221 protein-coding genes, 3 tRNA genes, 2 pseudogenes and 2 riboswitches (1 of these 228 cut by a window edge) are annotated in these 224,239 nt (G+C 67.9%); of the genes and pseudogenes, 127 read left to right on the forward strand and 99 right to left on the reverse strand.

Annotation, left to right across the window (positions count from 1 at the left end):
* The 3 genes from ACCD06_RS33180 to ACCD06_RS33190 form a co-directional block, all read right to left on the reverse strand.
* A protein-coding gene (locus ACCD06_RS33180; RefSeq protein ID WP_413346639.1) for a HepT-like ribonuclease domain-containing protein crosses the window boundary here: on the reverse strand, positions 1-385 show its 5' portion. The gene continues 284 nt to the left of window position 1, outside the view; only the first 385 of its 669 coding nucleotides appear in the window; its start codon is at positions 383-385; its stop codon lies off the left edge, out of view.
* A complete protein-coding gene (locus tag ACCD06_RS33185) occupies positions 382-816 on the reverse strand; it encodes a RusA family crossover junction endodeoxyribonuclease (protein ID WP_413346641.1) in 435 nt (144 codons plus the stop codon). The genes ACCD06_RS33180 and ACCD06_RS33185 overlap by 4 nt, the downstream gene beginning before the upstream one ends.
* Before the next feature lie 138 nt (positions 817-954).
* The gene (locus ACCD06_RS33190; RefSeq protein WP_413346643.1) at positions 955-1,638 is read right to left on the reverse strand and encodes a Crp/Fnr family transcriptional regulator; all 684 of its coding nucleotides are present in this window, start codon (positions 1,636-1,638) and stop codon (positions 955-957) included.
* Between the two features lie 275 nt (positions 1,639-1,913).
* On the opposite strand from ACCD06_RS33190, the gene ACCD06_RS33195 reads away from it, so the two are divergent.
* The 8 genes from ACCD06_RS33195 (at position 1,914) to ACCD06_RS33230 (ending at position 13,353) form a co-directional block, all read left to right on the forward strand.
* A complete protein-coding gene (locus ACCD06_RS33195) occupies positions 1,914-4,187 on the forward strand; it encodes a GumC family protein (RefSeq protein WP_413346645.1) in 2,274 nt (757 codons plus the stop codon).
* A gap of 89 nt (positions 4,188-4,276) precedes the next feature.
* On the forward strand, positions 4,277-5,722 hold the full coding sequence (locus ACCD06_RS33200) for a flippase (RefSeq protein ID WP_413346647.1): 1,446 nt from the start codon (positions 4,277-4,279) through the stop codon (positions 5,720-5,722).
* 408 nt (positions 5,723-6,130) lie between these two features.
* Positions 6,131-7,486, forward strand: a complete 1,356-nt coding sequence (locus tag ACCD06_RS33205) for a nucleotide sugar dehydrogenase (RefSeq protein ID WP_109157168.1) — start codon at positions 6,131-6,133, stop codon at positions 7,484-7,486.
* Between the two features lie 47 nt (positions 7,487-7,533).
* Complete coding sequence (locus ACCD06_RS33210) at positions 7,534-8,529, forward strand: NAD-dependent epimerase/dehydratase family protein (RefSeq protein ID WP_413346650.1); 996 nt, start codon at positions 7,534-7,536, stop codon at positions 8,527-8,529.
* A gap of 167 nt (positions 8,530-8,696) precedes the next feature.
* Positions 8,697-9,662, forward strand: a complete 966-nt coding sequence (locus ACCD06_RS33215; RefSeq protein ID WP_109153925.1) for a GDP-L-fucose synthase family protein — start codon at positions 8,697-8,699, stop codon at positions 9,660-9,662.
* Between the two features lie 6 nt (positions 9,663-9,668).
* Positions 9,669-10,964, forward strand: a complete 1,296-nt coding sequence (locus ACCD06_RS33220) for a glycosyltransferase family 4 protein (RefSeq protein WP_109157169.1) — start codon at positions 9,669-9,671, stop codon at positions 10,962-10,964.
* On the forward strand, positions 10,961-12,202 hold the full coding sequence (locus ACCD06_RS33225) for a glycosyltransferase family 4 protein (RefSeq protein ID WP_109157170.1): 1,242 nt from the start codon (positions 10,961-10,963) through the stop codon (positions 12,200-12,202). Before ACCD06_RS33220 ends, ACCD06_RS33225 begins: the two co-directional genes overlap by 4 nt.
* Before the next feature lie 2 nt (positions 12,203-12,204).
* Positions 12,205-13,353, forward strand: a complete 1,149-nt coding sequence (locus ACCD06_RS33230; RefSeq protein WP_413346654.1) for a glycosyltransferase family 4 protein — start codon at positions 12,205-12,207, stop codon at positions 13,351-13,353.
* A 132-nt stretch (positions 13,354-13,485) separates the two neighbouring features.
* On the opposite strand, the gene ACCD06_RS33235 is transcribed toward ACCD06_RS33230, so the two are convergent.
* The gene (locus ACCD06_RS33235) at positions 13,486-13,962 is read right to left on the reverse strand and encodes an Lrp/AsnC family transcriptional regulator (RefSeq protein ID WP_413346656.1); all 477 of its coding nucleotides are present in this window, start codon (positions 13,960-13,962) and stop codon (positions 13,486-13,488) included.
* Positions 13,963-14,098: 136 nt separating this feature from the next.
* Between ACCD06_RS33235 and hppD the strand changes: the two genes are divergently transcribed.
* On the forward strand, positions 14,099-15,172 hold the full coding sequence (gene hppD, locus ACCD06_RS33240; protein ID WP_413346658.1) for a 4-hydroxyphenylpyruvate dioxygenase: 1,074 nt from the start codon (positions 14,099-14,101) through the stop codon (positions 15,170-15,172).
* Positions 15,173-15,277: 105 nt separating this feature from the next.
* Here hppD and ACCD06_RS33245 read toward each other — a convergent pair whose 3' ends face one another.
* On the reverse strand, positions 15,278-16,462 hold the full coding sequence (locus ACCD06_RS33245) for a hypothetical protein (protein WP_413346660.1): 1,185 nt from the start codon (positions 16,460-16,462) through the stop codon (positions 15,278-15,280).
* 286 nt (positions 16,463-16,748) lie between these two features.
* Positions 16,749-17,945 carry an AI-2E family transporter gene (locus ACCD06_RS33250; RefSeq protein WP_413346662.1) on the reverse strand — a complete coding sequence of 399 codons (1,197 nt, stop codon included), beginning with the start codon at positions 17,943-17,945 and terminating at the stop codon, positions 16,749-16,751.
* Between the two features lie 391 nt (positions 17,946-18,336).
* Between ACCD06_RS33250 and ACCD06_RS33255 the strand changes: the two genes are divergently transcribed.
* Entirely contained in the window at positions 18,337-21,489 is a 3,153-nt protein-coding gene (locus ACCD06_RS33255; protein WP_413346664.1) for a carbohydrate-binding domain-containing protein, read from the forward strand.
* A gap of 266 nt (positions 21,490-21,755) precedes the next feature.
* The gene (locus tag ACCD06_RS33260) at positions 21,756-22,544 is read left to right on the forward strand and encodes a phytochelatin synthase family protein (RefSeq protein ID WP_109157601.1); all 789 of its coding nucleotides are present in this window, start codon (positions 21,756-21,758) and stop codon (positions 22,542-22,544) included.
* Positions 22,545-22,551: 7 nt separating this feature from the next.
* Here the strand turns inward: ACCD06_RS33260 and ACCD06_RS33265 are convergent, their stop codons facing one another.
* Positions 22,552-22,971 carry a hypothetical protein gene (locus ACCD06_RS33265; RefSeq protein WP_136701118.1) on the reverse strand — a complete coding sequence of 140 codons (420 nt, stop codon included), beginning with the start codon at positions 22,969-22,971 and terminating at the stop codon, positions 22,552-22,554.
* 141 nt (positions 22,972-23,112) lie between these two features.
* Between ACCD06_RS33265 and ACCD06_RS33270 the strand changes: the two genes are divergently transcribed.
* Entirely contained in the window at positions 23,113-23,685 is a 573-nt protein-coding gene (locus tag ACCD06_RS33270; protein WP_109157602.1) for a DUF3305 domain-containing protein, read from the forward strand.
* Positions 23,678-24,241, forward strand: coding sequence for a DUF3306 domain-containing protein (locus ACCD06_RS33275; protein WP_413346667.1), 564 nt, complete (start codon positions 23,678-23,680; stop codon positions 24,239-24,241). The genes ACCD06_RS33270 and ACCD06_RS33275 overlap by 8 nt, the downstream gene beginning before the upstream one ends.
* Before the next feature lie 29 nt (positions 24,242-24,270).
* Here ACCD06_RS33275 and ACCD06_RS33280 read toward each other — a convergent pair whose 3' ends face one another.
* The 3 genes from ACCD06_RS33280 to ACCD06_RS33290 form a co-directional block, all read right to left on the reverse strand.
* Positions 24,271-25,017 carry a glucose 1-dehydrogenase gene (locus tag ACCD06_RS33280; protein ID WP_109153936.1) on the reverse strand — a complete coding sequence of 249 codons (747 nt, stop codon included), beginning with the start codon at positions 25,015-25,017 and terminating at the stop codon, positions 24,271-24,273.
* Positions 25,018-25,207: 190 nt separating this feature from the next.
* A tRNA-Asp gene (locus tag ACCD06_RS33285) sits at positions 25,208-25,284 on the reverse strand.
* Positions 25,285-25,288: 4 nt separating this feature from the next.
* Positions 25,289-25,364 (reverse strand) — tRNA-Asn (locus ACCD06_RS33290).
* 217 nt (positions 25,365-25,581) lie between these two features.
* Here ACCD06_RS33290 and ACCD06_RS33295 point away from each other — a divergent pair.
* Positions 25,582-26,160, forward strand: a complete 579-nt coding sequence (locus tag ACCD06_RS33295; protein WP_109157604.1) for a hypothetical protein — start codon at positions 25,582-25,584, stop codon at positions 26,158-26,160.
* Between the two features lie 39 nt (positions 26,161-26,199).
* On the opposite strand, the gene lhpI is transcribed toward ACCD06_RS33295, so the two are convergent.
* The 4 genes from lhpI to ACCD06_RS33315 form a co-directional block, all read right to left on the reverse strand.
* Positions 26,200-27,105, reverse strand: coding sequence for a bifunctional Delta(1)-pyrroline-2-carboxylate/Delta(1)-piperideine-2-carboxylate reductase (lhpI, locus tag ACCD06_RS33300; RefSeq protein WP_413346670.1), 906 nt, complete (start codon positions 27,103-27,105; stop codon positions 26,200-26,202).
* Between the two features lie 35 nt (positions 27,106-27,140).
* Positions 27,141-27,524 carry a dihydroneopterin aldolase gene (locus ACCD06_RS33305; RefSeq protein WP_413346672.1) on the reverse strand — a complete coding sequence of 128 codons (384 nt, stop codon included), beginning with the start codon at positions 27,522-27,524 and terminating at the stop codon, positions 27,141-27,143.
* An 88-nt stretch (positions 27,525-27,612) separates the two neighbouring features.
* Positions 27,613-28,695, reverse strand: a complete 1,083-nt coding sequence (locus tag ACCD06_RS33310; protein ID WP_109153940.1) for a site-specific DNA-methyltransferase — start codon at positions 28,693-28,695, stop codon at positions 27,613-27,615.
* 89 nt (positions 28,696-28,784) lie between these two features.
* Positions 28,785-29,450: a ribonuclease HII gene (locus ACCD06_RS33315; RefSeq protein ID WP_413346674.1), complete on the reverse strand. Its 666-nt coding sequence runs from the start codon at positions 29,448-29,450 to the stop codon at positions 28,785-28,787.
* Between the two features lie 203 nt (positions 29,451-29,653).
* On the opposite strand from ACCD06_RS33315, the gene ACCD06_RS33320 reads away from it, so the two are divergent.
* Both ACCD06_RS33320 and ACCD06_RS33325 read left to right on the forward strand, forming a co-directional pair.
* Positions 29,654-30,151, forward strand: a complete 498-nt coding sequence (locus tag ACCD06_RS33320) for a YchJ family protein (protein WP_109153942.1) — start codon at positions 29,654-29,656, stop codon at positions 30,149-30,151.
* Positions 30,152-30,406: 255 nt separating this feature from the next.
* On the forward strand, positions 30,407-31,018 hold the full coding sequence (locus ACCD06_RS33325) for a cold-shock protein (protein ID WP_109153943.1): 612 nt from the start codon (positions 30,407-30,409) through the stop codon (positions 31,016-31,018).
* A 104-nt stretch (positions 31,019-31,122) separates the two neighbouring features.
* Here the strand turns inward: ACCD06_RS33325 and ACCD06_RS33330 are convergent, their stop codons facing one another.
* From ACCD06_RS33330 to ACCD06_RS33345, 4 genes are all read right to left on the reverse strand, one after another.
* Positions 31,123-32,967 carry an ATP-binding protein gene (locus tag ACCD06_RS33330; RefSeq protein WP_413346677.1) on the reverse strand — a complete coding sequence of 615 codons (1,845 nt, stop codon included), beginning with the start codon at positions 32,965-32,967 and terminating at the stop codon, positions 31,123-31,125.
* A gap of 96 nt (positions 32,968-33,063) precedes the next feature.
* Positions 33,064-34,746 (reverse strand): ABC transporter ATP-binding protein, encoded by a 1,683-nt coding sequence (locus tag ACCD06_RS33335; RefSeq protein WP_413346679.1) that lies wholly within the window; start codon positions 34,744-34,746, stop codon positions 33,064-33,066.
* Complete coding sequence (locus ACCD06_RS33340) at positions 34,743-35,546, reverse strand: ABC transporter permease subunit (RefSeq protein ID WP_136701127.1); 804 nt, start codon at positions 35,544-35,546, stop codon at positions 34,743-34,745. The genes ACCD06_RS33335 and ACCD06_RS33340 overlap by 4 nt, the downstream gene beginning before the upstream one ends.
* A gap of 18 nt (positions 35,547-35,564) precedes the next feature.
* On the reverse strand, positions 35,565-36,329 hold the full coding sequence (locus tag ACCD06_RS33345; RefSeq protein WP_413346682.1) for an ABC transporter permease subunit: 765 nt from the start codon (positions 36,327-36,329) through the stop codon (positions 35,565-35,567).
* Positions 36,330-37,249: 920 nt separating this feature from the next.
* Between ACCD06_RS33345 and rpoH the strand changes: the two genes are divergently transcribed.
* The 3 genes from rpoH (at position 37,250) to ACCD06_RS33360 (ending at position 39,483) form a co-directional block, all read left to right on the forward strand.
* The gene (gene rpoH, locus ACCD06_RS33350) at positions 37,250-38,131 is read left to right on the forward strand and encodes an RNA polymerase sigma factor RpoH (protein WP_109157610.1); all 882 of its coding nucleotides are present in this window, start codon (positions 37,250-37,252) and stop codon (positions 38,129-38,131) included.
* Between the two features lie 115 nt (positions 38,132-38,246).
* Positions 38,247-38,450, forward strand: coding sequence for a hypothetical protein (locus ACCD06_RS33355; protein ID WP_109157611.1), 204 nt, complete (start codon positions 38,247-38,249; stop codon positions 38,448-38,450).
* Between the two features lie 175 nt (positions 38,451-38,625).
* Positions 38,626-39,483, forward strand: a complete 858-nt coding sequence (locus ACCD06_RS33360; RefSeq protein WP_413346685.1) for an urea carboxylase-associated family protein — start codon at positions 38,626-38,628, stop codon at positions 39,481-39,483.
* A gap of 12 nt (positions 39,484-39,495) precedes the next feature.
* Here ACCD06_RS33360 and ACCD06_RS33365 read toward each other — a convergent pair whose 3' ends face one another.
* Positions 39,496-40,392 carry a LysR substrate-binding domain-containing protein gene (locus ACCD06_RS33365; protein WP_136701131.1) on the reverse strand — a complete coding sequence of 299 codons (897 nt, stop codon included), beginning with the start codon at positions 40,390-40,392 and terminating at the stop codon, positions 39,496-39,498.
* Positions 40,393-40,509: 117 nt separating this feature from the next.
* Between ACCD06_RS33365 and ACCD06_RS33370 the strand changes: the two genes are divergently transcribed.
* Positions 40,510-40,938: a VOC family protein gene (locus ACCD06_RS33370; RefSeq protein ID WP_109153950.1), complete on the forward strand. Its 429-nt coding sequence runs from the start codon at positions 40,510-40,512 to the stop codon at positions 40,936-40,938.
* Between the two features lie 217 nt (positions 40,939-41,155).
* Here ACCD06_RS33370 and ACCD06_RS33375 read toward each other — a convergent pair whose 3' ends face one another.
* Both ACCD06_RS33375 and ACCD06_RS33380 read right to left on the reverse strand, forming a co-directional pair.
* Entirely contained in the window at positions 41,156-42,700 is a 1,545-nt protein-coding gene (locus ACCD06_RS33375) for an ABC transporter ATP-binding protein (protein WP_413346688.1), read from the reverse strand.
* Between the two features lie 14 nt (positions 42,701-42,714).
* Positions 42,715-43,701: a BMP family lipoprotein gene (locus ACCD06_RS33380; protein WP_413346690.1), complete on the reverse strand. Its 987-nt coding sequence runs from the start codon at positions 43,699-43,701 to the stop codon at positions 42,715-42,717.
* A gap of 217 nt (positions 43,702-43,918) precedes the next feature.
* On the opposite strand from ACCD06_RS33380, the gene ACCD06_RS33385 reads away from it, so the two are divergent.
* On the forward strand, positions 43,919-44,572 hold the full coding sequence (locus ACCD06_RS33385) for a LysE family translocator (protein ID WP_136701134.1): 654 nt from the start codon (positions 43,919-43,921) through the stop codon (positions 44,570-44,572).
* 3 nt (positions 44,573-44,575) lie between these two features.
* Here ACCD06_RS33385 and ACCD06_RS33390 read toward each other — a convergent pair whose 3' ends face one another.
* The 8 genes from ACCD06_RS33390 to ACCD06_RS33425 form a co-directional block, all read right to left on the reverse strand.
* Positions 44,576-45,238, reverse strand: coding sequence for a DedA family protein (locus ACCD06_RS33390; RefSeq protein ID WP_136701135.1), 663 nt, complete (start codon positions 45,236-45,238; stop codon positions 44,576-44,578).
* A 284-nt stretch (positions 45,239-45,522) separates the two neighbouring features.
* Positions 45,523-46,335: an IclR family transcriptional regulator gene (locus ACCD06_RS33395; RefSeq protein ID WP_085092194.1), complete on the reverse strand. Its 813-nt coding sequence runs from the start codon at positions 46,333-46,335 to the stop codon at positions 45,523-45,525.
* Positions 46,336-46,447: 112 nt separating this feature from the next.
* Entirely contained in the window at positions 46,448-47,863 is a 1,416-nt protein-coding gene (locus ACCD06_RS33400) for a sigma-54 interaction domain-containing protein (RefSeq protein WP_413346693.1), read from the reverse strand.
* A gap of 377 nt (positions 47,864-48,240) precedes the next feature.
* Positions 48,241-49,152: a branched-chain amino acid ABC transporter permease gene (locus ACCD06_RS33405; protein WP_247882358.1), complete on the reverse strand. Its 912-nt coding sequence runs from the start codon at positions 49,150-49,152 to the stop codon at positions 48,241-48,243.
* Positions 49,153-49,213: 61 nt separating this feature from the next.
* Entirely contained in the window at positions 49,214-50,101 is an 888-nt protein-coding gene (locus ACCD06_RS33410; protein WP_136701138.1) for a branched-chain amino acid ABC transporter permease, read from the reverse strand.
* Positions 50,102-50,281: 180 nt separating this feature from the next.
* On the reverse strand, positions 50,282-51,490 hold the full coding sequence (locus ACCD06_RS33415; protein ID WP_413346695.1) for an ABC transporter substrate-binding protein: 1,209 nt from the start codon (positions 51,488-51,490) through the stop codon (positions 50,282-50,284).
* Between the two features lie 176 nt (positions 51,491-51,666).
* Positions 51,667-52,389, reverse strand: coding sequence for an ABC transporter ATP-binding protein (locus ACCD06_RS33420; RefSeq protein ID WP_413346697.1), 723 nt, complete (start codon positions 52,387-52,389; stop codon positions 51,667-51,669).
* Entirely contained in the window at positions 52,382-53,149 is a 768-nt protein-coding gene (locus tag ACCD06_RS33425; protein ID WP_085092200.1) for an ABC transporter ATP-binding protein, read from the reverse strand. The genes ACCD06_RS33420 and ACCD06_RS33425 overlap by 8 nt, the downstream gene beginning before the upstream one ends.
* Positions 53,150-53,493: 344 nt before the next feature.
* Positions 53,494-53,718: riboswitch (cobalamin riboswitch) on the forward strand.
* A 43-nt stretch (positions 53,719-53,761) separates the two neighbouring features.
* On the opposite strand from ACCD06_RS33425, the gene ACCD06_RS33430 reads away from it, so the two are divergent.
* From ACCD06_RS33430 to cobJ, 9 genes and pseudogenes are all read left to right on the forward strand, one after another.
* Positions 53,762-53,950, forward strand: coding sequence for a CbtB domain-containing protein (locus tag ACCD06_RS33430; RefSeq protein ID WP_109155161.1), 189 nt, complete (start codon positions 53,762-53,764; stop codon positions 53,948-53,950).
* Positions 53,951-53,960: 10 nt separating this feature from the next.
* Positions 53,961-54,728, forward strand: a complete 768-nt coding sequence (locus ACCD06_RS33435; RefSeq protein ID WP_136701140.1) for a CbtA family protein — start codon at positions 53,961-53,963, stop codon at positions 54,726-54,728.
* A gap of 12 nt (positions 54,729-54,740) precedes the next feature.
* Entirely contained in the window at positions 54,741-55,802 is a 1,062-nt protein-coding gene (gene cobW / locus ACCD06_RS33440) for a cobalamin biosynthesis protein CobW (protein WP_109155156.1), read from the forward strand.
* A gap of 187 nt (positions 55,803-55,989) precedes the next feature.
* Positions 55,990-59,394 carry a cobaltochelatase subunit CobN gene (gene cobN / locus ACCD06_RS33445; RefSeq protein ID WP_413346700.1) on the forward strand — a complete coding sequence of 1,135 codons (3,405 nt, stop codon included), beginning with the start codon at positions 55,990-55,992 and terminating at the stop codon, positions 59,392-59,394.
* Positions 59,395-59,453: 59 nt separating this feature from the next.
* A pseudogene (locus tag ACCD06_RS33450) lies at positions 59,454-59,588 on the forward strand (precorrin-3B synthase); the annotation flags it as partial.
* A gap of 617 nt (positions 59,589-60,205) precedes the next feature.
* The gene (locus tag ACCD06_RS33455) at positions 60,206-60,796 is read left to right on the forward strand and encodes a hypothetical protein (RefSeq protein ID WP_413347017.1); all 591 of its coding nucleotides are present in this window, start codon (positions 60,206-60,208) and stop codon (positions 60,794-60,796) included.
* Entirely contained in the window at positions 60,789-61,427 is a 639-nt protein-coding gene (locus ACCD06_RS33460; RefSeq protein ID WP_413346702.1) for a precorrin-8X methylmutase, read from the forward strand. Before ACCD06_RS33455 ends, ACCD06_RS33460 begins: the two co-directional genes overlap by 8 nt.
* Positions 61,424-62,182, forward strand: coding sequence for a precorrin-2 C(20)-methyltransferase (locus ACCD06_RS33465; protein ID WP_413346704.1), 759 nt, complete (start codon positions 61,424-61,426; stop codon positions 62,180-62,182). Before ACCD06_RS33460 ends, ACCD06_RS33465 begins: the two co-directional genes overlap by 4 nt.
* Positions 62,179-62,952 (forward strand): precorrin-3B C(17)-methyltransferase, encoded by a 774-nt coding sequence (gene cobJ / locus ACCD06_RS33470; RefSeq protein ID WP_413346706.1) that lies wholly within the window; start codon positions 62,179-62,181, stop codon positions 62,950-62,952. Before ACCD06_RS33465 ends, cobJ begins: the two co-directional genes overlap by 4 nt.
* Positions 62,953-63,116: 164 nt before the next feature.
* Here cobJ and ACCD06_RS33475 read toward each other — a convergent pair whose 3' ends face one another.
* The gene (locus ACCD06_RS33475; RefSeq protein ID WP_413347001.1) at positions 63,117-63,854 is read right to left on the reverse strand and encodes a cobalt-precorrin-6A reductase; all 738 of its coding nucleotides are present in this window, start codon (positions 63,852-63,854) and stop codon (positions 63,117-63,119) included.
* Positions 63,855-63,909: 55 nt separating this feature from the next.
* Between ACCD06_RS33475 and cbiE the strand changes: the two genes are divergently transcribed.
* The 3 genes from cbiE to cobM are packed head-to-tail and all read left to right on the forward strand — an operon-like array spanning position 63,910 to position 66,352.
* Positions 63,910-65,163 carry a precorrin-6y C5,15-methyltransferase (decarboxylating) subunit CbiE gene (gene cbiE, locus ACCD06_RS33480; protein ID WP_413347003.1) on the forward strand — a complete coding sequence of 418 codons (1,254 nt, stop codon included), beginning with the start codon at positions 63,910-63,912 and terminating at the stop codon, positions 65,161-65,163.
* On the forward strand, positions 65,151-65,594 hold the full coding sequence (locus tag ACCD06_RS33485; protein ID WP_109155625.1) for a cobalamin biosynthesis protein: 444 nt from the start codon (positions 65,151-65,153) through the stop codon (positions 65,592-65,594). Before cbiE ends, ACCD06_RS33485 begins: the two co-directional genes overlap by 13 nt.
* Positions 65,591-66,352 carry a precorrin-4 C(11)-methyltransferase gene (gene cobM / locus ACCD06_RS33490; protein WP_413346708.1) on the forward strand — a complete coding sequence of 254 codons (762 nt, stop codon included), beginning with the start codon at positions 65,591-65,593 and terminating at the stop codon, positions 66,350-66,352. Before ACCD06_RS33485 ends, cobM begins: the two co-directional genes overlap by 4 nt.
* Here the strand turns inward: cobM and ACCD06_RS33495 are convergent.
* The gene (locus tag ACCD06_RS33495) at positions 66,331-67,440 is read right to left on the reverse strand and encodes a cobalt-precorrin-5B (C(1))-methyltransferase (RefSeq protein ID WP_413347005.1); all 1,110 of its coding nucleotides are present in this window, start codon (positions 67,438-67,440) and stop codon (positions 66,331-66,333) included. The genes cobM and ACCD06_RS33495 overlap by 22 nt on opposite strands.
* Before the next feature lie 61 nt (positions 67,441-67,501).
* Here ACCD06_RS33495 and cobA point away from each other — a divergent pair, with 61 nt between their 5' ends.
* From cobA to bluB, 3 genes are read left to right on the forward strand one after another with little or no spacing between them, the layout of a single operon-like run.
* Complete coding sequence (cobA, locus tag ACCD06_RS33500) at positions 67,502-68,317, forward strand: uroporphyrinogen-III C-methyltransferase (RefSeq protein WP_413346710.1); 816 nt, start codon at positions 67,502-67,504, stop codon at positions 68,315-68,317.
* The gene (locus tag ACCD06_RS33505) at positions 68,310-69,623 is read left to right on the forward strand and encodes a cobyrinate a,c-diamide synthase (protein ID WP_413346712.1); all 1,314 of its coding nucleotides are present in this window, start codon (positions 68,310-68,312) and stop codon (positions 69,621-69,623) included. Before cobA ends, ACCD06_RS33505 begins: the two co-directional genes overlap by 8 nt.
* 2 nt (positions 69,624-69,625) lie before the next feature.
* Positions 69,626-70,306 (forward strand): 5,6-dimethylbenzimidazole synthase, encoded by a 681-nt coding sequence (gene bluB / locus ACCD06_RS33510; RefSeq protein ID WP_413347007.1) that lies wholly within the window; start codon positions 69,626-69,628, stop codon positions 70,304-70,306.
* A 52-nt stretch (positions 70,307-70,358) separates the two neighbouring features.
* Here bluB and ACCD06_RS33515 read toward each other — a convergent pair whose 3' ends face one another.
* Genes ACCD06_RS33515 through ACCD06_RS33560 form a run of 10 tightly spaced genes read right to left on the reverse strand, consistent with a single transcriptional unit; the run spans position 70,359 to position 80,484 of the window.
* Positions 70,359-70,607, reverse strand: a complete 249-nt coding sequence (locus tag ACCD06_RS33515; protein ID WP_413346714.1) for a hypothetical protein — start codon at positions 70,605-70,607, stop codon at positions 70,359-70,361.
* Positions 70,607-72,799, reverse strand: coding sequence for a chemotaxis protein CheA (locus ACCD06_RS33520; RefSeq protein ID WP_413346716.1), 2,193 nt, complete (start codon positions 72,797-72,799; stop codon positions 70,607-70,609). Before ACCD06_RS33520 ends, ACCD06_RS33515 begins: the two co-directional genes overlap by 1 nt.
* On the reverse strand, positions 72,796-73,191 hold the full coding sequence (locus ACCD06_RS33525) for a response regulator (RefSeq protein WP_109073236.1): 396 nt from the start codon (positions 73,189-73,191) through the stop codon (positions 72,796-72,798). The genes ACCD06_RS33520 and ACCD06_RS33525 overlap by 4 nt, the downstream gene beginning before the upstream one ends.
* Positions 73,188-74,066 carry a CheR family methyltransferase gene (locus tag ACCD06_RS33530; protein ID WP_413346718.1) on the reverse strand — a complete coding sequence of 293 codons (879 nt, stop codon included), beginning with the start codon at positions 74,064-74,066 and terminating at the stop codon, positions 73,188-73,190. Before ACCD06_RS33530 ends, ACCD06_RS33525 begins: the two co-directional genes overlap by 4 nt.
* Positions 74,067-74,071: 5 nt before the next feature.
* Positions 74,072-74,695: a HEAT repeat domain-containing protein gene (locus ACCD06_RS33535; protein WP_413346720.1), complete on the reverse strand. Its 624-nt coding sequence runs from the start codon at positions 74,693-74,695 to the stop codon at positions 74,072-74,074.
* Between the two features lie 11 nt (positions 74,696-74,706).
* Positions 74,707-75,822, reverse strand: coding sequence for a chemotaxis-specific protein-glutamate methyltransferase CheB (gene cheB, locus ACCD06_RS33540; RefSeq protein WP_413347009.1), 1,116 nt, complete (start codon positions 75,820-75,822; stop codon positions 74,707-74,709).
* A gap of 19 nt (positions 75,823-75,841) precedes the next feature.
* Positions 75,842-77,407 (reverse strand): chemotaxis protein CheW, encoded by a 1,566-nt coding sequence (locus tag ACCD06_RS33545; protein WP_413346722.1) that lies wholly within the window; start codon positions 77,405-77,407, stop codon positions 75,842-75,844.
* Positions 77,408-77,412: 5 nt separating this feature from the next.
* A complete protein-coding gene (locus ACCD06_RS33550) occupies positions 77,413-79,404 on the reverse strand; it encodes a methyl-accepting chemotaxis protein (protein ID WP_413346724.1) in 1,992 nt (663 codons plus the stop codon).
* 40 nt (positions 79,405-79,444) lie between these two features.
* A complete protein-coding gene (locus ACCD06_RS33555; protein WP_109073231.1) occupies positions 79,445-80,092 on the reverse strand; it encodes a chemotaxis protein CheC in 648 nt (215 codons plus the stop codon).
* The gene (locus tag ACCD06_RS33560) at positions 80,089-80,484 is read right to left on the reverse strand and encodes a response regulator transcription factor (protein ID WP_109073230.1); all 396 of its coding nucleotides are present in this window, start codon (positions 80,482-80,484) and stop codon (positions 80,089-80,091) included. Before ACCD06_RS33560 ends, ACCD06_RS33555 begins: the two co-directional genes overlap by 4 nt.
* Positions 80,485-80,656: 172 nt before the next feature.
* Here ACCD06_RS33560 and ACCD06_RS33565 point away from each other — a divergent pair, with 172 nt between their 5' ends.
* Positions 80,657-84,211 (forward strand): tetratricopeptide repeat protein, encoded by a 3,555-nt coding sequence (locus ACCD06_RS33565; RefSeq protein ID WP_413346727.1) that lies wholly within the window; start codon positions 80,657-80,659, stop codon positions 84,209-84,211.
* Between the two features lie 47 nt (positions 84,212-84,258).
* Positions 84,259-84,486 (forward strand): hypothetical protein, encoded by a 228-nt coding sequence (locus ACCD06_RS33570; protein ID WP_413346729.1) that lies wholly within the window; start codon positions 84,259-84,261, stop codon positions 84,484-84,486.
* Here ACCD06_RS33570 and ACCD06_RS33575 read toward each other — a convergent pair.
* Genes ACCD06_RS33575 through ACCD06_RS33595 form a run of 5 tightly spaced genes read right to left on the reverse strand, consistent with a single transcriptional unit; the run spans position 84,458 to position 88,049 of the window.
* Positions 84,458-85,249 carry a MetQ/NlpA family ABC transporter substrate-binding protein gene (locus ACCD06_RS33575; protein WP_136701158.1) on the reverse strand — a complete coding sequence of 264 codons (792 nt, stop codon included), beginning with the start codon at positions 85,247-85,249 and terminating at the stop codon, positions 84,458-84,460. The two genes, ACCD06_RS33570 and ACCD06_RS33575, sit on opposite strands and share 29 nt — an antisense overlap.
* A gap of 40 nt (positions 85,250-85,289) precedes the next feature.
* Positions 85,290-85,958 carry a methionine ABC transporter permease gene (locus ACCD06_RS33580; RefSeq protein ID WP_109073227.1) on the reverse strand — a complete coding sequence of 223 codons (669 nt, stop codon included), beginning with the start codon at positions 85,956-85,958 and terminating at the stop codon, positions 85,290-85,292.
* Complete coding sequence (locus tag ACCD06_RS33585; protein ID WP_413347011.1) at positions 85,936-86,988, reverse strand: methionine ABC transporter ATP-binding protein; 1,053 nt, start codon at positions 86,986-86,988, stop codon at positions 85,936-85,938. Before ACCD06_RS33585 ends, ACCD06_RS33580 begins: the two co-directional genes overlap by 23 nt.
* A gap of 44 nt (positions 86,989-87,032) precedes the next feature.
* Positions 87,033-87,812: a MetQ/NlpA family ABC transporter substrate-binding protein gene (locus tag ACCD06_RS33590; RefSeq protein WP_413346731.1), complete on the reverse strand. Its 780-nt coding sequence runs from the start codon at positions 87,810-87,812 to the stop codon at positions 87,033-87,035.
* Positions 87,813-87,848: 36 nt separating this feature from the next.
* Positions 87,849-88,049 (reverse strand): hypothetical protein, encoded by a 201-nt coding sequence (locus ACCD06_RS33595; protein WP_045583820.1) that lies wholly within the window; start codon positions 88,047-88,049, stop codon positions 87,849-87,851.
* Between the two features lie 465 nt (positions 88,050-88,514).
* Here ACCD06_RS33595 and hisG point away from each other — a divergent pair, with 465 nt between their 5' ends.
* From hisG to ACCD06_RS33650, 11 genes and pseudogenes are all read left to right on the forward strand, one after another.
* A complete protein-coding gene (gene hisG, locus ACCD06_RS33600) occupies positions 88,515-89,285 on the forward strand; it encodes an ATP phosphoribosyltransferase (RefSeq protein WP_413346734.1) in 771 nt (256 codons plus the stop codon).
* Positions 89,269-90,573: a histidinol dehydrogenase gene (gene hisD, locus ACCD06_RS33605; protein ID WP_413346736.1), complete on the forward strand. Its 1,305-nt coding sequence runs from the start codon at positions 89,269-89,271 to the stop codon at positions 90,571-90,573. Before hisG ends, hisD begins: the two co-directional genes overlap by 17 nt.
* 21 nt (positions 90,574-90,594) lie before the next feature.
* Entirely contained in the window at positions 90,595-91,080 is a 486-nt protein-coding gene (locus ACCD06_RS33610; RefSeq protein ID WP_109073224.1) for a UPF0262 family protein, read from the forward strand.
* 16 nt (positions 91,081-91,096) lie between these two features.
* Positions 91,097-91,546, forward strand: a pseudogene (locus ACCD06_RS33615) (low molecular weight phosphatase family protein); the annotation flags it as partial.
* Positions 91,547-91,914: 368 nt separating this feature from the next.
* Entirely contained in the window at positions 91,915-94,308 is a 2,394-nt protein-coding gene (locus ACCD06_RS33620) for an ATP-binding protein (RefSeq protein ID WP_413346739.1), read from the forward strand.
* A 67-nt stretch (positions 94,309-94,375) separates the two neighbouring features.
* Complete coding sequence (locus tag ACCD06_RS33625) at positions 94,376-95,587, forward strand: lytic transglycosylase domain-containing protein (RefSeq protein ID WP_413346741.1); 1,212 nt, start codon at positions 94,376-94,378, stop codon at positions 95,585-95,587.
* A gap of 157 nt (positions 95,588-95,744) precedes the next feature.
* Positions 95,745-95,963 carry a translation initiation factor IF-1 gene (gene infA / locus ACCD06_RS33630; protein ID WP_012977999.1) on the forward strand — a complete coding sequence of 73 codons (219 nt, stop codon included), beginning with the start codon at positions 95,745-95,747 and terminating at the stop codon, positions 95,961-95,963.
* A 25-nt stretch (positions 95,964-95,988) separates the two neighbouring features.
* Positions 95,989-96,612, forward strand: a complete 624-nt coding sequence (locus ACCD06_RS33635) for a Maf family protein (RefSeq protein ID WP_109073221.1) — start codon at positions 95,989-95,991, stop codon at positions 96,610-96,612.
* Positions 96,609-97,844, forward strand: coding sequence for a ribonuclease E/G (locus ACCD06_RS33640; RefSeq protein WP_413346744.1), 1,236 nt, complete (start codon positions 96,609-96,611; stop codon positions 97,842-97,844). Before ACCD06_RS33635 ends, ACCD06_RS33640 begins: the two co-directional genes overlap by 4 nt.
* A gap of 30 nt (positions 97,845-97,874) precedes the next feature.
* Positions 97,875-98,078 carry a DNA gyrase inhibitor YacG gene (locus ACCD06_RS33645; protein ID WP_109073219.1) on the forward strand — a complete coding sequence of 68 codons (204 nt, stop codon included), beginning with the start codon at positions 97,875-97,877 and terminating at the stop codon, positions 98,076-98,078.
* A 118-nt stretch (positions 98,079-98,196) separates the two neighbouring features.
* A tRNA-Phe gene (locus ACCD06_RS33650) sits at positions 98,197-98,272 on the forward strand.
* A 108-nt stretch (positions 98,273-98,380) separates the two neighbouring features.
* Here the strand turns inward: ACCD06_RS33650 and ACCD06_RS33655 are convergent.
* The 6 genes from ACCD06_RS33655 to ACCD06_RS33680 form a co-directional block, all read right to left on the reverse strand.
* Positions 98,381-99,445: a tyrosine-type recombinase/integrase gene (locus tag ACCD06_RS33655; protein ID WP_413346746.1), complete on the reverse strand. Its 1,065-nt coding sequence runs from the start codon at positions 99,443-99,445 to the stop codon at positions 98,381-98,383.
* Positions 99,442-99,693, reverse strand: coding sequence for a hypothetical protein (locus tag ACCD06_RS33660; protein ID WP_252141340.1), 252 nt, complete (start codon positions 99,691-99,693; stop codon positions 99,442-99,444). Before ACCD06_RS33660 ends, ACCD06_RS33655 begins: the two co-directional genes overlap by 4 nt.
* Positions 99,694-99,782: 89 nt before the next feature.
* Complete coding sequence (locus ACCD06_RS33665) at positions 99,783-99,965, reverse strand: hypothetical protein (RefSeq protein WP_413346749.1); 183 nt, start codon at positions 99,963-99,965, stop codon at positions 99,783-99,785.
* Positions 99,962-100,168 carry a hypothetical protein gene (locus ACCD06_RS33670; RefSeq protein WP_413346751.1) on the reverse strand — a complete coding sequence of 69 codons (207 nt, stop codon included), beginning with the start codon at positions 100,166-100,168 and terminating at the stop codon, positions 99,962-99,964. Before ACCD06_RS33670 ends, ACCD06_RS33665 begins: the two co-directional genes overlap by 4 nt.
* 6 nt (positions 100,169-100,174) lie before the next feature.
* The gene (locus ACCD06_RS33675; protein ID WP_310115224.1) at positions 100,175-100,357 is read right to left on the reverse strand and encodes a hypothetical protein; all 183 of its coding nucleotides are present in this window, start codon (positions 100,355-100,357) and stop codon (positions 100,175-100,177) included.
* Between the two features lie 188 nt (positions 100,358-100,545).
* Complete coding sequence (locus ACCD06_RS33680) at positions 100,546-100,971, reverse strand: hypothetical protein (protein ID WP_413346753.1); 426 nt, start codon at positions 100,969-100,971, stop codon at positions 100,546-100,548.
* A 251-nt stretch (positions 100,972-101,222) separates the two neighbouring features.
* Between ACCD06_RS33680 and ACCD06_RS33685 the strand changes: the two genes are divergently transcribed.
* Positions 101,223-101,534 (forward strand): hypothetical protein, encoded by a 312-nt coding sequence (locus ACCD06_RS33685; protein WP_413346755.1) that lies wholly within the window; start codon positions 101,223-101,225, stop codon positions 101,532-101,534.
* Here ACCD06_RS33685 and ACCD06_RS33690 read toward each other — a convergent pair.
* The 4 genes from ACCD06_RS33690 to ACCD06_RS33705 form a co-directional block, all read right to left on the reverse strand.
* Positions 101,503-101,727 (reverse strand): hypothetical protein, encoded by a 225-nt coding sequence (locus tag ACCD06_RS33690; protein ID WP_413346757.1) that lies wholly within the window; start codon positions 101,725-101,727, stop codon positions 101,503-101,505. The two genes, ACCD06_RS33685 and ACCD06_RS33690, sit on opposite strands and share 32 nt — an antisense overlap.
* Before the next feature lie 14 nt (positions 101,728-101,741).
* Complete coding sequence (locus ACCD06_RS33695; protein WP_413346759.1) at positions 101,742-101,951, reverse strand: hypothetical protein; 210 nt, start codon at positions 101,949-101,951, stop codon at positions 101,742-101,744.
* A gap of 156 nt (positions 101,952-102,107) precedes the next feature.
* The gene (locus tag ACCD06_RS33700) at positions 102,108-102,770 is read right to left on the reverse strand and encodes a S24 family peptidase (protein ID WP_413346762.1); all 663 of its coding nucleotides are present in this window, start codon (positions 102,768-102,770) and stop codon (positions 102,108-102,110) included.
* Positions 102,771-102,822: 52 nt separating this feature from the next.
* Complete coding sequence (locus ACCD06_RS33705) at positions 102,823-103,140, reverse strand: hypothetical protein (protein ID WP_413346764.1); 318 nt, start codon at positions 103,138-103,140, stop codon at positions 102,823-102,825.
* 156 nt (positions 103,141-103,296) lie between these two features.
* On the opposite strand from ACCD06_RS33705, the gene ACCD06_RS33710 reads away from it, so the two are divergent.
* The 40 genes from ACCD06_RS33710 (at position 103,297) to ACCD06_RS33905 (ending at position 137,753) form a co-directional block, all read left to right on the forward strand.
* Complete coding sequence (locus ACCD06_RS33710; protein WP_413346766.1) at positions 103,297-103,791, forward strand: hypothetical protein; 495 nt, start codon at positions 103,297-103,299, stop codon at positions 103,789-103,791.
* Positions 103,791-104,063 carry a hypothetical protein gene (locus tag ACCD06_RS33715; RefSeq protein WP_413346768.1) on the forward strand — a complete coding sequence of 91 codons (273 nt, stop codon included), beginning with the start codon at positions 103,791-103,793 and terminating at the stop codon, positions 104,061-104,063. The genes ACCD06_RS33710 and ACCD06_RS33715 overlap by 1 nt, the downstream gene beginning before the upstream one ends.
* Complete coding sequence (locus tag ACCD06_RS33720) at positions 104,060-104,407, forward strand: hypothetical protein (protein ID WP_413346770.1); 348 nt, start codon at positions 104,060-104,062, stop codon at positions 104,405-104,407. Before ACCD06_RS33715 ends, ACCD06_RS33720 begins: the two co-directional genes overlap by 4 nt.
* 3 nt (positions 104,408-104,410) lie before the next feature.
* Complete coding sequence (locus tag ACCD06_RS33725; RefSeq protein WP_413346772.1) at positions 104,411-105,004, forward strand: hypothetical protein; 594 nt, start codon at positions 104,411-104,413, stop codon at positions 105,002-105,004.
* A gap of 4 nt (positions 105,005-105,008) precedes the next feature.
* Positions 105,009-105,629, forward strand: a complete 621-nt coding sequence (locus ACCD06_RS33730) for a hypothetical protein (RefSeq protein WP_413346774.1) — start codon at positions 105,009-105,011, stop codon at positions 105,627-105,629.
* Positions 105,630-105,633: 4 nt separating this feature from the next.
* Positions 105,634-106,770: a phage Gp37/Gp68 family protein gene (locus ACCD06_RS33735; protein ID WP_413346776.1), complete on the forward strand. Its 1,137-nt coding sequence runs from the start codon at positions 105,634-105,636 to the stop codon at positions 106,768-106,770.
* Entirely contained in the window at positions 106,770-107,192 is a 423-nt protein-coding gene (locus tag ACCD06_RS33740; protein ID WP_413346778.1) for a hypothetical protein, read from the forward strand. Before ACCD06_RS33735 ends, ACCD06_RS33740 begins: the two co-directional genes overlap by 1 nt.
* Positions 107,189-107,590, forward strand: a complete 402-nt coding sequence (locus ACCD06_RS33745; RefSeq protein ID WP_413346780.1) for a hypothetical protein — start codon at positions 107,189-107,191, stop codon at positions 107,588-107,590. Before ACCD06_RS33740 ends, ACCD06_RS33745 begins: the two co-directional genes overlap by 4 nt.
* The gene (locus tag ACCD06_RS33750) at positions 107,587-109,299 is read left to right on the forward strand and encodes a bifunctional DNA primase/polymerase (protein WP_413346782.1); all 1,713 of its coding nucleotides are present in this window, start codon (positions 107,587-107,589) and stop codon (positions 109,297-109,299) included. The genes ACCD06_RS33745 and ACCD06_RS33750 overlap by 4 nt, the downstream gene beginning before the upstream one ends.
* The gene (locus ACCD06_RS33755; protein ID WP_413346784.1) at positions 109,292-109,561 is read left to right on the forward strand and encodes a hypothetical protein; all 270 of its coding nucleotides are present in this window, start codon (positions 109,292-109,294) and stop codon (positions 109,559-109,561) included. The genes ACCD06_RS33750 and ACCD06_RS33755 overlap by 8 nt, the downstream gene beginning before the upstream one ends.
* 62 nt (positions 109,562-109,623) lie before the next feature.
* The gene (locus tag ACCD06_RS33760; RefSeq protein WP_413346786.1) at positions 109,624-110,265 is read left to right on the forward strand and encodes an MT-A70 family methyltransferase; all 642 of its coding nucleotides are present in this window, start codon (positions 109,624-109,626) and stop codon (positions 110,263-110,265) included.
* Between the two features lie 84 nt (positions 110,266-110,349).
* Positions 110,350-111,996, forward strand: a complete 1,647-nt coding sequence (locus ACCD06_RS33765) for a phage/plasmid primase, P4 family (protein ID WP_413346788.1) — start codon at positions 110,350-110,352, stop codon at positions 111,994-111,996.
* A gap of 281 nt (positions 111,997-112,277) precedes the next feature.
* Positions 112,278-112,859: a hypothetical protein gene (locus ACCD06_RS33770; protein ID WP_413346790.1), complete on the forward strand. Its 582-nt coding sequence runs from the start codon at positions 112,278-112,280 to the stop codon at positions 112,857-112,859.
* 151 nt (positions 112,860-113,010) lie between these two features.
* A complete protein-coding gene (locus tag ACCD06_RS33775; RefSeq protein WP_413346792.1) occupies positions 113,011-113,379 on the forward strand; it encodes an HNH endonuclease in 369 nt (122 codons plus the stop codon).
* Positions 113,380-113,473: 94 nt separating this feature from the next.
* Entirely contained in the window at positions 113,474-114,034 is a 561-nt protein-coding gene (locus ACCD06_RS33780) for a phage terminase small subunit P27 family (RefSeq protein ID WP_413346794.1), read from the forward strand.
* A 1-nt stretch (position 114,035) separates the two neighbouring features.
* Complete coding sequence (locus ACCD06_RS33785) at positions 114,036-115,706, forward strand: terminase large subunit (RefSeq protein WP_413346796.1); 1,671 nt, start codon at positions 114,036-114,038, stop codon at positions 115,704-115,706.
* Positions 115,707-115,711: 5 nt separating this feature from the next.
* The gene (locus tag ACCD06_RS33790) at positions 115,712-116,950 is read left to right on the forward strand and encodes a phage portal protein (RefSeq protein WP_413346798.1); all 1,239 of its coding nucleotides are present in this window, start codon (positions 115,712-115,714) and stop codon (positions 116,948-116,950) included.
* The gene (locus ACCD06_RS33795; protein ID WP_413346800.1) at positions 116,937-117,596 is read left to right on the forward strand and encodes an HK97 family phage prohead protease; all 660 of its coding nucleotides are present in this window, start codon (positions 116,937-116,939) and stop codon (positions 117,594-117,596) included. Before ACCD06_RS33790 ends, ACCD06_RS33795 begins: the two co-directional genes overlap by 14 nt.
* A 29-nt stretch (positions 117,597-117,625) precedes the next feature.
* The gene (locus tag ACCD06_RS33800) at positions 117,626-118,930 is read left to right on the forward strand and encodes a phage major capsid protein (RefSeq protein WP_413346802.1); all 1,305 of its coding nucleotides are present in this window, start codon (positions 117,626-117,628) and stop codon (positions 118,928-118,930) included.
* 54 nt (positions 118,931-118,984) lie between these two features.
* Positions 118,985-119,179 carry a hypothetical protein gene (locus ACCD06_RS33805; RefSeq protein ID WP_413346804.1) on the forward strand — a complete coding sequence of 65 codons (195 nt, stop codon included), beginning with the start codon at positions 118,985-118,987 and terminating at the stop codon, positions 119,177-119,179.
* 3 nt (positions 119,180-119,182) lie between these two features.
* Positions 119,183-119,713, forward strand: a complete 531-nt coding sequence (locus ACCD06_RS33810; RefSeq protein ID WP_413346806.1) for a hypothetical protein — start codon at positions 119,183-119,185, stop codon at positions 119,711-119,713.
* A 4-nt stretch (positions 119,714-119,717) separates the two neighbouring features.
* Complete coding sequence (locus tag ACCD06_RS33815; protein ID WP_413346808.1) at positions 119,718-120,023, forward strand: head-tail connector protein; 306 nt, start codon at positions 119,718-119,720, stop codon at positions 120,021-120,023.
* On the forward strand, positions 120,023-120,361 hold the full coding sequence (locus ACCD06_RS33820) for a phage head closure protein (RefSeq protein WP_413346810.1): 339 nt from the start codon (positions 120,023-120,025) through the stop codon (positions 120,359-120,361). Before ACCD06_RS33815 ends, ACCD06_RS33820 begins: the two co-directional genes overlap by 1 nt.
* A complete protein-coding gene (locus ACCD06_RS33825) occupies positions 120,361-120,819 on the forward strand; it encodes a hypothetical protein (protein ID WP_413346812.1) in 459 nt (152 codons plus the stop codon). Before ACCD06_RS33820 ends, ACCD06_RS33825 begins: the two co-directional genes overlap by 1 nt.
* The gene (locus tag ACCD06_RS33830; protein WP_413346814.1) at positions 120,816-121,211 is read left to right on the forward strand and encodes a DUF3168 domain-containing protein; all 396 of its coding nucleotides are present in this window, start codon (positions 120,816-120,818) and stop codon (positions 121,209-121,211) included. Before ACCD06_RS33825 ends, ACCD06_RS33830 begins: the two co-directional genes overlap by 4 nt.
* 69 nt (positions 121,212-121,280) lie before the next feature.
* Positions 121,281-121,754, forward strand: a complete 474-nt coding sequence (locus ACCD06_RS33835) for a hypothetical protein (protein ID WP_413346816.1) — start codon at positions 121,281-121,283, stop codon at positions 121,752-121,754.
* Between the two features lie 123 nt (positions 121,755-121,877).
* Complete coding sequence (locus ACCD06_RS33840) at positions 121,878-122,234, forward strand: hypothetical protein (RefSeq protein WP_413346818.1); 357 nt, start codon at positions 121,878-121,880, stop codon at positions 122,232-122,234.
* Positions 122,235-122,290: 56 nt separating this feature from the next.
* Positions 122,291-122,488: a hypothetical protein gene (locus tag ACCD06_RS33845; RefSeq protein WP_413346820.1), complete on the forward strand. Its 198-nt coding sequence runs from the start codon at positions 122,291-122,293 to the stop codon at positions 122,486-122,488.
* A gap of 60 nt (positions 122,489-122,548) precedes the next feature.
* Entirely contained in the window at positions 122,549-129,010 is a 6,462-nt protein-coding gene (locus ACCD06_RS33850) for a tape measure protein (RefSeq protein ID WP_413346822.1), read from the forward strand.
* Between the two features lie 3 nt (positions 129,011-129,013).
* Positions 129,014-129,409, forward strand: coding sequence for a hypothetical protein (locus ACCD06_RS33855; RefSeq protein ID WP_413346824.1), 396 nt, complete (start codon positions 129,014-129,016; stop codon positions 129,407-129,409).
* A gap of 712 nt (positions 129,410-130,121) precedes the next feature.
* On the forward strand, positions 130,122-130,271 hold the full coding sequence (locus ACCD06_RS33860) for a hypothetical protein (protein WP_413346826.1): 150 nt from the start codon (positions 130,122-130,124) through the stop codon (positions 130,269-130,271).
* A gap of 4 nt (positions 130,272-130,275) precedes the next feature.
* The gene (locus ACCD06_RS33865) at positions 130,276-131,820 is read left to right on the forward strand and encodes a hypothetical protein (RefSeq protein WP_413346828.1); all 1,545 of its coding nucleotides are present in this window, start codon (positions 130,276-130,278) and stop codon (positions 131,818-131,820) included.
* Position 131,821: 1 nt separating this feature from the next.
* On the forward strand, positions 131,822-132,589 hold the full coding sequence (locus ACCD06_RS33870; RefSeq protein WP_413346830.1) for a hypothetical protein: 768 nt from the start codon (positions 131,822-131,824) through the stop codon (positions 132,587-132,589).
* Positions 132,589-133,758, forward strand: a complete 1,170-nt coding sequence (locus tag ACCD06_RS33875; protein WP_413346832.1) for a hypothetical protein — start codon at positions 132,589-132,591, stop codon at positions 133,756-133,758. The genes ACCD06_RS33870 and ACCD06_RS33875 overlap by 1 nt, the downstream gene beginning before the upstream one ends.
* Before the next feature lie 8 nt (positions 133,759-133,766).
* Positions 133,767-134,261, forward strand: a complete 495-nt coding sequence (locus ACCD06_RS33880) for a DUF4376 domain-containing protein (protein WP_413346834.1) — start codon at positions 133,767-133,769, stop codon at positions 134,259-134,261.
* Positions 134,262-134,386: 125 nt separating this feature from the next.
* Positions 134,387-135,268, forward strand: a complete 882-nt coding sequence (locus ACCD06_RS33885; protein WP_413346836.1) for a glycosyltransferase — start codon at positions 134,387-134,389, stop codon at positions 135,266-135,268.
* A gap of 134 nt (positions 135,269-135,402) precedes the next feature.
* The gene (locus ACCD06_RS33890; protein WP_413346838.1) at positions 135,403-135,861 is read left to right on the forward strand and encodes a hypothetical protein; all 459 of its coding nucleotides are present in this window, start codon (positions 135,403-135,405) and stop codon (positions 135,859-135,861) included.
* 160 nt (positions 135,862-136,021) lie between these two features.
* Positions 136,022-136,447 carry a cell wall hydrolase gene (locus ACCD06_RS33895; protein ID WP_413346840.1) on the forward strand — a complete coding sequence of 142 codons (426 nt, stop codon included), beginning with the start codon at positions 136,022-136,024 and terminating at the stop codon, positions 136,445-136,447.
* Between the two features lie 89 nt (positions 136,448-136,536).
* On the forward strand, positions 136,537-136,770 hold the full coding sequence (locus ACCD06_RS33900) for a hypothetical protein (protein ID WP_413346842.1): 234 nt from the start codon (positions 136,537-136,539) through the stop codon (positions 136,768-136,770).
* A 242-nt stretch (positions 136,771-137,012) separates the two neighbouring features.
* Positions 137,013-137,753, forward strand: a complete 741-nt coding sequence (locus tag ACCD06_RS33905) for a hypothetical protein (protein WP_413346844.1) — start codon at positions 137,013-137,015, stop codon at positions 137,751-137,753.
* 71 nt (positions 137,754-137,824) lie between these two features.
* Here the strand turns inward: ACCD06_RS33905 and ACCD06_RS33910 are convergent, their stop codons facing one another.
* Positions 137,825-138,058 (reverse strand): hypothetical protein, encoded by a 234-nt coding sequence (locus tag ACCD06_RS33910; RefSeq protein WP_413346846.1) that lies wholly within the window; start codon positions 138,056-138,058, stop codon positions 137,825-137,827.
* A 601-nt stretch (positions 138,059-138,659) separates the two neighbouring features.
* Between ACCD06_RS33910 and ACCD06_RS33915 the strand changes: the two genes are divergently transcribed.
* Both ACCD06_RS33915 and ACCD06_RS33920 read left to right on the forward strand, forming a co-directional pair.
* The gene (locus tag ACCD06_RS33915) at positions 138,660-140,015 is read left to right on the forward strand and encodes an AAA family ATPase (protein ID WP_413346848.1); all 1,356 of its coding nucleotides are present in this window, start codon (positions 138,660-138,662) and stop codon (positions 140,013-140,015) included.
* Complete coding sequence (locus tag ACCD06_RS33920) at positions 140,012-140,884, forward strand: DUF4435 domain-containing protein (protein WP_413346850.1); 873 nt, start codon at positions 140,012-140,014, stop codon at positions 140,882-140,884. The genes ACCD06_RS33915 and ACCD06_RS33920 overlap by 4 nt, the downstream gene beginning before the upstream one ends.
* 405 nt (positions 140,885-141,289) lie before the next feature.
* Here the strand turns inward: ACCD06_RS33920 and ACCD06_RS33925 are convergent, their stop codons facing one another.
* The 3 genes from ACCD06_RS33925 to ACCD06_RS33935 form a co-directional block, all read right to left on the reverse strand.
* Positions 141,290-142,039: a DUF3750 domain-containing protein gene (locus ACCD06_RS33925; protein WP_247871571.1), complete on the reverse strand. Its 750-nt coding sequence runs from the start codon at positions 142,037-142,039 to the stop codon at positions 141,290-141,292.
* A gap of 98 nt (positions 142,040-142,137) precedes the next feature.
* Positions 142,138-142,974: a serine O-acetyltransferase gene (gene cysE / locus ACCD06_RS33930; protein ID WP_413347013.1), complete on the reverse strand. Its 837-nt coding sequence runs from the start codon at positions 142,972-142,974 to the stop codon at positions 142,138-142,140.
* A 30-nt stretch (positions 142,975-143,004) separates the two neighbouring features.
* Entirely contained in the window at positions 143,005-143,985 is a 981-nt protein-coding gene (locus ACCD06_RS33935; RefSeq protein ID WP_413346852.1) for a helix-turn-helix domain-containing protein, read from the reverse strand.
* Between the two features lie 161 nt (positions 143,986-144,146).
* Between ACCD06_RS33935 and pobA the strand changes: the two genes are divergently transcribed.
* Entirely contained in the window at positions 144,147-145,346 is a 1,200-nt protein-coding gene (gene pobA / locus ACCD06_RS33940; RefSeq protein WP_413346854.1) for a 4-hydroxybenzoate 3-monooxygenase, read from the forward strand.
* A 23-nt stretch (positions 145,347-145,369) separates the two neighbouring features.
* Here pobA and ACCD06_RS33945 read toward each other — a convergent pair whose 3' ends face one another.
* Positions 145,370-146,278: a prephenate/arogenate dehydrogenase family protein gene (locus ACCD06_RS33945; RefSeq protein ID WP_109156199.1), complete on the reverse strand. Its 909-nt coding sequence runs from the start codon at positions 146,276-146,278 to the stop codon at positions 145,370-145,372.
* Positions 146,279-146,378: 100 nt separating this feature from the next.
* Positions 146,379-147,290: a hydrogen peroxide-inducible genes activator gene (locus ACCD06_RS33950; protein ID WP_413346856.1), complete on the reverse strand. Its 912-nt coding sequence runs from the start codon at positions 147,288-147,290 to the stop codon at positions 146,379-146,381.
* 237 nt (positions 147,291-147,527) lie between these two features.
* Here ACCD06_RS33950 and ahpC point away from each other — a divergent pair, with 237 nt between their 5' ends.
* Positions 147,528-148,091, forward strand: a complete 564-nt coding sequence (gene ahpC / locus ACCD06_RS33955) for an alkyl hydroperoxide reductase subunit C (protein ID WP_085092243.1) — start codon at positions 147,528-147,530, stop codon at positions 148,089-148,091.
* Positions 148,092-148,489: 398 nt separating this feature from the next.
* Positions 148,490-150,085, forward strand: coding sequence for an alkyl hydroperoxide reductase subunit F (gene ahpF, locus ACCD06_RS33960; RefSeq protein ID WP_413346859.1), 1,596 nt, complete (start codon positions 148,490-148,492; stop codon positions 150,083-150,085).
* 72 nt (positions 150,086-150,157) lie between these two features.
* Here ahpF and ACCD06_RS33965 read toward each other — a convergent pair whose 3' ends face one another.
* The 4 genes from ACCD06_RS33965 to ACCD06_RS33980 form a co-directional block, all read right to left on the reverse strand.
* Positions 150,158-150,736 (reverse strand): manganese efflux pump MntP family protein, encoded by a 579-nt coding sequence (locus ACCD06_RS33965; RefSeq protein ID WP_109156202.1) that lies wholly within the window; start codon positions 150,734-150,736, stop codon positions 150,158-150,160.
* A gap of 83 nt (positions 150,737-150,819) precedes the next feature.
* A riboswitch (yybP-ykoY riboswitch) is annotated at positions 150,820-150,945 on the reverse strand.
* Positions 150,946-150,971: 26 nt separating this feature from the next.
* Complete coding sequence (gene guaD, locus ACCD06_RS33970) at positions 150,972-152,306, reverse strand: guanine deaminase (protein ID WP_413346861.1); 1,335 nt, start codon at positions 152,304-152,306, stop codon at positions 150,972-150,974.
* A 258-nt stretch (positions 152,307-152,564) separates the two neighbouring features.
* Positions 152,565-153,752: a urate hydroxylase PuuD gene (locus ACCD06_RS33975; protein WP_413346863.1), complete on the reverse strand. Its 1,188-nt coding sequence runs from the start codon at positions 153,750-153,752 to the stop codon at positions 152,565-152,567.
* A 195-nt stretch (positions 153,753-153,947) separates the two neighbouring features.
* A complete protein-coding gene (locus tag ACCD06_RS33980; protein WP_413346865.1) occupies positions 153,948-154,949 on the reverse strand; it encodes a hypothetical protein in 1,002 nt (333 codons plus the stop codon).
* A 696-nt stretch (positions 154,950-155,645) separates the two neighbouring features.
* Here ACCD06_RS33980 and ACCD06_RS33985 point away from each other — a divergent pair.
* Genes ACCD06_RS33985 through ACCD06_RS33995 form a run of 3 tightly spaced genes read left to right on the forward strand, consistent with a single transcriptional unit; the run spans position 155,646 to position 160,680 of the window.
* Entirely contained in the window at positions 155,646-156,335 is a 690-nt protein-coding gene (locus tag ACCD06_RS33985) for a TetR/AcrR family transcriptional regulator (protein ID WP_413346867.1), read from the forward strand.
* Positions 156,336-156,341: 6 nt separating this feature from the next.
* Complete coding sequence (locus tag ACCD06_RS33990; RefSeq protein ID WP_247871264.1) at positions 156,342-157,592, forward strand: efflux RND transporter periplasmic adaptor subunit; 1,251 nt, start codon at positions 156,342-156,344, stop codon at positions 157,590-157,592.
* 10 nt (positions 157,593-157,602) lie between these two features.
* On the forward strand, positions 157,603-160,680 hold the full coding sequence (locus ACCD06_RS33995; RefSeq protein ID WP_413346870.1) for a multidrug efflux RND transporter permease subunit: 3,078 nt from the start codon (positions 157,603-157,605) through the stop codon (positions 160,678-160,680).
* Positions 160,681-160,752: 72 nt separating this feature from the next.
* Here ACCD06_RS33995 and ACCD06_RS34000 read toward each other — a convergent pair whose 3' ends face one another.
* Complete coding sequence (locus ACCD06_RS34000) at positions 160,753-160,941, reverse strand: hypothetical protein (RefSeq protein WP_413346872.1); 189 nt, start codon at positions 160,939-160,941, stop codon at positions 160,753-160,755.
* Between the two features lie 358 nt (positions 160,942-161,299).
* Between ACCD06_RS34000 and ACCD06_RS34005 the strand changes: the two genes are divergently transcribed.
* The 4 genes from ACCD06_RS34005 (at position 161,300) to ACCD06_RS34020 (ending at position 165,953) form a co-directional block, all read left to right on the forward strand.
* On the forward strand, positions 161,300-162,145 hold the full coding sequence (locus tag ACCD06_RS34005) for a phosphate/phosphite/phosphonate ABC transporter substrate-binding protein (RefSeq protein ID WP_413346874.1): 846 nt from the start codon (positions 161,300-161,302) through the stop codon (positions 162,143-162,145).
* Entirely contained in the window at positions 162,142-164,889 is a 2,748-nt protein-coding gene (locus ACCD06_RS34010; protein ID WP_413346876.1) for a response regulator, read from the forward strand. The genes ACCD06_RS34005 and ACCD06_RS34010 overlap by 4 nt, the downstream gene beginning before the upstream one ends.
* Before the next feature lie 124 nt (positions 164,890-165,013).
* Positions 165,014-165,418 carry a hypothetical protein gene (locus tag ACCD06_RS34015; protein ID WP_413346878.1) on the forward strand — a complete coding sequence of 135 codons (405 nt, stop codon included), beginning with the start codon at positions 165,014-165,016 and terminating at the stop codon, positions 165,416-165,418.
* Between the two features lie 160 nt (positions 165,419-165,578).
* Entirely contained in the window at positions 165,579-165,953 is a 375-nt protein-coding gene (locus tag ACCD06_RS34020; protein WP_109156211.1) for a response regulator, read from the forward strand.
* A gap of 35 nt (positions 165,954-165,988) precedes the next feature.
* On the opposite strand, the gene ACCD06_RS34025 is transcribed toward ACCD06_RS34020, so the two are convergent.
* Complete coding sequence (locus ACCD06_RS34025; protein ID WP_413346880.1) at positions 165,989-167,191, reverse strand: NnrS family protein; 1,203 nt, start codon at positions 167,189-167,191, stop codon at positions 165,989-165,991.
* Positions 167,192-167,325: 134 nt separating this feature from the next.
* Here ACCD06_RS34025 and ACCD06_RS34030 point away from each other — a divergent pair, with 134 nt between their 5' ends.
* Positions 167,326-168,552 carry a winged helix-turn-helix domain-containing protein gene (locus ACCD06_RS34030; protein ID WP_413346882.1) on the forward strand — a complete coding sequence of 409 codons (1,227 nt, stop codon included), beginning with the start codon at positions 167,326-167,328 and terminating at the stop codon, positions 168,550-168,552.
* Between the two features lie 67 nt (positions 168,553-168,619).
* On the opposite strand, the gene ACCD06_RS34035 is transcribed toward ACCD06_RS34030, so the two are convergent.
* On the reverse strand, positions 168,620-169,099 hold the full coding sequence (locus ACCD06_RS34035; protein ID WP_109156215.1) for an Lrp/AsnC family transcriptional regulator: 480 nt from the start codon (positions 169,097-169,099) through the stop codon (positions 168,620-168,622).
* Positions 169,100-169,250: 151 nt separating this feature from the next.
* Between ACCD06_RS34035 and ACCD06_RS34040 the strand changes: the two genes are divergently transcribed.
* Together ACCD06_RS34040 and ACCD06_RS34045 are read left to right on the forward strand one after the other, a co-directional pair.
* Complete coding sequence (locus ACCD06_RS34040) at positions 169,251-169,868, forward strand: DedA family protein (RefSeq protein ID WP_199231933.1); 618 nt, start codon at positions 169,251-169,253, stop codon at positions 169,866-169,868.
* Positions 169,869-169,976: 108 nt separating this feature from the next.
* The gene (locus tag ACCD06_RS34045) at positions 169,977-170,675 is read left to right on the forward strand and encodes an alpha/beta fold hydrolase (RefSeq protein WP_413346885.1); all 699 of its coding nucleotides are present in this window, start codon (positions 169,977-169,979) and stop codon (positions 170,673-170,675) included.
* On the opposite strand, the gene ACCD06_RS34050 is transcribed toward ACCD06_RS34045, so the two are convergent.
* On the reverse strand, positions 170,672-171,412 hold the full coding sequence (locus ACCD06_RS34050) for a helix-turn-helix domain-containing protein (protein ID WP_413346887.1): 741 nt from the start codon (positions 171,410-171,412) through the stop codon (positions 170,672-170,674). The genes ACCD06_RS34045 and ACCD06_RS34050 overlap by 4 nt on opposite strands.
* Positions 171,413-171,761: 349 nt before the next feature.
* Between ACCD06_RS34050 and ACCD06_RS34055 the strand changes: the two genes are divergently transcribed.
* The gene (locus tag ACCD06_RS34055) at positions 171,762-173,270 is read left to right on the forward strand and encodes an acetyl-CoA hydrolase/transferase family protein (protein ID WP_109156219.1); all 1,509 of its coding nucleotides are present in this window, start codon (positions 171,762-171,764) and stop codon (positions 173,268-173,270) included.
* Positions 173,271-173,331: 61 nt separating this feature from the next.
* Here the strand turns inward: ACCD06_RS34055 and ACCD06_RS34060 are convergent, their stop codons facing one another.
* The 12 genes from ACCD06_RS34060 to ACCD06_RS34115 form a co-directional block, all read right to left on the reverse strand.
* Positions 173,332-173,517, reverse strand: a complete 186-nt coding sequence (locus ACCD06_RS34060) for a hypothetical protein (protein WP_109156220.1) — start codon at positions 173,515-173,517, stop codon at positions 173,332-173,334.
* Between the two features lie 130 nt (positions 173,518-173,647).
* Complete coding sequence (locus ACCD06_RS34065; RefSeq protein WP_413346890.1) at positions 173,648-174,367, reverse strand: endonuclease III domain-containing protein; 720 nt, start codon at positions 174,365-174,367, stop codon at positions 173,648-173,650.
* 45 nt (positions 174,368-174,412) lie between these two features.
* Positions 174,413-176,242 carry a hybrid sensor histidine kinase/response regulator gene (locus ACCD06_RS34070; RefSeq protein WP_109156222.1) on the reverse strand — a complete coding sequence of 610 codons (1,830 nt, stop codon included), beginning with the start codon at positions 176,240-176,242 and terminating at the stop codon, positions 174,413-174,415.
* A gap of 3 nt (positions 176,243-176,245) precedes the next feature.
* The gene (gene nosP / locus ACCD06_RS34075; protein WP_413346892.1) at positions 176,246-177,454 is read right to left on the reverse strand and encodes a nitric oxide-sensing protein NosP; all 1,209 of its coding nucleotides are present in this window, start codon (positions 177,452-177,454) and stop codon (positions 176,246-176,248) included.
* Between the two features lie 135 nt (positions 177,455-177,589).
* Positions 177,590-177,970 carry a DUF779 domain-containing protein gene (locus ACCD06_RS34080; protein ID WP_413346894.1) on the reverse strand — a complete coding sequence of 127 codons (381 nt, stop codon included), beginning with the start codon at positions 177,968-177,970 and terminating at the stop codon, positions 177,590-177,592.
* Between the two features lie 94 nt (positions 177,971-178,064).
* Positions 178,065-179,585, reverse strand: coding sequence for an aldehyde dehydrogenase (adh, locus tag ACCD06_RS34085; protein WP_109156224.1), 1,521 nt, complete (start codon positions 179,583-179,585; stop codon positions 178,065-178,067).
* A 180-nt stretch (positions 179,586-179,765) separates the two neighbouring features.
* Entirely contained in the window at positions 179,766-180,764 is a 999-nt protein-coding gene (locus tag ACCD06_RS34090) for a formate dehydrogenase subunit gamma (protein WP_109156225.1), read from the reverse strand.
* Between the two features lie 166 nt (positions 180,765-180,930).
* Positions 180,931-181,566 carry a formate dehydrogenase FDH3 subunit beta gene (gene fdh3B, locus ACCD06_RS34095; RefSeq protein WP_109156226.1) on the reverse strand — a complete coding sequence of 212 codons (636 nt, stop codon included), beginning with the start codon at positions 181,564-181,566 and terminating at the stop codon, positions 180,931-180,933.
* Between the two features lie 20 nt (positions 181,567-181,586).
* Positions 181,587-184,499, reverse strand: coding sequence for a formate dehydrogenase subunit alpha (locus tag ACCD06_RS34100; RefSeq protein WP_109156227.1), 2,913 nt, complete (start codon positions 184,497-184,499; stop codon positions 181,587-181,589).
* Positions 184,500-184,518: 19 nt separating this feature from the next.
* On the reverse strand, positions 184,519-184,743 hold the full coding sequence (locus ACCD06_RS34105; RefSeq protein ID WP_109156228.1) for a twin-arginine translocation signal domain-containing protein: 225 nt from the start codon (positions 184,741-184,743) through the stop codon (positions 184,519-184,521).
* Positions 184,740-185,348, reverse strand: coding sequence for a molecular chaperone (locus ACCD06_RS34110; RefSeq protein WP_413346898.1), 609 nt, complete (start codon positions 185,346-185,348; stop codon positions 184,740-184,742). Before ACCD06_RS34110 ends, ACCD06_RS34105 begins: the two co-directional genes overlap by 4 nt.
* 157 nt (positions 185,349-185,505) lie before the next feature.
* On the reverse strand, positions 185,506-185,694 hold the full coding sequence (locus ACCD06_RS34115; protein WP_413346900.1) for a hypothetical protein: 189 nt from the start codon (positions 185,692-185,694) through the stop codon (positions 185,506-185,508).
* A 170-nt stretch (positions 185,695-185,864) separates the two neighbouring features.
* On the opposite strand from ACCD06_RS34115, the gene nadA reads away from it, so the two are divergent.
* From nadA to nadC, 3 genes are all read left to right on the forward strand, one after another.
* Positions 185,865-186,875: a quinolinate synthase NadA gene (gene nadA, locus ACCD06_RS34120; RefSeq protein ID WP_413347015.1), complete on the forward strand. Its 1,011-nt coding sequence runs from the start codon at positions 185,865-185,867 to the stop codon at positions 186,873-186,875.
* A 180-nt stretch (positions 186,876-187,055) separates the two neighbouring features.
* On the forward strand, positions 187,056-188,705 hold the full coding sequence (locus ACCD06_RS34125; RefSeq protein WP_413346902.1) for an L-aspartate oxidase: 1,650 nt from the start codon (positions 187,056-187,058) through the stop codon (positions 188,703-188,705).
* Positions 188,690-189,523, forward strand: coding sequence for a carboxylating nicotinate-nucleotide diphosphorylase (nadC, locus tag ACCD06_RS34130; RefSeq protein ID WP_413346904.1), 834 nt, complete (start codon positions 188,690-188,692; stop codon positions 189,521-189,523). Before ACCD06_RS34125 ends, nadC begins: the two co-directional genes overlap by 16 nt.
* Positions 189,524-189,688: 165 nt before the next feature.
* Here the strand turns inward: nadC and ACCD06_RS34135 are convergent, their stop codons facing one another.
* The 3 genes from ACCD06_RS34135 to ACCD06_RS34145 form a co-directional block, all read right to left on the reverse strand.
* Positions 189,689-190,243 carry a carbonic anhydrase gene (locus tag ACCD06_RS34135; RefSeq protein ID WP_413346906.1) on the reverse strand — a complete coding sequence of 185 codons (555 nt, stop codon included), beginning with the start codon at positions 190,241-190,243 and terminating at the stop codon, positions 189,689-189,691.
* A 253-nt stretch (positions 190,244-190,496) separates the two neighbouring features.
* Positions 190,497-190,676, reverse strand: a complete 180-nt coding sequence (locus ACCD06_RS34140) for a hypothetical protein (RefSeq protein WP_413346909.1) — start codon at positions 190,674-190,676, stop codon at positions 190,497-190,499.
* A 132-nt stretch (positions 190,677-190,808) separates the two neighbouring features.
* Positions 190,809-191,981, reverse strand: coding sequence for a mandelate racemase/muconate lactonizing enzyme family protein (locus tag ACCD06_RS34145; protein WP_413346911.1), 1,173 nt, complete (start codon positions 191,979-191,981; stop codon positions 190,809-190,811).
* Between the two features lie 179 nt (positions 191,982-192,160).
* Between ACCD06_RS34145 and ACCD06_RS34150 the strand changes: the two genes are divergently transcribed.
* The 3 genes from ACCD06_RS34150 to ACCD06_RS34160 all read left to right on the forward strand — a co-directional run bounded on the left by ACCD06_RS34150 (position 192,161) and on the right by ACCD06_RS34160 (position 194,224).
* A complete protein-coding gene (locus ACCD06_RS34150; protein WP_136701215.1) occupies positions 192,161-193,153 on the forward strand; it encodes a LysR substrate-binding domain-containing protein in 993 nt (330 codons plus the stop codon).
* Positions 193,154-193,299: 146 nt separating this feature from the next.
* A complete protein-coding gene (locus tag ACCD06_RS34155) occupies positions 193,300-193,530 on the forward strand; it encodes a hypothetical protein (protein WP_109156237.1) in 231 nt (76 codons plus the stop codon).
* Positions 193,531-193,645: 115 nt separating this feature from the next.
* The gene (locus ACCD06_RS34160; RefSeq protein WP_158282078.1) at positions 193,646-194,224 is read left to right on the forward strand and encodes a hypothetical protein; all 579 of its coding nucleotides are present in this window, start codon (positions 193,646-193,648) and stop codon (positions 194,222-194,224) included.
* A 232-nt stretch (positions 194,225-194,456) separates the two neighbouring features.
* Here the strand turns inward: ACCD06_RS34160 and ACCD06_RS34165 are convergent, their stop codons facing one another.
* Together ACCD06_RS34165 and fliI are read right to left on the reverse strand one after the other, a co-directional pair.
* The gene (locus tag ACCD06_RS34165) at positions 194,457-194,891 is read right to left on the reverse strand and encodes a flagellar export protein FliJ (RefSeq protein WP_109150424.1); all 435 of its coding nucleotides are present in this window, start codon (positions 194,889-194,891) and stop codon (positions 194,457-194,459) included.
* Positions 194,888-196,225 (reverse strand): flagellar protein export ATPase FliI, encoded by a 1,338-nt coding sequence (gene fliI, locus ACCD06_RS34170; protein ID WP_109156334.1) that lies wholly within the window; start codon positions 196,223-196,225, stop codon positions 194,888-194,890. Before fliI ends, ACCD06_RS34165 begins: the two co-directional genes overlap by 4 nt.
* Positions 196,226-196,479: 254 nt before the next feature.
* Between fliI and ctrA the strand changes: the two genes are divergently transcribed.
* From ctrA to ACCD06_RS34190, 4 genes are all read left to right on the forward strand, one after another.
* Positions 196,480-197,220, forward strand: a complete 741-nt coding sequence (gene ctrA, locus ACCD06_RS34175) for a response regulator transcription factor CtrA (RefSeq protein WP_109156335.1) — start codon at positions 196,480-196,482, stop codon at positions 197,218-197,220.
* Between the two features lie 255 nt (positions 197,221-197,475).
* Complete coding sequence (locus ACCD06_RS34180) at positions 197,476-197,685, forward strand: cold-shock protein (protein ID WP_012977930.1); 210 nt, start codon at positions 197,476-197,478, stop codon at positions 197,683-197,685.
* 113 nt (positions 197,686-197,798) lie between these two features.
* Positions 197,799-198,017, forward strand: coding sequence for a hypothetical protein (locus ACCD06_RS34185; protein WP_158282096.1), 219 nt, complete (start codon positions 197,799-197,801; stop codon positions 198,015-198,017).
* Positions 198,018-198,065: 48 nt separating this feature from the next.
* Entirely contained in the window at positions 198,066-198,290 is a 225-nt protein-coding gene (locus ACCD06_RS34190) for a hypothetical protein (protein ID WP_109150428.1), read from the forward strand.
* A 130-nt stretch (positions 198,291-198,420) separates the two neighbouring features.
* Here ACCD06_RS34190 and ACCD06_RS34195 read toward each other — a convergent pair whose 3' ends face one another.
* From ACCD06_RS34195 to ACCD06_RS34215, 5 genes are all read right to left on the reverse strand, one after another.
* Positions 198,421-199,260 carry a CheR family methyltransferase gene (locus tag ACCD06_RS34195; RefSeq protein WP_109150429.1) on the reverse strand — a complete coding sequence of 280 codons (840 nt, stop codon included), beginning with the start codon at positions 199,258-199,260 and terminating at the stop codon, positions 198,421-198,423.
* On the reverse strand, positions 199,257-200,420 hold the full coding sequence (locus tag ACCD06_RS34200; protein WP_109156336.1) for a protein-glutamate methylesterase/protein-glutamine glutaminase: 1,164 nt from the start codon (positions 200,418-200,420) through the stop codon (positions 199,257-199,259). The genes ACCD06_RS34195 and ACCD06_RS34200 overlap by 4 nt, the downstream gene beginning before the upstream one ends.
* Before the next feature lie 90 nt (positions 200,421-200,510).
* Positions 200,511-200,876: a response regulator gene (locus ACCD06_RS34205; protein WP_109150431.1), complete on the reverse strand. Its 366-nt coding sequence runs from the start codon at positions 200,874-200,876 to the stop codon at positions 200,511-200,513.
* An 87-nt stretch (positions 200,877-200,963) separates the two neighbouring features.
* Positions 200,964-201,464: a chemotaxis protein CheW gene (locus tag ACCD06_RS34210; RefSeq protein WP_109047908.1), complete on the reverse strand. Its 501-nt coding sequence runs from the start codon at positions 201,462-201,464 to the stop codon at positions 200,964-200,966.
* Positions 201,461-204,256: a chemotaxis protein CheW gene (locus ACCD06_RS34215; protein ID WP_413346918.1), complete on the reverse strand. Its 2,796-nt coding sequence runs from the start codon at positions 204,254-204,256 to the stop codon at positions 201,461-201,463. The genes ACCD06_RS34210 and ACCD06_RS34215 overlap by 4 nt, the downstream gene beginning before the upstream one ends.
* A gap of 204 nt (positions 204,257-204,460) precedes the next feature.
* On the opposite strand from ACCD06_RS34215, the gene ACCD06_RS34220 reads away from it, so the two are divergent.
* Positions 204,461-204,634 carry a hypothetical protein gene (locus ACCD06_RS34220; RefSeq protein WP_169054747.1) on the forward strand — a complete coding sequence of 58 codons (174 nt, stop codon included), beginning with the start codon at positions 204,461-204,463 and terminating at the stop codon, positions 204,632-204,634.
* Between the two features lie 27 nt (positions 204,635-204,661).
* Here the strand turns inward: ACCD06_RS34220 and ACCD06_RS34225 are convergent, their stop codons facing one another.
* A complete protein-coding gene (locus tag ACCD06_RS34225) occupies positions 204,662-205,354 on the reverse strand; it encodes a histidine phosphotransferase family protein (protein WP_109156338.1) in 693 nt (230 codons plus the stop codon).
* Between the two features lie 123 nt (positions 205,355-205,477).
* Between ACCD06_RS34225 and ACCD06_RS34230 the strand changes: the two genes are divergently transcribed.
* The 3 genes from ACCD06_RS34230 to ACCD06_RS34240 all read left to right on the forward strand — a co-directional run bounded on the left by ACCD06_RS34230 (position 205,478) and on the right by ACCD06_RS34240 (position 207,817).
* Entirely contained in the window at positions 205,478-205,657 is a 180-nt protein-coding gene (locus ACCD06_RS34230; protein ID WP_169054748.1) for a DUF3553 domain-containing protein, read from the forward strand.
* A gap of 112 nt (positions 205,658-205,769) precedes the next feature.
* Positions 205,770-205,892: a hypothetical protein gene (locus ACCD06_RS34235; protein WP_256379198.1), complete on the forward strand. Its 123-nt coding sequence runs from the start codon at positions 205,770-205,772 to the stop codon at positions 205,890-205,892.
* A gap of 125 nt (positions 205,893-206,017) precedes the next feature.
* Entirely contained in the window at positions 206,018-207,817 is a 1,800-nt protein-coding gene (locus ACCD06_RS34240) for an ATP-binding protein (protein ID WP_413346921.1), read from the forward strand.
* A 10-nt stretch (positions 207,818-207,827) separates the two neighbouring features.
* On the opposite strand, the gene ACCD06_RS34245 is transcribed toward ACCD06_RS34240, so the two are convergent.
* Both ACCD06_RS34245 and ACCD06_RS34250 read right to left on the reverse strand, forming a co-directional pair.
* Entirely contained in the window at positions 207,828-208,736 is a 909-nt protein-coding gene (locus tag ACCD06_RS34245; protein ID WP_109156340.1) for a DMT family transporter, read from the reverse strand.
* 105 nt (positions 208,737-208,841) lie between these two features.
* Positions 208,842-209,873 carry an esterase-like activity of phytase family protein gene (locus ACCD06_RS34250; RefSeq protein WP_413346923.1) on the reverse strand — a complete coding sequence of 344 codons (1,032 nt, stop codon included), beginning with the start codon at positions 209,871-209,873 and terminating at the stop codon, positions 208,842-208,844.
* 221 nt (positions 209,874-210,094) lie between these two features.
* Between ACCD06_RS34250 and ACCD06_RS34255 the strand changes: the two genes are divergently transcribed.
* The 4 genes from ACCD06_RS34255 to ACCD06_RS34270 all read left to right on the forward strand — a co-directional run bounded on the left by ACCD06_RS34255 (position 210,095) and on the right by ACCD06_RS34270 (position 215,784).
* Positions 210,095-210,835: a sensor histidine kinase gene (locus tag ACCD06_RS34255; protein ID WP_109156342.1), complete on the forward strand. Its 741-nt coding sequence runs from the start codon at positions 210,095-210,097 to the stop codon at positions 210,833-210,835.
* A 401-nt stretch (positions 210,836-211,236) separates the two neighbouring features.
* Positions 211,237-213,498, forward strand: coding sequence for a VTT domain-containing protein (locus ACCD06_RS34260; RefSeq protein ID WP_109156343.1), 2,262 nt, complete (start codon positions 211,237-211,239; stop codon positions 213,496-213,498).
* Positions 213,495-214,304 carry an endonuclease/exonuclease/phosphatase family protein gene (locus tag ACCD06_RS34265; RefSeq protein WP_109150440.1) on the forward strand — a complete coding sequence of 270 codons (810 nt, stop codon included), beginning with the start codon at positions 213,495-213,497 and terminating at the stop codon, positions 214,302-214,304. The genes ACCD06_RS34260 and ACCD06_RS34265 overlap by 4 nt, the downstream gene beginning before the upstream one ends.
* 253 nt (positions 214,305-214,557) lie before the next feature.
* Positions 214,558-215,784 carry a polyhydroxyalkanoate depolymerase gene (locus ACCD06_RS34270; protein ID WP_109156344.1) on the forward strand — a complete coding sequence of 409 codons (1,227 nt, stop codon included), beginning with the start codon at positions 214,558-214,560 and terminating at the stop codon, positions 215,782-215,784.
* 213 nt (positions 215,785-215,997) lie between these two features.
* Here ACCD06_RS34270 and eat read toward each other — a convergent pair whose 3' ends face one another.
* The 3 genes from eat to ACCD06_RS34285 all read right to left on the reverse strand — a co-directional run bounded on the left by eat (position 215,998) and on the right by ACCD06_RS34285 (position 219,631).
* Complete coding sequence (eat, locus tag ACCD06_RS34275) at positions 215,998-217,410, reverse strand: ethanolamine permease (protein WP_136701224.1); 1,413 nt, start codon at positions 217,408-217,410, stop codon at positions 215,998-216,000.
* 65 nt (positions 217,411-217,475) lie between these two features.
* Entirely contained in the window at positions 217,476-218,240 is a 765-nt protein-coding gene (gene eutC, locus ACCD06_RS34280; protein WP_413346927.1) for an ethanolamine ammonia-lyase subunit EutC, read from the reverse strand.
* Positions 218,240-219,631, reverse strand: a complete 1,392-nt coding sequence (locus tag ACCD06_RS34285) for an ethanolamine ammonia-lyase subunit EutB (protein WP_413346929.1) — start codon at positions 219,629-219,631, stop codon at positions 218,240-218,242. The genes eutC and ACCD06_RS34285 overlap by 1 nt, the downstream gene beginning before the upstream one ends.
* 417 nt (positions 219,632-220,048) lie before the next feature.
* On the opposite strand from ACCD06_RS34285, the gene ACCD06_RS34290 reads away from it, so the two are divergent.
* Positions 220,049-220,237 carry a hypothetical protein gene (locus ACCD06_RS34290; RefSeq protein ID WP_109076510.1) on the forward strand — a complete coding sequence of 63 codons (189 nt, stop codon included), beginning with the start codon at positions 220,049-220,051 and terminating at the stop codon, positions 220,235-220,237.
* 13 nt (positions 220,238-220,250) lie between these two features.
* Here ACCD06_RS34290 and ACCD06_RS34295 read toward each other — a convergent pair whose 3' ends face one another.
* Positions 220,251-220,907 carry a DUF1194 domain-containing protein gene (locus tag ACCD06_RS34295; RefSeq protein ID WP_348770447.1) on the reverse strand — a complete coding sequence of 219 codons (657 nt, stop codon included), beginning with the start codon at positions 220,905-220,907 and terminating at the stop codon, positions 220,251-220,253.
* Positions 220,908-221,349: 442 nt separating this feature from the next.
* On the opposite strand from ACCD06_RS34295, the gene ACCD06_RS34300 reads away from it, so the two are divergent.
* Positions 221,350-223,263: a hypothetical protein gene (locus tag ACCD06_RS34300; protein ID WP_413346932.1), complete on the forward strand. Its 1,914-nt coding sequence runs from the start codon at positions 221,350-221,352 to the stop codon at positions 223,261-223,263.
* Between the two features lie 140 nt (positions 223,264-223,403).
* On the forward strand, positions 223,404-224,039 hold the full coding sequence (locus ACCD06_RS34305; RefSeq protein ID WP_136701228.1) for a LysE family translocator: 636 nt from the start codon (positions 223,404-223,406) through the stop codon (positions 224,037-224,039).
* Positions 224,040-224,239 lie beyond the last annotated feature (200 nt).

A 224,239-nucleotide genomic window follows, 5' to 3' on the forward strand; every position in this document is an offset into this window, starting at 1 on the left:
GCCCCAAGGCGCTCAGCGTCCGTGTCTCCTCCAAGCGACGGCGGATGGCGGCGGGTGGTGCCGTCGGAACCGCCACGGCTTGCGCCGATGCGGCGGCCCGGTGGACAACGCTCAACTGCCAATCCGGATGTCCCTCGAACAGCCGCCGGATGTCCTGCAACTGCCAATCGGCGGCGTGGGCCGGATGGCGTTTCACCTCGATGGCGATGTTCTGTCCAGGCTTCCGGGCCAACGCGTCGGGGACGTACGACCCCAGGAAGTACGGCAACAAGGAGGGCTCAGGGGAAATGGTGAAGCTATACCCCTCGGCCTCATAGCGTGCGCGCAGGCCTTCGAGGAATTCCGCCTCGGTCTCTTCCGACCAAGCGTGAGCCGGCATGCTCATTGGACTCTCCTCCAGACCAGATCGTCATCGACGCGAATGTACAGCACCGGCGGCTCGACATCCAATGCAAGGGCCAGACGGTCGCTCGGTGTCCGGAACTCCCAACCGACATCCGGCTCGAATTTCTGGACGGTTACGCGCTCGACCACCCGGTCATCCAAATAGGCGATGCCGATCATCGCATCCATGATCGGCTTGACGATATTGTCGATGTCGCCGGCCATTGGATCGCTGGGAAAATAGTAGATGGAAACGGCAAGGGGGCGATCGTCGAGAAAACCCAGCTCGTAGCTTTCCCTCTGGCGCTCACGGGCGGCGGCAGCAACCCGCTCCTTCCAGGCCTCCCTGTTTCTGGCGCTTTTGCTTCGAAGCGAGGCGGGAACGCCCTGCAGCACGACTTCGAATGGATAAAGCGTGTCACGGTCCTGCATTCGCCTGCGCCGATTGCATGAATGTCATCGTGTGCGTAGACTTACGTCATGCATAAGAGTGAATCAACGCCGAAAAGACGATTATCTCTAAGGAAACGGCAACTTAAGGTATGGGCGCTGAAGCTTCGAGGCGGCCCCTCACCGTTCCTCCGCCAGCGCCAGCAGGGCCGCCGGGTCGAGCACTTGGATGCGGCCGCGCGACAGGGCCACGAAACCGCGGCGCTCGAACTCCTTCAACTGGCGGCTCACCACTTCGCGCGCGGTGCCCAGCTCGACCGCCAGCGCCTGATGGGTGGTGTCCAGCCCGCCGGTCGTGTCGCGGCGGTCGGCCAGGAAGCGGGCGAGGCGCAGGTCGACGCGGCCGAAGGCGACCTCCTCGATCAGCATCATCATGCCGGTCAGCCGGTTGCCGAAGGACGCGAAGACGAAGTCGCGGAAGGCGGCGGAGCGCGCCACCAGTTCGTGGAAGGGGCCGGCCGCCAGCGCCACCGCGTCGATGTCGGTCTCCGCCACCGCCTCGGCGCTGTAGGGCTTATCGGTCAGCAGGCAGGCGGTGGTGACGATGCAGGTCTCGCCGCGGCCGACGCGGTACAGCACGATCTCGCGCCCGGTCTCCGATGCCATCTGCACCCGCACCGCGCCGTCGAGAACCATCAGGAAGGTGTGACATCGGTCGCCGGCGCGGAACAGGACGGTCCCGCGCGGAACGTTCACCCGCCGCCCTGCGTTGCCGAGAAGGGTCGCCGAGTCCTCGTCCAGCTTCGCCAATGTCGGGAAAAGTGCCGGGATTTCCGCCAACCGGCCGGTACGATCGAACGTCATGGAACCTGTCCTTCCGAGTAACCCCCATTATCCCCGGTCCTGCATCGACGGTCCATACCGCACTGCAACAGGGTCAGGAAGGCTACCCACTGCGCGCCCATTGCTCACCTCATGCACTGGATGGCCGATGCAACGGCTGGACTAACACTGCGTTTCAGCCAATCGGACGAACCGCCGAGCCTGCCCGCCGGACAGCATCAGCTGCCCGGAATGGAGGATCGGGCTAACGGATGGTCCTATGGCCGCGCTTCTGGTCGTTACGCGAGGAGGACCCTTTGGCCACCCAGGAACTTCAGGAACAACCCCGACGCAATACCCCTGAGTCTCGGCGGGGCTCCGGTTCCGCCTCCCCCGGCATCTCCTATGATCTGTCGGCCAGCGCCGCCAGTGCGGTGCGCCGGACAACCGGCCTGCTGCGCCGGCACAAGCTGCTGATCGGCACGGTGATCGTGCTCGGCACCGGGCTGGCGGCCCTGGTCGCCTTCCGGATGACGCCGCTCTACACCGCCGAAACCCTCATCATGGTCGAGCACCGCAAGAACACCGTCCTGAATTTCGAGGGCGTGGTGTCCGACATGACCCCCGACATCAGCGCGCTGCAGAGCGAGGTCGCGATCCTGAAGTCGCCGGCCTTCGCCGAAAAAGTGGTGGCGAAGCTGAAGCTGATGAACGATCCGGAGTTCAATTCGGCGCTGCGTCCGCCGCCGCCGGGGTGGCTCGCCGCGCTGAATCCGCGCAACTGGATCCCCGACAGCTGGAAGAGCGGCGGCACCGTGCCGCTGTCGCCGGAGGAGATCGAGCGCAACCAGATGACCTCGGTCGTCAATGCGGTGCTCGACAACACCTCGGTCCGGCCGCAGGGGCGTTCCTATGTCATCGCCGTCAGCTTCGACAGCGAGGACCCGCGCAAGGCGTCGCTGATCACCAACACCATGGCCGACCTTTATCTGGTCGACCAGCTGGACGAGAAGTTCAAGGCGTCCAAGCGCGCCACGCAGTGGCTGGAGGAACGGCTGGCCGACCTGCGCAAGGAGGCGCAGACGACCGGCGACGCGGTGGAGAAGTACCGCACCGAGCATGGCCTGACCACCTCGTCCAACAACGAGAGCACGGTTGTCGGCCAGCAGCTGAGCCAGCTCAACACCGACTATATCCTGGCCCGCACCAAGCGGCAGGAGGCGGAAACCAAGCTGCGTGACGTCACCGCGATGGCGAACTCGCCGCGCGGCGCCTCGGCGGTCGGCGACGTGCTGGGCTCCCCGCTGATCCAGGCATTGCGTGAGCGCGAGGTCGACCTGCAGCGCCAGATCGCCGACGCCACCAACCGCTACGGCGCCAAGCACCCGATGCTCCAGGCCCTGCAGAGCCAGCTGCGCGACCTGCAGAGCCAGATCAAGGCCGATGTCGGCAAGATCGTCGCCAACCTCAGCAACGAGGTCGAACTGGCGAAGGGTCGCGAGCAGGCGCTGAAGGCCAGCCTGGATCAGGCCGAGGCCAAGCAGAACCAGCAGCAGCAGGCGACCGTCGGCCTGCGCACGCTGGAACGCGACGCCAGCACCGCCCAGGCGATGTACGAATCCCTGCTGACCCGCTCGCAGCAGATCGCGGCGCAGACCGATATGCGCCAGCCCGACGCCCGCGTGGTGTCGGAGGCGGCGATCCCGCTCGATCCGTCGCAGCCCAACCGCAAGCTGATCCTGCTGCTGGCGCTGGTGGCGTCGGGCACGCTGGGCGTGCTGCTGGCCATGCTGCGCGAACGCTCCGACGGCGGTTTCCGCAGCCCGCACCAGTTCGAACTGGCGACCGGCGTGCGCAGCCTGGGCATCGTGCCGCGCATCCCGCGCTTCGGCGGCTCGCCAGCCGCCTATGTGGTCGACAAGCCGATCTCCGCCTTCGCGGAATCGATGCAGAACCTGCGCACCTCGCTCCTGCTCGCCAATCCGGACGGGCGGCACCGGGTGATCCTGTTCAGCTCCTCGGTCCCGGGCGAGGGCAAAAGCTCCGTCGCCGCGGCCTTCGCCCGCACCTGCGCCAATGCCGGCCAGCGGACGATCCTGGTCGACTGCGACCTGCGGCGGAAGAGCCTGCACGAGATGCTGGGCCTGTCCAACAACCGTGGCCTGTCGGAGGTTCTGGCCGGCGCCACGGCTCTGGAGGACGCGATCCAGGTCGATCCGCGCACCGGATTGCACGTCATCGTCGCCGGCCATGGCCCGTCGCTGCCGCAGGATGCCCTGGGGTCGTCGGCCATGCACCAGCTGCTGTCGCGCCTGTCGGTCAACTATGACCGCATCGTGCTGGATTCGCCGCCGGTGCTGGCGGTGTCGGAAGGCAAGCTGCTGGCGGCGCTCGCCGACCAGACCGTCTTCATCGTCCGCTGGGGCATGACCAAGCGGGGCACCGCGATGGCCGGCCTGAAGGAGGTGATCGAGGCCGGCGGCGAGGTGGTGGGCGTCCTGTTCAGTCAGGTCGATACCCGCCGCCATGCCCAATACGAGTTCCCGGACAGCGGCCGTTATCACGGCTACCGCCGCTACTACGCGAACTGAGGAAGACCCTTCTCTCCCGCCCCGAAAAGGCGGGAGAGGAGTTTTTGCGCCGTGCAACGTGACGTTTTGAACCACTGAAGAGCCCATGAATGTCCGCTGGACACCGCATCTTCCGGAACATCCGCGCCCTTGCCGCCGCCAAGATGGCGACGATGGCGAGCGGTCTGGTCACCGCCGCCTGGACCGCGCGGGTGCTGGGGCCGGACAGTTTCGGCGTGCTGGGCTTCGGCACCTCGCTGATGGCCTATGCGGCGCTGTTCGTGAACATGGGCCTGTCCACCTATGCCATCCGCGAGATCGCCCGCGATCGCGAGCAGGCGGCCGAGCTGTCGGAGCATGTGCTGACCCTGCGCACCGTCCTGGCTGTGGTGGTGGGCGTCCTCTATGCCGCCTTCATCCTTTCCCTGGATAAGCCAATGGAGGTGAAGGCGGTTCTTCTGGTACAGGCGGTCCAGCTGCTCGGGAACGCCCTGGTGCTCGACTTTGTTTATCAGGCGACCGAGAAGATGGGGGTGATCGCAACACGCGAGATCGGCACCTCCATCGGCTCGATGCTTCTCGTCTTTCTGCTGGTGCGTGGGCCTGAGGACGCCATCACAGCAGCCGCCATCACCGGCGGATCGATCACCGTCAACGCGCTGGTGATGATCGGCCGGTTCCGCCGCGATTTCGGCACGCTGCGCCCGCGGGTCGACCTGAAGGTCTGGCGCGAGATCCTGACGGCGGCGACGCCGATGGCGGTCGGCGTCTTCGCCTGGGCGATCTTCACCCATCTGGACGTGGTCATGCTGGGCTTCCTGGCCCCGCACACCGAGGTCGGCTGGTACAGCGCGGCGGTGAAGATCCAGACCCTGGCCAATCTGGTCGGCAACATCGTGATGAACGCCTTCCTGCCGCAGCTGGCCGCTGCCTATGGCGAGTTGGGGCCGATGCGCGACCGGATGCGCGCCTATGCCTCCGTCATGCTGGCGGTCGGCGGGCTGGTCATCGCCGGCGGCCTCGCCCTGGCGCCGTCCATCCTGGGAACGCTGTTTGGCGATGCCTACGCCCCGGCGACCCTGGCGCTGCGGCTGCTGATGCTGGCCTCGGCGGTGGTCTACGCCAACATGATCCTGGGCAATCCGCTGCTCGTCTGGCACCGGCAGACCGGCTACATGATCGCCATGCTGTCGGGCGGGGCGCTGAACGCCCTGCTGAACATCTGGTGGATCCCGCGCTACGGCATCGAGGGGGCCGCGATGGCGACCTTCACCGCGGAACTTGCCGCCACGGTTGCCATCGCCTGGATCCACCGGCAGACGGTCGGCGAGCTGTATGGCGGGATCGCCGCGAAGGCGTTGCTGTGCGCCGGGGCCGCCGTCGCCGCGGCACTGGCACTCGACCGGTTCGCCACCCCGCTGTTCGACCGGATGCCGGCGCTGGTGGATTTCGTCATCGGCAGCGTGGCGATGGTGGCGGTCTATGCGGCCATGGCGGTGCTGACGGGACTGGTACAGCTGAAACGGTTGCGTCGTCTGACCAGCGCCACGGCCTGAGAGGGGCGGGTCGTGGCAGGGCGGGCGGATGCAACCCTCAATTTCGCAATGCCGGGCCGATCCATGCCGGCAGCTGAAGCAGATTGCGCCTATTGCACCACTTTCGAACGTCTCTGTTGGTGCCTCCAAGCATTCATTTGGCGTCGGCGAGGGTTAGTACTCTTAATACGTCGGTGATCGGCAATCATAGTCTTTTCATCCGACGGTGATTTCTGAAACACTTCGCGCTGCACAACGCCGGTAACGGGGTACTTCATCGTCACGGCGAAGTCACAATAAGAAAACAATTTCGAATTTCGAGGTTTCTCCGTCTGCATCCTTGCCAACAGGGCTGGGCAGTCGGGGCGTCTCCAAACTCTCGGCAACCCGCCGCCGGTGGCGGGGCCTTAGCAAACGGCAGGAGCGACGATGCTTCCCAAGACTTTTTCCGATCGTAACGTCTGCGTCCTCGGGCTCGGCTATGTCGGCCTGACGCTGGCGGTGGCGATGGCGGACGCCGGCTTCCAGGTGCATGGGGTCGAGGTGCGGCAGGACGTGCTCGACAAGCTCGGCCAGGGCAACCCGCACTTCCACGAACCGGGCCTGACGGAGAAGCTGCGCCACGTCATCTCGCGCGGCCGCTTCACCTTCAGCCGCAATCAGGACGATTGCAGCCAGGCCAGCGTCTTCATCATCACGGTCGGCACGCCGCTGAGCAAGGACGGCCGGGTCCGCACCGACATGATCGAGGCGGCGACCCGTCAGGTCGCCAGTTGCCTGCATGACGGCGACCTGGTCATCCTGCGCTCCACCGTGAAGCTGGGCACCACCCGCAACATCGTGGCGCCGATCCTGCGCGCCACCGGCAAGCAGTTCGACATCGCCTTCTGCCCGGAACGCACGCTGGAAGGCCAGGCGCTGCTGGAGTTGAACCAGCTGCCGCAGATCGTCGGGGCAGAGAGCATGGACGTCGCCACCCGCGCCGCCCAGATCTTCGGCTTCCTGACGCCGACCACCGTCAAGGTCTCCACCCTGGAGACGGCGGAGCTGATCAAGCTGGTCGACAACACCTACCGCGACGTCACCTTCGCCTTCTCCAACGAGATCGCCAAGCTGTGCAACGCCATGGAGATCTCGGCGGTCGAGGTGGCGCGCGCCGGCAAGCTGGGTTATCCGCGCACCAACCTGCCGCTGCCCGGCCCGGTCGGCGGTCCCTGCCTGGAGAAGGACCCCCACATCCTGATCGAGGCGGCGCGCGAGGTCGGCGTCGACATGGCGATCACCGCCGCCGGCCGTCTGGTCAACGAAAGCCAGCCGATCGAGGTCGCCGACTTCCTCGGCAAGCTCGCCAATTCGATGCAGGGCTTCCCGCAGGCGCCGACCATCAGCCTGATGGGCCTCGCCTTCAAGGGCCGGCCGGCGACCGACGACCTGCGCGGCACCATGGCCAAGCCGGTGCTGGAGGAGCTGCGCCAGCGCTTCCCCACCGCCCGCCTGCGCGGCTTCGACGCGGTGGTGCGGCCGGACGACATCCGCTCCTTCGGGCTGGAGCCGGCGGCCAACATGGCCGAGGCGGTGTCCGGCGCCAATCTGGCGGTGATCCTGAACAACCACCCGGTCTTCACCTCCATGCCGCTGCCGGATCTGGCCCAGCGGATGGACCGGCCGGGCGTGATCTACGACTTCTGGAACAACTTCAACAGCCGCGATGTCGACCTGCCGGAAGGCACCGCCTACGTGGCTCTCGGCAGCCATGGCGCCGCCCGCTACGCGCACGTGGCCTGACGGCGTCGGGCCGGCCAAAGGGGTTTGGGAAGAGGAATTTGACCGACATGAAACACTATCTCGTCACCGGCGGCAGCGGCTTCATCGGCGCCGCCCTGGTCCACCGGCTGGTCCGTGACGGCCACCGCGTCCGCGTTCTGGACGACAACTCGCGCGGGCACACCGGGCGGCTGGCCGGCGTGCTGGACGATGTCGAATTCGTCCAGGGCGATATCCGCGACGCGGCCGCCGTGCGCGAGGCGGTGCGCGGCGTCGACGGCGTGCTGCATCTGGCCGCCGTCAACGGCACCAAGCATTTCTACGAGAAGCCGGAAGTGGTTCTGGACGTCGGCGTGCGCGGCATGCTGAACGTGCTGGACGCCTGCCGCGCCGACGGCGTGGGCGACCTCGTCGTCGCCTCCTCCTCGGAGGCCTACCAGACCCCGCCGATGGTGCCGACGCCGGAGGAGGTGCCGCTGGTGGTGCCGGACGTTCTGAACGCCCGCTACAGCTACGGCGGCTCCAAGCTGATCTCGGAGTTGCTGGCGATCAACTGGGGCCGCAGCGGCTTCGACCGCGTGGCGATCTTCCGCCCGCACAATGTCTACGGCCCCGACATGGGCTGGGAGCATGTGGTGCCGGAATTCTCCCGCCGGGCGGTGGAGGCGATCGCCGGCCACCCGAGCGGGGCGGTGCCCTTCAAGATCCAGGGTGACGGCCGTCAGACCCGCGCCTTCGTCCACATCGACGACGCCATCGACGGCATCGTGACGGTGATCGACAAGGGCGAGCATCTCGGCATCTACCACATCGGCAACCCGGAGGAGGTCACCATCGCCGACCTCGCCCGCCAGACGGTCGCCTGCCTCGGCCGCGAGGCCCAGGTGATGCCGGGTCCTGCCGCTCCCGGCGGTACCGACCGCCGCAGCCCCGACATCGCCAAGCTGACCGCGCTCGGCTTCACCCCGCGCATCCCGCTCTCCGCCGGCCTGCCCGGCGTGGTCGAGTGGTATGCCGAGCGTGCGCGGGCGGAGTTGGGGCGCATGGGGCAGGCGGCGGAGTAGGGCGTCGTTCGGGGGAGTTGGACCCCCACCTAACCTCCCCCGCTGGGCGGGGGAGGGACTGCCGCCACCCTCCCGAACACGCGCCTGCTCCCTCCCCCGCCCAGCGGGGAGGGTCGGGGTGGGGGCAAGTGATTGTACCTAGACCTCTTCATCAGGAGACGGCCCGCATGGACCGCAACAGCCGTATCTTCGTCGCCGGCCACCGGGGACTCGTCGGGTCCGCCGTTCTGCGGCGGCTGACCGAGGCCGGGCACACCGACCTCGTGATCCGCGACCGGTCGCAGCTCGACCTGACCGATCAGGCGGCGGTGCGCGCCTTCTTCGACCGCGAGGGGATCGAGCATGTGATCCTGGCCGCGGCGAAGGTGGGCGGCATCCTCGCCAACGACCGCTTCGGCGGTGACTTCATCCGCGACAACCTGCTGATCCAGAACAACGTCATCGACGCCGCCTGGCGCGCCGGCGTGAAAAAGCTGCTGTTCCTCGGTTCCTCCTGCCTCTACCCGAAGCATGCGGAACAGCCGATCAAGGAGGAGGCGCTGCTGTCCGGCCCGATGGAGCCGAGCAACAAGCCCTACGCCGTCGCCAAGATCGCCGGCATCACCATGTGCCAGGCCTACCGGCGCCAGTACGGCTTCAACGCCATCTGCGCCATGCCGTCCAACCTGTACGGTCCCGGCGACCATTTCGATCCGGAGACCTCGCACGCGCTGCCGGGAATGATCCGCCGCTTCCACGACGCCAAGCTGGCGGGCGATCCGACCGTCACCCTGTGGGGCACCGGCAAGCCGCGGCGCGAGTTCCTCTATGTCGACGACATGGCGGACGCCTGCCTGCATCTGATGGATCATTACGACAGCGAGGAGATCATCAATGTTGGCCCCGGCGACGACATCGCCATCGCCGACCTCGCCGCCATGATCCGCGACACCGTCGGCTACACCGGCACGCTGACCCACGATCTGAGCAAGCCCGACGGCCATCCGCGCAAGCTGATGGACGTGTCGCGCCTGTTCGCCACCGGCTGGCGCCCGAAGGTGTCGCTGGAGGAGGGGCTGCGCCGCACCTACGACTGGTTCCTGGAGAACGCGGCTCCCGAACGCCTCCAGACCTCCAAGCAGGCAGCGGAGTAAAGCCCGATGCCGGACGATTCCATCCATCTGCGGCCGCCGGTCTTCGACCGGCCGGCGTCCAAGGCATCACCGGGCCCGCAGTCCCTGGCGGACGTGCCCGTGCCGGAAGAGCTGCTGCTCGTGGCGCAGAGCTATTGGCCGGAACCGGCCGGCAGTGCGCCGATGATGACCGACCTCGCCACCGCCTTCGCGGCGGCCGGGGCCGAAACGACCGTGCTGACCGCGCGTCCCAACTATCCCGGCAACAAGGTCTATGACGGCTACGCCGACGGGTCGCAGGACAGCAAGACGGTGGACGGGGTGCTGGTCGAGCGGCTGCACACCATTCCGCCGGCCGGCGGCGGCATGAAGGCCCGGCTGATCCACGAAGGCGTGCTTCATGCCGGCTTCGCCGCCGCCCGTGCCCGCGGCCGGGTCGGGCGGCACAGCGCCGTGCTGTCGCTCTGCCCGTCGATCCTGTCGGTGGGCATCGCCGACCGCTTCAAGGCACCGGGCGGGCGCCACGTCGCCATCGTCCACGACATCCAGTCCGGCCTTGCCGGCGCGCTGGGCATGGGCGGCAAGGCGGCTGTCAAGGCGATCCGCGCCATGGAGCGCCGGGCGCTGAACCGCGCCGACGCCATCGTCGTCCTGTCGGAACCGATGCGCGGCGTGCTGGAGGAGCTGGGCGTCACCCGGCCGATCCATGTGATCCCGCCCCATGTCGATGCCGATGCGGTCTATCCGCTGCCGCGCCGCGACCAGCCGCCGACGGCGCTGTACAGCGGCGCCTTCGCCCGCAAGCAGGGGCTGGAGCAGGTGCTGGATATGGCCGGTCATCTGGCGGAGCTGATGCCGAATGCGCGCATCAAGCTGCGCGGACAGGGCGGCCTGGAGGAGGAGCTGAAATCGCGCGCCCGCGCCATGGGCCTCAGCAACGTGATCTTCCAGCCGCTGGCACCCAAGGACCAGTTGAACGAAGCGATGGCGGAGGGCGACGTCCATCTCGTGCCCCAGCGGCCGGAAGGGGCGGCCTTCGCCATGCCCGGCAAGGCGGTGACCATCCTCGCCGCCGGCCGGCCCTTCGTCAGCACCTGCCTGCCCGGATCGGCGCTCGCCACGCTGGAGGCGCAGGTCGGCGCCTTCCTGTGCACCCCGCCGGAGGAACCGCGCGCCATGGCCGAGGCGGTGGCGGCCCTGCTGTCGGACCCCGCCCGCGCCACCGCCATGGGACGCCGCGGCCGTGCCTGGGTGGAGGCGAACGCCACCCGTGCCGTGGCGCTCGACCGCTACGCCCGCCTTCTGTTGGGAGAGGCAGCATGAAGAAGCCCGCGCTGGTCTTCAGCTGGGAGATGTTCGGCCCCTACCACATGGACCGGCTGGAAGCGGTCGGCCGCCGGCTGGGTCATGTCTATGACGTGATCGGGCTGGAGGTCGGGTCGAAATCGCACACCTACGCCTGGGATTCGACCGGATCGGGTCAGAATTTCCGCAAGATCACCCTGTTCCCCGGCCAGTCGAAGGCCGACCTGTCGACGGCCACGGTGTATCGCGCCCTGCTGCGCGAATGCCGGCGCGTCGACGCCCGCTATGTCTTCCTGTGCCATTACGAGGATCCGGATGTCTTCGCGCTCGCCCTGACCATGCGGCTGATGGGGCGCAAGGTCATCAACATGAACGCCTCCAAATACGACGACAAGCCGCGCATCCTGTGGCGGGAGATGGTCAAGAGCGTCTTCTACTCCCCCTATCAGGCGGGGATCGGCGGAAGTCACCGCACGGTGGATTACTTCCGCCTGTTGGGACTCCCGAAGGATCGGCTCTATATCGGGTATGACACGCTGTCGCTGGACCGCATCCGACGACTGTCCGGGATGGAGCCGGCTCCTGGGGGAGTACCCTTCGCCGACCGCCACTTCACCATCATCGCGCGCTTCGTCCCGAAGAAGAACTTGTTCCGGGCGGTCGAAGCCTACGACATTTACCGGAAGTTGGCCGGTCCGGCCGCCCGTCCGCTCCACCTCTGCGGCTCCGGTCCGCTGGAGGCGGAATTGCGGGCCGAGGTGACGCGGCGCGGGCTGGACGGGTCGATCATCTTCCGCGGCTTCCTGCAGGAGAAGGGGATTGCCGAGACGCTGGGATCGACGCTCTGCCTGCTTCTGCCGTCGCTGGAGGAGCAGTTCGGTCTGGTTGTGAACGAGGCTTTGGCCATGGGTGTGCCGACCATCCTGTCCGACCAGTGCGGCGCGCGCGACGTGCTGATCCGCAGCGGGCTGAACGGCCACATCGTGGAGCCGGACAACCCGGAGGGGCTGGCGCGCTACATGCTGTCGGTCGCGGCGGACGAGGACGAGTGGCGTCGCCTGAGCCTGAACGGCCGACCCTTCCAGGCGTTGGCCGACGCCAGCTTCTTCGCCCAGTCGGTGGAGAAGGCCGTCGTGGCGCTGGGCGGCCCGAAGGCGGAGCGCAGCGCGGACACGGACTATGTGTCCGACTATTCCGCCGATCCGGAGGGTGGCCAGCATGGCCGGTCGACCGGAGCGGCATTGACCGGGAGTTGACGATGGAACGGAACGCGCGCACCCATGTGGTCGTCTCCGGGCGCCTGCCGCCTCCGGTGGACGGGATGAGCCGGGTGACGGCCCTGGTGCTGGAGCGTCTGCAGGACCGCATGCGCGGGCGCGGCCGCGTGGAGGTCGCCGACCTGTCGCCCGGTTGGAACGGTGGTGGTGTCGCCTACCATCTGCGCAAGATGACGCGGGTGTTCGGCGCCATGGGCCGGCTCGCCGCCGGGCTGCGCAAGCCGGACCGCCGCTTCTACATGCCGGTGGATTCCGGCTGGGGCACGCTCTACACCGCCGCGCTCGCCGGGACCGCGCGGCTGTTCGGCTACGAGCAGGTGCTGCACCATCACTCCTTCGCCACCATCAGCAAACCGACCTGGCGGATGCGGCTGCTGACTCGGGTGGCCGGCGCCGGCTGCACCCATGTGCTGCTGTGCCCGGCGATGCAGATGCGCTTCCAGTCGGTCTATCCGGCGGCGCGCACCTGCATGACCATGTCGAACGCCATCTTCTCCACGCCCGGCGCGGCCCAGCGTCCGCGGCGCGACGGCCCCCTGCGCATCGGCCACCTGTCGAACCTGTGCGGCGAGAAGGGGTTGGACACGCTGTTCGCCCTGCTGCGCGCCCTGCAGCTGGAGGGGGTGGACGCCAAGCTGGTGCTGGCCGGACCGGGGCTGAAGCCGAGGGACAATGCGATGGTGGCCGCCGGGCTGATGGCCTTCGACGGGGCGGTCGAGTATCACGGCCCGGTCCATGGCGAGGCCAAGGAGGCCTTCTACCGCGACATCGACGTCTTCGTCTTTCCCACCCAGTACCGCAACGAAGCGCAGCCGCTGGTCCTGTTCGAGGCGATGGCCGCCGGCGTTCCGGTGCTGGCCTACGAGCGCGGCTGCATCGGCTCCGACATTCCGGCCGACGGGCTGGTGCCCCAGAACACCGACTTCGTGAAAGCGGCGCTGCCGATTCTGGCGGCCTGGGCCGACGACCGCGAGGCGCTCGCCGCCGCCTCGGCGCAGACGCTGACCCGTGCGAGAGTCGCCTACGAGACCAGCCGCACCGGCCTGGACCTGCTGCTCGACCGCATCGCCGGCCCGCATCCGACAGCCGCCGCCGCGGCCGTGCCGGCCAAGCGCCGCGTGGCGGGGTAGGGGAGGCCCCCTCTTTCGGCCGTCATTCCCGCGAAGGCGGGAATCCAGGCGTTTCAAGTGCTTGAGTAGGAAACCTGGATCCCCGCCTTCGCGGGGATGACAACTTGTAATAGTGACTGCAATGGCGGCGCGCTACGCCCCGCTTCCCAGCGGCAGAGCCGTCTCGAACTTGATTTCCTTCAGGGCGAAGTTGGAGCGGATGCGGACCTGGAAGGGCAGCTGGAAGACGAACTCCTCCAGGAAGCGGTTGTAATCGGCGATGGCCCGCACCGCGACCCGCAGCAGATAGTCCGCATCCCCCGACACCGCATAGCATTCCAGCACTTCCGGCCGCTTGCGCACCGCGTCGATGAAGAGGGCGGCGGTCTCGGCCGAATGATGGTCCAGCGTCACATGGGCGAAGACGCACTCGCCGACCGATGCCGCCTTGGGATCGACCAGCGCCGTGTAGCGGCGGATCACCCCGGTTTCCTCCAGCGACTTCAGGCGGCGCCAGCAGGAGGACGGCGAGGTGCCGACCCGGTCGGCCAGCTCCTGCACGGTCAGGCGCGAATCCTCCTGCAAAGCGACCAGGATTTTGATGTCGGTTTCCGATAGGGCGGCAGGCAACGGCAAATTTCTCCGGGATGATACAAGCAGGCGGAAAATCCTGCCAAAATCATAGGTGTACCCGCCTCACTTTGAAAGCTATTTCCACGGACTGTCCGGCATACTGATCGCAGAATAAACCAAGGGAGAGACGATCATGGCCGACATGTGGGAAAACCCGATGAAGACCGATGGATTCGAGTTCATCGAATTCACCGCGCCGGACACGGTGGCGCTGGGCCGCCTGTTCGAGCAGCTGGGCTTCACCGCCATCGCCCGCCACCGGTCGAAGGACGTCACGCTCTACCGCCAGGGCGACGTGAACTTCATCGTCAATGCCGAGCCGTCGGGATTCCCGCGCAACTTCGCCGCCCAGCATGGCCCGTCGATCTGCGCCATCGCCTTCCGCGTCGCCGACGCCGCCTTCGCCTACCGCCGCGCCGTCGATCTCGGCGCCTGGGGGATCGAGAACCGCGTCGGCGCGATGGAGTTGAACATCCCCGCCATCAAGGGCATCGGCGATTCGCTGATTTACCTCGTCGACCGCTATGGCGAGCGCGGCAGCATCTACGAGGTCGATTTCGTGCCGCTGCCGGGGGTTGACCAGCATCCGAAGGGCGCCGGCCTGACCTACATCGACCATCTGACCCACAACGTCCACACCGGGCGGATGGAGGAGTGGGCCGACTTCTACACCCGCCTGTTCGGCTTCCGCGAGATTCGTTACTTCGACATCGAGGGCAAGCTGACCGGCCTGCGGTCGAAGGCGATGACCAGCCCCTGCGGCAAGATCCGCATCCCGATCAACGAGTCCGCCGACAACAAGTCGCAGATCGTCGAATATCTGCGCGACTACAAGGGCGAAGGCATCCAGCACGTGGCGCTCGGAACCGACGACATCGTCCACACCGTGGAGACGATGCGCGGCATGGGCACCCCGTTCCAGGACACGCCCGACACCTATTACGAGCGCGTCGACAGCCGCGTGCCCGGCCACAACCAGGACCTGAAGCGCCTGCAGGCCAACCGCATCCTGGTCGACGGCGCCCCGACCGAGGGCCAGGGCCTGCTGCTGCAGATCTTCACCCAGAACGTCATCGGCCCGATCTTCTTCGAGATCATCCAGCGCATCGGCAACGAGGGCTTCGGCGAGGGCAACTTCAAGGCGCTGTTCGAATCCATCGAACTCGACCAGATCCGCCGCGGCGTGCTGAGCGAGAACGCCGCCTGACCGCTGGCAGGCGCGTCCGGCACGCCGGCGACGCCGGGGCTCGGCCGACATGATCCTCCATGCTATAGAGCGGACCGCCGACCGTCAGGCCGGCGGTCCTCCCGCTTATGTCGCCAGTTCGCAAGCATAGAGCCTGCCGCGCTGCTGGTGCAGGTTGATCACCGCCTCGTCGGAGCCGCGGAACACGCCATTGCCGTAGCAGACGTCGTCGCGGCACAGCAGCATGCCCACCATGTGGATGGCCCGCCCGGTCTCGTCCTTATAGTCGAACTGGTCGAGATAGGGCTGGAACATCATCTCCCGCCAGTCGCGGCGGACCAGTTTCTTCCAATCGTCGTCACTGCACCGCGACCGCACCAGCGTGCCGATGCCGCGCCCGCCGCTGTTCCGCTTGGCGATCCAGTCGCCTTCCAGTTTCAGGAAATCCTCCGCCTCTTCGGGCGATTCGAGACAGACGGAGGGGATCAGGTGCCGGCGCAATTCCTCGTACAGGTCCGCTGGCATCGCCTCGCGCATGATCCGCTCATCGGAAAGCACGGCGAGGACGCGCTTGTCATGCACCAGGATCAGCGTGCGGACATCGTTGAAATAGTCGCCGGATTCCATCAGCCGGTCGAGGACGGCGGGTGCGAAGAACAGCAGTTCCGTGCGGTCCATCTGGAAAATCATGCGGTCCAGCACCACGCCCCGGGCAGTCAGGCGCCCGTCACGCAGTTCGATCTCCTCTGGCTTCACCGACAGGAAACGGACGCCGGTCCCTTGCAGATGATCCGACAGGCAGTCGACCTCGCCGCCGGGCTCCTTGCGGTGCACCAGGGCCAGCGTGCTGCCGGGCGTGTAGGGCGCGCACAGATCGTCCCAGAAGTCGCTGTGCCCCTTCGACAGGGCACGGCTGACCATCCAGCCGTTCATGGAATAGCGGGCGCCGATCTCGCAGATCCGCGTCGTGCCGTCACGGTCGAAGATCACGTCCGGCCGGTACCAGCCGACCCGATAGGGCCGCGCTGCGGCCCGGCGCAGGATGTCATCCAATTCCGACGCCAGGGCATAGATGGCGCGGATGCGGTCGTCCGCGACATAGCGCCCGACCACCGCCCGCAAGGCCATGTCGAGCAGGATGGTCAGCCGGCACATGCGGTCGCGGTAGGTGCCGGAGATCGACAGCACCTGATCGGCGCAGTCCTTCGGGTCTAGCAGCGCGCGCAGCGCCGCAGGCGGTTCGGCCATCCATCCGGTGGCAGTCTTTTTGGCCTTCGGCTGGGTCAGGACAGGGTAGGGATGGTTGGTCATGGCAGTCATTCGTTGCGGCCGGGGTCTTCAGGCCCGCCCATGGGCCGCCGCTGCCGGCAGTAAGCCGGAAGATGTGCGCTCGAAGGCGTGCAAGGAGAGACAGGCATGATACGGAAAACGGATTTAATTTTGAAATACGTCTATCACAGATGGCTGTGCGTCGCCAACACGCAAGTTTAAAAGCCGTATCTATGTAGCTTACGCGCTATGGTTGTTTTGAAGACGCGATATATTTTCCATAATTACGCTTATGTGTTTTTGGGCGCCGCAACTTGGCGCCGCCCCTTCACTCCGGATGGGTGTGGGCGTCGAAGCGCTCGCGATCGCTCTTGTCGCTCATGAAGATGGCGAAGGGCCGCAGGGCGTCGGCGTGGTTCAGGGTGATGGCGATCAGCACCACCATCGGGGCGGCCAGCAGCGCGCCGGCGGCTCCCCACAGCCAGCTCCACAGCAGAAGCGCGATCATCACCACCAAGGGCGAGATCGCCAGCTGCTTGCCCTGCATGTGCGGGGCCACGAAGTTGCCCATCACCTGCTCGATCACCAGCAGGCCGGCGGCGACGGCCATCGCGGTGCCGGCATCCTGCGTCGCCACGACCAGCAGGACGGGCAGCGCGCCGGCCACCACCGACCCCACCACCGGCACATAGTTCAGCAGGAAGGCCAGGAAGCCCCACAGAAGAACCAGATCGACGCCGAACAGCGACAGCCAGCCGATATAGAGCGCGCCGGTGATCAGACCCAGCATGCTGCTGACCACCAGATAGCGGCGGAACTGCTGGGCGATGGCGGCCACCGCCTCCACCGCCATGCGGCAGCGCTCGCGGCCCAGGGTGATGACGATCTTCTCGCGCCAGACCGGCGCCTCCAGTTGCATCAGCAGCGACAGGAAGACGGTCAGCACCAAGGTCGAGATCGTCTGTCCGGCGGACGCCAGCGCGGTCTTGGCGAATTCGGTGATCGGGTCGACAGGAACCTCGCCCCCTTGCCCGGCCCCCTGCCCGGCCCCTTGGCTGCCTTGCGCCGATGTCAGGTCGGCCTTGGCGCCCTGGAACCAGTGGTTCGCCTTGGCCCACAGCTTGCCCAGCGCTTCGGCATATTGCGGGAAATCCTCCGCCACCCGCTGCGTCACCAGGGCCATGCTGCCGAAGAAGGCGGCGAGGATGACCAGGATCAGCAGCATCGACGCGGTCAGCCCCAGCCAGGACAGGCGGCGTGGCACCCGCCCGCGCACCCAGCGGCCGACCGGCGCCACCGCGATCGCGACGAAGAAGGCGGACACCAGCGGGATCAGGATGGACGCCGCCGCCTGCAGCACCCAGAGCGATGCCGCCGCGGCCAGCACGCCCAGCAGCCAGAGGGCGAGATTGACGCGGTCGATGCGCGCCCCTCCCCGTCCTCCTCCCGGTTCCCGGCCGTCATCCCACCGCCCGCCATCCGTTCCGCCGTCCACGCCCGCCGCCTCCGCCGCTTCGCTCCGCATCGTCGGGATGCTCGTGCTAGACGCGCCACGGGGGCATTCGGTTCCATTCACTCCATGGGCCTTCCCGTCGCGACCAGCTCGAAAGAGCCAAGTCAAAAAATCAAAAAAGATCGGCAATTGAGCTTATTTCGCAACAGCTCCATCGAACAGGAACGGCCAAGCTCAAGTTAAGTGGGAAAAATCTGCCGGTCGGTTAGCTGCGCCTTCGCAGCATCATCAAAGTTCCATTTTTGACTGATTCATGGCCGAGGGGCGATATCCCTTTTTTGTCTCAATCCTGCCACGGAAAACCCCCTCATTCATAATTTCCTAACCATAAGTGTTAGTACCCGATTAAGGCTAACGAACGAGCCTGCGGAACAAGGCGATACCCATAAAGCGGAGTTCCAAAATGGCTACCACCAACACCGACGGCACGATCCAGGTCACCTTCGCGGTCAATGCCTGGGGCACGCCCGCCGATGGAAAATGGCCGCATTTTCAATTGCTTCTGGACGGTACCAGCATCGGTGAGGCCACCGTCTCCTCCGCCACCCAGTCGCGTTACGTCTTCACCGCCAACGTGCCGGCCGACAAGGCGCACGCGCTGCAGCTGGTCTATGACAACGACGACACGGTTAACGGCGTGGACCGCAACCTGTTCGTCAAGTCCTTCGAGGTGAACGACAGCACCATCCTGTCGATCGACCCGTCGGTCAAATACGACACCGGCAAAATCGACGGCCTGAACGTCATCGGCGGACAGACCGAGATGTACTGGCCGGGTGCGCTGAACGTGCCGCTGCCCGCCACGCTGTTCTCTTCCGCCGCCACCTCCCCGGATGCGGAGACCGCCGCCAGCATGACCACGACCATCAAGGTCAAGGCCTATGGCATCAGCGCCGGCGGGCAGGCCCCGCACTTCAAGCTGCTGGTGGACGATCAGGTGGTGGGCGACGCCTGGGTCAGCGCGACCTCGGCCACCGACTACACCTTCACCGCCAAGGTGGACCCGAACGAGGCCCACAAGATCCAGGTCTGGTACGACAACGACGCCACCGTGAACGGCGTCGACCGCAACCTGTTCGTCAAGTCGATCAACATCGACGGCCAGACCATCGCCTCGACCTCCAGCATGGCGTCCTACGACAAGGGCCCGGTGGACGGCAAATATGTCGTCGGCGGCCAGGAGGCCCTCTATTGGGGCGGCGCCCTGACCTTCGGCGTGCCGGAGGAGTATTTCGGCGGCGCCTATGTTCCGCCGCCCCCGCCGCCGCCGAGCAAGGCGGTGGACATCGTCGTCAACGCCTACGGCATTTCGGCTGGCGGACAGGCGGCGCATTTCAAGCTGCTGGTCGACGGTCAGGTGATCGGCGATGCCAAGGCCGCCGCCACCACCGCCGCCTACAAATTCACCGCCAACATCGACCCGACCAAGGCGCACACCGTCCAGGTCTGGTACGACAACGACGCCACCGTGAACGGCGTCGACCGCAACCTGTTCGTCAAGTCGGTCGCCATCAACGGCCACACCGTCGCTGCCACCGACAGCATCGTCACCTATGACAAGGGCGCCGTCGACGGCAAGGACGTGGTCAAGGGCCAGGAAGGGCTCTATTGGGGCGGCGCCCTGAACGTCAAGGCCGGCGCCGACCTGTTCGGCGACGCGCCTATCAACCAGACCCCGGTCCCGACCGCCCCGACCAAGCCGGCCTTCTATGTCGCCGCCAACGGCAAGGATAGCTGGTCCGGCAAGCTGGCGGCGCCGAACGCCGACGGCACCGACGGTCCCTTCGCCAGCCTGGAGAAGGCGCAGGCCGCCATGCGGTCCAGCTCGACTATCGACACGACCTATGTCCGCGAGGGCACCTATCACCTGACCAAGACGCTGGAGCTGACCTCGCTCGACAACGGCCACAGCTTCCAGAACTATCCCGGCGAGAAGCCGGTGCTGAGCGGCGGCGAGGTGGTGAAGAGCTTCACCAGCGAGGGCAACGGCCTCTATTCGGCCAAGCTCGCCAGCGCCAGCAACCTCGACCTGATCGTCGGCGACGTTCGCCAGCATCTGGCCGAGAAGTACGCCTATGACGCCGCCGACGTCACCAGCGGCTGGCATTTCGCCGATGCGGCCTCGGGGGGCCCGAGCGGCTGGTATATCCGCTCCCACGGCACCGAGGTGACCAGCGCCGACATCCAGCCGAACACGCTGATCCAGGTGATGGACGCCGAACGGCTGGGCGACACGCTGACCGGCATCGCCAGCTTCAACGCCTCCACCCGCACCATCATGCTGAAGAACGGCGCCTCCCTGCCCTTCGCGGAAGGCACCACCTACAAGCTGCTGAACAACGCGTCCTACGTCGATCAGGCGGGCGAGTTCGCGTGGCGGTCGACCGACGGCAAGCTGCTCTACAAGGCGGCCAGCTCCGGCTTCGTCTCCAGCGGGGTGGAGGTGCCGCGGCTGGGCACGCTGGTCAAGCTGAACGGCGCCAGCGACGTCACCATCGACGGGCTGACCTTCAAGAACACCACCACCGGCGGCGACGCCCTGCTGCTGACCAATGCCGACGGCAACCACATCAGCGACAACAGCTTCCTCAACGTCGGCTCGGCGATCAAGCTGACCGCCGGATCGTCCAACAACCAGATCGCCCACAACACGCTGAACCACATGGCCGAGAACGGCATCGAGATGGATGGCCGCAGCAACGGCAACAGCATCTATGCCAACACGATCAGCAACATCGGCGAAGTGCGCAAGGCGGTGGCCGGCATCATCGGCACCGGGGTGGACAACAACCTGATCTCCAACAACGACATCGACCACAGCGCGCGCTACGGCATCTCGTTCAAGGATTACGGCGGCACCACCAACACGGTGAACCACAACAACATCATCCAGTACAACCACATCTCCTACACCGGGCTGGAGACCGCCGACGACGGCGCCATCGAGATTCTGGGCCGGTCCAGCGCCAACACCGGCATGGTCATCCAGGGCAACTGGATCGAGCACGCCAACGGTCTGGCCACCAGCGCGCAGGATACCTGGATGTACGGCCAGAAGGGCTTCGGCATCTATCTGGACGACATGGCCGGCGGCATCACCGTCAAGGACAACTTCATCAAGGATGCCGACTGGGCCTCGGTGCAGATCCATGGCGGCGACAACAACGTGGTGACCAACAACTTCTCGGTCATCGCCAGCAACAAGGAAGACTTCATCCGCATCGAATGGCAGCCGGTGCACGGCACCGCCGGCGACCCGCACAACAACACGATCACCAAGAACGTGGTCATGGGCACCCTGCCGCTCGACGACTATACCGAGCTGCTGAGCGCCAACGACTTCGTCATCGACAACAACCTCGTCTACAACGTGCCGAAATACGGCGATCACGACGTGGTCGGCAAGCCGATGTTCACCAACGCCTATTGGGGCGACTATTCCCTGCAGGCGTCCTCGCCGGCCTTCGCCATGGGCATCCACGACCTCGCCTGGGCGAAGATGGGCGCCGAGGGCGTCGCCCATGTCGGGCTGGAGCATTTCTGGGACGCTGTCTGACCAAGGCCCGGATGCGGCGCATCGGGGGTACGCCTTCGACGCGCCGGACCCGTGGCATGGGCGGGGCCTGTTTCGCTCCACGGGCGGAGCCTGTTTCGCTCGATGATCGGGCGGCGCGGGCTCCGCCCAACTGCGTTTGTGGGACTCCGCTTCGAACGTTGCGCTGCTTGGCCCCCGCACTGCAGCGCACCATATGCAGGCCGCGCCCCGGCGACGGATCGGGGCGCCTCTTCCTTTCAGACCAGATGGACCGAGACCGTTTTCCGATGACGCAAGCGACGTGGACCGCGGGAACTTTGGCGAAAATCCTGGGAAGCGGCCTTCTGCTGTGGACCGCCTGCATGGCGCCGCCCACGGCGTCGACCGCCTGGGCGCTGGAGGAGCTGAAGCCGAAATTCGGCCCGGACGCGGTGCCGATCACCCGCGCCAGCGACTATGTCCGCACCGCCGCAGCGCCGGATTATTGGGCGCTCAGCCCCTATTACGTGCCGCAGACGACCGGCGCCTCCTGCTCGCTGGCCAGCGTGACGATGATGCTGAACGCGTTGCGCGGCCTGCCCGCCCTGGCCTCGGAACGGCTGGTGACGGGCAAGCAGCTGCTCGACCGGCTGGACGACGACCATTGGCGCGCCGCCACCGCCGAGGATGGCGAAGGCGTCTCGTTCGGCGAGCTGATCGACTATGTCCGCCGCAGCCTCGCCGCCTACAACATCGATGCGGAGGTGGAGGTCTGGCGCCCGCGCGACGCCTCTCCCGCCACGCTGGCGGAACTGCGCCGCATCCTGGCCGGGAACGAGCGAAGCGCCGATGACATCATCCTGCTGGCCTTCGATCAGGGCACCCTGACCGGCGATGTCGGCGTCGGCCACGTCGCGCCGCTGGGCGCCTATGACGCCGCGACGAAGCGGGCGCTGGTGATGGATCCCGACCGCAACTGGTACGTGCCCTATTGGACCAGCGACGCCCGGCTGCTGGACGCCATGCTGAAGCCGGACCGCGCCGACCCGGAGGGCAGCGGCCTGATCCGCATCCGCAGCCGCCGGGTGTCCGGCTGACCTCCGTTTATTTCACCTCCTGGCTGGTCAGGTCGGAGGGGTTCTGCGATCGCGTCGGCTCGCTCGGCTGATCGGGCTCGCTCGCCCACTGGTTCGGGCGCGGCACCGGGGTGCCGTTCAGGTCGGGCGGCGCGCTGCGCACGGCGGCGAGCGCCTGCTGCAATTCGCTGCTGCCGGTCGCGGCGGAACTGGACGCATTGGGCGGCCTCGTGCCCTGCGGCGTGGGGTGGGGATCCTGGCTTTTCTGAACCCCGGCATCGCGCGCGAGGGCGTCGCCGGCCGACTCCTTCGAGCCTGAGTCCACCGGGGCCGCCCCGTCTTGTCCTGATTGAGGCTGTTGCTGATCCGCCTGCTGCGCGGCGGCACCGAGCAGCGGCAGGCCGGACAAGAGCCCCGACAGGAGCAGGGCGGCGGCGATCTTGCGCATGGCGCATCCTTCCTTTGGGCGACCGTCGGGGGAATCCGTCGGAGCACGGCGTGCGGTGGCACCAATCGGCCGTTGGCGCGTTGTACCGGGGACGGAGTCCGGCTTCGGCCGTCCGGTCCCAGCCCATCAGGAACACCGACAATGCCCAGCGAGTTCCCGTCTTCCCGCTCCTCCATCTCCAACCCCACGGCGCCGGCCTCGCCGTCCGACCGTGCCGAACGGCGCAGCGTCGGCGTGGTGGTGGAGCGGCGGCGCGTCGACAATCCCTGGATCGAGGCGCGCTGGCAGCCGGTGATGCTGGTCCCGGCCGACCCCACCCTGCCGGACTGGAGCGTGCTGGCCGAAGGGCCGGACTGGACGCGCCATTATGCCGGCACTGCCGAGATCGCCCTGTTCCCGACCGAGGCCGAGAACTACAAGCACAACCTCGACGGCGGCAGCCCCAGCGCCTACGTCATCCTGCGGCCGGGAGGGCCGGCGCCGGGGATCCGGCTGCTGGCCGTCACCGCCGACCCCGGCGAGATCGATGCCCATGCCGAAGCCGGCGACGACGTGATCGAGGCGCTGCCGCTGCCGATCCCGCTGGTGCTGTGGATGGATGGCTTCGTCGCCCGCCACTATGTCGAGCGCCCCTTCCACAAGCGCAAGCGCGACCGCGCCGACCCGGAAGCCCTGGCGCTCCGCCGCCGCACCGGGGGTCCGCAGCATGGCTGAGCGGGTGGAGGAGGAGACCGGCTTCCTCGGCCGCTGGTCGCGGCTGAAGCGCGAGGCGCGGACGGAGCATCCCGTCGCCGAACCGGCGGTGCCGGAGGCGCCCGCCATGCCGTCGGCAGAACCGGCCGAGGCCGTCGAGGAAGAGGCGCCGGAGCTGCCCTCGCTGGACAGTCTGGATTCCGGCAGCGACTACACCGGCTTCCTCCGCCCCGGCGTCCCGGCGGAGTTGCGCCGCCAGGCCTTGAGGAAGGCATGGACGAGCGATCCGGTCATCGCCGGGTTCCGCGGCTTTGCGGAGTATGACTGGGATTACAACGCGCCGGGCTATGGCGCCCTGCTGCCGACCGACGACATCGCCCGCCTGCTGGACGCCGTGCTGCCGGATGAGAAGCGGGAGGAGGAAGAGGTGGGTGAGGAGGAGGTGGTGGCGGAAATGCAGGCTGACGGAGCCACTTGCCCCCACCCCGACCCTCCCCCGCTGGGCGGGGGAGGGGGATTGGCCGCTGATTCGGAAGAGCGGCGGAGTTCCCTCCCCCGCCCAGCGGGGGAGGGTTAGGGTGGGGGTCTAACCTCCCCGATAAAGATTCAAATACACCGCCCGCCATCCACCTCCAGGCACACGCCGGTCAGGAAGTTCCCCTCGTCGGAGCACAGGTAGAGCGCCGCGTTGGCGATGTCGGACGGCGTCGACAGGCGTCCCAGCGGGATGCTGCTGCGGAACTGCTCGCGGCGTTCCGGCGTGTCCTGGCCCATGAAGCGGTGGAGCATGCCGGTCTCGCCCGCCACGGGCGCGATGGCGCAGACGCGGACATTGTCGGCCGCGAGTTCCGCCGCCATCGACTTGGTCAGGGTGATGACCGCGCCCTTGGAGCCGTTGTACCAGGTCAGGTTCGGCCGCGGCCGCAGCCCGGCGGTGGAGGCGATGTTCAGGATCACGCCGCCGCCCTGGTTGCGGAACACCGGTACGGCGTGGATGGCGCTGTGATAGATCGACTTCACGTTGACGGCATAGATGCGGTCGAAGGTGGCCTCGTCCACGTCCAGCATCGAGCCGTAGCGGTGGGTGTAGCCAGCATTGTTGACCAGGATGTCGAGCCGGCCGAACTCGCCGAGCGCCGCCGAGACGATGGCCTCGTAATCCTCCCCCACCGCGACGTCGGCGCGGACGGCGAGCGCCGTCTCTCCCAGGCTGTCGGCGACGCGGCCGGCTGCCGCCTCGTCCAGATCGGCGACGATGACGCGAGCCCCTTCGGCGGCGAAGCGGCGGGCGATGCCCTCGCCGAAGCCCGATCCCCCGCCGGTGACGACGGCGACCTTGTCAGACAAACGCATGAGCGGTTCCTCCCCGGCAATTCGCGGTCCGAGATGCGCGCGGCCGTTCGGCGCGCGGACTCCGTACAACAGGGAACCGGCGCCATCGGCCGCATCGTGGACGCGGCGAAGAACGCATGATAGCGCGAAGCCGCCCGGTGGGGCAGTCGCCATCATCCGCTACATCGAATTGGGGAGATATAGGAGAAAATGGCGCGAGTGACGGGACTTGAACCCGCGGCCTCCGGCGTGACAGGCCGGCGCTCTAACCAACTGAGCTACACCCGCGCGATGGCTCCCGGTGCTGGACTCGAACCAGCGACAAGCGGATTAACAGTCCGCTGCTCTACCAACTGAGCTAACCGGGAACGGAGGCCCGCCTTATATGGCCGATGACGAATCCTGGCAAGCGGAAAAACGCAAAGATTCGCATTTTTTCCCGAAGAGGCCGATTTCGCGCCCCTGGTCTGTGACAACGCATACGGATCGCAGCCATGGGTTGCCGACGCGCAGGCTTGCTCTTGACAGTTCGGGGCTTCTCAGGCTTCTTCTCGCCTCCCCACCCCACCATTGCCGCAGGCCCCGATGTCCGAGGTCGTCCCCTTCGCCGCCGCCCGCGAGGCGCTGCTCGCGCGCCTGACCGAACAGCTGCCGCCCTCGTCGGAATGGGCGGGCCGGCTGATGCTGATGCCGGAGGGGCGCCGGGTGGAACCGATGCCGGCGGCCGAGGCGGTTGAGTCGCTGCGCGCCTTCCGCGCCGGGCTGGGCGAGGCGATCGGCGCCGCCGCCTGCTCGGTCGGCGGGGTTTGGGTCGGTCGGGAGGATTGCCTGGACTGGGACGGGCTGCTGGCGCCGCTGGCGGTCGCCGCCGCCTATGTGGTCGGCCGCACCCAGTCGGCCGGCGGCTTCTCTGCCGAGCTGTTCCGCTGCAAGGATGCGCTGGCCGGCTGGGGCGTGCGCGGTCTGCGCGGCGAACCGGCGGTGGCCCGCGCCGCCGGCTATGCCGTGGTGTCGGTCAGCCGTCGCCCGGACGACAACGAGATCGTGCTGGACCGGGTGATGGACACCTTCGCCTTCGTCATGCGCAGCCTGGGCGAGCCGACGGTGGCCGCGGCCGACATGGACCGCCGGCTGGTCAAGCGGGCGGTGCCGCTGCGGCGGTAATTGGGGCGGCGGTGATCGGGGTGGCGGTGAGGGGCGCGGTCAAGCGCCCTGCCCCAGCGCACAACGCGCCGCCGCCAAATCCCACGCGGCGCAGCCGACGCTCTTGAACAGGCGCGGGCGACCCGGCGTGGCGCGGCCGTCCAGCGCATCGACCAGCGATTTGACGCTCTCCCACGCCACACCGGCCTGGATGAAGTCGCCGGCCTCGTGGCGGGCGCCGGCGGGATCGTCGACGAACAGCTCGCTGCCATGGACGGCAGTCGGGCCGAACTCCACCATGTCCGGTTTGAAGGCACCGACGCCGACCAGCAGGCGGTCCGGGCGCGGCGTCTCGTCATAGATGGGGGACAGGCTGGTGGTCAGCGCGATCACCACCTCGGCCGCCGGATCGACCGGACCGCTCATCGGCCGCAACTCCACCCCCTGCCCGTCCTGTTTCGCGCAGAAGGCCGTGGCCGTCTCCAGGCTGCGGCTGTGGATGTCGATGCGGATGCCGGGGTAGAGCGATGCCAGCGCCGCCACATGGCCGGCCGACTGGGTGCCGGCGCCGAGCAGCGCGACATGGCGCGGCGCCGGGGCCAGCGTGCGGATCGCCAGCATCGACACGGCGGCGGTGCGGCGGGCGGTGACGGTGGGGCCGTCCAGGATCACCTGCGGCGCGCCGGTCGGGGCGTCGAAGGCGCTGACCACGCCATGGATGGTCGGCAACCCGCGGGCGCCGTTGCCGGGATTGACGTTGACCAGCTTGTGGATGGCGATGTCCGCCGCAGTGGCCGGCATCGACAGCAGCACGCCGCCGTCTGGCAGCGGCAGCACCTGCCGCTCCGGGCTGGTGATGCGGCCGGCGGCATAGTCGCGGGCGGCTGCGGCCACCGCGTCGCACAATGCTGGGAAAGGAAGACGGGCGGCGGTCTGTTCGGCGGTGAGGACGGCGAGAGACGACACGGGAGGCGGCTTCCTCTTCGATGAGTGGGAAACGGTCAGGCGCGGGCGCGCTCGATCTCCACGCCGACGCTGGCGGCGTCGGGGAAGACGTCCAGCTTCTCCACCCGCACCTTGGCCATCGTCACCCGCGCGTCGGCGAGGCAGCACTCGGCGATGCGTTCGGCCAGCGTCTCCACCAGCGTGACATGGCCCTGGGTGACCACGCCCTTGACGATTGTCGCCATGTCCTCGCCGGTGACGCCGGGGGCGATCACGTCGAGGTCGAGGTTCAGGCGGATGCGCTGGGGCTTCAGCCGTTCATGGGCATAGACGCCGATCAGCGCGTCCATCACCAGATCGCGGACGAAACAACGGGTGGACAGCGCCGCCGGGGCCGAACGCGGCACCGGGGCGGTGACGGTGGCGAAGAGCTTGTTCATGGGCGACAGCCCTAACACGGCGGCGCCACCGCTGCCAAGCCGCCGTCCCCGTCAACCCCTATGCCGGACGGACAGGTCTGGGGCGGACTCAGTGCATCTCCGAGCGGATGCGCTCGCGCAGCACGTCGATCGGGCGCAGATCCTCGCCCTCCTCATAGTGCCAGAAGGTCCAGCCGTTGCAGGCCGGCAGCCCGGCCAATGCCGCACCCACCTGATGGATCGAGCCGCGATGGTCGCCGCGCGGGCCGGAGCCGATCAGCGTGCCGTCGGCGCGCACGCGGGCGGCGACGCGGCGGCGCTGGTCGAACAGGGTCGAACCGGGGCGCAGCAGCCCACGCTCCACCACCCAGCCGAAGGGGATGCGCGGCGCGCTGCGCTTGGGCGGCGTGTCGAGGATGGCAGCCTCCGGCGCTTCCTCCACCGCGTCGATGCGGGCCTGGGCCGCCTTGACATAGGTGTCGTCGCGCTCCAGCCCGATCCATTTGCGGCCGAGCCGCTTGGCGACCGCGCCGGTGGTGCCGGTGCCGAAGAAGGGATCGAGAACCACGTCGCCGGGACGGGAGGAGGACAGGATCACCCGGTACAGCAGCGATTCCGGCTTCTGCGTCGGGTGGGTCTTCTTGCCTTCCTCGTCGCGCAGGCGCTCACCGCCGCTGCAGATCGGCAGCAGCCAGTCGCTGCGCATCTGAAGATCCTCGTTGAGGTTCTTCATCGCCTCGTAATTGAAGCGATAGCGCGCGTCCTTGTCGCGGGCCGCCCAGATCATCGTCTCGTGGGCATTGGCGAAGCGGGTGCCGCGGAAGTTCGGCATCGGGTTGGTCTTGCGCCAGACGATGTCGTTCAGAATCCAGAAGCCCAGATTCTGCAGCGTGGCGCCGACGCGGAAGATGTTATGATAGCTGCCGATCACCCACAGCGAGCCTTCCGGCTTCAGGATGCGGCGGGCGGCCGTCATCCAGTCCTGGGTAAAGCGGTCATAGGCTTCGAAATCGTCGAACTTGTCCCATTCGTCATCCACCCCGGCGACGCGGGTGTGGTTCGGCCGCAGCAATTCGCCACCCAACTGCAAGTTGTAGGGCGGATCGGCGAAGACGAGATCGACCGAAGCGGGCGGCAGATCGTTCATGAGAGCGATGCAATCGCCGACCAGGATACGGTTTTCAGGGAGCATTTTACGACCGGCAAAGAACTGGGACTCGGCCGGACAATGAGTCGCGGCCGAGTCGCCGTCAACAGCTTTCTTTGCCAAGTGACGGCGGGTCAGCCGCTTAGTGCCTTTTGCCGTTTCACTGGTGCAAAACTGACTCGGTGATGCGGCGTGACACCATGGCGGGTCAGCGCATCCAGATGCTCGGGCGTCGGATAGCCGGCGTTTCGGTCCCATCCATAGTGTGGATACAGCACCGACAACCGCAACATCTCGCTGTCGCGCGCCACTTTGGCGAGAATAGAGGCGGCGGCGATGGACTGGCTGCGGCTGTCGCCCTTGACGACCGCCACCCTCTCGCACGCGATGTCGGGGGTGAATTTTCCGTCCACCAGCGCTGCGTCGGGGGCCGCGCCGGGCAGCGCCAGATAGGCCCGTTTCATCGCCAGCAGCGTCGCCTTGTGGATGTTCAGCTCGTCGATCTCGGCGGCCGACGCCTCGGCGATGGCGAAGGCAAGCGCATGCGACCGGATCGCCGGCTCGATCTCCTCGCGCAGGCGGCGGGTGACCGCCTTGCTGTCGTCGATCTGCGCCGCGATCTCCGGCGGCAGGCCTTCGGGGGCCAAGACCACGGCGGCGGCGACCACCGGGCCGCAGAGCGGGCCGCGCCCGACCTCGTCGATGCCGCAGACGCGGCGGCCGGGGCCGAAGCCGGCCTCCAGCGACAGGTCGGGCCGCTGCCGGGGAACGGCTGCTTTGCGGGGCGCTTTGGCAGGCATCGGCGTGCGGCCTTCCGGAGAGGGGACGGGATGGGGCCGCTTGATAGCGGCGGCGGAGTCCGGGCGCAAGGCCGCGCCCATTTGCCTCAACCAAGTTCTTGAGAAGCGAAGCGCGGCTGCGCTATGGATGCGCCCCGATTTGCCGGATCAGTGAAAGCCGGACCACGCCACAACCCGCCACGCCATCACCCGAGAAGCAGGCCATGACCGAAACGACCCAGACCGCCGCCGAATGCCCCTGCCGTTCCGGCAAGCCGCTGGATGCCTGCTGCGGTCCCTATCTGGCCGGCATGCCCGCCCCGACGGCCGAAGCGCTGATGCGCTCGCGCTATTCGGCCTTCGCCACCGGCAACATCGACTACCTGCACGACACGCTGCTGCCCAGCACCCGCGACGACTTCAACCGTGAAGAGATCGAGACCTGGGCCAAGAACAGCGTGTGGACCGGCGTGGAGATCCGTTCGACCGAAGCCGGCCAGCCCGGCGACAGCGACGGGATCGTGGAGTTCGTCGCCCGGTTCAGCATGAACGGCAAGCCGATGACCCACCACGAGACCAGCCGTTTCACCCATCAGGACGGCCGCTGGTACTATGTCGACGGCCAGCTGGGCGCCCGTCCGCGCAGTGGCCCCAAGGTCGGCCGCAACGATCCCTGCCCCTGCGGCAGCGGCAAGAAATATAAGAAGTGCCACGGCGCGTGAGCCTGCATGCCTGACGGTCGGCCCTGAGTCGCGGCTGAATCGTCACGCTGCACCTGCACAAATTCGGCGAAATCGCCCCGCCCCGCCCATCGATTGGGCGGCGGCGGTGTTTTTGTTGTGCGCGCAGGGTCGAATCGCGCAATGACGATTGAATTATGGGTCGGAACCGATCATCCTTCGCTGGCCCTGTTCCGGGTCTCCCTTCTTTGGTTCTTGCCGGGATGGGGTTTAACACGACAGATGAGACGATAACTGATGTTCGACCGTCCGCAGCGCTCTTCCTTCCGCGCTCCTGAGATCACCCAGCGCGACATCCGCGCCACCGTCAAGTGGTTCAACGCCACCAAGGGCTTCGGCTTCGTCACCCCCGACGATGGGTCGCCCGACGCTTTCCTGCACTCCACGGTTCTGCAGTTCTGCGGACACGACAGCCTGCCCGAAGGCGCCACCATCACCTGTGACCTGTCGCGCGGCCCGAAGGGCCCGCAGGTCGCCACCATCCACGCGGTCGACACCTCGACCGCCGCTCCGAGCCGTCCGTCGCGCGCCCCGCGCGAGCGTGACAGCTGGGGCAACGACGGCGGCTACGGCGGCGGCAACAGCTACGGCGGCAGCCGCGGCGGCTACGGCGCCGACAGCTACGGCGATTCGGAAGGCGGCGAAACCGTCGACGGCACGGTGAAGTGGTTCAACGTGTCGAAGGGCTTCGGCTTCATCGCCCCGTCCACCGGCGGCAAGGACATCTTCGTGCACATCCGTGCGCTGGAGCGGTCGGGCATCAGCGGTCTGGACGACGGTGCGCAGGTCCGCGTCACCATCCGCCAGGGCGCCAAGGGTCCCGAGGCTCAGCGCATCGAGATGGCCTGATCTCTCATCGGTCGTTGTGATGTGAAAAAACCCCCGCTCCAACCGGAGCGGGGGTTTTTTCTTGGTCTTTTTTCCTTGGGCACGGCCGATGGGCGCGGACGCGCCTACCGCCTCACCCGCTCCGGCGGGAAGCGCAGCCGCACCGTGGTGCCGCGTCCCGGCGCGCTGTCGACGGTGATGCCGCCGCCATGCAACTCCACCAGCGCGGCGGTCAGCGGCAGGCCGAGGCCGGAGCCGTGCTGCGTTGCCGTCATCCGGTCGCGGGTCGGGTCATGGATCTGGGCGAAGGCGGTCAGCGCCTGCGGGATGCGCTCCGGCGGCATGCCGCGTCCATCGTCGGCAACCGCCAGGATCAGGCTGCCGGCCGCGTCGCGCTCCGCCGACACCGTCACATGGCCACCGGGATCGGTGAATTTCAGGGCGTTCCCGACGAGGTTGGTCAGCATCTGCCGAACCAGCGACGGATCGGCCCACAGCACCGGCAGATCGGCCGGCAGCCGGGCCGACAGCGCCACACCCGACCGCTCGGCCCGCGCCGCCATCATCGACAGGGTGGCGTCGACGATCAGGGCGGGTGGGCAATCCTCCTCGTGCAGCTCCAGCCGCCCGGCCTCGATGCGGGCGAGGTCGAGCAGGTTGTTGATCAACTCCAGCATATAGTCGCCGGCCGCGACGATCTGCGCTGCCGCCTCGCCATAGCGCGGGCTGCCCGGCGGTCCCAGCAGCTGGTCGCGCAGGATCTCGGCAAAGCCCATCACCGCGGTCAGCGGCGTGCGCAGCTCGTGGCTCAGGTGATGGACATAGTCGGACTTGCGGCGGTTGGCGGCGGCCAGCTCCAGCGCCCGTGCCTTCAGGTCGGTGATGTCGGTGCGCAGGCCGACGGTCCCGCCGTCGCGGGTCCGCCGCTCCTCGATCCGCAGCCAGCGGCCATCGGCCAGCTGCACCTCCATCGGCGGGCCGCCATGGCGGTGAAGGTCCAGCCGCCGGGCCATCCAGTCCTCCGCCCGTTCCGGCGGGATCCGATAGAGGCCGCGCCGCATCCCGTCGTGCAGCAGACTCTCGAAGGGTGTGCCCGGCTGTGCCAGATCGGGGTTGGAGATCTTCAGGTCGCGGTAGCGCCTGTTGAACAGCACCAGCCGGTCGTCGGCGTCATACAGGACAAAGCCCTCGCCGATGCTGTCGATGGCGTCCAGCAGCAGCCGGTGGGCCCGCTCCGCCCGCTGTTCCGCCCGTGCCCGGCCGGTGATGTTGCGCAGGATGCAGAGGATGCGGTCGCCGTCGTCGGAAAGGGCGACCAGCCGGGCCTCGAACACCGCGCCCCCCTCTCCGCCGTTTTCCCCGCCGTTTTCCCCATTGACCGGGAGGCGGATGACGACGCTGGCGGTCGGGTTGGCGGTTGCGGCGCCGGCCGCCACCCGTTCCAGCGCCTCCACCAGCGGTGCGGCGGTGGCTTCGGGCAGCACCTTCTGGATGCGGCCGTTCAGGAAGCGCTGTGCCGGGATGCCGAGATCGGCGGGACTGCCGGCGGCGAAGTCCAGGATGCTGCCGTCGCGCCGCAGCTCGAAGCGCAAATCGGGATAGGCGTAGGACAGGGCGACCAGCTGTTCGTTCAGCCGCGCCACCTCCTGCCGGGCGGCAAGATCGGCCGGCGCCTCCACCAGCACGAAATCGCACCCCGGAACAGGGCCGATGCGCACGGTCAGAGACAGCGCTTCACCGTCGGCGCGGCGGATGGTCACGGCGCGTTCGGCGGCCGCCGTCGGCGCCGGTCCGGCAGGCGTCATGCGCAGAGTTCCGCCCATCGCGTCGGGGTCGAGCAGTTTGCGGGCCGTCCGGTTCAGCCAGACCACGCCGCCATCCTCGGCCCGGACCAGCCACAGCGGCGTGGCAAGGCCGGTCAGCAGAGTCAGGTCCGGCAAGGCGGGCATCGTGGCGGACAGGGACGGCATCGACTCCCCGGCGGCGGGTGTTCCGGACAGGGATCTGTCGCGTCGTGGAAGGATAGCACAATGGCATGAAAACAGCCATCCGTTGAGGCCGGCGGCTCACCCGTCCGTCGGCGTGTCCCAGTAATGGCAGGCGACATGGTGGCCGGGCGCCACCTCCTCCAGCGCCGGGACCGCTTGGGCGCAGAACTCCCGCGCCAGCGGGCAGCGGCGGCGCAGCGGGCAGCCGGCCGGCTGCCCGAAGGCGGACGGCGCATCGCCCTCCAGCGCCGGGCGCTCGCCACGGGAGGCCGCCAGCATCGCGCGGCTGTAGGGGTGCAGCGGCGCGGTGCGCAGGGTCTCGGCGTCGGCGCTCTCCACCACCCGGCCGGCCAGCATCACGATGCCGCGATGGGCGTCGCGCAGCCCCTCGTCATAGCGGTCGGTCGCCAGCACCAGCGACAGGCGGCGGCGGTCGCGCACCGCCATCAGCGTGTCGAGGAAGGTCTCGCGCTCCTCCGCCGACAGGCTGGCCGCCGGTTCGTCGGCGATCAGCACGCGCGGCTCCGGCAGGATGGCGCGGGCGAGGCCGGCATGGGCCGCCTCCGCCACCGTCAGGGCAGAGGGCCAACGCAGCGCCGCCTCGGGACGCAGGCCGGCCTCCTCCAGCGCCTCGTCGATGCGGTGGTCGCGGCGGTCGGCGGCGATGTCGGGACGCAGGCTTTCCAGCGCGAGATCGAACTGGGCGCCGACCGTCATGGCCGGGTCGAAGGACGCGGCCGGGTCGGGGAACAGCGGCTGCAGGTCGCGGCGGGCACGGCGCAGCCCACTGTTGTCGGGGTCCTCCCCTACGGCCGGCGGCGCCGAGGCGGCCATCAGGTCGCGGCCCATCCACACCACCGCCCCCGCCGTCGGCGGCGGCAGGCAGAGCAGCGAGCGGGCGAGCGTCGCCTTGGCGCTGCCAATCTCGCCCAGCAGGGCCAGAGTTTCCCCCGTCCGCAGATCCAGGTCGATGTCATGCAGGACGGCCAGCGTCCGCGCCTCCCCCTTCGGACCGGGGGAGAGCGGATAGGACATGCCGACGCCGCGGGCATGCAGGCGGGCGGTGCCCGGCGGCTCCAGCGGCGTCAGCGGGGCGGTGCGCGGCGGCCTGGGCGGCAGCAGACGGCCACGGCGGAGCGAAAGCACATGGTCGGCGGGACCGGCCACCCCGTCCTCCGGCCGTCCGGCGAGGACCAGCGCCACCCCGTCGGCCCGCGCCCAGTCGGCCAGTCGGTGGAGAAGCCGCAGCCGCACCGTCGGATCCAGCCCGGCGGCCGGCGCGTCGGCCAGCAGCACCGCCGGCCCCACCGCCACCGCCATGGCGAACAGGCAGGCCCAGCGCAGGGAGTCCGGCAGCTGTTCGGGCGGCAGGTCGAAGCGGCGGGCGGCGGCGGGCACGCCCATGCGGTCCAGCCCGTCGGCGGTCCGGCGCAGCGCCGAGCGCAGATCCAGCCCCAAATGATGGCCGACGACCTCCGCCACCTGCAGGGCCAGCGGCCGGCGCGGCGCCAGCCGTCCGCCCTGGGCGATCAGCAGATGCCCGTCGACGCGGATGCCGCCGGCCACGTCGACACCGGCCGGGGCCTGGCCGGCGAGCGCCGCCAGCAGGGCGGTCTTGCCGCTGCCGGCCCCGCCGGTGACGGCCAGCACCTCCCCCCGCTCCACCCGAAGGCTCGCGCGGTCGAGCAGGACGCGGTCGCCCAGCATCAGGGTCAGCGCCTCGGTCTCCAACGGCGCGGGCTTTGCGGAGATGTGGTTCATGACTTGCGGTTGTTCATGGCTAGCATGCCGTCGGCGATGGCGCAGGCGGCCCAGAGGGCGAGCGCGAGCAGCAGGGCCGGCGGGGCGAAGGCCACCGGGTCGCCCAGCCGCGCCGCCAGCCCGACCGAAGCGCCCCAACTGCCCAGCGCCGGCGGCAGGCCGAGGCCGAGCAGGCTGGCGAAACTCTCCGCCGCCAGCACGCGGGGCAGGGCCAGCGTTCCGGCGGCCAGCAGCGGGCGCGTCAGGTTGGGGATCAGGTGCCGGCGCAGCACCTCGCCCTCCGGCAGGCCGGCGGCGCGGGCGGCGGTCAGGAACTCCGCCCGCAACAGGGCCGACAGCTCGGCATGGGCGAGGGCGGCAACCGCCGGGGCGGCGGTCAGCGCGGTGACCAGGGCCAGCAGCCAGACCTTACCCATCAGCCCGCCGGCCAACGGAATCAGCAGGGCGAGCGGCCAGCCGGCCATGCGGTGGGCGGCGGCGATGACGCGCCGCTCCACCCGGTTGCCGACCAGATTGCCGAGCAGCCCGGCCAGCAACGCCCAGCCGATGCCCAGCGCCCCGCCCAGCACCGCGGCCAGCAGCGCGAAGGACAGGCTGCCCCGCCCGTCGAGCAACGCCGCGGCGACCGGGTCGGCGTCCAGCCGGTGGACCGCGCTGCCGTCCGCCATCAGCGGCGCTGCGGCGCAGGCGAGCGCCAGGGCGGCGAGCACGGCGGCCCCGGACAGCTGGCGGGCGAAGCCGGCGCGCGGCGGCTCCGGCGGTACCGGGTGGGAAAGCGGCGATTGGTCGAACTCGGCCATCAGGGTCCTTCGCGGCGGTCACGCCCCCTCATAGGGCGTGGAGCTGTGGTTGGCCGGGTCGATCCAGTCGCGCACCCCAAGGCCCAGCGCGTTCAGCAATGCGGTCAGCCCGCCCAGTGCCAGCAGCGCCGGCACCGCCCCAGCGGCCGAGCCGGCACGCGCGGCATCGATCATCAGCACCCCGGCTCCCGGCAGGTCGAGCAGGCTTTCCAGCGCCACCGCCCCGACCATCGCCGCCAGCACCGCGGCGCGCAGCCCCCCCATCACCGGGGTGACCGCCTGCGGCAGGGCGTGGTGGCGCAGCACGGTGCGTTCGTCCAGCCCCAGCCCGCGCGCCATGCGCACCGCCGCGCCCTCCGGCCCGGAGCCCAGGGCGCGGCCCATCGCCGGACGCGCCAGCCGGGCGGCTTGGCAGGCGGCGGGAATCGACAGGGCGGTCCAGGCCAGCGGCGCCGCCGACGCCCCCGCCCGCACCGCGAGCGCCGCGACGGCGGCCAGCAGGAATCCCGGCAACAGCGGCCCGGCCCCGGCCAGCAGCCGCCCGACCAGCCCGCCGGCCGACCGCGGCGCCACCGCCGCCCAGGATCCGGCCAGCGTGCCCAGCGCGGTGCCGACCGCCAGCGACGGAAGGGTGAGCAGAAGCGTGACCACCAGCCCGCGCAGCAGCGCCATGGCGGCATCCGGCTGCGGCGCCACCAGCGCCGACAGCCCCACCCCGGCCGCCATCGGCAGGACGGCGGTCGGCACGGCATCGATCAGGCGGCGGATCACGGGACGCGGCATCTGGGCAGGGGGACCGGTGTGGAAAGATCCAATAGGTACGACATGCGACCGTAAGCGCCCCACCCCCGCCGGGCAACAGAATTAGCGCCGGCCGGCGCCTCCATCCCGGGGGTTTGCCGCGATACCCGATCAGAGCAACGACGCCGGGTTCATGTGTGTACGTCCATGGGGCCCGGAGAATTTTGCCTGGGAAGACTGGTTGGCGGAGTACCGGCTCTTTCGCCGCGACGAGTTTCAATGAGGCCCGAGCATTTCTGCCCGGGAAGACCATGCCGCTGCTGGATGACCGGACGTGGAGCCGTCTGGGCTTCAATGAGGCCCGAGCATTTCTGCCCGGGAAGACACCGGCGCCGCCTTCCGGGCGAAGATCGAGGCTGTCGCGCTTCAATGAGGCCCGAGCATTTCTGCCCGGGAAGACTCTTTGGGCTCGGCGGTGATGAGCCGGGCCGATGGGCTGCTTCAATGAGGCCCGAGCATTTCTGCCCGGGAAGACTCCCTACCCCGTAGCCCACTGAAAGGCAATGTGGATTCGCCACGTTTGCGAGGGGTCCGTGTTCCTGACCGGTCGGTCAGGATTTGCCGGTTCCGTTTCGTTCTTCACCTTGTCAAAGAACCTCGCGAAATCAATATGATCGCCTGATGCGAGCGGTAGACGGGGATTCGTGTGCGTCCCAGCGCTCGCAAGGAGACGTGGGCAGCGGAACAAAGGTAGCACAGGTTGAGGGGGCTCACCAGCATCGTCCTCAGACTGGCCCCCACCACGCCCGCCTCCAACCCATACCCGTGTTCCATAACCCGACCACCACGCTTGACTTTCAGCACCGATTTTGTACTATATCACCGCCTGCTCCGCCGGAGAGGCCAGGGCCTGCCATTTGGGGGCCTTGCACCCGTCATATCGCTTTGCACGAGGATGTGACATGAGCACCGCCATTGCCCTCCGTTCGCCCGATTCCGGCGAATCGCTGTCCCGCTACATCAACGACACGCATCGTTACCCGGTCCTGCCGGCCGAGGACGAATACATGCTGGCCAAGGCCTGGACCGAGCATGGCGATGTCGATGCGGCGCACAAGCTGGTCACCAGCCACCTTCGTCTCGTCGTCAAGATCGCCGGCGGTTACCGCGGCTACGGTCTGCCGCTGTCCGACCTGATCGCCGAGGGCAATCTCGGCCTGATGACCGCCGTCAAGAAATTCGAACCCGAGCGCGGCTTCCGCCTGTCCACCTACGCGATGTGGTGGATCAAGGCCTCGATCCAGGATTACATCCTGCGGTCCTGGAGCCTCGTGAAGATCGGCACCACCGCCGCGCAGAAGAAGCTGTTCTTCAGCCTGGGCCGCCTGAAGCGGAAGCTGGGCGAATACGGCAGCGGCGACCTGCAGCCCGACAGCGTCACCAGCATCGCCACCGACCTGTCGGTGCCGGAGGAGGACGTGGTCGCCATGAACCGCCGCCTGTCGGCGCCGGTGGCCTCGCTGAACGCGCCGATGAGCGCCGACGGCGATTCCGGCGAATGGCAGGACCTGCTGGCCGACGAGCGTCCGTCGGTGGAGGAGTCGCTGGTCGAGCGTGGCGAGGCCCGGCAGCGCAGCGCCCTGCTGCACGAGGCGATGGGCGTGTTGAATGACCGCGAGCGCGACATCCTGACCAGCCGTCGCCTGTCCGACAGCCCGCTGACCCTGGAAGACCTGTCGGTCCGTTACGGCGTCAGCCGCGAGCGCATCCGCCAGATCGAGGAAAAGGCCTTCGAGAAGGTCGCCCGCCAGACCCGCGTCCTGGCCGCCGCCGTCGCGGCCTGACCGGGAACAAGGCGGGACGCCGGGTTCGGAATCCCCGCCAGCTTCGGCGGGAAGCGCCGTGTAACCCCTCCATCAGCGCCGGCGGTGTCCGCCGGCCCTCGTGGAGGCGGCTCCCATGTCGAAAAGCATTTCCCGAACCTCGACGATCGAGGTCATCAAGGACGCGCTGACCCTGTATGAATGCAACAGGATCAGCCGCTGGCAGGTCATCAACCGCCTGATCCATCTCGGTCTCTCGCCCGACGACGCCAACACCATCGCCGACCAAGGCAGCATCCCGCCCCGGATCCTGAGCGGCCTTGGCGTTCTGCGCCGATGAGCACGGCGGACACCGCCTTCGCGACGGCATTCCCGGTGGCCCTGCACCAGCAGCGCCCCGGCGATGGGGCGCCGGCGGCGGCGCGGATGCGCGAAGAGCTGTTGCGCAGGGTGCGCCTCCCTCGCCATGATCGCGGTCCGGCTTGAACAGACTTAATTTCCCCAAGGAGTCCGCGATGCCCAGCTATCCCGCCGCCTATCAGGCCAGCAAAGGCTCGGCGCTTGACGTCGACCGCGCTTTTTACGGGCGCATCGGGTCGGAGACCGGCGGACGGGAGCTGGTGGACAGCTTCGTGGTGCCGATCCGCTCCGGCCGTGCCTGGACCGTGCCGGCCGGCCATGTCTTCCGCATCGTCACCATCGAGGGGCCGCAGGTCGCCGACCTCAACATCTGGAACCGCCACAACCCGCGCGAACGCTTCTGGGCCTCGCGCACCCGGCAGCTCCAGCAGGCGCATGTCAGCACGTTCGACCGGCTGTGGTCGACCCTGCCCTTTCTGCGGCCGCTGGCGACGATCACCCACGACACGCTTGCCGATTACGGCATCGACGAATATGGCGGCCGGGTCCATGACCTGCTGGGCACCCGCTGCGATCCCTATGTCAACCGCATGCTGACGGGCGAGGATTTCCATCACCACTGCCATTCCAATCTGACCCGCGCCGTCGCCCCCTATGGCCTGACCGAGTTCGACGTGCATGACGTGCTGAACGTCTTCCAGGTCACCGGGCTGAACGCCGAGGACAAGTATTTCATGAAGGCCTGCCCGGCCAAGAAGGGCGATTTCCTGGAGTTCTTCGCCGAGATCGACCTGCTCTGCGCCCTGTCGACTTGCCCCGGCGGCGATCTCAGCGTGCCGCTGTGGGGTCCGGACGCCCGCGACCCGCTGGAGGTCTGCCGTCCGTTGGGCGTCGAGGTCTACCGGCTGGACCCGGCGCTGCTGGCGGGCTGGTCGTCGCCGGAGGTCGCGGCCTATCGCGGCAACCACGGCATGACGCTGCAGACGCCACCGTGGGAGAAGGATTTGGCATAGTGGCGTGACGCTCTACTCCACCTCGGTCAGCAGCCACTCCTTGAAGCGGCGCACCCGCCGGGCCCGCTCGGCGCCCGGCGCGTGGGCGATCAGGTAGCAGCCGCGCGGGCGCAGGGTCTCGGGCATCGGCTGGACCAGCCGGCCCGAGGCCACGTCCTCCCGCACCAGAAAGACCGGCAGCAGGGCCACGCCCATGCCGGCCGACGCCGCCTCGATGATCATGAAGAAATGCTCGAAGGCCAGCGACAGCGCCGATTCCGGCAGCGGCAGACCGAAGGCGCCGAGATAGACGCGCCAGGAATCGGGCCGGGTGGTGTGCTGCAGCAGCCGGTGCTGCGCCAGATCGGCGGGATGGCGCAGCGGCGGCCCCTGCTCCAGCAGTGACGGTGCGCAGAAGACGCCCATCGTCTCCGGCATCAGCGTTGCCGTCTCCGCTCCCGGCCACTCCTCCACGCCGTAGCGGATGGCGACGTCGATGCGCTCCTTGGCGAAATCGACGCGATGCTCGCCGATGCTGACCTCGACCTGGATGTCGGGGTTTTCCGCCTGGAAGCGTTTCAGCCGCGGGATCAGCCAGCGTTGCGTCAAAGTGGGAAGCGCGCTGACCCGCAGCACCCCGCCCTCCTGCGCGCGGGCCGCCCGCGCCGCCGCCGCGATGCGGTCGAGCGCCGCCGACGCCTCGCCATAGAAGGCCGCGCCGGTCGGCGTCAGTTCGATCCCCCGGCCGACGCGGCGGATCAGCTCGACGCCCAGATCCGCCTGCAGGGTCTGCATCATGCGGCTGACTGCCCCCTGGGTCACCGCCAGCTCGTCGGCCGCCCGGGTGAAGCTGAGATGGCGGGCCACCGCGACGAAGCTGCGGACGGCGTTGAGCGACGGCAAATGGCGTTCGGAGGCGCGTTCGGGCATGGACAAACCGAATCATGAGTTGAACTCATAAATCTCTACCCGAGAACTCGTTTGTCAAGTCTGCGGCGATACGCTCTGCTTGGTCCACCAACAGCCATCCCTGAAGGCCACCCTCCGATGACGACGCTGACGCCTTTCCATATCGCCTTCCCGGTCGACGATCTCGCCGCCGCCCGCCATTTCTACGGCACCGTGCTGGGCTGCCCGGAGGGGCGCAGCAGCGACGAATGGATCGATTTCGACCTGTTCGGCCATCAGATCGTCGCCCATCTGAAGCCGCGCGATCCGAACGCCGCCCCGGCCCACCACAACCCGGTGGACGGCCACGACGTGCCGGTCCCGCATTTCGGCGTCGTGCTGCAGCCCGCCGACTGGGACGCCCTGGCCGAAAAGCTGAAGGCCGCCGGGGTGAAGTTCGTGATCGAGCCCTATACCCGCTTCAAGGGTCAGGTGGGCGAGCAGTCCACCATGTTCTTCCTCGACCCCGCCGGCAATGCGCTGGAGTTCAAGGCGTTTGCGGACATGTCGCAGCTGTTCGCGAAGTGAGGGTGGGGGCAGTTCCTTGCGAGGTTAGACCCCCGCCTAACCTCCCCCGCTCTCAGCGGACCTTCGGTCCGCCTGTCGCGTCAGCACAAAGCGGACTTTGTGCGAGAGCTGGGCGGGGGAGGGACTGCCGCCGAACGCCGACAAAGCTCCATTCCCCTCCCCCGCCCAGCGAGGGAGGGTTAGGGTGGGGGTCTAACTCCGCAAGACTCAACTTCCCTCACCCACACCCCGCCATCATCAGCCCCAGCGTCTTCTCGTCCGCCCGGTCCGGCATCACCTCGCCGACGATGTGGCCGTCGAACATGACGACGATGCGGTCGGACAGCGCGCGGATCTCGTCCAATTCGACCGACACCAGAAGGATGGCCTTGCCCTGGTCGCGCAGGGCCACCAGCCGGCGGTGGATGAACTCGATGGCGCCGATGTCGACGCCGCGGGTGGGCTGGCCGACCAGCAGCAGGTCGGGGTTGCGCTCGATCTCGCGGGCCAGCACGATCTTCTGCTGGTTGCCGCCGGAGAAATTTGCCGCCGCCAGCGACCCGTCGCGCGGGCGGGTGTCGTAGTCCTCCATCCGGCGGGCGCAGTCGGCGGCGATGGCCTCCCGGTCCATCAGCACCCGTCCATTCCAGGCCGGATCGTCCTGGAAGCCCAGAATCGAGCATTCCTCCGCCGAGAAGCTGGTGACGAGGCCGACCTTCTGGCGGTCCTCCGGCACATGGCCCACACCCAGCCCGCGCAACGCGCGGGCGTTGAAGCGATTCGGATGCCCGGCCAGTTCCTCGCCGCGCAGGCGGACGGAGCCGCCGGCGATGGGCCGCATGCCGGCCAGCGCCTCCAGCAGTTCGGACTGGCCGTTGCCGGACACGCCGGCGATGCCGACGATCTCGCCGGCCCGCACCGACAGGCCAACCCCCTTCACCCGCTCCACGCCGGACGGATCGCACACCCGCAACCCCTCGACCCGCAACACCTCCGCGCCAGGATTGGCCGGCGTCTTGTCGACGCGCAGCAGAACCTTGCGGCCGACCATCAGCTCGGCCAGTTGTTCCCGGCTGGTGTCGCCGGTGGCGACGTTGGCGACCACCTGTCCGCGCCGCATCACCGTGACGTTGTCGGTCAGCTCCATGATCTCGCGGAGCTTGTGGGTGATGATGATGACCGTCTTGCCCTGCTGGCGCAGTGCCCGCAGGATGCGGAACAGATGGTCGGCCTCCTGCGGGGTCAGCACCCCGGTTGGTTCGTCGAGGATCAGGATGTCGGCGCCGCGATAGAGCGCCTTCAGGATCTCAACCCGCTGCTGGGCGCCGACCGGCAGGTCGCCGACCAGGCTGTCGAGATCGACCTCCAAGCCGTAGTCGCGGGCCAGCCGGGTCAGCTCGGTGCGTGCGCGGGCAAGGCCGCCCGCCAGGGTGACCCCGCCTTCCGCCCCCAGCAGCACGTTTTCCAGCACGCTGAAGGGGTCGACCAGCATGAAGTGCTGGTGAACCATGCCGATGCCGGCGGCCAGCGCGTCGCGCGGCGTCCGGATGGCGGCAGGATTGCCGTTCACCCGGATTTCCCCGCTGTCGGCGCGCAGATAGCCGTAGACGATGCTCATGATCGTCGACTTGCCGGCGCCGTTCTCGCCGATCACCCCGTGGATCGTCCCGGCCGGCACCGACAGCGACACGTCGCGGTTGGCGTGGTTGGCGCCGAACCATTTGTTGATCGCCACCGTTTCCAGGGCGATCGGCCCGTTTTCCTGGGCGCTACCTTCAGTCATCAAGGCATCCGGGCTCAGGGCTGGTACGGCTTGACCGCCAGCGAGCCCGCGATGATCTGCTTCTTGGCCTCTTCCAGCTTCGCTTCCATCTCCGGCGTGATCAGCTTGCGGTTGTTGTCGTCCAGCGCATAGCCGACGCCGTCCTCCTTCAGCCCGACGACGCGGTGGCCGGGCTTCCAGCTGCCGTCCTTCGCCGCCTTCATGCAGTCATAGACGACGACATCCACCCGCTTGACCATGGAGGTGAGGACGCTGCCGGGATGGACATGGTTCTGGTTGCTGTCGACGCCGATCGACAGCTTGCCGGCATCGGCCGCCGCCTGCAGCACGCCGAGGCCGGTGGCGCCCGCCGCGGCGAAGACCACGTCGGCCCCGCGGGAGAACTGGCTCTTGGCCAGCTCCGCCCCGCGGCCGGGATCGTTCCAGGCAGCCGGGGTGGTGCCGGTCATGTTGACGAACACCTCGTCGTTCGCCGCGACGTGCTTCACGCCCTGCTCGTAGCCGGTCAGGAAATTGCGGATCAGCGGGATGTCCATGCCGCCGACGAAGCCGACCTTGCCGGTCTTCGAGGCCAGCGCCGCCGCCATGCCGACCAGATAGGATCCCTCCTCCTCCTTGAAGGTCACGGACTGGACGTTCGGGGCGTCCAGCTTGTCGTCGATCAGGCAGAACTTGGTCTTGGGCGACTCCTTCGCCACCTTGTCCACCGCCGCGGTCTGCGAGAAGCCGACGGCGACGATCACCGAGGCGCCGCGGCGGACCAGCGTGCGCATCGCCTGCTCGCGCTGGCCCTCGTTGGTGATCTCGAACTCGCGGTAGGCGGTCCCGGTCTCTTTCTTGAACCGCTCGGCGCCGTTAAAGGCCGCCTCGTTGAAGGACTTGTCGAACTTGCCGCCCTGGTCGAACACCACCGCCGGCGAGAAGTCGTCGGCGAGCGCCGGAACGCTGGCCGCCGTGATCGCCGTCATCGCCAGCATGCCGGCAAGAATACGCGTCTTCATGTCCCACCCACTCCCGACTGCGGAAACTTGACCCAAAGGATAACCGCGCCATCATTCCGCACAACAGGGAAAGCGATTGATACCGTGCAGCGAATCGCGGCGCCCCCGGTTGACGACAGGGGCGGGGGCGTTTATCACCCCCGCCGATGGTCTTTGCGACGAACTGGTCGCGGGAAACCGGTACGACCGGCCACAGGAATTCGGGGGACGACGCTCGGTGGACGAAGTCTGGGTGCTTTTGCAGGGAATCGTTCTCGGATTCGCCATCGCCGCACCCGTCGGGCCGATCGGTCTGCTGTGCATCCGCCGCACCCTGCAGTACGGCCCCCTGATGGGCTTCTTCACCGGGTTCGGCGCCGCAGTGGCCGATACCTTCTATGGCGCCATCGCCGCCTTCGGCGTGTCGGCGGCGCTCAGCTTCCTGCGCGGGCACGAGATCGCCTTCCAGCTGGTCGGCGGCATCTTCCTGCTGGTGGTGGCGATCCGCACCTTCCGCCAGCAGCCGGAAGCGGAGGAGCGGGAGGCCGCCGCCGCCCCCGACAGCAAATCCTGGTTCACCGGCTTCATGACCGGCCTGTCGCTGACCCTGACCAACCCGGCGACCATCATGGCCTTCATCGCCATCTTCGCCGGATTTGGGTTGGGCGGCACGCTGGACCGGCTGGAGGCGTCGACCCTGGTGCTGGGCGTCTTCATCGGGTCGTCGCTGTGGTGGATGACGCTGGCGATGGGGGTGGCCGCCGTACGCCACCGCATCTCCGACCGCGGCCTGACCATGCTGAACCACTGCACCGGCGTGGCGCTGGGCGTCTTCGGCCTGTGGGCGCTGGGCATGGCCGCCACCGGCATCGTCGGCATGGCGACGGCCTGACAATCAACAGCCGGCTGACGGCGTGACGCTCGGCGCCTCTCCGGCCGTACCGCCCTTGCGCAGCAGGTGCAGGTGCTTGGTCAGCCGCCACAGATACAGGCCCACCAGCACCACCAGCAGCCCGACGGTGAAATAGCCGACCAGCCGGTGGGCGAAGGGCCAGGTCGACAGCATGTAGCCGGTCCAGGCCAGCAGCAGCGTCCACAGCACCGACCCGATGCCCGACGCCAGCGAATAGTTCAGGATCGACATCCTGCAGGCGCCGGCCGGGATGGAGATCAGCGTCCGCACCCCCGGCACCGGCTGCGAGAACAGCACGGCCAGCCCGCCGCGCTTGGCGAACCAGTCGGTGCTCTGCCGCACCTTCTTCGGGTTGATGGTCAGCCAGGGGCCGTATTTCTTCAGGAACGCCTCCAGCCGCTCGCGCCCCATCAGGCGGCTGGGCAGGAACCAAACCAGCTGCCCGGCCAGCGAACCGAGCCCGCCGGCAACAGCGATCCCCACCAGCGAGAACTCGCCGGTCGCCGCCCCGATCCCGGCCAGCGGGATCACCGACTCGGAGGGAAGCGGCGGAAAGACCCGCGCCAGCGCCACCAGCAGGAAGATCCCGATATAGTGAAGGTGGTGCATCACCTGCACCAGCCAGTCCGTCAACCCACCATCCATGCCGTTCCGTCCTTCCCCACCGGTCGAATTGACCCGTATCGGGAGAACGGCGCGGCACGGCGGGGGGTTCCCAAGTGTCGGCTGACGATGCCCCCACCTAACCTCCCCCGCTCTGAGCGGACCTTCGGTCCGCCTGTCGCGTCAGCACAAAGCGGAGCTTTGTGCGAGAGCTGGGCGGGGGGAGGGACTGCCGCCGCTTTTCCGAACAAGCGCCAATCCCCTCCCCCGCTGGGCGGGGGAGGGTCAGGATGGGGGTCTAACCCCGCAAGATTCCTAAACTCCCATCACCCGTTGAACAGCGCCGCGTCGATCCGCCGGACCATCGCCACCAGACGCGGCGCGAACTCCTCCTCCAGCTTCTTCAGATCGACCATGAAGGCCGGCCCGCCGCAGTTGAAGGCCAGCACCTGCGAGCCGTCGCGCGGCACGAAGGGGACGCCGACGGCATGCACCTCCGACTTCCAGGCGCCGATGGAGCGGCAGTAGCCGCGCGTCCGGTAATCCTCGATGGCCTGGAGGATGCCGTCGCGGATCTCGGGCCAGCGCTCCCCCTCATGCTCTTCCAGTTTCGCCATCAACGGCGCGCGCTCCGCCTCCGGCAAGGCGGCCAGATAGGCGCGGCCCATGCCGGTGGTCGACAGCTTGATGTGGGAGCCGACGTCGAGCGACAGGGTGATCGGCCCGGTCGCCTTGCAGCATTCCAGATAGATCATGCTCAGCCGGTCGCGCCCGCCGAGCGCCACGGCAAGGCCGGTCTGGTCGGCCAGTTCCTGCATCAGCGGCCGGGCGACCTGCCGGATGCCCATGCCCGACAGGCTGGCATAGCCGAGCGCCAGCACTGAGGTGCCGAGCCGGTACTTGCCGGTGTTCTGGTCGTAGGCGAGATAGCCCAGCTTCGCCAGCGTGTAGGTCAGCCGCGACACCGTCGGCTTCGGCAGGCCGGTGCGCTGCGCCAACTCCAGATTGCCGAGCATCGATTCGTTGCGGCGGAAGGCCCGCAATAGCTCCAGCCCGCGAGCGAGCGCCGTGACGAAGCGCGGGTCCTTCTCGTCGTCCGCCAGATCGTCGGCGACCAGAGCCTCTTCCCGCCTGCGCATGACCCGTCCCTCCCGCAAAAGATTGCGGGACGATCCTGCCAGCAGCCGGACAGCGCGTCAATGGAACAAGGTTTCGCGATACGAAATTTGTAGCCGGCGGCCTATGCCCGCATCACTGCGTCACTCCCAGCCCCAGCGTCACCATGCGTTCGTACAGCGACGCGCGCGAAATGCCCAGCAGCTTCGCCGCCCGCGCCTTCACCCCGTTGGCCTCCTCCAGCGCGGCGGCGATGGCGTGGCGTTCGGCGGCATGCAGCACCTCCTGCAACGGCCGCGCGCCCGCCGCCAGCGGCAGAGCGGAGGCGCCGGCCGGATGCTGCATGCCGGGAAGCACGCTGCGGATGTGCGGCGCCGTCAGGATCGGCGCGTCGGTCAGCGCCACCACCCGCTCCAGCGTGTTGTAAAGCTCGCGCACATTGCCGGGCCAGTCATAGTCGCGCAGCACCTGCACCGCCGATTCCAGCATTTCGCGCGGCGGCGTGCCCTGCTGGATCGCCAGCTGTTCCAGGATGCGGTCGGCGATGCTCTCGATGTCCTCCGGCCGGTCGCGCAGCGGCGGCAGGGTGATCGGCACCACGTTCAGCCGGTAATAGAGGTCGGCGCGGAACTGCTTCTCGCGCACCAGGGCATGCAGGTCGCGGCTGGTGGCGGCGATGATGCGCACATCGACGCGAACCACCTTGTTGGAACCGAGCGGCTCGATCTCCCGCTCCTGCAGCACGCGCAGCAGCTTGGCCTGGAGCGGCAACGGCATGTCGCCGATCTCGTCGAGGAACAGGGTGCCGCCGTTGGCGAGCTGGAACTTGCCCTCGCGGTGGCGGCGGTCAGCACCGGTGTAGGCGCCGGGAGCGACGCCGAAGAACTCCGCCTCCAGCAGGGTTTCCGGGATGGCGGCGACATTGACGCCGACGAAGGGCTTGGCCGCGCGCGGGCTGGCGGAATGGATGGCCTGGGCCAGCAGTTCCTTCCCCGTCCCGGTCTCGCCCAGCAGCAGGACGGTGCTGTCCATCTGCGCGGCGCGGCGGCCCAGCCGCTTGATCTCGCGGATCGATTCGCTGGCGCCCAGGAACTGCGAGAAGGAGTATTTGGCCCGGCGCTCGTGCGCCAGCTCCTGCTGGGTGCGGGTCAGCTCCTCCTGCATCTTCTCGTATTTGCGGACCAGAGGGCGGAGATATTCGGCGCGGTCGAACAGCACGAAGCCGATGGCGCCGATGATCGAGCCGTCGATGCCGAACAGCGGCATCCGCGTCACCACGAAGGAGCGGTCGTCGAACTCCATGATGTCCAGTGGCTGGGGCTGGCCGCTGTCGATCACCCGGCGCAGTTGGCTGTTGGGGATGACGTCCTCCACCTGCCGGCCGCGCGGATCGTCCGGAACCCCCAGCAGAGCCTTGTACTTCTCGTCCATCCAGGCGATGCGGCCATTGTGATCGACGGCGACGGCGCCGACGCACATGGATTCCAGATGTTCGAACAGGGAGTGCACCGCCCGCTGGCGCAACGCTTCGAAATCGACGGTGTCGCCCACGTCACCCTCCCAAACGGGACCGATCTTCGTCGTCCCGGTGTCGAGGCCTCTTGCGATGCCGGCTTTGGGGCCTGCTGCATTGCAACGCAATTTGCCAACAATATCAGAGGTCAACATAGTAGCCCATCCGTCGGATTAAAGGGAAGGCATGCAGGTTCGGTCGGGTGCGCGGGGTCGATCCGCACCCGTTCATCAGATCAGAGCTTTGCCGAATCCCGGTTCGGACCGCTTTTTAAAAAGGCAATCCGGACGAGTTCTCTACATCCTCCGCCATAGCCCTATTTCTCTTTGGGTCTTTCAACCAGGACGAGTAGAAAAGGGAAAAAGAGGGGGACCTTTCGGTCCCCCCTGGGGGAGTTTCGGAGAAGACGGCAGACTCAGTGTCCCCGCTTGGGCAGGCGGGCCATCAGCTCGCCGACGATTCCGCGGCGGAAGAGCAGGACGCAGACGACGAAGATGCAGCCGATCACCACCGGCACCGGCAGGCTGGTGGAGGCGAGGTAGCTTTCCAGCGTCACCACCAGCCCGGCACCGACCACCGGCCCGAACAGCGTGCCCATGCCGCCCAACAGCGTCATCAGCACCACCTCGCCCGACATCTGCCACGTCACGTCGGTCAGGCTGGCGAGCTGGAACACCAGAGCCTTGGTCCCGCCGGCCAGCCCGGCCAGCGAGGCCGACAGCACGAAGGCCACCAGCTTGTAGCGGTCGGTGCGGTAGCCGAGCGACACCGCGCGCGGCTCGTTCTCGCGGATCGCTTTCAGCACCTGGCCGAAGGGCGAATGCACCGTGCGCCAGATCAGGGCGAAGCCGGCGACGAAGATCGCCAGCACGGCGTAGTACATGGTCAGCGGCTGGCTGAGGTCGAACAGCCCGAACAGCAGGCCGCGCGGCACGCCCTGGATGCCGTCCTCGCCATGGGTGAAGGGCAGCTGCAGCGCCAGGAAGAACACCATCTGGCTCAGCGCCAGCGTGATCATGGCGAAATAGATGCCCTGCCGGCGGATGGCGATCAGGCCGAAGACCAGCCCCATCAGCCCGGCGACGACGGTGGCGGCGAGCAGGCCTGCCTCTGGCGCCCAGCCCCATTCCTTCACCACATGCGCGGCGACGTAGGCCGCCCCGCCGAAGAAGGCGGCATGGCCGAAGCTGAGCAGTCCGGCGAAGCCGATCAGCAGGTTGAAGGCGCAGGCGAACAGTGCGAAGCACAGCACCTTCATCAGAAAGACGGGATACAGCACGAAGGGTGCTGCAAGCGCGAGCAGCAGCAGGACGGCGGCGATCAGCATCGTGCCGATGGCCGGACCCCGAACCGCGACGCGGGTGGAATTGCTGGCGACGGTCATTGGATCAACGCTCCCGTCCGAAGAGGCCCGCGGGCTTGATGAGAAGGACGATCGCCATCACGACGAACACGACGATGTTGGACGCTTCGGGATAGAAGACCTTGGTCAACCCCTCCAGCAGCCCCAGCCCGAGGCCGGTGACGATGGCGCCGAGGATCGACCCCATGCCGCCGATCACCACCACGGCGAAGACGATGATGATCAGGTTGGTGCCCATCAGCGGCGACACCTGATAGATCGGCGCCGCCAGCACACCGGCGAGACCGGCCAGCGCCACGCCGAAGCCGTAGGTCAGCGACACCATCACCGGCACGTTGATGCCGAAGGCCTGCACCAGCGTCGGGTTTTCCGTCGCCGCCCGCAGATAGGCGCCCAGCTTCGTCCGCTCGATGGCGAACCAGGTGCCGAAGCAGATGACCAGAGAGGCGACGACGACCCAGCCGCGATAGTTGGGCAGGAACATGAAGCCCAGATTCTGCCCGCCCTGAAGGGCGGCGGGAATCGGATAGGGCTGGCCGGAGACGCCGTACTGATGGCGGAACGCCCCTTCCAGGATCAGCGCCAGCCCGAAGGTCAGCAGCAACCCATAGAGATGGTCCAGCTTGTAGAGCCGCGACAGCATCGTCTTTTCCAGCGCGATGCCAAGCAGCCCGACGACGACCGGCGCCACCACCAGCGCCCCCCAATAGCCAATGCCGGCATAGGTCAGCAGCAGCCACGCCACGAAGGCGCCGACCATGTAGAGGGCGCCATGGGCGAAGTTGATGACGTTCAACATGCCGAAGATCACCGCCAGCCCCAGGCTGAGCAGCGCATAGAAGGAACCATTGATCAGTCCGAGCAGAAGCTGCCCGAACAGCACTTGGGGCGGGATTCCCAGCAGGCTGACCATCTCCGCATTTCTCCCGGTTCGTTGGTGTTGGTTGTTGTTCTTCGGATGGGTGGTCGTTGATTGCCCCCACCCCGACCCTCCCCCGCTGGGCGGAGGAGGGGGACAGGACCTTTGTCGGCGTACAGCGGCAGTCCCTCCCCCGCCCAGCGGGGGAGGATAGGTGGGGGTCTAACTCCCCCCTCACTTCACCAGCGGGCAGCCGCTCTGCTTCGGGTCCATGAAGGCGGTGTCGGCCGGGATGGTCTTCACGATCTTGTAATAGTCCCAAGCCCCCTTCGATTCGGCCGGGGTCTTCACCTGGGCCAGATACATGTCGTGGAACATGCGGCCGTTGGCGGCGACCTTGCCCTTCTTGGCGAACATGTCCTCGACCGGCAGTTCGCGCATCTTGGCGGCGACCTTGTCGGCGTCGTCGGTCTTCGCCGCCTCGACCGCCTTCAGGTAATGCTTCACCGCCGAATAGACGCCGGCCTGCACCATGGTCGGCTTCTTGCCGGCCTTGGCCTCGAACTTCTTCGACCATTCGCGGGTCTGGTCGTCCATGTCCCAATAGAAGCCGGTGGTCAGCATCAGGCCCTGTGCCGACTGCAGCCCCAGCGCATTGACGTCGGTGATGAACATAAGCAGGCCGGCCAGGCTCTGGCCCGCCTGGGTGATGCCGAACTCCGCCGCCTGCTTGACGGCGTTGACGGTGTCGCCGCCGGCATTGGCCAGACCGATCACGTCGGCGCCCGACCCCTGCGCCTGCAGCAGGAAGGACGAGAAGTCGGAGGTGCCGAGCGGATGGCGCACCGACCCGACGATGGTGCCGCCCAGCGACTTCACCATCTTGGTGGTCTCCTCCTCCAGCGACTGGCCGAAGGCGTAGTCGGCGGTCACGAAGAACCACTTCTTCTTGCCCTGCTCGTACAGGGCGCGGCCGGTGCCGGCGGCCATGGCGTAGTTGTCGTAGGTCCACTGGAAGCCATAGGGGCTGCACTGCGCGCCGCTCAGCGCGGTGGCGCCGGGACCGGACATCAGGAAGATGCGCTTCTTGTCCTTGGTGATGCCCTGCACCGCCAGAGCGGCGGCGGAGTTCGGCACGTCGGCGATGGCGTCGACGCCGCCGGTGTCCACCCATTCACGCGCCTTCGACGCGGCAATGTCGGCCTTGTTCTGGTGGTCGGCGACGACGATCTCGACCGGGGCGCCGACGACCTTGTTGCCGAACTCCTCCGCCGCCATCCGGGCGGCGATGGCGGAGCCCTCGCCGGCAAGATCGGCGTAGATGCCGGAACGGTCGTTCAGCACGCCGATGCGGATGACGTTGTCCGACACCTGCGCCGAGGCCGGAATCGCGGTCCCGGCGAGCGTCAGCAGGGCGGTGCCGGCGAGAAGAAGCGTACGCATCAGAAGGTCTCTCCCTCTTGGTTTTATTGTCGGCCGGTTCCCATTGCGGGTCCCTGTGGCCGTGTCCGGAGCAGGTAATCGGGCAAAATCCGGCGATCCGCCGTCCCGCCTTCGAAGGGAGCGGGACGGCGTTCGTGCCGGTGATGTCGGCAGGCGATGCCGGATGGCTGGATGGCCTACACGCCGAGATAGGTGTGGAGCTTGTCCATGTTGGCGTCGAGCTGGTCGTTGGGGATCATGTCCACCACATGCCCCTCCTCCATCACGTAATGGCGGTCGGCGATGGTGGCGGCGAAGCGGAAGTTCTGCTCCACCAGCACGATGGTGAAGCCGCGCGCCTTGAGCGCCCGCACCGCGACGCCGATCTGCTCGATGATGACCGGGGCCAGACCCTCGGTCGGCTCGTCCAGCAGGATCAGGGTGGCGCCGGTGCGCAGGATGCGGGCGATCGCCAGCATCTGCTGCTCGCCGCCCGACAGCCGCGTGCCCTGCGTCGAGCCGCGGCCCTTCAGGTTGGGGAACAGGTCGTAGATCTGCGGCACCGTCATCCCGCCGTCCTTCACCACCGGCGGCAGCGTCAGGTTCTCGTCGACGCTGAGGCTTGAGAAGATGCCGCGCTCCTCCGGCACATAACCGATGCCGAGGCGGGGGATCCTGTGCTGGGCCATGCCGATCAGTTCGGTGCCCTGGAAGCGGATGGAGCCGGTGCGCTTGCCCATGATCCCCATGATGGCGCGCATGGTCGAGGTCTTGCCGGCGCCGTTGCGGCCCAGCAGCGTCACCACCTCGCCCTGGCGCACCTCCAGGCTGACGCCGTGCAGCACATGGCTTTCGCCGTAGTAGCCGTGCAGGTCGGCGATCTCCAGCATCGCCGTCTTGGTGTGCATCCCGTCAGGCATGTCCGGTCCCCATATAAGCTTCCATCACCTGCGGGTTCTTGGAGACGACCTCGTAGGGTCCCTCCGCCAGGATCTCGCCGCGGCGCAGCACGGTGATGGTGTCCGACAGGTGGGCGACGACCGACAAATTGTGCTCCACCATCAGCACGGTGCGGTCGGCGGCGACGCGCTTGATCAGTGCGGCGGTGCCCTCGATGTCCTCATGGCCCATGCCGGCCAGCGGCTCGTCGAGCAGCATCACCTCCGGGTCGAGCGCGAGCGTGGTGGCGATCTCCAGGGCGCGCTTGCGGCCATAGGGCAGCTCGGCGGCGGTGTGGCCGGCCCAGGGGGTGAGGTTGACCGCCTCGATCAGCTCCAGCGCCCGGTCATGCAGGTCGTAGAGCGACGACTCGGACTTCCAGAAATGGAAGCTGGTGCCGAGCGGCCGCTGCAAGGCGACGCGGACATTCTCCAGCACGCTCAAGTGCGGGAAGACGGCCGAGATCTGGAAGGAGCGGACCAGCCCCATCAGCGCGATGTCGGCCGGCTTGGTGCGGGTGATGTCGCGGCCCTTGTAGAGGATCTGGCCGCGCGTGGGGGTGAGGAACTTGGTCAGCAGGTTGAACACCGTGCTCTTGCCGGCGCCGTTCGGGCCGATCAGCGCGTGGATGGTGCCGCGGCGAACCTGAAGGTTCACCTCCTTCACCGCCACGAACCCCTTGAACTCCTTCGTCAGGTTGCGCGCTTCCAGGATGATGTCGTCGTTCGGTGCGGCGTTCATCGGTCGCGAATTCTCCTCCCATTCGTCCTTATGTCCGGGCTCCAAGCCCAGGGCTTATTTCCGACAACGCATGTCGGGGCCGCCATGCGGCGGGACGTTTCACCGATTGTTGTACGCACAAAGCGTGCCACGGCCGGGTTCGCTTCGGTCGGGCCGTCGGCCCCGTTGTTTCTCCGCCGGTTTTGCTGCAGCACCCTCCATCCGCTGGCTCATCTTAGCACCGGAAAGTGTCGGATTTCCGGACACTCTGTCCGCCAAACATGACAGCATCCAAAATGTCGGTACGCAAGACCGTCCGTGCGGCAGACGCCTTATTGTGGGCTTGCCAAACGCGCGCGGCACTGCGATGGTGGCCGTCCGACGGTGCCCTGCCCGTCCTGACGGGCGGCGGGGATAATAGGGAATGCGGTGCGGAGCTTCTTTGGAAGCGCCAATGCCGCGGCTGCCCCCGCAACTGTAAGCGGCGAGCATCCCGTCCATCATGCCACTGGCCTTCAAAGGGCCGGGAAGGCGGACGGCGATGCGGCGACCCGCGAGCCAGGAAACCTGCCGGCGGACGTACCAACCTTTCCCAACCCCGCCGGGTGTGGCGGGAGAGCAAGGATGTCTTCGATGACCACCCGTTCGATCGATACCGCCGCCGGTTCCGCGACCCGCAGCGCCGCCCAGACCGCGGTCGCCGCCTTTGCCGCGATCCTGCTCGGCAGCTTCCTGCTGTACGGCGTCGGCTTTGCCCAGCCGCAGCAGATCCACGACGCGGCCCACGACGCCCGTCACTCCTTCGCGTTCCCCTGCCACTAAGCAGCGGGTCATGGATCTGATCCGGCGGCTGTTCACAGCCGCTTTGGTCGCGGGCGTGCTCTCCGGCACGGCCGCGTCCGTCGTTCAGCAGGCGACGACAGTCCCGCTGATCCTCGAAGCCGAGAAGTATGAGGTGGTCACCCCGCCTCCCGCAACCTCGGCGGCGCCTGCCGGTGCGCCTGCGCCGTCGCACCAGCACGGCCCCGTGCGCGAGATCGGCGAGGGGGTGCCGACCACGCTGGACGAGGCGATGCAGCGCATCGGCCTGACCATCGTCGCCAACCTGCTGACCGGCGTCGCCTATGCGCTGCTGCTGGGTGCCGCGATCCTGCTGGCCGGCCGGCCGATCGATGCGCGGCGCGGGCTGGTGTGGGGGATGGGCGGCTTCGTCGCCGTCTCGCTGGCGCCCTCCTTCGGCTTGGCCCCGGAACTGCCGGGTATGGCCGGGGCGGAGCTTGAGCTGCGCCAGCTCTGGTGGCTGTCCGCCGCCGCCGGGGCCGGCGTCGGCATGGCCGCGCTCGCCTTCGCCCGCAACCGTCTGGTCATCGCCGCCGCCATCCTGGCTGCCGCCCTGCCCCATCTGATCGGCGCGCCCCATCCGGAAAGCGCCGAAGGTGCGGTTCCGCCGGAACTGGCCGCCCGCTTCGTCACCGCCTCTCTCGGCGGGGCCGCCCTGTTCTGGGCGATCCTGGGCGCCACCTGCGGCTGGCTGATGAGCGGTCTGGTCCGCGATACCGAGTCCCGCCCGGCCCTGCGGGTCCAGCCCGGCGCGCGTTAAGGAAACAAGCCCATGTCCGCACTTGCGAAAACGGCCGCCGGCAAAGTCCCGGCGACCGTCATCACCGGCTTCCTCGGCGCCGGCAAGACCACGCTGATCCGTGGCCTGCTGGAAAAGGCCGAGGGCCGCCGGTTGGCTCTGATCATCAACGAGTTCGGCGATGTCGGCATCGACGGCGACATCCTGCGCGCCTGCGGCAACCCGACCTGCACCGAAGACGACGTGATCGAGCTGGCGAACGGCTGCCTGTGCTGCACCGTCGCCGATGACTTCGTCCCGGCCATCGAAAAGCTGCTGGCCCGGCCGGAACCGCCCGAGCACATCGTGATCGAGACCAGCGGCCTCGCCCTGCCGAAGCCGCTCGTCCAGGCCTTCCACTGGCCGGCGATCAAGACGCGGGTCACGGTCGACGGTGTCATCGCCGTGGTGGACGCCGCCGCGGCGGCGGAGGGCCGCTTCGCCCCCGATCCCGCGGCGCTGGAGGCTCAGCGCGATGCCGCCGGCACAGTCGATCATGAGACGCCGATCGAAGAGGTCTTCGAGGATCAACTGCTTTGCGCCGACCTGATCGTCGTCAACAAGACCGATCTGGTCGCCGCCGGCGACCTCGCCCGTGTCGAGGAACTGATCCGCGGCGCCCTCAACCACACGGTCGGCCGCGACGCCAAGCTGGTCCGCGCGTCGCAGGGCGCCGTCGATCCGCTGGTCCTTCTCGGCGTCGGTGCGGCGGTGGAGGACGACCTCGCCAACCGTCCCAGCCACCATGACGACGAAGAGGGTCACGACCACGACGACTTCACCAGCTTCGTGGTGGAGCTGCCGTCGCAGCCCGACCCCGCCCGTCTGGCGATGACGCTGGAACAGGTCGCCGGCCTGCATGGTGTTTTGCGCCTGAAGGGCTTCATCGACGTGCCCGGCAAGCCGATGCGCCTGCTGGTCCAGGGCGTCGGCACCCGCATCCAGACCCACTACGACCGCCTGTGGAAGCCCGGCGAGGAGCGCCGCAGCCGTCTGGTGGTGATCGGCGAGACCGGGCTGGACCGCGATGCTGTGATTAGGGCGGTTGTTGGGTAAGGTTTAGGCTCGGTGCGGAGTTAGACCCCCACCTAACCTCCCCCGCTTTTGCGGGGGAGGCACTGCCGCCGTTTTTCTGGACAAGTACTCCGCCGCACAAGCGCTTAGTCCCCTCCCCCGCGAGAGCGGGGGAGGGTTAGGGTGGGGGCAAGTGGCCTCCACTCCTTGAACGTATCCGCGGACACCCATGCACCTGCTCGCCGCCCGCCAGGACGAACTGGACGCCGGCCCCCAGGCGGAAGATCTGGGGCAGACGCCGGCCGACCTCGTCATGCTGTCCTTTTCCGACAGCGACCTGACCGCGCTCGCCACCGCGTGGCGCTCGGCACGCGACCGGCTGCCCAGCCTCCGGCTCGCCAACCTCAACCGGCTCGGTCACCCCCTGTCGGTCGATCTCTACGCCGAGAACATCGTTGCCAAGGCGAAACTGGTGGTCCTGCGTCTGCTCGGCGGCAGCGGCTATTGGCGTTACGGCCTCGACCGCCTCTCCGCGCTCTGCCGCGAGCGCAACATCCCGCTGGCCGTCCTGCCCGGCGAGGCGCAGCCCGACCCCAACCTCACCGCCTACGGCACGGTCCCGCCAGACGCCGCCGACCGCCTCTGGCGCTACTTCACCGAGGGCGGCCCGGCCAACATGGCCCATCTGCTGGCCTGCGCCGCGACGCTGGCCGGCAAGCCCCTGCCCCATGACGACCCCGCCCCGGTCCCGCGTTTCGGCGCCTATGACGGCTGGAGCGGTGCCATCCCCGCCGACGCTCCCGTCGCCGCGGTGGTCTTCTACCGCTCCCACCTGCTGGCCGGAGACCTTGCGCCGGTCCACGCGCTCTGTGACGCCTTGGCCACGCGCGGCCTCGCCCCCCGTCCGCTGTTCGTCGCCAGCCTGAAAGAGCCGGACTGTGCCGCGTGGATGCGCGCCAGCCTGACCGCGCAGAACGCCGCCGTGGTCGTCAACACCACCGCCTTCTCGGCGGCGCGCGATGACGGCTCGCCGCTGGAGGCCAACGGCAGTCCGGTCCTGCAGGCCATCCTCTCCACCACGCCGGAAGCCGGCTGGCAGGCCTCATCGCGCGGGCTGGGTCCGTCCGACCTCGCGATGAACGTCGTGCTGCCGGAGATGGACGGCCGCATCATCGCCCGCGCCATCGCCTTCAAGGCGGTGGGCGACCCCGACCCCGACCTGCAATTCGCCGCGCCCGTACTGCGCCCAATCCCCGACCGGGTGGCCTTCACCGCCGACCTCGCGGCCAGCTGGGTCCGCCTGTCCCGCACCGCTCGGGCGGAGCGGCGGTTGGCGCTGGTGCTGTCCGACTATCCCGGTCCCGGCGGCGGAATCGGCCATGCCGTGGGCCTCGACAGTCCGGCCAGCACGGTGGCGATCCTCCACCACCTGTCCGCCGAGGGCTACAGCCTGTCCGCAATTCCAGACAGCGGCGCGGAGCTGATGGCAACCCTCACCGCCACGCCCACCCCGACCCTGTCGCTGGCCGAATACGAGCGCCTCGCCCCGCCGGAGCTGCGTGCTCGCATCGCCGAGACCTGGGGCGAACCCGCCACCGATCCGGCCTGCCGCGACGGAACCTTCGCCTTCCGCGTTTTGCCCTGCGGCAACGCCGTGGTGGCGGTGCAGCCCAGCCGCGGCCACGGTGCCCTGACCACCGCCCAGCACCACGACCCCGACACCCCGCCCAGCCATGGTTATCTCGCCTTTTACCTGTGGCTGCGCCATGCCGTCGGCATCCATGCCCTGGTGCAGATCGGCGCCCACGGCACGCTGGAATGGCTGCCGGGCAAGGCGGTGGCGCTGTCGGCCGACTGCTGGCCGGAGATCGTCGGCGGCGCCCTGCCGACCCTTTATCCCTTCATCGTCAACAATCCCGGCGAGGGCGTGCAGGCCCGCCGCCGCCTGGGCGCCGTTCTGATCGGTCACCTGACCCCGCCGCCGGTGGAATCCGGCCTCTACGGCGACCTCGCCGCACTGGAAACCGCCATCGACGAATATTCGCAGGCGACCGGGCTGGATCCGCGGCGGCTGGGCATGCTGCGCGAGACAATCCTCGACCTCGCCTGGAAATCCGGTGTCGCCGCCGACTGCAATCTGCGCCCCGACGACGATCCCGACGCCATCCTGTCGCGGCTGGACGCCCATCTCTGCGACATCAAGGAGTTGCAGATCCGCGACGGTCTGCATGTCTTCGGCCAAAGCCCGACCGGCGAGCGCCGCGACCGCCTGACCGCCGCCGTCGCCCGCACGGCAGATCCGCTTGCCGTCGCCAGCGCCGTCGATGCCTGCGGCGAGGCGGAAATGCGGGCGCTGCTCGACGGGCTGGACGGCCGCTTCGTCCGTCCCGGTCCCGGCGGCTCGCCGGCGCGCGGGCGGGCGGACACGCTGCCGACCGGCCGCAACCTCTATGCGCTCGACCCGCGCGGGGTGCCGACGCCGACCGCCTGGACGCTGGGCTGGCAGGCGGCGGATGCGCTGATCACCCGCTATCTTCAGGACCATGGCGACTGGCCGCGCCGGCTGGTGGTGGATTGCTGGGGCACCCCGGCCATGCGCACCGGCGGCGACGAGCTGGCCCAGGCGTTGGCCCTGCTCGGTGTCCGCCCGATCTGGGAGAACGGCTCCGGCCGCGTCACCGGCTACGAGATCATGCCGGCCGGCGTGCTCGGCCGTCCACGGGTGGACGTGACGCTGCGCATTTCCGGCCTGTTCCGCGACGTCTTCCCGCAGCAGATCGCCCTGTTCGACCAGGCGGTGCGCGCCGTCGCCGGGCTGGATGAACCCGACGATACCAACCCGCTGGCCGCCACCGCGCGGGCGGAGGAACAGCGCCTCGCAGCATCCGGCACCGCTGCGGAAGATGCCCGCCGCTGGGCCACCGCCCGCATCTTCGGCGCCGCGCCCGGAATCTACGGCACTGCGCTGTCCGGCATGATCGCGCGCGGCGACTGGACGGCGCGGGCCGATTTCGGCGCCGCCTATCTGGAGGGCGGCTGCCACGCCTATGGCGCCGGGCTGGAGGGCGTCCCCCTGCCCGCCTTGTTCCGCCGGCGGGTTGGCGGTGCCGACGCGCTGGTCCACCACCAGGACCAGCGCGAGCATGACGTGCTGTCCACCGATGGCTTCATGCAGTTCGAGGGTGGATTCGCCGCCGCCGCCGCGCTGGAGGACTCCGAACCGGCGCTCTATCATCTCGACAGCGCCGATCCGGAAAAGCTCGCCGTCCGCACCCTGGCGGAGGAGATCGCCCGCACCCTGCGCGGCCGGGCGGCCAATCCGCGCTGGATCCAGGGGATGATGCGCCACGGCTATCGCGGGGCGGCGGAACTGGCGGCCGGCGTCGACACGCTGTTCGCCTTCGCTGCCACCACCGACGCCGTACGTCCCGCCCATTTCGATCAGCTGTATGACGCGTACGTCGAGGATGCGGAGGTGTGGGACTTCCTGTCGCATGCCAATCCTGCCGCCGCCCGGCACATTCTGGCGCGCATGAGCGAGGCGCTCGACCGCGGCCTATGGCATCCCCGCCGCAATTCCACCGCGGAGGATTTGGCCGAGGATCTGCGGCGCCTCCGGGAGACCGCCGTATGACCAACCCTGTCGCCAACCAGCCGAGACGCCGCGGCACCTGCCCCGGCGTGCTGGCGCCAATGCAGGTCGGCGACGGATTTCTGCTGCGCGTCCGCGTCCCCGCCGGCGTGCTGCCGGCCGAGCATGCCCGCCGCATCGCGGATTTGGGGGATCGTTACGGCAACGGTCTGATCGACCTCAGCCAGCGCGGCAATCTTCAACTGCGCGGCATTACCGCCGACGCGCTGGAGCCGGTGACCGACGCCCTGCGCGCCATGGGCTACGTCTCCAGCGATGCAGCGAGCGAGGCGGTGCGCAATGTGCTGTGCTCCCCCACCGCCGGGCTGGACCTCACGGCGGCGATGGACGTACGGGCGGTGGCGCGTACGCTCGACGCACGGCTGGCGGAGGACACGGCTCTGCGCGGCCTGCCGTCGAAATTCGGTTGGCTGGTCTGCGGTGGCGGGATCGGCCATCTGGCGGACAGCAGCACGGACGTACGCTTCGACGCGGTGGACGCGGAGCGATTTCGGGTGTCGCTGGGCGGCACGCTGGCGAAGGCCGCGCCGCTGGGACTGTGCCGGGCCGACGATGTGGCGAATGTGGGGTCGGCGCTGGGACGTGCTTTCCTGGACCTGCGCGCGTCATTGCCGGAACCGCCGCGCCGCATGGCCGGCTTGGCCTCGGCAATCGGCACGGAGCCTTTCGCAACGCGCCTCTCCCCGCTGATATCCCCTCCCCCGCCCAGCTCTCGCACAAAGCTCCGCTTTGTGCTGACGCGGCAGGCGGACCGTAGGTCCGCTGAGAGCGGGGAGGGTCAGGGTGGGGGCAAGTGTCGCATCTCATGGATCTCTTCGGCTCCGCCGAACCCCCTCATCCTAACCTTCTCCCCGGGGGGGAGAAGGAATCCTGCGTTGGGAAGGCGCCGGCCTTCCTCACCACCGCCTTCCCCTTCGGCCGTCTCACCGCCGGCACCCTCGCCGCGCTCGCCTCCGCCTGCACCGAGATTCGCATCACCCCCTGGCGCGCCCTCCTCCTCGTCGCCCCTGCCGCCGACGCCGAAGGCATTGCCAAAGCCCACGGCGCCATCCTGTCCCACACCGACCGCCGGCTGAAGCTGACCGCCTGCAGCGGCGCCGGCGGCTGCGATGTCGGCACCACCGACACTCATGCGACCGCGCTTGCCATCGCCGACCGCGCAGGCCCCTTGCTGGACCATGTGCGAATGGTGCATGTGTCGGGCTGCGCCAAGGGCTGCGCCCATCCCGCCATCGCCGATGTCACCCTGACCGCCCGCGACGGCGTGTATGACGTCGCCCTGAACGCCAAACCCGGTGATGCCGTCCCGCATACCGGCCTGTCTCCCGCCGACGCCGTGGCCCGCGTCGCGGATCTGTTGACCGAGGAGTCCACCGGTGCCTGAGCCGCTCTACGACTATATCCGCGACGGAGCGGCCATCTACCGCCAGTCCTTCGCCACCATCCGGGCGGAGGCCGACCTGTCCGCCATCCCGGACGACCTGAAGCCGGTGGCGGTGCGCGTCATCCACGCCTGCGGCATGGTCGATGCGGCCCGGGATCTGCTGTTCTCCACCGATGTCGGCACCGCCGCCCGTGCCGCCCTGCGATCCGGTGCGCCGATCCTGTGCGACAGCGAGATGGTCGCCCATGGCGTGACCCGTGCCCGCCTGCCGGCCGACAATGCCGTGATCTGCACCCTGCGCGATCCCGCAGTCCCCGATCTGGCGAAGACCATCGGCAACACCCGCTCCGCTGCGGCGCTCGACCTGTGGGGCGAGCGGCTGGGCGGATCGGTGGTCGCCATCGGCAACGCGCCGACCGCGCTGTTCTACCTGCTGGAACTGCTGGCGGCCGGCGCGCCGAAACCGGCGGCGATCCTAGGGTTCCCGGTCGGCTTCGTCGGCGCGATGGAAAGCAAGGAGGCGTTGGCCGAGAACCCCTTCGCTGTCCCCTATCTGGCGATCCGCGGCCGGCGCGGCGGCAGCGCCATGGCCGCCGCCGCCGTCAACGCCCTGGCGAGCGACGTGGAATGAGCAGCGAGACCTCCCCCACCCCCAATCCCCCCACCTTGGGCACCCTGTTCGGCGTCGGCGTCGGCCCCGGCGATCCGGAGCTGATGACGCTGAAGGCGGTGCGCACCATCGGCGCCTGTCCGGTGGTCGCCTATTTCTGCAAGCGCGGCACCCGCGGCCAGGCCCGCCGCATCGCCGATCAGGCCATCACCGCCGACCAGATCGAGCTGCCGATGGTCTATCCGGTGACGGTGGAGTTGCCGCCGACCCACCCGGACTATGGCCGCCAGATCGAGGCCTTCTTCGACGAGTCCGCCGGGCGCATCGCGGAGCATCTCGCCGCCGGGCGTTCGGTCGCCGCGCTGAACGAGGGGGATCCGTTCTTCTACGGCTCCTTCATGCATCTGTTCCTGCGGCTGTCCGGCCGGTTCGCGACGGAGGTCATCCCCGGCGTCACCAGCATGGTGTGCAGCGCCTCCCTGCTGCCGCGCCCGCTGATGCTGCGCGACGACGTGCTGTCGGTGATCCCCGGCACGCTGGACGAGGAGTCGCTGGTCCGCGCCCTGACCGCCGCCGACGCCTGCGTGGTGATGAAGCTGGGCCAGAACCTGCCCAAGGTCCGCCGCGCCATCGCCGCCGCCGGGCTGGCCGAGCGGGCATGGTACGTGGAGCGCGCCAGCATGGACGAACAGCGCTTCATGCCTTTCCTGGAGGCGCCGGACGTCGCCCCCTACTTCTCCCAGATCGTCATTCCGGGCGAGGGCAAGCGCGGATGAGCGGCCCTGAAAACAATGGCTGGCTGAAGGTTGTGGGCTTGGGGCCGGGCCCCGAGGACTGGCTGACGCCGGAGGCAAGGCGCGATCTGGCCGAGGCGACCGACCTCGTCGGCTATTTCCCGTATGTCGAGCGCGTGCCGCCGGGAAATCAGGTGCGCCACGCCTCCGACAACCGGGTGGAACTGGATCGCGCCCGCTTTGCGCTGGATCTGGCGGCGCAGGGCCGGCGGGTGGCGGTGGTGTCGGGCGGCGATCCCGGCATCTTCGCCATGGCCGCCGCCATCTTCGAGGCGCTGGACGATCCGGCAGCCCCAGAGGCGTGGCATGCGTTGCATCTCTCGGTCGATCCCGGCGTTTCGGCCATGCAGGCGGCAGCCGCGCGGGCCGGGGCGCCGCTGGGGCATGATTTCTGCGCCATTTCTTTGTCCGACAATCTGAAGCCGTGGGAGGTGGTGCTGAAGCGCCTGCGTCTGGCGGCGGAGGCGGATTTCGTCATCGCGCTCTACAACCCGATCTCCCGCGCCCGGCCCTGGCAGCTGGGTGCCGCCTTCGACTCCCTGCGCGACATCCGCGCGCCTGAGACCCCCATCGTGCTGGGCCGTGCCGTCGGCCGCCATGATGAGGAACTGACGGTGACGACGCTTGGCGAGGTGCGGGCGGAGCAGGCGGACATGCGCACGCTGGTCATCATCGGCGCCTCGCACACCCGCTTCGTGGCGCGGGCGGATGGCGGGCGCTGGGTGTATACGCCCCGGCATTATCGGGGGTGAGGATGGGTGTGACGACCAACCCGCCGCGAGTAACCCTCTCCCCCCCGGGGAGAGGGCTGGGTGAGGGGGACACGTGGCGTGGATTCTCGGGAAGTCATGCGGCGCATCCCCCTCACCCCGACCCTCTCCCCGGGGGGGAGAGGGAGAATCCGCGGGGGGGAGCCTCACACCCCCTCCAACCATCCCACCGCCGCCTCCACGTCGTGCAGTTCCGCCACGCCGTTGCCGGCCGGCCGCTCCACCATCACCACCGGCAGGCCCAACTCCCGCGCGGCTTGCAGCTTGGCGTCAGTCGCCCGTCCGCCGCTGTTCTTGCTCACCACCACCTCAATCCGCTCCCCGCGCATCAGCGCCAGTTCGCCCTCCACGGTGAACGGCCCACGGTCGAGGATCAGTCTCATGCGCGGCAGGGCCGGCATCGGCTCCGGCGGATCGACGGCACGGATCAGGTAGCGCTTGTCGGGCATCGCCTCGAAGGCCGCGACCTCCTGCCGGCCAATGGTCAGGAACACGGTATCGCCCAGATCGCGCAAGGCCTGCGCCGCCGCCGCCATGTCCGGCACGCCGATCCAGCGGTCGCCCGGCCCCGCCATCCAGGCCGGCCGGGTCAGCACACGCAGAGGCACACCGACCCGCGTGCAGGCCGCGGCGGCATTGGGGGAGATCTGGTCCGCAAAGGGATGCGTCGCGTCGATCACCGCCCCGATACCCTCGGCACGCAAATAGTCGGCCAAACCCTCCCCCCCGCCGAAGCCGCCGATGCGGGTCGGCAGCGGCGGCAGCACCGGGTTCTTCGTGCGGCCGGCCAGCGACACGCGGGCGTCGATGCGCGGATGGCCGGCCAGCCGCTTGGCCAACGCCGTCGCCTCCGTCGTGCCGCCCAGGATCAGCACCTTGACCATCAGCGCCTTGACCATGTCCCCCTCCCCACCCGTCAGGATAGGCGCCATGGATAGCATGGGAACGGCCCGCTGGCTCAGCATCGTCGGCATCGGTGAGGATGGCTGGGACGGTTTGTCGCCCGCCGCCCGCGCGTCGGTGGAAAGCGCGGCCATCCTTTATGGCGGCAGCCGCCACCTCGATCTCGTGCCGGTCGTTGCGGGACAGGAACGGTTGCCCTGGCCGTCGCCGATGACCGACGCCTTCCCCGGCCTGATGGCGCGGCGTGGGCAGCGGGTCTGTGTGCTGGCGAGCGGCGATCCCTCCTGGTACGGGGTGGGCGCCACGCTGTCGCGGCTCGTTCCGGCTGCGGAAACGACGGTGATTCCGTCCGCCTCCGCCTTCAGCCTCGCCGCCTCCCGCCTCGGCTGGCCCTTGCAGGACTGCCGCTGCCTGACCGTCCATGGCCGTCCGCTGGAACAGGTTGTTCCGCATCTGCAACCGAACGCCAAGCTGCTGCTTCTTTCCTGGGACGGAACGACTCCGGCCAAGCTCGCCGCCCTGCTGCGCGCCCGTGGTTTCGGCGCCTCGCGCCTGACGGTGCTGGAGGCGATGGGCGGCCCGCGCGAGAGCCGGCTGGAGGCCACCGCCGATGCCTGGAGCGCAGAGCGGGTCGCCGACCTCAACACCATCGCGCTGGACTGCGTCCCCGCCCCCGGTGCCCGCATCCTGCCGCTGGCACCCGGCCTGCCCGACGACTGGTTCGAGCATGACGGCCAGATCACCAAGCGCGAGGTGCGCGCCGTCACCCTGTCATTCCTGGCGCCGCGCCGGGGGGAGCTGCTGTGGGATGTCGGCGCCGGGTCGGGCTCCATCGGCATCGAATGGATGCTGAGCGACCCCGCCAACCGCGCCATCGCCGTCGAACACCACCCGGAGCGCATCGCCCGCATCCTCGCCAACGCCGCCAACCTCGGCGTTCCGGGCCTGCAACTGGCGCGGGGCAAGGCTCCGGCGGCGCTGGACGGTCTGGAGCGGCCGGACGCCATCTTCATCGGCGGCGGGCTGACCGCGGATGGCGTGCTGGCGGCCTGCTGGAACGCCCTGCCTCCCGGAGGACGGATCGCCGCCAACGCGGTGACGCTGGAAAGCGAGGCGGTGCTGTTCGACGCGCACAAACGGCTGGGCGGCGAGCTGACCCAGATTTCGGTGGCCCGCGCCTCGGCGGTCGGCGGCTTCCGCGGCTGGCGGGCGGCCATGCCGGTCACGCTGTGGCGGGCCGAAAAGCCTTATACCGAAAAGCCGTATGCGGAGGGCACATGGACCGCCTGACGTCGGATGCCCTGCTGTTCGGCCCGGTCTTCGTCGGGCTGGGCTGCCGCCGCGGCTGCGGCTGGGAGGAGATCGCCGGTCTGGTCGCCGCCGCCTTCGACGAAGCGGCCCTGCCCGATGCCGCGCGCCAGTTGGCTGCATTGGCCGCCCCGGCGATGAAGGCCGACGAGGCCGGATTGGCGGAAGCCGCCCGCGCGCTCGGCCTGCCGCTGCGCTTCATCGATGAGGATGCGATGCTGGCCGCGCAGGACCGCGTCCATACCCGCTCCGCCACCGTGCTGGCCGCCGTCGGGCTGGCCTCGGTCGCGGAGGCTGCGGCGCTGGCCGCCGCCGGGCCGGGTTCGCGCCTGCTGCTGCCGCGCCGCTCCACCCCCCGCGCCACCGTGGCGCTCGCCTTGCCTGCCGTCGCCCTATTGGAGACCCGTTCATGACCGTCCATTTCATCGGTGCCGGACCGGGCGCTCCCGACCTGCTGACCCTGCGCGGCCGCGACCTGATCGCGCGCTGCCCGGTCTGCCTCTATGCCGGATCGCTGGTCCCGAAAGAGATCATCGCCCACGCCCCCGCCGATGCGCGGATCATCGACACCGCTCCACTGACGCTGGAGGAGATCGTCGCCGAGTTCCAGGCCGCCCACGCCGCCGGTCAGGACGTGGCGCGGCTGCATTCCGGCGACCTGTCGGTCTACAGCGCGCTGGGCGAGCAGACCCGCGCGCTGCGGGAGTTGGGCATCCCCTATACCATCACCCCCGGCGTGCCGGCCTTCGCCGCCGCGTCGGCCGCGCTTGGGCGGGAGCTGACCCTGCCGGAGGTCAGCCAGACGCTGATCCTGACCCGCACCGAGGGGCGCGCCTCGGCCATGCCGGCCAACGAGACGCTGGAGGTGCTGGGCGCGTCGGGCGCCACGCTGGCGATTCACCTGTCGATCCACGTCATCGACCGGGTGGTGGAGCGGCTGACCCCGCTCTACGGCGCCGATTGCCCGGCCACGGTGGTCTACCGCGCGACATGGCCGGACGAGCGGGTGCTGCGCGGCACGCTGGCCGACATCGCGGCGCAGGTCGCGGCCTCAACGATGGAACGCACCGCGCTGATCCTGGTCGGCCCGGCGCTGGGCCATGAGGAGTTCCGCTGCAGCGCGCTGTATGACGGCAGCCATGTGCGCCGTTACCGGGGGCTGGGGGAGTGAGCGCTTCCGACGATGCGCCCCTGGCGGTCGGTGACCAGCACCTCGACCGCGACCGGCGCATCCTCCAGCACATCCTGCGCGGCGCGGCGGGCCAGCTCGGCCACATGATCGGCCAGCGGCAGGCCGGCGGCATCCGCCAAGCCCAGCACCTGCGCCGCCGTGTTGGCGCCGCGCGCCTGCGCGATCAGGTCCGGCCCCGCGCCGAGATCCGCCAAGCGATCGGCCAGCCACTCGAAATCGACGCTGTTGCGTTTGCTGTGCAAATCCATCAGCCCGCGCGCCAGCTTGCCGAACTTGGCGAAGCCGCCGCACAGGGTCAGGCGCGGGATGGGGTGCCGGCGCAGATACTTCAGCGTGCCGCCGACGAAGTCGCCCATGTCGATCAGCGCCTGTTCGGACAGGCCATAGCGCGCGACCACCGCCTTTTCCGACAGATCGCCAGTGCAGGCCGCGACATGGGTCAGCCCGGCGGCCCGCGCCACGTCGACGCCGCGCTGGATCGAGGCGATCCAGGCTGCACAGGAATAGGGCACGACGATCCCCGTCGTCCCCAGGATCGACAGCCCGCCGAGAATGCCGAGCCGCCCGTTCATGGTGCGCTTGGCGAGCTGTTCCCCATTTTCCACCCCGACCTCGACCACCACGTCAGCCGGCTGGCCGGCATCGGCCGCCGCCTCTCCCACCGCCTGCGCGATCATGCGGCGCGGCACCGGGTTGATCGCCGGCTCGCCGACGGCCAGCGGCAGGCCGGGCAGGGTCACGGTGCCGACGCCGGCGCCGGCGCGGAATGTCACGCCGCTGCCGGACGCACCGCGCCACACCCGCGCCCGAACCAGCGCGCCATGGGTCACGTCGGGATCGTCGCCGGCATCCTTGACCACGCCGGCCAAGGTCCAGGGTCCGTCCGCCCCCTCCCCCTGCTCCGTCACCGCCAGGGCGAAGGCCGGAGTCTGGCCGCCGGGCAGGGTCACGGTCACCGGATCGGGGAACTCCCCGCCGAACAGAGCCTCTGCCGCCGCCCGCGCCGCGGCGGTGGCGCAGGTTCCCGTCGTCCAGCCGCGGCGCAAGGGTGTAGCATGCTCCGGCATGCCGTCTCCGCCCTCGGCCCCGCCATCCGTCTTTCCGCCTTCCAGCCCCGAGTCCGCGTTCATGTCGTTTGAGTCGTCCATTCCCGAAAGCGTCCTGGTCCCCTTTGCCCCCGGCAGCGTCTGGCTGGCCGGGTCCGGCCCCGGCGACCCCGGCCTGCTCACCCTGCTGGCCCTGCAAGGTCTAAGGCAAGCCGACGTCATCGTCCATGACGCGCTGGTCGGCGAACGGATCATGGCGCTCGCCAGCCCGTCGGCAAGGCTGGAGTTCGCCGGAAAGCGCGGCGGCCGCCCCTCCGCCCACCAGGACGACATCACCAACCGCCTGATCGAGCTGGCGAAGGAGGGTCACCGCGTCCTGCGCCTGAAGGGCGGCGACCCCTTCGTCTTCGGCCGCGGCGGCGAGGAGGCGCAGGCGCTGGCGGCGGAGGGCATCCCCTTCCGCATCGTGCCGGGCATCACCTCCGGCATCGCCGGCCCGGCCTATGCCGGCATCCCGGCGACCCACCGCGACACCAACCAGGCGGTGATCCTGGCGACCGGCCATTCGCTGGGCGGCGGGCCGGACTGGCGGGCGCTGGCCGCCACCAAGGCGCCGCTGATCCTCTATATGGGCTGGAAGGCGCTGCCGACCATCGCGGCGGAGCTGATGGCCGGCGGCCTGTCCGCCGACACTCCCGTCGGCGTGGTGACGGAGGCGACGACCGCCAACCAGAAAAGCCTCGTCACATCCCTCGGCAGCTGCGTCGCCGATCTGGCGGCCAGCGACCTGGAGCCGCCGGCCATCATCGTGATCGGCGAGGTGGTTCGGCTGCGCCCGGCGCTGGAATGGCTTCCCACCCAAACGGCGCTGCAAAATGTCAGGGGGAAGAATGACTGACGGCCTGATCATCGCCGCCCCGGCCTCGGGCACCGGCAAGACGACGCTGACGCTGGGCCTGCTGGCGGCGCTCCGCGCCCGCGGCGTCGCGGTCGGGGCGGTGAAGTCGGGGCCGGACTATATCGACCCGGCCTTCCACCGCGCCGCCACCGGCCGGCCGAGCGTGAACCTCGACACCTGGGCGATGGGGCCGGACCTGCTGGACGGGCTGGCCGCCCGCGCCGCCGAGGGCGCCGACCTGCTGGTCTGCGAGGCGCTGATGGGCCTGTTCGACGGCGTCGCCGGGGTCGGCGCCACCGGCACCGGATCGACGGGGGAGATCGCGGCACGCACCGGCTGGCCGGTCCTGCTGGTGGTGAACGCCAAGGGCCAGTCGCAGTCGGCCGCAGCCCTGGTCAAGGGCTTCGCCACCTACCGCGACGACGTGACCATCGGCGGCGTCGTGCTGAACAATGTCGGCAGCCCCCGCCACACCGCGCTGGCCGGCAACGCCATCGAGGCGCTGGGCATTCCCTTGCTGGGCGCCCTGCCCCGTGCACCCGACCTCAGCCTGCCCGAGCGTCATCTCGGCCTCGTCCAGGCCGACGAGACGGAGGGGCTGGCTGACCGGCTGGCGGCGTTGGGCCGCTTCGTCGCCGAGCATGTCGATCTCGACCGCGTCGTCGCGCTGGCCAAGCCGTCACGGGCCGGACGCGGCAGCGACGACCCCGCCCTGCCGCCGCTGGGGCAGCGGGTCGCCATCGCACGGGACGCCGCCTTCACCTTCGTCTATCCGCACCTGACCGCCGGCTGGCAGGCCGCGGGGGCGGAGTTGCGCTTCTTCTCCCCGCTGGCGGACGAGGCGCCGCCGGAGGATGCGGACGCCGTCTATCTGCCCGGCGGCTATCCGGAGTTGCATGCCGGCCGCCTCGCCGCCAACCACATCTTCCGCGATGGCCTGCGTGCGGCGGCGGAGCGGGTGCCGGTCTTTGGCGAATGCGGTGGCTACATGGTGATGGGGGAGACGCTGGAGGATGCCGACGGCGTCACCCACCCGATGACCGGGCTGCTGGGGGTGCGCACCTCCTTCGCCAAGCGGCGGCTGCATCTGGGCTATCGCCGGGCGGCGCTGCTGGCCGACGGGCCGCTGGGTTCGGCCGGCACGGCGCTGATGGGGCACGAGTTCCACTATGCCTCGACGCTGTCGCGCGGTGACGACGCGCCGCTGCTGCATGCGACGGCGGCGGATGGCGGCGACCTTGGGCCGCTGGGCAGCCGGCGCGGGCTGGCGCTGGGGTCTTTCGTCCACCTGATCGCGCGGGGGTGACGTTGGAAGAGGATTTCACCCCGGCGGAGCGCGACGCGCTGTACAAGGCGATCTTCTCCCGCCGCGACGTGCGTGGGCAGTTCCGCCCCGACCCGGTGCCCGACGAGGTTCTGAACCGCGTCCTGCTGGCCGCCCATCACGCGCCGTCGGTCGGTTTCATGCAGCCGTGGAACTTCATCGTCATCACCGACCCGGCCGTGAAATCGCGCATCCACGCCGACTTCGCCCGCGCCACCGAAGAAGCGGCGGCGATGTTCGAGGGTGAGCGCCGCAGCCTCTACAGCCGCCTGAAACTGGAGGGCATCCGCGAGGCGCCGGTGAATCTCTGCATTACCTGCGATCGCGAGCGCTCCGGCCCGGTGGTGCTGGGCCGCACCCACATGCCGGCGATGGACCTCTACAGCTGCGTCTGCGCCGTGCAGAATTTGTGGCTGGCGGCAAGAGCGGAAGGGCTGGGGGTTGGCTGGGTCAGCATCCTGCACGAGGATGCGCTGAAGGCGGCGCTCGGCATCCCGGAACGGATCGTGCCGATCGCCTATCTCTGCATCGGCCACGTCACCCATTTCGAGGCGACGCCGGAACTGGAAACCAAAGGCTGGCGCAAGCGCCTGCCGCTGGAGGATCTGGTGTTCAGGGACCGGTGGGAGGAAACCATACCCTCTCCCCCCCGGGGAGAGGGTTAGGGTGAGGGGGTCGCGCGGCAGCCCTTCCCAAAAATCCTGAAATGCATCCCCCTCACCCCGGCCCTCTCCCCGGGGGGGAGAGGGAGATGACGCGCGCCAAAAATGCATCCTCCGGCCCCGCAGTCACAACCGGCCTTGCCGCCATCAGCAATTGCAGCAGCGCCGTGTGCAGGTCCGTGCAGGCGGACAGATCCACCCGCGGCGCGGCGGTCGCCTCCAGCCATTCGGCGAGCGGCAGGGCGTCCTCCACCGTGCAGGCGGCCTCGAAACGGGCGAGGTCGGCGTCATAGCGGATCGGCATCACAACAGCTCCCGCAAATCGAGCACCAGGATCAGCCGGCCGTCGCCCAGGACCGCCGTGCCGGCATAGCCGCGCAAGCCGCGCAAAACACCGGTCATCGGGCGCAGCACCACGTCGGCGCGCTCGCCGACATCGTCCACCGCCACCGCGACCGGCCCGTCGCCCAGTTCGGCCAGCACCACGCAAACGGTCTCGCGCACCCGTTCGTCGTCGGGCTGGGCCAGCAGGCGGCGCAGGCGGACCAGCGGCACCACCCGGTCGCGCAGCACGACGCTTTCCGCCCGCTTCACCGAGCGGATCTCGGCCCGCGGCACCCGCTGGACGCCGCCGACCAGCGCCACCGGGATGCCGTAGAGCGATCCCGCCGCCTCCACCACCACGACGCGGGTGATGCTGAGCGTCAGCGGCAGCGACAGCCGCACCTGCGTGCCGCTGCCGGGGGTCGAGGCGACCTCCACCCGGCCGCCGGCGCGTTCCACCGCCGCCCGCACCGCATCCATGCCGACGCCGCGGCCGGACAGGTCGGACACGCTGCCGGCGGTGCTGAAGCCGGGGGCGAAGACCAGCCGCACCGCGTCGGCGTCGTTCAGAGCGGCCGCGGCGTTCGGCTCAAGCAGTCCCTTTGCGACGGCGGCGCGACGCATCGCCGCCGGGTCGATGCCGACACCGTCGTCCGACACCTCCACCACCACACCGCCCTTGTCCTGGAAGGCGCGGACCCGCAGCGTGCCGGCCGGCGGCTTGCCGGATGCAGCCCGCCGCTCCGGCGTCTCGATGCCGTGGTCCAGCGCGTTGCGCACCAGATGCAGCAATGGCTCGCCCAGCACGTCGAGGATGTCCTTGTCGGCCTCCGTCTCCGCGCCTTCCAGCACCAGCTCGACCGTCTTGTCCAGCCGGCGGGCGGTGTCGCGCACCAGCCGGGGCAGTGGATCGAACACGCGCGCCAGCGGCAGCAGCCGAAGCCGCAGCGCCGCATGGCGCAGGTCGCCGACCAGACTGTCCAGCCGGGCGGAAAAGCTCTTCAGGTCGCGGGCCATCTCGCCGTCCCCGGCGCGGCGGACCAGCGATCCCAATTGTCCCTTCACCACCGACAGCTCGCCGACCAGCGCCATCAGCGCGTCCATCCGTTCCGGCTCCACCCGCAGGGCGCGGCGGGGGACAGGTGCGGTGGCAGGCTGCGGCTCGGCCATCGCCGGCTTTTCCACAGGTCCATCGGCCAGGAAGCGGCGCAGCGTGCGGGCGTCGGCACAGGCGGCACCCACGGCGTCGCGCTTCGTCGGCCGCCCCAGCGCCGTCAGGATCGCGGCGACCGCCCGCGCCACCGCGGCGCGGCGGGAGTCTCGTTCGGCGGGGCTGCCGGGCAGGTCGAGGATGCGCGCCTGCTCCTCCAGCATCGCCGCCGCAAGCGAATCCGGCGGCGCGGCAGCAGGCACCGCCACGGCAGGAGATACGGCGGCAGACGCCAGTGTGACGCTGCCGATCCGCACCTGATCGGGCACGCTTCGGAAGACCGGCGTCACCGCCTCCACCCTGGCGCCGCTCAGGGCGCGAAAGCGCAGGATGCAGCGGTAGGGGTCCATCCGGGCCAAAGGCGGCAGCGGCTCCGCCGGTTCGATCCGCAGCAGCCGGAGGTCGGGCACCCGGCGGAACAGCGCCAGCGGGTCGTCGCCGGTGAAGAAGCACTCCGGATCGGGCCTGTAGTCGATGACGGTCAGCGCGCCATCGCCCACGGCGGCCCGCTCCTCCACCGTCAGCGCCGCCACCCAGGGGAAAGCGTCCGCCTTGCCACCGGAAGCCGCCGCACCGGCCGTCGTCTCGCCCCCCGCCAGTCCGCGGGCCAGCGTCTCCGCCGCCTCCGCCGCATCGGCGGGCAGTGCGCCCGCCTCCTCCAGCGCCGCCACCCAGCGGGCGCACTGGTCGAGAGCGCGGAACAGCAAGTCGGCGAGATCGGGCGTCATGGCGCGGTGGCCGTCGCGCAGCAGCGACAGCGTGTCTTCCCCGGCATGGACCAGCAGGGTGAAGGGTGGCATGTCGAACAGCGCGCTCGACCCCTTCAGCGTGTGGAAGGCGCGGAACAGCTCGTCCACCGACGCGCGGTCGGCCGGGTCGCGCTCCAGCGCCAGCAGGGCGGCACCGGCAGTCTCCAGCAGCTCGTGCGCTTCGACGACGAACTGGTCGAACAGATCGTTCATAGCACGCCCTCCGTGTCGGGAGGCCGCCCGGTCAGCAGCCGCGCCGCCTCCACCAGCACCTCCGGTCGCGGCGGCTTGACGATGTACCAGTTGGCGCCGGCCAGCAGGGCCTGCTCGCGGTCGCTGTCCTTCGATTCGGTGCTGATCATGATGGCGGGCACGTCGCGCAGGCTCGGATCGCGGCGGAGGACGCGCAGCATGGTGTAGCCGTCCATCTTGCGCATGTTGACGTCGACGATCACCAGATCCGGCGGTGCGGCCATCGCCCGCTCCAGCCCTTCGATGCCGTTCACCGCCTCGTCCACCACGAAGCCGTCGGCCTCCAGCACGCGGCGGCTGAAGGCGCGCACGGTCACGGCGTCGTCCACCACCAGAACACGCGGCCCGCTCATGACGTACCCCCGTCCGCCGGCTTCTGATAGAGGATGGCGTCGGGGAAGCGGCGCGGAACGAACAGCGAGGACATGCGGCTCATGCTTTCCGAATGGCCGAGGCAGACGAAGCCGCCCGGCGCAAGGGCATCGTAGAACATGCTCGCCGCCTCCCGTCGGCCCAGATCGTCGAAGTAGATCAGCAGGTTGCGGCAAAAGATCACGTCGATCCCGCGAAAGGCCCTCACCTGCTGCGGGTCGGCGATGTTGACCAGAGAGAAATCGACGGACTCCCGCAGATCCTCGACGATCTGCCAGCGCGGCCCGCCGGCATCCGCCGCGCCCCGCACGGGCTGGAAATACTTGGCGCGCAGATGGGCCGGCAGCCCCTGCAGGGCGCGCTCGTCATAGATGCCCTCGCGCGCGCGTTCCAGAACCGCGCTGTCGATGTCCGACGCCAGCAGCTCGATCTCGTAATCGTCCACCCGGCGCCAGTTTTCCAGCAGCATGATCGCGATGGAATAGGGTTCCTCCCCGGTGGCGCAGCCGGCCGACCAGATGCGCAGCCGCGCCCCCTTCGGCCGTCCGCGCACCAGCTCGTCGAGGACGGAGTTCACCAGACAGTCGAGCTGATACTTCTCGCGGAAGAAATAGGTCTCGTTCACCGTCATCAGGTTGACGAGCCGCTGAAGCTCCTCCCCCGATGCCTGGAAGCGCAGCAAATTCATATAGGCGCGCAGGCCCGTCGCGCCGACCGCCTGCATGCGGGCGGCGACGCGGCGGTCGACGAAATAACGCTTGGCCTCGGTAAAGGACAGGCCGGTGCGGTCCCGCAGGAATCCGCAGAGCGTCGCATACTCCTCCTGGGACAGGCCTTCCGGTTCGGCGTCGGTCACTCCCTTCACCGTCCCTGGAAACTGGAGCGGGCGGCGTCGACGGCGAAGGCGACGAAGGCGTCGTCGGGGAAGCGGCGGGCCAGCGTCTCCAGGCTGGACAGCGCTTCGGGACTTCCAGCCTCGGCCAGCGCCTCAACGGCGGCGAGGCAGACATTCACGTCGGCGTCGCGCTCCATCACCCTCGCCAGCCAGTCGGCGCGGCCGGAATGGGAGAGGCTGCCCAGCCCCTGCACCGCGAAGATGCGCAGGTCGGCGTCGGCATGGTCGAGCAGCGGCAGCAGCGCCGGGGCGGCGACCTCCGCCGGCATCTGCTGCAGGCTTTCCAGCGCCGCGTTGCGCAATGCCGCATCCTCGCGGTCGAGGAAGGGGACCAGCGCCGCCGCCGCCTCCGGCGTGGCGATGCGGGCGAGCGCGGTCAGGATGGCCTCGCGCACGCCGGCATCCCCCTCCGCCTGAAGCCGGTGGGCGAGCGCCGCCTCCGCGCCCGGCAGCGCCGCATGGCCCAGCGCATGGGCGGCATCGCGACGGACGGCGGTGTCGGCATCCTCGAGCGAGGCCAACGGGTCAGGCCGCGCGCCTGTCCCGGCCGGCGCAAGCTCCGGAGCGGCCTTCTTCTTCACCAGTCCCATGGCGTCACTCCTCAATCGATCCCGGCGCGCCGGCCAGCGGGCATCAGCCAGCGGGTGAGTTGGCCGGCGATCCGGCCCGACGGCAGCACGACGCCAGCGCCGCCGCGCCGGATCAGGTCCTGCGGCATGCCGAAGACGACGGCGCTGTCCTCCGACTCCGCGATGGTACGGCCGCCGCGGGCGTGAAGCTCGGCCATCGCCGCCGCCCCGTCATTGCCCATGCCGGTCAGCAGCACCCCCACCAGCCGGTCCGGTTGCAGCAGCCGCATGGCGCTGGTCACCAGCCGGTCGGCATTGGGGTGCCAGGGCCGGTCGGGCGAGGGCGGCACGCAGACCGCCTGCAGCCGTCCGCCGCGCCGCGCCAGCTCGACGTCGGCGCTGCCGCGGGCGATGCAGACCATGCCCGGCGCCAGCACCGTCGCCCGCTCCACCTCCACCACCCTCAGCGCGCACAGCTCGTCCAGCCGGCGCGCCAGCGTCGCGGTGAAGGCGGCCGGCATGTGCTGCGCCACCACCACCGGCCAGGGAAAGCCGGCCGGCAGCAGGGGCAGGATGTCCTCCAGCGTGCTGGGTCCGCCGGTGGACACGCCGACCAGCACCACCCCCTCGCCCTCGCCGCCCGCCGCCGCCGTGGCTGCAGGCGACGCCACCGCGGGCGGCAGCCCCTCCGGCGCGACGAAATCCTCCCCGGCGATGCGGGCGCGGGCCAGCCGCAGCCGTTCGCGCAAGCCGCGGACGCGGCGCGGGCGGGAGGACGCGGCGGCGCGCACCGTCTCCACCAGCTCCTCGCCAATGCGGCCGATGGAACCGGCGGCCGGCTTCTGCACCGCCTCCACCGCGCCCAGCCGAAGCGCCTCCAGCGTCTCCTCCGCCCCCGCGCCGGTGAGGGCGGAGACCATGACGACCGGCTTGGGATGCTCCACCATGATGCGGGCAAGGCAGGTCAGCCCGTCCATGCCGGGCATGGTGACGTCGAGCGTCACCACGTCCGGATCGACGACCGGCAGGCGCGCCAGGGCCTCCTCCCCCGTCGCGGCGGTCTCCACCCGGAATCCGGCCTCGCTCAGCAGATCCGCGATGCGCCGGCGCATCAACGCGGAATCGTCCACCACCAGCACCGTCAGCACGCCGCCCCCCATCGCGTCTTCACTGTGGGGTAACGAGCAGGTCGGCCAGCCGGTCCATGTCGAGCAGGCTGTCCGCATCCATCAGCAGGATCAGGCGGGTGCCGCCGGCCACATCCCCGGCCGCATCCAGCGTGACGACCCGGCGGATCAGCCGGCGCTGCGCCGCCGACACCGCCGGTGCCGGACCGATCCGCTCCGCCGGGACCGTCAGCAGGCCGGACAGCCCGTCGACCAGCAGCCCGACCAGCAGCCCATCGCGCCCGACCACCACCACCCGCCCGCGCTCTAGCCCGCCGGAGAGACTGGCCGCGGCGGCCGGCAGGTTCAGCAACCGGCGCTGGTCGATCAGCGGCAGAACCTCGCCGCGCAGGGTCAGCACGCCGGCGACGAAGTCGGGCGCGTTGGGCAGCGGCGTGATGCTGTCGGGCCGGCGCAGCACCTCGCGCACGGCGGAGACCGGCAGGCCGTATTCCGCTCCGGCGAGGCGGAAGACGACGAAGCGTTCCGCGATTCCGCTCCCCTCCGCAGGCTGCGCCGGTTCCATCCCGTCCCCCTCTCCGCCCGCTTCCGCGCCGATTGCCGCGCCATGGCGGAACAGCCGCTCCGCCGACAGCACCGACACCAGTCGCCGCCCGCCATCCGCGCGGGCGATGCCGTCCAGATCCTCGAACTCAGGCTCGCGGGCAAGCAGCGGCGGCACCGGGTCGATCAGCGCGGGATCGAGCCGCAGGATCTCGCGCACCTCGTCCACCAGCACGCCGACCGGCGCCTCCCCGGCCCCGGACCGCACCACGACGACGCGGCGTCCGGCCCCCTGTCCGCCGTCCAGCCCGAACAGGGCACGCAACCCCACCAGCGGCAGCAGCCGGTCGCGCACCGCCATCACGCCCAGCAGATGCGCCTTGGCCCGCGCCATGCGGGCGACCTCGCGCGGGGCCGGCAGAACCTCGCGCACCCGATCCACCGGCAGGGCGAATTCCTGCCCGGCGACCTCGAAGACCAGCAGAGCCTGGCGATCAGGTCCGGCAGCCGCTTTCCCGGTCCCGGCCTCGCCCGCCGCCGCACGTCCGAACCCACCGGCGCCCCGCTCCGGCCGTTCCGCCTCGGTGTGGTCGCCGAACTGGCGGTCGATCAGCGCGTCCAGCTTCAGGATGGTGACCGAGCCGTCGCGCAGCAGGCCGTCCAGCATGGCGGGGTCGAGCCCGCCCTTCTCCTGCGTCACCGGATCGATGCGGTCGGGATCACTGCGCAGGATGCCGGCCATCGCGTCCACCCGCAGCCCCACCGGCTGGCCGCGATGCCCGACCAGCACCACGCGCGTCTCCCGCGTGGCGGCCCCACCGTCCGGCCTGCCCAATGCCCTGGCGAGGTCCAGCACCGGCACCGCCTCGCCATGCCACTGTGCCAGCCCATCCAGACTGGGCGGCCCCAGCGGGATGCGCACCAGTTCCGGCAGCCGGATCACCGCACGGACTGCCGCCAGCGGCAACGCGAGGCGCAGGTCGCCGACCGCCACCGTGACGAAGGCGAGAGCACCATCGGCCTCGGCTGTCGCCGCGCGGTCTCCGGCCACCTCTTGGGCCACGGCGGTCAAACCGCGCCCAGCAGGCTGTCGGCCATCGCCGCGATTTCCTCGATCGCCGACGCCAGCTCCTCGGCCCCCTTCGCCTGTTCGCGCGCGGCCTTGGCCGCTTCGGAACCGGCGAGGTTCGCGGCGGCGGCGGCGGCGGCCACCTGTTCCACGCCGACGCGGGTCTCGCGCAGGGCGGCGGTGGTCTCGTTGGCGGCGTCCAGGATCTCGCGACCGCCGGCGGTGACCACCCGCAGCTCCTGCGTGCCGGCGGTCAGGGTGACGCCGAAGGCGCGGTGGCGCGCGATCTCCGTCACCGCGGTCGCGGAGACCTCATCCACGTCGCGGCGCACCCGCAGCATCTGGTCCTGGATGTCGCGGACGATGTCCTTCACCCGCTCCGCGCTTTCCGCGCTGTCGCCGGCCAGCTTGCGGATGTCGCCGCTGACCACGGTGAAGCCGCGGCCGAACTCGCCCGCCCGCGCCGCTTCGATGGAGCCGCTGACCGCCAGCATGCCGGTCTGGATGGCGACGGTGGCGATGGCGTCCACCACCTTGTCGATGCGCCGGCCGATCCGCTCCAGCTCGTCCAGCCGCTCACCGGCCCGGCGGGAGGAGTCCACCGCCTCCAACATTCCGTCGGCCAGCTTCCCGATGGTCTCGCGCGTTTCACCCAGCAGACCTTCCATCGAGGTGCAGCGATCGACCGATTCGCCCGACCGCCCCGCGGCCAGCGTCGCGGCGGCGTCGATTTCCGCGATAGCCGACGCCAGCTGGTGGGTGGCGGCGCTCTGCGCCTGCGCCCCGCCGGAGATCTGGCCGATGGCGGTCATGATCTGGGCGGCGCCGCGGTTGATCTCCTCGATGGCTGCCGACAGCTCCTCGGCGGCGGAGGCCAGCTCGTCGGCGGTGGCGGCGAGGTCGGCGGTTCCCTCCAGATCCTCGGCCAGCTCGGACAGCTGTCCGGCGGCGCGCTGGCTCTGGGTCAGGGCAAGGGCCTGCTCGCCTGCGGTCCTCAGCGCCTCCTCGGCGGCGGCGGACTGCTCCTCGGCGCTGGCGGCGATGGTCTCGGCCCCGCGCAGGGCCTCGCGCGCGGCCTGATCGGCCTCCACGGCGGCGCGGATCGTCTCCTGCGCGCCCTGGACGATGGTCGACATGTCCGACCGCACGCCTTCCAGCTGCTGGACGATCATGCGCCCGCGCTCCACCTCCGCCTTGGCGGCGTCGGCGGAGGCGACGATGCCGGCGGCGATGGAGGCCACCGCCTCCTGGATTTCAACGACCATCCCCTGGATGTCGTTGGCGCTGCGCTCCGACCGTTCGGCCAGCGCCTGCACCTCGTCGGCGACGACGGCGAAGCCCTTGCCGGCCTCTCCCGCCCGCGCCGCCTCGATGGCGGCGTTCAGCGCCAGCAGGTTGGTCTGGTCGGCGATCGCGGCGACGCTCTGGACGATGGTGCCGATCTCCTGCGCCCGGGCTTCCAGGTCGCGGACCAGCCGCACCGATGCCTCCTGGCGCTCGGCGGCACGGACGATGCCGTCGATGGACGACAGGATCTGGCCGCTGACGTCCTTCAGCGTGGCCTGCAGCGCCTCGACCCGCAGCACCGCCTGCTCCGCCGTGCTGCGCGACCGGGTCAGAAGCTCCGACGCGCGGCCGATCATGCGCTGGGACTGCTGGGTGGCGCTGGCCGATTCCTCCGCCCCGGCGGCGATCTGCTCCATCGCCCGGCGCAGTTCCTCCGCCGCGGAGGCCGCCTGGGTCACGCCGCTCGCCAGTTCGGTGGCGGCGGCGGCGATGCCGCTGGCGGCCTGCCGGCGGCGCGAATCGGCACGCGCCCGGCGGCGCTGCGGCGCGCCCGGCGTGGCGGCCTGCGGCGCGGATTCGGTCGTGGCGGTCACGGATCCGGCGGCCTGATTCCCGGGGGCGGACCGATCCGGATCGCCGGCGGCGCCGGGCTTGCTCCGGGCGGTTTGCGCCGTGTCGATCTTCGTCTTCTTGATGAGTGCCATGGTCCTTACCCGCCTTTCCAGCCGGTTGTTCTTGTTGCCGTCACGCCACCAGCCGCCCGATATAGCGGCCGAGCGTCGCCTGCAGCGTCCCGGCGGAGCCGGCGTCGAGCAGCAGGACAACCCGTCCCGCCACCGCCGCCCCGTCGCCGCCCGGCAGGGTCGTGCGCAGGTCGATGTGGAACAGCACGGCGGCGCCGTCCGCGGTTGGAGCCGTTCCCGAACATCCCCGCAGGACGTCCGCCGCACCGCCGCGGAACACCGCCGGCAGGCCGGTTTCGACCGGTTCGCCCAGCAGGTTGGCGACCAGGGCCAGCGCGCTGTTCAGCACGACGTTGCCCAGCTCCGCCAGAACCTCGTCCTCCAGCTCGGGAACATCCTCCGCCGGCACGTCGGACGGCAGGGCGGCGCGCACCAGGCACAGGCTGCCCGCCTGGGGGAAGACCAGCAGGGCGCATCCCGCGAACAGGCCGCCCAGCGTTTCCGAAATGCCCACCAGCGGCGGCGTCAGCGCCCGGTCCAGCAGCCCGGCCACCTCGTCCGGCGGCACCATCTCCACCGACGGGACCGACAGGGTGACCAGCCCGCCCAGCATGCGGCCGAGCGCCGTCGAGGCCCGGCCGATGCCGATGTTGCCCAACTCAGCCAGCGCGTCGCGCTCCAGCTCGCTCAGCATGGGGGCTGCGGTCACTCCTGAGGAGCCTGGGTGGGCCGGCGCGGCGGCAGGGCGGTGGAGTTCAGGAAGCGGGCGACCTGCTCCTCCTCCAGCGGCTTGGGCATGAAGGCGGCGCCGACCGCGCGGATGCCGGACACCACCGCGTCCTGGGCGTTGGCGGTGATGATGGCGATGTGGACATCGGGATGGCTCTGGCGCAGCTTCGCCGCGGTGTCCACGCCGTTGTCGCCGGGCATGTTGTAGTCGATGATCGCGACGTCGACCGGCGTGCCCTGCAACGTCTTGAAGAGTTCGTCACCGTTCGCTGCCTCGACCACCGACCAGTCGGGCTTGTTGCGCAAGACCATGGCCCGCACATGCATGCGCGAAAGCTTGCTGTCGTCGACGATGATTGCAGTCTTACTCAAGATATAAGCCTTTTGGATGGAGATCGGCCGGCGAAGCCGAATTGCGCGCAAGTATACAGGATGAAGATTGTCACGCCAGTCCCCTTAACTGCATTCGGGATTTTGCCTGCGCGCCGCCCGGCCGATTCATGCTATCGAAATGGCCCGTTCCTTCCCTTGGCGCCCCTCGCTCATGCCGCCACCCGCAGCCCCCGCCAGAGCCGTCTCCACCAGACTGGCCGCCCTCCTGCGCGAGGCGCTGGCCCACCACCGCGCCGGGGACCTGGACGGGGCGGAGCGCGGCTATCGCGCCATGCTGGCGGTCGATGGCGGCAACGCCGACGCGCTGCACCTGCTGGGTGTGCTGCACCACCAGCGCAGGCAGGATGCCGACGCCGTCCGCCTGATCGGGCAGGCCATTGCCCGGCGCCCGAATATGGCGGAGCAGCATGCCAATCTCGGCCTCGCCCTCCACGCGCTGGGCCGGCTGGCGGAGGCGGAGGCGGAATACCGCCGGGCGCTCGCCCTGCGCGAGGCCTATGCGGAGGCGCACAACAGCCTGGGCAGCGCCCTGCAGGATCAGGACCGGCTGGCGGAGGCCGCGCGCCATTACCGCCGCGCGCTCGACCTCGACGCCGGCTATGCCGAGGCCTGGGCCAATCTCGGCACGCTGCTGCGGGCGCAGGATGACCATGGCGAGGCGGAAACGGCGCTGCGCCATGCCCTGCGGCTCGACCCCGGCCATGCCACCGCCCTGACCAACCTCGGCGTCGTGCTGAAGGAGACCGGCCGCACCGGCGAGGCCGAGGCGGCGCATCTGGAAGCGCTGCGCCTCGCCCCCGGCGATGCCGAGACGATGGTGAATCTCGCCCTGCTGCGCGAGGCGCAGGGGCGCGGCGAGGAGGCGGAGGCGCTCTATCGCCACGCTCTCGTCCATGCCCCCGGCTTTGCGTTGGCCCGCTGGAACCTCGCCCTGCGGCTGCTCGGCCGCGGCCGGCTGGCGGAGGGGTGGGACGAGTATGAGGCGCGCTTCGCCTCCCGCCGCGTGTCCGCCGGGCGCAACATCGCCCTGCCGGCCTGGGATGGCGCGACCGGCCGGCGCCTGCTGGTCTGGCGCGAACAGGGGCTGGGCGACGAGCTGATGTTCGGCACCGCCCTGCCCGACCTCGCCGCAACGCTGGGGCCGGCGGCGCTGGTGGTGGAGGTCGATGCCCGCCTGACAGGACTGGTCGGCCGCGCCCTGCCCGGCGTCACGGTGCGGGCGGAGACGGCTGACCCGACGGACGCCGCCACCGGTGCCGCCACCGGTGCCAAGGCCCATCTGCCGATGGGAACGCTGCCCCGTCTGCTGCGCTCCACCCTGGCCGATTTTCCCGCCCGGCCGTCCTGGCTGGCGCCCGACCCGGCGCGCGCCGCAGCATGGGCTGACCGGCTGGCGGCGCTGGGGCCGGGTCTGCGCGTCGGGATCTGCTGGGGCAGCCAGAACATGCTGGGGGAGCGCAAGGCTTCCTACACCGCGCTCGCCGACTGGGCGCCGCTGCTGACCCTGCCCGGCCTGATCCCGGTCACCCTGCAATATGACGGGCGCGAGGCGGAAATCGCCGCAGTCGAGGCCAAACTGGACCTGCGCATCCACCGCTGGCCCGGCACCGACCTGAAGAACGATCTGGAGGGCGTCGCCGCGCTGATCGCTAACCTCGACCTCGTGGTGACGGTGGCGAGTTCGGTCGGCGAGATGGCGGGCGCGCTGGGGGTGCCGGTCTGGCGCTTCGGCCCGGCCGGCGACTGGACGGCGCTGGGCAGCGGCGTGCGGCCCTGGTTCCCGTCGATGCGGCTGTGGAGCACGCGCTCCGGCGAGACCCTGCCCGACGTTCTGGTGCGCATGGCTGCGGAGTTGCGCCGGCTGGTCCCTGCCTTGCCCTTTGATGAATGGCTTGCCGAAGCCCGCTCGCTTCATGAGTCAGGCCGCTGGCCCGAGGCGGAGAAGGCTTACCAACGCATCCTAGACCAGGGCGGCGAGGTGCCGGCGGCGCTTGAGGGCTACGCGCTGCTCGGCCATCAGGCCGGCCGCCCCGACATCGCCGCCACCCTGCTGAGCCGCGCCATCGCGGTGGAGCCGACCGCCGACCGCCATAAGCGCCGCGCGCTGGCCCATCAGGAGATGGGCGCCCTGGCCGACGCCGAGGCCGACTGGCTGGCCGCCGCCCTGCTCGCCCCCGACGACGTCGAGGCGCTCGGCAATCTCGGCGCCCTTCGCCTGTCTCGTGGCGCGGCGGCCGAGGCGGCGGAGGCGACCGACGCGGCGCGGCGCCTCGCCCCCTTCCATGCCGGGCTTTGGTCCAATGCCGGGCTGGCGCGGCAGGCGCTGGGCAGCGACGGCCTGCCCTTTTTCCAGCGGGCACTCGCCCTCGACCCGGCACTGGCGGAGGCCTGGACCGCCCTGTCGGCCGATGCCCTGCGCGACCCCGGCCATGCCGCCGAGGCGGAGCATGCCGCCGGCCGGGCCTTGCACCTGCGACCCGGCGACCCGGCGGCGACCAGCAATCTGGGACTGGCGGCCCTGGCGCTCGACCGCCCCGCCGAGGCGGTGGCGCATCTGCGGCTGGCGCTCCAGGGTCGGCCGGGCGAGCTCGGCACGCTAGGCAACCTCGCATTGGCGTTGGAGCGGGCGGGCGACGGCAATGCCGCCGGGCTGGCCTGGTGGCGGGTGACCCTGTTCGCCCCCGGCACCGGCGCCGGCTGGGCCGGGCTGGCCGACCTGCGGCAACGGCAGGGCCGGCTCGACGCCGCGCTGAAGGGCTGGGGCCGTGCCCTGGCGTTGGAGCCGGCGCGGGCCGACTGGCGCTACAATCTCGGCAATGCCCTGCACGCCGCCGGCCGCCCGGCCGAGGCGGACGCGGCCTATCGCCGGGCGGTGGAGGACGACCCGACCCTGACGCTCGCCGCTTTCAACCGCGGTTACGCGGCGCTGGCGCGCGGGGAGATCACCGACGGCTGGACCGGGCTGGAGGCGCGATTCGCCGCCGGGCAGGCCCTGCCCGACCGCCGCTTCCGCATTCCCGCCTGGGATGGCGGCGATCCGGCCGGAAAGACCGTGCTGGTCTGGCGCGAACAGGGGGTGGGCGACGAGCTGATGTTCAGCGCCTGCTACCCCGACCTGATCGCGCGCGCCGGCCGGGTGATTTTGGAATGCGAGCCGCGGCTGGTGGACCTGTTCGCGCGCTCCTTCCCACAGGCGGTGGTGCGCGCGGCGACGGCGGATCCGGTGGACGCCGACTGCCACGTTCCGGCGGGGTCGCTGCCCTTGCTGCTGGGCTGGGGGCTGAGCGGCTTTCCGGCGCGGGGGGATGGCTGCGGGCGGACGGGGCGGCGGTGGAGCGGTGGCGGGGGTGGTTGGGTGGGCTTTCCGGAGACACTTGCCCCCACCCTACCCCTCCCCCGCTGGGCGGGGGAGGGGATAGGAGCTTTGTCGGCGTTCAGCGGCAGTCCCTCCCCCGCCCAGCGGGGGAGGATAGGTGGGGGGCTAACTCCGCAAGAAGCGACACCCTCACCATCGGCCTCTGCTGGCGCAGCAGCCTTCGCACCGCGCTCCGCGATGCCAACTACGCCCCGCTGGCCGACTGGGCGCCGATCCTCACCCTGCCCGGCCTGCGCTTCATCAACCTTCAATATGACGACTGCGAAGCCGAACTCGCCGACGCCGAAAACCGCTTCGGTATCACGATCCACCGCCCGCCGCTCCACCTGAAGAACGACCTCGACGGCGCGGCGGCCCTGACGGCGGCGCTGGATCTGGTGATCTCCGCCGGAACGTCGGTGGCGGAGATGGCCGGCGCGCTGGGATTGCCGGTCTGGCGGATCGGGCCGGCAGGGGACTGGACGGCGCTCGGCACCGGCTGCCGGCCCTGGTATCCGTCGATGCGGCTGTTCGGCCCGCGACCGGGAGAAACGCTCGGCGACGCGCTGGGCGCCGCCGGGCGTGCCCTCAACGCTCTCAGAACGCGGGAACCACGGCGTTCTTGAACTTGGTGAGGATGAACTCCTTCACCTCCGGGCTGTTGTAGGCCTTCACCAGCTTGGCGACCCAGGGCTTGTCCTTGTCGGCCTTGCGGACGGCGATGACGTTGGCATAGGGGCTGTCCGCCGCCTCGCGGGCGATGGCATCCTTGACCGGGTCGATGCCGGCCTCCAGCGCGAAGTTGGTGTTGATGGCGGCGACGGTCACGTCATCCAGCGAGCGTGGCAGCTGGGCGGCGTCCAGCTCGACGATCTCCAGCTTCTTCGGGTTCTCGACGATGTCGATCGGCGAGGCCTTCAGCGTGCCGCCGTCCTTCAGCTTGATCAGACCCTTGGCCTGCAGCAGCAGCAGGACGCGACCGCCGTTGGTCGGGTCGTTGGGGATGGCGACTTTGGCGCCGGACTGCAGCTCGTCCAGGCTCTTGACCTTCTTGGAATAGATGCCGATCGGGTAGACCACCGTCTTGCCGACGCTGACCAGATCGAAACCGCGGTCCTTCACCTGATTGTCCAGATAGGGCTGGTGCTGGAAGCTGTTGGCGTCCAGATCGCCGCCGGCCAGCGCCTGGTTCGGGATAACGTAGTCGGTGAACTCGATGATCTGGATGTCCAGCCCGTCCTTGGCGGCGATGGGCTTCACCGCCTCCAGGATCTGGGCGTGCGGACCGGCGGTGACGCCGACCTTGATGGTTTCGGCAGATGCACCGAAGGCGACGGCCAGGGTGGCGGCGCCGGCCAACAATGACGCCAGCGAACGGAAGCGCAGCATCTCGAACACTCCTCGGGTTTCTTGTGTCAGGATTTCGGGATCAGGATTTCAGATTGCGTTTGTTGACGCGGCGGGCGATCCAGTCGCCCGTCGACTGAAGGATCTGCACCAGCACGATCAGCACGATCACCACCGCCAGCATCACCTCCGGCAGGAAGCGCTGATAGCCGTAGCGGATGCCGAGGTCGCCCAGACCGCCGCCACCGACCGCGCCGACCATGGCCGAATAGCCGACGAGGCTGACCGCCGACAGGGTCAGGCCGGCGACGATGCCCGGCAGGGCTTCCGGCAGCAGGACCTTGCGGATGATCTGGAACGGCGTGGCGCCCATCGCCTGCGCCGCCTCGACCAGTCCGCGATCCACCTCGCGCACCGCATTCTCGACGACGCGGGCGATGAAGGGGGCGGCGGCGACGGTCAGCGGCACGATGGCGGCATTGGTGCCGATGGAGGTGCCGGCGATCAGCCGGGTGAAGGGAATGATCGCCACCACCAGGATGATGAAGGGGGTGGAGCGGGTCATGTTGACCACCGCTCCCATCACCTTGTTGAAGGCGAAGTTCTGCAGCAGCTCGCCCCGGCCGGTGACGGCCAGCATCACGCCGATCGGCAGCCCGATCAGCGTCCCGATGGCGCCCGACACCGCCACCATGTGCAGCGTGTCGAGCAGCCCCTTGATCAGCAGGTCAATGATTTGCGGGGAGAGCATGGCCCAACACCTCGACACCCAGATTGTTCTCTTTCACCAGCGCCATGGCGGCCTCGACCTTGGCCTGATCGCCCAGCGCCTCCACCACCAGCGTGCCGAAGGGCGCGCCCTGGATTTCGTCGATCTGGCCGTGCCAGATGTTCAGGTCCAACTCCAGTTGGCGGCTGATGGCGCTGATGACCGGGGTGGTCGCCTTCTCGCCGGTGAAGGTGATGCGCAGCACCGGATTGCTCCCCAAGCCGGGCTGCGGCGACAGCCTGTCGCGCAGGCTGTCGGGGATGCCGCGGTTGATGACGGGATCGACGAAGCTGCGGGTGGTCGGGTGCTTCGGGTGGGCGAAGATGTCGAAGACCGGCCCCTGTTCGATCACCCGGCCGCCTTCCATCACCGCCACCTTGTGGCAGATCTCCTTGATGACGGCGATCTCGTGGGTGATGAGGACGATGGTCAGGCCCAGCCGCCGGTTGATGTCGGCCAGCAGATGCAGGATCTGCGTCGTCGTCTCGGGATCGAGCGCCGAGGTCGCCTCGTCCGACAGCAGCACCTTCGGCTTGCTGGCGAGAGCGCGTGCGATGCCGACGCGCTGCTTCTGCCCGCCCGACAGTTCCGCCGGATAGCGGTCGCGCTTGTCGGCCAACCCGACGAGGTCGAGCAGCGGCTCAACCGCCTTGCGGATCTCCGCTCTGGCCATGCCGGCCAGTTCCAGCGGCAGCGCCACATTGTCGAAGACGGTGCGCGAGGACAGCAGGTTGAAGTGCTGGAAGATCATGCCGATGGAATGGCGGGCCTGCCGCAGTTCCGCCGCGGACAGGGTGGTCATCTCCACCCCGTCGACCATGACGCTGCCCGAAGTCGGGCTTTCCAGCAGGTTGACCGTGCGAAGCAGCGTGGATTTCCCCGCGCCGGACCGGCCGATGATGCCGAAGATCTCGCCGCGGCCGACCGTGATGTCGACGTCGGCGAGTGCCTGGACCGAAGCCCCGCCGCCACGTGCGGCGTAAGTCTTGTGAATGTTTGTTAGCGTTATCATCATTTATTCGGCAAAGGGGGACGTCCTGCGTCCCCCCAGCCCCTTCACCAAGTCGGAATGATGGAACCGTTGAAGCGCGTTTCGATAAACTGCCGCACTTCGGGCGAACGATACAGCGCAATGAAGCGCTTGATCGTCGGGTCTTCCATGCGATCCTTGCGGACCGCCCACACCAGGTTCCACTTGGACTGGTCATCCTCCAGCACCAGCGCCTTCTTCGATTCCAGCCCGGCCAGCACGGCATAGTTGAGGGTGATGACCGACGCATCCACGTCGTCGAGCGAGCGCGGAAGCTGCGCCGCATCCAACTCCACCAGCTTGATGCCCTTCGGGTTCACGACGTCGGCGATGGTGGTGTTCAGCCCCGCCCCCTCCTTCAGCCCGATCACGCCGGCCCTGGCCAGCAGGAACAGGGCACGGGCGCCGTTGGTGGGGTCGTTGGGGATCGACACCGACGCGCCCGGCTTCAGGTCGGCCAGCGCCTTCACCTTGCTGCTGTAGACGCCCATCGGCACCACGACGCTCTTGGCGACGGAGACGATGTCGTAGTTGCGCTGCTTCACCTGATTATCCAGGAAGGGCTGGTGCTGGAAGTTGTTGGCGTCGATGTCGCCGGCCTGGAGTGCCGCGTTCGGCATGTTCCAGTCGGTGAACTCGATCACCTGCGCCTCGATGCCCTCCTTGGCGGCCAGCTTGGCGGTGAAGTCCAGGATCTCGCCATAGGGGCCGGCCGAAACGCCGAGCTTCAGCGGAGCGGCGACGGCGGAGGCGGCGGAGGTCAGCAGGCCGGCGGCGACCGCCACCGACATCAGGATGCGTTTCATCGGGACTTTCCTCGGAATCGTTGGATCGGCGGGTCGTCAGCGGCGGCGGGTGTCGGGCAGCCGGCTGTAATGCTGGTGGGCGGCGCGCTGGGCCTGTCCGACATTGCGGAAGACGCGGCGGTCGAGATCGCGGAAAGCCCAATCGGACACGAAGAAGGTGAAGCCGCCGCGTTCGGCGACGACGATGCCGGCGGAGCGGCCTTGGACTTCGATGGCGTAGGCGTTGGCGTGGGACATGGCGAAGGACTCCCCTCGGCGCGGCTGGCCCTCGGCATGGCGGGGCGGCGGCGCAACGGCGTTCGGGACTGGCGGATATGCGGGATGGGCGCTGTGTTGTTGTGCCGCAGGTCAGCGGCAACACAGGCCCGAACGCATCATGCAGGCCGGGGGCGCGGTCCGAAGCACGGATGGGGGAGCGGAAACTCGCGAGGTCATTCCGGTCTCTCCTTCTTGAAGAGGTCCACGACCGGTATCGTGGCGCTTTAGCGTTTGGTGACGCGGCGCAAGCTGCAGAAGTCAAATTGCCGCGGGATGCCCGGTGGGGCGTCCATGGGTTTTTTATCTACTCTTTCGATGGGGTTTGGTCAAACTCATTTTTCGGTTTTGTGTGAAATTCCGTATTGGGCAGAATTCTCGCGTAAAATCTCGCAGACGCGACAGCGACAGGTGACGGGCGCGTGGAATGTGCTATCTATCGCGTCGATGGTTCATCCGGGGCATGCACATCGCCCCGGCGAGCGAAGCGAGGAGAGTGTTTTGTCCGCCGATCCCAGTCTCCAAGGGGTGACGGCCGCCACGGTGGCCGCACCGGTTGACGACCAGCTGGTGCTGGCCCTGCCCAAGGGCCGCATCCTGAAGGAACTGCGCCCGCTGCTGTCCCATGCCGGCATCCATCCGGAGCCGGCCTTCGACGACGACAAGAGCCGGCTTCTGCGCTTCGCCACCAATGTGCCGAACCTCAGCATCATCCGTGTCCGCTCCTTCGACGTGGCGACCTTCGTCGCCTTCGGCGCCGCCCATCTGGGCGTGGCGGGCAACGACGTGCTGATGGAATTCGACTATCCGGAAATCTACGCCCCGCTCGACCTCGGCATCGGCGCCTGCCGGCTGTCGGTCGCCGAACCGGTGGAGATGATGGAGGGCGACGATCCGTCGCGCTGGAGCCACGTCCGCGTCGCCACCAAATACCCGGAAGTGACCAAGCGCCACTTCGCCGCCCGCGGCGTCCAGGCCGAATGCGTCAAGCTGAACGGCGCGATGGAGCTGGCGCCGACGCTGGGCCTGTGCCGCCGCATCGTCGACCTGGTCTCCACCGGCTCGACGCTGAAGGCCAACGGGCTGGTGGAGGTGGAGCATATCGCCGACGTCACCTCGCGCCTGATCGTCAACCGCGCCGCCTTCAAGACGCGGACGGCCGAGATTTCTCAGTGGATCGACAAGTTCCGGGAGGCGGTGAATGCCCGTCAGGCTTGATATTCGCGACGCGGACTTCGCCGCCGGGTTCGAGGCGCTGCTGCACGCCAAGCGTGAGGCCAGCGAGGATGTCCAGACCCTGGTCGCCGGTGTGATCGAGCAGGTGCGCACGCGCGGCGACGACGCCCTGATCGACTACACCGCCCGCTGGGACCGTCAGACCCTGACGCCCGAGACCCTGCGCATCGGCCGGGACGAGATCGATGCCGCCACGGCGAAATGCTCGGCCGAGACGCTGGAGGCGCTGGACCTCGCGGCCGCGCGGATCGAGGAGTTCCACCGCCGCCAGATTCCGGAGGTCACCGACTACCGCGACGCCGCCGGGGTGCGGCTGGGCGCGCGCTGGACGCCGGTCGGCGCCGTCGGTCTCTATGTGCCGGGCGGCACCGCCTCCTACCCGTCGTCGGTGCTGATGAACGCCTTGCCGGCCAAGGTCGCCGGGGTGGAGCGCGTCGTCATGGTGGTGCCGACGCCGGATGGGGCGATCAACCCGCTGGTGCTGGCCGCGGCCAAGCGCTGCGGCATCGACGAGATCTACCGCATCGGCGGCGCCCAGGCGGTCGCGGCGCTGGCCCACGGCACGGCGACGATCCGGCCGGTCGACAAGATCGTCGGCCCCGGCAACGCCTTCGTCGCCGCCGCCAAGCGGCAGGTCTACGGCCTCGTCGGCATCGACAGCATCGCCGGCCCGTCGGAAATCCTGGTGGTCGCCGATGGGAAGAACGATCCGGCTTGGATCGCCATGGACCTGCTATCGCAAGCCGAACACGACACCTCAGCCCAGTCGATCCTGATCACCGACGATGCCGCCTTCGCCGACGCGGTCGCCGCGGCGGTGGAGAAGCATCTGGAGACGCTGCCGCGCACGGCGATCGCCGGTGAAAGCTGGCGGGAGCATGGCGCCATCGTGCTGGTCGGCGACCTGACGGCCGATTCGCTGGCGCTGGTCGACCGGCTGGCGCCGGAGCATCTGGAACTGGCCGTCGAAGATCCGGACGCGCTGGCGGCCAAGATCCGCAATGCCGGCGCCATCTTCCTCGGCCGCTACACGCCGGAGGCCATCGGCGATTACGTCGCAGGTCCCAACCATGTGCTGCCGACGGCGCGCAGCGCCCGCTTCTCCTCCGGCCTCAACGTGCTGGACTTCATGAAGCGGACGACCTTCGTCGCCTGCGACGCCGACAGCCTGCGGGCCATCGGCCCGGCGGCGGTGACGCTGGCGATGGCCGAAGGGCTGGAGGCGCATGCGCGCTCCGTCGCGCAGCGGCTGCCGGGCTACAAAGACTAACGACAGCGGGGGAGGCGGGGCGTGACGACGGCGAAGAGCAAGCGGCGCATCACCCATGTGACGCTCGACGAGCGGAGTGTCGTCCGCCACAAGCCGGAGGTCGAGCATGAGCGCGCCGTCGCCATCTTCGACCTGCTGGAGGACAACGAGTTCTGCCCCTGCGACTTCGCGGAGGACGGGCCGTACCACCTGCACCTGTCGATCGAGGACAACCGGCTGGTCTTCGACATTCGGCGCGAGGACGACAGCGTGCTCGACCGGCTGATGTTGCCGATCACCGGCTTCCGCTCGATCGTGCGGGACTATTTCCTGATCTGCGAGAGCTATTACGCCGCCATCAAGCGGTCGACGCCCTCGCAGATCGAGGCCATCGACATGGGCCGCCGCGGCCTGCACAACGAGGGGTCCGAGATGCTGCGCGAACGTCTGGCCGGCAAGGTGGAGATGGACCTGCAGACCGCGCGCCGGCTGTTCACGCTGATCTGCGTTCTGCACATTCGCGGCTGACGGGCACGGGCGGCGCATGGCCATGGCGGCGACCCCGGTCCTCACATCCCTGCCGGTCACGAGCGTATTGTTCGCCTGTACCTACAACATGATCCGTTCGCCGATGGCGGCGGCGATGATGCGCCATTACCACGGCACCCGCGTCTATGTGGATTCGGTCGGCGTCCGCGAGGGCGACGAGGTCGATCCCTTCGCCGTCGCGGTGATGGAGGAGATCGGCATCGACCTGTCCAAGCACCGCTGCCGCACCTTCGAGGATCTGGAAGACACCAATTTCGACCTGATCGTCTCGCTGTCGCCCGAGGCGCAGCACCGCGCCATCGAGATGACGCGCACCATGGCCTGCGACGTGGAGTTCTGGAACACCTTCGACCCCACCCTGGTCGACGGCACCCGCGACGCCATGCTGGAAGCCTACCGGCAGGTCCGCGACGGCCTGCTGGCGGCGGCAGCCAGTGCGCTCCCTGACCTGCGAGCTCGACGGAGCTGGTCGTTCCATGCCGAGCTGCCGTTCGAAGCGGGGTTCCAGCCGAGCTCCAGCCGTCCGACCATGCCGTGCCTTCGACGTTCCAGCCGGTCCAGCCTGGACCTGCCCTGATCGCACTTCAGCGAGGCCTCACCGGCCGCGTTCGCGTCTTCTGCCGCAGGCCGCCACACGGCATGGTCGGTCAGTAATTTGGGTATTCCTGCAACCTGCCGCGTCTGGGGCAAGTCTGACATGTGACATCCTTGCGCCAGTGTTGTTTGAGCTTGGGGTCATTCGCTAACGCGCCTGCGGCGCTTGCCTTAGGGTCGGGAGCGTCGACGAATTTTCGCGCGGAGAGCCGTCCATCCATGCCCGCCGGTCTGATGCCCCGCCTTCTCCGCGTCTTCAGCCCGCGCAGCCTGCGCGCGCGCCTGATGGCAAGGCGGAAAGCTGGCCTCGCGAGGCGCCAAGCGGGTGGCTGGCGCCTCGGTCCGCCGGATCAGCAGCGCCTGATCGACTACATGCTCGGCGCGCGCGAACTGGCCCTGCATCTGGCCGACGACGGGGTGCAGCGCCAGCATGACCTGATCGGCGAGGCGCGCAACCTGCTGGGCGTGCTGTCGCTGGTGCCGGCGATCCGCAACGCCACGCCGACCGACACCGGCGGCTGCGTCGCCACCCTGGCACCGATGCCGCGCCAGCACCGCTGGACCACCGGCGTCTGGCTGACCGACGCCGACGGCAACATCATCTGCGACACCACCGGTCCGGGCGCCGGCATCTCGCTGCGCGAACGCGAATATTTCCAGCGCGTCCTCGACACCAAAAGCTGGGTGGTCAGCGATTTCATCATCGGCAAGCGCTCGCTGAAGCCGCTGATCATCGTCGCCAGCCCGATCATCGAGAATGGCCGGATCGTCCGCGTGATGGGCGTCGCCGTCGACCTGACCTGGCTGACCGATCTGGTGAAGGTGCTGAAGCAGCCCGACGCCCGCGTGATGGTGCTGGACCGCAACGGCGTGATCGTCGCCCGCCAGCCCGATCCGGAAGGCTGGCTGAACCGCAATGTCGGCCAGATGCGCCATGTCCAGCAGATGCTGAAGGAACGGGACGGCTTCCTGGATTCAGAAAGCGCCGACGGGCGCGACCGGCTGTGGGCCTTCCGCCATTCCGACGAGACCGACACGATCTTCGCCGTCGGCATGCCGACCAGCCCGATCATCGCGGAGGCGCGGCGCGACCTGTGGCAGAGCCTGGGGCTGCTGGGCATCGCCGCGCTGGTCAGCGTCACCGCGCTGTGGGTCCTGCTGCGCGCCTCCGTCCTGCGCTGGGTGTGGGAATTGGGCAGCGCGGCCACCCGCATCGGCGACGGCGGCGGCGGCACCGTGATCGAAGCGGAGCGGGCGCCGCATGAATTCCGCGTCGTCTCCCACGCCTTCAACAACATGTCGCGCCGCCTGAAGCAGCGCGAGCAGGAGCTGCGCTCCGCCATGGAGGAGGCGCGGGCCGGCAGCCGCGCCAAGGAGGAATTCCTCGCCACCATGAGCCACGAGATCCGCACGCCGATGAACGGCGTGATCGGATTCGCGGAGATGCTGCTGGAAACCCCGCTGACGGCCGAACAGCGGCGCTACGCCTCGCAGGTGCGCGATGCCGGACGGTCGCTGCTGACCGTCATCAACGACGTGCTCGACCTGTCGAAGCTGGAGGCGGGGCGGCTCGATCTGGTCAGCGTGCCCTTCCGGCTGGACGATCTGGCCGACCGCTGCGTCGCCATCGTCCGCCTGGCCGCCGAACAGAAGGGGCTGGAGCTGCAGACCAGCATTTCCGCCACCGCCCGCGGCTTCGTCATGGGCGACCCCGACCGGCTGCGCCAGATCCTGCTGAACCTGCTGAGCAACGCGGTGAAGTTCACCGACCGCGGCTCGGTCCGGCTGACGGTCAAGGCGATCGACGATGACGGCAGCCGGGGGGGCGGCATTCCGGGCGGCAAGCCCGGCGGCGGCCGCATCTGCACCTTTACCGTCACCGACACCGGGATCGGCATCGCGCCCGAACGGCAGCGCGACCTGTTCCAGCGCTTCACCCAGTTGGAACGCGGGCGCGGCGGCACCGGGCTGGGGCTGGCCATCTGCCGCCGGCTGGTGGAGCTGATGGGCGGCGAGATCGGCATGGAAAGTCGGCCCGGCAGCGGCAGCACCTTCTGGTTCTCGCTGCCGCTGCTGCCCGCCGGCAGCGCCGCGGTCCAGCGCGATGGCGCCCCCCTTGCCGGAAGCGAGCCCGGCAGCCCCGGCGCCCGCATCCTGCTGGCCGAGGATCTGGCGATGAACCGCGATCTGGCGGTGACCATGCTGACCAAGGCCGGCCACCATGTCGATGCCGTGGAAGACGGCGCCGCCGCGGTTGCCGCGGTGCAGGAACAGACCTACGACCTCGTGCTGATGGACGTGCAGATGCCGGTGATGGACGGGCTGGAGGCCACCCGCCACATCCGTGCCCTGCCCGGACCGGTCGGCCGCATCCCGATCCTGGCCCTGTCGGCCGGCGTCCTGCAGGTGGAGGTCGAACGCTGCCTGCAGGCGGGCATGAACGCCCATCTGGCCAAGCCGCTTGAGAAAACCAAGCTGCTGGCCGCGATCGGCCGCTGGGTTCGCGTCGGGCACGCGGACAATGGACCGGCTGAAGGCGGACCGGCTGACAGCGGACCGCCCGACGATGGACAGGATGAGCCTCCGCGTCCGCAGTTGATCGCGCACAGCTGACGAGTCGGTGTTATAGTGGCTGCACCCCTCCCGGCAGGCTCGGCCGGTCTGCAGCGAAGTGTGTGTCATGAAGGTTGCGCAGCCCCCTCTCGCCCCCGTTCCGGAGCGCAAGCCCGATATTCCCCCGTCGCTGGCCGATGGCGCCGGCGGCGAGTCGTCCTTCCGTGATGCGCTGGTCCAGACCAATCGGCCCGGCACCGAGGCCGCGCCCGTCGGCCGTCCCGCCAACGGCAGGCTCCAGGGCGGCCAGAAGGCACCGCCCCTGCCGGCCGCCAAGCCGCCGGCCCCGATCCTGCTGACCGACGGCACCCAGGTCCCCTTTCCGTCGGCCAAGCCGGTCACTCCGATCCGCTTGACCGACGGTACGGTCGTGCCGCTCCCCGCCGTCAAACCGCCCGCCCTCAAACCGCCCACCGTCAATTCGGAGACGCCGGTCCTGCTGGCGGACGGCGGGGCCGCGGCGCCACGCGCGCCCCTGCCCGGACTGAAGCCGGCGGCGCCGGTGGTGGGGCCGGCGGTGGCGCAAGGCCCGACTCCAAGCTCGAAAAAGGTGGCGGAGACGGTGAAGGCGGTGAACTCCGACGATCCGACCGCCACGCGGGTGCTGGTCGCCTCGCAGCAGGTTGCCGGCCTGTCGGGCCACAGCTTCACCGCGATCCTGGCCCAGGCCACCCAGGAAAGCGGGCTGGACCCCGGCGCCAGGAACAGCCGCAGCTCCGCCGCCGGCCCGTTCCAGTTCCTCGAATCGACATGGCTCGACCTGTTCCGCCGCCATGGCTCCGCCTATGGCCAGGGCGAGCTGGCCTCGCACATCCAGGTCCGCAACGGCGTGTCCAGCGTCAAGGATCCGGCGATCCGCCGCCAGATCCTGGAGCTGCGCCACGATGTCGACCTGTCGGCCGGCATGGCCGCCCGCTATCTGGCCGAGGGACGTGAGGCGCTGGAGAAGCGGCTGGGCCGCCCGGCCAGCGAATCGGAGAGCCGCATGGCCTATGTTCTGGGCTCCGGCGGGGCGGCGAAGCTGATTCGCGCCGCCGAATCGAGCCCCGGCGCCGTCGCAGCCGACCTGTTGCCCAGCGCGGCGAAGGCGAATCACAACCTGTTCCACGACCGCTCCACCGGCCGCGCGCTCACTGCGGCCGAAACGGTGGGCCGCCTGACCCGCCGCATGGAGATCGACCAGCGCGAGATGTTCGCGGCGATCGGCAAGGCGCTGGAACAGCCGCGCCGCTTGGAAGAAGGCGGCGCATCGCCGCTCAACCCCTATCAGGCGGTCTGACGCGGCAGGGGTTACAGGGTATTTTCGCCACACAACGCGGGGCTGCCCCGCGCCGATGGCTGCGGCCGAACGCATCGGCGGTGGGAATCCCCCTTGACCCGGCGGCCTTGGAAGGTCAGTTATTGCCGCGAAACTATTAGGACGGACATAAGGGCCTATGGCAAAGGAAGATCTGATCGAGTTTTCCGGGACCGTCGTCGAATTGCTTCCGAACGCGATGTTCCGGGTGAAGCTCGACAACGATCACGAGGTTCTGGCGCACACCTCCGGCAAGATGCGTAAGAACCGGATTCGCGTCCTGGCGGGCGACCGCGTCAATGTGGAAATGACGCCGTACGACCTGACCAAGGGCCGCATCACCTTCCGGTTCAAGTAGCATCCTTGCTGCATCGCGGTTCCCCGTGACGATCCCGTCCAAGGCGCCCCGGCTGGTGCTGGCTTCGGCCTCGCCCCGCCGGCTCGACCTGTTGCGCCAGATCGGCATCGTGCCCGACGCGGTCGACCCCGCCGATCTCGACGAAACGCCGCTGCGCGACGAACTCCCGCCCCAGCACGCCTTGCGTCTGGCGGCGGAGAAGGCGTCGTGCGTCGCCGCGCGCCATCCCGATTCGTGGATTCTCGCCGCCGACACCGTGGTCGCCTGCGGCCGCCGCATCCTGCCCAAGGCCGAACGGGAGGAGGAGGCGCGACGCTGCCTGTCCCTGCTGTCAGGCCGGCGGCACCGGGTGATCGGTGGCATCGTCCTGCTGATTCCAGGGACGGAAGGCCACCGCCGAATCGACCGGCTGGTCCGCACCGACGTCACCTTCAAGGTGCTCGACCGGGCGGAAACCGACGCCTACATCGCGTCCGGAGAATGGAAGGGCAAGGCCGGCGGCTATGCCATCCAGGGCCGGGCGGGGGCGCTGGTGCGCTGGATCGGCGGCTCCTACAGCAATGTCGTCGGGCTGTCCCTGCACGAGGTCGCCGGCATGCTGCATGGCGCCGGCTTCCCGCTTCCTCCCCCGACACCTCCCGAACAATGAGCAGGCTTGAGCTGCTGGTCGACCGCGACGGCCCGCTGACGCGGGCGGCGGTGCTGGCCGACGGCCGCCTGACCGACCTGCACATCGACCACGCCGACCGGCCGTCACTGCTGGGCGCCATCATCCTGGGCCGGGTGGAGCGAATCGCCACCGGCCTGAACGGCGCCTTCATCGATCTCGGGAATGGCCTGTCCGGCCTGCTGCCGGCCGCCGACGTGCGCCGTCCCGTCCTCGACGACGATTCCCCGCAGTCCCGCACCCATCGCCCCGGCGCAAAGCCGGCGCCCATTGGCGCGCTGCTGCGCACCGGCCAGCCGGTGCTGGTGCAGGTGAAGGCCGACGCCGTCGGGGCCAAGGGTCCGTCGCTGACGATGGACATCACCCTGCCCGGCCGTTTCCTGGTGCACGCGCCGCTCGGCCGCGACATCGCGGTGTCGAAGCGCCTCGGCACCGGCCCGGAGCGCGCAGCGCTGGCCCGCCGCATCGAACAGCTCGCCACCGGCGCCGGCTGGATCGTGCGGGCCGGTGCAGCCCAGGTCTCCGACGATCTTCTGGCCGCCGAATCGGAAGCGCTGCACCTGCAATGGCGCGCCATCCGCGACGATGCCCGCGCCGGCTCCGCCCCGCGCCTGCTGCATCCCGGCCCCGACGCCCCCACCCGCGCCCTGATCGAGCAGGGAGCAGCCGCCCCCGCCGCCATCCTGGTCGACGACCCGCCCCCGGCCGGCGGGATCAGAATGGGCGACGGGCCGCTGCTGTCGGCCTTGCGCGACTGGTGCGACCGCCACGCCCCCGACCTGCTGCCGCGTCTGAGCCCTCATACAGACGGCCAGCGCCTGTTCGACCTGCGCGACCTCGACACTGCGATTGCGGAGCTTCTGGATGTCCGGGTGCCGCTGCCGCTCGGCGGTTCGCTGGTGATCGAGCGGACAGAGGCGCTGACGGTGGTCGACGTCAATGCCGGGGAGCGCGGCAACCCGCTGGACGTCAACCTCGACGCCGCGGCGGAGATCGCCCGCCAGCTTCGCCTGCGCAATGTCGGCGGCATCGTGGTGGTGGATTTCGTCAACATGCGAAGCCGCGGCGATGCCGAGCGTGTGTTGGCTGCCCTGTCGCAGGCGGTGGAAAGCGACCCGGTGCAGACCCAAGTTTACGGCATGTCCAAACTGGGCCTGGTCGAACTGACCCGCGCCCGCCGCGGCGCGCCGCTGGCAGCCCTGCTGCGGCCCTGACCGCGTATCGTCAGTTACGGAGGCCTTCCCTTGTCCGATCCCCAAACCCTTGGCGCCAAGACAGGCACCAATTGCCCGATCTGCGGCCGCCCGACCGAACCGGCCACCCGCCCCTTCTGTTCCAAGCGCTGCGCCGACGTGGATCTGTCGCGCTGGCTGGGCGGCGTCTACCGCATCGAGAGCCCGGAAACCCCTGCCGCGCCCGGCGGATCCGACCCGGATGAGGAGCTGTGAGACGGGTCTGAATTTTTTTGAATTTTCCTCTGGACAGCCCGTCCGAACCCCTCTAAAAAGCGCCCCACACGACGCGCCGCACCGACCGAAACGGTCACCCACCAAGCGGCGCCGAGATGCCCAGGTAGCTCAGTTGGTAGAGCAGGGGACTGAAAATCCCCGTGTCGGCGGTTCGACTCCGTCCCTGGGCACCACCCTCCCTCCTTTAAAATCAGCGGGTTGGATGGTGTCGAACGGTCAGCGCTTCTGACCAAGTTTTCCAGAGTTTTCCAAACGGTTTTCCACCGCTGTTCTGGCTCTGGTCACGCCTTCTTCCCCACCCCTTCCAGCTTCATGATCGCCGCCGTCGCGCGCCGTTTCTGGTCTGCCGACCGTGTGTAGCGGGCGACCATCGCTTCCGTCTTGTGGCCGGTGATCGCCATAATGTCGCGGGTGTCGCAGCCGGCATCCGCGAGCTTGGTCGCTGCTGTGTGTCGCAGGCCGTGGAAGGTCAGGCCCGGCTGCACCTTGCCTTCGGCGACCAGTTGGCGAATCACTTTGAAGAACCGGGCACGAAAGCCGGACTCGGTGAACGGTTCGCCGCGCTGCCCAACGACGATGGTCATGGGCACCGGGCGGTTCTTCGCCGCCAGCTTCGCCGACAGGGCCGGCAGGCGGGCGCGGGCTTCGTCGAGGATCGTCTTCAGCTCCGAATGCACCGGCACCCAGATCGGGTCGTCGGTCTTCGCCTGTCGCGACTCGATCACGCCGCCACGGTACGCTGACCACGTCAGTCGGATGGCGTCGCCCTCGCGCAAGCCGGCATGGGCGCCCAGCGCCACGGCGACGCGCAGCTCCGGCGGCATCGCCTCCATGACCGTGGCGAACTCTTCGTCGGTCCACGGGCGGTTGACCACGCGTTCACCGCGCGGCTTCCGGATCTTCGGAACCTTCTCGCAGGGGTTCGCGTCCATGTAGCCGTAGGGGCGACCCCAGTTGAACAGTGCCGACATGAAGCGCAGCAGGTGGTTCGCGAACCACCGCTTGCGCGTCTTGTACGCCTGATCGCGCAGCCGGGTCATGGTCGGGGTGTCGATCCGATCCAGCGGCATGTCGTGCAGAGGCTTCAGCCAGTCCATGGCTTCGTGATAGTCGGCCTTGGTCGAATCGGCTTTCTCGGCAAAGGTCGGACTGCCCCGATAGGCGATCAGCAGCGCGCCCAGCGTCTTGCAGATCACCGGAGCCGCTGCGTCACTGTTCTCGACGGCGATGCCTTCCAGCCGCCGGTATTCGGCTTCGAACTCAGCACTGCCCGGTTCGCCCGGCAGGCGCATGCCGGTGCCCCGGTGATAGTAGTAGGCCCGCCCCTTGGCGGTGACCCGCTTCACGTTCCGCATTGAGAAATTCGCTCCATCCAGGATTGAGGTTCCCCATCCTGCCGGTGGCCCGCCAAGTCGTCCACCCAGCGGTCCAGATCGGTTCGGTCGTACATCCGCCTGGAGCCGACCTTGTGAAAGGTGATGCCCAGCCGGTCCAGCACGTTCGGCGACTGGCCGATGTAGGCCGCCGCCAATTCACGCGACAGCAGACGGGGCCAGCCGGGCAACTCGGAAGGGCGTGCTTTGGCGGCGGTCATGGCTTCACCGTCCGCACGCACGCATGAACCACACGAACCCGCCAATACTCCCTGCGAGTATCGCGGTCACCGTCAGGGCGGGCAGAAGCTCAAAGGGCATGGTGGCCGCCTCCTTTCGCAAAGAGGTGGCGGCCGATCAGGGCGATGGTGTCTTCGCGCGATGGAAGGGCGGCGAACAACTCCGCCTCCTCCGTGCAGCCGTCGCACAGGCGCGTGGTGCGGTCGATGCGGGTGCGTTCGCCGCAGTCGTGGCAGTGGCCGATGACGATCATTGTCCGCCCTCCACGTCGGCAGGATCGGCCACACGCTCGCGGCGGCGGATGAAGGTCAGATCATTGCGAAGGGCTTCCCGCCCTTCCGGGCTGCGGTTGGCGGCGGCAACTTGGATTTCGGCTTCGTGCCGGTGGCGGTCATCGACCTTGACACCGCCGGCACGGAGTGCCGACAGGACGTCGTCAACAGTGATCTTGGACATGGGTCCTCACTTCCGCCGCTCGCGGCGGCCGGTCTTGGGGTTGAATGTGCGGGGCCGCCACCGCCGGCCGGCGGTTCGGTCTTCGTCGAGGAAGGCAGAGACAAGGGCGGTGACGTCGGCGAAGCCGCCGGGCTGGCGCAGGACGCGCCACGTCATCACCGCTTCGTAGAGCTTCGCGCCACGGGTCATGGCGCGGGACCGCCACGCCCGGCGGCAAACGGCGCAGCAGAATTCCTGCTGAAGGTCGATGGGTCGGAAGGGCCGTCCGCACTCCCGGCATTCGTTCGGGTGCCGATCTGCGGCGGATGGGCCGGGGGCTAATCCTGGCGCATCCTGCGGAACGTGCGTACGCGCGTTGGAAACCGTGGCCTTTGCCATCACTGGACCCGCAGGCGCAGGTTCAGGAAGTAGATGCAGCTCGCCTTCTGGCGCCGCAGGCCGTGCCGAGCGAGCTGGCGCATCAGCCCGGCACGAGTGATCGGCTCCAGGCCGCGCGGCTGGCACCACGCGACATAGGCGGTCCACAGAGCCTCCGCCTTCAGGCGGGCACCGGGGGCCGGCTCCGTGCTGTCGGAGAGGAAGGACTCGACCCAGTCGGGCGTGTCCTTCCCCTTGCTGTGCGCGTCCAGCGGCGGCAGAGGGGAAGACCGCCACAGCCTGCGGGCGGCGTCGCGGCCACCCAGCATGCGCGCCTCGCGGATGATGTCGATCCACAGGCGGTAGATCGCTTCAAGATCGGGGTCGTGCGTCTGCGGCACGGCGGGCAAAGCTCCGCCGTCCGCCGAAGCGGTGGTGTCGGTCATGGTCGAAGTCTCGGGGTGTGGTCCCGGCGACCCCCGGCACTTCCGCCGAAAACCGGGGGTCTCACGCTGGGGCACTCGTATGGCTGGTTTGCGCCAGCCGCGCCCGCTGCCTACTGCGGCGGCGGCCGGAGGGGACGCAGTGCATCCCCTCGGGTCGCTGTCGCACACTTTCTAAGTGCAGCCGGGGCTATGACAACCCCGGCTGCGTGCGCTACCATCGTGGGCACCACACCGACCGAAGGAGCGCGATCATGACGGGCATCCCCGCCCACCTCGTTCATGAATGGGCGGACACCATGAAGAGGCTACGGCCAGAGCCTCCAAACCTCGCTGATGCGGACGCAGCCCGTCAGCCTGTGACCGTCTCGATGTCCGTCCTCGACAAGGGCGTATCCCTTCGTTTCGTCGCTCCAGTCGGGGACGAACTTCGAGCTATGGACCTGACGCTGAACGCGGTGGTTGCCCAAGCGATTGCCGCACAGATCCTGAAATCTGGAATCGAAGCCGGTTGGCTCGATGCCAAGGGGCAGGTCATTCTTGGTGAAAATCCGCCGGGTCACTGATCGAACTTGTGGAAGCGCCGGTCAGGTTCGTTACCTTTAGCGGCGCTGTTTCCTTAAGTATTGCGTCCACCACTTCCGTCGGAATTTCGTTTTCCTCACGGGAAGCGAACCTCTTGCCATCCCAGGTCGACCAACCAGTGCTGTCCACTTGGGAGCATGCGGCGGTGATGAGAACCGCGACCGCATTGGTCATCTGATTGCTCCCACTCAAGCCGCGACTCTGTCGCCCATGAGATGACGGGCGTAGCCACGGGCGGCTTCGATATGGGTCTTGATGTCGCTGGCGCTGAAGTCGGTCAGCAGGTCGGCTTCCGTCACCGCATCGCCGGAGCCGCCCAGGTCGGCAATCTTGCGGCCCATAGCGCGGGCGGTGGCATGCAGGGTGGAGGGGCTGCGCATCGTGTGACGGTGCTTCATGTCGGCTCTCCGCAGGAAAACAGCCTGCTGGGCAGGCTGTGAGTTGAGAGTGCTTCACCGCCGGGGTAATCCCGAGGTGACCGACATGACCCTAATTCGGGTAAAATTACCCTGTCAAGGCAAAAAGGATAAATTTACCCTGAGGGCGGTCCTGTTTCACATCCAGCGCCAACCGCCGATCACACGCCCCTGGATATGAGCTTCCTCTAGCGTGCGTTCATAAGGTTCGTATCGAGGATTGTCAGAGGAAATGCGGACGCAAACGGGATCGCTGTGAGGGATAACCTGCAGCCGCTTCACCACAAGGCCAAGACCGTCCCAAACAACAAACAGCCCTGGTGGCGACGGTGTTCTGTCAGCGATGTCAACCATGATGCGCTGCCCCGGCATCAAGGTTGGCTCCATTGAGTCACCATAGACCGTAATGATCTTGAGTTCTTCAGACGGAGCAGACGTGTACCCGCGAATTACTTCCGTGGGCACACGCCAAGTGTGCGTCGCAGTGTTTTCCTCGGTTAGAGTCCCTGGGCCAGCTCCAGCCCGAACATCAAGTTCCGTAATAGGCATTCCGCCGTTTAAGATACGGTCACTCGATCCGCCAAATGCATCCACAGGGATATCCGGAGTATTGGCAATCGTGTCCTCGCCAATATCATCACGGGATAGGTCATTAGTCGTGCAGCCCAACGCCTTTGCAATCTTCTTCAGCGTATCTGCACGCGGGTTCTTTGACTTTCCGTAAATGATGTTCTTTGCGCCGCCTTCACTCAACTCGGCCCGGCGCTCTAACTCTGCGATACTCCAGCCAAAGATATCCATTCGGCGCCTAATTTCGCGGCCAATGGGTGTCTCGGGAGGTCTAACCTGATTCTTAGCCATTGGGGAAACTTACCCGAGCACCTTCGATACCCGAACGGATAAATTTACCCTTGCCAAAAGGGGTAAATTTATCCGAACATCCGGGGCCATGAATACGCGACAGCACATATTGGCTCGTGTTGAGGCGTTTTTGCGTCTGCACGGCCTCACCGCAGCCCGCTTCGGACTCGATGCCGTAGGCGACCACAAGTTTGTGAAGCGTCTCACCGAAGGTGCAGGCATCACCCTGACCGTGATTGAGCGCGCTGAAGCTTACATGGCCGCCGCTGCTCCAACCGACGCTATCGCCTCGCACCACCACGGCTCCCATTCGCGACGACGCTTCGTCTCAATGCTGCTGCGAACCCGACGACCTGCGTCGCGTTGCGTCGCCCCTGTCCTGGGTGGAGAGCAGCCGTCGACAGAACCGCAATATGAACGCGCGAATTGAAAATATCCTGTTCCATCGACACGCGAGTACCGGACAATGACCAAGCGCCGTGATCCGCTGTCCCTAGAGGACGCGGTGTTTCTCGTCCATGCCTCGTTGGGCGACGCCCAGGTCGAGGCCGTTACCAGCAAGAGCGCGCGTCTCGTTCGCATGTGGTCGGACCCTGACGACGATGCGCACCGCATTCCGCTGTTCCAGGCCCTGCGCCTGGATCGTGCCATGATCGGTCGTGGCGAGGCTCCGCCGATCCTGACCGCCTACAAGGCGGAGCTGCGCCGTGCGGCCGACGGCACCGCAGTGCCGGGTGACCCGATGGCGCGGCTTGCCGAAGCCATGGTCGAGCTTGGCGACGTGGCCGAAGCCGTCCGGCAGGCTCGCTGCCCCAAGAGTGACGGCGGCCGGCAGATCACGGCGGAGGAAGGCCGCGACGTGCTGCGCGAGTTGGCCGTCCTGCGTGGCGTGCTCGACGCCCTGGAACGCGACGTGACCGCCGCCATCCCGGCTGGCCCCCGCGCCGTCGAGGTGGCGTGATGACCGCCCTGCTGACCACCGGAGGTGTTGCCCTGATGCTGTCCGGCCGGATGGAGCATCCGACCGATGTGCGATTCCATACGGCCTGGGGGGAAGGCTCTGCCGCCTGCCTTGCCCGCCGTCCCCTGACCGACAACCCCTATCTGCCCGACACCGTCAGCGGCTGGGGCTGGGCGTCCGGCTGGGCTGACGCCGACAGCATGGTGTCGGCGCTCGCCGGCCATCTGGAAGCTTGCCGTCCGGACCATGCGGCGCAAGAGGTGCCTGCATGACCGCCCCGGCCGGCTCCCGTGACCTCGATCCCGGCATCGCCCTGTCGCTGGCTTGCGGCCGGGTGCTGATCGGCCGTCCCCAGGACGCAGACCGCGACGGGCTGGCACAAGCCATCGCCGCCGTTCCCGACGTGCCCAGCGCCGCGCGCGGGCTGGCGCTGGTCGCCACGGCCTGGTTGTCCGGTGAACTCGACAGCCACGCCCTGACCGTGGCGCTCGCCAACTTCAACGCCCCTTTCTGCGCCAACCGGCGCCCCGATCCGGCGCAACGCGGTGCCGATGACATGCCGCTGTTTGCGCCCGCAACCCACGCCGCGAGAGTGGCCCAAGCCCTGGAGGATTGACCCATGTCCGCCACGTTGAACGCGTTCCTCCGCAGTGCATGCGAGGGACGCGAAGCCTCCGTTCGTGTCCGCGATCTGTTCAACGCCTATTCCTTGTTCTGCGACAGCAAGCGCCTGCGTCCTCTGACGAGGGCCAATTTCGGCCGGAGCCTGTCCCGTCATGGCTACAAGCCGGAGCTGGACCCGCAGGGTCACACCTGGGTTTCGGGGATCGGTGTCCGGTCGCTGCCGGGGCTGCCGAAGGTGCAAAGCCGGCCGGTTCTGATGCTGCCGGAGGGGCTGACGGGGTCGGATATCGAGGCGCTGTCCATCGTGGTGCGCGAGCTGGCCGCGGCCCGGAAGGCGGTGGACGACGGCGCGGCGGCCGATGACGAGCTGTCGCCCGGCACGCTGGACTCGGCCGGCGGTGAATACCTCTCCCATGCCGGCTATCACCGCCGGGACGATTTCCCGCCCGGCCAGCCGTCCGACTCCTGGCCGCTGGAGCCGGAGGATTGGCAGCCGACGAAGCCGATGGACGATGCCGTGCGCGGATGCGTGTTCGGCATCGCCGCCGTGTCCTACCGCCTGCGGGCGGGCGAGCGGGCGGAGGGCTGACCCCATGGCTGTCACCAAGCCTCACCCCCATCCCTGCAAGGACGATCTGGCGGCCACGGGCGCGCAACTGGTGGCCCGATTCTGCGACCTGAATGCCATCGACCCGCCGTCTATCGTTCGCCATGACAGCAGCGTCTGGCGCTTCGACGCCTGTGCCTACTATCGCCCCACCGCGATCAACATTTGCGTGCCCCGCTGTGCCGCTGTCGGTGTCGCTGGGCAGGCTTGGTCCTACCCCGGCTATGTGATCGACCGGACCCCGTACGGCGTGATGGCTCATGAACTGGGCCATCATGTCGACGTCCTGTTCGGCAAGGTGGTCGACCGCTACCGGTCCGATTTCGGCGCGGAGCTGCGGCGCGAGACCGGCGAAGCGAAGATAACGAACTATTGCCCGGACGATGGCGAGTGGTTTGCCGAAATCTTCCGGCTCTTCTGCACCAATCCCGATCTGCTGCAAGCCATCCGCCCGCGCACCTATGGCGCGCTGTTCGCTCGCGGGCTGAAGCCGGTGTGGTCCGACTCCTGGCGGGAGCGGCTGGCCTTCGCCCCGGCCCGGACTATCGCGCAGTGCGAACGTCGCATCGCTGAAATCGCCCGCGCCAGCGACCGGAAGGAGGGCTGACGCCATGGGAGACCATTGCACCATCGAATGGGTGGTCGCGCTCGCGCGGCAACTCAACGCCATCCCGGCCAGCCTCAACCCGATCCGGGGATGCAGCCGTCTCAGCGAAGCCTGCCGGAACTGCTACGCCGCCGGCATCGCCCATCGCTTCGGCCACAAGGGGAACGGCGTCTATGCGGGCCTGACCGATCTGGACCCGAACGGCACGCCTCGCTTCAACGGCACCCTGCGCTGGGTGCCGGCTGCGTTGATCGCGGCCATCAAAGCCAGGAAGAGCCGGGTCTACTTCGTCTGCGACATGTCGGACCTGTTCCATGCCCGTGTTGATCAGGACTGGATAGATCAGGTGTTCGCCATGATGGCGTTGTGCCGGCATCACACCTTCTTGCTGCTGACCAAGCGGCCGGATCGGATGCGGCGTTACCTGACCGATCCGGAGACGCCGCGCCGCGTCGCGTTCCATGCCGACATATTCAGCCTGTTGCCGGGCCGGGCTCGCGAACTGGCCGAGGCCTATGGGCCTGGGGATGATGACGTGCTGCCGAACTGGCCGCTCCCCAACGTGTGGACCGGGGCGACCGTCGAGGATCAGGCGGCAGCTGATGAACGGGTGGCTGAACTGATGCTCTGCCCATCCGCCCGGCGCTTCCTGTCGGTGGAACCGATGCTCGGCCCGGTCGACCTGATGCGCATCAATCTGGGCGAGTGCGAAGCGACGTTCCTCTACGACCCCAGTCTGACCCGCGCCCGCTTCATATTGAACGCGCTCACGGGTGCACAGTCCCTGCGGCTCCCGCCACTGGATTGGGTGATCTGCGGCGGCGAGAGCGGGCCTAACGCACGACCGATCAGCCGTCGGTGGGTACGCGAGTTGCAAGAACAATGCACCTCCGCGGGCCGCCCGTTCTTCTTCAAGCAGTGGGGCGAATGGGAGCCGGGCGGTTCGTACCCCGCCGGGACCGCTGGCCGCTTTGCTTTCGGCGATTACGAGACTGAGCCAACCCGCTTCCTTCAGGTCGATCAATACCCGCGCCAGTTCGCCATGTTCGGCGCACGCGCCGTCCTGACGCGCGTCGGTAAGAAAGCCGCCGGCCGGGTGTTGGATGGCCGGACCTGGGACGAAGTCCCGGAGGTGGCGTGATGGTCGCCTACAGCTTCAACAAGCGGTTCGCCGACCGCATCATCGCCGGCCTGGAACCCGGCCCGCTGCTGCCGGGGATGAAGCGCCAGACCATTCGGGCGCCGCGCAAGCGCCATGCCCGGCCGGGTGAAGAGCTTCAGCTCTATGTCGGCATGCGGACCATGTCCTGTCGCCTGTTGGGCCGCGCGATCTGCACGGCCTGCGTTCCCGTCACTCTCCTTCTGGGTCGCCAGCCTTCGGTGATCGTCGGCGGGGAGGATGGCGGCCTTGCGCAGATCGTCACCGACACGCCCGGCCTGAACCAGTTCGCCCATTATGACGGCTTCAGCGACTGGGCTGACCTCTGCGGCTTCTGGGCCGACGCCCATCCGGACCTGCTGGAGTTCCGCGGCGTCCTGATCCGCTGGGAGCCACGGCCATGACCAGCGCGTCCTATCTGGGCGACCTGCGGCGGCTGGCCCAGGACGCCACCAGCCTGCGCACGGAATGCGAGGCGCTGCACTCCGCTATCCTGTGCCTGCGCGCGGGCGGCCGGATCAGCCTCAGTCCCGATCATCATGCAGGCCTGCGACGGCAGATCGGCGACGCCGCTGCCGGCCTGCTGCCGCCCATCACCCTGGTCGGCGCCGCGCTGGTGATGGTGCCGGAGGGCTTCTGCCTGGAGACCGCGGCGGGCGGCTGGGCGACGATCAGGCCGCATTGGCGGCGCGGCGGGGAGGTTTACACGGCGGATCGCCTGTGGTCGCTGGCCCTGTCCATCGCCGATGCCTGTCTGTGGGCGCATGTCCACGATCTGACGTCCGGGGAGGTTCGGCCATGACCGAAGTTGCCGGACCGGAACTGTTCGAGGCGGCGGCGGCCTATGCCGCCCGCGGCTGGGCGGTGTTCCCTTGCTCCGCCCGATCCAAAGTGCCCTGCAAGGAAGAAGGATTCTTCGAAAACGGCGTGCATCAGGCGGCCACGGGCCAATGGTGGGTCCGGCAATTCTGGAAACGCTGGCCGAAGGCAAACGTCGGGCTGGCGGCCGGTGAACAGTCCGGCTTCTGGGTGCTGGATGCCGACATCAAGGAAGCGGACGGCGACAAGCCGGCGGAGAACGGCTTCGAGACGTTGCAGATCCTCGAAGGACTGTTCGGGGAGCCGCTGCCGGAAACGCTGGGGCAGAACACCCCCAGCGGTGGACGGCACTGGCTGTTCCGCTGGCCGGGCCGCCCGGTCAAGAACAGCGCGCGGTCGCGCCTGGGGCCGGGTCTCGACACCCGGTCGACCGGTGGGTACATCCTCGCCGCCCCGTCGATTCACCCGAACGGCGGGCGGTATGCCTGGATCGGCAGCCCGGACTCCACCCCCGTCGCGCCCGCACCGGAATGGGTGATCCGACTGCTGATGGCGGAGCCGGAAGACCTCGACTGGTTGCGCCTGCGCCTTGATGGGCGCGAGCTGCCGGCATTCCTCGCCAAGCGCATCGGCCAGCCGGTGCCGAAGGCTGCCACCCGCGCACCTTCGACCAAGACCGAACGCATCTCCGCCTATGCCCGCGCCGCGCTGGATGACGAGGTGAAGACCGTCCGCCAGACCGGGCCGGGCAACCAGAACAACGCGCTGAACGAAGCCGCCTTCAAGCTGGGCGGGCTGGTCGCGACCAACGCCCTGCCGGAAGATTTGGTGCGTCAGCACCTGATGGCGGCAGCTCTGCAATGGAGCATCGACCCGCGCAAAGGCGGGTGGGACCCGGCCCATCTGGAAAAGATCATCGACGGCGGCATCGCCGCCGGCCGGAACCACCCGCGCGACGTGCCCGAACCTCCGGCACAGCAGCAGCGCCGCTATCAGCCCCAGCGTCGCCGCCGTGGCAGCGCTCCGTCGCCTGCCGCTGTGGGCGTGCAGATGGCCGCCGGCCGGGCGGTGTGGAATGCCCGCGCCGCGTCGCTGACCGACACCCCCGCCGCCGTCTTCCTCGCGGCCAACGGGGTGGACCCGGCGACCGCCGGGCCGTGGTTCGGCTTCGGGGAGGTTGAATATCTGCATGGCCCGGACGGGGCGGAGCCGGTGTGCATCGGCCGGTGGCCCGCCCTGCTGGCCGGCATGGCGCGATGGCCCGACCGGGATGGCAAGCCGGAGGTGCGCGCCGTGCTGGCGACCTTCCTGTCGCCGGACGGCAGCCGCATGGCGACCATCGCCGATCCCAGCACGGGGGAGGTGCTGTCTCCCCGCCGTCTGATCGGCGCTTGGCAGGGCGCGGCGGTGCGCCTGGGCAAGGTTTCAGGCGAGCGGCTGCACCTCACCACCGGGGCCGTGATCGGGCTTCAGACCCGCAACGCCTATCCGGGCGTGCCGGTGTGGATCGGCGGGCCGGTGTCGGCGCTGCTGCACATGGCGCTGCCGGAGACGGTGCGGGACGTGATCGTGATCGGCGCGGATGCCGCGTCGGACGAGCTGCGCGGCCGGGTGGCGCGGGCGCTGGGTGGCGATGGCCGGGTGACGGTGCGCTTCACCAAGCGGGCGCGGAATGGGGGCGGCCATGGATGACGCCGCCGCGCGCCTGCTGGCCTTCCGCTACATGACCACGACCGCGCGCCGCGCGCCGGACGTCTACCGCTGGTGTCGCCGGCTGCTGGGGCACCGTGAGCGCCAAAGCGACTGCACCGCCCTGTGGTCGGATGCCTTCGACCTGCTGGTCGTGCTGATCGCCGATTCCGAGACCTTCGCAGCGGGCATCGCCCGGCGGGTGGCTGCCGCCGAACAGGTCGCGGCGAAATTCGACCAAGACCGAAAGAGGGCTGCCGCGTGACCAAGGCCACCTCCCCCGCCCCCCTCCTGTTCGATCTTCCGGCGATTGGTGGTGATGCTCCCTTGCGGGCGTCCTCGCTGTCGGGCAAGCCCGCGTCGTGGCGCTGGGGCAACCTCGCGCCAGCGGCCTACAGCTTGATCATGGCGGACCCGCCGTGGCGCTTCTGGAACCGCTCCGCCAAGGGCGAGGGCAAGAACCCGGTGGCGCACTACCCCTGCATGCCGGTGGACGCCATCAAGGCCCTGCCGGTGCAGCAGCTCGCCAACCCGCGTGGCTGCCTGCTGTGGATGTGGGGCACCTGGGCGATGCTCCCCCAGGCCATCGCCGTGGGGGAGGCGTGGGGCTTCCGGTACGTCACCGGCTTCCCCTGGGTTAAGCGAACCCCCTCCGGCAAGCTGGCCTTCGGCCCCGGCTATGTCGTCCGGGTTTCGACCGAGCACGTCACCCTATGGGCCATCGGAGACCCGCCCTATGGGCCGGGCTGCACGTCGGAACGCGGCATCCTGCTGGACGGCGGCGAAGCTCTGGACGCAGTGACGCGCGAGCATAGCCGGAAGCCTGATGAGCAATACGCCATGGCGCGTCGGCTGATCCCCAGCGGCCCCGCGTGCGAGCTGTTCGCCCGCCAATCCTGGCCGGGCTTCGATGTCTGGGGAGACCAGACGGACAAGTTCACGGTGGACGCCGGGGAGGTGGGTTCATGACCCACCAGCACCCCTCCGCGCCTCCCCCCGCCCCCCTCCAGAATTGGGCGCCCGATGGGCGTGCCAGAGGCTTTCAGGTGCGCGATGCCCGATGACGGTTCCAAGATCGTGCCGGCGGACCTGCCCGACACGCTGGCAGACCTGCGACAGCAGATCGACGGCGCTGTCGTGGTCAATGTCGGCACGGGTGGCAGCGGTGTCGCCCAGCCGCCCGACGATGACGACGGGGAACCGCCGCCCGACCGAGAGCTTGCAACTTACGATAAGTCAGACAAGGGCAACGGGGAGCGGCTGATTCAGCGGTTCGGCCGCGACCTTGTCTTCGTCGACCAGAACGGCTGGGCGGTCTGGGACGGAAAGCGCTTCGGCTACGAACTGGGCGAGGCGGCGGCCACGAAGCTGTGCCACCGGATGGTGGAGAAGCTGCGGGACGAGGTGAAGGAGTTGCGGGACCTTGGACCGCCGCCGGCCCCTCCGACCGAGACCGAAGAGACTGATCCGAACGTCCAGGGCAAGCTGCGGCTGGAGCGCATCAAGGACTGGGAACGCGGCCTGAAGGCGTTCGAACAGTTCGCCGTCAAGAGCGGCGACACCCCGAAGGTGAAGGGCGCGCTGGAACAGGCCAAGCCCTACCTGTCGAAGCCGATGCGGGCGATGGACGCGCACCCGTGGCTGCTGACCGTGGACAACGGCACGCTGGACCTGCGCCAGAAGCCGGAAAGCCGCGACCAGATGCACCTGGGCGGCTTCCGCAAGACGAACCTGATCACCCGGCTTGCCGGTGCGGCCTTCAACCCACAGGCGAGTGCGCCGCAGTTCGACCGGTTCATCAAGCGCATCCTGCCGGATGACGAAGTGCGGAAGTTCGTGCAGAAGCTTCTCGGATACTGTCTGACCGGTGACACGTCCGAACAGATATTTGTCATCTTCTACGGCACCGGCAAGAACGGCAAGTCGAAGCTGGTGGACCTGATCCGTAAGATTTTTGGCGACTATGCCGCCACCATCCCGGTGGGCGTCTTCCTCGACGGGAAGGAGAAGAAGGCGGATGGGCCGAAGCCGTCCATCGCCAAGCTTCCAGGCGTGCGGCTGGTGCTGATGAACGAGCCGGACAAGGGCGAGGCCCTGTCGGAGGGTCTGGTCAAGGAGGTGACCGGCGGCGAACCGATGGAGACGCGCAAGCTCAACAAGGACCCATTCGAGTTTCGGCCCGAGTTCACGCCGATCATGGTCACCAACCATCGGCCGATCATCCGCGGGCAGGACGTGGGCATCTGGCGCCGCGTGATCCTGGTGCCGTTCGAAGTCTTCATCACCCCGGACGAGCGCGACCCGCACATCCTCGACAAGCTGGTCGCGGAGAAGGACGGGGTCTTGAACTGGCTGCTGGACGGGCTGTGGCTGTGGCTGGAAGAGGGGCTGGACCCGCCTGAGAAGATCATGGCGGCGGTGGAAGAGTACCGGCGCGATCAGGACCCCCTGGGCGACTTCCTTGAGGCGGAGACGGCGGCCTTGCAGGGGCGGCGCGTCACGGCCACGGCGCTGTACGAAGCCTACACCAAGTGGTGCGAAAGAAATGCGCAAGAACCTCTCAAACAAAACGGGTTCGGACGAAAAATGAAGGATCGCGGCTTCCGCACAGTCAAGAGTTGCGGCGTGAATGAGTATGTGGGGCTGTGCCTGCTGGACGGGCTGCCCCAGAACGTCGAGGCCCCGCCCCCCGAATTCTGACGGGACAGGGAGCAATCGACCCCAGAGGGAGCAATCGCGGGCATGGCTACCTTGGGGAAAGGCGCGGAAATGCTGGGTTTAGGGAGCATAGGGAGCGAAGGGAGCGATTTTCGGGGGTCTCACATATGTGCGTGCGTGTGTGCGCGGGTGCGTGCGGGCGCGTATGGCAGACCTCCGAACATTGCTCCCTATCCTCCCTATCCTCCCTAAAGTGAGAGTTTCCAAGGGGTTCAGAGAGGGAGCATTCCCGCCGGGCGGGGAGCAATAGGGAGCATTCGGGCATGGATGGCGGAGCGGTGATACCGGGCAGGGGCGAGGATGACGGTGACGGACTGGTCACCGGTCGGCTGCGCGACCTGCCGAAGCGGGGCGACCCGGCGGTGCCTGGGCTGGTGTGCGGCCGGGGCTGGGTGGCGCTGATGTACGCCCGCGGGCGGATGGACGTGTCGCAGCTCGCGGCGGCGGTGGACATCGGGCGCGGGCTGGCGACCGAGATCGGGACCGCGTCCGGGCTGCGGGCGATTGATCCGTCGCGGCTGGTGGTCGATGGCGGCAACCGTACCAGTCCGCCGCTGGCTCCGTCCGGCGGCACGGTGTCATGGTCGCTGTCGGCTCCGGCGCGGCGGGTCGCGGAGTGGCGCGCGTTGGTGCGGGCAGCGGGTAAGGCTGGCGTGCTGCGCGGGCGGCATGACGCGCTGTATCTCGACATCGTCACGGTCAAGGTGCTGACCGGTGAAGCGTCACCGGCCGCGCTGGACAAGCGCTTGGGCGTGCGGGAAGACCGGACCCGCGACGCGGTGCTGAAGGTGCTGGCGAGCTACGCCGCAACATTCGGTCTCGCTGTTCTGGAAAATCCCTCTTGACGGACATGGGCGGTTTTCTGTTAGCCTCCCCGCTAGATTGAGGTAGTGCGCCCGGCCGGAGTAACTCTCCTGCCGGGCGCACTGCGTTTCGACCCATCCCATCATGCCCTGGAAGCCAAAGAAACCCTGCGCCCGTCCCGGCTGCGGTCGTTTGACCGATGGCCGGTTCTGCGATGCCCACGCTGCGGAAGACCGCGCCCGCCACGACCGCGCCCGTCAGGAAGCGCAGCCGTGGCGCGGCTGGTACAAGGTCAAGTCGTGGCTGGACATCCGGGCGTGGCGGCTGTCGGTCGAGCCGCTGTGCCGCATGTGTGCGGAGCACGGCTTGACCGTCGCGGCGACAGTGGTCGACCACGTCACGCCGCACCATGGTGACCGCGCGCTGTTCTTCAGCCGCGAGAACACCCAGAGCCTGTGCAAGCCCTGCCACGACGGGCCGAAACAGGCGGCGGAGCGGGCGGCGGCCCGCGTCGGGCAGCCGGCCCCCGGCCGGTCCCTCCGGCGGGTGGGGGGGGTCTGATCCTTGGGGCCTTTCGCCCCACGGACCGGTGCCTTAAGCAAATGGAACAGCGCGCGAAATTGGGAAAACTTTTTTTGTGGCAGGGGGTTGGGCGATGAAGGGCCGTAAACCTAAGCCGGCAGAGGTGCGCGAGGCCCAGGGCAATCCTGGCCGCCGTCCGCTGTCGTCTGCTGCCAACGATCTTCCGGGCCTGAAGTCGACGGCGCCGAAGACGCTGCCGGTTGCGGCCCGCCGCATCTGGGAAGACCTCGCACCCGAGCTGGGCCGCATGAAGCTGTTGCGCTCCACCGATTTCGGGGCCTTCGCGCGCTATTGTGAGCATCTGGCCCGCTGGGTGGAACTGACCAAGGATCTGCGCAGGAACGGTGAAACCTACGTCACCGCAAGCGCCCACGGCACCATGGAGCGCATCCGCCCGGCCTTCATGGTCAGGGACCGGCTGGAAGCCCGGATGGAATCGCTGGAAGACCGCTTCGGTTTGTCGCCGATGGCCCGCCAGCAGCTTCTCCAGCGGCTGGCGATGGCTCCGCCGCCGGCACCCCAGCCGGGGCTGTTCGGTGATGACCAGCAGCCGGGCGCGGCTGCCCCCGATGCGCCTGCCGCCTCTCCGCCACCGTCCCCCGTTGGCCTTCTGAACCGCTCGCGCCTGAACTGACGTGACCGAGTTGCAGACCCTGCCGCCTCCCCCGATGCCTCGCGGGGGGGAACGCTTTGGCGCGTGGTTCGACCATGTAGCGGCCGAAGCGGCGGTGGCCTTCTTCCCCACCTATCTGCGCCACACTGAGGCGGAGTGGTGGGGCAAGCCGTTCCATCTCAGCCCGTGGCAGGCGGAGCTGGTGCGCACCGTCTTCGGCTGGAAACGGGCGGACGGAACCCGGCTGATCCGCGAAGTCTACCTTGAGGTGCCGCGCAAGAACGGGAAGACCGAGTTCGCCGCCGGCCTGTCGCTGCTGATGCTGATCGGCGACGGCGAGTTCGGCGGACAGGTCTATTCGGCGGCGGTCGACAAGGACCAAGCCAAGATCGTGTTCAACAAGGCCGGCACCATAGTCGGCCTGTCGGAGGAACTGCGCGACGCCGTCGAGGTGTACAAGACCTCGCTCTATTGCGCGGAGCTGGCCGCCAGCTTCAAGCCGCTGTCGGCGAAGCCCGGCAGCAAGCACGGCTTCTCACCCTCCGGCGGCATCTATGACGAAATTCACGAATGGCCGTCCGGCGAGCTTCAGGACGTCGTTCACAAGGGCGCTGCCGCCCGCCGCCAGCCGTTGGAGGTGTACACCACCACGGCCGGGCTGGCGGGCATCGGCTATGGCTGGGAAGTCCATGAACGCGCCGTCGCCATCCAGAAGGGCGACATCATCGATCCGACCTTCCTGCCGGTGATCTTCGCCGCCGATCCGGCCGATGATTGGACGGCTCCGGAGACCTGGGCGAAGGCCAACCCCGGCTATGGCGTCTCGCCCAAGCCGGACTTCCTGGCTTCCGAGTGCGAGAAGGCCAAGGGCAAGCCGCGCAAGGAAGCCGAGTTCAAGCGCTTCCATCTGAACCTGTGGGTCGACAACGTCGTCACCACCGGCCTGGACATGGAGCAGTGGGACGCCTGCCGCATCCGGCCGGTGTCGCTGGCCGATCTGGCGGGCCGCCGCTGCTGGGGCGGCCTTGACCTCTCAACCACCACCGACCTGAGCGCCCTGGCGCTCATTTCGCCCCGCCTGGACGGGCCGGGCTATGACGCGTGGTGGCGCTTCTGGCTGCCGGTGCCGTCGAGCAAGGCTCTGGCGGACCGCATCAAGCGCGACCGGGTCGCCTTCGACAAGTGGATCGCCGAAGGCTGGATATGCGGTACCGAAGGCAACGCGGTCGATTACGACGTCATCCGGGCGGAGATCACCGGAAAGGGCGAGGCGGCGGAGCGGCTGAAGAACTGGACGCCGATCACGGAGATGGTGGACCTGAAGGAAGTCGCCATCGACCGCTGGAACTCGTCCCAGATCACGACGCAGCTCGGCAACGACGGCGTCGTCATGGTGCCGTTCGGCCAAGGCTTCGCCAGCATGTCGGCTCCGTCGAAGGAACTGGAACGGCTGATCCTGACCGGTGACCTCAACCACGGCAGCAACCCGGTCGCCCGCTGGATGGCGACCTGCGTCGCATTTGACGACGACGGTCGCGACAACATCGCCCCGGTCAAACCGAACCGCAAGGGCACCCCGAAGCGCATCGACGGCATCGTCGCGCTGATCATGGCAATCGGTCGCGCCATGGCTCCGTCCGAAGAGGACGGCGGCCTGGACGACTATTTCGCGAGCTTGGCGAGGGCGGGATGAACCTGTTGCGCAAAGCGGTTGGCTTCGTCATCCGCTCCCTATCCCTCACTGACCCCACGGGGTGGAAGCGGGACGGCGGCACCAGCCACGCGGGCGAACCGGTCACCGCCGAAAGCGCGCTTGCACTGTCGACGGCCTGGGCGTGTGTCAATCTGCTGGCCGGCACCATCGCATCGCTGCCGCTGATGGTCTATCGCACCACACCCCAGGGCGTGCGGACGGTCGCCAAGGACCATCCGCTGTACCGGGTGCTGCACGACAGCCCGAATGCCGATCAGACGGCGGGCGACTTCTGGGAGTACAGCGTTGCCGGGCTGGAGCTGTGGGGCAACGCCTATGCCCGCATCGAGCGGTCCGGCGACCGGGTGATCGCGCTGACCCCGGCCAAGCCGGACGGCGTGCGGGTCGACCGCCTGTCGTCCGGTGTGCTGCGTTACCGCTGGTCGGAGCAGGGCAAGGCCTTCGAAGTGATGCAGCCGGACATGCTGCACATTCGCGGTTTCGGCGGCGACCCGCTGGGCGGCATGTCGACGCTGGCGTTCGGCCGCCATGCCTTTGGGCTGGCTTCGGCCATCGACCGGGCTGCCGGTAAGATGTTCGCCAACGGCATGCGTCCGTCCGTCGCCATCGCATTCGATAAGTTCCTGACCTCTGAACAGCGCTCCATCGCCGAAACCGTGCTGGTGGATAAGTATGTCGGGGCGATGAACACCGGAAAGCCCTTCATCAGCGAGGGCGGGGCCAAGCTGGAGCCGGTGTCCATCAATCCCGAAGACGCGCAGATGCTGGAGTCGCGCAGCTTCTCCGTCGAAGAGGTGTGCCGCTTCTTCGGCGTTCCGCCGCACATGGTGGGGCGGACGGAGAAGGCGACGAGCTGGGGCACCGGCCTGGAACAGCAGACGCTGGCCTTCCAGAAGTTCACCCTGCGCCGCCGGCTGAAGCGCATCGAACAGGCCATCGCCAAACAGCTTCTCAGCCCGCAGGACCGGGCGGCCGGCATCACTGTCGAGTTCAACCTGGAAGGTCTGCTGCGCGGCGACAGCGCCGCACGCGCGGCCTTCTACAAGACCATGCTCGACGCGGGCGTGATGACGATCAACGAGGTGCGGGCGCTGGAGAACCTGCCGCCCGTGCCGGGCGGGGACGTGCCGCGCATGCAGGCCCAGAACATCCCGATCACCCAATCCGCCGGCATCGGCCACAACGGCGGGCCGCCTCTGGAGAGCGACCATGAAGACGCTTGATTTCGCTTTGGAGACCAAGGCCGTTGGCGACGAAGGCACCTTCGAGGGCTACGCCTCGACCTTCGGCAACGTCGACCAAGGCGGCGACGTGGTCGAGCCGGGCGCCTTCATCGAAGGGCTGGTGAAGGCGAAGGCCGATGGTCGCGCCATCCCGATGCTGTGGCAGCACAAGCAGGACGAGCCGATTGGCGTCTGGGACGACATCAGCGAGGACACCAAAGGCCTGTGGGTGAAGGGCAGTCTGCTGATCGATGCGGACCCGCTGGCGAAGCGTGCCCACGGCCTGCTGAAGGCCAAGGCGCTGGGTGGCCTGTCCATCGGCTACCGCATCCCGGCCGGCGGCATCGCCGAAGACGAGAAGCGCCGTGGGGTGTACCGGCTGAAGAAGCTGGACCTCCGCGAAGTCTCGCTGGTCACCATGCCGATGAACGTCCAGGCGCGGGTGACCAGCGTGAAGTCCATTCTGGAGGCCGGCGCGCTGCCGACCGTCCGAGAGTTCGAAGAGTTCCTGCGGGAGGCAGGCGGCTTTTCGAAGAGCCTTGCCACGGCCATTGCCAGCAAGGCATCGCCGCTTCTTCGGGGGGAGCCTGAAGCTGCGGCGGGTGATGATTCGACCGCGTTCCTTCAGGCCTTGCTGGGCCGCTGACCATCCATTCCACACAAAGGGGATTCCCTATGAACCACCGCACGATGATTGCGGCGGGCGGCATCGCTTGGCTTGTTGCCTCCCGCTTCGGTAACCGCATTTGCTTCGAAGCGCCCGATGGCCGGGGCGGCGGCGGGACCAAGACCGCAGCCGAACTGGCGGCGGAGGTGAAGGCGACGTTCGACAAGGCGCTGGACGAGACCAAGACCATCGCCGAAAAGGCCCTGACCGAAGCCAAGGAAAACGGCAAGGTCGCCTCCGCCACCAAGGAAAAGGCGGATGAAGCCCTGCTGAAGATGAACGCCATCGGCGAGCAGCTCGCCGAGCTGGAGCAGAAGGTTGCCCGCGGCCAGCAGGGTGGCAAGGACGATGCCCAGAAGTCGCTGGGTCAGCAGTTCGTGGAAGACGACAAGGTCAAGTCCTTCATCGGCCAGACGCAGCCCCGCGGCCGGGTCGATTTCCAGATGAAGGCGACGATCACGTCGGACACCTCCGACTCTGCCGGCGCTGCCGGCGATCTGGTCAGCCCGACCCGTCTGCAGGGCATCGTCGCTCCGCCGGACCGCCGCATGACGGTGCGCGATCTGATCACCCCCGGCCGGATGGACGGCAACGCTCTGGAGTATGTCAAGGAAACGGGCTTCACCAACAACGCGGCTCCGGTGGCGGAGACGGCGAAGAAGCCGCAGTCCGACATCAAGTTCGATCTGGTCAGCACCACCGCCAAGGTGATCGCGCATTACGCCAAGGCCTCCCGCCAGATCCTTGACGACGTGTCGCAGCTCGCCTCCTACATCGACGGGCGCCTGCGCTACGGGCTGGCCTACAAGGAAGAGGCTCAGCTTCTGAACGGCGACGGCACCGGTCAGAACCTGCTGGGCATCGTGCCGCAGGCCTCCGCCTTCGCCGCGCCGATCACCCTGGACACTCCGACCAGCATCGACGTGTTGCGCCTCGCCATGCTCCAGGCGGCACTGGCCGAACTGCCGGCGACCGGCCATGTCCTCAACCCCATCGACTGGGCCTGGATCGAGACCCTGAAGGATGGGGAAGGCCGCTACATCATCGGCAACCCGCAGGGCAACATCGCGCCGTCTCTGTGGGGCCTGCCGGTGGTGACCACCCAGGCGATGACGGTCGACAAGTATCTGACCGGTGCCTTCCGCATGGGCGCGCAGGTCTTCGACCGCTGGCTCGCCCGCGTCGAAATCGCCACCGAGAACGAAGACGACTTCGTCAAGAACCTGCTGACCATGCTCTGTGAAGAGCGCTTGGCCCTGGCCGTCTACCGGCCGGAAGCCTTCATCTACGGCGATTTCGGCCGCGTGACCTGATGACCGGACGGGGCGGCTGCTGGAGCCGCCCCGTCTTCCTTCCGGAGACGAGCCATGGCCGAACTGAGAACCTATCGGGTGAACCGTCCCTTGCACGGTGACCGCTTCTATGCCGCAGGCGAGCTGCGCCAGATGCTGCCCGCCGATGCGACCGAACTGCTGCGCCTGGGGGCGCTGGAGCCGGTGCTGGATAAGGCCGAACCGGCTCCAGCCAACAAGGGCGGCCGGACCGTCCGGGCGAAGGGCTGACCGGTGACCTCCATCCTGATCCTGGGATCGGCGGCATCACTGCCGTCCGACCTTGCCGCACTGGGCGACTGGCCCGGCGTGGTGATGGCTGTGAACCGGTCCGGTGCGTTCCACCCCGGCCGCATCGACCATTGGGTGTCGCTCCATCCCGAACAGCTCGCCGGCTTCATGGCGGAGCGCACCGTTCGGGGGCTGCCGTTCGACGGGCTGACGTGGTGCCAGCGGACGCACCCTGGTACGGCGGTGGACCTGACGCCGCACCGCTTGGATCACTCCGGATCATCCGGCCTGTTCGCGGTCCGAATCGCGCTTGGCGTCCTGAAGGCGCGGCGGGTGGTGCTGGCCGGCATGCCGATGGATGACAGCCCGCATTTCTACGACCAAGCCGGACGGCGGAGCGGACCGTCCTTCGTCTGTTACCGGCCGGTCTGGCGGGCCGCTGCATCCAACGAGTTCTCTGGGCGGGTGCGCTCGCTGTCCGGATGGACAGCCAATCTGCTGGGCCGTCCCGATCCTGCCTGGTTGGAGGATTGACCACATGGCCGTTGTGACCCTGGACGAGGCCAAGGCGCATCTGCGCGTCGACGGCACCGAAGAGGACGCAGACATCACGCTGAGGCTGGCGGCGGCTGAAGATGCCGCCGCGCAGTACATCGACCGTCCGTTGCCCTGGACTGATGCCGCAGGGGTTGAAGTGCCTGTGCCGGCATCGGTCAAGGCGGCCATCCTGCTGGTGCTGGGTGACCTCTACAGCAACCGGGAGGGTGGCGTCTTCGGCACCATCCACACGGTGAACCCCACGGTCGAGCGGTTGCTCTGGCCCTATCGCCGGCTGTCATTCTGATGAGCGGGCGCAAGACCGGTGCCGGAGACCTCGACCAGCGCATCCGCATCGAGGCCAAGAGCCGCGTCGCGGACGGCGGCGGCGGCTCCGTCGAAACCTGGGTGCCGGTGGCGACCGTCTGGGCGCAGGTCTGGCCGGTGTCGGGGCAGGAACGCGCCGATGCGCAGCAGCTCCAGGCCGCCACCATGATGCGCTTCAAGCTGCGCCACCGCCGCGACCTGACCGAAGGCATGCGGATCGTCTGGAACGGGCGGGCGCACAACGTCCGCTTCATCGCCGATGCCGGGCCGCGCTCCGGCTTCCTCACCATCGACGCCGAAGCGGGGGTCGCGATCTGATGGCTAGAAAGTCCGCTGTGTCGGGTGGCCGGGCGCTCCGCGCCGCGTTGCGCAAGCTGCCGATCGACATCAAGGAAGGCGTCACCCAGGCCATCGCCCAGGCTGGTGCCGCGATCTTCACCGATGCCCATGCCGCAGCTCCCGGCCCGGAACATCCCTATGCCACGGGCGAGCTGAAGCGGAAGCTGCGGCTCATGATCAGCCGGAACGGCCTTCAGGCCCGTGTCGGGTCCTGGGGCAAGCGCCGCGTCCGCCACATCCATCTGGTCGAGTTCGGCGCAGCCCCGCACGACATCCGAATGTCCGACGGCGGTGTGATCCACCATCCCGGTGCCCCAGCCCAGCCCTTCCTGTTCCCGGCCTACCGCCGGCACCGGGCGCACAGCGTCAAGCTGATCCGCGCCGCGGTGAATGAGGCCCTGTCGCGTGCCGCCGCCCGGCAAGGGGGCAAACCGTGAGCGCCGCATCCTGGCCGCTCCAGAAGGCCCTGTTCGCGGCGCTGAAGGCCGCGCTGGGCGATGCCGTGCCGGTGCTGGATGACGTGCCCCAGGGGCAGGCTTTCCCCTATGTCGTGATCGGCGAAGACACCGTCACCGACTGGCCGATGCTGGGCGATGACGAAGCCGAAGAGATCGACACCGTCATCCACGTCTGGAGCCGTTACGCCGGCAAGCGTGAGACCAAGGAGCTGATGGGCACGATCAAGGCGGCGCTGCACCAGCAGCCGCTTCCGGTCGACGGTCAGCAACTGGTGACCCTGCGCTTCGCCTTCGAAGCCCTCTTCATAGAGCCGGACGGGCTGACCCGTCACGGCGTGATCCGCTTCCGCGCTCTGCTGCAGAGCGCCTGACCGTCTTCGGCATTGCCGGAGCTTCCGGGCCGCCCATGGGGCGGCTCTTTTTCTGAGGAGAGAACCCCCATGGGTGCGATTTCCACCGCCAAGATGAAGGTCTTCATCGAGACCGCCGGAACCGAGTGCGACACGCTCGCCGAATATGACGCGCTGACCATGGTCAAGGTCGGCAACCTGCTGGACGTCGGCGAGTTCGGTGCGCAGTACCAGGAAGTGACCTACACCACCATCGACGATGGCGTCGTTCGCCGCCTGAAGGGCGCGCTGGACAACGGCACCTTCTCGGTCCTTCTGGCCCGCAACCCGGACGATCTGGGTCAGGGCGACGTGCTGGAAGGGCTGGACAGCTACACCAACGTCAACATCAAGGTCGAGCTGAACGACAAGCCGTCTGGTGCCGGAGCGAAGGGGACGCGCTTCTACTTCCCGGCCAAAATCTTCTCCTACAAGAACCAGTTCGGCGACGCGAATCAGGTCGTGAAAGCCAACGTCAACGTCGGCATCGACGGCTTCATCATCGAAGGCGCCCGCGGCACCTGACGGCATACCGCCGGCCGGTGCTGCGCTCCGCTGGCGGTTCAGCGGCCGGTGGCGTGTCAGGGCGCCACCGGCCTTTTTCATCTGCCCTGACACTCTTCCCCCTGACCAAGAGGAAATCAGACCATGTCCAAGCTGAACTCCGGCACCGTCACCATCACGCTCGACGGCGAAAAGGTCGTGCTGAAGCCGACCCCGCGCGCCGCGATGGCGATCAGCAACCACTTCATCGGCCTTCAGGGTGCGGTGCCGCGCGTCGCCGGCCATGACATCGCCGCCGCCTCCTTCATCATCGCGGCCGGTGCCGGCATCAAGGGCGAGGCCGCCAAGGGCCTGAACGACAAGGTGTACAGCGCCGGCATCAGCGATCTGGCCGCCCCCCTGATCGAGTTCATCGTCATCCTGATGAACGGCGGCAAGCGGCCGGACGACATGCCGTCCACCGAGGACGGTGAGGACGACGAGGGAAACGGCGAGGCCTGACCCTCGACGCGTATCTGGAACAACTCTTCAAATACGCGACGGGCTGGCTCGGATGGGTGCCGGATGTCTTCTGGGACACTCCCATACCGCAGATCGAGCTGGCCCTGGATGGTCGCGTCGACTTCCTGAAGAAGACCAACCCTTGGGGCGCGGAGAAGGAGGAAACCCCCTCCGCCGCGTCCGAGGAAGAAGCCGCCGACCGGCTGATCGCCATCCTCCGGAGCAGTCCACGCTACCGGAAGCCGACAGCCTGAGTCCGACCCGCAGGGCGCCCGGCCACGCCGCGGCGCCCTTCCTCCATCCGGAATCCGTCCATGGCTGAACTCGAAGGCCTTTCCGTCTCTCTGACCGCCGATACCGGCGGGCTTGACCGTGGCATGCGGTCGGCGGAGCAGTCGGTTGCCCGCGCCGAACGGGCGCTGACGACGTCAGCGGGCCGGATGGATCAGGCGATGGAGCGGGTCAACCGCTCCACCGCCCTGGTGACGCAGCGGCTCAACCAGTTCGCCGCCGTGATCGGGATCGGCACCATCGGTGCCATGGCGGCCAAGACCATCGACTATGCCGAAGCCTGGACCCAGGTCGGCAACCGCCTGCGGCTGGTGTCGCAGGATGCCGCCCAGGTGAAGGCGACGCAGGAACAGCTCTTCCAGGCTGCCCAGAAGGCGGGCGTGTCCATGGCGTCCGTGGTGGACGTCTACAGCCGCGCCTCCCAGGCGGCGGGCGAACTGGGCGCGTCACAGGAACAACTGACCCGATTCTCCGGCGGCGTCGCACAGGCGCTCGCCGTTTCCGCCACCAGCGCTGACGCCGCCGCCGGGGCGATGCAGCAGCTCGGGCAGTTGCTCGGCTCCGCCCGCGTTCAGGCGGAGGAATTCAACTCCATTCTGGACGGGGCGCCGCGGGTGGCGAAGGCGGTCGCCGATGGGCTGACCGAAGCGGGCGGCTCCGTCTCACGTCTGAAGCAGCTCATCAACGACGGCAAGGTCACCAACAAGCAATTCTTCGACGCCTTCCTTGGTCAGGTTCCCAAGATCCAGGCGGAGTTCGACAAGACGGTGCCGACCATCAGCCGGTCGCTCGCCATCCTCGACAACGCCATGGGCAAGCTGATCGGCGAGGCGAACGAGGCGGCCGGTGCCACCACGACCTTGGCCCGTGGCATCCAGGCGCTGGGCGAGAACCTGAACGCCGTCGCCACCGGGGTGACGGCGGTCGGCACGGCGATGGCGTCGGTCTATGTGGCGCGTGGGCTGGTGCCGGCGGTCGCCGCCGGGCTGGAGTTCGCCAAGGCGCAAATCACCTTGCGCGGCGAGCTGGTGCGGAACACCGGCCACATCCTTCAGAAGGAGGCGGCGCTTCGGGCCGGGGCTGCCGCTGCTGCCCAGGCTGCCGCCGCCGATCTGGCCGCCGCCGAAGCGGCTGCGGTCAAGGCACGGTCCGATCTGGCCGCCCGTGCCGCCCAGTATGAAGCCGCGGTGGCGTTGGATGCCGCCATCGGCAAGACCGCCCGCCTCACCCAGGCGGAAGAAGCTCTTACGGCGGCCCGCCTCGCCCGCGCTACTGCCGACGAACGGGTCGCGCAGGCGTCGATTGCCGTCAACATGGCGTCGCAGGCGCAGGCATCCGCCATCGCCCGCACCACCGCCGCCGCGACCCTGCTGTCGCGGGCCGGGGCCGGGCTGTCGTCCGTCATGGGGCTGGTCGGTGGCCCCTGGGGTGCCGCCTTCCTCGCGGCCGGTGCCGCCGTTTATTACCTCTCCACCCGCACCACGGAAGCCGACAAGGCGCAGGAAGCCTACAACCGCACCCTGTCCGATGGCCGGCAGCGGGTGCAGGAACTGACCTCCGCCACCCGTGAGCAGGCGAACGCCCTGCTGGAGAAACAGCGCAACGAGGTGGCCGCTGCCCAGGATGCGGCAGCGGCGGCACAGGCGGAGCTGGCCGCCCAGGAAGCGCTGTACAAGCGGACCGGCAACGTCCGTGCCGATGGCACCCCCAACCAGACCGGGGTGATGCGCCAACTGATCGAGGTGGCGGAAACCACCCGCAAGCGGGCGCAGGCGGCAGCGGCGGCCCTCGACGCCATGAACGGTGTGGGTCAGAAGACCGGCGACGCGGTCGGTCTGGAGATGGCGAGCAAGCTGTCGCGCGGCACCGCCGCCTTCAACGCGCTGAACACCGCCCTGTCCGACGCGCTGAAACAGGCGGGGATGACGGTCCAGTCCGGCAAGCTCATGACCAACGAGCAGGCCGAAACCGAAAAGGCGGTCACCGCGCTGGGGCAGGCGCTGAAAGCCGGGTCGGGATTCCTGCGCAGCTACGGCACCGATGCCCAGCAGGTCAGCGGCATCATGGCCGCGCTGAAGCTGAAGATCGATCCCGTCGCATCGGCCATCGCCGACATGAACCGCGAGCTGGCGCAGGCCGGCGCGGCGGAGGGAGCCGCCCGCACGGCGCTGACCGTCCTGCAGCAGATCAACCAGCAGCGGGAGAAGGAGGGCAAGACCCCGCTGACCACGGTCAGCCCCGAGTATCTGCAACTGCTGGGCAAGGCACAGGAGGTGGAAACCAAGCGGGTGGAATCCGCCACCGCCGCCCGCGCCAAGGTGCTCGACCTCGACAAGCAGATCGCGCGGGCGCAGGCCGCCGGTAACGCGGCCGGGGTCGCAGAGCTGCAGCGCCAGAAGGCGGTGGAGCAGATGGTCGCTCGCGGTGTCGACCGGAAGGTCGCTGAAGCCAACGCCGCCCAGGATTACGCCGTCGCCATCGCCGAAGCCGGTGCCGCCGCCGGGCAGGCCGGCAAGGAAATCCTGCTGGCCGCCGATGCCCAGATGGTGATGGCGCAGGCCGCCGGTCTGGGCGAGGCGGCGACGCGGCAGGCGACCTATGCCACCAAGCTGGCGCAGGAAGCGGCCAAGGGGAACGGCAACGTCATGGCGGTCGCCGCCGCCAACCGGCGGGAAGAGGCTGCGGCCATCGTTCAGATCCGGAACGAGACCGTCAGGTCGCTGGAGCTGGAGACGGCCAACACCAACGCGCTGACGCTCGCCATGGCGTCGGGCGGGGCCGCCGTGCGGGTGGCGCAGGAAGAGGAATACCAGCTCGCCCTGATCCGCAAACTCGGCACCGATGCCACCGTCGCCGGCACTGAGGCTCAGAAGGCGCTGAACGATGCGATGGACGCCTACCGGAAGAACCGGGCGGCCAACGACAACAACCGGCTTCAGCAGGAACGCCAGAGCGCCAACGACAACCTTGCCCTTGCCCAGCGTGAGCTGGAACTGATGGGGCAGGCGGAGCCGGTGCGGGAACGCGCGCTGACTTCGCTCCGGCTCCAGCAGGAAGCCACCCGCAAGGTGGCGGAGCTGGGCGAGGATGGCGCGCGGCAGTGGCTGGCGTGGCAGGAACAGGTCGCCGACAAGCGGGCAATGATCGACTATCTGAAGTCGGTCCAGGCCACGGCCAAGGAAATCTCCGGGGACATTTCGGAAGCGCTGTACGACCGGCTGATGGACCCCGGCAAGGCCACCAGCGTGGTGGACGTCTTCAAGTCCATCTTCAAGCGCATCGCCATTGCCGCCCTGGAAGCCAACATCGTCCTGCCCATCGTTACCCAGGTCGTGGGGGCGATGCCGTCGCTGTTCGGCATCACCGCGCCCGCCGGGGCGGCCGGCTCCGCCACCAGCAGCCTGACCGGCAGCCTGACCAACACCGCCCTGTCGAAGGCCGGCGGTTGGGCGATGGACAAGCTGGGGCTGACCGGCGGCATCACCAACGCCATCGACAAGTTTGGTTACTCGACCCTGGGCATCGGCACGATGGCCGGCACCCAGGGCACCATGATGACCACCGCCGCCGGCGGGCTGGCTGCCGACATCGGCGTCATGCCAACGCTGGGCGGGGTCAGCAACGCGGCGGCAGCCGGCAGCACGACGGTCGGCGGCATCACGGGCGGCCTGTCCGCCTATTTGGGTGCGGCTGGAGCCGGTGCGATGGGCGGCGGTCTGGTCGGTGGCTGGCTCGGCACCAAGACCAACAGCAAGGTCGTTGGCGGCATCTCCGGCGCGGTCGCTGGCGCCGGATCGGCGGCGCTTGCCTCTTACCTGGGGCTTGGTGCTCTTGGCGGGCCGGTTGGTCTCGCCATCGGTGCCATTGCCGGCCTGATCATGGGCATGATCGGCACCCAGAAGGCCACGGTCGGTCCCACCGCGTCGGCGGACATCACCATCACCGCCGGGGGCAAGAGCGCGACGGCGGGCAACTTCCAGGTCGACAATGACGGGAAGATCGAAGATGCCCAGAAGCTGGGCACCGCCTTCAGCACGATCTTCACCGCCGCGGCGGCCGGCGGCGGCACGCTGGCGAAAGAGTTCGGCATCGGCCAGACCGCCGCCAAGGGCCTCTATGTCGGCGGCTCCGTTCCCTACAAGGAATTCGGCAAAGGCGACGACGCGCTGGGCAACCTGCTGCGTTACACCCTGCTGGAACAGGGCGGTCTGGCCAACGCCGGGGCAGCCGTCACCAAGGCAATCAAGAACACCAAGGCGACCACCTACGAGGACGCCGCCAAGGACATCGCCCTTGGGTCCGGCATCGACGCCGGCACCACCGCTCTGGCCGCACTCGACAAGTCGCTGAACAGCTTCACCAAGGCGGCCAAGGAAGCGACCGCCGAATCGCTGAAGCCGATGCTGGACGAGCTGGAGCGGGCGAAGAAGCTGGACTTGGGCAGCGAGTATGTGAAGCTCGCCACCGATCAGCTAAATGCCTATCTCGACCAGCTCCGCAATCCGCCGGATTACACTCAGGTCGAACAGGACATGGCGTCGCTGACCGGCCAGTTCGCCGCAATCCGCGAGGCCTATCAGCAGCTCAATCCCGCCTTGGCCGCCACCGTCGACCAGATCGAAAAGGAGACGCGGGCGCGCATCAAGGCGAGCGTGCAGGATGACGCCAACCGTCAGCTCAACACGGCGCTGGGCCGGGACTACATCAACTCCATCAACGATCTGGTGAAGGCGCGGGACACCAACGCCCGCAACCTGACGGCGGTCGGTCTCGGAACCGAACGCGCAACCGAGATCTTCGACGCTTCGCTGAAGAGCCTGCTGAACGGTCTCGACGCGTCCCAGCTCGACGTGATCGCGGCCAGCTTCACCGGCTCCATCCACGACTTGGCCATGTCGATGCGCGACACCAGCGCGGCGACCGTCCAGGCGGCGGCGGACCTTCAGGCCTATAACGCCGATCTGCGCAGCCGGCTCTATGCCGCGGTCGGCAATGACCGCGCCTCTGGCCTGATCACGCTGGATCAGCAGCAGGCGCAGGCCCTCGCCCAGGCCAAGGCCGCCGGCTATGACACCGCCTTGCTGATCAAGGTGCAGGCGGCGGAACGCGCCTCCCAGGCTTTCCAGCTCGCCCAGGCCGATGTTCTGGCGGCCTACGATGCGCAGATCACCGCGCAACAGGCCCTGGTCGATAGTCTTCAGGCTGGCGCTGAGGCGGCGCGGCAGTTCCGGCAGTCCTATGATGCGCTCGCCATCAACGACAACTCGCCGCTGAGTGATAAGGATCGGCTGGCCGAAGCCCGGCGGCAATTCGAAACCGCCTACAGAACGGCCAAGGACGTGTCCGCCAGCGAGGCGGAGAAGACGGCGGCCATCGCCACCCTTCAGCAGCTTGGCCCCCAACTCGTGCAGCTTGCCCGCGCCTATTACGCGACGACGGACTCCGCTGACTATGACCGGGTGCGGCAGGTCTTTGCCGAATTCGGCGGTCTTCAGGCGCAGGGCGTGGACACCGCGCAGCAGCAACTCGACACCGCCAACGACATGCTGAAGGAGCTTCAGCGTCAGCGGACAGACGCCGCCAACCTGGGCCAGAAGCAATATGGTGCGCTGACCGGGCTGAAGGACGTGATGGATCAGAGCTATGCGGTGTGGCAGGCCGCGCTTGCCCCGCTCAAGGCATTGACCGGCACCAACGACAACACCCCGCGCTATGCCGCTCCGGCCAACGTCCAGGCCGCCTGGGACGGTCTGTCCGGCGCCCAGCAGATGGGAATTGCCCGCGCCATGGGCTGGGGCGGCAGCCTCGACCAAGCCTTCAACGTCTGGCTGGCGACGTCGTCCGACCGGGCCTCAACCTTCGGCAGCGACGTGCTGACGATTACGGGCGGGGCGCGCTACGGCGCATCGGCCGATGTCCAATCCGCCTGGGATGCGCTGACTCAGGCGCAGCAGCTCGCCGCCGTTCGCTCCGCCGGGTACGACGGCGGCATCGACAGCGGGCTGAATGCCTGGGTGGCGCTGGGCCATCAGGCGGCCTTCGAAGCGGCGGTGAAGGCGCAGGCTCATCTGGCTGGCATCCCCGGCTATGCGGTCGGCACACCCTCCGCCCTGCCGGGCTTGGCCTGGGTCGGCGAGCACGGGCCGGAGCTGGTACGAATGGCCGGCGGCGAGCGGGTCTATCCGCACGAAACTTCCCTGGCGATGGCCCGGCGCTTCCAAGTGGCGAACGACCGGCTGCCGCAAGGTGTCGTCGGGCTGCGCGCCCCGGACATCGCCGCTGACTTGGTCTCCGAGATCCGGAAATTCCGGGAAGAGGCGCGGCAGGACGCCCGCGCGATCATCAGCACCATCATCGCAATGTCCGAAAAGCAGGAAGGCGCGCTCCGCGAAGAAAACGCGGAGCTTCGCCGCCGCATCGACAAACAGTCTCAGGAAATCCGGCTCGGACAGGCCGTGCCGAAGTATGCAACGAAAGGGAACTAACCCATGCCGATGTCGAATTACCTGCGCAATAAGCTGCTGGATCATGCCAATGGCAAGGCTGCCTTCACCATGCCGACAACCGTCTATCTGGCGGCGCTGACCTCTGCATCGTCGGTGTCCGGTCCTGGTACGGAGGTGAGCACGACCAGCACCGGCTATGCCCGGCAGGCGATCACCTCGACCATGTCGGCTGCATCGGCGGGCAGCAGCTCCAACAGCGGCACGGTGACCTTCGGGCCGGCAACCGCCGCCTGGGGCACCATCACCGACTTTGCCGTGTTCGATGCGGCGACTGCCGGCAACATGCTTTGGTTCGGCACCCTCGCCGCATCCAAGACCATCGCGTCGGCGGATAAGTTCGAATTCGCCGCTGGGCAGTTTTCCCAGTCGCTGAGCTGACCCAGCCATGCTGGGCTTTGGCCCCATCGCCGATACGCCGCTGGCGGTAGCCGGCGGCGGCAACACCTATTCGGTGTCGGCGGTCGCCCAGGCGACATCTGCGGTCACCGCTGTGGCTGGCCGGGTCACGCCAGCCTCTGGAACGGTGGCCGGAGCAGGGGCATCGTCTGCGGCGGCTGTTCGGGTCGCTGGCGTTGCGGCGTCCGTCGGCGGTGCTGGAACAGCGATAGCGGCTGGCCGCCTTGCCGCCGGCATCATTGGGGCCGTTACCGCCGTTGCCGCCGGAGCGGCGGCGGCGCGTCTGATCGCCCAGCCTTCGGCAGGGGCAGCGGCGGCTTCCGCTGTCAGTGCGGCTTCTCGCCTTGTGGCGGCTGCCGGGGGTGCTGCCGGCGGCGCATCGTCCAGTACGGCAACTGCTGGCCGTGTTCAGCCGGCCGCTGGTGCGTCTCTGGGCGGTTCCTCCGTCACTGCCGCTGGCCGCCTCACGGCTGCCGGTGCCGGCGGTGCCGCAGGAGCGGCAACGGGTCAGGCCCGCCCTGCGCTGGTTGCCCGTGGCTCGGCTTCCGCCACGGCTGCCGGAGCTGCGGCCGGTGCTGCTGGCCTTCGTGCGTCCGGCACCGCGACAGCAGCCGGTCTGTCGTCACTGTCGGCAGGGGCTGCCGCCATCCGGCGGGCCAGCGGGACGGTGGCGGTGGCGTCGGGCACGATCGCTGTGCCCAGGCAAGTCCATGCCGCCTCCGCCTCTGCCGGGGCGGCGTCGGTCGCCTATGGCTTCGGCGAACTGCCCATCGAGCGGCTGACCGCCGGCCGGTACCGGCTCGTCTACACCATCGAAATGACCATGCGTCAGATCCCGAGGTAGCGCCATGCTTGGTCATTCCCTCAGCGAAGCGCCTCTGGCTACCACGGCTGAGGCGCCCGCTTCATCTGCCGTCCTGTCGCTCTATGCCGCGACGGAGGATTTCGAGACCGGCTTCGGCGAGACCCCTGAGAACGTGATCATGCCGGGCACGCTGCTGTCGCCATTGCGGGTGGAGCGGTCTCTGTTGTCCGACCTGCTGGGCGGCACGGTCGCCGTCTCCTATGGCGAAGCCGAGCTGATCAACGTCGAGCGCACTTATGACGACCTGGTTCACGACTTCGACGTTGCCGGCCGTCCCGTGACCATCCGCGTTGGCGCAGCCGGCGGGCGCTTCGCCGATCTCGTGACTCTGTTCGATGGCACCGCCTCTGGCTGGTATGCGACCGACGAACGCCTGATCGTCCAGCTCCGCGGTTGGGAGTTCCTGCTGGAAGTGTCGCTGGAAGGCCGGACGTTCTCCGGTGCCGGCGGGCTGGACGGCACGTCCGATCTGGAAGGCAAGCGTCTGCCGGTGGCGCTGGGCTGGCTGAACAACGTCACGCCCGCTTTCGTTATCCCGGCCGAGCTGCTGTTCATGGTCCACGGCGGCGGGGTGTCCGACATCCCGGCCGTCTATGTGCGGGGTGCCGCGCTGAACAAGGGGCCGGACTATCCGACCGCTGCCGCCCTGCGCGCCGCCACGGTGCCGGCGAACAGCTTCATCACCTGTGTGGCGGCAGGTCTGTTCCGGGTCGAATATCTCAACGACAGCGAAAAGGGTGCGGTCACCTGCGACGTGAAGGGCGCAGTGGTCGGCGGTGCCTTCCTTCAGACCACGGCCCAGATCGTCGGGCATGTGCTGCTGGACCGCGCGGCGGTGCCGGTGGAGCGCGTCGCCGATCTGTCCGCCGCGCCGTGGCAGTTCCATCGGCCGGTCGGCTTCTATGCCGCCCCTGACGACAACTCGACCTGTGCCGACGTGGTGGCGCTGCTGCTGCGCGGCTGTGTCGGCTGGGGCGGCTTCAGCCGGCGCGGCGTGTTCTCGCTCGGCTCCTTCCGTCTCGCCAGCGGTCCGGTGATGGCAGCCTATGAGGAAGCCGACATCGTCAACGCCACGGCACTGGAACTGCCGAACGAGGTGACGCCGCCGCCCTGGCGGTGGCGCGTCGGCTATGACCGGAACTGGACGGTGCAAGCCTCCGACATCGCGGGCGTGGTGACGGAGGAACGCAAGAAGTGGCTGCGCGAGGCGCAGCGGCTGGCTGAAGTCATCAACAGCACCACCAAGGCCTTCTACCAGAAGCCCAGCGACCCCGCGCCCATCGACGGCTACTTCCGTGACCGGAGCGATGCCGCTGCTCTGGCTGCCGAGCTGGAAGCCATGTGGCAGGCGCCGCGCGGCTTCTACCGCCTGACGCTCGGCACCCAGGCCTTCGCCCGAGACCTGGGTGAGGTGGTGCAGGTCGACTATCCCCGCTGGCGCCTGAAGGGCGGGGCCTTGGCTGTGATCGCCGCCCTGTCCGAAGACGCCGAAGACGCCCGCTCTGAAATCACCGTGCTGGTGGCCTGATATGAACACCGTCTTCAAGATCGGCTATATCAACCATGCCGACACCGCCGTGCTGTCCGCTTCCGGACAGGTCGGCACCAAGCCTGTGACCCTGCTGGTCGACCCGCACCCGGCCCGCCGCTGGTCGGCGGGGCTGACGACATCGGCCTGGATCAACATGGCCTGGGCGGAGCCACGGCCCATCGATTGTGTCGCCCTGATGGGCTGCAGCCATTCCGCTGCCGGCCGATGCCGGGTGACCGCATCGGACAGCTCCGGCGGCACCGATCTGTACGACAGCGGCGACCTGCCGGCACAGGTCGACCCGCGCTTCGGCTATCTGATTCACGTCCTGCCGGCACCGGTCACGACGCGGTCTGTTCGGCTCTACCTTACCGACCCCAGCGTGCCGGAGGTGCGGGGGGGCCGGCTCTTCGCCGGCCCGCTGTGGACGCCTCAGTACGGGCCAACGGTCGGGCTGGAGTTCGGCCGGGCCCCCCTCAGCACCCAGACCGTTGGCCGTGCCGGGCAGACCTTCATCGACCGGCGCGGCAACCCGCGGGCGACCTCCTTCACCCTGGGCGTGGTGACACTGGCGGAAGAGCGCACGCACCTCCGCGAGATGCAGCGCCTATGCGCCAACAGCGACGACATGCTGGTGATCTTCGACACCAGCGACCCAAACCCCGGCGACGTGTCGATCTGGGGCATCGCCAAAGACCTGCAGCGTCCCCGCCGCGATCTGCCCCGCTACCACTCAAACGCCTTCGCCATCACGGAGAGACTGTAATGCCCCTTGTGAAAGACAGGGTCAAACAGACCACGACCAGCACCGGCACCGGCTCTGTGGCCCTGTCGGGAACGGTGTCAGGCTTCCAGACCTTTGCCCAAGCCTTCAGCTCCGGCAACCAAGTCTATTACTGCATCGCCGATGGGACCAATTGGGAAACTGGCATCGGCACCTATACCGCTGGCTCTCCCGGCTCACTGTCGCGCGACAGCATCCTGGCGTCCAGCAACAGCGGCGCGGCTGTCTCTTGGGGTGTCGGCACCAAGGATGTCTTCGTGACGCTGCCGGCGTCCGCAATCGGGGCGGTGTCCATGCCGGCTGCGACGACAAAGACGGCGGCTTACTCCGTCACGGTCGCCGACGTTGGCAAGGTGATCCCGTGCTCGGGCACATGGACGCTGTCCCTGCTATCCTCTGTGGCGGCTGGGAACGGCTTTATCATCGGGGTTTGCAACGTTTCCACCGGCTGGATCGCTGTCGCGCCCAATGGCACCGACACGATCAACGGTCGTGCATCGTTGGCCTTGGGGCCATTCGCAAGCGTCTGGCTTGTTGCCAATGGGAGCGGCGGTTGGTTGGTCATTGGCGCCACATTCACCAGCAGCGCCGCACTCGACCCGGCAAACAAAGACGCCAACATCGCTCTGAGCAACAACAATGCGACCGCGGTCAACTCAGCGGGTGTATGGGCGTCTGTTCGGTTGAACTCATCTATTCCCCAAGGAAAATTCTACCTTGAGGCCCGCCAAGACGTGACTGACCCTTCTCCAGCAAGATCATTCCTTGGGCTGGTGTCGTCCACCGTCCTTATGGCGTCTGTTGGGAACATCGGCGGGGCGGGCGGTTGGTCACTCACTGATCAGGGAACTCTGTCGCAGAACGGCTCAATCACCAGCAACTGGTCGCCCCAGTGGGGAGCGGCTGGGAAGGTGGTGGGGCTGCATGTCGATGCAACAACCCTGTCGTCGGTTAAGGGGTGGTTCTCCATTGATGGCACGATGCTGAATGGTGGTGATCCTGCGACCGGCGCCAATCCGGCATTCACTATTACCGGCAGCCCGACGCTATACCCGGCCATTTCGCTCCTTAATGGCCAGCAAATGACCGTGCGGTGTGCGCAGTCGTCTTGGTCATACACGCCTGCCACCGGCTACAACCAGATTCCGTGAGGTCCGCCATGTCTGAACACATTTTCGAGATGTTCCCGGCTGGCGTGGATTGGTCCACCCACCGCCCAGCTGCCACCTTCACCGACACGCCGGATCCCGAAAATGGTCGGATCGTCCGAGTGCGGGGCGTGGAGCCGATTCCGCTGGACGAGTTGCGGGCGGCCCGCAAGGAGGCGCTCGCCGCCATACGGTGGGAGCGCGAGTGCGGTGGCAAAACGATGCCCGACGGTGCTGTGATCGCCACCGACGACAGATCCAAAACTCTGCTGAATGGGAAGTACCGGACAGCCGAGAAATATCCGAACCGCCTCCATCGCTGGAAGGGAAGCGACGGCACGGAAATCACCCTGACCAGCGCCCAGGTGATCGCGATCGGCGATGCGGTTTCCGACCATGTCCAGGCATGTTTTGATCGCGAGTTGGACCTGATTGCTGCCATCGATGCGGCCGAGACGGTGGCTGAGGTGCTGGCTATCGATATCGCGGCCGGCTGGCCGGATTGAGCATCCGGGGTCGGTGTTGATGGTGCCAGTGGGTACGACCAAGTGACTGCCCCTCCTTTAACGAAAGAGTTGCAGATTGAAGATCCATATGATTTTTCTACGCAGCCATTAGTTGGAGGGTTTCTGTGTATATCGAGCGTTCGTATCCTATTTCCATTCATACCGGTGGCACTGGAGGGCATGCTGGTGTTACATCAAGTGTTGTTCGCGGATTACGGGCGATTGGCCAGAATTTTGTCCTTGATCCTGACCCGGCAATTGAATCTTCACAGTATGTCTGGGTGCTCGCCGGAGTTGACAGGTTAAGAGAACTCGTCAGCCTCCGCTCAAGTATTGGAATAAGAAGGCTAGTGGCTGGCCCTAACATTGCTGTGCTGCCGACAGAGTACGACGGCATTTTATGCCACCACGGCGTAGATACGTGCGTGGTCCCATCTCAATGGGTTGCTGATTATCATCTTGAGATGTCTCCATCCTTGAGAGGGAGGATTTCACTATGGATGTGTGGCGTTGATCACAATCATTGGGCGCCTTCTTCGGATAATGCAAAAGGTTTTGTCACTATATATCAGAAAAGTGTTGCCGATGAATCTGTTTCGCAGATCGTAAGAATTTTGCTCGACGCAAAATACATTCCAGTAATTGTGAACTACGGTTCATACACTGCTGATCAATTCAAAGCCGCCCTCGAGATATCCGATTTTGCTATATTTCTTAGCAGGTCGGAGAGTCAGGGGTTGGCGCTTACTGAAGCATGGTCCATGAACGTTCCTACGTTAGTTTGGGACATTGGCAGCTGGGAGTATCTTGGTCACACCGCTCCATCCACTTCATGCCCGTATTTGACGGACCTAACCGGCATTCGTTGGAGAGGGTTGAATGTGCTGACTGAACTAGTGAATGACTTCAAAGATTATTCTCATAAGTTCCGTCCCAGATCGTGGGTGCTAGAGCATGCCACGGATGAAATTTGCGCAAGGTCAATGCTCAAAATCTTGGGCGGTTAAATCAGCCCGCGACAACACTCCAACCCCTATCCAACTCGGCCGCCTTTGAGCGGCCTTTTTCATGCTCGGAGGACATCTTGAATATTCGGGCAATTACTTATGGCGGCTCCGTGCTGGTGACGTGCAGTGCGGCCATGGCGGCAGTTGACCCGCCGCCGGTCGACCAGTTAGCCGGGCAGCTTGACCGCTTCCTTGATCTGCTGGAGCGCGGCGGCACTGCAGTGGTGGCGCTGGAGCTGGTGCTGGGCGTCGCTTTCCTCGCCGCCCTGGCTGCCGTCGTGCTCGTCCTCGTTACCGTGGTGCAGGCGCTGCCGCGGGCCGCCCGGCCGTTGGCCGATGCCTACGCCACCATGCGTGGTGGCGCGACTCGGCGCGAAGAGCGGCTGCGCGGAGAGAATGCTGCGCTCGCCCGCAAGGTCGACCTTCTGGAAGCGCAGGTCGTTGGGCTGGAGCACCGCGACGAAGAGAAGAGCCGGATCATCGCCGCTCTGGTCGATCAGCTCGGGGCCTTCGGCATCGACGTGGCCGCGCTCCGCGCCATGGCCCCGCGCCCCCTTCCCGAAGTCGAGGTGGACCATGCCTCTGCCGCCTGATGCCGCGCAGCAGCTCGCCGCGCGCGTGCTGGCGGAGTGCGGCGGGGATGAAGCCCTTGCCCGTCTCACGCTGGCCCGCCTCGTTCTCGCCGCCAGCAGAGGCATGTCCGCCGGCTTTCTCCGGCTTGGCCCTCCGTCCCGTCAGTAAAGGAATTCGACCATGACCCAGTCTCCTATGCTCCCCGCCATGACGGCGCGGGATGTGATCGCCCGCACCCTCTGGGGAGAAGCGCGCGGCGAAGGCCGCAACGGCATGGCCGCCGTCGCCTGCGTCGTCCAGAACCGGGCGCGCAATCCGCGCTGGTGGGGCAGCTCGCCCATCACCGTGTGCCTGAAGCCCTATCAGTTTTCCTGCTGGCTGGCGGACGATCCGAACCGGGCCAAGCTGCTGGCGGTGACCGACCGCGACTCGAGTTATCGCGCCGCGCTGGAGATTGCCGACACGCTGCTGTCCGGCCGGCTGGTGGATGTCACCAACGGCGCTGATCACTACCACACCGCCGGGGTGACCCCGTCTTGGTCGGGCGGCAAGAAGCCCGTGGCCGTGATCGGCAACCATCGCTTCTTCCGGCTGGAGCTGAAGTAGTCCCTTTCAGCCCACACCGCTGATCCACCGTTCCGCCGCCGGCATCTCGCCGTGCGGCGTTTTTGATGCCCAAAGGAGGGGCAGAACCAATGAAGTTCGCTTTCAATACCCAGCGCCTGAAGGAACCCGCCACCTATGCCGGTCTTGCCAGCATCCTGGGCGGTGCCAGCGTGATCGCATCGTCCCCTTGGGTGACGGCGGCGGCCAGTGTTGCCGATGCCGCTGCCCAAGGGGCTTCGTCCGGTCAGGGATGGCTGGGCATCGGCTTATCCGTCCTGGGGGCGGTGGCGACGCTGGCGAAAGACCCGGCAAGCCCCCGCTGATAGGTCTGTAAGCACCTCAGGGCGCCTGTCAGAGCCTATGTTCGGCCTACTAAAGCCGTTGTGCCTGCCTCAGACCGTTCTGGGTCTTGATGGGTGTCCTAAGGCGCTTTGTAAAGCGCACTCCCCCGCACTCCTTTCGAGTAATTTCTTCTTAGCTACAACATCCGCGATTGCGGCAATTACGCTCATAACATTGCCTATATATTTTTAATAATCGAATTTCTCAATTCAAGGAGTGCGCAATGACCGGCATGAAAACCACAGAAATAGATGATACCCACTGCATCACCGGAGGATACCATGCTATCGATGATGACGTTAAATCAGTGATAGCAAAGGTAGCTCCGCCGAGCTTCATACAAAAAATCTTCTCAAAATCATCTTTCGGAAATCATAACCTCGTAAAATCAACAGGACCGCGCATTAGGATTGGAATAACCGGAGAGGGGAGCGTCGATAAGAGACGGTACCATCATCATAAATACCCCCTTAAGTCCGGTGGCATATACTTCAAAATGTACCTCATATACAAAACAACGAGCCATAATTGGGCCGGAAAAGTAGAAGAGCGTCTTATCAGGTGGGCGCAGAATGACGCTAGGATGAATGTTGCAAATCCAACGCGCTATAACCGCGGAAACGCCATAAAAGACAAAAATATATATGTTTATGTTTTAGTCGGACGAAGGGTGACGAAAAAAGAACACAGCATATACATTGGCATGCAAGCCAAAAAAGACGAGATGAAAGAAGCCATTCTCAGCAATTCCTCCACGATAGTCTTCAATAAAAAAATAGACGACCTCCAGATCATACATAACTGGGTAACAGCCAACAGGTTTAGTTGCTCTCATTTCTATTCAGGTGATAATTCTATATTCGCATTCACAGACAACAGCAGCTTGCGCGCATTCCACAGCGAGTTCGGCGGAAATCCTAAGCCAGTGCAAGGACCGAAAGACACCGCGACCTTGGCTGATTGAACCACTTGATATGAATATGGGGCTCCCAGTGAGGGGGCCCACCTATGCAATTCGAACAACTGCCCCGCCGCCTACTTCTTCCGGCCCGGCCACGGCCATGAGCCTTCGTAATAGACGCCTTCCACCGGCAGTCCGCACCCAATGTCCACGGCTTCCAATCGCATGCCGGCGACCATGGGGCGGGCTGCCGCCAGTTCGATAGCTCGCTCTGGCGAGCGGGCGCGGACCTGAAGGACCATCGTTGGCGCATCGGTGTCTTCTGGGAATCCCTTCACCCCATAGAACCGCATCGCAGTCGTGTTCATGGCACTGCCTTGTGGCTGTTCATCCGAGCATCGTAACCCACCGCGATCTTGCTCCCCGTCGCGCCGCACCGCGAGCACCGCCACGGCAGGGCGGATGGGTGCCTGTTGAACGTCTTGGGGCGCAGGATAAGCGTCGCGGGGTCGACCTCCGTATATTTCCCGCAGGATCGGCACAGCACGGCGATGGGCACCCCGTGCCGTTGGAAATCCCCGACACAATCGAAGCGCTTCGTCCCCACGGCGTTCCTCATGCGTTCTCTTCCGCATGGAAGCGCAGCGGGCATGGACGGTCAACCCCTGTCGGATGGTTTTCGAAACCCGTTCGAAACGCACGGGCTAACGCATTGATCAAAAACAAGAAAAATTCAGTGATCCATATTGTCGAAACACGCCCAGACACAGCTGTTCGCAGATATCTTCCTCTGCACGCTGCAGCAATCAGACGTAGCATAGTTTGTAGGCGCAGGAGCGGACTGCATATATGGTTTGGTGTGCATAACGGGGTATGGTGACAGGTAGATATAATGATTACACGGATGTTCCATCGGCGGTGCATCATATGATATAGGTTCCGCCCTTTACGACAGACGCGGGCGCCACTATGCGCATTCTTAGCTTTTCAGGTAAGAAAATATACGGCCACCTTGACCTTAGCGTGAAGTTCGGCCCTGAACTGACCTTCATAACTGGAATTAATGGCAAGGGAAAAACAACAACTATTCGCTGTATGCTGGCATTGTTGCAGCCACACATTGGGTTCTTGTTAGATACTGAGCACAAAGATCTAAGAGTTGACTTTGAGCACGACGGCAAGACTTACTATATTAGATCGGAGAGGACAGCTTCTACAATATCCTTACGGCACTCCTATTGCCGCGATCCGCTGGTTATCCCTCTCATCAAGCGCGATGCATTTGAGAGCCCTATGCGCTTCCGTGAGCGCTGGGAGGAATACGTTGCAGAAGTAGAAAACTCTAATGCAAAGAATCCTGTTCGAGAGTTCATTGGTAGCTTGCCGACACCAATGTTCTTGGGATTGGAGCGCCGCGACGAAACATTAGCCATGGACGACCCTAGACGCCCTCGTTTACAGCGTCGTATTCGTGGATTGGTTACAGGAAACCTCTACGAGAGTATGAATGACGCAAAGGAATTGGCGGAGAGAGCATACAGGACGATCTTAGCACAGCAGAAAGGGCTGGCCGATGCATTGCGCCAGAATATCGTTCTATCGGCCTTCATGCACAAGATGAAGTCTGCCGATGAGACGATGCGGAGTCTACCTTCGAAATCTTACATCACGACGCTGGAAAAGAACTATGAGCTTGTGTTTCGGACGCTGAGTTCTATCGGTATTGATGCAAAACAGATTGATGAACATGTTCGGCCATTTTTTGATAATATGATCGAGACTGTTCATCGGCTACCTCGCACGAAAAACCTTGATCGTGCCATTGCTAATCCCGATCAGAACGTACAAAACGCTGTGTACGCTTGGTTTTCTATGCGGCCACAAGAATCGCGCATCAACGCAATCATCAAGCATGTCGAGTCTTACAACAGAAAGCGAATAGAAAGTTTCTCAACCATACAGAGCTTTATAGATACCGTCGATTCGTTCTTGGCGGACAGCGGAAAAAGAATCAAATTTTCCGCTGAGGGGTATATGTATGTACAAATCAACGAGAAATTTAGAGATGATGTTTCAACTCTATCGTCTGGCGAGAGCCATGTATTTGTCATACTAGCGCAACTATTCTTTAATGCAAAAAATGCAGCGGCCAGCGTACTGATAATTGATGAACCAGAACTCTCTCTGCACATAAGATGGCAGGAGATATTTGTTGATGCGCTTAGAACAGCGAAGCCGGACCTGCAAATAATACTATCAACACACAGCCCATCAATCATCCTAGACCGCACTAATTATTGTGTTGAGCCTAAGGTGCACCAATGACCATCGCGTATTCTGATAAAGCGAAGACCGCTTACGCATACCTTTATCAAGCGTATAATGATATCGACATTTACGTCGAGGATACATCAACGCGCGCGTTGTACGAGAATTTGTTCCGGCGTATGCTCGATGGGCGTGCGCGCCTTGCCCGTGTTCATCAGGTTGGAACTCGTGCAAGTGTTCTACTAAAGTGCGCAACCGACCAAGCTCCGTCGAGCCAGCCAAAAATCTACATAATCGACGGCGATATGGATCATTTCACAGGCAGGAAGCTAGCTTCACTGCGCTATCTATATCGCCTTGGCACTTATTGTTCAGAAAACCTATTAATATGTAAAGATGCGCTTGAAGAAATTGCTTTTGACTGCGCCTGTAATCTAGAGAGAGGGACAGTGCGGGCCCAACTAAATCTAGAACAGACTTTCTCAAATATTGAGAAAGATCTGTTACCTCTTTTTATTTTGTACGCGATTGTTCACAAAAAAAACTTGGGAATTGAGACAATCTCATACTCAGTATTTATGTTAATGAAATCTCCACGCGAAAAAGTGCTTTGCAGGCATAAGATCTATGCGCGAATGCGCGATCTGACTCGCCGGATAGTTAAAGAAATCGGGAGCGACTCATTTAGAGAGGAAAAGTCCAAAATATTGAAGCTGATGACCGGCTGGAAAGGTCGCCCATTAAACTACATGAGCGGAAAAGATTACATTCTTCCGCTCCTGTTTGAGCACCTCAAGTCCAAGGTTAGGCTTAACGATACGAAGGATCAGATTAAGCCCCGCTTGGCCCGCCACTGTCGCCTTGATGCTGATATGAATTTGCAAAAGGCATTGTTCCGAGAACTAGAGAGCGGTAAGAAGGATTGATACGAATTACGTTTGAAGCCTTCCACTCTCAAATTTTCAAGCATGGGGGCTCTGCCCCCATATCCCCGGGGTACTTCCACACCTACCGTGACTGATAGGGGCTTGGGATATCTGTCACCCGCTGATCTGGGAGCAGGCAGCGTGAATTTCCAGAGGCGGGAAATCCCTGTGCCAGCGGCTCAATTCTGTCTCTGGGTATAGGTACCAGTGGGATGTTTTCCAGAGCAAACGCTCCCAAGTGCTTGCTAGAGCTTGGGAGCGCTCCAACTGAAAATCCCCGTGTCGGCGGTTCGACTCCGTCCCTGGGCACCATCCTCCCTTCGAAGTTCAAGGTCTGGATGGTGTGCTTCGGTCAAGCCAACTGACCATACTCTTCCCGCGTATCATCAAGTTCTTTCGCTCTTCTTAAAGCGGCTCGGACTCTGACCATCTCACCCGCCCGATCCCCGGCAGTTTCACTGCAAGGTCCAGCGGGTCGATTCCCACCGTCAGCCCCAGCAAATTCACCTCCAGCCCCTCCTCCAGCGCCAGAAGCAGGCCGGCGACGCCGAACAGGCTGATCTGCCAACCGGTGCCGCTCGGCGCCCGCGCGAACACGCCGCGGCCCAGGTAATCCTTGCCCAGCGCGGTCGATGGCAGGTCGAGCCGCAGTTCCGGGACTGCACGGGCGACCCAGGCGGCGAAAGTGTTGCTGTTGGGGCCGGGCCAGACGCGGTATTCGCCGGCATAGGGATAGCTGGCGGCGGCCTCGGCGATCTTGGGGATGGCGGTTTCGGCGGCGGGACCGCGCAGTTCGCCCAACAGGGTGGGCTGCGCGCCGAACCAACGACCGTCGGGGTCGCGGTTGCTGACAGAGACCACCGACAGGCCGCGATAGGCGCGCCAGCCGATCACCTCGTAGACCGTATAGCTGCGGGCGCCGGCCGGCTTCACCGCGAACCAGGGATGCACGCCGAAGGCGCCGCGCCAGGACAGGACGCGGGCGGCATAGACCTGGACCACCGCCTCCGGCGTCATCGCCGCGTCGGGGGCGAGGCCCACCGGGCTGCGGTCGATGCGGCTCCAGTCGACGGCCGTCGGCACCGCGCCGGAGGCAAGCAGGAACACCGGTCCGGCCAGCAGCAGGACCAGCGTCAACAGAAATGCCAGCAGCACCCTCACGGCCCTCGCGCCCTATTACCGCCCGCCTTCCATGTAGTCATTGCGACGGCGGATTTCCGGTGACAGCGGAGGGACAGCGCGGAAGAGGCCGCTCAGATGCTGTAGTCGCCCTGTTGCAGGCTCTGGTCCATGGTCAGTGCCGGCGCCGGCTCGTCGCGGCACCAGCCGACGACCTTGGCGGGCACGCCGGCCACGGTGGCGCAGCCGGGGACGTCCTTCAGCACGACGCTGCCGGCGCCGACCTTGGCGTGGGCGCCGATGGTGATGTTGCCCAGCACCTTGGCCCCGGCCGACAGCAGCACGCCGTCGCGCACCTTGGGATGGCGGTCGCCATGCTCCTTGCCGGTGCCGCCCAGCGTGACGTTCTGCAGGATCGACACGTCGTTGCCGATCACGGCCGTCTCGCCGATCACCACGCCGGTGCCGTGGTCGATGAACACGCCGCGCCCGACCGGCACCGCCGGGTGGATGTCGACGGCGAAGGCCTCCGACACCCGGCTTTGCAGGAAATGGGCAAGGTCGTGCCGGCCGCCCCGCCACAGCCAGTGGGCGACGCGGTGCCATTGCAGCGCGTGGTAGCCCTTGAAATAGAGGAAGGGCGTCAGGCAGCCGTCGGCCGCCGGGTCGCGCGCCAGGATGGCGGCAAGGTCGGCGGCGGCGGCCTCGACGATGGCCGGGTCGGACTCCATGGCGTCGCGCACCACGGCGGCCAGCCGGTCCTCCGGCATGGCGCGGTCGGCCAGCTTGCGCACCAGCAGGGCCGCCAGCGCCGGGCCGAAGCCGTCGCGCGCCAGCACCGCGTCGTAGAGGTAGGGAGCGAGGCCGCTTTCCTCCTCCGCCACGCGGGCGGCGTCGGCGCGCAGGCTGCGCCACAGCGACTGTTCGACCGTTTCGGCCGCCTCGCGCATCGTGACGTCCAGGCTGTCCATCGCCATCACCCTTTCCCGCAAACAAGGCTGTTACTGTGGTGAGCGGCCCCCGGTCCGGTCAAGGCCGTTGCCGTCAAGGCTGCTTCCCGTTCCACCATCGCCATGCGCACGGCGGAAAGCCTGCGGCGACCGCCCTTCGCGCTTGGTGAAGAAGCGCGAGAAATAGGCCGGATCCTCGAAGCCCAGGGCATAGCCGATCTCCGCCATGCCGTGGCTGGTGTAGATCAGCGAACGGCGGGCCTCCAGCATCAGCCGGGCATGGACCAGCTGCAGGGTCGACAGGCCGGTGACCCGGCGGCAGGCGGCGTTCAGCCGGCCGGGTGTGACGCCCAGCGCGACGGCATAGCGCTCCACCGGCCAATGCTGGCTGAACCGCTCGTCGATCATCGGCCGCAGCCGGGCGAGCAGCCGCAAGTCGGCCGATACCCCCTGCCCGCTCCGCCCGGCCACGTCGTGCCGCCGGTCGGCCGCCAGCCGCGCGGTGGCGACCAGCAGAAGCATCACCTGCGCCGAAATCGCGCTGGCCCGGCCGATGTGGTGGGCGCGGAACTCCCGCCTGATCTCGCCGAAGCAACGATCGAGCGCCGCCGCCTCGTCCGATCCGGCTTTCAAGTCCCAGGCCTGCGGCAGGGCCGGGGCGTCGCGCAGTTCCGCCTCCGGTGCGGCGGCCAGCACACCGGCCAGGAACCCCTCCGACATGGTCAGCACATGGCCGTCGGTGCCGGGATCGAAGCGGAAGCCATGCACCACCTGCGCCGGCACGACGATCAGCGCCGGGGCGCGGAAGGCCACCTCGACCCCGTCCGCGGTCAGCCGCCCGCCGCCTTCCGTGACCAGCAGGGCATGGCTCAGACCGTCGTGGCGGTGGGGGCGGACCTCCCAATTGTACAAGCGCATCCGCTCCGGGATCGTCTCGATATGGACGAAGCGCAGCTCCGGCATCGCCGGCGGCTCGCCGTACAGCCAATAGCGGGGAATGGGTTCGGCGCTGTGGCTGGGATGGGCGGACATCGCACGGGCTCCGGCAAGCTTGCGATGAAAAGTACAAGTCTTTCGCCGGTTCGTCTATGTCCGGCCCTCCGCCTCCGGGAATAGCATGAATGCAAATGATTGGTGTAGGCAACAATTAGCAAAAGCACGCCTGCCCATGGTCCCCAAGGAGGGCGAGAGACATGCACCCTACCAAATCGACCCGCACCCAGGTCGCCATCATCGGCGCCGGTCCGGCCGGTCTGTTCCTGTCCCATCTGCTGCACCGCCAGGGCATCGAGTCGGTGATCCTGGAACACCGCAGCCGCGAGGAGATCGAGGGCACCATCCGCGCCGGCGTGCTGGAGCAATGGGTGGTCGACCTGATGAACGACATGGGGCTGGGTGACCGCATGATGCGCGAGGCCCATTTCCATTCCGGGATCACACTGCGCTTCGACCGCCGCAGCCACCACATCGACATGGCGGAACTGACCGGCGGCAAGCGCGTCACCGTCTATGCCCAACACGAGGTGATCCGCGACCTCGTCTCCGCCCGGCTGGAGGATGGCGGCACCATCCTGTTCGGCGTGTCCGACGTGCGGTTCCTCGATCTGGAGGGCAAGACGCCGCGCGTGCAGTTCCGCCGCGGCGCGGACGGCCCGCTGGAGGAGCTGCGCTGCGACTTCGTCGCCGGTTGCGACGGCTTCCACGGACCGAGCCGGCAGGCGATCCCGGCCGCGGCGCGCACCGAATACCAGATGGTCTATCCCTTCGGCTGGCTCGGCATCCTGACCGAGGCGCCGCCGTCGCATCCCGAACTGATCTACGCCAACCACGAACGCGGCTTCGCCCTGCTCAGCACCCGCTCGCCGGAGGTCCAGCGGCTCTACATCCAGGTCGATCCCAAGGACGACATCGCCAACTGGTCCGACGACCGCATCTGGTCCGAACTGCACCGCCGGCTTGAGGACGGGAATGGCTGGACGCTGACGGAGGGGCCGGTCTTCCAGAAGGGCATCATCGCCATGCGCAGCTTCGTCTGCGACCCGATGCAGCATGGCCGGCTGTTCATCGCCGGCGACGCCGCCCACATCGTGCCGCCGACCGGCGCCAAGGGCCTGAACCTGGCGGTCGCCGATGTGCTGGTGCTGTCGCGCGCCCTGACCGCCTACTACAAATCCGGCACGACCGCGGGGCTGGACGGCTACAGCGCCACCTGCCTGCGGCGGATCTGGAAGGCGGAGCGCTTCTCCTGGTCCATGACCACCATGCTGCACCGGAACGAGGCGGAATCGCCCTTCGAGCAGCGCGTGCATCTGGCCGAGCTGGACTATCTGGTCCACTCCCGCGCCGCCATGACGGCGCTGGCGGAGAATTATGTGGGGTTGCCGATGGAATGAAAACCCGCCGGCGCGCCCGCCCGTTACGCCTGCTTGGCGTCGATGATCCCCCGGCGCACGGCGCGGGTCTTGGTGAAGTGGTCCTGCAACTGCTGCCCCTCGCCCCAGCGGATGGCGCGCTGCAGCGCCGTCAGATCCTCGGTGAAGCGCTGCAGGATTTCCAGCACCGCCTCGCGGTTGTTCAGGAACACGTCGCGCCACATCACCGGATCGCTGGCGGCGATGCGGGTGAAGTCGCGGAAGCCGCCGGCGGAAAACTTGATGACCTCGGACTTGGTGTCCTCCTCCAGGTCCGACGCGGTGCCGACGATGGTGTAGGCGATCAGGTGCGGCAGGTGCGAGGTGATGGCCAGCACGCGGTCATGGTGGCTGGCCTCCATGATCTCGACGGTGGAGCCGACGCGGCGCCACAGCTCCGTCACCCGCTCCAGCGCATGGCGGTCTGCCCCGGTCGGCGGGGTCAGGATGCACCAGCGGCCTTGGAACAGGGTGGCGAAGCCGGCCTCCGGACCCGAATGCTCGGTGCCCGCCACCGGGTGGCCGGGGATCAGGTGGACGCCGTCGGGCAGGTGCGGCCCGATGTCGCGCAGGGCCGCCTGCTTGACCGAGCCGACATCGGTGACGATGGTCCCGCGCTGCAAAAGCGGCCCGATGGCCTCGGCGACCGCGGCGTAGCTGCCCACGGGAGTCGACAGAATCACCAGATCGGCACCGGCCAGTGCGGTTGCCGGATCGGTGGAGGCCTCCGCCACGATGCCCAACTCCAGCGCCTTGGCGCAGGCCTCGGCGCTGCGGTCGGCGCAGACGACCTGCCGCGCGATCCCATACTCCGCCAGCGCCCGTGCCAGGGAGGAACCGATCAGACCGATGCCGATGATGGCGACGCGGTCGAACAGGGGGCCAGGAGCGGGAACGGTGTCGGTGATGGACATGACGCGGGGTGTCCCGAAAGCGGAGTGAACGGGCGAAAAACCGTCCCGTTTAAACCACCTCGCGCCCGCCGGACCAAGCGATACTTTATCGCACAGTCCGTCACCCCTCCTTCCGTGTCATCTCCGCCCTGAGCGCTTCGGCCAGCCGCTGGAAGGTCTCCTTCCGGCCGGAGGTGCGGCGCCAGGCCAGCGCGATCCGCCGCCCCGGCCGGCCGCCGGCCAGCGGGCGCACCGCCAGATCCAACCCGCGCAGGATGCCCGAATCGACCGCCATCTGCGGCAGCAGCGTCACCCCAAGCCCGTTCGCCACCATCTGAACCAGCGTGTGCAGGCTGGTGCCCTCGAAGGCGGTGTTGTGCGGCGTGGCGTCCAGCGCGCAGGCGGCCATGGCATGGTCGCGCAGGCAGTGGCCGTCCTCCAGCAGCAGCAGATCCTCCGACGGGACCGTCACCGGCTCGGCCGGATCGCCGGCGCTCAGCCGGTGGCCGGTGGGGCAGACGAAGGAGAAGCGGTCCTCCGCGATGTCTTCCGTCTCCAGATCGCCCATCGGATAGGGCAAGGCCAGCAGCGCCGCATCCAGCTTGCCGGCGTTCAGCTGTTCCAGCAGCCGCGCCGTCTGATCCTCGCGCAGATAGAGCCGCAGGCGCGGGAAGGTCTCGCGCAGGGCTGGCATCACGCGGGGGATCAGGAACGGGCCGATGGTCGGGATCACGCCCAGATGCAGCGCACCCGACATCGGGTCGGCGGCCGAGCGGGTGATGTCCACCAGCTCCTCCGCCCCCTTCAGCAATTGCCGCGCCCGTTCGGCGATCTCGCGGCCGAGCGGGGTCGGCAGCACGGAGCGGCGCGTGCGCTCCACCAGCGTGGCGCCCAGCAGATCCTCAAGCTCCTGCAAGCCGGCGCTCAGCGTCGACTGGCTGACGAGACAGGCCTCCGCCGCCTGCCCGAAATGGCAGCGGTCGACGACGGCGACGAGATAGCGGAGCTGGCGCAGGGTGGGGAGCGGTTTCATGCCGGATTATGTAATCGGTTTTATCGATCAATCCAATTGGTATTTTCTACTTCTCTTGATAACAGATTTCCCGTATTCCTCCACGGGTCAACGGGACACGGGAACATCGCCCCCTCCCCTGGCCACAAGGCAGGCCCTCTTGTTCGACCCGGTGCGCCGCACTAAGTCGGGCATGTCACGGCCCCCGGCCGGAGATCGAGGCGACAACCATTCATCGCACCTCATCGGAGAACACAAATGTCTTTGATCAACAGCGAGATTAAGCCCTTCAAGGCGACCGCGTTCAAGAACGGCAAGTTCATCGACGTGACCGACGCCGACCTGAAGGGCAAGTGGTCGGTCGTGTTCTTCTATCCGGCCGATTTCACCTTCGTCTGCCCGACGGAGCTGGAGGATCTGGCCGACAACTACGCCGAATTCCAGAAGCTGGGCGTCGAGATCTACAGCGTCTCGACCGACACCCACTTCTGCCACAAGGCCTGGCACGACACCTCGCCGGCCATCGGCAAGATCAACTACACCATGATCGGCGATCCGACGCTGGCCATCAGCCGCAATTTCGAGGTCCTGATCGAGGAAGTCGGTCTGGCCGACCGCGGCACCTTCGTCGTCGACCCGGACGGCAAGATCCAGATCGTCGAGATCACCGCCGGCGGCGTCGGCCGCGACGCCAAGGAACTGCTGCGCAAGATCAAGGCCGTCCAGTACGTCGCCGCCCACCCGGGCGAGGTCTGCCCGGCCAAGTGGCAGGAAGGCGAGAAGACCCTCGCCCCGTCGCTCGACCTCGTCGGCAAGATCTAAGGGTCTCCCGCAAGGGAAATCCCAAGGATCGGGGGCCGGCTTCGGCCGGCTCCCACCCCGCTCCGGCGGACATATGTTGCAGTACCCTTGGGGCCGACAGGTCACAGGGCGAGATCTTGCGGGCCGGCTTTCAAAGCCTCCCCGCCATCAGGGTCCGTCATCGGTTTCCCCATCCCCGCGAAGGCGGGCACCCAGGCGCGCTCTTTGTCGCAGTCCTTGCAAAGCCTGGATCCCCGCCTGCGCGGGGAGGACGATGACGTTTCAAACTCTTCACTGTTTCAAAACCAGACCGCCCGCCCGACCGGCTCTTTTGACTCGGGCCACCATTTCTCCGCCCGGACCGCCGCGATTCCGCGCAGGCGATCCGCCCCGGACACGAGACGTTGGGAACGAAAGCCATGCTGGACGCCAATCTGAAGACGCAGTTGAAGGCCTATCTGGAGCGCATCACCAACCCGATCACGCTGGTGGCGTCGCTGGACGACGGCGCGAAGTCGCAGGAGATGCTGGGCCTGCTGGAAGACATCGCGTCGCTGTCCGACAAGATCACGCTGGACCGCAACGGCGCCGACGAGCGCCGGCCCTCCTTCGCCATCAAGCGCAACGGCACCGACATCAGCGTCACCTTCGCCGGCCTGCCGATGGGTCACGAGTTCAACTCGCTGGTTCTGGCCCTGCTGCAGGTCGGCGGCCACCCGTCGAAGGAGTCGGAGGAGCTGCTGGAGCAGATCCGCAACCTCGACGGCGATTTCCGCTTCGAGACCTATTTCTCGCTGTCCTGCCAGAACTGCCCGGACGTGGTCCAGGCCCTGAACCTGATGAGCGCGCTGAACCCGCGGATCAAGCATATCGCCATCGACGGCGCGCTGTTCCAGCAGGAGGTCGAGCAGCGTCAGGTGATGGCCGTCCCCACCGTCTTCCTGAACGGCGAGCCTTTCGCCCAGGGCCGGATGGACGTGGCGCAGATCGTCGCCAAGCTGGACACCGGCGCCGTCGCCCGCGCCGCCGAGAAGATCAAGGCCAAGGCCCCGTTCGAGGTGCTGGTGATCGGTGGCGGGCCCGCCGGTGCCGCGGCCGCCATCTACGCCGCCCGCAAGGGCATCCGCACCGGCGTCGCAGCCGAGCGGTTCGGCGGTCAGGTGCTCGACACCATGGCGATCGAGAACTTCATCTCCGTCTCCCACACCGAGGGGCCGAAGCTGGCCGCGGCGCTGGAACAGCACGTCAAGGACTATGAGGTCGACGTGATGAACCTGCAGACCGCCATCGCCCTGGTCCCGGCCACCCAGGAAGGCGGCCTGATCGAGGTGAAGCTGGCCAGCGGCGCCTCGCTGAAGTCGCGCACGGTGGTGCTGTCGACCGGCGCCCGCTGGCGCTCGATGAATGTCCCGGGCGAGGCGGAATACCGCAACAAAGGTGTCGCCTACTGCCCGCACTGCGACGGCCCGCTGTTCAAGGGCAAGCGCGTGGCGGTGATCGGCGGCGGCAACTCCGGCGTCGAGGCGGCGATTGACCTCGCCGGCATCGTCTCGCACGTCACGCTGATCGAGTTCGACAGCCAGCTGCGTGCCGACGCGGTGCTCCAGCGCAAGCTGCACAGCCTGCCCAACGTCACCGTCATCCTCTCGGCCCAGACCACCGAGGTGCATGGCGACGGCAACAAGGTCGTCGGCCTGTCCTACAAGGACCGCACCGGCGGCGAGCTGAAGCGGGTCGATCTGGAAGGCATCTTCGTGCAGATCGGTCTGGTGCCGAACACCGAATGGCTGAAGGGCACGCTGGCGCTGACCCCGCGCGGCGAGATCGAGGTGGACAACCGCGGCCAGACCTCGCTGCCCGGCGTCTTCGCCGCCGGCGACGCGACGACGGTGCCGTTCAAGCAGATCGTCATCGCCATGGGCGAAGGGGCCAAGGCCGCACTCGCCGCCTTCGACCACCTGATCCGCACGGTGCCTGCCGAGGAACCCGCGCGCGAGACCATCGCGGCGGAGTAAAGACGGTAGAAGTCCCCTCTCCCCGCCGGGGAGAGGGGGATTCTCCCGTAGGGGTCGGGATGGGTGACTGTGTCACCCCAGCGTATGCTCCAGCAGGATTTTTGCGCCCAGGCCGATCAGCACCACGCCGCCGGCCATTTCCGCCCAGCGGCCCAGATGGTTGCCGGCGGCCTTGCCGATCAGCACGCCGCCGAAGGCCACCGCGAAGGTCACCGCGCCGATCAGCGCCGAGGTCGTCACCATGTCCACGTCGACCAGCGCCAGACCCGCGCCGACGGCGGCGGCGTCGATGCTGGTGGCGACGGCGGTGGTCAGCAGGGCCAGCCATTCGGCGCGCACGCTGCGCACCGGGCCGCAATCCTCCTCGCTCTCGTCATCGCCGTCCATGATGGCGTTGCGCAGCATCGCGCCGCCGACCGCCAGCAACAGGCCGAAGGCGATCCAGTGATCGACCGTTTCCACGAGGCTGGCGAAGGCGATGCCGATGCCCCAGCCGACCAGCGGCATGGCGAACTGGCAGACGCCGAAGGCCGCGCCCACGCGCACCGCCTCAGGCAGGCCGGACCGGCGCGAGCAGGCCCCGCGGCCGAGAGCGGCGGCGAAGCTATCCATTGAAAGGCTGAAGGCAAGCGCGAGGGACGTGGCGATCATGGCTATTCCCGGGCCAGACAACACAGTGGAATCGGACGGACTCCGGCTGGCCGCGGAGATGCCCGATCCACTGGTCTCGCCGGGTCGGCCCTCTGGCCGCCGTGCGCGCCATGGCGGTAGCGGCCGGAGGCCGGAACCGTCCAAGTCTGTTGACGCGAACCCCACCGAATCCAAACGCCGGCGGGTGGCTACTCCCCAATGACGGGGGAACTCCTACAAGGACTGGGGGATTGGGTCAAGCGCCCGATTGCCGCAGGTGCGAGATGCGGCCGCGCAGGTAGGTGGCGGCCACCGAACGGTCGTCGCCCAGCGTCACCTGGATGAACAACTCCTCCTCCAGATCGCCATTCACCGCGTTCATGCGATGTCGCATAGCCGGGGTGGCGGCGGGGTCGAGCACGACGAGGTCGGCCCAGCGGCCGGGCTCCAGGCTGCCGACCTCGTCGGCCATGCCCAGAGCCTCGGCATTGCCGCGGGTCATCCAATGCAATGCTGCGAGCGCCGGCAGGTTCTGGCGCCGCAGCTGCAGCACCTTGTAGGCCTCCGCCGCCGTGCGCAGCATCGAATAGCTGGTGCCGCCGCCGACATCGGTGGCGATGGCGGTGCGCACCGGCCGCTCCGGCTTCGACAAGGCGTCGAGGTCGAACAGGCCGCTGCCGATGAACAGGTTGCTGGTCGGGCAGAAGACGGCGACCGACCCGCTTTCCGACAGCCGGCCCATCTCCGCCTCCGACAAATGGATGCAGTGGCCGAACAGCGAGGTCGGCCCCAGCAGCCCGAAGCGGTCATAGACGTCGGTGTAGTCGCGGGCGCCGGGGAACAGGCGGCGCACCTCGGCGATCTCGTCGGTGTTCTCCGACAGATGGGTCTGCATGTGGACGCCGGGATGCTCGCGCAGCAGCGCGCCGGCCGCCTCCAGCTGCGCTTCGGTCGAGGTGATGGCGAAGCGCGGGGTCACCGCATAGCGCTGCCGCCCCCGCCCGTGCCAGCGGCCGATCAGATCCTTGCCGTCGCGATAGCTGCCGTCGGCCGTATCGGTCAGGGCGGCGGGCGCGTGGCGGTCCATCATCACCTTGCCGGCGATCATCCCGGCGCCGCGCGCCTCGGCCTCCGCGAACAGGGCGTCGACCGACTGCGGATGGACCGAGCCGTAGACCACCGCCGTCGTCGTGCCGTTGCGCAGCAGCTCATCCATGAAGAAGGCGGCATTGGCGGCGGCGTGGGCCGGATCGGCGAAGCGCTGTTCCTCGATGAAGGTGTATTTCTCCAGCCAGTCGAGCAGCTGGGCGCCGTAGGAGGCGATCACCTGGGTCTGGGGGAAATGGATGTGGGTGTCGATGAAGCCCGGCAGCACCAGCTTGCCGCTGTGGTCGTCGACCACCACCCCCTCCGGAACCCGGCCGCGCAGGTTCGCCCAGTCCCCGACCTCCAGAATCCGCCCGTCGGTCCCGACCAGCAGCAGCCCATCCTCGTGATAGGTCAGGCAATCGAAGTCCCCCGGCCCGGCGGGCGGGCGATGGAAGCTGAGCAGGCGCCCACGAATGGCGGAAACGATGGTTTGGTCGGGCATGGGGATCCAACTGGCGATAAGTATCAAATTTGCGGTGCGGACAGTGCCCTCTCCCGCCCCGGGAGAGGGAGGGGACCCACGAAGTGGGGAGGGTGAGGGGGATTCCAAGTATAATGAACCGCATGGCTCCTTGGATCACCCCTCACCCTTCCCACCGCTTCGCGGCGGGCCCCTCCCCCCTCCCGGGGCTCTCAGCGGATCTTCGATCCGCCTGACGCCGTCAGCACAAACGAAGTTTGTGCGAGAGGCGGGAGAGGGTTATTTCGGTTCCCCCGACCACGCCGCCAACACCGCGCGTTCCTGCGGGGTGATTCCGGTGACGTTGGCGGGGGGCATGGCGCTGCTGAAGCCGGCCTGGAGCCGAATCTGCTCGGCATGGCGGCGGATGCCGTCACCCTCCAGCACGACGCCGCGCGGCGGGGTGGCGACGCCCTCCCACACCGGCTGGGCGGCGTGACACATGCTGCAGCGGGTGGAGACGATCTCCTCGACCTGATTGAAGCCAACCTTGACCGGCGCGGCGGCAGCGGTGCCGACATTCGCCGGCCCCATGGTGCTGAGCCACGCGCAGGCCAGCATGCCGGCGGCGGCCACCCCCCAGGTCCACCAGGGCGTCGGCTTGCCGGCATGGCGGCTGTTGAAGAAGTGGCGGATCGCCGTGCCGACCACCAGCACCAGCGCCACCATCACCCAGTTGTAGCGGGTGGAGCTGACCAGCGGGTAATGGTTGGACAGCATCAGGAAGACGACCGGCAGCGTCAGGTAGTTGTTGTGCAGAGACCGCTGCTTGGCTTGTTTGCCCAGCGACGGGTCCGGCGTCTCGCCGCGCAGCATGGCGGCCACCGTCTTGCGCTGGTTGGGGATGATCAGCATGAAGACGTTGCAGGCCATCATCGTCGCCATCAGCGCGCCGACCTGCAGCATGGCGCCGCGCCCGCTAAAGACCTTGGTCATCGCCCAGGCCGTCGCCACCAGCATCACGAAGCCGGCAATCGCGAGCGCACCGTCATTGCGGCCCAGCGGCGACTTGCACATCAGGTCATAGGCGACCCAGCCCGCCACCAGCGCGCCGACGCTGATCGCCACCGCCTGCCAATGGCTGAGCGCCATCACGTCCTGGTCGATCAGGAACAGGTCGGCGCCGCGATAATACAGCACGCACATCAGGAAGAAGCCGCTGAGCCACGTCGCGTAGGATTCCCACTTGAACCAGGTGAGATCCTCCGGCAGCTGCGGCGGGGCGACCATGTATTTGGTCATGTGGTAGAAGCCGCCGCCGTGGATTTGCCACGCATCGCCCGCCGTCCCGGCCGGCGCCCCCGCTCGGCGGCGCAGCGAAGCGTCGAGATGGATGAAGTAGAAGGACGATCCGATCCAGGCGATGGCGGTGATGACGTGCAGCCACCGCGCCAGGGCGTTGATCCATTCCCACAGGATGGGCTCCATCGCGCGCACGCTCCTTCCGATCAGGTCGATGACTTGACTGTAAGGCGAGTGTGCGGGTGCGGAAAACCATTCGTCCGTCCCAACAGCTTCAAAAATTGCCGAAAGATCGGGATGCGGGAACGTGACGCCGGGCATGCGGCCGTGTGGACCGAGGAGGCGTCACTCCATTCGGTCCACATGGTCGTCAGTTGCCCATCAGGCCGCGAACAGGGCGGCGTCCAGGTGGGTCATGTTGTTCATGGTGTCGAACGCCGACGACACGAGGCCGACATCGGTCCAGGCGAACTGGTTGAACGTCTGGCTGCCACCATACGACACAGGGGTGCTGAGATAGACGTCGCGCACGGCGCCGATCACCTCGTCTGTCGAAATGTGCAGGTCGTCGTTGACGTCGATCTTATCCAGCGTATTCCACACCGTGTCGAAGTTCGTGCCGACCAGTGTAGCGGCTTCATGGAGTTGATCGGCATTCATGTAATAGTTGAGGTCGTCACTCATGGAATTGGCGAGCGCCGCCGTGGAGGACCGCAGCAGCGCCGCCTCCCCGCCGCCCTGCGCCGAGAGGGCTTCCGACAGGGTCGGGTCGGAGGAATAGTAAGGCACCTTGGTCGACCCCTTCACGTCCACGCCGAACACGGTTTCGTAGCGCGTGTTCGGATCGAGGTGGGTTTCCTGCTGGAAGAGGTCGAGGTGGTTCTTCCAGAAGCCAGGCGACTGCGCCAAGGCGTGCTCGGGCGGCGGCGGCTCATCGGTACATGGCAGCAGGTCGATCGGGTTGTTCGGATCGTCCTGAATCTTGGCACTGCCCCCGCTGTCCGGTCCGGTGGACTGGAGCCGCAGCCACCAGTCGCTGCTGTCGAACAACGCTTCGGCGTCGAGGGCGGTCGTGCCGCTGATCACGAAGCTGGCGCTCTGCACGACACCGTCAGATGCGCCCTGGTTGCCGAACTTGATGCCGATGTCGTACGGCTCCTCCGAGGTGCCGCCGGTGGTGTTGAAGCCGGGATCGGTCATGCCGGGATTGTCGGAGATCCGGTTGGCGTCGATCAGCGCGGCGTAAGGCCCGGCGGTGCCATTGGCGGTGATTTGGCTGACGGAGAGCCCGGACACTGCATCGTTGTTGACGCTGAACGCCACGCCGATAAGGTCCGCGTTCGGATCGTTCAAGACACTAAACGAGACCTTCACGTCGTCCAAACCGTCTCCGGTGAAATCCTGGCAATATTCGAATGTTGCCTGGATAGATTCTGGCGTCGAGTCGGATGTCGCTTTGTAGTCAAAAGTGTAGTTCGTTGTACGGGCAGTCATTTTCAAATCCTCCCATTGCAAAGAGAAGTCTTCCCTTTCGGCAGCGAAAATTAATCGCTGCTTGTGGAAATCTTTGATCGTGATACCGGGATATGCGGCCCTTCAACGGAGATTGCGGCTATGGCCAAGCCCCCATTCCGTGCGCGATGATTGAGCAACTGCTCCGAAAAAAAGATAGCAGCAGCACCAGCCAAGGAGCCTTGATCAGATACTTCGTCCTGTAAAAAGTATCGCAACAATTAAAATTAGTATAATAATCCTACATCATTAAAATTTTGAATTTCTCTTCGCGTCATCAAAATGTTCTTCCTAATTTTATCCTGGATTTCTGAAATTCTTTTATACACTTCCAATGTCTATACAAATAGCGCGACTTGGTTCACAAAAAGCGATTTGTCCAGCAGAGTATTATGATTCAATATATTAGAGATATTTAATTTATCATAATCATCTACCGATTTCACCTGTTTCGCGACTTCACGAGCCAGCATTCCGCTGTGGACAGAATGCCGCACCCAAGCTATACCTCCGCCAGCCAAGGTGAGTAAGCACTCACTTATCACAAGCTACTGATTTAACGCCCCAATGGCCCCTCGCCTCGACAGCGGCGCCCGCAAGCGGGCGATCCTCGACGCCGCCTTGCCGCTGTTCGCGCGCAAGGGTTTCGCCGCGACCACCACACGGGAGATCGCGCAGGCCGCCGGCGTGTCGGAGGCGCTGATCTTCAAGCATTTCCCGTCCAAGGCCTCGCTGTACGAGGCGATCTTCCTCAGCTGCATCGACGGCGACCCGGAGTATGAGCGGCTGGTCGCCTTGCCGCCGGGCACCGGCACGCTGGTGCAGATGATCCAGGGGCTGGTGAACTACTTCGTGATCGAGGTGCCGTCCGATCCCAACGAACGGGCGCGCCACCGTCTGTCGATCATCAGCCTGCTGGAAGACGGCGAGTTCATGCGGCAGGTCTATGAGGGCATCCGCAGCCGCTTCATGCCCTGTTTCGCCGCCTCCATCGCCGCCGCCGTCGCCTGCGGCGACCTTGCGCCGGGGCCGATCGACGCGGAGAACGGGCTCTGGCTCGCCGAACATCTGTGCGGAATGATGGCGACCGTCTGCCTGTCCGGCGGGATGGTGGTGCCCTATCCCTGCGGCCGTCCCGAGCTTGCCCGCCAGACGGTCTGGTTCATCCTGCGCGGCCTCGGCCTGCGCGACGACATCATCGCCGCCCGCGAGTGCGGCTCCGACAATGACAATTCCACACCCGAGAGACCGGAGTAGCCGAACGTGACCCTGGACCATTCGCCAAAGACCGAGACGTCATTCGGGCACCCGGCGTCCGAGCCGGGCCGCGGAACGCCTCCGCCGCCCGCCCCACCCTCCACGCCGCCGCGCAAGCCGGTGACGCGCGGGCGGCTGACGCTGCGCATCGTCATCACGCTGGTGATCCTCGGGTTGCTGGGGGCTGCGCTGTACGGCTTCAACAGCTTCCGCGCCAAGGCGATCGCCGACTTCTTCGCCAACAACAAGCCGCCGCCCACCCCGGTGGCTCTGGCTGACGCGACGGTGCAGACGATCCCGAAATATCTGCCGGCCATCGGCACGCTGCAGGCGGCCCGTCAGGTCACGGTGGCCCCCGAGGTCGCCGGCCGGGTGGAGCGCATCCCCTTCGAATCGGGCTCCCGCGTCAAGGTTGGCGACCCGCTGGTGCAGCTGAACGACGCCACCGAGCAGGCCGATTTGCTGGCCCAGCGCGCCCAGGCGCGTCTGGCCGAACTGAACCTGGAGCGCTACCGCGACCTGCGCCGCAGCCAGGCCACGCCGCAGAGCAATGTCGACCAGTATCAGGCGCAGCTCGACGAGATCAACGCGAACATGAAGCGCACCAGCGCGCTGATCGGCCAGAAGCTGATCAAGGCGCCGTTCGACGGCGACCTCGGCATCCGGCAGGTCAATGTCGGCGACTACGTCAATCCCGGCGCCACCATCGTCACCCTGACCGACCTGTCGCAGCTCTACATCAACTTCACCCTGCCGGAGCAGGCGCTGCCGAAGCTGTCGGTCGGCCAGGGTGTGCTGATCAATGTCGATGCCCTGCCCGGCCGCGATTTCGAGGCGAAGATCACCACCATCGAACCGCAGGTCAGCGCCGACACCCGCGCGGTGAAGGTGCAGGCGACCATGGACAACCGCGAGCGCCAGCTGCGGCCGGGCATGTTCGCCAGCGTCCGCGTCGTCCTGCCGCCGCAGCCCGACACGCTGACGGTGCCGGAAACCGCGGTCGACTACACGGTCTACGGCGATTCCGTCTTCGTCGCCATGAAGAAGCAGGGCCAGGACGGCAAGGAGCAGATGGTGGTGGAGCGCAAGGCGGTGAAGACCGGCGACCGCCTCGCCAACCGGGTCGAGATCCGCAGCGGCCTGAACCCCGGCGACCGCGTCGTGGTGTCCGGGCAGCTGAAGCTGGACAACGGCGCCGCGGTCGTCGAGGCGCAGAGCAATCCGCTCACGCCGCCGCAGACCCTGCCGCAGAACTGAGGCCGATGCCATGGGCAGTTTCACCGACATCTTCATCCGCCGGCCCGTTCTGTCCGTCGTGGTCAGCCTGCTGATCCTGCTGGTCGGCATCCGCTCGATGCTGGAGCTGCCGATCCGGCAGTATCCGCAGCTGCAGAACACGGTCATCACCGTCACCACCAGCTATCCCGGCGCCTCGCCGGAGCTGATGCAGGGCTTCATCGCGACGCCGATCGAACAGGCCGTGGCGACGGCTGAGGGTCTCGACTATCTCACCTCCTCCTCCACCCAGGGGCAGAGCGTCGTCACCGCCTATGTCCGGCTGAACTTCGATCCCAACGTCGCGATGACCGACGTGATGGCGAAGGTGCAGCAGGTCAAATACCAGCTGCCGCGCGAGGCCAACGACCCGGTCATCCTGAAATCGACCGGCGAGACGACCTCAATCCTCTATATGGGCTTCTCCAGCCCCGACCTGTCGGGGGCGGCGATCTCCGACTATCTGACGCGCGTGGTGCAGCCGGTGCTGTCCACCGTCAACGGAGTGGCGCAGGCCAAGATCCTGGGCGGCCAGACCTTCGCCATGCGGCTTTGGCTGGACCCGGCCAAGATGGCGGCGCGCAACATCTCGCCGGCCGACGTCTCGGCGGCGGTCGCCGCCAACAACTACCAGTCGGCTCCCGGCCAGACCAAGGGCGTCTTCGTCATCTCCAACGTCACCGCCAACACCGGCCTGACCGACGTGGAGCAGTTCCGCGACATGGTGGTGAAGGCCAAGGACGGGGCGCTGGTGCGGATGCGCGACATCGCCACCGTCGAACTCAGCTCCAAGAGCTTCGACGCCAGCGTGGCGATGAACGGGCAGCAGGCGATCTTCATCGGCGTCGATTCCACCCCCACCGGCAACCCGCTGAACATCGTCGAAGACATCCGCAAGATGGAGCCGGAGCTGCGGCGCAACCTGCCGCCCGGCATGAAGATGGAAATCGTCTATGACAGCACCCGCTTCATCCAGGCGTCCATCGACGAGGTGGTGAAGACGCTGCTCGAAGCGGTGGCCATCGTCATCGTCGTCATCTTCCTGTTCCTGGGATCCCTCCGCTCGGTGCTGATCCCGGTGGTGACGATTCCGCTGTCGATCATCGGCGCCGCCACCTTCATGCTGGCTCTCGGTTTCTCGCTGAACCTGCTGACGCTGCTGGCGATGGTGCTCGCCATCGGCCTCGTGGTGGACGACGCCATCGTGGTGGTGGAGAACATCCACCGGCACATAGAGCACGGCAAATCGGCGGTCGCGGCATCGCTGATCGGCGCGCGCGAGATCATCGGGCCGGTCATCTCCATGACCATCACGCTGGCGGCGGTCTATGCCCCCATCGGCCTGCTGGGCGGACTGACCGGCGCGCTGTTCCGCGAATTCGCCTTCACGCTCGCCGCGTCGGTGATCGTGTCGGGCATCGTGGCGCTGACGTTGTCTCCGATGATGTGCTCCGTCATCCTCAAGGAGGGCGGGAGCCAGGGCCGCTTCGCCGCCTTCCTCGACCGCCAGTTCGAAAAGCTGGCCGGCTGGTACGAGCGGCGGCTGGACGGCATGCTGGACTATCGCGCCGCGACCCTGCTGTTTGCGCTGGGCATCCTGCTGTCGGTCGGCTACCTGTTCGCCAACACCATGTCGGAACTGGCGCCGGAAGAGGACCAGGGCATCCTGTTCGGCATCTCCAAGGCGCCGCAATATGCCAACCTCGACTATATCGACAGCTTCGGAAAGCAGATCGACGACACCTTCGCCAGCTTCCCGGAGACCGACACCCGCTTTGTCCTGACCGGCATGCCGACCCTGAACCAGGGCTTCGCCGGCATGATCCTGAAGCCGTGGGGCGAGCGCGCGCGGTCGGCCAAGGAACTGCAGCCGCTGGCCCAGGCCGAGCTGAGCAAGGTGACGGGCATCAACGTGTTCCTGGTGTCGCCGCCGGCCCTGCCCGGTTCCACCGGCGGCCTGCCGGTGCAGATGGTGATCTCCAGCCCCGGCGATTACCGCACCATCTTCGACGCCATCGAGCGGATCAACGACGCCGCCATGAAAAGCGGCATGTTCATCGTCACCGACACCGACCTGAAATATGACAGCCCGGTCGTCCGGCTGAAGATCGACCGTGCCAAGGCGGCCGACCTCGGCCTGTCGATGAAGGCGGTCGGCGACACGCTGGCGGTGCTGGTCGGCGGCAACTACGTCAACCGCTTCAACCTGAACGGCCGTTCCTACGAAGTGATTCCCCAGGTGCCGCGGGCCGACCGCCTGACGCCGGAATCGCTGACCAACTATTACGTCACCTCCGGATCGGGCGCCCAGATCCCGCTGTCCACCGTGGTGTCGGTGGATACGGCGGTGGAGCCGAACGCGCTGAACAAGTACAACCAGCTTCCCTCGGCCACCTTCTCCGCCGTGCCGATGCCGGGCGTCTCCATGGGACAGGTCGTCGATTTCCTGGAGGCGCAGGCGCGCACCCAGCTGCCGGCCGGCTTCAACCACGCCTACCTGTCGGAATCGCGCCAGTTCGTGACGGAGGGCAGCCAGCTGATGGTCACCTTCGCCTTCGCGCTGATCGTGATCTATCTGGTGCTGGCCGCGCAGTTCGAATCGTTGCGCGATCCGCTGGTGATCCTGGTGTCGGTGCCGATGTCGATCTGCGGCGCGCTGCTGCCGCTGTTCTTCGGCGCCGCCACCATGAACATCTACACCCAGGTCGGTCTGGTGACGCTGATCGGCCTGATCTCCAAGCACGGCATCCTGCTGGTGGAGTTCGCCCGCGAGATGCAGATCAACGAAGGCGTGGACCGCCGCACCGCGATCGAGCACGCGGCCCGCGTCCGCCTGCGCCCGATCCTGATGACCACCGCGGCGATGGTGGTCGGCCTGCTGCCGCTGCTGACCGCGGCGGGCGCCGGTGCGGCCAGCCGCTTCTCCATCGGTCTGGTGATCGTGTCCGGCATGCTGATCGGCACGCTGTTCACGCTGTTCGTCCTGCCGGCGGTCTACACCCTGCTGGCGACGGACCACTACGCCACCTCCCGCTCCAGCCGGGCGGAGCAGCTGCGCAGCACGACCTGACGCGCCGCCGGATACCGCAAGACGAAACAGGCCCCTCCCGACCGGGAGGGGCCTGTTTTCGTTTGTGCCGCGTCACCCCGCCAGTTCCGCCGGCACCGGCAAATCCTCGCCCTCTTCGCAGCGGAGCATCCAGACCAGCCAGCGTTCGGTGTGGATCAGCAGGCGCCGGGTTTCGATGCTGGCGCAGCCGCGGCTGTGGTCGCGCAGCAGACGGATGGCGCGGCAGATGGAGGACTGCGGGTCGAGGGCTCGTTCCGGCACGGCGGAGGTCCTTTGTGGCGAGGAGGCACGCCCGACACATAGCGGACCGCCTCGCAACCAAAGCGTGATCTTTCTCGGACGCCCACGGAATCCTGCCCTTCGTCCGTTTCAAAGTTGCGCAGGGCCGGCAGAATGATGCGAGCAGGAATGGCCAAAGTTCCACAAGCTCTTCGCATCGCGGGCAACTGGCCGCGACATGCGCGGAACCGGCCACCCTGCGCGCTCTTGTCCCTACCTGCGGCATTTATCGAATGTTATATCTTTTGTCTTAGGCCACTGGTCGGGCCGTCGCCGTCACGAATGCTGTCCGTTCATGCGCCGGCATTTCACGCCTGCACAACGTAGGGATCCGAGATCCATGACAAAGCGTCTGTTGGCCGGCCTTGCCGCGCTCTGTTCCGCCCTGCTGTGCGGGCTGGCAACTTCCGCTCCGACCGTGGCGGCGGAGCAGGCGTTCCGCATCGGCATCGCCCCGCACACCAGCGCCCGCGTCATCATCGAACAGTACCAGCCCGTCCGCCGCGCGGTGGAGGCGGCGCTGGGCCGGCCGGTGGAGATCGTGACGGCGCCCGACTTCACCGCCTTCGCCCGGCGGGCGGTCGACCAGGAATACGACATCGCCGTCACCACCGGCCATCAGGCGGAGATGCTGCGCAAGGACGCCGCCTATCTGCCGCTGCTGACCTACAAGGCCGATTTCCGCGCCGTGGCGGTGACGGCTGCCAAGGGACCGTACCAGACGGCGGCGTCGCTTGCCGGCACCACCGTCCTGGGCCTCAGCCCGTCCTCGCTGGTGACGCTGTGGGGCCAGCATTGGCTGGCCGAACAGAAGCTGCCCAACATCCAGCTTCGCTATGTCAGCGCCGCCGACAGCGTGGCCCAGCTGATCCTGGCCGGCGATGCGTCGGCCGGCTTCATGTCGCTGGCCAACCGAGCCAAGCTGGCGCCGGAGGTTCAGGCACAGCTTTCCACCATCGCCGAGAGCCGCCCGATGGCCGGCCGAGTCTATATGCTGAACGGCAGGCAGGCGGACCTGGCGGACCCATTGCGCAAGGCCCTGTTCGCCTTCGGCGGGACGGCGGAGGGCAAGGCCTATTTCGACGCCAACCAGCTCGACGGCTACCGTCAGGTCACCGATGAGGAGCTGGAATCGATGGAGCCGCTGGCCGACGAGGTCCGGAGCGTTCTGAAGGCCGGGAAATGATCCTGACCCGTCTGGCGCCCTGGAAGACCCTGCGCGGGCGCATGCTGGTCGCCGCCATGGCGGTCGAGGCGATCATGCTGACCCTGCTGGTCGCCAACAGCGTGCGGCTGCTCTACGGCAGCCTCGCCGAACAGGCAAGGCTGCATGCGGGGCAGGTGGCGCCGGTGCTGAACGCCGCGCTGGTGGCGCCGCTGGCCCAGCGCGACTATGCGACGCTGCAGGCGGTGCTGGACGAAAGCCGCTCCACCGGCGGCGTCCTCTACCTCGCCGTCAGCGACAGCAACGGCAGGCTGGTGGCGATCAGCGGCTGGCCGGAAAACCGCGCGCTGCCCAATCCCGACCCGGCCCTGACGCTGGACACCAAGGACGGCATCGCCCGCTACGACGTGGCGGTGCCGGTGTCGCTGGCCGGGCAGAAGCTGGGCGCGGTGCAGTTCGGTCTCGACCTGCTGCACATCGTCGAGGCGCGGCGTGACCTGCTGACCCAGGGCATCGCCATCGCCCTGTCGGAGATCCTGCTGTCTGCCGGGCTGCTGACCCTGCTGGGCCTGTGGCTGACCCGTCATCTGGCGGCGCTGGCGCGGGCCAGCGAACGGGTGGCGGCCGGCGACTACAGCCCGCCCGAACTGGCGGAGGGGAGCGACGACATCGGCCGGCTGGGTGCGGCCTTCAACACCATGTCGCACGCCATCAAGGAGCGCGTCGACCAGTTGACCGTCGCGCTCGACGAGCAGGAGGCGCTGGCCCGCGACGTGGAGCAGGAACGCGCCCGCCTGTCCGCTCTGCTGTCGGCGATGGATTTCGGCGTGCTGTTCGTCGGCGGCGATGGGCGCATCGCCTACGCCAACCCGGCCTTCTCCGGCCTGTTCGCGATCACCGTGGCGCCGGTCGGCCACCGGCTGGACGAGACGCTGGCCAATGCCGGCAACGCCCCGCGCGACACCGACTATACCCTGCTGTCGGCGGTGGACGGCGACGAGCGGCGCGAGATGACGCTGACCGACGGGCGCATCGTCAGCTGGCACAATGTGCCGGTTCGCAGAGGCGCCGGCACCGCCATCGGCAAGCTGTGGCTGTGCATCGACGTGACCGAGCCGCGTCAGGCGGCCGAGCAGCTGCTCCAGGCCAAGGAGAAGGCGGAGGCCGCCAGCCGGTCGAAGACCGAGTTCCTGGCGACCGTCAGCCACGAACTGCGCACCCCGATGAACGGCGTGCTGGGCAACCTGACCCTGCTGGCCGACGCCTCGCTGCCGACGGAGGAGAAGCGGCTGGCCGACGTCGCCCGCCGCTCGGCCGAGACCCTGCTGCGGCTGCTGGACGACATCCTCGACCTGTCGAAGCTGGAGGCCCGCCGCATCGATCTGGAGGAGGCGGACTGCGCCCTGCCCCAGCTGATCGACGGGGTTCTGGAGGTGCTGCGCCCGAACGCCACCGACAAGGGGCTGGAGCTGTCGGCCCGGCTGATGCCGTCGGTGCCGGAGGTGATCGTCACCGATCCGGCCCGCCTGCGCCAGATCCTGTTCAATCTGGTCGGCAACGCGGTGAAATTCACCGAGGAGGGCCATGTCGCCGTGCGGGTCCGTCGGCTGGGCCGCGCCCCTGCCGACGTCATCGCCTTTGGTCATCCCGACTCCTTCCTTCTGGAGTTCGAGGTGGAGGACACCGGCATCGGCATCGCGCCGGGTTCGGTGCCGACCCTGTTCGACCGCTTCACCCAGGCCGACAGCTCGATCACCCGGCGCTATGGCGGCACCGGTCTGGGGCTGGCGATCTGCCGCGACCTCTGCCTGCTGATGGGCGGCAGCATCGCGGTGGACACCGCCCCCGGCCGCGGCAGCGTCTTCCGCTTCACCGTCATCGCCCGTCCCGGCGACCCGTCGGCCCTGCGCCGCGTCGAGCCCGGCCACGGCACCAGCGTCGGCGAGGCGGCGCGCGTCGCGGCATTGCCGCCGTTGCGCGTGCTGGCGGTCGACGACATCGAGGTCAACCGCGACATCGTCCGCGGCATCCTGGAGCGCGCCGGCCACAGCGTGGCGCTGGCCGCCAGCGGCGGGGAGGCGGTGCGCATGGTGCGCGACCAGCCGTTCGACCTCGTGCTGATGGACATCCAGATGCCGGGCATGGACGGTCTGACCGCCACCCGCCGCGTACGCGAACTGCCCGACCCTCAGGGCAGCGTCCCCATCCTGGCGCTGACCGCCCATGCGTCGGGCAGTTCGCGGCCGGAATGCCTGTCGGCGGGGATGAACGGTTTCGTCACCAAGCCCTTGCGCCCGGCCCTGCTCTTTGCCGAAATGGCGTCGGTGCTGGGCAACGGCGCGGCTGTGTCCGCCGCCCCCGCACCCGCCGCTCCGGAGCCCGCCATGATCGACCAGCCTGCGGATTTGCCTGCCGACCAGCCTGCCATTCCCGACGCCGACCTTCTGGACGAGGAACAGGTGTCCCTGCTGCTGGAGGTGCTGACGGCCGACGACTGGACCGCCTCCGTCGCCGGCTTCACCGACAACGGGCAGAAGACCATCGACAGCATGGTCGCCCAGGCCCGCGCCGGGGAGCCGCACAACCGCACCGCCCACACGCTGAAGGGCACCTCGCTGAATCTCGGCGCCGCCGCCCTCGGCCGCTTGGCGAAGGAGCTGGAGCACGCCCCCGCCGCCACGGTCCTGGAGCAGGAACAGCGATTGCGCGACCTGCTGGACCGCTCGCTCGCCGCGCTCCGCACCCGCCAGCCGCTAAACGTCTGAACGGATAGGTGGTGGCCGCAGCGCCACCAACAGGCAGCCGCTCCCTCCACATTCGGACAGGTCGGCGTGGCACAAAAGTCCTCCTGGCGCGTTGTCTCCTCAGGACCAAGACCTGAGAGGCGACATGAGCGACCTAGCGGACGATCTCGATCAATGGACCGGGCCACATACCGGGTTGCTGGCCGGATTGCGGGCCGACCGGGTGCGCCCGGCGGTGCGGAAGGCCATGACCGAGGCAGGCTTCACGCCGATGGACCTCGGCGACGGCTGCCGCGCCTGGTACCGCCGGTCGGACGACGGCACCCATGCGCTGATTTCGCACAACAACGCGCTGGACGGCGACCCGACGGTCAAGGACTGGATCGTCGGCCAGTATGGCGAGCGCGGCGGCTTCGTCGAGGTCGGCGGCCTGCCGCTGTTCCGGGCGCTGGAAGGGGCCGACACCCTGCCGTCGCCGGTGCGGCCGGACGGATCGCTGGTGGAGGCGCTCTATCCGTCCCTCCAACAGGCGCTTGATGATCTGGGGTGATAGTCCAGCTGCAGCTCGCGGATGGCCCAATGGGCGATGACCAAGGTCGGGCTGGACAAGCGGAGGGCTGAACGGAAAAGCTCACGCCGGTTGCCATATGGGATTAAGACCCCCATCTGACGGCCGACAACAGCCCCGACCATCAGCGAGCCGCCTGTCCATGGAAGCCGACCGATCGAAGCCCTTGCGCATCCTGCTCGTCGAGGACGAGCCGCTGGTGGCCATGGCCATCGAGGATTCGCTGGAAGTCCAGAATGTCGGCGTCGTCGGGCCCGCCGGCACGGTGGCGGAGGCGCTGGAGTTGATCGCCAAGGGCGGCATCGACGCCGCCCTGCTGGACGTCACCCTGCGCGGGGAGCGCGTCGACAGCGTCGCCGACGCGCTGAGCGCCCGGGGCATCCCCTTCGTCTTCACCACAGGCCATGGCGCCGCCGGCCTGCCGCGGAGCCATCAGGACCGGCCGGTCCTGACCAAGCCCTTCCGCGAGGTCGAGATGACCGACGCCATCGACCGCTACTTCCGCGGCGCCGCCTGACCGCCCGTAGGCCAACACCAATCAGCCAACGCCACTCAGCCCGGCCGCCCGTCAACCCGCGGCGACAGCAGGACCGGGGCGTAGGCGACGAGGTACAGGGTGAAGGCCGCGACCCAGGCATAGCCGGAGCATTGCAGCGCCGACCACACCCACTCCACCGGCAGCAGCGGCGAGGCGGTGCGGGCGACCGCCGCGACCGTCAGCAGCACATAGGCGGCGACCGTCAGCCGCGACACCGCCAGCGGCCGCCCGGTGTGGCCGAGCGAGGCGCGGCTCATCACCGCCAGGATCAGGGTGGCGAAGGCGCCGACCGTCAACGCATGGGTTCCCGCCGCCGCCGGCAACCCGGCCAGGGCATGCAGCCCGCGCAAGCCCAACGCCACCGGCACCCACAGATAGCCGACATGCAGGATCCACAGGATCGGCGAGCGCCAGGCCTTCCAGCCCTGCCAGCCGGCCAGCCGCACCGCATGGGCCACCGCAGCGGCGAGCGCGATCAGCCCGGTGACAACGGACTCCGGCGCCACCATCGCCGCCGGGATCAGCGCCAGCGTCAGAACCAGCACCGGCCGCTCCACCATCGGCCAGGACCGCACGCCCAGCCCCGCCTTGCCCAGCCCGTTGCGGGTGAAGGCCGGCAGGATGCGCCCGCCGATCACCGTCACCATCATCAGCACGACGCCAAGACCCAGCGCGAAGCCGGCATCCGTCCCGCCGTCCAGCAGTTCCAGCCAGTCGAGGTGGATCAGCAGGTTGGCCGTCGTCAGCAGGCCGATCAGGATCAGGAAGGCGCTGTTCCGCCACTTGCCCGCCGCCACCAGCGGCCGGCCGAGCGCCAGCCCCAGCCCCGGCAGGAAGGCGATGTCGATCACCGCCGCCACCGGCTCCGGCATGCCGGTCCAGGGGAAGACGGCGACGCGGCCGGCGATCCACAGCGCGGCGAGCGCCATCAGCGGCGCGCCAGACACCGCCTTGGTTCCGGTCCAGCTCGGCACCGCGGTCAGCAGGAAGCCGGCGACGGCGGCCACCACCGTACCGAACAGCATCTCATGCGCATGCCAGGCGCTGGCGCCGACCGCATGCTCGGGCCATTCCCCGGTCACCAGCACGCCCAGCCAGGCGCCGAGCAGCCCGACGGCAGCCACGCCGCTGAACAGGAAGAAAAAGCGGAAACCATACTGGAACAGGATCGGGATGGCGGGGCCGTCGTCGCGGCCGGCAAGACTGGGGGAGGACATGAAGGGGGACTCCGCAAAAACGGGTGCTGCAGTGCAGGATTGACCGTCAGCCTGCGCCCCCCGCCCCCACGCCGCCTTGACGAAAATCAAACGCATTCGCAAGCTGCTCCCCCGCTTCCTTTCCTTTCAGGTCCATGCCCCGTCCCGACAGCCTGTCCCTGCGCGAGGCCCGCCGCATCGCCATCGCGGCCCAAGGCTTCCCCAACATGCCCCCCGAAGCCGATCCGGTGGAGGCCCGCCATGCCCGGCGCCTGATCGGGCGGCTGGGGCTGGTGCAGATCGACTCGGTCAACGTGCTGGTGCGCTCGCATTACCTGCCGCTCTTCTCGCGGCTGGGGCCGTACGAGGCGGCGTTGCTCGACCGGCTGGCCTATGGCGGCAAGCGGCGGGCGCTGTTCGAATATTGGGGCCATGAGGCGTCACTGATCCCGGTGGAGCAGCAGCCGCTGTTCCGCTGGCGCATGGCGCGGGCCGAGCGTGGCGAGGGCATATACAGCGGGCTGGCGCGCTTCGCCGCCGAACGCCGCCCCTACATCGACTCCGTCCTGGCCGAGGTGGCGGCGCGCGGGCCGCTGGGCGCCTCGGAACTGTCCGAGGCCGGGCGCGGGGCCGGCGGCTGGTGGGGGTGGAGCGACGGCAAGCGGGCCGTCGAGTTCCTGTTCTGGGCCGGTCTGGTCACCACCGCCGGCCGCCGCGGCTTCGAGCGGCTCTACGACCTGCCGGAGCGGGTGCTGCCATCCGCCATCCTCGACACCCCCACCCCGGAGGAGGACGAGGCCCAGCGCGCCCTTCTGCGCATCGCCGCCCGCGCCCATGGCGTGGCGACCGAGCGCGACCTGCGCGACTATCACCGGCTGGAGGTCGCCGACGCCCGCCTGCGCATCGCGGAACTGGTGGAGGCCGGCGACCTGCTGCCGGTGACGGTGGAGGGCTGGGAGCGCACCGCCTACGTCACCCCCGACCTGCGCATTCCCCGCAAGGCCCCGGCCCGCGCCCTGCTCTCCCCCTTCGATTCGCTGATCTGGGAGCGGCAGCGTACCGAACGCCTGTTCGGCGCCCGCATCCGGCTGGAGATCTACACGCCCGCCCACAAGCGGGAGCATGGCTATTACGTCCTGCCCTTCCTGATGGACGAGCGCATCGCCGCCCGCGTCGACCTGAAGTCCGACCGCAAGGCCTCCGCCCTGCTGGTCCAGGCCGCCCACACCGAACCCCACGCCAGCCACGGCACCGTCGCCGCGCCCCTGGCGGCGGAACTACGCCGTCTGGCCGGCTGGCTTGGGCTGGAGCGGGTGACGATGACCGGCGGCGGCGATCTGGCGCCGGCCTTGGCGACGGAGTTGCGGCAGACGGGGGCATGAGTTCGACCGGAGGACAGGGGATCGCATTCGACTCCCTCTCCCGTGGCGGGAGAGGGCGAATGGCGCCTCACTCCAGATGGTCGAGCGGCAGCCGGGTCTCGAACTTCACCTCCTTCAGGGTGACGCTCGATTTGACGTGCGACACCGCGGGGATGGAGAAGATGCGTTCGCTGAGGAAGCGGCCGTAATCCTCCGTCGTCGGCACGACGATGCGCAGCAGGTAATCGGCGTCGCCGGTGACGGCGAAGCATTCCAGCACCTCCGGCATGTCGGCGATGGCGGTCTCGAACTGTTCGACCGCATTCTCCTTGTGGCGTTCCAACGTGACATGGGCGAAGACGCACTCGCCCAGCCCCAGCTTGCGCGGGTCGAGCTGCACCGTGTAGCGGCGGATGACGCCGATGTCCTCCATCGATCGCACCCGGCGCCAGCAGGGCGAGGCCGACAGGCCGACGGTATCGCCCAACTCCTGCATGGTCAGGCGGGCATTCTCCTGCAGGGCCGCCAGGATGCCCTTTTCATGCCGGTCGAGCTTGATCGCCGCCATCTGCGCCTTCCCCCTCCTCCGCCCGTTCAATCGTTACACCTGCAAACATAAGCAGAGCCGGCTGCCGGTGCGAGCCCTTCCATGCAACCAATCCGCCCTTCCCGGTGTTGGTCCGACGGTGGGAGCGGGCGCCAAGCGTGGGAGAACGGACGTGTTCGATTGGATCGTTGCTATGGTGGAGCACACCGGCTATGTCGGTGTCGCTCTGCTGATGTTCGCGGAAAACCTGTTTCCCCCCATCCCGTCGGAGCTGATCCTGCCGCTGGCCGGCTTCACCGCCGCGCGCGGCGACCTGGGGTTGGTGATGGTCATCGTCTCGGGCACGGGCGGCGCCTTGCTGGGGGCGCTGTTCTGGTATCTGATCGGCCGCTGGGTCGGCTGCCGCCGGCTGAAGCGCTGGGCCGGGCGCCATGGCCGTTGGCTGACCATCGCGCCGGAGGAGGTCGATCAGGCCGCCGCCCGATTCCGCGAACATGGCGGCCGGTCGGTGCTGATTGGCCGGATGATCCCGGCGGTGCGCACGCTGATCTCCATCCCCGCCGGGGTGTCGGAGATGCCGCTGGGTTCCTTCCTGCTCTACACCACCGTCGGCACGGCGATCTGGACGACCTTTCTCGCCAGCGCCGGCTATCTGCTGGAGGACCGCTACCAACAGGTCGCCGGCTGGCTGAACCCGGTGTCCAACATCGTCTTCGCCGGGATCGCTCTCTGGTACGTCTATCGCGTCGCCACCTTCGGCCGGCGGACGAGCGGGCAGCCGGCGGAATAACGGCCAAGCCCTTTTCCACCCTGAGAAAAACGTCCCCGCCCCCGCTGGACGGCCGCGCCGCCGCCATGCTCTGACTGGCCGATCCGACCGCCAGCGGGAGCGCCCTTCATGAGTTCCACCGAGAGTTCCACCCCCACCATCATCCTCGTCCATGGCGCCTTCGCCGACGGCTCCTCCTGGAGCCGGGTGATCCCGCGCCTGCAAGCGGAAGGGTTCGCGGCGGTCGCGGTGCAGAACCCGCTGGTCTCACTCGACGACGACGTCGCCCATGTCCAGCGCGCCATCGACCGGACCAAGGGGCCGGTGGTGCTGGTCGGCCATTCCTGGGGCGGCGCCGTCATCACCCAGGTCGGCGCTCAGGAGCGGGTGAAGTCGCTGGTCTACATCGCTGCCTTCGCCCCCGACGCCGGGCAATCGCCGAACGACACACTGAAGCCCTTCCCGCCCTCGGCCGGCCTGTCCGGCGTCTCCGTGGACAAGGACCGTTTCCTGACCTTGAAGCCGGAGGGCATGGCCCGCAACTTCGCCCAGGATTTGCCGGCCGAGGATGCCGCACTGCTGGCCGCGACCCAGGGGCCGGTGGCGGCGGCCTGCTTCGCGACCAAGGTCTCCGCCGCCGCCTGGAAGACCAAGCCCGCCTGGTACGTCGTCGCCACCCAGGACCGCATGCTGCCACCCGACTTCCTGCGCGCCACCGCGTCGCGCATCGGCGCCCGGACGGTGGAGGTCGACAGCGGCCATGCCCCGCACCTGTCGCGCGCGGAAGCCGTCGCGGCGGTGATCGTCGAAGCGGCGCGCGCCGTCTAGCCCCTCTTCCGCACCGCCCCCGGCGTGATGCCGCGGCGACGGCGCAGGCTGCGGGTCAGGGCGCTCTGGTCGGAGAAGCCCACCGCCAGCGCCACCTCGGCGAGCGGCAACCGGCCGTCCCGCAGCAGCGCCTCCGCCCGGTCCAGCCGCAGTTCCGCCAGCATCGCGGCGGGGGTGCTGCCGGTGCGGGCACGGAAGCGTTCATGGAACCGGCTGGGCGCCAGACCAGCCGCCTCCGCCAACTCCGCCACCGTCAGCGGCTCGGCACAGCGCTCCGCCATCAGGGCCAGGGCGCGGTCGATGGGGTCGTCCGACAGCGGCGCCGGCGGCTGCCGGGCTTCCAGGGCGCGCAGCAGCAGCCCCGCCGAATGGTGGGCCAGCACCGGGTCGAGCGGCTTGTCGGCCGCCTCCGCCGCCAGATAACGCACCAGCCCGTCCAGCGCGCCGTCGATGGCGAAGAAGGCGTCGCAGGCGCGCACCGCCGCCTCCGGCACCAGACCGGCGGCGGGCACGTCCAGCACGACGAAGCGGTTGGTCCCGCCGCTGCGGAAGCTGTGCGGCACGCCGTCGGCCACCAGCACCCCGCGCCCGTCGCCCACCCGGCCGCAGGCACCGCCGACCTCCATGTCGAGGGTCCCGGCGACCGGCAGCACAATCTGGTGATGGTCATGGGCGTGCCGCCGTTCATGCCCGTCGTAACTGCGGGTGCTGACGGTCGGCCGATGCGGGGACGCCACGCCGGCGGGCTCCTTGCTGTTGGATCGATGGGCCGATGCTACGCCCTCCTCCCCGGCGCGTACAGGCACAGCTGTGCAAGGCTATGGGACCGGCCACCCGGGACAAATACCAGAAGGCGAAACTGAGTTTCAGCAAATCGCGCCGGCGAATTTTCAAGTCAACGTCCGCAATGCGCACCGCTCAGCCGATATTCGCCCACCCATTCACTTGAGCGTTGCCTGATATTCCGGACGAACAATTGCGGCACCGGACAGCGCCTCCTTATGAGTATTTTCAAACAAGAAATACGACCGCCAAGGCACGGATCGTTCGCCATTCGCCAAAAAGCACTCATAAAAGGAACGCCCGATGTACCGAGATCGCATCCGCCTGAAATCCCTGTGGGGCAAGGTGGTTCCGGCGGAAGAGGCCGCCTTCCTCATCAAGGACGGCATGACCGTGGGCATGAGCGGCTTCACCCGCGCCGGTGACGCCAAGGCGGTGCCGCTGGCGCTGGCCGAACGCGCCGCGTCGGAAAAGCTGAAGATCACGCTGATGACCGGCGCCTCGCTGGGCAACGACGTGGACCGGATCCTGACCGAGGCGGGGGTGCTGTCGCGCCGCCTGCCCTTCCAGGCCGACCCGGTGCTGCGCAAGGCGATCAACCGCGGCGAGGTGATGTTCGTCGACCAGCATCTGTCGGAAACGGTGGAACTGCTACGGTCCCGCCAGATGGGTCCGGTCGACGTCGCGGTGATCGAGGCCTGCGCCATCACCGAGAATGGCGGGATCGTGCCGACCACCTCCATCGGCAACTCGGCGACCTTCGCCATCCTGGCCGAGAAGATCATCATCGAGCTGAACCTGACCCAGCCGCTGGATCTGGAGGGGATGCACGACGTCTACATCCCGACCCGCCGCCCCTTCCGCGAGCCGATCCCGGTGGTGACGGCGGAAAGCCGCGCCGGCCTGCCCTATATCCCGATCGACCCGTCACGGATCGCGGCCATCGTGGTGACGCGCAAGCAGGACAGCTCCGCCAACATCCTGCCGCCCGATGACGAGACCAACGCCATCGCCGGCCACCTGATCGAGTTCCTGGGCCGCGAAGTGAAGCAGGGCCGGATGGGCCGCTCGCTGGCGCCGCTGCAGGCCGGCATCGGCACCATCGCCAACGCGGTGCTGCACGGGCTGATCGACGGCCCATTCCACGACCTGACCATGTACAGCGAGGTTCTGCAGGACAGCACCTTCGAGCTGTTCGACGCCGGCAAGCTGAACTTCGCCTCGGGCTCCTCGATCACGCTCAGCGCCGGAAAGTACGCCGAAGTGCTGCCGAAGATCGGCTCCTACAAGGGCCGGCTGCTGCTGCGCCCGCAGGAGATCTCCAACCATCCGGAGGTGATCCGCCGCCTTGGCGTCATTGGCATCAACACGGCGCTGGAGTGCGACATCTACGGCAACGTCAACTCCACCCATGTCAACGGCACGCAGATGATGAACGGCATCGGCGGCTCCGGCGACTTCGCCCGCAACAGCCACCTCGCCATCTTCGTCACCAAGTCTCTGGCCAAGGGCGGCGCCATTTCCAGCGTCGTGCCGATGGTGACCCATGTCGACCACAACGAGCATGATGTCGACGTTCTGGTGACGGAGGTCGGGCTAGCCGACCTGCGCGGTCTGGCTCCGCGCGAGCGGGCCGAGACCATCATCCGCAACTGCGTCCACCCCAGCTACCGCGAACTGGCGATGGACTATCAGCGCCGGGCGCTCCAGCGCGGCGGCCACACCCCGCACCTGCTGGAGGAGGCTTTCGCCTGGCACACCCGCTTCCAGCAGACCGGCAGCATGATGCCGAAGCCGCTGGCGGCCGAATAGGGTCCCTCGAAAACGGGCGGGCCGCGGAATTCCGCGGCCCGTTCCCGTTACCCATATGCCGTCATACGTGCTGCCCGCCATTGCGCTCCAAGTAGAGAAGCAATGCTGGATAATAGTGCTTGCGCTCGGACGAAATCTTCTCGCAGAAACGCTTGGCGGCACCGCTCTTGAGCCAATCCTCAAGCTGACCGTTCTGACGTTTTTCCGCGACAATGGCATCGATCGCGTCCAGAATCTTGTGTATCACCTCGGGCCTCGTCTTATGAAGATTGGAGCGGCGTCTTCGTCGCCCTCACAATCTTATATGCGCTCAGCAGGCGGTGAACGGCCCTGCATTCTGGGAATGGCTGCGTGTTGCAATGCACAAAACGAATGAGTCACGCCCTCTCCCGCTCCTCCTCCGGCGGGCGCAGGGCCTGTCCGGTCGGGCATAGGCGCAACAGCACGCAGCGGTCGCAGGCCGGCGCCTGATAATAGCAGCAGCGCTGGCCGTGCAGCATCATGACCTCGTGGTTGTCGTAGACCTGCTGGGCGTCCCACTCCGCCGGCAATTGCGCCGACAGCACCGCATGCGACGGGCCGACGGCGACGTTGGCGGGGATCAGGCCGGTGCGGACGGCGACGCGGTGATGGTGGCTGTCCACCGGCAAGGCCGCCTGCCGCAGGGTGGAGAAGCTGAGCACCGCCGCGCTGGTCTTCGGCCCCACCCCCGGCAGTTCCTCCAGCCACGAACGCGCCTCCGGCACGGTCATGCCCGACAGCAGGTCGAGCGACAGGCCGCCGACCCGCTCGGTGATGCGGTGCAGGATGGCCTGAATGCGCGGAGCCTTCTGCTCCGGCCAGGTGACGCCGGCGATGGTCGCCTCCACCTCCGCGACGGGAGCGTCGCGCACCGCCTCCCAGTCGGGCCAGCGCCGCCGCAGCGCCTTGAAGGCGGCACCGGACGCCGCATTCCGGGTGCGGTGCGACAGCAGCGACGACACCAGCTCGCTCAGCGGGTCGAGGCTGTGGAAATAGGCGACCGGGCAGCCGTAAACGGTGCACAGCAGCCGATGGATCTCGAGCGCCTTGTCGCGCAGCGCAACGGGGTCGGTCATAAAAACCGACAACAGGCGAACCGGTAAGGCGTTACCGGTAAATCATCAGCCCACCAGCCCCGACATCACCGCGCGCAGCTGCGCCGGCTTCACCGGCTTGTTCAGCACCAGACAGCCGGCCGCCTTGGCCTCGTCCGCCAGTTCCGGCGTGCGGTTGGCGGTGACGATCACGGCGGGCAGGATGCGGCCGCAGGCGGCGCGCAGCCGCGCCACCTCGTTGACGCCCAGCGCGCCGTCGTCGAGATGATAGTCGGCGATCAGCAGATCCGGCGGCTGCGGCATGCCGGACAGCAGCGCCAGCGCCTCGTCGCCGTTGGTGGCCGACACCACGTCGCAGGCCCAGCCGCGCAGCAGCGCCTCCATCCCCGCCACCACCGCCGGCTCGTTGTCCAGCACCAGCACGGAGGTGCCGGCCAGCCGGTTGGTCATCGGCCGGGCGGCGACGCTGGCCGGGCGCACGGCGCGACGCTCCGTCCCGCGCGGCACGGTGACGGCGAAGACGGAGCCCCGGCCCGGCTCCGACCGCACGGTGATGGGGTGGCCCAGCATGCGGGCGACGCGGTCGACGATGGCGAGGCCAAGCCCCATGCCGCGGTCACGCCCCTTGGTGACGGGGGTGTCGAGGCGGCGGAACTCCTGGAAGATCTCGGTGATCTTGTCGCGCGGGATGCCGGGGCCGTTGTCCCACACCTCGATGCGGATGCCGTCGCCGGTCCGGCGGCAGCCGACCACCACCCGGCCGCCCTGGACATAGCGCAGCGCGTTGGACAGGAAATTCTGCACGATCCGGCGCAGCAGCCGCATGTCGCTGCGCACCACCGCCCCCGATCCCACCACCTTCAGGTCGATGCCGCGCTCCGCCGCGACGGCGGCATATTCGGTGGCGAGCGGCGCCAGGATGCCGCGCAACGGGAAATCGCTGACCTCCGGCGTCACCGCCCCGGCATCGAGCTTGGAGATGTCGAGCAGCGCCGACAGCAGATCCTCCACCGACGCCAGAGCCAGGTCGATGTTGTCCACCAACTCCGCATTGGCGGCCGGCTGCTCCAGGTCGGCCAGGGCCGAGACGAACAGGCGGGCGGCGTTCAAGGGCTGCAACAGGTCGTGGCTGGCGGCGGCGATGAAGCGGGTCTTCGACAGGTTGGCCTGATCGGCCTGGGACTTCGCCTGCTGAAGCTGGTCGTTCAGCGTCATCAGCGCGGATTTCTCCGCCTGCTCGGATTCGCGCCGCCGCTCCTCCTCATGCTTGATGACGGTGATGTCGGTGTAGACGCCGACGATGCCGCCGTCGCGGGTGCGCCGCTCGTTCACCTGGATCCAGCGGCCGTCGGACAGGCGATTGAGGAACACGCCCTTCAGGTCGTGGCGGTGCTCCATCCGCTCGCGCAGCCAGACGTCGGGCGGCGGCTCGCTGACCGCGCCGGCGGCGGCGACCATCGCCACCAGATCGTTGAAGCGGATGCCGGCCTGGATGCGGCCCGATACCGACGGCCAGTAGGACAGGTATTTGCGATTGCACAGCACCAGCCGGTCGGACGAGTCGAACAGGGCGAACCCCTCGTTCACCGACTCGATCGCCTCGAACAGGCGGGTGCGCATGGTGTCCGCCAGCTCCTTGGCGCGGGCGAGATCGCGGTTGCTGTCCTCCAGCTTGTGCAGGGCGCGTTCCAACTCCAGCGTGCGTTCGCGGATCTTCTGCTCCAGCACGATGGCGGTCTGGAACAGCGAGAAGGCGCCGCCCTGGAAATCCATCGACCGCTCGACGCGGTCCATCAGCACCTTGTTGATGCGCTGGAGCTTGGCGTTCTCGCGCTCCAACTCGGCGATGCGGTCGGCGGGGTCGAGGGTCCAGCTGCGGGTTTGGATGCCGGCCATGGCTTAGCGCCCTCCGATGGCGACGCCCGTGAAGGTCTGGTTGACGTGCATGCCGTTCACCTGTTCGCCGTAGGCGCAGAATCCGACAACCCGGTTGCGCGCCAGCCGTTCCGACATGACGGCATTCAATTGCCGCTGCTCCATCTCCAGCCGGCGCAGGATGCAGTCGCAGCCGAGGATCAGGTCGGGAGCGCCGACCTCCGCCTCGATGCCTGCGATCAGACCATCGAAGTTGGAGACCGGGTCGACCCCCTCCGCCACCGTCAGGACGATGCCCTCGTCGATGGCGCAGAAGAAGGTCAGGCTCTCGTCGTCGTTCACCTTCTGGATGGAGCGGACATGGTACTGGCCCCCGACCCGCACGACGACCGGATGCGCGGCGAAGATCATCGGGGTCAGCGGCTCGCCCTCCAGCCCGACCAGCCGGGCGTACTCGCGGCCTGCCGGCTCGGCATTGATCTCATGGACGATGCGGTGCTGCGGATCGGCGCCGGTGACCACCATCTTGCGGTCGGAGCTGACGAAATGCTGGGTGCGGAAGACGGTGAAGGGCCGGTTGGTGGTGAACAGCGTCACCACCGCGGCGTTGGGATGAAATGCCCCCTCGTGCAGGACGAAGGTGCGTTCGAAATGCAGGTCGTCACCGGCCGAGGCGCCGAACAGCGGGATGTCGATCAGGGCGTTGTGCAGCGCGCTGACCACCGTCTCCTCGCTCATCGACAGGCCGTCGATCAGCAGCATGGCGAAGCTGCGGGCATCCTCGCCCAGCGGCACCGCCCGGCTCGCCATCGCCCGGTCGCGGCGCGACAGCAGCGAGCGCGCGATGGCGGTGCTGTCGGCGATCTCGAAGCGGTCGACATGGTCGACCAGCGCGGTGACGATGCAGAAATCCTCGCTCGGGAAGCCCACCGCCACCAGGGCGTTGGTGGTGTAGCCGCCGGGACCGATTTCCCCCGCCGTGGTGCAGCCGATGACCGGCACCATGCCGAACTCCCGCGCCAGGGCATCGGCCAGGGCGTTTCGGTCATAGCTGGGGGCGCAGAACACCACCACCAGTTCCAGCGGCACCTCGCCCAGCCCGGCACGCAGGTCCCGCGCCGCCTCGTCGGGGCGTTCGGCATGGGTCACGGCGCGCGGCATGCCGTCGCCGGACGCGGGTTTCACCGGGCCGTCTGCGGAGGGGCCGTCTGCGGAGATCTCGCGTGTGGACATCGATGCCGCCTGCGCCTCCCTCTCCGTGCGCGGATGCGATCCGGCAAGGGTACTCCAGGGATGGCGGCGGGCAAGACCAATCCGCGGACCGGTGAAGGAGGACATGATGCGGGGCGGCTCCTGAAGATGCTCGGCCTAGATACTCTCTGCCGGCTGCGGATCGGGCAAGCCGGCCAATTCCTCGTCGGTGAACAGGCGGGCCTTGGCGGTGAAGCGGACGCCGTCCGGCGCCTCGATCGAAAAGCCGCCGCCGCGCGCCTGGATAACGTCAAGGATGACCTGGGTGTTGCGCCACCATTGGAAGGTGTCGTCCGACATGCAGAAAGGCGCGCCGGCGACCAAGCCGAGACAAAGGTCGCGCCCGCCCAGCCGGAACTCCCCTTTCGGCAGGCAGAGCGGCGCCGACCCGTCGCAGCAGCCGCCCGACAGATGCAGCAACAGCGGCCCGTGCTTCGCGGCAAGGCGATCCAGCAGGGCGATGGCTTCGGGGGTGGCGGTGACGCGCTCTGTCGGCATGGGGTGGTCCTTTATCACGAAACCACGCGGCGAAAGAAAAAAGGCCGGGGGACGCGCCCCCGGCCCAGGTTTGCCCGATAGGGAGGAGCAGGGCTCAGAAGAAGCCGAGCGCTTTCGGGCTGTAGCTGACCAGCAGGTTCTTGGTCTGCTGGTAGTGGTCGAGCATCATCTTGTGCGTCTCGCGGCCGATGCCGGACTTCTTGTAACCACCGAAGGCGGCGTGCGCCGGGTACAGGTGGTAGCAGTTGGTCCACACGCGGCCGGCCTGGATGCCGCGGCCCATGCGGAAGGCGCGGTTGCCGTCACGGGTCCAGACGCCGGCGCCCAGGCCGAACTCGCTGTCGTTGGCGATGGCCAGCGCCTCTTCCTCGGTCTCGAAGGTGGTCACGGCGACGACCGGGCCGAAGATCTCCTCCTGGAAGATGCGCATCTTGTTGTGGCCTTCCAGGATGGTCGGCTGGACGTAGTAGCCGCCTTCCAGCTCGCCGCCCAGATGGGCGCGCCCGCCACCCGCCAGAACCTTGGCGCCTTCGGCCTTGCCGATCTCGATGTAGGAGAGGATCTTCTCCATCTGCTCCTGCGAGGCCTGGGCGCCGATCATCGTGCCGCCGTCCAGCGGATGGCCCTGGGCGATCTTGTTGACGCGTTCCACCGCCAGCTTGATGAAGCGGTCGTAGATCGACTTCTGGATCAGGACGCGGCTCGGGCAGGTGCAGACCTCACCCTGGTTCAGCGCGAACATCGCGAAGCCTTCCAGCGCCTTGTCCAGGAACTCGTCGTCCGAGGCCATCACGTCTTCGAAGAAGATGTTCGGCGACTTGCCGCCCAGCTCGACGGTCGACGGGATGATGTTCTCCGACGCGTACTGCAGGATCAGGCGGCCGGTCGAGGTCTCGCCGGTGAAGGCGATCTTCGAGATGCGCTTGTTGGTGGCGAGCGGCTTGCCGGCCTCGATGCCGAAGCCGTTGACGACGTTGATGACGCCGGCCGGCAGCAGGTCGCCGATCATCTCCATCAGGACCATGATCGCCATCGGGGTCTGCTCGGCCGGCTTCAGCACGATGCAGTTGCCAGCGGCCAGCGCCGGGGCCAGCTTCCAGGCGGCCATCAGCAGCGGGAAGTTCCAGGGGATGATCTGGCCGACGACGCCCAGCGGCTCATGGAAGTGATAGGCGTAGGTGGTGTGGTCGATCTCGGCGATCGAGCCTTCCTGGGCGCGGATGCAGCCGGCATAGTAGCGGAAGTGGTCGATGGCGAGCGGAACGTCGGCGGCGCGGGTCTCGCGGATCGGCTTGCCGTTGTCCAGAGTCTCGGCCAGCGCGATGATCTCCAGCCGCTCTTCCATGCGGTCGGCGATCTTCAGCAGGATGTTCGAGCGCTCGGTCGGCGAGGTGCGGCCCCAGGCGTCCTTGGCCTTGTGGGCGGCGTCCAGCGCCAGCTCGACGTCGGCGGCCTGGGAACGGGCGACCTCGCACAGCGGCTTGCCGGTAATCGGGGTCAGGTTGGTGAAGTATTGGCCGTCCACCGGCGCAACCCACTGGCCGCCGATAAAGTTGTCGTAGCGGGGGCGGAGCGCGATCTGCTTCTGGAGCGTTTCGAGAGCCTGGTGGAGCATTTGGGCCGTTCCTCTCAGTGTGGTGAACCGGTCAGGTCTCCGGTCCAACGCGTTTGTCGGGGGCCATTCAGCCACTCTGAGAGGGGAAGGGTAAATTGTACTATGGAAGGAGACGGTGCGGGGGTGGGATTGTTCGTGTCCCACCCAATGGCCGATCCATTCGCCGGGGCGTCGGGCGCCTCACTCCGCCGGCTGGCGCCCTTCGACATAGCCCTTGCGCAGCTGCTCCTGATACCAGCGGCGGTGATGCTCCATCGCCCAGTTCTCGTCGACCTCGCCGGAGCCCATGGCGTCGAAGGCGCCCTCCATGCCGATGGTGCCGATGTAGATGTGACCGATCACTGCGGCGATCAGCGCCGCCGCCAGCAGCCCGTGGATGACGTGGATGGTCTGCATCCCGCCGATCCCGGTGACGGCGAAGGGCACCATCAACAGGTAGCCGGTGGCCGCCATCGCGATGCCGCCCAGCACGATGCTCCAGAACACCAGCTTCTGGCCGGCGTTGAAGCGCCCGGCCTCCGGATGATGGCCGGCCTTGGAGAAGAGCCCGCCCGCCGACTTGATCCAAATCCAGTCGGCCTTCTCCGGAATATTGTCGCGCAGCCACAACGCCATGATCATCAGCAGCCCGACGACGAAGGGCACGCTGACGAAGTTGTGGATCGACTTGGAATACTCCGCCAGCGGCGTGAAGGCCTGATGGCCGATCAGCGGGATCAGCAACGGCCGGCCGAAGGTCAGGATCACGCCGGTCAGCGCCATGGTCAGGAAGCTGACCGCCGTCGTCCAATGGGCGAAGCGGTCCAGCCCGTTGAAGCGCAGAACCAGCCGCCCCGCCTTGCCGCCATGGATGCGGATGGTGCCGCGATAAAGGAAGAAGATCGCCAGCACCACCGTCATGCCGATCGCTAGCCCGCCGATGGCCAGCCGCAGCGTGTGGGTGCGCCACTCCCGCCACTCCCGCCCTTCCGGCTGGACCAGCACCGCCAGCTTCTCGTCCGGAATGCTGACGCGGCCGACGACCTTGTCGTCCTGCGGGACGTAGAGCGGCACCTGCTCCTTGGTGGTCGGCGAGTTGGGGCCGGGCGCCTGATAGAGCTGCGCTTGTGCGAAAGTCGGAGCGGCCAGACCAGCAATGGCCATCAGGGCGATCAGCAGCAGGGCGTGCAGGGGGCGCATGGTGGTCTCCCAATTGACGAATTGGCGCCTTACTTGCCCCCACCCCAACCCTCCCCCGCTCTCGCGGAGGAGGGAGCAAGTGCTTGTGCGGGAGAGTGGCGGCAGTCCCTCCCCCGCCCAGCGGGGGAGGTTAGGTGGGGGGTCTAACTCCCCACCGCGAAACTCCTCACGCCCCTCCCGTCCCCGGCCCGCCGGGCGCGAAGGGGGAGCCGCGGTCGTTGCGGCCGTAGGCGGTGGACCAGCCCGGCGCACCGGAGCCATAGCCGCGCCGCACCGACCGTTCCTGATAGATGTCGGCCAGGATCGCGCCGTCGCCGGCCATCAGCGCGCGGGTGGAGCACATCTCCGCACAGAGCGGCAGCTTGCCCTCGGCCAGCCGGTTGGCGCCGTATTTCTGGTACTCCTCGACGCTGCCGTCCGGTTCGGGACCGCCGGCGCAGAAGGTGCACTTGTCCATCTTGCCGCGGCTGCCGAAGTCGGTGGTGCGCGGGTATTGCGGCGCGCCGAACGGACAGGCGTAGAAGCAGTAGCCGCAGCCGATGCACAGATCCTTGCTGTGCAGCACCACCCCGTCCTCGGTCTGCAGGAAACAGTCGACCGGGCACACCGCGGCGCAGGGCGGGTCGTTGCAATGCATGCAGGCCATGGAGATCGACCGCTCGCCCGGCTTGCCGTCGTTCAGCGTGACCAGCCGGCGGCGGTTGATGCCCCAGGGCACCTCATGCTCGTTCTTGCAGGCGGTGACGCAGGCGTTGCATTCGATGCAGCGTTCCGAATCGCACAGGAACTTCATCCGGGCCATGTCCAATCAGCTCCTGCACGTCATGCCGGTTCGACCCGGCAGAGGGTGACCTTGGTTTCCTGCATGAAGGTGACGGGGTCGTAGCCGTAGGTCGTCACCCCGTTGGCCGGCTCGCCCAGCACGATCGGGTCGGTGTTGGGCGGGTAGTTGCCACGCAAGCTGTCGCCCCGCCAGAAACCGGAGAAGTGGAAGGGCAGGAACACCGTGCCGCTGCCGACGCGGTCGGTGACCAGCGCCTTGACCTTGGCCTTGCTGCCGTCCTCCGGCCCGTAGACCCAGACCCAGGCGCCGTCCCGGATGCCCAGCCCTTCGGCGTCCTTGGTGTTGATCTCCGCGAACATCGACTGCTGCAGCTCGGCCAGCCAGGGGTTGGACCGGGTTTCCTCGCCGCCGCCCTCATACTCGACCAGCCGGCCGGAGGTCAGCACCATGGGGAAGCGCTGGCGCAGGTCGCTGTCCGCCACCTTGAACTGAAGCGAGCGGGCAAGCTGGACCAGACGGAAGTCGCGCCGGTCCTCGATGGCCGGATAGGCCTTCACCAGATCGGGGCGCGGGGAATAGATCGGTTCGCGATGGATCGGCACCGGGTCGGGCAGGTTCCAGGCGACGGCGCGCGCCTTGGCGTTTCCGTGCGGCACGCAGCCATGCTTCAGCGCCACGCGGATGATGCCCATCGACAGGTCGGTCTGCCAGCTGACATTGTCGACCTCGGCCCCGCCGCCGCCGATGGCCTGGATGACGCGCATCTCGTCGGGCGTCAGGTCCTTGTCCCAGCCCAGCTTCTTCAGCACGGCCATGGTGAATTCGGGATAGCCGTCCTCGATCTCCGATCCCTTGGAATAGGAGCCGTCGGCCAGCAGCGAGACGCCGTTGCGCTCCACCCCGAAGCGGGCGCGGAAGACGCCGCCGCCGTCCATCACATGCTTGGAGGTGTCATAGAGCACCGCCGATCCCGGATGCCTGATCTCCGGATGGCCCCAGCTCGGCCAGGGCAGGCCGTAATAGTCGCCGGCGCAGGGGCCGGAGGAGGCCCGCATGGTGATCTTGTCGAAATCGGCCTGATGCTTCATGTGCATCTTCAGCCGTTCCGGCGACTGGCCGGTGGCGCCGATGGACAGGCAGCTGCGGTTCATCTCGCGCAGGATGTCCTCCGGCACCGGCCGGGTGTTCTCCACCGTGATGTGCTTGAACATCTCGTCGGCGAAGCCCAGCTTGCGCGCCAGCAGGTACATGATGGTGTAGTCGTCCTTCGATTCGAAGATCGGCTCCACCACCTTCTCCCCCCACTGCATCGAGCGGTTGGAGCAGGTGCGCGACCCGTCGGTCTCGAACTGGCTGCAGGCCGGCAGGATGTAGGTGCCGTTGCGCCGTTCCTTGATCGCGGCGAAGGTGGTCGGGTGCGGGTCGGCGATGACCAGCAGGCTCAGCTTCTCCAGCCCCTTCACCATGTCCGGCATCCGGGTGACGGTGTTGCCGCCATGGCCGAAGCACATCATGGCGCGCAAGGGGCTGGGCTGGTCGATCTCGCCCGGCTTGGCCAGCACCGCGTCGAACCAGCGCGTGGTCGGGATGCCCTTGGCCTCCATCAGCTCCTTGGAGGCGAAACGGCTCTTCATATAGTCGTATTCGACGTCCCAGGCGCGGGAGAAATGCTTCCACGCCCCTTCCGCCAGCCCGTAATAGGAGGGCAGCGTGCTGACATCGAGGCCGAAGTCGGTGGCGCCCTGCACGTTGCAGTGGCCGCGATAGATGTTGGCGCCGCCGCCGGCCACGCCGATGTTGCCCAGTGCCAGCTGCAGGATCGACAGCGCGCGGACGTTGGCGGTGCCGACCGTGTGCTGGGTGACGCCCATGCACCAGATCACCGTGCTGGGCTTGTTCTTCGCCAGCGCCTCCGCCACCCGGCGCAGCTGGGGGCCGGGGACGCCGGTCACCCGCTCGACCTCCTCTGGCGTCCATTTCTTCACCTCGGCGCGGACCTCGTCCATGCCGTAGACGCGCTGGCGGATATACTCCTTGTCCTCCCAGCCATTCTCGAAGATGTGCCACAGCAGGCCCCAGGCGACCGGGATGTCGGTGCCGGGACGGATGCGGACATATTCGGTGGCGTGCGCCGCGGTGCGGGTGAAGCGGGGGTCGATGACGATGAAGGGCGCGCGGTTGTGCTCCTTGCCGCGCAGCATGTGCTGCATCGACACCGGGTGCGCCTCGGCCGGGTTGCCGCCGACGATCACCAGCGCCTTGGAGTTCTGGATGTCGTTGTAGCTGTTGGTCATGGCGCCGTAGCCCCACGTGTTCGCCACGCCGGCGACCGTGGTGGAATGGCAGATGCGCGCCTGATGATCGACGTTGTTGGTGCCCCAGAAGGCCGCCAGCTTGCGGTAGAGATAGGCGCCCTCGTTGGAGAACTTCGCCGATCCCAGCCAGAACACCGCATCCGGCCCCGACGCCTGCCGAATCTCCATCAACTGGTTGCCGATCTCCTCGATCGCCTGGTCCCAGGTGATGCGTTGCCAAACGCCGTCCACCAGCTTCAGCGGGTATTTGACCCGGCGGGTGCCCTTGGTCAGCTCGCGCACCGAGGCGCCCTTGGCGCAGTGGGTGCCCTGGTTGATCGGGCTTTCCCAGCCCGGTTCCTGCCCGACCCAGACGCCGTTCTGCACCTCGGCGATCACCGTGCAGCCGACCGAGCAGTGGGTGCAGACATTCTTGCGCGTCACCACCTCGACATTCGGCAGGATGGGACCGGCCTCCGCTTTGCGGATCATCGCGCCCGGCAGAGCGCCGACGGCGGCGATGCCGCCCGCGGCAAGGCCGGAGCGGCGCAGGAAACCGCGGCGGCTGACGCCCGACTCCAGGCTGTCGGCCAGCGCGGCGACCAGACCGGAGCGCTTGTTGCCTGTCGATTTCGCCGAGCTGCGTTTGACCAGCATGGACACCCTCCGGATCGCCCTACAGGCGGTTCAGCGCATAGAAGCGCTTGACGTGTTCGGTTTCGCGATAGCGGGTCTTCACCTGCTCCTGCGGCGATTCCATCGCCTGCGCTTCATCCCCCGTCGGCAGCACGGCCGCCGCGGCGGCACCGGCCGCACCCAGGCCCAGCGTCTTCAGGATGTCGCGGCGTTGCAGGGGATTGCGCGGCGCGGAATTACGTGAGGGTTCTGGCGGCGTCTTCATGCGTCGGCCTCCTCCAACTGGTCGGTCTGTCGGTTGAGTGCTTCCTGTTCGATCTCCAGGAACAGGCGGCCGATGGTGCCGACCGGGCGGTAGAGGCCGGCCGCCTCCGCCCCTTCCAGATCCTGAAAGAAGCGGTCGGCCCAGGGCAGCAGATGGCTGTCCAGCATGTGGCGCTGCACCGCCGGGTCGGCCCCCTCGCGGATCAGCACCGCCATCACGTCGCAGAGTGCCGCGATGTGGTCCTCCGGCTCCGACACGTCGGGGGCGCGCTCCAGCCCCAGCGCCTGCAGGTCGGCGCGCAGGGCCGACAGCGGCCGGTCGGTCAGGAAGCCCGTGCGGTAATAGGAGGCGTAGGGGACCAACTCGCCCTGGACGACGCCGATGAACAGCGCGTTGAACTCGCGCTCCGCCGCTTGGGGATCGGTGGCGCGGGCGCAGACGGCCAGATCGTCGAAGGCGCGGCCGATCGGCGTCGCATCGCCGGCAAGGCCGCCCAGCAGCGCCAGCAGGTCGGCGCCCGGCGGGGCTGACAGCGTCAGCGCCAGCAGCCGGTAGACGTCGGCGCGCAAACTATCCGCGCCGCTTTCCGGATCATGAACCGTCATCACACTCCCGCAAGCCGCTCCGGAACTCTCTTCAAAAGCCATGACCGGTCGAAAGCCATGACTGGCCCGAACATGGACAACGCCGGGCAGGACCAAAGGTTGCCTCACCCGGTCGGGGCTACCCGGCCGAGGTCATCCCTTTTCTCCGGCGGAAGGATCACTCCTTACGGTCGGCTTGCGGACGGCCGGAGAAGTTGCGGTGCTCGACCGACGCCTCCTCCCCCACCCGCGCGCCCACCGAGGCGAAGGTCTCGTCGGCGCTGCGGGCGAACAGGCCGGGCAGGATCGCCCAGGCGCCACCCGCCAGGATGAGGATGGCGACGAGGGCGGCAAGGAAGGCTTTCATCGGCTGAACTCCGGACAGCGCTGACCGGAACGAAGCCGCGCTGCCGGCTCCGCCCACGCCACGCACAACGCCGCTGGAGCCCGATTGTTTCCGTCCGATCTTTTCCGCTTGATGTGCTCCAATCGAGCACATATGGTTTTGCTCAGAACGAGCATAGAGCGGAGCACATGATGCCCGAGGTCGCCGAACTCGCATATACCCCCGCCGTCGCCGCGGCGACCGCACCGATCTATGAGCGGATGAAGCGCGTCGTGCCAGCCATCGAATGGCCGTTCCACGCGCCGCTGGTCCACGCCATCAACGAGCTGAAGCGCGAGCGCAACGCCGTCATCCTGGCGCACAACTACCAGACGCCGGAGATCTTCCACGGCGTGGCAGATATCGTCGGCGACAGCCTGGCACTGGCCGCCAAGGCGACGCAGACCGACGCCGACGTCATCGTGCTGGCCGGCGTGCATTTCATGGCGGAGACGGCGAAGCTGCTGAACCCGGCCAAGACGGTGCTGATCCCCAGCCGCAACGCCGGCTGTTCGCTGGCCGACAGCATCACCGCCGCCGACGTCCGCCTCCTGCGCGAGGCGCATCCCGGCGTGCCGGTGGTTGCCTACGTCAACACCTCCGCCGAGGTGAAGGCGGAGGTCGACATCTGCTGCACCTCCGGCAACGCGGTGGAGGTGGTGGAATCGCTGGGCGTCGACCGGGTGATCTTCCTGCCCGACGAATATCTGGCGAAATACGTCGCCACCCAGACCAAGGTCGAGATCATCGCCTGGAAGGGCCATTGCGAGGTGCACGAGCGCTTCACCGGCGCCGAGATCGAGGAGTTCCGCCGCCGTTTCGACCGGCTGACCGTGATCGCCCACCCCGAATGCCCGCCCGACGTGCTGGAGGCGGCCGATTTCGTCGGCTCCACCGCCCGCATGATCGATTTCGTCGGGTCGGAGAAGCCGCCGCGGGTGCTGATGGTCACCGAATGCTCGATGAGCGACAACGTCGCCGCCGCCTCTCCCGAGACGGAATTCGTGCGGCCCTGCAACCTGTGCCCGCACATGAAGACGGTGACGCTGTCGGGCATCCTGGAGTCGCTGCAGACCCTGGAGCCGCGCATCGAGATCCCCGACGCGCTCGCCGTCCGCGCCCGCCGCTCGGTGGAACGCATGCTGGCGGTGAAGCCGAAGTGAGTGCGTAGAAGAGCCCTCTCCCGTCCCGGGAGAGGGAGGGGACCCGCGCCAAGGCGCGGGGAGGGTGAGGGGCTATCCGGACATGGATTTCTGATCCTCGCCTCACCCCTCACCCTTCCCAAGCTCCGCTTGGGCCCCTTCCCTCTCCCGGGGCGGGAGAGGGAGAGTCAGGAGTCCCCCATGACCTCCAGCACGCCTTATGACGTCCGCGATGCCGAGGTGATCGTCGTCGGTTCCGGCCTTGCCGGGATGACCGCCGCCCTGCAACTCGCCCCGCGCGCCGTCACGCTCATCACCAAGACGGCCAGTCTTCCCGGCGGCTCCAGCCTCTACGCCCAGGGCGGCATCGCCGCCGCCGTCGGCCCCGGCGACCGGCCGGAGGACCATGCCGCCGACACCGTCGCCGCCGGGGCCGGGCTGGTCGACGCCGCGATGGCCGCCCTGCTGACCCGCGACGGCGCCGCCCTGGTCCGCCGGCTGCTCGATGACGGCCTGCCCTTCGACCGCGCCGCCGACGGTTCGCCGCTGCTCGGCCGCGAGGCCGCGCATGGCGCGGCGCGCATCGTCCATGCCGGGGGCGACGCCACCGGCCGCACCCTGGTCACCGCCCTGGCCGACCGCCTGCGCGCCACCCCCTCGGTTCGGGTGGAGACCGATGCCTTCGCCGTCGATCTCGTTCTCCGCAACGGCCGGGTCTGCGGCCTGCTGGCCTGCCATCCGGAGGGCTGGGTGCTGCACCGCGCCCCGCGCGTGATCCTGGCGACCGGCGGCATCGGCGCCACCTTTGCCCGCACCACCAACCCGGCGGAGGCCACCGGCGACGGCCTCGCCATCGCCGCGCGGGCCGGCGCCCGGCTGGCCGACCTGGAGTTCGTGCAGTTCCACCCCACGGCGCTCGCCGTCGATGCCGACCCGGTGCCGCTGCTGACCGAAGCGCTGCGCGGAGCCGGCGCCATCCTGCTCGATCACGCCGGCCATCGCTTCATGCCCGACGAGCATCCGCTGGCGGAACTGGCGCCGCGCGACGTGGTCGCCCGCGCCATCGGCCGGCGCGTCGCGGCGGGAGAGCCGGTGTTCCTCGACCTGCGCCCGGCACTGGCCGCCAAGCCCGACGGCTTCCCCACCGTGCTGGCGCTTTGCGCCGAGCATGGGCTGGATCCCTTCGCCGAGCCGATGCCGGTGGCGCCCGCCGCCCACTACCACATGGGTGGGGTGGTCACCGACGCCGACGGCCGCACCAGCCTGGAGGGGCTGTGGGCCTGCGGCGAGGTCGCCTGCACCGGCGTCCACGGCGCCAACCGCCTCGCCAGCAATTCCCTGTTGGAGGCGCTGGTGTTCGGCGCCCGCGTCGCCCGCGACGTGGCGGAGCGACCCCTGGCGCCGCTGCCGCCCTTCGCCCTGCCTCGTCCACCGGCGGTCGCCGCCGATGTCAGCTATATCCTGCTCGACGCCATCGGGGCGGAGGCGCGCAGCGCGCTTTATGACGGCGCCGGTCTGGTGCGCGACGGCCTGGGGCTGCTGGCCGCCCGGCGCAAGCTCGACCGGCTGGCGGCGGCGCTCGACATGCTCCGCTGCGAGGAGGATGACGCCCACGAAGACGCCAAAGCCCCGCCGGAAATCGTCCGCCAGTGGGGCGAGGCGCGCAACCGGCTGCTGGTCGGCCGGCTGGTCGTCCATGCCGCGCTGGCGCGGCAGGAAAGCCGCGGCGCCCATTGCCGCAGCGACCATCCCCTGCCGAATCCGGCCTTCACCCGCCGCACCCTGACCCTCAGCGAACTGGCCGGCACCGCCGGCCCCCTGTCCGGAGACGCCGCATGCTGCATCCTCTGACCGTCGAGCCCATCGTCCGCGCCGCCCTGGCGGAGGATCTGGGTCGGGCCGGCGACATCACCACCGACAGCATCATCCCGGCCGACGCGGTGGCGACCGCCTGCATCGCCGCCCGCAAGGACGGCCGCGTCGCCGGGCTGGAGGCGGCGCTGATCGCCTTCCGCCTGCTCGACCCCGGCATGTCGGTGACGGTGGAGCGCGCCGACGGCGACGACGTGGCGCCCGGCGGCACCATCGCCAGCCTGACCGGCAAGGCCCGCGCCCTGCTGACGGCGGAGCGCACGGCGCTGAACCTGATGGGCCGGCTGTCCGGCATCGCCACCGCCACCCGCACCCTGGTGCGCGAGGTGGACGGCACCAGCGCCCGCATCGTCTGCACCCGCAAGACCACCCCGGGCTTGCGCGTTCTGGAAAAGCATGCGGTGAAGCTGGGCGGCGGCTTCAATCATCGCTTCGGGCTGGATGACGCCGTCCTCATCAAGGACAACCACATCGCCGTCGCCGGCGGCGTGCGCCCGGCGGTGGAGCGCGTCCGCGCCGCCATCGGCCACATGGTGAAGGTGGAGGTGGAGGTCGACACGCTCGACCAGCTGGACGAGCTGCTGGGCCTGCCGGTCGATGTCGTGCTGCTCGACAACATGGACGCGGACACGTTGCGCCGCGCCGTGCGGATGGTCGACGGCCGCCTGCTGACCGAGGCGTCGGGCAACGTCACGCTCGCCACCGTCCGCGCCATCGCGGAAACCGGCGTCGACATGATCTCCTGCGGCTGGCTGACCCACAGCGCCCCGAACCTGGATTTGGGGCTGGATATGTGAGGGCAAACAAGAGCCCTCTCCCGCCCCGGGAGAGGGAGGGACCCGCCGAAGGCGGGAGGGTGAGGGGCAATGTGGACATGGAGTCCTGATCCTTGAATCACCCCTCACCCTTCCCAAGCTTCGCTTGGGCCCCTCCCCTCTCCCGGGGCGGGAGAGGGTATCTCCTTACGCCGCCAGCTTCTCGACGTTGCCGTCCAGGCCCATCAGCAGCAACTCGACTTCAAGGTCCGGGTGGCGTTCCTTGACCATCGCCTTCAGCTTGGTCAGGTACTGGCCATGCACCTCGGCCTCCTTGGCCGGATCGGGCGACAGGTCCATGCCGAGGAAGACCTTGTAGGCGCCGCAGTCGCGGTGATCCATGACGATCACGCGCTTGATGTGGTGCAGGTCCTTGGCAACCGCGACATGGTCCCAGAAGGCCTCGCCCCAGGCAGGCTTCTTGTCGGTCAGGGCGCCCAGGCTGGCGCCGGCCAGGATGACGTGGTCGTAGTTCGCCTGCATGTTGCGGGCGTTCATGTAGCTGGCGACATGGCCCATCAGGCGATAGTCCATGCAGGACAGCAGAAGCGTGTCGACGCTGCCGGCCAGGGCCGGGCGGCTCATCATCATCGGCGCCATCAGCGTCACGCCGGCGCCCAGCGTCGCCAGCTTCAGGAACCCGCGGCGCGAGCTGTGTTCGCCCTGGCAGCAGCCATGGTGATGACCGGTCGAATGATCCATTGTGCCCTCCCAACACGCCCCGAACCCGTATCGGGGGTTTCACGCGCGATGGTGGCGGATAAGTATTAAAAATTCCAATACATGGGGTTCCACAGTGCGAAAAAGCAATGAATCCAGATGCTGTGGTATTTTTCGGATAGATCGACCCACAACCGGATTTCATTCCGTTTCCGAACGGAAAGGAAAACGGGCCGCCCGGTGAGGGGCGGCCCGTTTCCATGCATGGATGTTCCTGGTCGTCAGCGTTCGGCTGTCACCCGCCGCGCGTGGTGCTCGGCGCCGGCGTGCCGGCCGACCCGACGGTGCTGGAGGCCGGCGGCGGCGAGGCGCTCGCGCTGTGGCTGGACGAACAGTCCGCGTTGGCGATCCCCGCCGTCAGGAGAGTGGCGAGACCGAACAATGCGGCGACGACCGGACTGGCTCCATGAGACATTGGATCACCTCCTTTCTGAAACGTTGCGACCACCAACAGATTGACACAGTAGAGCACTCGGTCAATGGCCGATTCAAAGATTGATGGCCCGTCTCCCAAAGGAACAGGTTCCGATCTTGAACTTGAGCAGCGTTACCGGGTTTCCAGCAGCCCGCTCATCGTCGCGAACAGTTCCGATTTCGCTTCGAAGCCGACGCCGGGCAGATCGGGCAGGCGCACCCGGCCATCCTCGACTGCGATACCGTCGGCGAAACCGCAGAAGGGCTTGAAGACGTCGGGGTAGGATTCATTGCCGCCCAAATGCAGGCCGGCGGCGATGTTCAGCGACATCTGGTGCCCGCCATGCGGCACCACCCGCCGGCTGGACCAGCCATTGTGTTTCAGCATGTCCAGCGTGCGCAGATACTCCACCAGACCATAGCTCAGCGCGCAGTCGAACTGCAGCCAGTCGCGGTCGGCCCGCATGCCGCCATGGCGGATCAGGTTGCGGGCGTCCTGGTGGGAGAACAGGTTCTCGCCGGTCGCCATCGGGCGGTCGTAATGGTTGGCGAGTTCGGCCTGCAGCGCATAATCCAGCGGATCGCCAGCCTCCTCGTACCAGAACAGGCCGTAGGGCTTCAGCGCCTCGGCATACTTGATGGCGGTGTCGAGGTCGAAACGGCCGTTGGCGTCGACGCACAGGTTCTCGCCCGACCCGACCACCTCCAGCACCGCGTCGATGCGCCGCAGATCCTCTTCCAGCGGGGCGCCGCCGATCTTCATCTTGACGACCTTGTAGCCGCGGTCGCGGTAGCTGCGCATCTCGTCCTGCAGCGCCTTCACATCCTTGCCGGGATAGTAATAGCCGCCGGCCGCATAGACCCACACGCTGTCGTCGGCCACCCCGCCGCGGAAGCGGTCGGCCAGCAGGCGGTAGAGCGGCACGCCGGCGATCTTCGCCACGGCATCCCACACCGCCATGTCGATGGTGCCGACGGCGACGGAGCGCTCGCCATGGCCACCCGGCTTCTCGTTGGTCATCAGCCGCGCCCAGATGCGGAACGGGTCCAGGTTCTCGCCGCTGTCGTCCAGCAGGCTGTCGGGCGCGGCCGACATCAGCCGGGGAATGAAGCGCTCGCGCAGCAGCCCACCGGCGGCATAGCGGCCGTTGGAGTTGAAGCCGTAGCCGATCACCGGCTTGCCATCGCGCACCACGTCGGTGACCACCGCGACGACGCTGCACGTCATCTGGCTGAAATCGATGAAGGCGTTGGCGATGTCGGACTTGATGCCGGCGGTCTGCTCGCGGATTTCGACGATGCGCATGGCGGTTCCCCTTGCAGCGTGGTGGCGCGTTCGATGTGGGCACTGTAGGGATGGTGCGGGCCGCCGGGCCAATGCCAAGGTCGGAACGCTTCATGCGGGTTCGGCATAGGCGGCGGAATGCCGGCCCGGCAGACGTGACGAAAATCCCGCGACGAAGATTCCGTGACGAAGATTGAGCGATGGAACTCTCCTGGCTCGACGATTTCCTGGCGCTGGTGGATTGCGGCAACTTCTCCCGCGCCGCCGACGCGCGCCACCTGACCCAGCCGGCCTTCAGCCGCCGCATCCGCGCGCTGGAGGATTGGGCCGGCACCCCGCTGTTCGACCGCAGCGCCCAGCCGGTGACGCTGACGGAGGCCGGGCGCCGCTTCCGCCCCTTCGCCGACGAGACCGTGCGCCGCCTGCTGCAGGGCCGCGAGGAGGCCCGGCTCGCCGCCCAGTCGGAGGCCGCGACCCTGCGCTTCGCCGCCACCCATGCGCTGTCGCTGACCTTCTTCCCCTCCTGGCTGCGGGCGCTGGAGGCGCGGGCAAGACTGGGCGCCATCACCCTGTCGTCCGACAGCATGGAAGCCTGCGAGCGGCTGATGCTGGCCGGACAGGCGCAGTTCCTGCTCTGCCATGCCCACCCGGCGGCGGCCGGCCGGCTGGATGCGGAGTCCTTCCGCTCCGTCGTTGTCGGCGGCGACCGGCTGCTGGCGGTGACCGCCCCCGATGCCGCCGGCCGGCCACGCCATCTGCTGGCGGACGGTCAGGACGCGCCGCTGCCGCACCTGTCCTACAGCCGCGAATCCGGCATGGGCCGCATCCTGGAGGCGGTGCGGGCGGCGCAGCCGCTGCCCGCGGCGCTCGACACCGTCTTCACCTCCCACCTCGCGGCGGTTCTGCGCACGCTGGCGCGCGACGGGCGTGGGGTGGCCTGGCTGCCGGAAAGCCTGATCGCCGAGGATCTGGCGCGCGGCACCCTGGTGCGCGCCGGGGTGCCGGCCGGCGACGAGCGCTGGACCGTTCCGGTGCAGATCCGGCTGGTCCGCCCGCGCGCGCGCCAGAGCAAGGCGGCCGAAAGCTTCTGGACGCTCGCGGTCGAAGCCGCCCTGTGGCGCAATGCCGAGTCGACGGCGGAGGCCTCAGCCCCGGTTGCCGGAGCGGAGCCGGTTGCGGAAAAAGAGTTGTGACCCTTTGGCCGCAAGCCACTTTGATCGTTGACATTCTCGACAAAAGCTGTCCAACCGCGCGATTTCGCTGGCGCTAACCCTTCCGATCGGGCAAAATTTGCCTAGTTAGGTTAGGAAGCGTCGCGTCAGCGACCGGAGGAACGATCATGGGCGTCAGCAGCATTGGCGGTATCGGCAGCTATCAGCAGCAGCCCTACGTCACCCCGCTCAGCAGCGGCCCGGCCGCGGCGCAGCGGTCCACCTCCCCCGTCGAATCCGCGCAGGAAGACCAAACCGAGCGCACCCGCCGCCAGCAGGAGGCGCAGACGGTCCAGAGCGGTTCCAGCGGCGGCAACACCACCCCCACCCGCGGCCAGAACCTCAATATCTCGGTCTGAACCGGACCGGGTCGCGTAGAGGGGACGGCTGGGAGAGCGAAGCGGGACGGCGCCCGGCTGGGGGCCGTCTCAACGGCAACGCCTGGAATGCGGGCAAGAAGCGCGGGAGGCACCGATGGAGATCCGTGGCGTTTCCAGCACGACGGCAATCCGCCCGACGGCTTTCCAGCCGACGGAGGCAGGATCCGCTTCCACGTCGCTTCCCGCCGAGGGCACCGGCACAGCCGCGAGCGCCGAGGCGGAGAAGGCTTCCGGCCCCGGCTATATCAGCCCCTTCCTGCGCTATGACCAAGGCGCGCGGGTGGCTGTTCTGTATTTCCGCGATTTCGACACCGGCGAAACCCAGGACCAGATCCCCTCCCAGCGCGTCGTCGAGGAATACCGCCGCACCGCCAGCCGCCTTGCCCAGGAGGACGAGCGGAAGTCGGCCGCGGCGAAGACGGGGGCGAACGGATCGACGGACGGCTCCACCGGTGGAACAGGAGCATCGTCGGGCAGTGGCTATACCCCGGCGGCGACCGACTCCGGGTCGGCCGCCACGTCGATCGGCGTATCCTTCGCGAGTGCTTCGGGAGGCAGCGGGACGACCGCGCGGTTTGGTGCTGCGACACCGACGACCGGCGGCTTCACTCCGGCCGCGACCGGCGGGCTTGGCGGCGGGTCACCGGGCGGACTGGTTTCGGTAACGGTTTGAAGGGTTTGGCTGAGGGTCGGCTTCGATTGCCCCAACCCCAACCCTCCCCCGCTTCGCAGGGGAGGGGGTAAGTGCTTGTTCGGAAAGGCGGCGGCAGTCCCTCCCCCGCCCAGCTCTCGCACAAAGCTATGCTTTGTGCTGACGCGGCAGGCGGACCATAGGTCCGCTGAGAGCGGGGGAGGTTAGGTGGGGGTCTAACGCCACCGTCAGCCGACACCCACACCCCCAAACCTCACCCCCCGGCCGCCTCTTCCTCCGCCTGCCGGCGCCTGAACCCGACCAGCGCGGTTTCGTCCAGCATCGCGGCCTCCTTGCGCTTCTGCTTGTCGCGCTCGCGCTTCAGCCGCTCCTCCTCCGCCAGTTCGTAACGCTTCAGCTCCTGGAAGGCCTCGGCCATCTCGTCGGTGGCGATGTTGATCTGCGCCTCCACCTGGCCCAAGGATTCGCCCAGCTTGCGGCCGCGCTCCAACGCCGCCTGGGCGAAGTTGGAATAGGTGAAGGAGACGGAGAAGTCGTCGCGCACCGTTTCCTGTTCGTGCGCGATCTCCTGCTTCACCTTCTCGATCTCGTTGCGCAGCCGGTCGGCGAGCGTGTGGAGTTCCGCCAGGACGCGACGTTTCTCGTCCAGTTGCAGCTTCTGCAGGCGGATGATCGTTTTCAGGCTCATTGCGGCCACTGCACCCCAAAGATTTCAGCGAGCATGGCGTAGCTGGTCTCCAGATCGGTGGCCTCGCGCTTGCCCTGCTTCAAGAAGGCTTCCAGCGCCGGCTGGTAGTGGATCGCCTCGTCCACCTGCGGGTCGGTGCCGCGGCGATAGGCGCCCAGCCGGATCATCTCCTCCATGTTGTCGTAGGAGGACAGCAGGCGCCGGGCATAGCCGACCAGTTCGTTCTCGTTCGCCGTGTTGCAGCCGGGCATGGTGCGCGACACGCTGCGCAGGATGTTGATGGCGGGGTAGCGCCCGCGCTCGCCGATTTTGCGTTCCATCACGATGTGGCCGTCCAGGATGCCGCGCACGGCGTCGGCGATCGGTTCGTTGTGGTCATCGCCGTCGACCAGCACGGTGAACAGGCCGGTGATGGTGCCCGCCCCGACCACCCCCGGCCCGGCGCGCTCCAGCAGGCGCGGCAGCTCGGCGAAGACGGTCGGCGGATAGCCCTTGGTCGTCGGCGGTTCGCCGGCGGACAGGCCGATCTCGCGCTGGGCCATGGCGAAGCGGGTGACGCTGTCCATCATGCACAGCACGTCGCGACCCTGGTCGCGGAAATGCTCGGCCACCGCCAGAGTCATGTAGGCCGCCTGCTTGCGCATCAGCGGCGCCTCGTCGGAGGTGGCGCAGACGACGACGCTGCGGGCAAGGCCTTCCTCGCCCAGATCCTCGGTGATGAACTCCTGCAATTCGCGTCCGCGTTCGCCGATCAGGCCGATCACCGCGACCTCGGCGGCGGAGAAGCGGGCCAGCATCGACATGACCGACGATTTGCCGACGCCCGATCCGGCGAAGATGCCCATGCGCTGGCCGCGGCAGCAGGTGAGGAAGGCGTTGATGGCGCGGATCCCCAGGTCCAGCTTGCCCCCCACCCGGGCGCGCGAGTGCGCATTGGGCGGGTTGTTGCGGATCGGCGTGCCCTGCGGCCCCTTGGGCAGCGGCCCCTTGCCGTCCACCGGCTCGCCCAGCGCGTTGACGACACGGCCAAGCCAGGCGTCGGTCGGGTAGATCATCGCCTGGTCGCCGGCCACCAGCGCACGGCAGCCCAGCCCCACCCCGTCCAGCGCACCGAAGGGCATGGCGAGCGCCCGCCCCTGCCGGAAGCCGACGACCTCGCACGGAATACGGCGGCGGTCGCGCGTCTCGACGATGCAGCGGCCACCAACCGACAATTCCTTTTCGATCCCGCCGACCTCGACCATCAGGCCGGACACGGCGGTGACGCGGCCGTAACGACTGCAGTCGGGAATCTGGTCGATGTCGCGGATCAACTGATCGATATCGAACGGCATGGATCGGATACCGGCGTTCCCAAGACGGAACGCGCTCCTATTAAGTGGTAGTTCTGTGGACGGAGGCGACGTTAACCACCATGATCGCATCTTGCGATGGAAGGATTAACGTTGTGTAAGCGCTTGGCGCTGGCGTTAAGCTGAATCGTCTGTTAACTTGTGTAAACGGGATGGTTGAAATCGATCATCAAGGATCGGGGACCATTACCAGAGTCGGGTAGCGAAAGCGCGCCATCAAACGTCGGGATATCGCCATGAGGGTTCTGCTGGTTGAAGACGATTCCTCCGTCGCCAAAAGCATCGAGCTGATGCTGAACACGGAAGGATTCATCGTCGACTCTACCGACCTGGGTGAAGACGGGCTGGAGATCGGCAAACTCTATGACTACGACATCATCATTCTTGATCTGATGCTGCCGGACATCGACGGGTACGAAGTTCTTCGCCGCCTGCGCGCCGCGCGCGTCACCACCCCGATCCTGATCCTGTCCGGCCTGACCGAGATGGACAACAAGATCAAGGGGCTGGGTTTCGGCGCCGACGATTACCTGACCAAGCCGTTCGACAAGCGCGAGTTGATCGCCCGCATCCAGGCCATCGTCCGCCGGTCGAAGGGCCATTCCGACAGCATCATCCGCACCGGCCGCCTGACCGTCAATCTCGACACCCGCACGGTGGAGGTCGACCAGTCGCCGCTGCACCTGACCGGCAAGGAATACGGCATCCTGGAGTTGTTGAGCCTGCGCAAGGGCACGACGCTGACCAAGGAGATGTTCCTGAACCATCTCTATGGCGGGATGGACGAGCCGGAACTGAAGATCATCGACGTCTTCGTCTGCAAGCTGCGCAAGAAGCTGGCCGCCGCAACCCAGGGTGACAACTACATCGAAACGGTGTGGGGCCGCGGTTATGTGCTGCGCGACCCGCACGAGGAAGTCGCCGAGGCCAATCCCCCGCCGCCGCCGCGCGTGCCGCAGCAGCAGGCCGCCGGCTGACAGCAAGCCCGCATTCTTTTCGTCCGCCCATCGAACGCCCGGCCGTCTTTCGCCTTGAAAGGGGGACCGGGCGTTCCCATGTCTGATTGGTCATTCTGCTTCGGACTGCGGGGCGTTCAAACGCTCCCACGCTCAGCCCTCCTTTTTTCGCCATCGCGATCATGCCTTAGCGGGCATTTGGGGGCCGCCATTCCCACACCCAGTCTGATGCGCCGCACCGGTGGTGCGGCGCCCTTCGCGTTATGGGAGACAGACATGCCCGTCGGCACCGTCAAATGGTTCAACAGCACCAAGGGCTTCGGTTTCATTCAGCCGGAAAGCGGCGGCCCGGATGTGTTCGTTCACATCTCCGCTGTCGAACGCGCCGGGCTGCGCAGCCTGGTCGATGGCCAGAAGATTTCCTACGAGGAGCAGCGCGATCCGAAGCGTGGCAAGACCTCGGCGGAAAATCTGAAGGCGGTCTGACCGCCTGACCGCCGACCTGCGGAAAAAGGGGCATCGGGAAACCGGTGCCCTTTTTCCGTGTTGCACAAGTCCCTGTTGCCCAGACGCAGGGCTCTGCCCAGAGGAGAACCGCTATGGCTTTCAAACCGAATTACAACCAGCAGCGGGCCGAGCGCAACCGGGCCAAGGAACAGAAGAAGCAGGAACGGCTGCAGCGCCGCGAGGAAGGCGTCGCCGCCCGCCGCGCCGGCGACCAGATCGATGGCGAACAGAGTGGGCAGGACGATGCGGACGTGCAGGATGACGCCGTCTCGACCGACACCGACACGAAGACCGATACCAACAATGCCTGACCGGGCGACCGCAAGCGCGGCCGACCGCGACCATACGGAGGACAGGCCATGGCCCGTCAGAAGAAGCAACCCGTCGAAAACGCCTTCGCGCTCTTCGATGTGATCTACCAGGACGGTGCGCGCACCTCGAACCGCAAGGTGCCGACCGCCGACATCGACCAGTTCGACCGCGAGAACTCCATCCGCACCTTCATCGAGACGCAGGACCGCAAGATCGCGGAAATGTCCGGCAACCCGCGCGGCCCGATCAAGTCGATCACGCCGTCGGCCTGAGAAGCAGTGCCCTTCCTGGCTGGCCGTCATCCCCGCGAAGGCGGGGATCCAGCCATTTCAAGTGCTTAAGCTGAAAGTCTGGATCCCCGCCTTCGCGGGGATGACATCCGTCAGGGCGAAGCCCCAGGGTTCATGCCACCTTGGCGCCGGCGGCGGAGAAGCCGCCCATGCTGTAGAGGCCGCGCTGGCCTTCCACCGGCTTGAACTTGTCGGTGATGCCCAGCACCGTTTCCGCGCCGCCCAGATACAGAACGCCGTCCTGCGGCATCTGCCGGGAAATCGATTCCAGCACCTTCGCCTTCGTCGGCTGGTCGAAATAGATCAGCACGTTGCGGCAGAAGACGATGTCGAACTGGCCCAGCGGCGACAGGTCGCCCAGCAGGTTCCATTCGCGGAACGACGCCATCTGGCGCAGCTGCTGGCTGATCTGCCACTTGTCGCCGTTCTGCTTGAAATGCTTCACCAGCATGGTGATCGGCAGGCCGCGCTGCACCTCGAACTGGGTGTAGATGCCGGCCTTCGCCCGCTCCACCATTTCCGCCGAGATGTCGGTGCCGATGATCTCGATGCGCCAGCCGGCCAGCTTCGCCGCCTCGTCGTTCAGGATCATCGACAGCGAATAGGCTTCCTGGCCCGACGAACAGGCGGCCGACCAGATGCGCAAGCTGCGCTTGGCCGCCCGCGCCTCCATCAGCCTCGGCAGCACCAGCTGCCTGAACTGGTCGAAGGGCTTCTGGTCGCGGAAGAAGGACGACTCGTTGGTCGTCATCGCTTCCGTGATGTCACGCAGCAGCGCCTCGTCCTTGCGGGTGCGGACGGTGGTCGCCAGCTCCTCCAGCCCCTTCATGTTCCACTTGCGCGCCACCGGCATCAGCCGGGATTCGAGCAGGTATGCCTTGTCGCGGGTGAGGACCAGGCCGGAACGCTGCTTGAGCAGCGTGGAGAACATGTCGAAATCTTCGACTCTCATGCTGCCCTCGAAGCGAGCTTGCGGATGTGGGGACCGATTTCCTTGAGCGGCAGGATGGCGTTGCAGATGCCGGCTTGCGCCACCGCACCGGGCATGCCCCAGACCACGCTCGACGCCTCGTCCTGGGCGATCAGGGTGCCGCCGCCGTTGACCACGTCGGTGCAGCCCTTCAGCCCGTCCTGCCCCATGCCGGTCAGGATGCAGGCCAGGATCTTGCGTCCGCCGAAGGCCTTCAGGATCGACCGCATCATCGGATCGACCGCCGGGCGGCAGAAATTCTCGGGCGGATCCTTGCTCAGCGCGATCACGTTGGTGCCGGCGCGCTGCGCCACCAGCATGTGGAAGTCGCCGGGCGCGATATAGCAGCGGTTCTGCACGACCGGCTCGCCGTCCTTGGCCTCGCGGGCGTCGATCCCGCACTGGCGGCTGATGTGCTCGGCCAGGATGGTGGTGAAGGTCGCCGGCATGTGCTGGGTGATCAGGATCGGCTGGCTGACGCCGGTCTTCAGGTGCGACAGCACCTCGAACAGCGCCTGCGGGCCGCCGGTGGAGCTGCCGATGGCGATCACGTCCGGCTTCACCGCGATGCCGGCCGGGGCCGGGCGGGTGGTGATCGGCCCGACCTCGCGCTTCAGCAGCCCGACCGGAGCCGCCGGGGTCAGCGGGCGGATCTCGCCGCGGCTTCGCGACCCGGCACGCCGGGCGGCGGCGCCCAGCGCCTTGACCTTGGCGACCAGTTCGCGCTTGAAGTCCTCCGCCCCGCCGATCTCGCGGGTGGAGGTCGGCTTCGGGATGTAATCGGCGGCACCGGCCGACAGGCAGCGCATCGAAACGTCGGCCCCGCGCAAGGTCAGCGTGGAGGCCATGATGATCTTCACCTGCGGCGCAACCGCCAGCAGCTTCGGGATGGCGGTCAGCCCGTCCATCACCGGCATTTCGATGTCCAGCACGATGACATCGATGGAATTGCGCTGCAGCGAATTGACCGCCATCTGTCCGTCGCCGACGGAGGTGACGACGCGGATGTCCGGGTCCCCTTCCAGCGCGCGGGTCAGCAGGCCACGGATGACGGCGGAGTCGTCCACCACCATGACCCGGACGGGATCCGGGTTGGCCGGTCGCGCGGTGGTGAGGGGGCCTCTGCCAAAACTGTCCGACATAACGGCGATTCGCCTTTCAACTCGACATAGTCAACGCGGCTTTTTCCCGGGCGGCTTCTCCCGGCGCCCGGGCCTGGAATGCGGCCAGGATCAGAGAAGGCCGACCTGCGCGAACTTGGTCTGGATGATGTCGCTGTCGAAGGGCTTCATGATGTACTCGTTGGCCCCGGCGGACAGCGCCTCCTGGATGTGGGCAAGGTCGTTCTCGGTCGTGCAGAACACCACCTTGGGCTGCTCGCCTCCGCTCATCTTGCGCAGCCGGCGCAGGAACTCGATCCCGGTCATCACCGGCATGTTCCAGTCCAGCAGGATGGCGTCGGGCATCTGCGCCGCGCAGGCTTCCATCGCCTGCCTGCCGTCCTCCGCCTCGCTGCAGGCGAAGTTCAGCTCTTCCAGGATCTTGCGCGCGACCTTGCGGACCACGCGGCTGTCATCGACCACCAGGCAGGATTTCATTGCGGCAGGGCCTCAGGTCATCTGTTCGTCGGCAAAAGCCGGCCGGGCCGGAGCGGCGCTCTCCATCGCGAAGAGCGCCGCGAGCCGTCAGGCCGTCTCGATGGTTGTGAAGTTGAGCAGACGGGGCACGTCCAGCACAACCATCAACTGGCCGTTCAGCCTATAAATTCCGGTCGAGACCTCCCGCCAGCGCGGATCCAGCGTCGCCGGGTTGCGTTCGAAGTCCTCCTTGGTCAGGCTCAGCACCTCGCCGACCGAATCGACCATCAGGCTGTACAGCTCGCCGCGCAGGTCGACGACGATCGACATGCCCGGCTTGTCCTTCGGCCGGCCGGTCAGGCCGAGCCGCAGGCGGACGTCGATGGCGGTGACGATGCGGCCGCGCAGGTTCAGCGATCCGGCGACCTCCGGCGGGGCCAGCGGGATGCGGGTGATCCGCTGATGGCCCAGCACGTCCTGCACCTGAAGGACCGGGATGCCGAACATCTGGTCGGCGATCGTCATGGTCACAAAGTCCTGGTTGCCGGAGACGACGAGATCGTCGCCCCTGGACTTCCGGACGGTGGACGGCAGCTTGGCGTTGCTCATGCGGCACCTTTCTGTTCGGTCAGCGTCTGCTGCAGCGCGAAGAGCAGCGCGTCACGGTCGAACTTGGCGACATAGTCGTTGAAACCGGCGATCCGGCCGCGGTCGAGGTCACGGGCGCTGGCGTGGCTGGACAGCGCCACCATCGGCACACGCTGCCAGCGGCTGCCGTGGCGCACCGCCTCGGCGAAGTCGAAGCCGCTCATGCCCGGCATCTCGATGTCGGAGACGATGACGTCGAAGTCCTCGCCCGCCTCGCAGAGAGCCAGCGCGTCGCCGGCATTCTCCACCGCCGTCACGTCGTAACCGGCGACCGACAGCAGCGGCGTCAGCAGGTTGCGGAAGAAGGGGCTGTCGTCGACCAGCAGCACGCGCTGCAGCTTCTCCTCCTCGAACCCCTCCTGGGCGGAGGAACCGAACCAGTCCTTGTAGGCCTGGGTCAGGAAGAAGCCGGCGTCGATCACCTCGGTCGCCTTGCCGGCGATGATGGCCGAGCCCATCAGGCCGGGACGCTCCGCGGCCAGCTGGACGTTCAGCTTCTCCTCGACGATGTCGACGATCTCGTCGACGATCAGGCCCATCGAGCGGTCGCCGTCGGCGAAGACCAGGACCGGCTGGCGGCCTTCGTTGGCGACGACGAAGTTCGGGTCGATCGGCACCAGCGGCATCAGCTTGCCGCGGTACTGGACCACCGGCAGGCCGTTCGACAGCTCGACCGTGGCGAGATCGACGTCCTCCAGGCGGGCGACCAGCGACAGCGGCACCGCCTTGGGCGCGCCCTCGCCGGCGCGGAACAGCAGGAGCGCCATCTTGTCCTCCTGGCGCTGGGTCTGGACCGCGGTGGTCTCCTTGCCCGCGGCCTCGCCCATCGCCATCTCGCCGGTGGCCGACGCGATGCCGTTGGGGTCCAGGATCATGATGACCGAGCCGTCGCCCAGGATCGTGTTGCCCGAGAACATCTCGATGTGGCGCAGGATCGGCGCCACCGGCTTCACAACGATTTCCTCGGTGTCGAACACGCGGTCGACCATGATGCCGAAGGTGTAGGTGCCGACCTGGGTGACGACGATGAAGGTCTCGTCCTCCGTCTTGGCGGCGCCCTCGCTGTCGTCCAGCCGCAGCAGCTGCTGCAGCGACACCAGCGGCAGAAGGCGGTTGCGCAGGCGCAGCACCGGCGTGCCCTTCAGCCGTTCGATGGTGTGCTCGCTGTCCGACGCGGCGCGCACCAGCTCGACCACGCTGATCTGCGGGATGGCGAAGCGTTCGCCGGCGCATTCCACGATCAGGGCCGAGACGATGGCCAGCGTCAGCGGGATCTTGATGACGAAGGTCGAGCCCTTGCCCTGGGCCGACTTGATCTCGATCGTGCCGCCGATCTTCTCGATGTTGGTCTTCACCACGTCCATGCCGACGCCGCGGCCCGACACGTTGGTCACCTTGGCAGCGGTGGAGAAGCCCGGCTTCATGATGAACTGGATGATCTGCTGGTCGGTCATCGAGGCCAGCTCGCCTTCCGACGCCATCCCGTTCTGGATCGCCTTCTGCTTGATCCGGTCGATGGCAAGGCCCTTACCGTCGTCCTGGATCTCGATGATGATGTGGCCGCCTTCGTGATAGGCGTTCAGCGTGATGCGGCCGGTCTCCGACTTGCCGGCCTTCAGGCGCTCCGCCGGGATCTCCAGCCCATGGTCGGCGCTGTTGCGCACCATGTGGGTCAGCGGGTCCTTGATCAGCTCCAGCACCTGGCGGTCCAGCTCGGTGTCGGCGCCGAGCATCTGGAGGTCGATCTTCTTGTTCAGTTCGTGCGCCAGATCGCGCACCAGACGCGGCAGCTTGGCCCAGGCGTTGCCGATGGGCTGCATGCGCGTCTTCATGACGCCTTCCTGCAGCTCCGACGTCACATGGTTCAGGCGCTGCAGCGGGGCGGCGAACTCGCTCTCCTTCTGCGACCGCAGGATCTGCAGCAGCTGGTTGCGGGTCAGCACCAGCTCCGACACCATGGTCATCAGGTTTTCGAGCAGGTCGACGTTGACGCGGATGGTCTGCGCGGCGACCGCTGATTCCTTGGTCGCGGCCTCGGCGCCCGCATCGGCGGCACCGCCGCCGGCCGAACCGCCGCCACTCGCCATCGGGGCGACCGGGGCCGGCATCTTGGCGGCTGCCGGCTCGGCGTCGGGCACGACGAGGTCCTGCGACGGGGCCGGCTCCTCGGCCGGCTCGGGCGCGCGGGTGGCGACCGCGGTGCCGGCGGCGGGAGCGGCGGCCGGGGCGGGAATATCGTTCGGGCCGGGGGTGGAGTTCCACAGCGCCTCAAGCTCGTCCAGGGTCACCGGACGGGACTCCGACGCGGCGACCGCGGGGGCGGTCGGAGGCGGCGGGGGCGGCGCGGCGGCGGCGGCCGGTGCGGGACCGCCCAGCTTGCCTTCGGCGCACAGGTTCAGCCGCTCGATCAGCGGCAGGTCGTCGCCCGGCGGTTCCGCCTCGGTCGCTTCCAGGACCGCCAGCAGGCTCTTGATGGTGTCCAGAGCCTGCAGGATCAGCGACACCGCTTCCGGGTTGATCGTCAGTTCGCCGTCACGGAACTTGCCCAGCACGTTCTCGGACGCGTGCGCCACCTTCTCCAGGCGGGGCAGGCCGAGGAAGCCGCAAGTGCCCTTGATGGTGTGAACGAGCCGGAAGATGTTCGACAGCAGTTCCGGATTGTTGGGGTTCTGCTCCAACCGGACCAGCTCGACGTCCAGCACCGAGAGGTTTTCGTTGGTTTCCGTCAGAAATTCGGACAGCAGATCATCCATGTCGCATTCCCCAGGCCCAATGTTTATGGTCCGCGCCGGCCTGCGGCTCGAACGGACGGCTTTGCCGGCCGCCGGTTGCGCTCCAGTCCAGGTAGGGTGGGAGCCTGTCAAACACTGATTAAGAGAACCTTACCTCTTCCGATAGGGAGTCCTCCCGGAGCTTCCACCGGTAGGATCGGGGTTTCATTGTCACAGGGAGGATCGATGACCGACGCCGAACTCGCCCAATCCGTGCGCGAAGCCGTGGAACGCCTCAACGCCGCGCTGGCGGAGGCCGCGCGCCACAATCTGGCGGTCACGTTGCGCACGACCGCTCACCAGACCACCGGCGGGGTGGAGCAGGTCGTGCTGGAGCCGCGGATCTTCAAGCAGCTGTAAGGGCAGCCGCAAGAGCGGCGGAGAGCCTCACCATTCCGCGGTGAAGACCAGCCGCTCGCTGCTTTCGGTGGCGACGGCGATGCGGAAGCCGTCGCTCTCGGCCAGCCGGCCGGCGAGATAGGCGTGGATGGTGCGCGGGGTCAGCGCCTCGGCCCCCGCCGTGCCGGCCAGCGCCGCCGCGGCCTCCGGGTTGAGCGTTCCCGGCCGCCCGGCAGCGGTCACGATGATGCGGCCGGCGGTCTCGTCGCCATCGGCGGCGACGGAGACCAACCCGCCATGGGTCAGCGCCTCGTCCGCCAGCATCACCAGATTCAGCACCAGCTTCACCACGCCGCGGCGCTGGGCGGTCATGTCGTGGGGAACCCGCTCCGGCCAGTCGAGCCGGGTGCGCCCGCCCTCGACATAGCCGGCGGCGGCGGCGCGGGCGTCGCCGAATCCCTTCTGGTCGCGCCCGGCGACCCCATAGGCCAGCCGGAACACCCGCAACCGGCGGTCGGCCTGACCGGAGGAATGGTCGATCAGCTTCACCGCCTCGCCCAGGAAGCCCCCAACGGAGTTCCCTGCTGAACCGCCCTCCTCGTCCTCCTGCATCTCCTCGATCAGTTCCAGGCCGTTGCGGATGGCGCCGACCGGGCTGACCAGATCATGGCAGAGCTTCGACGCCAGCAGTTCCAGCACGCGGATGTCGACGCTGACGGGGCGGGAGGACGATTCGGTCACAGGGCGGACTCCGGGAAAAAAGGAACGGCGACGGCGCGGTGCCGGAGACTCTATACTCTCCGGGCGCCGCCGCACAGGCGGTCGCATTTCCTATGTAGAATAGCGGCATGGATGGGACGCGACATGGACGATTCGCTGGTGCCCGGCGCCTGGGTGCGCCACCCGGACCAGCCCGACTGGGGGCTGGGACAGGTGCAGTCGGCCATCCGCAACCGCATCACGGTGAATTTCGAGCATGCGGGCAAGGTGCTGATCGATTCGGACGTCATCTCGCTGACGGTGGTCGATCCGGACGAGATCTGAGGTCCGGCATTTGGTGTTCGGGGCTCCGCACTCCGGGAAAGCGCGGATTGCGCGGCACCGGCGGCTTTGCTTTTATGCGAATGATTTCGGACGCCTGTTTGGGAGAGACCACATGAAGGCAATGATCCTCGGCTTCGCCGCCGCGGCGGTGATCGCGCTGGGCACGGCTGCGGTGCTGAACTCGGTCGGCCATTCGACCGCGGAGCGCTATTCCAGCACGTCCGTCCGCCTGTAGGAGAACATCGCCCCGCTCAATTCCACGAAAAGGCGACTTCCGGCTGCCCGGCGCACGGTGTAGGATCGGTCGATCCATGACCGGACACGGCGGGGCATTGCTTGATCTCGCGTCTCAAAGGGGGAATGGGCGCATTCGGTGTGGCGCTGATCCTTGGCCTCAACGCCATGGTCGGCTACGACCTGCTGCACCAGCGTGACCAGACCATCTCCCGGGCGCGGGAGGACACGGCGTCGATGGCGCTGGTGCTGGAACGCCAGGCGAGCGACACCCTGTCCGGCGTGTCGAAGATCCTTGCCGGCGCCGTGGAGGTGCTGGCCGTCCGGACCGACAGCTGGACCCGCGGCGATGCCGACATCCACGCCCTTCTGCGCCGTCAGGCCGCGCTGTCGCCGCTGGTCCGCGCCATCCTGGTGGTGTCCGCCGACGGCAGGCTGATCCACGATACCGAGACGCTGGAGCCGGCGAACGTCGACCTGTCGGACCGCGATTACCTGATGGCCCACCGCGACCGGCTGATCCCCGACGGCGGGATTTTCGTCGGCAATCCCGTGCGCGGCCGCACCTCCGGCACTTGGTTCTTCAGCATGAGCCGGCGGCTGGATTCGCCAGACGGCAGCTTCGCCGGCGTGGTGGTCGCCGTGCTGGAGCCGATGGCCTTCCGCGGCTTCTACCAGTCGCTTCCGCTGGCCGGCGACGCGGTGGTGACGCTCTATCACGCCGACGGCACGGTGATCGCCCGCTTCCCCGACCATGACGGCTTCATCGGCCGCTCCGCCCAATTCCTGCCGCTGTTCACCGACCTGCTGAAAAAGGCGCGGGCGGGAACCGAAATGCTGGACGGCACCGTCGACGGACCGCGCCGCATCCTCAGCCATCGCGCTTCCGCCGAGATGCCGCTGGTGGTGACGGTGTCCTCGTCGCAGGACGCGGTGCTGGCCCCCTGGTGGTCGAAGGCGATGACGCTTGCCGCGGCCGACTTCGCCGGGACGCTGGTGCTGGCGGCGATGACGCTGGCCCTGCTGCGCGAGGCGGAGCGGCGGGAACGGGCCATCGCCGACCTCCAGAACAGCGAGCAGGCGCTGCGCGACAGCCAGCGGAGGCTGATCCAGGACATCGCCGCCCGCCACAGGATCGAGGCGGAGCTGATCGCCGCCAAGCAGGTCTCCGACGCCGCCAACCGGGCGAAGACCCAGTTCCTGGCCAACATGAGCCACGAGCTGCGCACGCCGCTGAACGCGGTGATCGGCTTCGCCGAGGCGCTGGAAAGCGGCATCTTCGGCGCGATGTCGGGCAAGCAGACCGAATATGTCGGCGATATCCGCCGGTCCGGCCAGCATCTGCTGAGCCTGATCAACGACATCCTCGACACCACCAAGATCGAATCGGGCAAATACGTGCTGCACCAGGAGGATCTGGCGGTCGGCGACCTGATCGGCGAATGCCTGCGCCAGATGGAGCCGCTGGCGGTGGAAAAGGGCGTGACCCTGACGGCGGCGCTGCCCGCCACCCTGCCCATCCTCCATGCCGACGCCCGCGCGGTGCGGCAGATCCTGCTGAACCTGCTGTCCAACGCGGTGAAGTTCACCCCGCCCGGCGGGCGGATCGCGGTGGAGGCCGACAGGGCGGCGCGCAGCCTGCGCCTGCGGGTCAGCGACACCGGCATCGGCATCCCCGCCATGGAGCTGGAACAGGTGATGGAGCCCTTCCATCAGGTCGACAATTCCCACACCCGCCGCTATGCCGGGACCGGGCTGGGGCTGCCGCTGGTCAGGTCGCTGGTGGAGCTGCAGGATGGCCGCTTCGTGCTGTCCAGCGTGCTGGGGCGCGGCACCACCGCCACCGTGCTGTTCCCGCCGGCCCGCCTGCGCACCCATCCGGACGATCTGCGGCCTCTGGAACAGGTGCAGGCCGCCCCGGCATAAGAAACTCTCCCTAGGTCCGTCGCGCCTTGCCGACGATGACCAGGGCGATGCCGCCCAGCACGGCGACCGACGACAGCGCCAGAACCGGGGTGATCCGCTCGCCCAGCGCCAGCACCGCAACCAGCGCGGTGATGACCGGGACGCTCAGTTGGACCGAGGCGGCGCGGGCGGCGGTCAGGGCGGGCAGCGCCGCATACCAGATGGAATAGCCGACGCCCGACGCCAGCGCCCCCGACAGCACCGCATAGACCAGCCCTCCCTGATCCCAGCGCACGCCTCCGCCAAACAGCGGACCGGCCAGCGCCGCCAGCAGGGCCAGGACCGCCGCCATCGGCGCGGCGCGCAGGAAGTTGCCGGCGGTGGTGGCGATGGGATCGCGGCTGGTGCGCCCCAGCAGGGAATAAACGCCCCAGGCCGCTCCGGCCGCCATCATCAGCAGCGCCCCCAGCGGGTCCGGCGCCGACAGGCCGGGCGCCAGCAGCAGTGCCAGCCCGCCGAGCGCCAGCGCCAGCCCGCCCCATTGCAGCGGCACCAGCCTTTCGCCGCGATAGAGCCCGACGAGGATCATGGTGGCCTGCACCGCCCCGAACAGCAGCAGCGCCCCGGTCCCCGCCGTCATGGTCAGATAGGCGAAGGAGAAGGCGGCGGCATAGGCCAACAGCGCCGCCGCCCCGCGCCAGCTGCCGGCCCCCGCTTTCGCATGGCCGGTGGCGCGGGCGATCAGCCACAGGCTGGCGGCCCCGGACGCGATGCGGACCAGGGTGAAGCCGGCCGGGTCGATGTCGGTCTGGGTCAGCGCCAGCCGGCACAGGATGGAGTTCGCGGCGAAGGCCAGCATCGCCAGCAGGGTCAGCAGCGCCGCCCGCCCGGCGCTCGGCACCGTCGGCGCCGGAACGGCTCCCACCTTATCGCTCGCCATCACGATTGTTTTCCCTGCAACCATTTCCGCCCAGCTAGCCGCAGGGCCGCCGCCCTGTCAAACACCCAGCGGCGCCAGCCCCGTCCGACTTTGGTCGGACTGCGGCTACGAGGACGGGCCGGGCAGGGCGAACAGCAGCAGATAGGTGCGCTGGAGCGAGCTGAAATTGTTGTCGGAGATCAGATAGACCAGCGTTTCCCCCGCCGGCCCCGGCCGGGTGGCGATGCCTTCGAAATTGTCGTTCACCAGCGGCGGCTCCAAGCGCCCAAGCTCTTCGCCGTCCACAACGGCGCCGGCGGTCAGTTGGCCCGGCGCCACGCGGACCAGCCGCGACGACCAGCCGCCCAGCAGCGACACCCAGCGTTCCAGCACCAGCGCACCGCCGTCCGGCAGCGGGGCGACGCTGGTCGGGCGGTAACGCGGGGCGGCGAGATAGGTGAAGGGCTGCCAGTCGGCGGCACTGCGCGGAACGCCGTCGCCCTTGATCCCCGCCCGGGTAATCCAGGCGCGGCGTTCCCGGCGGCCGTCGTCCTTCCCCTCCTCCATGGCGAGCAGCCGTCCGTCGGGAAGGCGGGTCAGCGCCTCCAGCCCGCCATTCTCCGGCGCGCTGTCCATGCCCGGCGGCAGCGGAATCGGCGTCGGCGTGCCCTCCGGCCCGCGGTCGCCGCTCTTGTAGTGGAGGATGCGGTGGTCACGCTCCAGCGAGACCAGCCAGCCGCCGTCGGGCAGCCGCGTCAGATCCTCCGCATCGGTGCGGCCCTTGCTGTGGGAGGTCCCCTCCTCCACCGTCAGCGGTCGGGAATGGACATCGGACAGGCCGGTCAGCCGCCCTCCGGCATCTGTTTGCAGCCGGCCATCGACCACCAGCCCGGTGTCGCCGATGGCGAAGAAGCGGTCGCCGGCCGGGTCCACCCACAGCCCGGACAGCCCGCCGACCCGGTCGCCCCCGGCGATGTCCAGCCCACCAAGGAAGCGCAGCGGCCCGACCGTCAGCTTGCCCGACCGCCCACGGTCGAGCGGAACGGTGACGGCCTTGACCGATTCGGGCTCCCCTCCGCCGGCACCGACCACGGCGGCACAGCCGCCGGCCAGGGCCACCAGCAGCAGGCTCCAGACCACTGTCTTTCGTATCGTCATCGCGCCACTCTTGTCAGTGCAATCGAGAGACACAATCTTTCTTTTGAGGATCATTGCGTGCATATGGCGACCTGCGGCGCAGCCGTTGCGGCACATCCATCATACCGGCTAGGCGCGGCGGATTACTCCCTCAGAACCGGTGGGGTCGGCGGGACAAGCGCTTAGATTGACGAATGTTTTCGACGATGCCTATCCATGACGACCGAGCCGAGCCCGTTCCCATGCCGATGCTTCCGCGGTCGCAGACCGCCTATTCTCCTCCGGACCAGACCGGCGACGGCGTCGCGTCCGGCGTGTCTGGCGGCGTGTCTGGCGGCGAGGCCGGCGGCATGCCCCTGGCCGACCGGCTGGCGGCGCGCATCCAGGAGTTGGAAGCGGAGCTGCGGGAACTGCAGCACCGCGCCAAGAACAGCCTGCAGCTGGTCATCAGCCTGCTGAAGCTGCAGGCCGGCCGCATCCGCGATCCCGACGCCCGCGCCGCCTACGAGCAGACCATGGTCCGCATCGAGGCATTGGCGATTCTCTATCGTCAGCTGCACGAGAGCGGCGCCGGCACCCATGTCGACCTTGGCCGCTACGTCACCGCGCTGTGCGAGGCGGTGCGGGAAGGCACGCCCGGCGCCCTGTCGCGCGTGCCGGTGACCGTCAATTCCGACCCGATCCAGATCGGCCTGTACGAGGCGATGCCGCTTGGCCTCATCATCGCGGAGCTGGTGACGAACTGCCTGCACCATGCCTTCCCCGACGACGGCTGGATCCGCATCACCGTGCGCCAGCAGGACGACAGCGGCCGTGCCCGCCTGACGGTGGAGGACAACGGCCGCGCCCTGCCCGCCGGGTTCGACACCACGTCCGAAGACGGGATGATGCTGGCCGAGGCGCTGGCCGGCCAGCTCGGCGACACGTTGTCCACCGACAGCGACGCCGCCGGCACCACCGCCAGCGTCAGCTTCCCGGTCTGAAGACGCCCGGCACTCGTCGACAGTTCCAAACCCGCCTCTCGGCCGTCATTCCCGCGAAGGCGGGAATCCAGTCGTTTCAGCCGCTTAACTGCGGAGTTTCCTGGATCCCCGCCTTCGCGGGGAAGACAGCCGAAACGGGGGCTGCGTCGGCGTAACGACGATAAACGTCCCCCTCAGTGCCGGCATCCTCACCGTCATGGGGCTCACGTCGTCATCGTCGGATTGATGCCGCGACGCTTCATTCACGCGGCCCTGCAATTCTCCTGACACGGTTGATTTTTCGACCACCGGCGCGGTTCGGGTGGCTGCAATTCCCACCGGCTTTCACCAAATGGCGAAGGGTGGGGAAGGAAAGGCCTTCCCACATGTTATGACCCAGGACACGCAGCCGATCGGACGCCATGTACGCCCATTCGCCCCAGCCAATCCCGTCAGCCGGATCGCCGCCCGCCTCCACCGGGGCCACCGGCGCACTGCGGCCGATCCTGGAGCCGGGGCGGACCTGCTGGCGGGTGGAGGACACCGCGAGGCTGGGCGTCATCGTCGATGCCGAGGATTATTTCGCGCTGGCCAAGGCGGCCATGCGGCGCGCCCGGCGCAGCATCTACATGACCGCCTGGGATTTCGACGCCCGCATCCGGCTGATGCCACAGACCCGCCGCCCGCGCCGGCCCGACCGGCTGGGCACGCTGCTGAACTGGCTGGCGACGACGCGGCCCGACCTGCACATCCATGTGCTGAAATGGGACTATGCCGAGCTTTTCGACCTCGCCCGCTGGTCGCATCCCTTCATGCTGCGCAACTGGCTGACCCACCGGCGCCTGCAATACCGGCTGGACAGCGACCATCCGACCGGCGCCTGCCATCATCAGAAGATGCTGGTGATCGACGATCAGGTCGCCTTCTGCGGCGGGCTGGACGTCACCGCCAACCGCTGGGACACCCGCGCCCACCATGCCCATGACCCGCGGCGGCGCCAGCCCGACGGCAAGCCCTATGAGCCGTTCCACGACGTAATGATGGCGGTGGACGGCGACGCCGCCCGCGCGCTGGGGGAGATGTTCCGCGACCGCTGGGCGCGCGCCACCGGCGAGACGCTGACGCCCCCCGCCCACTCCCCCGGCCGGCCGGCCCGCCGCCACCCGCTGGCCGCCGACCCCTGGCCGCCCGGCTTCGAGCCGATGCTGCGCGGCGTGCGCGTCGGCATCGCCCGCACCGATCCCGCCTACAACGGGCGCGAGGCGGTGCGCGAGGTGGAAGCGCTCCATCTGGAGGCCATCGCCCAGGCGCGCGACGTCATCTATCTGGAAAGCCAGTATTTCGCCTCCACCGCGGTGGCCGAGGCGCTGAAAGCGCGGCTGGCCGAGCCGGACGGGCCGGAGGTGATCGTCGTCAACCCGGTGCGCACCACCAGCTGGCTTGAGAACACCGTCATGCTCGGCGCCCGTGCCCGGCTGACCCGCGAGCTTCGCGAGGCCGACCGCCACGGCCGCTTCCGCCTGTTCGCCGCGCTGACCGACGGCGGCGCCTGCATCACCGTCCATGCCAAGGTGATGGTGGTGGACGACCGTCTGCTGCGCATCGGCTCGGCCAACCTCAACAACCGCTCGATGGGTCTCGACACCGAGTGCGACCTTGCGCTGGAAGCCGGGCCGGGGCCGGAGCATGCGGAGACCCGCCGCGCCATCCGCCACACCCGCGACGACCTGATCGCCGAGCATCTGGGATCCACGGCGGCGGCGGTCGCGGCGGCGCACCGGCGGCTGGGGTCGCTCACCGCCGCCATCGAGTCGCTGCGCAAGCCGATCGGGCGGACGCTGGAACCGCTGCACGACCCCGAACCCGACGGGCTGGCCGCCGCCGTCGCCGACGCCCGCGTCTTCGATCCCGAACATCCGGTCGGCGCGGTGGATATCGTCCGCCGGGTGCTGCCGTCGCGCATCCCGCGCACCCGCCACTGGCTGATGCTGGCCGGCGTCCTGGCCCTGCTGGGGCTGTGGGGCATGTGGCGCTACACCGCGCTCAGCGAATGGGCGACGCTGGGCTCCGTGCTGACCGTCTTCCACAGCCTGGGCGAGAGCCCGCTGGCGCCGCTGTGGCTGATGCTGGCCTATGTCGCCGGCGGCTACGTCATGTTCCCGCTGACGGTGATGATCGCCGCCACCGCCATCGTCATGGGACCGTGGTGGGGCTTTCCCACCGCGATGGCCGGGGCGGTTGCCTCGGCGGTGGCAATGTTCTGGACCGGGCGGATGGCGGGACGCGACCTGCTGGACCGCCATGGCGGCCCGCTGATCGCCCGCATCAACGAGAAGCTAGCAGACAGCGGCATCGCCGCGGTGGCCGGCGTGCGCGCAGTGCCGGTGGCACCCTATACGGTGGTGAACCTCGCCGCCGGCGCGTCGAAGCTGCGCTTCGGCGACTATGTGATCGGCACCATGGTCGGTCTTGCGCCCGGCATCCTTGCCTTCAATCTGCTCGGGCACCAGCTTGAGCGCACCATCACCAACCCCGGGGCCGGCGACATCGCGCTGCTGGCGGGGATGGCGGCGGTGGCGATCGGGTTGGGTTGGGTGACCAGCCGCCTTCTCGGCCGTTCCGGCCGGAAACCTGCGGATGTGGGGCAAGACGACAGGGCAGACGAAAGGAATTTGGAACCGTGATCCGTTTCAGCCGTGACCGTGTCCAGCGCATCGCCGCCGCGTTGCGCGCCGCCCGCGCCCGCCGTCCCCGCCGTGCCGACCGCCGCAGCAACCCCATCCCGGACGGCATGGCCGCGCTCAGCGTCGCCACCTGGAACATCCACAGCTGCGTCGGGCTCGACGCCCGATTCGCCCCCGACCGCATCGCCCAGGTGATCCGCGACCTCGACGTCGACCTGATCGGCCTGCAGGAGGTCGGCTGGCACCATCGCGGCGAATCGGGGATGGACCAGTTCGCCTTCCTGGAGCGGCACACCGGGCTGACGGCCTATGCCGGCCCGACCAAGCACAGCGAGCGCGCCCATTACGGCAACTGCCTGCTGACCCGCCTGCCGGTGCGGTCGATGGAGACGATGGACCTGTCCGTCGGCAAGCGCGAGCCGCGCGGCGCCATCGACGCAGTGGTGGAGGTGCAGGGCCGCCCGGTGCGGGTGATCGTCGCCCATCTCGGCCTCGACCCCTGGGAGCGGGCCAAACAGGTTGGTGACATAGTGTCGCGGGTGGAAAGCCAGCCAGAGCTGCCCACCCTGTTCATGGGTGATCTGAACGAATGGACGCCCAGCTCCCCCCGGCTGCGCCAGCTCGCCTCCTCCTTCGCCGACGTCGCCAATCCGCGCAGCTTCCACGCCCGCATGCCGACCCTGCGGCTCGACCGCATCTATGTGACGGGAGGCTTGCAAATCCCCGCTTTCGAGGTGGTTCGCACCATCCTCACCCGTCGGGCATCGGACCATCTGCCGGTCCGCGCGGTGCTCGCCGTCCCCTGAACGTCAACGGCTGTTCCTAAACGTCAGTATGACCAACGGAATCGCGCTCCGAGGTCATAGCGGAATCGTTGCGGTTGATAATTTTTTGTGCAGTGCAATGTTCTTTTAACAACAGAGCTTTGCAAATGCGAAGAAGCTCTTGACCTATACGCCACCCCTGACGAAGGATATGGTTGGTAATACGATCAATGCGCTGATCGAAGGTATAACCGACCCTGGCCGACCGGGGGCAGCCGTGACGTGAGGATCTGATTTGCTGTACCATCTGTACGACATGCAACACGCCGCCATGCGGCCGATGCGTTTCTGGGCCGAAGCCGCCCAGCACACCTTCCAGAACCCGCTGATGCCGTTGTCCTACACCAAGCTTGGCCGGGCGGTCGCCGCCGGGGCCGAGCTGGTGGAGCGGACGACCCGCCGCTTCGGCAAGCCGGCATTCGGTTTGGCGGAGACGGTGGTCGATGGGCAGACGGTGCCGGTTACCGAGCGTTTCGTCTGGCAGTCCCCCTTCTGCAAGCTGCTGAACTTCGCCAAGCCGGAAGGCACGCCGCGCCAGCCCAAGGTGCTGCTGGTCGCCCCGATGTCGGGGCATCACGCCACGCTGCTGCGCGGCACCGTGGAAGCGCTGATCCGCGACCATGACGTCTACATCACGGACTGGATCGACGTGCGGCTGGTGCCGATGGCGGCCGGGCGCTTCGACCTGGACGACTACATCGACACGGTGGCGGAGCTGATCCGCTTCCTGGGGCCGAACACCCACGTCATCGCGGTGTGCCAGCCGGCGGTGCCGGTGATGGCGGCGGTGTCGCTGATGGCGGCGGCGGACGAGCCGGTGCAGGCGCGCAGCATGACCCTGATGGGTGGCCCGATCGACCCGATGGCCAACCCGACAGTGCCGGTCAAGCTGGCGATGGAACGCCCGCTGAAGTGGTTCGAGCGCAGCGTCATCACCACGGTCCCGGTCTATTATCCGGGCGCCTTCCGCCGCGTCTATCCCGGCTTCATCCAGCTGTCGGGCTTCATGTCGATGAACCTCGACCGCCACATCAACGAGCATGTCGGCCTGTTCCGCCACCTCGTCCGCGGCGACGGCGATTCGGCCGAGCAGCACCGCCGCTTCTACGACGAATATCTGTCGGTGATGGACCTGTCGGCGGAATTCTACCTGCAGACCATCGAGACGGTGTTCCAGAAGCACGCCCTGCCCAACGGCACCATGATGTCGCGCGGCCGCAAGGTGGAGCCGGCGGCAGTTCGCAAGACCGCGGTGATGACGGTGGAAGGCGAGCTGGACGACATCTCCGCCCCCGGCCAGACCATCGCGGCCCAGCGCCTGTGCTCGTCGCTGCCGGACGGGATGCGCAAGACGCATTTCCAGAAGGGCGTCGGCCACTACGGCATCTTCAACGGCCGCCGCTGGCGCGAAGCGATCCTGCCGGAAATCCGCAGCTTCATCCAAAGCCACGACGGGGAGTGAGGGGCTGCGGTTTCTTGCGGAGCTAGACCCCCACCTAACCTCCCCCGCTCTCAGCGGACCTACGGTCCGCCTGCCGCGTCAGCACAAAGCAAAGCTTTGTGCGAGAGCTGGGCGGGGGAGGGACTGCCGCCACTCTCCCGCATCAGCACCAATCCCCTCCCCCGCCCAGCGGGGGAGGGTCAGGGTGGGGGTCTAACTTCCGGTGCCGAAAGCTCAATCCACCATCGACCGCGCCTCGGTGAAGGCATCCATATGCCCCAGCCCCGACGCTCCGCCGGCCTTCACCCGCATGCCGGCGGTGGCGACGTGGAACAGGTAGCCCAGCGCGAACAGCGCAACGAACAGCCCGAAGACCAGCGCGTTGTAATAGACCATCGTCACCAGGGCCAGCACCGCCAGCACCAGCGAGATCGCGGGGAACACCGGGTAGAAGGGCGCGCGGTACGGCCGCTCCAGCGCCGGTTCGGTGGTGCGCAGGCGGAACAGCGCCGCCATGCTCATGATGTACATGACGATGGCGCCGAACACCGACATGGTCACGATGTTGGCGGTCAGCGGCTGGCCGCCGATCTTGATCAGCTCGTCGGAATAGATGGCGGCGATGCCGATCACGCCGCCGGCCAGGATGGCCCAATGCGGGGTCTTGCGGGTCGGGTGCAGGCGGGCCAGCACCGGCGGCAGGAAGCCGGCGCGGGACAGCGCGAAGATCTGGCGCGAATAGCCCATGATGATGCCGTGGAAGGAGGCGATCAGCCCGAACAGGCCGATCCACACCAGCATGTGCAGCCAGCCGCTCGATTCACCGACCACCGCCTTCATCGCCTGCGGCAGCGGGTCGTTGATGTTGGACAGCGCGTTCCAGTCGCCGACGCCGCCGGCGAAGATCATGGTGCCGAAGGCCAGCACCACCAGCGTCAGGATACCGCAGATATAGGCGCGCGGCACCGTGCGCTTGGGATCCCTGGTCTCCTCCGCCGCCATCGCCGCCCCCTCGATCGCCAGGAAGAACCAGATGGCGAAGGGGATCGCGGCGAAGATGCCGCCGAAGGCGTCCATGCTGAAGCTCGGCGACCCGGCCCAGCCGTTGGCGGTGAAGTTGGCCCAGGAGAAACCGGGATAGACGACGCCCATGAACACCACCAGCTCGATGATCGCCAGGATGGTGACGAACAGCTCGAAGGTGGCGGCGATGGACACGCCGGCGATGTTCAGCCCCATGAAGACGATGTAGGCGCCGACCGCCGCCGTCTTCGGGTCCAGCCCCGGAAATTGCACGTTCAGATAGGCGCCGATGGCCAGCGCGATGGCCGGCGGCGCGAAGACGAACTCGATCAGCGTGGCGAAGCCGGCGACGAAGCCGCCGGTCGGCCCGAAGGCGCGGTAGCTGTAGGCGAAGGGACCGCCGGCATGGGGAATGGCGGTGGTCAGCTCGGTGAAGCTGAAGATGAATGTGGTGTACATCGCCGCGATCAGGATCGTGGTGACGAGGAAGCCAAGCGTTCCCGCCGCCGCCCAGCCGTAGCTCCAGCCGAAATACTCGCCGGAGATGACCAGCCCCACGGCGATCCCCCACAGATGGAGCCCGCTCAGGCTCTTGCTCAATTCAGGCTTCGTGTTCCCAGACATGTTGCCTCCTGCCCCTGTTCAAAGGCTTTGAAAGTCACGGCATTGGTGCCGATGGCGGCGCTCTCTCAGGACCGGTCGGTGAGTTGTTTTTTCTCGTTGTCCGGACCGGCAAGGGACGGGGCGTCCTCCTTCAGGGCGACCCCCGTCAGCTTCAGCCGCGCCGCCTCGGTTGCGAGCCAGCACAGCTTGTCGGCGGCCGTCTGGATCGACAGGCCGTCGGCATGGATGTTGGAAATGCAGTTGCGTTCGGAATCGGCGCGGCCCGGCTTCGGGTCCCAGGTCAGATAGACCCCCAGCGACTCCGCGGCCGACAGGCCGGGCCGCTCGCCCACCAGCAGCGCCACCAGCCGGGCGCCCATGGCCGCCGCCACCTCGTCGCCCAGCGCCACCCGCGCCTGTTCGGCCAGCACCACCGGCCCGATGCGCAGAGACCCCAGCCGCGCGACGCAGGCATGGACCAGCGGCGCGGCATTGACCTGCACCGCAGCGGCCGACAGCCCGTCGGCGATCACGAACAGCAGGTCCCACTCCCCCGCCGGCAGCGCGGCGGCACTGGCCGGATCGAGCCGGCGGCCGAGATCGGGCCGGCGCAGATAGGTCGGCCGGTCGGAGGCCGCGCTGTGGACGCGGATGGTCTCCAGCGGCGACAGGTCGGCGGCCAGCCGGTCGAAATCGACGGCACTATGGACCGCGTCGCGGGCGCGGGCATGGGCGAGCTGGAACTCCAGCAGAGCCTTGGTCGGCAGGGCGTCGCCGCTGCGGCCGAGCGCGATGCGGGCGCGGGTGGCGCTGCGGAAGCGCGCCCATGGATCCTTGGGATTGTCGCTCATCAGGCCGCACTCCCCAGCAGGGCGGAGACGACCAGGCTCTGGTCGGGCCAGGGCGGCAGGCGGCGCTGCTCGTCGAGCCAGCCGGCCTTGTCCAGCCACGCTTCGAACTCCGGCGCCGGCGGGCGTTTCAGCAGATGCCGCAGCCCGAGCACGTCGTGGTACGACAGGCTCTGGTAATTCAGCATGACGTCGTCGGCGCCGGGCACCGCGATCAGGAAATTGACGCCCGCGGTCGCCAGCATCGTCATCAGGACGTCCATGTCGTCCTGGTCGGCCTCGGCATGGTTGGTGTAGCAGACGTCGCAGCCCATCGGCACGCCCAGCAGCTTGGCGCAGAAATGGTCTTCCAGCCCGGCCCGCGTGATCTGCTTGGCGTCGTAGAGATATTCGGGGCCGATGAAGCCGACCACCGTGTTGACCAGCAGCGGGTCGAAGGCGCGGGCGACGGCATAGGCGCGGGTTTCCACCGTCTGCTGGTCGACGCCGAAATGGGCGTCGGCCGACAGCGCCGATCCCTGCCCCGTCTCGAAATACATCACGTTGTCGCCGATGGTGCCGCGCTTCAGCGCCTTGGCCGCCTCCTGCGCCTCGGCCAGCAAGGACAGGCTGACGCCGAAGCCGCGGTTGGCCTTCTCGGTGCCGGCGATCGACTGGAACACCAGATCGACCGGCGCCCCGCGCTCCATCGCCTGCATCGTCGTGGTGACATGGGCCAGCACGCAGGACTGCACCGGAATATCGAAGCGGGTGCGCACGGCGTCCAGCATCTCCAAGAGCGCGATGCAGGCCGGCACATTGTCGGTCGCCGGGTTGATGCCGATCACCGCGTCGCCGATGCCGTAGAGCAGCCCGTCCAGCGTGGAGGCGGCGATGCCGGTCGGGTCGTCGGTCGGGTGGTTGGGCTGCAGCCGGCTCGACAGCCGCCCCGGCAGCCCGACCGTGGTGCGGAAACGGGTGACGACCGAGCATTTGGCGGCGACGCAGACCAGATCATGGTTCCGCATCAGCTTGGACACCGCCGCCACCATCTCCGGCGTCAGGCCGGGGGCGAGCGCCGTCAGCGCCGTGGTGTCGGCGTCATAGGACAGCAGCCAGTCGCGGAACTGCCCGACCGTCATGTGCGCCACCGGCCGGAAGGCCTCGGCGTCATGGTGGTCGATGATGAGGCGCGTCACCTCGTCGGTCTCATACGGGACCAGCGCCTCGGTCAGGAAGGTTTTCAGCGGCAGGTCGGCCAGCACCATGCGCGCCGCCACCCGCCGTTCGTCGCTGTCGGCGGCGATGCCCGCCAGCTCGTCCCCCGACCGCCGCGGCGAGGCGCAGGCCATCACCGCCTTCAGATCGTCGAAACGGTGGCGCTGCCGCCCCAGATCGCAATGGTACCCAGCCATGCCGGCCTCCCGCCCGTCTCATCACGGAAGGCAGAGTGGCACGGCGGACGCGGCGGGCAGTTGACCGTAGAACACAAAATGCGGGTCAGCCGCTTACCCTGCCCAGGATCCCCTCTCCCCCCCGGGGAGAGGGTTAGGGTGAGGGGGTCGCGTGGCGAGGATCTTCAAGAATCGCGCACTCTCCGCTCCCAGTTAATCGACGCAATGCATCCCCCTCACCCCGACCCTCTCCCCGGGGGGGAGAGGGGGATATGGGCGGGAGGAGTAACTGAAATGGAGGCGCCCCAGCCCAAGCGTGACCGTAAGCCGCGCAATCGGCTAGGCGGCCGAACCCAGAGCCCGGCCGTGCCGTTCCCTATCGCACCGCAGCGCGCCGCCCGTCACCGGACGCCGCGCGCCACAAGTAAGGAGACCGTCATGCTGACGCTGTTGCGCACCGCCGTCCTGGTCCTGCCGCTGGTCGCCGTGGCCGCCTGCCACAAGGACGGTCCGGCCGAGCGGGCCGGCGAGTCCATCGACAACGCCGGCCAGAGCGTCAAGGACGCCATCGACCCACCGGGTCCGGCGGAAAAGGCCGGCCGCGCCATCGACCGGGCGGTGAACTGACTCCCACCCCCGCTCAGCGAGCCGCGAAGTCCAGCCCGTCCGGCTGGACGCCCGACACCTCCAGCAGCAGTTTGCTGAGAATGGCGTCGGCGAAGGCGTCGAAGTCGCGGGCCGGCACCAGGAAGGCGCCGGGGCCGCCGATGACATGGTCGCGGTAATAGCCCTCCAGGTCGTTCGGCGCCGCGCCGCCCCAGGGGTTGGGCCGGTCGTTCAGGATCGGCAGCCCATTGATGGTGATGCCGCGGGCGACCGCGGCGTCGCGCGCCTCCTCCACCGGGCGGCCGCGGTTGTTCTCGCCGTCCCCGGAAATGTCGATGACCCGCCGCATGCCCTCGAACCCGTTGTTGTCGAACAGCGGAACGACGAAGTCGATGGCGGCGCTGATCGAGGTCCATTGCTCCGTCGTCATCGGCGCCTCCGCCACCATCGCCGCGAAGCGCTCGACGCTGGCCGGATCGCTCAGCTCGGTCCAGGCGACGACGATGTGCTGATAGCTTTCGCCCGACCATTCCACATAGGTGGCGCCGATCCGGCCGAAGGGGCCGCCGCGGATCGCCGCCTGCACCTTCGGGTTCAGCAGGGCCTGGACATAGCCGTTGCGCTGCAGCTTCGCCTCGTCCGGGTCGACGCTGCCGGACACGTCCACCGCCAGGACCAGTTCCAGGTCCACCGGCGTCTGCGCCGCGGCGGGAACCGCGGATAAGCACAAGCATAAAGGAGCGACGACAAGCAGGGAGGCGAGGAGGCAGGCACGGCTATGGGCCAAGAGACGGTATGCACGCATACGCACCCTCCTTCTCGCCACCGGTGTCCGGCCTGTCGCGCCGGACAAAGAGTCGCGCCGGACGAAGGATTGAGGATTGGTGTGCGAACGTTTCCTGTCCATGCCCCGCCGGGCTATTCCGGCAGTCGCGATTGGGCAGGGCGGGGTACTCCACGCCGCCCACCGGACTTGCGGGCCGGCGGCAACCCGCGGCGGTTCGGAGCTTCGCCCCGATAGGGAGGTGACAAACCGCCGATTGCCTGCATAGCTTACGCCTTAAGGGGTAGTCCGCAAGGCGACGCCTTCCCGTCCCTCCCCGTCCCCATCCATGTTCCGAGCAGCCATAGACGTGCCTTCCGCCCGCTCGCTCCCCTGCCATACCGCCGCACCGGTTCCGTCCCGATGGGCTGGCCGGCTGTCATGGTTGGCCGGCGCGGCGCTGGCGGCCGGCTGGACCGTCATGGCGGCGGCCCAGACCCTGCCCCCTCCGCTGCAGTCCGCCGGGCTGACCGTACCCGCTCCGCCCAAGCCGCAAGCCCCGGCCGGGCAGACTCCGGCTGGGCAGAAACCGGTTGGACAGACTCCGGCTGGGCGCCCCGCCGACGTTCCCGGCACCTGCGCCGATCACGAACCGGCGGGCCAGGCCGTCCTCGATGCCCTGTCCGGCGGGGACGAGGCATTCGCCGAACTGGCCCGCCGGTCGCCGGCGGACGCCTTCCGCTGTTCCAGCCTGTTCCCCGGCGAGGCGGCGCTGGCCGCGCTGCGCGGGGCGGCGACGCTGGCGCCCTTCGACGCGGTCGGAGCCGCGGACCAATTAATCGGCCGTCCCGGCGGCGCGGAGATCGTCGCCCTCGCGCTGGACCCCGGGCTGCTGTCGCGGGCGCTCGACACCGGGCTGCCCTTCTACGAAACGCGGCACGAACTGCGCAAACGCCTGGGCAAGCCCGAGCTGCGGGCGCTGGAGATCCAGGCGGCGAAGGCGCTGGCCGCCTCGCTCGCGCGCGATCCGGCCGCGATGGCGCCGAAGATCGGCGCGCTGCTCGACGACATGGTGGACGATCCGCCGGCCGACCGCTTCCACATCGCCATGGCGCTGTCGGCGGAGGATCTGTTCGGGCTGATCGCGCGGATCGGGCCGCAGCTCTACACCTCCTCGCTCGACGGGCTGGTTAACATCCTGCAAATCCAGCTCAAGCAAGAGCGGCGGAGCCTTCTCGACCTCGCGCGCGGCGAACGGACACGGCCGCTGTGGGCCGACTTCTTCGTGGCGACGGTCGGCGGCGGCCGGGCGGCCAGCCTGTTCGGCGCCAATCCCGCCACCGCGCGGGACCTGATGCGCGAGAGCCTGCGGGCTCTGCTGCCGGCCCGGGACGCGCCGGTGCCCGGAGCCGACGCCGCCATGGTGATCGGTGCGCTGGCCGACGCCATGGACCTGGACAACCGCGCCGTCCGCGCCGCCCTGGAGGACGAGCTGGCGGTCTGGTACCGCGGGACCGGCGAAACGCCGGCCCGGACCATGGCCGGACTTGCCGGCAGCCTGCATGCGACGCGCCTGTCGGGCCGCCCGGCCACCCCGGCTTTCGAGGCCGAACGGTTCCTCCAGCGCCATCCGCCGGCCGCCCTGCCCGTCCTGACCGGGCAGCGCCTGTTCCGCAACGGCATCAACGTCCAGCGGATGACCTTCTACGACGACCCGGACGGGCGGGCCTCCTTCCGCGGCTTCCTGCGGCAGCACCGTGCCCAGGGCTGGGCGCTCCACAGCCAGTCCGGCTTCACCGTCGCCGTCAGCCCGGACCGCCACGGGCGCCGGATCATCATCGTCGCCGACGAGCCCGGCGCCAGCGACGCCGGCCGCGCCGCCGCCTGGGACTGGATGGCGCGCGAAGGGCTGACCCCGTCCATCGTCATCCATCGCGGCCACAGCTATCACGAGGACTCCACCATGACGGAGATCGCGCCGGCCACGGCGCTGGTCTTCTGGGGGTCCTGCGGCGGGCATACACGGTTGCGCGCCACGCTGGAACGCGCGCCCGACGCACTGGTGCTGGCGACGCAGAACATCGGCGTGTCGACTGTCAACGAAGCCCTGCTGGGCATCATCGAAAACCGGCTGCTGGCGGACGGCGTCATCGACTGGAACGGGGTGTGGCGCGAGGCGCAGGGCCGCATTCGCGACCGCCGCTTCGCCTCCTACAAGCGGCCGGACCAGGATTCGGCGAACCTCGCCTTCCGTGCTTGGCAGGTGCGGGCGGCGACGCCCTGAGCCGGAACGGCCGGCCATCCTTGCCGCCGAGCATGGCTGTGTTTCGCCGGAGCCGCTTGCGGCGGAGCCGGACGCGTGCTGCTGTGGTGTGGCCGATTGTTGCCCACCCCCGGTATCCCCGTTCTTGAGGCTCCCAAATCATGATGTGGCAGACCCTCGCCTTCTTCTTCGCCACCGCCTTCGTGATCTCGGCGACGCCGGGGCCGAACATGCTGCTGGCGATGAGCCTCGGCCTGCGCTTCGGCGCCCGCCGTGCAGCATGGGGCGGCGCCGGCATGTGCGCGGCGCTGGCGGTGATGGCGGCGCTGTCGGCCTTCGGGCTGGGCGCCCTGCTCTCCACCTCCGTCCTGGCCTTCGAGATCGTGCGCTGGGCCGGCGTCGCCTATCTGACTTGGCTCGGCATCGCCGCATGGCTGGCGCCGGTGGAACAGCCCGGCGAGCGTGACGCCACGGCCGCCGCATCGGGGGAGGGCACGCCCGTCCGCCTGTTCCTGCGCGGCGCGCTGGTCGCCTTCAGCAATCCGAAGGCGCTGGTGTTCATGGGCGCCCTGTTCCCGCAGTTCATCGACGCCGCCGCGCCGCTGGCGCCGCAGCTGATGGCGCTGGTCGCCACCATGGTGGTGATCGAGTTCGGCTGGATCATGGCCTATGCCACCGGCGGCGACCGGCTGGCGGCGAAGCTGACCACCGTGTCGGCGGCCAAGTCGCTGAACCGTCTAACCGGCGGCCTGATGATCGGCGCCGGCGGCCTGCTGGCGCTCGCCCGCCGGGTCTGAGAGTCTGCAGGATTCTTCGCGCGATTATCGGTCGTCATCCCCGTGAAGGCGGGGAACCAGGAAGCTCTGCGCCTAAGCCACTGAAAAAGCGGGATTCCCGCCTTCGCGGGAATGACGGCCGAGAATTGTCTTTGATAGGGTCCAAAGTCTGCAGACTTTGATTCACCCCGGTCCTCCCGCTCAAAGAAAAAGGGCCGCGC

It is taken from the genome of Azospirillum sp. CT11-132 (genome assembly GCF_047302835.1).
Taxonomy (GTDB): domain Bacteria; phylum Pseudomonadota; class Alphaproteobacteria; order Azospirillales; family Azospirillaceae; genus Azospirillum.

Bases quoted from the DNA above. Each gene is read 5' to 3' on its own strand.
- ACCD06_RS33255 (WP_413346664.1), top strand. From the start codon at position 18,337: ATGGCTACCACCAACACCGACGGCACGATCCAGGTCACCTTCGCGGTC.
- ACCD06_RS33405 (WP_247882358.1), bottom strand. From the start codon at position 49,152: ATGCTGATCGCCGCCGTCCTGCTGCTGCTCGCGCTTGCAGCACCCTTC.
- ACCD06_RS34010 (WP_413346876.1), top strand. From the start codon at position 162,142: ATGATCCTGACCCGTCTGGCGCCCTGGAAGACCCTGCGCGGGCGCATG.
- ACCD06_RS33425 (WP_085092200.1), bottom strand. From the start codon at position 53,149: ATGAACGCCGCACCGAACGACGACATCATCCTGGAAGCGCGCAACCTG.
- ACCD06_RS34140 (WP_413346909.1), bottom strand. From the start codon at position 190,676: ATGTCTCATGGAGCCAGTCCGGTCGTCGCCGCATTGTTCGGTCTCGCC.
- ACCD06_RS33985 (WP_413346867.1), top strand. From the start codon at position 155,646: ATGGCCCCTCGCCTCGACAGCGGCGCCCGCAAGCGGGCGATCCTCGAC.
- ACCD06_RS33320 (WP_109153942.1), top strand. From the start codon at position 29,654: ATGACCGAAACGACCCAGACCGCCGCCGAATGCCCCTGCCGTTCCGGC.
- ACCD06_RS33415 (WP_413346695.1), bottom strand. From the start codon at position 51,490: ATGCGTACGCTTCTTCTCGCCGGCACCGCCCTGCTGACGCTCGCCGGG.
- eat (WP_136701224.1), bottom strand. From the start codon at position 217,410: ATGTCTGGGAACACGAAGCCTGAATTGAGCAAGAGCCTGAGCGGGCTC.
- ACCD06_RS34115 (WP_413346900.1), bottom strand. From the start codon at position 185,694: ATGAAAGCCTTCCTTGCCGCCCTCGTCGCCATCCTCATCCTGGCGGGT.
- ACCD06_RS33595 (WP_045583820.1), bottom strand. From the start codon at position 88,049: ATGTCCCACGCCAACGCCTACGCCATCGAAGTCCAAGGCCGCTCCGCC.
- ACCD06_RS33680 (WP_413346753.1), bottom strand. From the start codon at position 100,971: ATGACCGACACCACCGCTTCGGCGGACGGCGGAGCTTTGCCCGCCGTG.
- ACCD06_RS33815 (WP_413346808.1), top strand. From the start codon at position 119,718: ATGGCCGTTGTGACCCTGGACGAGGCCAAGGCGCATCTGCGCGTCGAC.
- ACCD06_RS33230 (WP_413346654.1), top strand. From the start codon at position 12,205: ATGGAACGGAACGCGCGCACCCATGTGGTCGTCTCCGGGCGCCTGCCG.
- ACCD06_RS33920 (WP_413346850.1), top strand. From the start codon at position 140,012: ATGACCATCGCGTATTCTGATAAAGCGAAGACCGCTTACGCATACCTT.
- ACCD06_RS33640 (WP_413346744.1), top strand. From the start codon at position 96,609: ATGAGCAGGCTTGAGCTGCTGGTCGACCGCGACGGCCCGCTGACGCGG.
- ACCD06_RS34030 (WP_413346882.1), top strand. From the start codon at position 167,326: ATGCCCCGTCCCGACAGCCTGTCCCTGCGCGAGGCCCGCCGCATCGCC.
- ACCD06_RS33580 (WP_109073227.1), bottom strand. From the start codon at position 85,958: ATGCTCTCCCCGCAAATCATTGACCTGCTGATCAAGGGGCTGCTCGAC.
- ACCD06_RS34020 (WP_109156211.1), top strand. From the start codon at position 165,579: ATGGAAGCCGACCGATCGAAGCCCTTGCGCATCCTGCTCGTCGAGGAC.
- ACCD06_RS33685 (WP_413346755.1), top strand. From the start codon at position 101,223: ATGACGGGCATCCCCGCCCACCTCGTTCATGAATGGGCGGACACCATG.
- ACCD06_RS33435 (WP_136701140.1), top strand. From the start codon at position 53,961: ATGGATCTGATCCGGCGGCTGTTCACAGCCGCTTTGGTCGCGGGCGTG.
- ACCD06_RS33840 (WP_413346818.1), top strand. From the start codon at position 121,878: ATGTCCAAGCTGAACTCCGGCACCGTCACCATCACGCTCGACGGCGAA.
- ACCD06_RS34200 (WP_109156336.1), bottom strand. From the start codon at position 200,420: ATGTCGGACAGTTTTGGCAGAGGCCCCCTCACCACCGCGCGACCGGCC.
- ACCD06_RS33710 (WP_413346766.1), top strand. From the start codon at position 103,297: ATGACCAAGCGCCGTGATCCGCTGTCCCTAGAGGACGCGGTGTTTCTC.
- ACCD06_RS33430 (WP_109155161.1), top strand. From the start codon at position 53,762: ATGACCACCCGTTCGATCGATACCGCCGCCGGTTCCGCGACCCGCAGC.
- ACCD06_RS33305 (WP_413346672.1), bottom strand. From the start codon at position 27,524: ATGAACAAGCTCTTCGCCACCGTCACCGCCCCGGTGCCGCGTTCGGCC.
- ACCD06_RS33720 (WP_413346770.1), top strand. From the start codon at position 104,060: ATGACCGCCCCGGCCGGCTCCCGTGACCTCGATCCCGGCATCGCCCTG.
- ACCD06_RS33315 (WP_413346674.1), bottom strand. From the start codon at position 29,450: ATGCCTGCCAAAGCGCCCCGCAAAGCAGCCGTTCCCCGGCAGCGGCCC.
- ACCD06_RS33870 (WP_413346830.1), top strand. From the start codon at position 131,822: ATGAACACCGTCTTCAAGATCGGCTATATCAACCATGCCGACACCGCC.
- fliI (WP_109156334.1), bottom strand. From the start codon at position 196,225: ATGCCGTTCGATATCGATCAGTTGATCCGCGACATCGACCAGATTCCC.
- pobA (WP_413346854.1), top strand. From the start codon at position 144,147: ATGCACCCTACCAAATCGACCCGCACCCAGGTCGCCATCATCGGCGCC.
- ACCD06_RS33875 (WP_413346832.1), top strand. From the start codon at position 132,589: ATGCCCCTTGTGAAAGACAGGGTCAAACAGACCACGACCAGCACCGGC.
- ACCD06_RS33325 (WP_109153943.1), top strand. From the start codon at position 30,407: ATGTTCGACCGTCCGCAGCGCTCTTCCTTCCGCGCTCCTGAGATCACC.
- ACCD06_RS33295 (WP_109157604.1), top strand. From the start codon at position 25,582: ATGTCCGAGGTCGTCCCCTTCGCCGCCGCCCGCGAGGCGCTGCTCGCG.
- nadC (WP_413346904.1), top strand. From the start codon at position 188,690: ATGCTGCATCCTCTGACCGTCGAGCCCATCGTCCGCGCCGCCCTGGCG.
- hppD (WP_413346658.1), top strand. From the start codon at position 14,099: ATGGCCGACATGTGGGAAAACCCGATGAAGACCGATGGATTCGAGTTC.
- ACCD06_RS33210 (WP_413346650.1), top strand. From the start codon at position 7,534: ATGAAACACTATCTCGTCACCGGCGGCAGCGGCTTCATCGGCGCCGCC.
- ACCD06_RS33380 (WP_413346690.1), bottom strand. From the start codon at position 43,701: ATGAAGACGCGTATTCTTGCCGGCATGCTGGCGATGACGGCGATCACG.
- ACCD06_RS33910 (WP_413346846.1), bottom strand. From the start codon at position 138,058: ATGAACACGACTGCGATGCGGTTCTATGGGGTGAAGGGATTCCCAGAA.
- ACCD06_RS33890 (WP_413346838.1), top strand. From the start codon at position 135,403: ATGGCGGCAGTTGACCCGCCGCCGGTCGACCAGTTAGCCGGGCAGCTT.
- ctrA (WP_109156335.1), top strand. From the start codon at position 196,480: ATGAGGGTTCTGCTGGTTGAAGACGATTCCTCCGTCGCCAAAAGCATC.
- ACCD06_RS33190 (WP_413346643.1), bottom strand. From the start codon at position 1,638: ATGACGTTCGATCGTACCGGCCGGTTGGCGGAAATCCCGGCACTTTTC.
- ACCD06_RS33880 (WP_413346834.1), top strand. From the start codon at position 133,767: ATGTCTGAACACATTTTCGAGATGTTCCCGGCTGGCGTGGATTGGTCC.
- cobW (WP_109155156.1), top strand. From the start codon at position 54,741: ATGTCCGCACTTGCGAAAACGGCCGCCGGCAAAGTCCCGGCGACCGTC.
- ACCD06_RS33660 (WP_252141340.1), bottom strand. From the start codon at position 99,693: ATGACCGCCGCCAAAGCACGCCCTTCCGAGTTGCCCGGCTGGCCCCGT.
- ACCD06_RS34165 (WP_109150424.1), bottom strand. From the start codon at position 194,891: ATGAGCCTGAAAACGATCATCCGCCTGCAGAAGCTGCAACTGGACGAG.
- ACCD06_RS34110 (WP_413346898.1), bottom strand. From the start codon at position 185,348: ATGACGGTTCATGATCCGGAAAGCGGCGCGGATAGTTTGCGCGCCGAC.
- ACCD06_RS34045 (WP_413346885.1), top strand. From the start codon at position 169,977: ATGAGTTCCACCGAGAGTTCCACCCCCACCATCATCCTCGTCCATGGC.
- ACCD06_RS34155 (WP_109156237.1), top strand. From the start codon at position 193,300: ATGGGCGTCAGCAGCATTGGCGGTATCGGCAGCTATCAGCAGCAGCCC.
- ACCD06_RS33205 (WP_109157168.1), top strand. From the start codon at position 6,131: ATGCTTCCCAAGACTTTTTCCGATCGTAACGTCTGCGTCCTCGGGCTC.
- ACCD06_RS34065 (WP_413346890.1), bottom strand. From the start codon at position 174,367: ATGACCGACCCCGTTGCGCTGCGCGACAAGGCGCTCGAGATCCATCGG.
- ACCD06_RS33515 (WP_413346714.1), bottom strand. From the start codon at position 70,607: ATGCCGATCCGCTATGACGCCGACCTCGCCCGTTTCGAGGCCGCCTGC.
- ACCD06_RS34150 (WP_136701215.1), top strand. From the start codon at position 192,161: ATGGAACTCTCCTGGCTCGACGATTTCCTGGCGCTGGTGGATTGCGGC.
- ACCD06_RS33220 (WP_109157169.1), top strand. From the start codon at position 9,669: ATGCCGGACGATTCCATCCATCTGCGGCCGCCGGTCTTCGACCGGCCG.
- ACCD06_RS33850 (WP_413346822.1), top strand. From the start codon at position 122,549: ATGGCTGAACTCGAAGGCCTTTCCGTCTCTCTGACCGCCGATACCGGC.
- ACCD06_RS34215 (WP_413346918.1), bottom strand. From the start codon at position 204,256: ATGGATGATCTGCTGTCCGAATTTCTGACGGAAACCAACGAAAACCTC.
- ACCD06_RS34240 (WP_413346921.1), top strand. From the start codon at position 206,018: ATGGGCGCATTCGGTGTGGCGCTGATCCTTGGCCTCAACGCCATGGTC.
- ACCD06_RS33245 (WP_413346660.1), bottom strand. From the start codon at position 16,462: ATGACCAACCATCCCTACCCTGTCCTGACCCAGCCGAAGGCCAAAAAG.
- ACCD06_RS34005 (WP_413346874.1), top strand. From the start codon at position 161,300: ATGACAAAGCGTCTGTTGGCCGGCCTTGCCGCGCTCTGTTCCGCCCTG.
- ACCD06_RS34105 (WP_109156228.1), bottom strand. From the start codon at position 184,743: ATGAAGACGCCGCCAGAACCCTCACGTAATTCCGCGCCGCGCAATCCC.
- infA (WP_012977999.1), top strand. From the start codon at position 95,745: ATGGCAAAGGAAGATCTGATCGAGTTTTCCGGGACCGTCGTCGAATTG.
- ACCD06_RS33565 (WP_413346727.1), top strand. From the start codon at position 80,657: ATGCCGCCACCCGCAGCCCCCGCCAGAGCCGTCTCCACCAGACTGGCC.
- ACCD06_RS33395 (WP_085092194.1), bottom strand. From the start codon at position 46,335: ATGCGCAGGCGGGAAGAGGCTCTGGTCGCCGACGATCTGGCGGACGAC.
- ACCD06_RS33665 (WP_413346749.1), bottom strand. From the start codon at position 99,965: ATGATCGTCATCGGCCACTGCCACGACTGCGGCGAACGCACCCGCATC.
- ACCD06_RS34145 (WP_413346911.1), bottom strand. From the start codon at position 191,981: ATGCGCATCGTCGAAATCCGCGAGCAGACCGCCGGCATCAAGTCCGAC.
- ACCD06_RS33745 (WP_413346780.1), top strand. From the start codon at position 107,189: ATGACCAGCGCGTCCTATCTGGGCGACCTGCGGCGGCTGGCCCAGGAC.
- ACCD06_RS33535 (WP_413346720.1), bottom strand. From the start codon at position 74,695: ATGGGACTGGTGAAGAAGAAGGCCGCTCCGGAGCTTGCGCCGGCCGGG.
- ACCD06_RS33365 (WP_136701131.1), bottom strand. From the start codon at position 40,392: ATGCCCGAACGCGCCTCCGAACGCCATTTGCCGTCGCTCAACGCCGTC.
- ACCD06_RS33225 (WP_109157170.1), top strand. From the start codon at position 10,961: ATGAAGAAGCCCGCGCTGGTCTTCAGCTGGGAGATGTTCGGCCCCTAC.
- ACCD06_RS33625 (WP_413346741.1), top strand. From the start codon at position 94,376: ATGAAGGTTGCGCAGCCCCCTCTCGCCCCCGTTCCGGAGCGCAAGCCC.
- ACCD06_RS34090 (WP_109156225.1), bottom strand. From the start codon at position 180,764: ATGCGCCCCCTGCACGCCCTGCTGCTGATCGCCCTGATGGCCATTGCT.
- ACCD06_RS33770 (WP_413346790.1), top strand. From the start codon at position 112,278: ATGGATGGCGGAGCGGTGATACCGGGCAGGGGCGAGGATGACGGTGAC.
- ACCD06_RS34125 (WP_413346902.1), top strand. From the start codon at position 187,056: ATGACCTCCAGCACGCCTTATGACGTCCGCGATGCCGAGGTGATCGTC.
- rpoH (WP_109157610.1), top strand. From the start codon at position 37,250: ATGAGCACCGCCATTGCCCTCCGTTCGCCCGATTCCGGCGAATCGCTG.
- cysE (WP_413347013.1), bottom strand. From the start codon at position 142,974: ATGGACAGCCTGGACGTCACGATGCGCGAGGCGGCCGAAACGGTCGAA.
- ACCD06_RS33475 (WP_413347001.1), bottom strand. From the start codon at position 63,854: ATGGTCAAGGTGCTGATCCTGGGCGGCACGACGGAGGCGACGGCGTTG.
- ACCD06_RS33675 (WP_310115224.1), bottom strand. From the start codon at position 100,357: ATGACCCGTGGCGCGAAGCTCTACGAAGCGGTGATGACGTGGCGCGTC.
- ACCD06_RS34025 (WP_413346880.1), bottom strand. From the start codon at position 167,191: ATGTCCTCCCCCAGTCTTGCCGGCCGCGACGACGGCCCCGCCATCCCG.
- ACCD06_RS34015 (WP_413346878.1), top strand. From the start codon at position 165,014: ATGAGCGACCTAGCGGACGATCTCGATCAATGGACCGGGCCACATACC.
- ACCD06_RS33275 (WP_413346667.1), top strand. From the start codon at position 23,678: ATGGCTGAGCGGGTGGAGGAGGAGACCGGCTTCCTCGGCCGCTGGTCG.
- ACCD06_RS34255 (WP_109156342.1), top strand. From the start codon at position 210,095: ATGCCGATGCTTCCGCGGTCGCAGACCGCCTATTCTCCTCCGGACCAG.
- ACCD06_RS33200 (WP_413346647.1), top strand. From the start codon at position 4,277: ATGTCCGCTGGACACCGCATCTTCCGGAACATCCGCGCCCTTGCCGCC.
- ACCD06_RS33700 (WP_413346762.1), bottom strand. From the start codon at position 102,770: ATGGATATCTTTGGCTGGAGTATCGCAGAGTTAGAGCGCCGGGCCGAG.
- eutC (WP_413346927.1), bottom strand. From the start codon at position 218,240: ATGAGCGACAATCCCAAGGATCCATGGGCGCGCTTCCGCAGCGCCACC.
- ACCD06_RS34185 (WP_158282096.1), top strand. From the start codon at position 197,799: ATGGCTTTCAAACCGAATTACAACCAGCAGCGGGCCGAGCGCAACCGG.
- ACCD06_RS33670 (WP_413346751.1), bottom strand. From the start codon at position 100,168: ATGTCCAAGATCACTGTTGACGACGTCCTGTCGGCACTCCGTGCCGGC.
- ACCD06_RS33410 (WP_136701138.1), bottom strand. From the start codon at position 50,101: ATGGTCAGCCTGCTGGGAATCCCGCCCCAAGTGCTGTTCGGGCAGCTT.
- ACCD06_RS33585 (WP_413347011.1), bottom strand. From the start codon at position 86,988: ATGATAACGCTAACAAACATTCACAAGACTTACGCCGCACGTGGCGGC.
- ACCD06_RS33270 (WP_109157602.1), top strand. From the start codon at position 23,113: ATGCCCAGCGAGTTCCCGTCTTCCCGCTCCTCCATCTCCAACCCCACG.
- ACCD06_RS34190 (WP_109150428.1), top strand. From the start codon at position 198,066: ATGGCCCGTCAGAAGAAGCAACCCGTCGAAAACGCCTTCGCGCTCTTC.
- ACCD06_RS33420 (WP_413346697.1), bottom strand. From the start codon at position 52,389: ATGCCTGACGGGATGCACACCAAGACGGCGATGCTGGAGATCGCCGAC.
- ACCD06_RS34230 (WP_169054748.1), top strand. From the start codon at position 205,478: ATGGACGATTCGCTGGTGCCCGGCGCCTGGGTGCGCCACCCGGACCAG.
- ACCD06_RS33820 (WP_413346810.1), top strand. From the start codon at position 120,023: ATGAGCGGGCGCAAGACCGGTGCCGGAGACCTCGACCAGCGCATCCGC.
- ACCD06_RS33825 (WP_413346812.1), top strand. From the start codon at position 120,361: ATGGCTAGAAAGTCCGCTGTGTCGGGTGGCCGGGCGCTCCGCGCCGCG.
- ACCD06_RS33310 (WP_109153940.1), bottom strand. From the start codon at position 28,695: ATGCTCCCTGAAAACCGTATCCTGGTCGGCGATTGCATCGCTCTCATG.
- ACCD06_RS34160 (WP_158282078.1), top strand. From the start codon at position 193,646: ATGGAGATCCGTGGCGTTTCCAGCACGACGGCAATCCGCCCGACGGCT.
- ACCD06_RS33375 (WP_413346688.1), bottom strand. From the start codon at position 42,700: ATGACTGAAGGTAGCGCCCAGGAAAACGGGCCGATCGCCCTGGAAACG.
- ACCD06_RS33800 (WP_413346802.1), top strand. From the start codon at position 117,626: ATGAACCACCGCACGATGATTGCGGCGGGCGGCATCGCTTGGCTTGTT.
- ACCD06_RS33835 (WP_413346816.1), top strand. From the start codon at position 121,281: ATGGGTGCGATTTCCACCGCCAAGATGAAGGTCTTCATCGAGACCGCC.
- cobM (WP_413346708.1), top strand. From the start codon at position 65,591: ATGACCGTCCATTTCATCGGTGCCGGACCGGGCGCTCCCGACCTGCTG.
- ACCD06_RS34210 (WP_109047908.1), bottom strand. From the start codon at position 201,464: ATGAGCAACGCCAAGCTGCCGTCCACCGTCCGGAAGTCCAGGGGCGAC.
- ACCD06_RS34285 (WP_413346929.1), bottom strand. From the start codon at position 219,631: ATGGCTGGGTACCATTGCGATCTGGGGCGGCAGCGCCACCGTTTCGAC.
- ACCD06_RS33495 (WP_413347005.1), bottom strand. From the start codon at position 67,440: ATGCCGGAGCATGCTACACCCTTGCGCCGCGGCTGGACGACGGGAACC.
- ACCD06_RS33250 (WP_413346662.1), bottom strand. From the start codon at position 17,945: ATGCGGAGCGAAGCGGCGGAGGCGGCGGGCGTGGACGGCGGAACGGAT.
- nosP (WP_413346892.1), bottom strand. From the start codon at position 177,454: ATGTCCACACGCGAGATCTCCGCAGACGGCCCCTCCGCAGACGGCCCG.
- ACCD06_RS34235 (WP_256379198.1), top strand. From the start codon at position 205,770: ATGAAGGCAATGATCCTCGGCTTCGCCGCCGCGGCGGTGATCGCGCTG.
- ACCD06_RS33935 (WP_413346852.1), bottom strand. From the start codon at position 143,985: ATGTCCGCCCATCCCAGCCACAGCGCCGAACCCATTCCCCGCTATTGG.
- ACCD06_RS33370 (WP_109153950.1), top strand. From the start codon at position 40,510: ATGACGACGCTGACGCCTTTCCATATCGCCTTCCCGGTCGACGATCTC.
- ACCD06_RS33695 (WP_413346759.1), bottom strand. From the start codon at position 101,951: ATGAAGCACCGTCACACGATGCGCAGCCCCTCCACCCTGCATGCCACC.
- cbiE (WP_413347003.1), top strand. From the start codon at position 63,910: ATGGGAACGGCCCGCTGGCTCAGCATCGTCGGCATCGGTGAGGATGGC.
- ACCD06_RS33895 (WP_413346840.1), top strand. From the start codon at position 136,022: ATGACCCAGTCTCCTATGCTCCCCGCCATGACGGCGCGGGATGTGATC.
- ACCD06_RS33735 (WP_413346776.1), top strand. From the start codon at position 105,634: ATGGGAGACCATTGCACCATCGAATGGGTGGTCGCGCTCGCGCGGCAA.
- ACCD06_RS34305 (WP_136701228.1), top strand. From the start codon at position 223,404: ATGATGTGGCAGACCCTCGCCTTCTTCTTCGCCACCGCCTTCGTGATC.
- ACCD06_RS33950 (WP_413346856.1), bottom strand. From the start codon at position 147,290: ATGAAACCGCTCCCCACCCTGCGCCAGCTCCGCTATCTCGTCGCCGTC.
- ACCD06_RS33520 (WP_413346716.1), bottom strand. From the start codon at position 72,799: ATGAACGATCTGTTCGACCAGTTCGTCGTCGAAGCGCACGAGCTGCTG.
- ACCD06_RS33390 (WP_136701135.1), bottom strand. From the start codon at position 45,238: ATGGATGGTGGGTTGACGGACTGGCTGGTGCAGGTGATGCACCACCTT.
- ACCD06_RS33265 (WP_136701118.1), bottom strand. From the start codon at position 22,971: ATGCGCAAGATCGCCGCCGCCCTGCTCCTGTCGGGGCTCTTGTCCGGC.
- ACCD06_RS34035 (WP_109156215.1), bottom strand. From the start codon at position 169,099: ATGGCGGCGATCAAGCTCGACCGGCATGAAAAGGGCATCCTGGCGGCC.
- cobJ (WP_413346706.1), top strand. From the start codon at position 62,179: ATGAGCGGCCCTGAAAACAATGGCTGGCTGAAGGTTGTGGGCTTGGGG.
- ACCD06_RS33780 (WP_413346794.1), top strand. From the start codon at position 113,474: ATGAAGGGCCGTAAACCTAAGCCGGCAGAGGTGCGCGAGGCCCAGGGC.
- ACCD06_RS33575 (WP_136701158.1), bottom strand. From the start codon at position 85,249: ATGCTGCGCTTCCGTTCGCTGGCGTCATTGTTGGCCGGCGCCGCCACC.
- ACCD06_RS33900 (WP_413346842.1), top strand. From the start codon at position 136,537: ATGAAGTTCGCTTTCAATACCCAGCGCCTGAAGGAACCCGCCACCTAT.
- ACCD06_RS33280 (WP_109153936.1), bottom strand. From the start codon at position 25,017: ATGCGTTTGTCTGACAAGGTCGCCGTCGTCACCGGCGGGGGATCGGGC.
- ACCD06_RS33355 (WP_109157611.1), top strand. From the start codon at position 38,247: ATGTCGAAAAGCATTTCCCGAACCTCGACGATCGAGGTCATCAAGGAC.
- ACCD06_RS33965 (WP_109156202.1), bottom strand. From the start codon at position 150,736: ATGATCGCCACGTCCCTCGCGCTTGCCTTCAGCCTTTCAATGGATAGC.
- cobN (WP_413346700.1), top strand. From the start codon at position 55,990: ATGCACCTGCTCGCCGCCCGCCAGGACGAACTGGACGCCGGCCCCCAG.
- ACCD06_RS33215 (WP_109153925.1), top strand. From the start codon at position 8,697: ATGGACCGCAACAGCCGTATCTTCGTCGCCGGCCACCGGGGACTCGTC.
- cobA (WP_413346710.1), top strand. From the start codon at position 67,502: ATGTCGTTTGAGTCGTCCATTCCCGAAAGCGTCCTGGTCCCCTTTGCC.
- ACCD06_RS33725 (WP_413346772.1), top strand. From the start codon at position 104,411: ATGTCCGCCACGTTGAACGCGTTCCTCCGCAGTGCATGCGAGGGACGC.
- ACCD06_RS34055 (WP_109156219.1), top strand. From the start codon at position 171,762: ATGTACCGAGATCGCATCCGCCTGAAATCCCTGTGGGGCAAGGTGGTT.
- ACCD06_RS33905 (WP_413346844.1), top strand. From the start codon at position 137,013: ATGACCGGCATGAAAACCACAGAAATAGATGATACCCACTGCATCACC.
- ACCD06_RS33730 (WP_413346774.1), top strand. From the start codon at position 105,009: ATGGCTGTCACCAAGCCTCACCCCCATCCCTGCAAGGACGATCTGGCG.
- ACCD06_RS33340 (WP_136701127.1), bottom strand. From the start codon at position 35,546: ATGGCCGAGTTCGACCAATCGCCGCTTTCCCACCCGGTACCGCCGGAG.
- ACCD06_RS33260 (WP_109157601.1), top strand. From the start codon at position 21,756: ATGACGCAAGCGACGTGGACCGCGGGAACTTTGGCGAAAATCCTGGGA.
- ACCD06_RS33690 (WP_413346757.1), bottom strand. From the start codon at position 101,727: ATGACCAATGCGGTCGCGGTTCTCATCACCGCCGCATGCTCCCAAGTG.
- ACCD06_RS33975 (WP_413346863.1), bottom strand. From the start codon at position 153,752: ATGGAGCCCATCCTGTGGGAATGGATCAACGCCCTGGCGCGGTGGCTG.
- ACCD06_RS33765 (WP_413346788.1), top strand. From the start codon at position 110,350: ATGCCCGATGACGGTTCCAAGATCGTGCCGGCGGACCTGCCCGACACG.
- ACCD06_RS33795 (WP_413346800.1), top strand. From the start codon at position 116,937: ATGAAGACGCTTGATTTCGCTTTGGAGACCAAGGCCGTTGGCGACGAA.
- ACCD06_RS33705 (WP_413346764.1), bottom strand. From the start codon at position 103,140: ATGGGAGCCGTGGTGGTGCGAGGCGATAGCGTCGGTTGGAGCAGCGGC.
- ACCD06_RS33755 (WP_413346784.1), top strand. From the start codon at position 109,292: ATGGATGACGCCGCCGCGCGCCTGCTGGCCTTCCGCTACATGACCACG.
- ACCD06_RS33715 (WP_413346768.1), top strand. From the start codon at position 103,791: ATGACCGCCCTGCTGACCACCGGAGGTGTTGCCCTGATGCTGTCCGGC.
- ahpF (WP_413346859.1), top strand. From the start codon at position 148,490: ATGCTGGACGCCAATCTGAAGACGCAGTTGAAGGCCTATCTGGAGCGC.
- ACCD06_RS33750 (WP_413346782.1), top strand. From the start codon at position 107,587: ATGACCGAAGTTGCCGGACCGGAACTGTTCGAGGCGGCGGCGGCCTAT.
- ACCD06_RS33590 (WP_413346731.1), bottom strand. From the start codon at position 87,812: ATGAAACGCATCCTGATGTCGGTGGCGGTCGCCGCCGGCCTGCTGACC.
- ACCD06_RS33360 (WP_413346685.1), top strand. From the start codon at position 38,626: ATGCCCAGCTATCCCGCCGCCTATCAGGCCAGCAAAGGCTCGGCGCTT.
- ACCD06_RS33995 (WP_413346870.1), top strand. From the start codon at position 157,603: ATGGGCAGTTTCACCGACATCTTCATCCGCCGGCCCGTTCTGTCCGTC.
- hisG (WP_413346734.1), top strand. From the start codon at position 88,515: ATGGTTCATCCGGGGCATGCACATCGCCCCGGCGAGCGAAGCGAGGAG.
- ACCD06_RS34180 (WP_012977930.1), top strand. From the start codon at position 197,476: ATGCCCGTCGGCACCGTCAAATGGTTCAACAGCACCAAGGGCTTCGGT.
- guaD (WP_413346861.1), bottom strand. From the start codon at position 152,306: ATGCCCGACCAAACCATCGTTTCCGCCATTCGTGGGCGCCTGCTCAGC.
- ACCD06_RS33865 (WP_413346828.1), top strand. From the start codon at position 130,276: ATGCTTGGTCATTCCCTCAGCGAAGCGCCTCTGGCTACCACGGCTGAG.
- ACCD06_RS34250 (WP_413346923.1), bottom strand. From the start codon at position 209,873: ATGACGATACGAAAGACAGTGGTCTGGAGCCTGCTGCTGGTGGCCCTG.
- nadA (WP_413347015.1), top strand. From the start codon at position 185,865: ATGCCCGAGGTCGCCGAACTCGCATATACCCCCGCCGTCGCCGCGGCG.
- ACCD06_RS34220 (WP_169054747.1), top strand. From the start codon at position 204,461: ATGACCGACGCCGAACTCGCCCAATCCGTGCGCGAAGCCGTGGAACGC.
- ACCD06_RS34245 (WP_109156340.1), bottom strand. From the start codon at position 208,736: ATGGCGAGCGATAAGGTGGGAGCCGTTCCGGCGCCGACGGTGCCGAGC.
- ACCD06_RS33855 (WP_413346824.1), top strand. From the start codon at position 129,014: ATGCCGATGTCGAATTACCTGCGCAATAAGCTGCTGGATCATGCCAAT.
- ACCD06_RS33550 (WP_413346724.1), bottom strand. From the start codon at position 79,404: ATGGCACTCATCAAGAAGACGAAGATCGACACGGCGCAAACCGCCCGG.
- ACCD06_RS34195 (WP_109150429.1), bottom strand. From the start codon at position 199,260: ATGAGAGTCGAAGATTTCGACATGTTCTCCACGCTGCTCAAGCAGCGT.
- ACCD06_RS34100 (WP_109156227.1), bottom strand. From the start codon at position 184,499: ATGCTGGTCAAACGCAGCTCGGCGAAATCGACAGGCAACAAGCGCTCC.
- ACCD06_RS34070 (WP_109156222.1), bottom strand. From the start codon at position 176,242: ATGGCCGGCATCCAAACCCGCAGCTGGACCCTCGACCCCGCCGACCGC.
- ACCD06_RS33465 (WP_413346704.1), top strand. From the start codon at position 61,424: ATGAGCAGCGAGACCTCCCCCACCCCCAATCCCCCCACCTTGGGCACC.
- ACCD06_RS34135 (WP_413346906.1), bottom strand. From the start codon at position 190,243: ATGGATCATTCGACCGGTCATCACCATGGCTGCTGCCAGGGCGAACAC.
- ACCD06_RS33525 (WP_109073236.1), bottom strand. From the start codon at position 73,191: ATGAGCGGGCCGCGTGTTCTGGTGGTGGACGACGCCGTGACCGTGCGC.
- ACCD06_RS33335 (WP_413346679.1), bottom strand. From the start codon at position 34,746: ATGAACCACATCTCCGCAAAGCCCGCGCCGTTGGAGACCGAGGCGCTG.
- ACCD06_RS33185 (WP_413346641.1), bottom strand. From the start codon at position 816: ATGCAGGACCGTGACACGCTTTATCCATTCGAAGTCGTGCTGCAGGGC.
- ahpC (WP_085092243.1), top strand. From the start codon at position 147,528: ATGTCTTTGATCAACAGCGAGATTAAGCCCTTCAAGGCGACCGCGTTC.
- ACCD06_RS33945 (WP_109156199.1), bottom strand. From the start codon at position 146,278: ATGTCCATCACCGACACCGTTCCCGCTCCTGGCCCCCTGTTCGACCGC.
- ACCD06_RS34080 (WP_413346894.1), bottom strand. From the start codon at position 177,970: ATGCCGACAGAGCGCGTCACCGCCACCCCCGAAGCCATCGCCCTGCTG.
- ACCD06_RS34290 (WP_109076510.1), top strand. From the start codon at position 220,049: ATGCTGACGCTGTTGCGCACCGCCGTCCTGGTCCTGCCGCTGGTCGCC.
- ACCD06_RS34260 (WP_109156343.1), top strand. From the start codon at position 211,237: ATGTACGCCCATTCGCCCCAGCCAATCCCGTCAGCCGGATCGCCGCCC.
- fdh3B (WP_109156226.1), bottom strand. From the start codon at position 181,566: ATGGCCCGGATGAAGTTCCTGTGCGATTCGGAACGCTGCATCGAATGC.
- ACCD06_RS33805 (WP_413346804.1), top strand. From the start codon at position 118,985: ATGGCCGAACTGAGAACCTATCGGGTGAACCGTCCCTTGCACGGTGAC.
- ACCD06_RS33915 (WP_413346848.1), top strand. From the start codon at position 138,660: ATGCGCATTCTTAGCTTTTCAGGTAAGAAAATATACGGCCACCTTGAC.
- ACCD06_RS33505 (WP_413346712.1), top strand. From the start codon at position 68,310: ATGACTGACGGCCTGATCATCGCCGCCCCGGCCTCGGGCACCGGCAAG.
- ACCD06_RS33740 (WP_413346778.1), top strand. From the start codon at position 106,770: ATGGTCGCCTACAGCTTCAACAAGCGGTTCGCCGACCGCATCATCGCC.
- ACCD06_RS34205 (WP_109150431.1), bottom strand. From the start codon at position 200,876: ATGAAATCCTGCCTGGTGGTCGATGACAGCCGCGTGGTCCGCAAGGTC.
- ACCD06_RS33330 (WP_413346677.1), bottom strand. From the start codon at position 32,967: ATGCCGTCCCTGTCCGCCACGATGCCCGCCTTGCCGGACCTGACTCTG.
- hisD (WP_413346736.1), top strand. From the start codon at position 89,269: ATGCCCGTCAGGCTTGATATTCGCGACGCGGACTTCGCCGCCGGGTTC.
- ACCD06_RS33485 (WP_109155625.1), top strand. From the start codon at position 65,151: ATGGACCGCCTGACGTCGGATGCCCTGCTGTTCGGCCCGGTCTTCGTC.
- ACCD06_RS33345 (WP_413346682.1), bottom strand. From the start codon at position 36,329: ATGCCGCGTCCCGTGATCCGCCGCCTGATCGATGCCGTGCCGACCGCC.
- adh (WP_109156224.1), bottom strand. From the start codon at position 179,585: ATGCTCCACCAGGCTCTCGAAACGCTCCAGAAGCAGATCGCGCTCCGC.
- ACCD06_RS33620 (WP_413346739.1), top strand. From the start codon at position 91,915: ATGCCCGCCGGTCTGATGCCCCGCCTTCTCCGCGTCTTCAGCCCGCGC.